The organism is Mucilaginibacter sp. GW821-FHT07H05, assembly GCF_059418485.1.
The window spans coordinates 692,056-859,114 of the sequence record NZ_JBWKPY010000002.1 but is presented as its reverse complement, the minus strand read 5'-3'; the positions used below and the strand labels follow the sequence as shown (position 1 = coordinate 859,114).

Annotated in this window: 142 protein-coding genes, 1 tRNA gene and 1 pseudogene; 81 read left to right on the top strand and 63 right to left on the bottom strand. The window is 45.7% G+C overall.

Annotation, left to right across the window (positions count from 1 at the left end; translation table 11 throughout):
• The 5 genes and pseudogenes from AC07M6_RS07870 to AC07M6_RS07850 form a co-directional block, all read left to right on the top strand.
• A pseudogene (locus AC07M6_RS07870) lies at positions 1 to 393 on the top strand (hypothetical protein); the annotation flags it as partial.
• 63 nt (positions 394 to 456) lie between these two features.
• Entirely contained in the window at positions 457 to 3,858 is a 3,402-nt protein-coding gene (locus AC07M6_RS07865) for an RHS repeat domain-containing protein (RefSeq protein WP_494888445.1), read from the top strand.
• Between the two features lie 214 nt (positions 3,859 to 4,072).
• Complete coding sequence (locus tag AC07M6_RS07860) at positions 4,073 to 4,348, top strand: hypothetical protein (protein WP_494888444.1); 276 nt, start codon at positions 4,073 to 4,075, stop codon at positions 4,346 to 4,348.
• A gap of 7 nt (positions 4,349 to 4,355) precedes the next feature.
• Complete coding sequence (locus AC07M6_RS07855; protein ID WP_494888443.1) at positions 4,356 to 7,916, top strand: DUF6443 domain-containing protein; 3,561 nt, start codon at positions 4,356 to 4,358, stop codon at positions 7,914 to 7,916.
• A 3-nt stretch (positions 7,917 to 7,919) separates the two neighbouring features.
• Positions 7,920 to 8,480 carry a DUF6843 domain-containing protein gene (locus tag AC07M6_RS07850; protein ID WP_494888442.1) on the top strand — a complete coding sequence of 187 codons (561 nt, stop codon included), beginning with the start codon at positions 7,920 to 7,922 and terminating at the stop codon, positions 8,478 to 8,480.
• Positions 8,481 to 9,045: 565 nt separating this feature from the next.
• Here the strand turns inward: AC07M6_RS07850 and AC07M6_RS07845 are convergent.
• On the bottom strand, positions 9,046 to 11,517 hold the full coding sequence (locus tag AC07M6_RS07845; RefSeq protein WP_494888441.1) for a glycoside hydrolase family 95 protein: 2,472 nt from the start codon (positions 11,515 to 11,517) through the stop codon (positions 9,046 to 9,048).
• Between the two features lie 222 nt (positions 11,518 to 11,739).
• Complete coding sequence (locus AC07M6_RS07840) at positions 11,740 to 12,906, bottom strand: MFS transporter (RefSeq protein WP_494888440.1); 1,167 nt, start codon at positions 12,904 to 12,906, stop codon at positions 11,740 to 11,742.
• Positions 12,907 to 13,182: 276 nt separating this feature from the next.
• Between AC07M6_RS07840 and AC07M6_RS07835 the strand changes: the two genes are divergently transcribed.
• Positions 13,183 to 13,878: an ankyrin repeat domain-containing protein gene (locus tag AC07M6_RS07835; RefSeq protein WP_494888439.1), complete on the top strand. Its 696-nt coding sequence runs from the start codon at positions 13,183 to 13,185 to the stop codon at positions 13,876 to 13,878.
• 72 nt (positions 13,879 to 13,950) lie between these two features.
• Here the strand turns inward: AC07M6_RS07835 and AC07M6_RS07830 are convergent, their stop codons facing one another.
• A complete protein-coding gene (locus tag AC07M6_RS07830; RefSeq protein WP_494888438.1) occupies positions 13,951 to 14,733 on the bottom strand; it encodes a lytic transglycosylase domain-containing protein in 783 nt (260 codons plus the stop codon).
• Positions 14,734 to 14,962: 229 nt separating this feature from the next.
• Here AC07M6_RS07830 and AC07M6_RS07825 point away from each other — a divergent pair, with 229 nt between their 5' ends.
• On the top strand, positions 14,963 to 16,474 hold the full coding sequence (locus tag AC07M6_RS07825; protein WP_494888437.1) for a pseudouridine synthase: 1,512 nt from the start codon (positions 14,963 to 14,965) through the stop codon (positions 16,472 to 16,474).
• A 308-nt stretch (positions 16,475 to 16,782) separates the two neighbouring features.
• Here AC07M6_RS07825 and AC07M6_RS07820 read toward each other — a convergent pair whose 3' ends face one another.
• The 4 genes from AC07M6_RS07820 to recJ all read right to left on the bottom strand — a co-directional run bounded on the left by AC07M6_RS07820 (position 16,783) and on the right by recJ (position 21,563).
• Complete coding sequence (locus tag AC07M6_RS07820; protein ID WP_494888436.1) at positions 16,783 to 17,313, bottom strand: REP-associated tyrosine transposase; 531 nt, start codon at positions 17,311 to 17,313, stop codon at positions 16,783 to 16,785.
• A 155-nt stretch (positions 17,314 to 17,468) separates the two neighbouring features.
• Positions 17,469 to 18,998: a GH3 auxin-responsive promoter family protein gene (locus tag AC07M6_RS07815; protein ID WP_494888435.1), complete on the bottom strand. Its 1,530-nt coding sequence runs from the start codon at positions 18,996 to 18,998 to the stop codon at positions 17,469 to 17,471.
• 26 nt (positions 18,999 to 19,024) lie between these two features.
• On the bottom strand, positions 19,025 to 19,783 hold the full coding sequence (gene lptB / locus AC07M6_RS07810; RefSeq protein WP_494888434.1) for an LPS export ABC transporter ATP-binding protein: 759 nt from the start codon (positions 19,781 to 19,783) through the stop codon (positions 19,025 to 19,027).
• A gap of 82 nt (positions 19,784 to 19,865) precedes the next feature.
• Positions 19,866 to 21,563, bottom strand: a complete 1,698-nt coding sequence (gene recJ / locus AC07M6_RS07805) for a single-stranded-DNA-specific exonuclease RecJ (protein WP_494888433.1) — start codon at positions 21,561 to 21,563, stop codon at positions 19,866 to 19,868.
• 232 nt (positions 21,564 to 21,795) lie between these two features.
• Here recJ and AC07M6_RS07800 point away from each other — a divergent pair, with 232 nt between their 5' ends.
• Positions 21,796 to 22,566 carry an MBL fold metallo-hydrolase gene (locus AC07M6_RS07800; protein WP_494888432.1) on the top strand — a complete coding sequence of 257 codons (771 nt, stop codon included), beginning with the start codon at positions 21,796 to 21,798 and terminating at the stop codon, positions 22,564 to 22,566.
• On the opposite strand, the gene AC07M6_RS07795 is transcribed toward AC07M6_RS07800, so the two are convergent.
• Entirely contained in the window at positions 22,563 to 22,982 is a 420-nt protein-coding gene (locus AC07M6_RS07795) for a response regulator (RefSeq protein WP_494888431.1), read from the bottom strand. The genes AC07M6_RS07800 and AC07M6_RS07795 overlap by 4 nt on opposite strands.
• A 362-nt stretch (positions 22,983 to 23,344) precedes the next feature.
• On the opposite strand from AC07M6_RS07795, the gene bshA reads away from it, so the two are divergent.
• Complete coding sequence (gene bshA / locus AC07M6_RS07790; protein WP_494888430.1) at positions 23,345 to 24,484, top strand: N-acetyl-alpha-D-glucosaminyl L-malate synthase BshA; 1,140 nt, start codon at positions 23,345 to 23,347, stop codon at positions 24,482 to 24,484.
• Between the two features lie 433 nt (positions 24,485 to 24,917).
• Here bshA and AC07M6_RS07785 read toward each other — a convergent pair whose 3' ends face one another.
• Genes AC07M6_RS07785 through AC07M6_RS07775 form a run of 3 tightly spaced genes read right to left on the bottom strand, consistent with a single transcriptional unit; the run spans position 24,918 to position 26,867 of the window.
• The gene (locus AC07M6_RS07785; RefSeq protein WP_494888429.1) at positions 24,918 to 25,361 is read right to left on the bottom strand and encodes a hypothetical protein; all 444 of its coding nucleotides are present in this window, start codon (positions 25,359 to 25,361) and stop codon (positions 24,918 to 24,920) included.
• A gap of 1 nt (position 25,362) precedes the next feature.
• The gene (locus tag AC07M6_RS07780) at positions 25,363 to 26,619 is read right to left on the bottom strand and encodes a hypothetical protein (RefSeq protein WP_494888428.1); all 1,257 of its coding nucleotides are present in this window, start codon (positions 26,617 to 26,619) and stop codon (positions 25,363 to 25,365) included.
• Between the two features lie 41 nt (positions 26,620 to 26,660).
• Positions 26,661 to 26,867 carry a hypothetical protein gene (locus tag AC07M6_RS07775; RefSeq protein ID WP_494888427.1) on the bottom strand — a complete coding sequence of 69 codons (207 nt, stop codon included), beginning with the start codon at positions 26,865 to 26,867 and terminating at the stop codon, positions 26,661 to 26,663.
• A 159-nt stretch (positions 26,868 to 27,026) separates the two neighbouring features.
• On the opposite strand from AC07M6_RS07775, the gene AC07M6_RS07770 reads away from it, so the two are divergent.
• Positions 27,027 to 27,512: a hypothetical protein gene (locus AC07M6_RS07770; protein ID WP_494888426.1), complete on the top strand. Its 486-nt coding sequence runs from the start codon at positions 27,027 to 27,029 to the stop codon at positions 27,510 to 27,512.
• Between the two features lie 96 nt (positions 27,513 to 27,608).
• On the opposite strand, the gene AC07M6_RS07765 is transcribed toward AC07M6_RS07770, so the two are convergent.
• From AC07M6_RS07765 to AC07M6_RS07755, 3 genes are all read right to left on the bottom strand, one after another.
• Positions 27,609 to 28,751 (bottom strand): lactonase family protein, encoded by a 1,143-nt coding sequence (locus tag AC07M6_RS07765; protein ID WP_494888425.1) that lies wholly within the window; start codon positions 28,749 to 28,751, stop codon positions 27,609 to 27,611.
• Positions 28,752 to 29,090: 339 nt separating this feature from the next.
• Positions 29,091 to 29,693 carry a non-canonical purine NTP diphosphatase gene (locus tag AC07M6_RS07760; RefSeq protein WP_494888424.1) on the bottom strand — a complete coding sequence of 201 codons (603 nt, stop codon included), beginning with the start codon at positions 29,691 to 29,693 and terminating at the stop codon, positions 29,091 to 29,093.
• Between the two features lie 2 nt (positions 29,694 to 29,695).
• A complete protein-coding gene (locus AC07M6_RS07755) occupies positions 29,696 to 30,334 on the bottom strand; it encodes a hypothetical protein (RefSeq protein ID WP_494888423.1) in 639 nt (212 codons plus the stop codon).
• Positions 30,335 to 30,513: 179 nt separating this feature from the next.
• Here AC07M6_RS07755 and AC07M6_RS07750 point away from each other — a divergent pair, with 179 nt between their 5' ends.
• The 3 genes from AC07M6_RS07750 to AC07M6_RS07740 all read left to right on the top strand — a co-directional run bounded on the left by AC07M6_RS07750 (position 30,514) and on the right by AC07M6_RS07740 (position 34,682).
• Entirely contained in the window at positions 30,514 to 31,887 is a 1,374-nt protein-coding gene (locus tag AC07M6_RS07750) for a peptidylprolyl isomerase (RefSeq protein WP_494888422.1), read from the top strand.
• An 8-nt stretch (positions 31,888 to 31,895) separates the two neighbouring features.
• Positions 31,896 to 32,858: an AAA family ATPase gene (locus AC07M6_RS07745; protein WP_494888421.1), complete on the top strand. Its 963-nt coding sequence runs from the start codon at positions 31,896 to 31,898 to the stop codon at positions 32,856 to 32,858.
• A gap of 168 nt (positions 32,859 to 33,026) precedes the next feature.
• Positions 33,027 to 34,682 carry a glutamine--tRNA ligase/YqeY domain fusion protein gene (locus AC07M6_RS07740; RefSeq protein ID WP_494888420.1) on the top strand — a complete coding sequence of 552 codons (1,656 nt, stop codon included), beginning with the start codon at positions 33,027 to 33,029 and terminating at the stop codon, positions 34,680 to 34,682.
• A gap of 686 nt (positions 34,683 to 35,368) precedes the next feature.
• Here AC07M6_RS07740 and AC07M6_RS07735 read toward each other — a convergent pair.
• Positions 35,369 to 36,196 carry an N-acetylmuramoyl-L-alanine amidase gene (locus tag AC07M6_RS07735; protein WP_494888419.1) on the bottom strand — a complete coding sequence of 276 codons (828 nt, stop codon included), beginning with the start codon at positions 36,194 to 36,196 and terminating at the stop codon, positions 35,369 to 35,371.
• A 142-nt stretch (positions 36,197 to 36,338) separates the two neighbouring features.
• Here AC07M6_RS07735 and AC07M6_RS07730 point away from each other — a divergent pair, with 142 nt between their 5' ends.
• The 5 genes from AC07M6_RS07730 (at position 36,339) to AC07M6_RS07710 (ending at position 38,787) form a co-directional block, all read left to right on the top strand.
• A complete protein-coding gene (locus AC07M6_RS07730) occupies positions 36,339 to 37,424 on the top strand; it encodes a DUF3810 domain-containing protein (protein WP_494888418.1) in 1,086 nt (361 codons plus the stop codon).
• A gap of 67 nt (positions 37,425 to 37,491) precedes the next feature.
• On the top strand, positions 37,492 to 37,833 hold the full coding sequence (locus AC07M6_RS07725; protein WP_494888417.1) for a hypothetical protein: 342 nt from the start codon (positions 37,492 to 37,494) through the stop codon (positions 37,831 to 37,833).
• 86 nt (positions 37,834 to 37,919) lie between these two features.
• The gene (locus AC07M6_RS07720) at positions 37,920 to 38,153 is read left to right on the top strand and encodes a hypothetical protein (RefSeq protein WP_494888416.1); all 234 of its coding nucleotides are present in this window, start codon (positions 37,920 to 37,922) and stop codon (positions 38,151 to 38,153) included.
• A gap of 43 nt (positions 38,154 to 38,196) precedes the next feature.
• Entirely contained in the window at positions 38,197 to 38,592 is a 396-nt protein-coding gene (locus AC07M6_RS07715; protein ID WP_494888415.1) for a hypothetical protein, read from the top strand.
• A gap of 6 nt (positions 38,593 to 38,598) precedes the next feature.
• A complete protein-coding gene (locus tag AC07M6_RS07710) occupies positions 38,599 to 38,787 on the top strand; it encodes a hypothetical protein (RefSeq protein ID WP_494888414.1) in 189 nt (62 codons plus the stop codon).
• Here AC07M6_RS07710 and AC07M6_RS07705 read toward each other — a convergent pair whose 3' ends face one another.
• Complete coding sequence (locus AC07M6_RS07705; RefSeq protein WP_494888413.1) at positions 38,788 to 39,171, bottom strand: iron chaperone; 384 nt, start codon at positions 39,169 to 39,171, stop codon at positions 38,788 to 38,790. It abuts the gene before it with no gap.
• Positions 39,172 to 39,309: 138 nt separating this feature from the next.
• On the opposite strand from AC07M6_RS07705, the gene ligD reads away from it, so the two are divergent.
• Positions 39,310 to 42,042 carry a DNA ligase D gene (gene ligD, locus AC07M6_RS07700; RefSeq protein WP_494888412.1) on the top strand — a complete coding sequence of 911 codons (2,733 nt, stop codon included), beginning with the start codon at positions 39,310 to 39,312 and terminating at the stop codon, positions 42,040 to 42,042.
• A 9-nt stretch (positions 42,043 to 42,051) separates the two neighbouring features.
• Here ligD and AC07M6_RS07695 read toward each other — a convergent pair whose 3' ends face one another.
• On the bottom strand, positions 42,052 to 42,564 hold the full coding sequence (locus tag AC07M6_RS07695) for a hypothetical protein (protein WP_494888411.1): 513 nt from the start codon (positions 42,562 to 42,564) through the stop codon (positions 42,052 to 42,054).
• A 27-nt stretch (positions 42,565 to 42,591) separates the two neighbouring features.
• Here AC07M6_RS07695 and AC07M6_RS07690 point away from each other — a divergent pair, with 27 nt between their 5' ends.
• On the top strand, positions 42,592 to 43,353 hold the full coding sequence (locus AC07M6_RS07690) for a VIT1/CCC1 transporter family protein (protein WP_494888410.1): 762 nt from the start codon (positions 42,592 to 42,594) through the stop codon (positions 43,351 to 43,353).
• 2 nt (positions 43,354 to 43,355) lie between these two features.
• Here AC07M6_RS07690 and AC07M6_RS07685 read toward each other — a convergent pair whose 3' ends face one another.
• Together AC07M6_RS07685 and AC07M6_RS07680 are read right to left on the bottom strand one after the other, a co-directional pair.
• Entirely contained in the window at positions 43,356 to 44,027 is a 672-nt protein-coding gene (locus AC07M6_RS07685; RefSeq protein WP_494888409.1) for a cytochrome b/b6 domain-containing protein, read from the bottom strand.
• Positions 44,028 to 44,130: 103 nt separating this feature from the next.
• Entirely contained in the window at positions 44,131 to 44,634 is a 504-nt protein-coding gene (locus tag AC07M6_RS07680; protein WP_494888408.1) for a GNAT family N-acetyltransferase, read from the bottom strand.
• Positions 44,635 to 44,918: 284 nt separating this feature from the next.
• Here AC07M6_RS07680 and hisS point away from each other — a divergent pair, with 284 nt between their 5' ends.
• From hisS to rimM, 4 genes are all read left to right on the top strand, one after another.
• Positions 44,919 to 46,295 (top strand): histidine--tRNA ligase, encoded by a 1,377-nt coding sequence (gene hisS, locus AC07M6_RS07675; protein ID WP_494888407.1) that lies wholly within the window; start codon positions 44,919 to 44,921, stop codon positions 46,293 to 46,295.
• A gap of 113 nt (positions 46,296 to 46,408) precedes the next feature.
• Positions 46,409 to 47,755 carry an MFS transporter gene (locus tag AC07M6_RS07670; RefSeq protein WP_494888406.1) on the top strand — a complete coding sequence of 449 codons (1,347 nt, stop codon included), beginning with the start codon at positions 46,409 to 46,411 and terminating at the stop codon, positions 47,753 to 47,755.
• Between the two features lie 477 nt (positions 47,756 to 48,232).
• A complete protein-coding gene (locus AC07M6_RS07665) occupies positions 48,233 to 48,778 on the top strand; it encodes a 30S ribosomal protein S16 (protein WP_494888405.1) in 546 nt (181 codons plus the stop codon).
• A 225-nt stretch (positions 48,779 to 49,003) separates the two neighbouring features.
• Entirely contained in the window at positions 49,004 to 49,528 is a 525-nt protein-coding gene (rimM, locus tag AC07M6_RS07660; RefSeq protein ID WP_494888404.1) for a ribosome maturation factor RimM, read from the top strand.
• Here rimM and AC07M6_RS07655 read toward each other — a convergent pair whose 3' ends face one another.
• Positions 49,529 to 50,008 (bottom strand): hypothetical protein, encoded by a 480-nt coding sequence (locus tag AC07M6_RS07655; RefSeq protein WP_494888403.1) that lies wholly within the window; start codon positions 50,006 to 50,008, stop codon positions 49,529 to 49,531. It abuts the gene before it with no gap.
• Between the two features lie 119 nt (positions 50,009 to 50,127).
• Here AC07M6_RS07655 and AC07M6_RS07650 point away from each other — a divergent pair, with 119 nt between their 5' ends.
• The 4 genes from AC07M6_RS07650 (at position 50,128) to trmD (ending at position 52,177) form a co-directional block, all read left to right on the top strand.
• Entirely contained in the window at positions 50,128 to 50,550 is a 423-nt protein-coding gene (locus AC07M6_RS07650) for a hypothetical protein (protein ID WP_494888402.1), read from the top strand.
• Positions 50,551 to 50,565: 15 nt separating this feature from the next.
• Entirely contained in the window at positions 50,566 to 50,766 is a 201-nt protein-coding gene (locus tag AC07M6_RS07645) for a helix-turn-helix transcriptional regulator (protein WP_494888401.1), read from the top strand.
• Positions 50,767 to 50,828: 62 nt separating this feature from the next.
• Positions 50,829 to 51,269 carry a VOC family protein gene (locus AC07M6_RS07640; RefSeq protein ID WP_494888400.1) on the top strand — a complete coding sequence of 147 codons (441 nt, stop codon included), beginning with the start codon at positions 50,829 to 50,831 and terminating at the stop codon, positions 51,267 to 51,269.
• A gap of 224 nt (positions 51,270 to 51,493) precedes the next feature.
• Entirely contained in the window at positions 51,494 to 52,177 is a 684-nt protein-coding gene (gene trmD, locus AC07M6_RS07635) for a tRNA (guanosine(37)-N1)-methyltransferase TrmD (protein ID WP_494888399.1), read from the top strand.
• Between the two features lie 175 nt (positions 52,178 to 52,352).
• Here the strand turns inward: trmD and AC07M6_RS07630 are convergent, their stop codons facing one another.
• From AC07M6_RS07630 to AC07M6_RS07610, 5 genes are all read right to left on the bottom strand, one after another.
• Positions 52,353 to 53,660, bottom strand: a complete 1,308-nt coding sequence (locus AC07M6_RS07630) for a carbohydrate porin (protein WP_494888398.1) — start codon at positions 53,658 to 53,660, stop codon at positions 52,353 to 52,355.
• Between the two features lie 30 nt (positions 53,661 to 53,690).
• Positions 53,691 to 54,335, bottom strand: a complete 645-nt coding sequence (locus tag AC07M6_RS07625) for an HD domain-containing protein (protein ID WP_494888397.1) — start codon at positions 54,333 to 54,335, stop codon at positions 53,691 to 53,693.
• A 258-nt stretch (positions 54,336 to 54,593) separates the two neighbouring features.
• Positions 54,594 to 54,848, bottom strand: coding sequence for a helix-turn-helix domain-containing protein (locus AC07M6_RS07620; protein WP_494888396.1), 255 nt, complete (start codon positions 54,846 to 54,848; stop codon positions 54,594 to 54,596).
• A 127-nt stretch (positions 54,849 to 54,975) separates the two neighbouring features.
• Entirely contained in the window at positions 54,976 to 55,491 is a 516-nt protein-coding gene (locus AC07M6_RS07615; protein ID WP_494888395.1) for a hypothetical protein, read from the bottom strand.
• A gap of 3 nt (positions 55,492 to 55,494) precedes the next feature.
• Positions 55,495 to 56,670 (bottom strand): THUMP domain-containing class I SAM-dependent RNA methyltransferase, encoded by a 1,176-nt coding sequence (locus AC07M6_RS07610; protein ID WP_494888394.1) that lies wholly within the window; start codon positions 56,668 to 56,670, stop codon positions 55,495 to 55,497.
• Positions 56,671 to 56,750: 80 nt separating this feature from the next.
• Between AC07M6_RS07610 and AC07M6_RS07605 the strand changes: the two genes are divergently transcribed.
• The 6 genes from AC07M6_RS07605 (at position 56,751) to AC07M6_RS07580 (ending at position 61,891) form a co-directional block, all read left to right on the top strand.
• Positions 56,751 to 57,113: a DUF3127 domain-containing protein gene (locus AC07M6_RS07605; protein WP_494888393.1), complete on the top strand. Its 363-nt coding sequence runs from the start codon at positions 56,751 to 56,753 to the stop codon at positions 57,111 to 57,113.
• A 159-nt stretch (positions 57,114 to 57,272) separates the two neighbouring features.
• Positions 57,273 to 58,424, top strand: a complete 1,152-nt coding sequence (locus AC07M6_RS07600) for an NAD(P)/FAD-dependent oxidoreductase (protein ID WP_494888392.1) — start codon at positions 57,273 to 57,275, stop codon at positions 58,422 to 58,424.
• A gap of 62 nt (positions 58,425 to 58,486) precedes the next feature.
• The gene (locus AC07M6_RS07595; protein ID WP_494888391.1) at positions 58,487 to 59,068 is read left to right on the top strand and encodes an AAA family ATPase; all 582 of its coding nucleotides are present in this window, start codon (positions 58,487 to 58,489) and stop codon (positions 59,066 to 59,068) included.
• A 240-nt stretch (positions 59,069 to 59,308) separates the two neighbouring features.
• Complete coding sequence (locus AC07M6_RS07590; RefSeq protein WP_494888390.1) at positions 59,309 to 59,887, top strand: RNA polymerase sigma factor; 579 nt, start codon at positions 59,309 to 59,311, stop codon at positions 59,885 to 59,887.
• Positions 59,884 to 60,453, top strand: coding sequence for a hypothetical protein (locus AC07M6_RS07585; protein ID WP_494888389.1), 570 nt, complete (start codon positions 59,884 to 59,886; stop codon positions 60,451 to 60,453). Before AC07M6_RS07590 ends, AC07M6_RS07585 begins: the two co-directional genes overlap by 4 nt.
• Positions 60,434 to 61,891 carry a DUF4097 family beta strand repeat-containing protein gene (locus AC07M6_RS07580; protein WP_494888388.1) on the top strand — a complete coding sequence of 486 codons (1,458 nt, stop codon included), beginning with the start codon at positions 60,434 to 60,436 and terminating at the stop codon, positions 61,889 to 61,891. The genes AC07M6_RS07585 and AC07M6_RS07580 overlap by 20 nt, the downstream gene beginning before the upstream one ends.
• Before the next feature lie 160 nt (positions 61,892 to 62,051).
• Here AC07M6_RS07580 and AC07M6_RS07575 read toward each other — a convergent pair whose 3' ends face one another.
• The 4 genes from AC07M6_RS07575 to AC07M6_RS07560 form a co-directional block, all read right to left on the bottom strand.
• Positions 62,052 to 64,043: an alpha-L-arabinofuranosidase family protein gene (locus AC07M6_RS07575; protein ID WP_494888387.1), complete on the bottom strand. Its 1,992-nt coding sequence runs from the start codon at positions 64,041 to 64,043 to the stop codon at positions 62,052 to 62,054.
• A gap of 207 nt (positions 64,044 to 64,250) precedes the next feature.
• Positions 64,251 to 66,647 carry a PAS domain S-box protein gene (locus tag AC07M6_RS07570; RefSeq protein WP_494888386.1) on the bottom strand — a complete coding sequence of 799 codons (2,397 nt, stop codon included), beginning with the start codon at positions 66,645 to 66,647 and terminating at the stop codon, positions 64,251 to 64,253.
• A 239-nt stretch (positions 66,648 to 66,886) separates the two neighbouring features.
• The gene (locus AC07M6_RS07565) at positions 66,887 to 67,435 is read right to left on the bottom strand and encodes an REP-associated tyrosine transposase (RefSeq protein WP_494888385.1); all 549 of its coding nucleotides are present in this window, start codon (positions 67,433 to 67,435) and stop codon (positions 66,887 to 66,889) included.
• Between the two features lie 74 nt (positions 67,436 to 67,509).
• Positions 67,510 to 68,397: a UbiA family prenyltransferase gene (locus tag AC07M6_RS07560; RefSeq protein ID WP_494888384.1), complete on the bottom strand. Its 888-nt coding sequence runs from the start codon at positions 68,395 to 68,397 to the stop codon at positions 67,510 to 67,512.
• 62 nt (positions 68,398 to 68,459) lie between these two features.
• On the opposite strand from AC07M6_RS07560, the gene AC07M6_RS07555 reads away from it, so the two are divergent.
• From AC07M6_RS07555 to AC07M6_RS07520, 8 genes are read left to right on the top strand one after another with little or no spacing between them, the layout of a single operon-like run.
• Positions 68,460 to 68,993 carry a YceI family protein gene (locus AC07M6_RS07555; protein WP_494888383.1) on the top strand — a complete coding sequence of 178 codons (534 nt, stop codon included), beginning with the start codon at positions 68,460 to 68,462 and terminating at the stop codon, positions 68,991 to 68,993.
• On the top strand, positions 68,990 to 70,108 hold the full coding sequence (locus AC07M6_RS07550) for a type III polyketide synthase (RefSeq protein WP_494888382.1): 1,119 nt from the start codon (positions 68,990 to 68,992) through the stop codon (positions 70,106 to 70,108). Before AC07M6_RS07555 ends, AC07M6_RS07550 begins: the two co-directional genes overlap by 4 nt.
• Positions 70,108 to 71,229 carry an NAD(P)/FAD-dependent oxidoreductase gene (locus tag AC07M6_RS07545; protein WP_494888381.1) on the top strand — a complete coding sequence of 374 codons (1,122 nt, stop codon included), beginning with the start codon at positions 70,108 to 70,110 and terminating at the stop codon, positions 71,227 to 71,229. The genes AC07M6_RS07550 and AC07M6_RS07545 overlap by 1 nt, the downstream gene beginning before the upstream one ends.
• A 19-nt stretch (positions 71,230 to 71,248) precedes the next feature.
• A complete protein-coding gene (locus AC07M6_RS07540) occupies positions 71,249 to 71,944 on the top strand; it encodes a methyltransferase domain-containing protein (RefSeq protein ID WP_494888380.1) in 696 nt (231 codons plus the stop codon).
• Between the two features lie 9 nt (positions 71,945 to 71,953).
• Positions 71,954 to 73,018 carry a sensor histidine kinase gene (locus AC07M6_RS07535; protein ID WP_494888379.1) on the top strand — a complete coding sequence of 355 codons (1,065 nt, stop codon included), beginning with the start codon at positions 71,954 to 71,956 and terminating at the stop codon, positions 73,016 to 73,018.
• Positions 73,019 to 73,065: 47 nt separating this feature from the next.
• Positions 73,066 to 73,716 (top strand): DUF47 domain-containing protein, encoded by a 651-nt coding sequence (locus AC07M6_RS07530; RefSeq protein ID WP_494888378.1) that lies wholly within the window; start codon positions 73,066 to 73,068, stop codon positions 73,714 to 73,716.
• A gap of 22 nt (positions 73,717 to 73,738) precedes the next feature.
• The gene (locus tag AC07M6_RS07525; RefSeq protein ID WP_494888377.1) at positions 73,739 to 74,752 is read left to right on the top strand and encodes an inorganic phosphate transporter; all 1,014 of its coding nucleotides are present in this window, start codon (positions 73,739 to 73,741) and stop codon (positions 74,750 to 74,752) included.
• Positions 74,753 to 74,788: 36 nt separating this feature from the next.
• Positions 74,789 to 75,496: a DUF4197 domain-containing protein gene (locus AC07M6_RS07520; RefSeq protein ID WP_494888376.1), complete on the top strand. Its 708-nt coding sequence runs from the start codon at positions 74,789 to 74,791 to the stop codon at positions 75,494 to 75,496.
• Between the two features lie 207 nt (positions 75,497 to 75,703).
• On the opposite strand, the gene AC07M6_RS07515 is transcribed toward AC07M6_RS07520, so the two are convergent.
• On the bottom strand, positions 75,704 to 76,162 hold the full coding sequence (locus AC07M6_RS07515) for a DinB family protein (RefSeq protein ID WP_494888375.1): 459 nt from the start codon (positions 76,160 to 76,162) through the stop codon (positions 75,704 to 75,706).
• Between the two features lie 388 nt (positions 76,163 to 76,550).
• Between AC07M6_RS07515 and AC07M6_RS07510 the strand changes: the two genes are divergently transcribed.
• The 3 genes from AC07M6_RS07510 to AC07M6_RS07500 all read left to right on the top strand — a co-directional run bounded on the left by AC07M6_RS07510 (position 76,551) and on the right by AC07M6_RS07500 (position 80,109).
• A complete protein-coding gene (locus AC07M6_RS07510; RefSeq protein WP_494888374.1) occupies positions 76,551 to 78,269 on the top strand; it encodes an ArnT family glycosyltransferase in 1,719 nt (572 codons plus the stop codon).
• 8 nt (positions 78,270 to 78,277) lie between these two features.
• Positions 78,278 to 79,315, top strand: coding sequence for a lipid A deacylase (locus AC07M6_RS07505; RefSeq protein WP_494888373.1), 1,038 nt, complete (start codon positions 78,278 to 78,280; stop codon positions 79,313 to 79,315).
• A gap of 77 nt (positions 79,316 to 79,392) precedes the next feature.
• Positions 79,393 to 80,109 carry a DUF2490 domain-containing protein gene (locus AC07M6_RS07500; RefSeq protein ID WP_494888372.1) on the top strand — a complete coding sequence of 239 codons (717 nt, stop codon included), beginning with the start codon at positions 79,393 to 79,395 and terminating at the stop codon, positions 80,107 to 80,109.
• Between the two features lie 187 nt (positions 80,110 to 80,296).
• Here the strand turns inward: AC07M6_RS07500 and AC07M6_RS07495 are convergent, their stop codons facing one another.
• Complete coding sequence (locus AC07M6_RS07495) at positions 80,297 to 81,004, bottom strand: head GIN domain-containing protein (protein WP_494888371.1); 708 nt, start codon at positions 81,002 to 81,004, stop codon at positions 80,297 to 80,299.
• 166 nt (positions 81,005 to 81,170) lie between these two features.
• On the opposite strand from AC07M6_RS07495, the gene AC07M6_RS07490 reads away from it, so the two are divergent.
• Entirely contained in the window at positions 81,171 to 81,893 is a 723-nt protein-coding gene (locus AC07M6_RS07490) for an AAA family ATPase (protein WP_494888370.1), read from the top strand.
• A gap of 30 nt (positions 81,894 to 81,923) precedes the next feature.
• On the opposite strand, the gene AC07M6_RS07485 is transcribed toward AC07M6_RS07490, so the two are convergent.
• Positions 81,924 to 83,105: an acetyltransferase domain-containing protein gene (locus AC07M6_RS07485; RefSeq protein ID WP_494888369.1), complete on the bottom strand. Its 1,182-nt coding sequence runs from the start codon at positions 83,103 to 83,105 to the stop codon at positions 81,924 to 81,926.
• A gap of 147 nt (positions 83,106 to 83,252) precedes the next feature.
• Between AC07M6_RS07485 and AC07M6_RS07480 the strand changes: the two genes are divergently transcribed.
• Complete coding sequence (locus AC07M6_RS07480; RefSeq protein WP_494888368.1) at positions 83,253 to 83,489, top strand: cytochrome b5 domain-containing protein; 237 nt, start codon at positions 83,253 to 83,255, stop codon at positions 83,487 to 83,489.
• A 69-nt stretch (positions 83,490 to 83,558) separates the two neighbouring features.
• Here the strand turns inward: AC07M6_RS07480 and AC07M6_RS07475 are convergent, their stop codons facing one another.
• Positions 83,559 to 85,058, bottom strand: a complete 1,500-nt coding sequence (locus AC07M6_RS07475; protein ID WP_494888367.1) for a family 43 glycosylhydrolase — start codon at positions 85,056 to 85,058, stop codon at positions 83,559 to 83,561.
• Between the two features lie 201 nt (positions 85,059 to 85,259).
• On the opposite strand from AC07M6_RS07475, the gene AC07M6_RS07470 reads away from it, so the two are divergent.
• Positions 85,260 to 87,683, top strand: a complete 2,424-nt coding sequence (locus tag AC07M6_RS07470) for an ABC transporter permease (RefSeq protein ID WP_494888366.1) — start codon at positions 85,260 to 85,262, stop codon at positions 87,681 to 87,683.
• Between the two features lie 397 nt (positions 87,684 to 88,080).
• On the opposite strand, the gene rbp is transcribed toward AC07M6_RS07470, so the two are convergent.
• Positions 88,081 to 88,461, bottom strand: coding sequence for an RNA-binding regulator (rbp, locus tag AC07M6_RS07465; protein ID WP_494888365.1), 381 nt, complete (start codon positions 88,459 to 88,461; stop codon positions 88,081 to 88,083).
• A gap of 287 nt (positions 88,462 to 88,748) precedes the next feature.
• On the opposite strand from rbp, the gene AC07M6_RS07460 reads away from it, so the two are divergent.
• Together AC07M6_RS07460 and AC07M6_RS07455 are read left to right on the top strand one after the other, a co-directional pair.
• Complete coding sequence (locus AC07M6_RS07460; RefSeq protein ID WP_494888364.1) at positions 88,749 to 91,133, top strand: DUF2339 domain-containing protein; 2,385 nt, start codon at positions 88,749 to 88,751, stop codon at positions 91,131 to 91,133.
• Positions 91,102 to 92,328 carry a DUF3999 family protein gene (locus AC07M6_RS07455; RefSeq protein WP_494888363.1) on the top strand — a complete coding sequence of 409 codons (1,227 nt, stop codon included), beginning with the start codon at positions 91,102 to 91,104 and terminating at the stop codon, positions 92,326 to 92,328. Before AC07M6_RS07460 ends, AC07M6_RS07455 begins: the two co-directional genes overlap by 32 nt.
• Before the next feature lie 15 nt (positions 92,329 to 92,343).
• Here AC07M6_RS07455 and AC07M6_RS07450 read toward each other — a convergent pair whose 3' ends face one another.
• The 4 genes from AC07M6_RS07450 to AC07M6_RS07435 all read right to left on the bottom strand — a co-directional run bounded on the left by AC07M6_RS07450 (position 92,344) and on the right by AC07M6_RS07435 (position 95,641).
• Positions 92,344 to 92,910 (bottom strand): TetR/AcrR family transcriptional regulator, encoded by a 567-nt coding sequence (locus AC07M6_RS07450; protein WP_494888362.1) that lies wholly within the window; start codon positions 92,908 to 92,910, stop codon positions 92,344 to 92,346.
• Positions 92,911 to 93,297: 387 nt separating this feature from the next.
• Complete coding sequence (locus AC07M6_RS07445; RefSeq protein WP_494888361.1) at positions 93,298 to 94,068, bottom strand: MlaD family protein; 771 nt, start codon at positions 94,066 to 94,068, stop codon at positions 93,298 to 93,300.
• A gap of 6 nt (positions 94,069 to 94,074) precedes the next feature.
• Positions 94,075 to 94,857, bottom strand: a complete 783-nt coding sequence (locus AC07M6_RS07440; protein ID WP_494888360.1) for an ABC transporter ATP-binding protein — start codon at positions 94,855 to 94,857, stop codon at positions 94,075 to 94,077.
• A gap of 1 nt (position 94,858) precedes the next feature.
• The gene (locus AC07M6_RS07435) at positions 94,859 to 95,641 is read right to left on the bottom strand and encodes an MlaE family ABC transporter permease (RefSeq protein WP_494888359.1); all 783 of its coding nucleotides are present in this window, start codon (positions 95,639 to 95,641) and stop codon (positions 94,859 to 94,861) included.
• Positions 95,642 to 95,850: 209 nt separating this feature from the next.
• Here AC07M6_RS07435 and AC07M6_RS07430 point away from each other — a divergent pair, with 209 nt between their 5' ends.
• The 5 genes from AC07M6_RS07430 to AC07M6_RS07410 all read left to right on the top strand — a co-directional run bounded on the left by AC07M6_RS07430 (position 95,851) and on the right by AC07M6_RS07410 (position 102,358).
• Positions 95,851 to 96,507 carry an oxidoreductase gene (locus AC07M6_RS07430; RefSeq protein ID WP_494888358.1) on the top strand — a complete coding sequence of 219 codons (657 nt, stop codon included), beginning with the start codon at positions 95,851 to 95,853 and terminating at the stop codon, positions 96,505 to 96,507.
• Positions 96,504 to 98,378 (top strand): ABC-F family ATP-binding cassette domain-containing protein, encoded by a 1,875-nt coding sequence (locus AC07M6_RS07425; RefSeq protein ID WP_494888357.1) that lies wholly within the window; start codon positions 96,504 to 96,506, stop codon positions 98,376 to 98,378. Before AC07M6_RS07430 ends, AC07M6_RS07425 begins: the two co-directional genes overlap by 4 nt.
• Positions 98,379 to 98,381: 3 nt before the next feature.
• Positions 98,382 to 98,630: a CBU_0592 family membrane protein gene (locus AC07M6_RS07420; protein ID WP_494888356.1), complete on the top strand. Its 249-nt coding sequence runs from the start codon at positions 98,382 to 98,384 to the stop codon at positions 98,628 to 98,630.
• Positions 98,631 to 98,729: 99 nt separating this feature from the next.
• Positions 98,730 to 100,592: a tRNA uridine-5-carboxymethylaminomethyl(34) synthesis enzyme MnmG gene (gene mnmG, locus AC07M6_RS07415; RefSeq protein ID WP_494888355.1), complete on the top strand. Its 1,863-nt coding sequence runs from the start codon at positions 98,730 to 98,732 to the stop codon at positions 100,590 to 100,592.
• 113 nt (positions 100,593 to 100,705) lie between these two features.
• A complete protein-coding gene (locus AC07M6_RS07410) occupies positions 100,706 to 102,358 on the top strand; it encodes an Ig-like domain-containing domain (protein WP_494888354.1) in 1,653 nt (550 codons plus the stop codon).
• A 91-nt stretch (positions 102,359 to 102,449) separates the two neighbouring features.
• On the opposite strand, the gene AC07M6_RS07405 is transcribed toward AC07M6_RS07410, so the two are convergent.
• Positions 102,450 to 102,971, bottom strand: coding sequence for a gamma carbonic anhydrase family protein (locus tag AC07M6_RS07405; protein ID WP_494888353.1), 522 nt, complete (start codon positions 102,969 to 102,971; stop codon positions 102,450 to 102,452).
• A gap of 117 nt (positions 102,972 to 103,088) precedes the next feature.
• Here AC07M6_RS07405 and AC07M6_RS07400 point away from each other — a divergent pair.
• Positions 103,089 to 103,164 (top strand) — tRNA-Gly (locus AC07M6_RS07400).
• A 42-nt stretch (positions 103,165 to 103,206) separates the two neighbouring features.
• Here the strand turns inward: AC07M6_RS07400 and nadB are convergent.
• Positions 103,207 to 104,799 (bottom strand): L-aspartate oxidase, encoded by a 1,593-nt coding sequence (gene nadB / locus AC07M6_RS07395; protein WP_494888352.1) that lies wholly within the window; start codon positions 104,797 to 104,799, stop codon positions 103,207 to 103,209.
• Positions 104,800 to 105,207: 408 nt separating this feature from the next.
• Between nadB and nadA the strand changes: the two genes are divergently transcribed.
• Entirely contained in the window at positions 105,208 to 106,200 is a 993-nt protein-coding gene (nadA, locus tag AC07M6_RS07390; protein ID WP_494888351.1) for a quinolinate synthase NadA, read from the top strand.
• Positions 106,201 to 106,226: 26 nt separating this feature from the next.
• Here the strand turns inward: nadA and AC07M6_RS07385 are convergent, their stop codons facing one another.
• Complete coding sequence (locus AC07M6_RS07385) at positions 106,227 to 106,628, bottom strand: OsmC family protein (RefSeq protein ID WP_494888350.1); 402 nt, start codon at positions 106,626 to 106,628, stop codon at positions 106,227 to 106,229.
• Positions 106,629 to 106,888: 260 nt separating this feature from the next.
• On the opposite strand from AC07M6_RS07385, the gene AC07M6_RS07380 reads away from it, so the two are divergent.
• A complete protein-coding gene (locus AC07M6_RS07380; RefSeq protein WP_494888349.1) occupies positions 106,889 to 109,168 on the top strand; it encodes a Tex family protein in 2,280 nt (759 codons plus the stop codon).
• Positions 109,169 to 109,313: 145 nt separating this feature from the next.
• On the opposite strand, the gene AC07M6_RS07375 is transcribed toward AC07M6_RS07380, so the two are convergent.
• A complete protein-coding gene (locus AC07M6_RS07375) occupies positions 109,314 to 111,995 on the bottom strand; it encodes an OstA-like protein (protein WP_494888348.1) in 2,682 nt (893 codons plus the stop codon).
• Positions 111,996 to 112,047: 52 nt separating this feature from the next.
• Between AC07M6_RS07375 and tilS the strand changes: the two genes are divergently transcribed.
• From tilS to AC07M6_RS07355, 4 genes are all read left to right on the top strand, one after another.
• Positions 112,048 to 113,382 carry a tRNA lysidine(34) synthetase TilS gene (gene tilS / locus AC07M6_RS07370; RefSeq protein ID WP_494888347.1) on the top strand — a complete coding sequence of 445 codons (1,335 nt, stop codon included), beginning with the start codon at positions 112,048 to 112,050 and terminating at the stop codon, positions 113,380 to 113,382.
• Positions 113,379 to 113,864, top strand: a complete 486-nt coding sequence (locus AC07M6_RS07365) for a hypothetical protein (protein WP_494888346.1) — start codon at positions 113,379 to 113,381, stop codon at positions 113,862 to 113,864. The genes tilS and AC07M6_RS07365 overlap by 4 nt, the downstream gene beginning before the upstream one ends.
• A gap of 783 nt (positions 113,865 to 114,647) precedes the next feature.
• Positions 114,648 to 115,829, top strand: a complete 1,182-nt coding sequence (locus AC07M6_RS07360) for an ABC transporter permease (protein WP_494888345.1) — start codon at positions 114,648 to 114,650, stop codon at positions 115,827 to 115,829.
• A 44-nt stretch (positions 115,830 to 115,873) separates the two neighbouring features.
• Positions 115,874 to 117,112, top strand: coding sequence for a PP2C family protein-serine/threonine phosphatase (locus AC07M6_RS07355; RefSeq protein ID WP_494888344.1), 1,239 nt, complete (start codon positions 115,874 to 115,876; stop codon positions 117,110 to 117,112).
• Between the two features lie 15 nt (positions 117,113 to 117,127).
• On the opposite strand, the gene AC07M6_RS07350 is transcribed toward AC07M6_RS07355, so the two are convergent.
• Entirely contained in the window at positions 117,128 to 118,108 is a 981-nt protein-coding gene (locus tag AC07M6_RS07350) for an ankyrin repeat domain-containing protein (RefSeq protein WP_494888343.1), read from the bottom strand.
• Between the two features lie 78 nt (positions 118,109 to 118,186).
• Between AC07M6_RS07350 and rnhB the strand changes: the two genes are divergently transcribed.
• The 3 genes from rnhB (at position 118,187) to gcvT (ending at position 121,170) form a co-directional block, all read left to right on the top strand.
• Positions 118,187 to 118,783, top strand: a complete 597-nt coding sequence (rnhB, locus tag AC07M6_RS07345; protein WP_494888454.1) for a ribonuclease HII — start codon at positions 118,187 to 118,189, stop codon at positions 118,781 to 118,783.
• A 62-nt stretch (positions 118,784 to 118,845) separates the two neighbouring features.
• Positions 118,846 to 120,048, top strand: coding sequence for a glycosyltransferase family 4 protein (locus tag AC07M6_RS07340; protein ID WP_494888342.1), 1,203 nt, complete (start codon positions 118,846 to 118,848; stop codon positions 120,046 to 120,048).
• A 42-nt stretch (positions 120,049 to 120,090) separates the two neighbouring features.
• On the top strand, positions 120,091 to 121,170 hold the full coding sequence (gcvT, locus tag AC07M6_RS07335; protein ID WP_494888341.1) for a glycine cleavage system aminomethyltransferase GcvT: 1,080 nt from the start codon (positions 120,091 to 120,093) through the stop codon (positions 121,168 to 121,170).
• A 76-nt stretch (positions 121,171 to 121,246) separates the two neighbouring features.
• On the opposite strand, the gene AC07M6_RS07330 is transcribed toward gcvT, so the two are convergent.
• From AC07M6_RS07330 to AC07M6_RS07320, 3 genes are all read right to left on the bottom strand, one after another.
• Entirely contained in the window at positions 121,247 to 122,566 is a 1,320-nt protein-coding gene (locus AC07M6_RS07330; RefSeq protein ID WP_494888340.1) for an APC family permease, read from the bottom strand.
• A gap of 233 nt (positions 122,567 to 122,799) precedes the next feature.
• Complete coding sequence (locus AC07M6_RS07325; RefSeq protein ID WP_494888339.1) at positions 122,800 to 123,099, bottom strand: response regulator; 300 nt, start codon at positions 123,097 to 123,099, stop codon at positions 122,800 to 122,802.
• The gene (locus tag AC07M6_RS07320) at positions 123,099 to 123,821 is read right to left on the bottom strand and encodes a pirin family protein (protein ID WP_494888338.1); all 723 of its coding nucleotides are present in this window, start codon (positions 123,819 to 123,821) and stop codon (positions 123,099 to 123,101) included. The genes AC07M6_RS07325 and AC07M6_RS07320 overlap by 1 nt, the downstream gene beginning before the upstream one ends.
• 384 nt (positions 123,822 to 124,205) lie before the next feature.
• On the opposite strand from AC07M6_RS07320, the gene AC07M6_RS07315 reads away from it, so the two are divergent.
• Complete coding sequence (locus AC07M6_RS07315; RefSeq protein WP_494888337.1) at positions 124,206 to 124,874, top strand: TonB family protein; 669 nt, start codon at positions 124,206 to 124,208, stop codon at positions 124,872 to 124,874.
• Between the two features lie 177 nt (positions 124,875 to 125,051).
• Positions 125,052 to 126,716 carry an ArnT family glycosyltransferase gene (locus AC07M6_RS07310; protein ID WP_494888336.1) on the top strand — a complete coding sequence of 555 codons (1,665 nt, stop codon included), beginning with the start codon at positions 125,052 to 125,054 and terminating at the stop codon, positions 126,714 to 126,716.
• A gap of 184 nt (positions 126,717 to 126,900) precedes the next feature.
• Here the strand turns inward: AC07M6_RS07310 and AC07M6_RS07305 are convergent, their stop codons facing one another.
• The 3 genes from AC07M6_RS07305 to AC07M6_RS07295 form a co-directional block, all read right to left on the bottom strand.
• Complete coding sequence (locus AC07M6_RS07305; protein ID WP_494888335.1) at positions 126,901 to 128,808, bottom strand: ulvan lysase-like protein; 1,908 nt, start codon at positions 128,806 to 128,808, stop codon at positions 126,901 to 126,903.
• 120 nt (positions 128,809 to 128,928) lie between these two features.
• Positions 128,929 to 130,746 carry a serine hydrolase domain-containing protein gene (locus tag AC07M6_RS07300; RefSeq protein WP_494888334.1) on the bottom strand — a complete coding sequence of 606 codons (1,818 nt, stop codon included), beginning with the start codon at positions 130,744 to 130,746 and terminating at the stop codon, positions 128,929 to 128,931.
• Positions 130,733 to 132,367, bottom strand: coding sequence for an amidohydrolase (locus AC07M6_RS07295; RefSeq protein WP_494888333.1), 1,635 nt, complete (start codon positions 132,365 to 132,367; stop codon positions 130,733 to 130,735). The genes AC07M6_RS07300 and AC07M6_RS07295 overlap by 14 nt, the downstream gene beginning before the upstream one ends.
• 127 nt (positions 132,368 to 132,494) lie before the next feature.
• Between AC07M6_RS07295 and mutL the strand changes: the two genes are divergently transcribed.
• The 5 genes from mutL to cysS all read left to right on the top strand — a co-directional run bounded on the left by mutL (position 132,495) and on the right by cysS (position 138,696).
• Entirely contained in the window at positions 132,495 to 134,360 is a 1,866-nt protein-coding gene (mutL, locus tag AC07M6_RS07290; RefSeq protein WP_494888332.1) for a DNA mismatch repair endonuclease MutL, read from the top strand.
• A 20-nt stretch (positions 134,361 to 134,380) separates the two neighbouring features.
• Positions 134,381 to 135,115, top strand: coding sequence for a rhomboid family intramembrane serine protease (locus AC07M6_RS07285; RefSeq protein ID WP_494888331.1), 735 nt, complete (start codon positions 134,381 to 134,383; stop codon positions 135,113 to 135,115).
• A 33-nt stretch (positions 135,116 to 135,148) separates the two neighbouring features.
• Positions 135,149 to 136,018 carry a rhomboid family intramembrane serine protease gene (locus tag AC07M6_RS07280; RefSeq protein ID WP_494888330.1) on the top strand — a complete coding sequence of 290 codons (870 nt, stop codon included), beginning with the start codon at positions 135,149 to 135,151 and terminating at the stop codon, positions 136,016 to 136,018.
• Complete coding sequence (locus tag AC07M6_RS07275) at positions 136,008 to 137,126, top strand: endonuclease/exonuclease/phosphatase family protein (RefSeq protein WP_494888329.1); 1,119 nt, start codon at positions 136,008 to 136,010, stop codon at positions 137,124 to 137,126. Before AC07M6_RS07280 ends, AC07M6_RS07275 begins: the two co-directional genes overlap by 11 nt.
• A gap of 109 nt (positions 137,127 to 137,235) precedes the next feature.
• Entirely contained in the window at positions 137,236 to 138,696 is a 1,461-nt protein-coding gene (gene cysS, locus AC07M6_RS07270) for a cysteine--tRNA ligase (protein WP_494888328.1), read from the top strand.
• Between the two features lie 64 nt (positions 138,697 to 138,760).
• On the opposite strand, the gene AC07M6_RS07265 is transcribed toward cysS, so the two are convergent.
• Positions 138,761 to 139,405, bottom strand: coding sequence for a hypothetical protein (locus tag AC07M6_RS07265; RefSeq protein WP_494888327.1), 645 nt, complete (start codon positions 139,403 to 139,405; stop codon positions 138,761 to 138,763).
• A gap of 415 nt (positions 139,406 to 139,820) precedes the next feature.
• Here AC07M6_RS07265 and AC07M6_RS07260 point away from each other — a divergent pair, with 415 nt between their 5' ends.
• From AC07M6_RS07260 to AC07M6_RS07245, 4 genes are all read left to right on the top strand, one after another.
• On the top strand, positions 139,821 to 140,690 hold the full coding sequence (locus AC07M6_RS07260) for a hypothetical protein (RefSeq protein WP_494888326.1): 870 nt from the start codon (positions 139,821 to 139,823) through the stop codon (positions 140,688 to 140,690).
• Between the two features lie 209 nt (positions 140,691 to 140,899).
• A complete protein-coding gene (locus AC07M6_RS07255; protein WP_494888325.1) occupies positions 140,900 to 142,351 on the top strand; it encodes a circularly permuted type 2 ATP-grasp protein in 1,452 nt (483 codons plus the stop codon).
• Positions 142,352 to 142,474: 123 nt separating this feature from the next.
• Entirely contained in the window at positions 142,475 to 143,413 is a 939-nt protein-coding gene (locus AC07M6_RS07250) for an alpha-E domain-containing protein (protein WP_494888324.1), read from the top strand.
• A gap of 21 nt (positions 143,414 to 143,434) precedes the next feature.
• A complete protein-coding gene (locus AC07M6_RS07245) occupies positions 143,435 to 144,418 on the top strand; it encodes a transglutaminase family protein (RefSeq protein ID WP_494888323.1) in 984 nt (327 codons plus the stop codon).
• A gap of 234 nt (positions 144,419 to 144,652) precedes the next feature.
• Here the strand turns inward: AC07M6_RS07245 and AC07M6_RS07240 are convergent, their stop codons facing one another.
• The 4 genes from AC07M6_RS07240 to AC07M6_RS07225 form a co-directional block, all read right to left on the bottom strand.
• Positions 144,653 to 147,175 carry a TonB-dependent receptor gene (locus AC07M6_RS07240; protein WP_494888322.1) on the bottom strand — a complete coding sequence of 841 codons (2,523 nt, stop codon included), beginning with the start codon at positions 147,173 to 147,175 and terminating at the stop codon, positions 144,653 to 144,655.
• Between the two features lie 248 nt (positions 147,176 to 147,423).
• Positions 147,424 to 148,023, bottom strand: a complete 600-nt coding sequence (gene gldD / locus AC07M6_RS07235; RefSeq protein WP_494888321.1) for a gliding motility lipoprotein GldD — start codon at positions 148,021 to 148,023, stop codon at positions 147,424 to 147,426.
• Positions 147,996 to 148,796, bottom strand: a complete 801-nt coding sequence (locus AC07M6_RS07230; protein WP_494888320.1) for a shikimate dehydrogenase family protein — start codon at positions 148,794 to 148,796, stop codon at positions 147,996 to 147,998. Before AC07M6_RS07230 ends, gldD begins: the two co-directional genes overlap by 28 nt.
• A gap of 280 nt (positions 148,797 to 149,076) precedes the next feature.
• Positions 149,077 to 150,633, bottom strand: coding sequence for a trypsin-like peptidase domain-containing protein (locus AC07M6_RS07225; protein WP_494888319.1), 1,557 nt, complete (start codon positions 150,631 to 150,633; stop codon positions 149,077 to 149,079).
• A gap of 200 nt (positions 150,634 to 150,833) precedes the next feature.
• Here AC07M6_RS07225 and dapF point away from each other — a divergent pair, with 200 nt between their 5' ends.
• On the top strand, positions 150,834 to 151,619 hold the full coding sequence (dapF, locus tag AC07M6_RS07220) for a diaminopimelate epimerase (RefSeq protein ID WP_494888318.1): 786 nt from the start codon (positions 150,834 to 150,836) through the stop codon (positions 151,617 to 151,619).
• Positions 151,620 to 151,636: 17 nt separating this feature from the next.
• On the opposite strand, the gene serS is transcribed toward dapF, so the two are convergent.
• Positions 151,637 to 152,908 carry a serine--tRNA ligase gene (gene serS, locus AC07M6_RS07215; protein ID WP_494888317.1) on the bottom strand — a complete coding sequence of 424 codons (1,272 nt, stop codon included), beginning with the start codon at positions 152,906 to 152,908 and terminating at the stop codon, positions 151,637 to 151,639.
• A 124-nt stretch (positions 152,909 to 153,032) separates the two neighbouring features.
• Between serS and rsmI the strand changes: the two genes are divergently transcribed.
• The 3 genes from rsmI to lnt all read left to right on the top strand — a co-directional run bounded on the left by rsmI (position 153,033) and on the right by lnt (position 155,884).
• Positions 153,033 to 153,752, top strand: coding sequence for a 16S rRNA (cytidine(1402)-2'-O)-methyltransferase (rsmI, locus tag AC07M6_RS07210; RefSeq protein WP_494888316.1), 720 nt, complete (start codon positions 153,033 to 153,035; stop codon positions 153,750 to 153,752).
• 96 nt (positions 153,753 to 153,848) lie between these two features.
• Complete coding sequence (locus AC07M6_RS07205; protein ID WP_494888315.1) at positions 153,849 to 154,145, top strand: GIY-YIG nuclease family protein; 297 nt, start codon at positions 153,849 to 153,851, stop codon at positions 154,143 to 154,145.
• A 107-nt stretch (positions 154,146 to 154,252) separates the two neighbouring features.
• Positions 154,253 to 155,884, top strand: coding sequence for an apolipoprotein N-acyltransferase (gene lnt / locus AC07M6_RS07200; RefSeq protein WP_494888314.1), 1,632 nt, complete (start codon positions 154,253 to 154,255; stop codon positions 155,882 to 155,884).
• Between the two features lie 134 nt (positions 155,885 to 156,018).
• Here the strand turns inward: lnt and AC07M6_RS07195 are convergent, their stop codons facing one another.
• The 8 genes from AC07M6_RS07195 to AC07M6_RS07160 form a co-directional block, all read right to left on the bottom strand.
• Positions 156,019 to 156,876: an N-acetylglucosamine kinase gene (locus AC07M6_RS07195; protein ID WP_494888313.1), complete on the bottom strand. Its 858-nt coding sequence runs from the start codon at positions 156,874 to 156,876 to the stop codon at positions 156,019 to 156,021.
• Positions 156,873 to 157,253, bottom strand: a complete 381-nt coding sequence (locus AC07M6_RS07190) for a response regulator (protein ID WP_494888312.1) — start codon at positions 157,251 to 157,253, stop codon at positions 156,873 to 156,875. The genes AC07M6_RS07195 and AC07M6_RS07190 overlap by 4 nt, the downstream gene beginning before the upstream one ends.
• Positions 157,254 to 157,307: 54 nt before the next feature.
• Complete coding sequence (locus AC07M6_RS07185) at positions 157,308 to 158,627, bottom strand: TolC family protein (RefSeq protein ID WP_494888311.1); 1,320 nt, start codon at positions 158,625 to 158,627, stop codon at positions 157,308 to 157,310.
• 5 nt (positions 158,628 to 158,632) lie between these two features.
• On the bottom strand, positions 158,633 to 161,773 hold the full coding sequence (locus AC07M6_RS07180; RefSeq protein WP_494888310.1) for an efflux RND transporter permease subunit: 3,141 nt from the start codon (positions 161,771 to 161,773) through the stop codon (positions 158,633 to 158,635).
• Positions 161,774 to 161,780: 7 nt separating this feature from the next.
• Positions 161,781 to 162,872, bottom strand: a complete 1,092-nt coding sequence (locus AC07M6_RS07175; protein ID WP_494888309.1) for an efflux RND transporter periplasmic adaptor subunit — start codon at positions 162,870 to 162,872, stop codon at positions 161,781 to 161,783.
• 16 nt (positions 162,873 to 162,888) lie between these two features.
• Positions 162,889 to 163,350: a MarR family winged helix-turn-helix transcriptional regulator gene (locus AC07M6_RS07170; protein WP_494888308.1), complete on the bottom strand. Its 462-nt coding sequence runs from the start codon at positions 163,348 to 163,350 to the stop codon at positions 162,889 to 162,891.
• Between the two features lie 194 nt (positions 163,351 to 163,544).
• Positions 163,545 to 164,093 carry a type 1 glutamine amidotransferase domain-containing protein gene (locus tag AC07M6_RS07165; RefSeq protein WP_494888307.1) on the bottom strand — a complete coding sequence of 183 codons (549 nt, stop codon included), beginning with the start codon at positions 164,091 to 164,093 and terminating at the stop codon, positions 163,545 to 163,547.
• Between the two features lie 193 nt (positions 164,094 to 164,286).
• On the bottom strand, positions 164,287 to 166,206 hold the full coding sequence (locus AC07M6_RS07160) for a DUF6600 domain-containing protein (protein ID WP_494888306.1): 1,920 nt from the start codon (positions 166,204 to 166,206) through the stop codon (positions 164,287 to 164,289).
• 133 nt (positions 166,207 to 166,339) lie between these two features.
• Between AC07M6_RS07160 and AC07M6_RS07155 the strand changes: the two genes are divergently transcribed.
• Positions 166,340 to 166,858 (top strand): hypothetical protein, encoded by a 519-nt coding sequence (locus AC07M6_RS07155; RefSeq protein ID WP_494888305.1) that lies wholly within the window; start codon positions 166,340 to 166,342, stop codon positions 166,856 to 166,858.
• Positions 166,859 to 167,059: the final 201 nt, after the last annotated feature.

The window sequence follows — 167,059 nt, the reverse complement described above, 5'->3', positions numbered from 1 at the left end:
AATGGTTATGTTGGCATCGGTACAAGTACACCTCACGAAGCGCTATCCGTTAACGGCACAATTCGCTCTAAGGAAGTAAAAGTAGAAATAGCTAACTGGCCGGATTATGTTTTTAACCCTGCTTATAAACTCCCCTCGCTTTCAGAAGTAAAAGCCTACATCGATAAAAACCAGCATTTGCCGGATATGCCGTCTGAGCAGGAAGTAGCTAAGGAAGGGATCAATCTTGGTGAAATGAATAAGCTGCTCACTAAAAAGGTGGAGGAGTTGACGCTTTATTTGATTGAAAAAGAGAAAGAGCAGGAAAAAGTAAATAGGGAAATGATCGAGGCAATGGAAAGTTTGAGGAAGGAGATAAAAGCCCTTAAGAACTCAAGGCAGCCCGAGAAATAACCATTTTTGTTCGTTTATAAAAGCAATCCTACTCCCTTATTATACTTATAGCCAATAAAATCCATGAAAAGAACTTTGCTATTAATACTATTAGTTGCTAATGTATTATTATGTTATTCACAAGAGTTGCCGGATCATGCGCCGGTAGCACCAAATTCTTCAGCTTTAGGTAGTTATGGTGCCAATCCGGTTAGTTATTACACTGGTACACCTCAAATCTCTGTACCTGTTTATACAATCAAAACTAACACGCTCAATTTTCCCATCGCGCTGAACTATCATGCTGATGGCCTCAAGGTACTAAGCGAAGCAACATTTGTTGGATTGGATTGGACATTAAGCAATTCCGGGGTAATTACCAGGTCGATAGAAGCATTGGATGACCTTACTGATAAAGGGTATTATCATCACCCGTTCTCTCAGATTGCCGTGGGCAATGGTAAGGACCCCGCGCCGGATGCTTTTTATTACAATTTTAATGGAAAGTCGGGCTGTTTTGTTATTGAATATCCAGGGGTTGTACGGTTGTTAAAAAAAGATAATGATATATCTATTCAATTAGATCCTGACCAAAATTTCAAAATAATAGTAGAAGATGGTACTGTGTATTATTTTGCAAAAAAAGAATACCAGGACCAGGCAATAACTATATCAGGGTCATCGCCTGACCGACATATAGATCGTCATTACGTTACGGCCTGGTATCTATCCAGCATCACTTCAACTACAGGCGAAGTAATGGCCTTTAACTATACATCAAACATGGCCAGAACGATCTCTGATCATCAATCAGTAAGTTCGTCAACGTTTAATAGTATCCAAATTTTAGGTGGGGGAACTTGTACTACCCAAGATTTTTATAATATTCAGCATCAGTACGAAGGGCAGTTTACTACTGTTAATAGTACCTTCACCCATTCGATTACTGACGAAGTATTGCTTGATAATATCACATTTACAGGCGGGGTTGTCAGATTTACCTACTCCGACCGGTATGATATTCAAAGTGATTTGCCCAATGGCCAATACGCTCAAAAGCTGGATCAAATAGCTGTTTATGACAATAATAATCTGCTGGTCAAAAAATATGGTTTAGGATATACTTACTTTACAGCCCCCATAAATGGGCAAAACGGATACCTTAACCAGCGGTTGCAGCTCCGATCATTTTATGAGCTGCCTGGTGCATATGTTGAACCGAAACTGACTTATACCTTTTCATACAATACTACATCAAGTGCGCCCTTTCCCACTAAATCCGATGCCACACATGAACCTTTTGGCTTTTATTCAGCTGATCCAACACTTGGATTACTTCAGCAAATAAAGTATCCTACCGGAGGTTCTGTCAACTTTACTTTTGAGTCAATTGGATTATACGGTGCCCGCATAGGCAAAATTGAGAATTGGGGGGCTAATAATGAGGTACTGGGCTGTAAAAAATTCACCTATGCTGGCGGCCGGCCAATGATAGGCATTTTAAATACTTTCACAACGGTTTATTTCACAACTTACACATGTAACAATCCAGACTCATTTTCTACAATAGCAAATATTTATGTAAACTATACATCTACCAAGCTCAATAGTTTTTTACAGACCGGGCCTTCAAATATGGGCAACATATATGGTTACGACCAGGTGACGGAATTAGATGGGCCAAATGGAGAGAATGGAAAAACGGTGTACAATTACTATAACGTGGCGGATACGCCAAATGATATATTTGTTTCATCCACACATGACCAGAATAACGGCCTTTTGCTGTCGAAAGAGACTTATAAAAACACAGGCACTAATACGTTCGGCCCGATGGCAAAAACCGTATACACGCCGCTTACCCGTAATCAGGTGGTTATTACTGGTAAAAATTGGTCTTCGGCGGGTAATGACACATTCAGTAGTTACAATATTAATTCGCAGGATGTTGTAATTACTAAAGAAGAGAACTGGACATACGCCCCCAGCGGCACAATGTACGGAGTAATCGATTATACCTATCATCCAAATTACCTGCAGCCTGCTACTATACAAACAACATCAAGCGATAACAAGATTTTAAAAACAATAAACAGGTATGCTTATGATATGGGCGCAATAAGCCCGTATACTGATATGGTAGCGGCGCACATGATCAGCCAGCCAATTGAAACTGAAAAACAAGTGAATGGAGTTTTAGACAAAACCATAAACACTTACAGCAAAAACTGGCCGGCTTTTCCCGGGCTTATTTTGCCCAATGATGTAGGAACACAAAAAAATAGCAACCCTGTTGAAACACGCATACAGTATAATGGTTACGATGGCTATGTTAACCCGTCTTCTTTGTCGTATAAAGCAGGGCCGAACGTAGTTTACACCTGGGGCTATAATGGGCTTTATCCCGTTAGCAAAACCATTAATGCCCCCCTAGGGAATATAGCTTTTAGCAACTGTGAAGAACCTTTAACCCTTGCCCAAACAGATAAAAGTGGCAGTAACCTGTATTTTTATACAAATGATGTCGCTTTTGTTCCATATAATAATGCACACACCGGCCATAAAAGTTTTTATCTCACGACCGGAAGCCAGCACACGATCAGCACAAGAAACACTCTTCCCTCTGGCAAGTACGTTTTTAGCTATTGGTCAAAATGCGACATACCAAATAATACTGCTACAGTAAGCTTAGGCACAGGCATCACCATTTTGAGCCAGCAGGACCAAGCCGCAAATAATATGGGCTGGCGATATCACGAAGCGGTAGTGACCCTGCCTGTTGCAGATTATTTTACAATATACCCCAATGCCGGGGGGGCGAATATCTTTATTGATGACATTAGGATATACCCGGTAGGCGCACAAATGACGACGTATACTTATGACCCTTTGATTGGTGTTACCAGCATTACAGATGGCCGGAACAACGTACTTTATTACGAGTATGACAACTTTAAACGGTTGAGCAAAATAAAAGACCAGAACGGAAACATAAAGAACAGCTACTGCTATAACTATGCCGGGCAATCTTTTGGCTGCCTGGTAACATTTAACCCGCCACCCCCGGCGCCTACCCCTGATCCGCCGGTTGGGCTTTATGTTAGGTTAGAGATTACTAATGTTAATAATGAATATTTTGGTAGTGGAGATACTTATTCTTCTATACAATCGGGCGAGATTTGCATCAAACTTTATTCAGACCCGGCTTGCACTATTCCGCTCACGTTACCTTATGATATACCTATTGTGCTTACCCTTGGCTATAACATCCTTGATGATATGGGGAATGACGCGGCTGTGCCAGATTATGGTATATATACGCTTACCGCCGGTAACAGTTCTTATTGCTTAGGCGCAATGGACCTGTATTACATCAGCCATTACCTTGATGGTAATAATAACCCGCACTATCAGGAATATGATTACCATTACTTCCTCACTCCAGGCAGTAACGCGTATAGGGAGAAGCCAACTGTAACTTATTAAATATTAAAATGTTATGCGAAAGATAAATATTTATTCATATGGGTTTTCACTGCTGGTAATAATATGCCTGTGCAGTAATGTACTAAAAGCACAGCAACCGGCTTCTCGAATGGTTCCGGACAGTGCTGCTACAACAAAAATATCCATCAGCAAAGCAAGAGCTACGCAACTGCAATGGGCTTTTAACTTTCATAATGCAGAGATTAATAAGCTGATGAAAGATAACACAATGGATGCTAAAGAGCGGCAACAGTTGTTAAAACAATTACTGGATCAGCGCCGCCAAGTAGTAGCAGCCATCCTTACCCCGGTGCAAAAAGAACAGCTAAAGCAAAGCATGCCCGTCGACTCGGTCAAAGCACAGGCACGGCGCGACGCCATTATTTTGCGGCACCAGCAGCAATTGAACCGGACACCGCATCAGGAATCTCAGTTTATTCCAACCGAGGTGCTAAAAAAGAGTAAATCACCATCAGTTAACCAACAATAAATCAGCCATGATCACTATTACCCAATACAGCAGGCAATTACGGTTAACGCTGCCTGTTATGATATTGCTAAGCTTTTCATTAAGCAGCAAAGCCCAGCGCACTGTAAATGGATTTAATACCAATCATGGCGATATCAGCGATCCGGTAAGCATCACGCTGACCGATGGTTTCAGATCATCGCCCATTGGCATGCAATCAGTGCGCATACACATCGTAAACGCCGATTATCAATTTTTGACCACGGCACCAAGCGCAAACCAAAATTATATCATTAGCTATACGCCGCGCAAATCCGGAATTACCAATCCGGATGATCCGGCCAATATCACCCGTGATGTAATGGTTAGTATAAAATATATGGACGGATTGGGAAGGGCCTTACAAAATGTACAAGTAAAAGCCAGCCCTTATGGCAGGGATATTGTACAACCTTTGGTTTATGATGCTTTTGGCCGCGAAGCTGTTAAATATTTGCCATATACTTTACCTGCAACTGTTATCAGCGATGGTAGTTATAAAACCACGGCCATTGCCGATCAGATGGCTTTTTATAACCCCAACGGCAGCAGTGGTACGCAACTTTCAACAGGCGTAGCACGAATTACCACGCCTTATGCCGAAACGCGTTTTGAACCTTCTGCATTTAACAGGCCGCTGGAACAGGGCGCCCCTGGCGACCCCTGGCAGCTAACCGGCACTGCCGGGCTAACAGCCACGCCGGGCCATACCATAAAAAAAACTTATGATGTTAATGTAACCAATGAAGTAGCTTATTGGACAACAAATAGCAGTGGCGGCGCAGCCACGTCTGCAGCTTACCAGCCCAACCAATTAGATAAAACAATTGAAAAGGACGAGAATTGGATTAGCGGTAAGGCAGGAACAAGTGAAGAGTTTAAAGATAAACAGGGCAGGATTGTATTAAAGCGAATATGGAAAGATGAAAGTACTTGCTTAAATACCTACTACGTGTATGACGATGTTGGCAACCTTGCTTATGTGATACCGCCTGCGGTAACCACAACCAGTTTTACCGAGGCATCAACCGACGCGGAGTTTAATAATTATATTTACGCCTACCATTCTGACAATAGAAACCGCGTAGCCGAAAAAAAGATCCCCGGTAAGGGTTGGGAGCACCTGGCATATAACTACATAGGCCAGGTAGTAGCCACACAGGATGCCATGCAAAGGGCCAATAACAAGTGGACATTTACCAAATATGACGGCCGGGGCCGGGTAATCATGACCGGGGAAATTACGGATAACCGTACCCACCAGCAAATAACTGATGCCCTAATTAACCAAACTATTAATTGGGAAACACCTGACAATGCTTTTGCCGATGGTTATACCACTTCCAACAGTTTCCCTACAAGTTGGAACTTATTGTATACTGTAAAGTTTTATGACGATTATACTTTTCCTGGTAATGCTACTTTTGCCCCAACGGCTACAGGTATTACTATCGATGCCACCGGATTGTTGACCGGCAGCAAAACCAGGATATTAACTACCGGGCAAATGCTGCTGACAGAAAATTATTACGATGCCGAGGGCCGTTTGCGGGAAAGCATAAGCCAAAACAACATCGGGGGGAATGACCGTGTAGTGAACGACTATAATTTTACCAGTCAATTGGTACAAAGCATACGCACACATAATAGTAGTAGCATTGCCAGCCTGGTTATTAAAAACCAGTACAGGTACGATCACCTGGGCCGCAAAACCCACACCTTACAGCAAACCGGTACAACGCAGCCAATGGTAGTGGTAAGTAAATCAGATTATAACGAATTAGGCCAGCTGATGAGCAAGAGGTTGCACGGTGTAATTACCGGCACTGATACCCTGTACTTGCAGGAGATCAACTACACTTACAATGATCGGGCTTGGTTAAGCAGCAGTACTGCGCCCCTGTTTGCCGAACAGTTGAGATATAACGACGCCAGTAACGGAATAACTTCACAGTTTAACGGTAACATTGCTAACCAGTATTGGGGTATCCAGGGTAACGTTACTAAAAGGTATGATTACAGTTATGATGCGCTTGATCGTTTAACCAAAGGGGTATCTACCACCGGCCATAGCGAAACAGGCCAGTCGGGTGGCGATATCGATTACGATGCAATGGGCAATATCCAACACTTAAAACGTGTAGATCCGACCTCTGGAACCGGAAATTACACATATAACTATACCGGTAATCAGTTGCAAACGGTGAGCGGATTAACAGCCAGTACCTATCATTACGACAATAACGGCAATGCCGACCATGACGGGCGGACTGGCAGGGACATCGGTTATAATTATTTAAACCTGCCGCAAACAATTAACTCGGGCGCAAATACTATCACTTACACTTATACCGCCGACGGCAAAAAACTGAAACGGGCCAGCAGCCAGGCTGGTAATACAGATTATGATGATGGTATTATTTATGATAACGGCGGGGTATATATTATAACTGAAGAAGGCCGCGTGTTAAAATCGGGTAACGAGTTTAACAACTACGAATACAGCCTGACCGATCATTTGGGTAATAGCCGGGTAACATTTGATAGCAGTTTAGGTTATGCCCGCCTTGTGCAAAGTAACGATTACCATCCGTTTGGTATGGAACATACCAGCAACGTTACAGGATCCCCTAAAAACGAGTACCTTTATAATAAGAAAGAATTACAGGAAGAGTTAGGCCAGTATGATTACGGGGCCCGGTTTTATGATCCGGTGATTGCAAGGTGGACGAGCATAGATCCGTTAGCGGAGAAAAACAGAAGATGGTCACCGTATAATTATGTTCAGGGAAATCCAATAAGGTTAATCGATCCAGATGGCGCATTTCCGATTGATATAACACTTAGATCATTTGCGCCCTTCAACTGGTTTGGGGGCGGATTCAAAGGAGATGGTGAAAACAGAAGATTTAGTGTAGACCCAAATGCAAAATCTAAATTAAACGCGATGGTTAGGGTGGAAACTGATAACAATTCCATCATAAGTACCCGAGGCGGAGCTACAATAAGCAAGGGGGGCTTTGGGTTGTGGTCAGCTCGTTCGCCGACAGAAGTGCAAGCAACTATGAGTGGTAACACTTTAGCAATGAGCAGTCAAGCAGGCAATCACGCAGCCATTCCATTTTTTGATACCAAAATAGGAACTTGGACAAATGAAGATATTGATAATAACGCGAAACTCCATTTTGCCATTTTTAATGGTGAAAAAGGCAATCAAATCTTACGTATTAGCGGAGAAATTACTGGTGACCATTTCCCAGCAGGAGAAGCCTTCGCTACAGATGCCAAAGGGAATTCTGTTTTTTTGGGGGCATCAGATGCCGGTCCTTGGTCACACAATTCAACCTTTGCTCCTTATTTTGGATTAGCGGGCCATGGTGATCAAGTGATGTCTGTTGTGAATGTGTCTATTAATGTTAATAAAGATGGAACATTTAACAGCGTGGTCGGTTCAGATGGTAAAACAATATCAATAAGTGACTGGAATAAAAAATTTGAACAAAAACCGACCGTGCCTTATTCTCAAACCGTTGGTATGACCATAAAATAGTTTATGAAAACAATAAATTTACTCTTACTTCTTCCTTTACTTGCTTCCTGTAAATTTGCTGATAAGGAAGCTTATATCTTACCTCAAGGTTTCATTGGGAATGCTGTAATGCTTACAAATGTAAAAAATGGCACCCAAAAAAGTTATGATAAAAATGATCGTAGGTTGTACGTGTTTCCAAAAACCGGTATTTTACTAAGCCAGTTTAAAGAAACATATGGTATCATTGACCGTCGTTTTTTTTATAGCACTATATTTGGTAGTGAGATTAAAGGCATCCATTATCGAGATGATTTTGATAATTTGGAACAAAATAAAATTTATGCATTTTATGGAAACGATGTCACGATAACATTTCCGAATACAAAAGATACAGTGGGCTTGCAAATTATCACTGTTTGTAAACCCAAAGATTACGATACTTTTAAAAACGAGAAATTCGTAAAACTCCTTTTAGGGATTCATTTTGCTTATTCTGATCTGGAATATAAAAAATTGCTTGCACTCAAAAACGCCTCGATTTCTTCCTTAAACGTTCCCACTAATACTAAAAAAGATAAATAGATTCAGGGTCAATATCAAAATGTGAATGGCTTACTTATGACGTTTTCAGCCTTATGTCCCCGCTTTTTTTAATAATTATACAGCAATTTAATCTGCCTATAACAATCAAGCCCAATCACTAAACGTGGTTGGGCTTTTACTTTTTATAAGCTAACATGGTTTAGTGCTGGATAAGGCCATAATAAGTACAATCGTTGATCATTGATTTTAAAGTTAACCTTAAAAAGCCCGGTTAGGAAGGCTGCACAGAGGTCCCCTTTTTTAAAGTCAAGACAGAAGTAATCTCACAACCCATACCAATTTGCGAGTCCAGACGGCTATCTTTCTTTTAACGACAAAAATGATAGGAACATTTTTTATCTTATGAATATTATTAAGTTTCCCGAATTGGCAGATGGCAGACTTGACAATGCTAATAAGATGCCAAATGATATTGTGATTGAATTTATAGTCATTAGTCAAAAATAATTCCTCGCTCCCGCGAGTCTGAGGCCCCCCGCCTGGTCGAAGTTTAGCGTAGCGTAACTTCGTCCTATAATACTGTAAGCTTACCGAAATGAAACATTTATATCCCTTTTAAGATATACGTTTTTCCGGCTATTGTTTCAAAATCATATTGCTTAGTAGCTTTAAAACTCATCCCTTTTAGTACCGACCGATCGGCAATAACAGGCTGTTTAATAGCGTTTACCATATATAACTTATTACTGTTTGCCCCAATAGCCGGTTTCAATGTAAAACCAACGCCTCTTAAGGCATCAGGAAGCCTTAGCCTGCAATTGCCTCCCAATTTAGAAGTTATCGTCAGGCTGGTGATTTTCCCGTTAGCCCAATCCATATCTATAACAAAGCCTCCGCGGGCAATTATACCTTTAATGGATCCGGACGGCCAGGCCTCTGGTAAGGCGGGAAGCAAATGGATATCGCCATCGTAACTCTGCAAAAGCATTTCGGTTATGCCCGCCGTGCAACCAAAGTTACCATCAATCTGGAAAGGCGGGTGCGCATCAAACAAATTGGGATAGGTGCCTCCGCCAGCTGCGGTTTTAGGATCGCCTGTTGGTGCGGGCTTTAATTCCTGTTTAAGCAATTCATACGCGTGGTCGCCATCCAGCTGCCGCGCCCAGAAATTAACCTTCCAGCCCATTGACCAGCCTGTTGATACGTCGCCCCGGCTGTTTAGTATATTTTTCGCAGCTTCCATTAATTCGGGGTGCGCGTAAGGCGATATCTGCTTACCCGGGAACAGGCCAAACAATTGTGATATATGCCTGTGCTTATCGCCTGGCTTATCCAAATCGTCAAGCCATTCCTGCAACTGGCCCCATTTACCTATATACATGGGTGGTAAACGGTCTCTTTTAGCTTCAAGGGTATCGGTAAACGCTTTATCGGTATGCAGTATTTTCGCGGCGGCAATGGTATTACTTAGCAGGTCGAACACAATCTGGTTATCCATGGTTGTGCCCTGGGTTAATGATACCGGGCCAACAAGTCCATCGCGGATAAAATCGTGCTCGGGAGACATGGACGGCGATACGACCAACCAATGGTGCTCTGGTTCTTCATGCAATACATCCACAAAATACATCGATGCCCCGCGCAATACCGGGTAAATTTCCTTTAAAAAGACTTTATCGCCGGTATATAAATAATGCTCCCATAAGTGCTGGGTTAACCAGGCGCCCCCGGTTGGAAAAATGCCGTAATAGGCGCGATCTACCTGCCCGGTTATCCGCCATATATCGGTATTGTGGTGGGCCATCCACCCACGCGCGCCGTACATTTTTGAAGCGCTTTCCTGCCCGGTTATGGAGAGGTCTTTTATCAGATCAATAAGTGGCCCAGTCAGTTCAGACAGGTTTGTTTCTTCGGCCGGCCAGTAATTCATCTCGGTATTGATATTGATCGTGTATTTGCCACCCCACGGCGGCGAAGTTAAATCGTTCCATTTACCCTGCAGGTTGGCAGCCTGGTTGCCCGGCTGCGAACAGGATATTAACAGGTAACGCCCAAATTGATAAAACAGCGGAACTAAAGCTAAATCACCACCGGTATTAAAGTCCCTGATCCTTTCATCTGTCGGTTTATCAGGAGCCCCGTCTTGCCCAAGCCTGAAACTAACACGGTTAAAGTAACGGCGGTAAAAAGCAATATGACCGGTAAGCGCTGTTTGATATGCTTTTTTTACAGCGGCATTAAGGTAAGCGGTGGCACGTTCTCCGGCATTTCCGCTTACATCATGATAATTGTTGAAATTAGTAGCCATGGCTACATAAATGGTAACCGAATTAGCTTTTTTAACAGATAATAGCGTATCGTTCCCGGTTAGCACTCCGCCGGTATTAACAACTTTAACCTGTGCCTGAAATTTTATAGCGCCATCAATATCGCTTTTTGCCCCTCCTTTGCCATCGAGCTTTAGCACCTTGTTTACAACGCTTACCTGTTGGGCAGGCATGGGCGAATTCATCGACAGATCGCAACTGATAGCTGCTGGTTTATCGGCAGTGAGGTGGATAATGATAGCCTGATCGATAAACGAAGCAAATATTTCCCGCTTAAAATGAATGCCGTTAACCGTGTAAGTTACCGTTGATACCGCTTTGGATATATCCAGATCGCGATAATAATCCTGTACCACTTCATGCCCCCGAAATTTAATATACAAACTTCCCACCGTTTGGTAAGGCATTCCGTTTTGCCTGGATGACATTTTTTGGTTGGCCAAAGCTTGTGCTTCTACATACTTTTTTTCGTCTATCAGTTTTCTTAATTGAGGTATAACCTGCCTGGCATCGGGGTTAACATTATTATGCGGGCCACCAGCCCAAACCGTTTCTTCATTAAGCTGAATGCGCTCTGTACCAGGATTACCGAATATCATGCCAGCCAGCCGGCCATTTCCAATAGGTAAGGCCTCGTTCCAATTGCCGGCTGGTTTGTTATACCATAACTTCAAGCCCCGTTGGGCCGAGGCAGAGCATACTGTCAGCATCAGCGCTGAAAAAAATGCGAACAGGTTTATTTTCATCATAATTTTATTTACAGCCAGGTCTGGCTTCGCTAAATAGGTTTAAAGATATCATCAACTGAATTGCTTCAGGTCGATACACTGCAATCGATTGTAATATATTGCAAACATAATAAAATCACTTTATTGCCCGGTTCAAAATCGCGTTATTTCTCCGGGGTTGATATCGGAATCAAATGCGCTAAAGGAATTTATCAGCCTGTGCTGGTAAATGGTTATGAGTAATTAAGTCCCTTCTTTATCCCTAAACAGCGCAGCCAAACCCAGCGCCGGCCCAATGGCCAGCAGCGTATAAATATATTGTGCGTTAGCATCTGTACGCAGGGCGTTAAGCAATTGTATGCTCACAATAGTGATAGAGAAACCGATACAATTTACAATGGTTAGCGACGTGCCCTTCGCTTCGGCAGGGGCATTGCGCGCTACTATGGTAGAGAAAAGCGGCGAATCGGCAATTACGGCCATGCTCCATACAAACAGGAACACAACAAGCGCCACAGTTGAATGATTGAACAAAAACAATGGAGAAATCACACAGCAAATACCCGATGTGGATAAAGCGATGATAGCCGTTTGTTTAGCCCCTAAACGTTGCGAGATCAGTCCGCCGATAACACAGGCCACACTGCCCGATGCAATGATCAGGAAGGATAGCAAGGGCACACTAAAATCGGCATCGGGATAACGCATCTTATAAGCGGCTAATATTACGGGCACAAACACCCAAAAGGCATACAATTCCCACATATGCCCGAAATAGCCAAAAGCCGCGGCCCTGAATTTTTTATCGCGGAAGCCGGTTAAAAATCCATTTAAATTTAATTGCTGGCCCGGTTTGCGGTAAGGGCCATCGGGTACAAATAAAAACATGGCTAAACCGCCAAGGGCCGATAGCGATGAGGTGGTGTAGATCACGTATTTCCAGGGCAGGGTGGCTGTCATGCTTTTTAGCAGGTGCGGAAAAGCGGTGCCTAAAACCAGGGCGCCTACTAAAAAGCCTAATGATTTGCCCAGGCCTTGCTGGTAATGGTCGGCCGCAATCTTCATTCCTACCGGGTAGATCCCGGCCAGGAAAAAGCCGGTCATAAACCGAAGGGTGATCAGCTCGGACGAATTGATGCCATTAATACTTATACCAAGGTTAATTAACGCGGCAACAATAGCGCAGCTAAAAAACACCTTTGATGGAGAAAACCTATCGGCAAAACTTAATATGGCAAAAACTAAAGTGCCGGTAATAAAGCCCGATTGTACTGCGCTGGCCAGGTGCGCCAGGTAACCCGGCTCCAGCCTGAACTGCCGGGCTATATCGCCCATAATGGCATTCCCCGCAAACCAAAGCGAGGTGCAAAAAAATTGTGATAGGACAATGACGGGTAATATCCGTTTCATAGCAGGTTAAATAGTAATCATTTTACCACATATACTGTGATATATGTTATGGAAAGCGTAATGCCATAAAGCTAACGCGATAAAGCATTAATACGTAGCTTTTTTAAAAACAGTTGCGTTAGGTGCGTATAATTTTTGTCCGTTTATTTTATCAGGACACAAGTGATCAGCTATTCCGGACTGTGCCTTGTCCAGCCGATGTTTAATTTGAAACGCAAACATTATTTGATTTTAAATACTACTTATATTAGATTGATAATCAGATGACCGATCGCTATGAATAAACTTATTACGGCTATTAAAAGTTTGGATTTTCCCGCTGTTGAAACTATGCTTCAGCAGGATACCAAATGGGCCGCCTGGGCCGAAGATGACGGTAAAAACGCGCTGCATTACCTGGGTGGAGTTGTTGTAGGGGATGATCAGCAGAAAGCCGACGCGAGCCTGGCGATACTGGATTTGTTATTAAAAAATGGCATGGATATTAATGCTGTCCACCAAATTAAAGATGGATGCGGCTTTTTCCCCGCTACGCCGCTTTGGTATGCCTATACCCGCGGCCGTAACGAAAAACTTTATACTCACCTGCTTTCGCTTGGCGCCGACGCGCAGCATTGTATGTTTGCCATTGCCTGGTATAACGATGTAAAAGCCGCTGCATTGTTTAAAAAACACGGGGCTATAATTGACGATAGGGCCGATGGCGATACCCCTTTTATGGCGGCTTTTAACTGGCGAAGATTTGATGTGGCCGAGTGGTTTTTGCAAAACGGCGCCGATGTTAACGCTGCCGGCAAGGATGGTAAAACCGCCCTGTTTTTTGCCGTAAAAAGAAAATATAAAACAGCGCAAATATCGTTGCTGCTTCAATATGGTGCCGATCCCGATAAGGAAAATAACGAGGGCATCTCTCCCAAAAAACTGGCTGAAGCAACCCGTCAACAAAAAATATTGGCGCTTTTTAAAACATAGGCTTATAAAAAAAGCCCGGCAAACCATATCGGTAAGCCGGGCTGATCATCGCTCCGTAATTTTGTTTTGCTGTTAATTAGCGGCTAAAAGTTGTGATGTTTTTAACCAGCTGTAGTTGTTTTTATAGCCATAATTTTCAGGTTTATTAATTACCTCTTTCATGGCTATTAATTTATACACATAGCTGCCGGTTTCGGCATTAAGGTGCATTAAAAAATAATTGCGTTTGTTGCCCTTATTAATGGCCCTTTGCAATTTAACCGAACCTAAATTATAGGCAGCGGCGGTTAATGTCCAGCTGTTAAACTCGCCATATAACTCTTTCAGGTACACACAGGCTGCAATGGTTGATTTGCGGACGTTAAGCCGCTCATCAATGTTCTTATTAACCTTTAATCCGTAAGTACGCGCGGTACCGGGCATAAACTGCCATAAGCCGCGTGCACCACGAGGTGATGTTCCCGAACATAAGCCCGATTCTACCAAAGGGATATACTTAAAATCATTGGGTATACCATACATTTTCAGTATCGGCTCAATTATGGGGAACAAGGCCAGTGCTTTTTTGTGTAAAACATTTGATTGTATGTTACGATAGCTGTTGCTGCGTAACGAACGTTTTAGCTTGCGGTTAACCCCTGCATTATTTGCCGGAATGGCTTCGTCGGCAAAATTAATTTCTTCATTGGCATCGTTATTGTGCCAAATCAGAAGCGGGACACTATTGACATATTTGTTGTCGATAGTGTTAACAGATACTGCTTTTCTCTTTAAAATTGTACTGCTAATAAACAGTTGAGAAACGATAAACAGCACCAAAATTACGGAGCACGTAATTAAGTGTTTTTTAATCATTCGTGTTTTTTTAGTAAACAAATAGGCGATAAAGCGTTGCAAAGATACATATATAAATCAGAATATCAAATACTTATGAAAACCTTAGTGTTTCAGGCCGTTTTCACTATCCCCAAAACCAGCATTTACAGTCCAGAAAACCAAACATTTAGATCGCCAAAAATGTTTTAAAAAAATGTGAAAATGTTGTACCTTTACACCCCCGCTGAGAAGCGCTAAACAACAAAATATGGCATTTAAAAATCCACGGAACGGTCGCGACGACAAATCCGGAAACACATCCGGCAGGCCCGCCAGGGGAGACAGTCCAAAAAGACCAGCATCTTCAACCCGCGGCAGATCAGGCGCAGCAGGCACCGACAGGCCTGATGCAGACCGCCCAAAGAAACGCTATACCAGCGATTCATCCGAACCCAAATCCTATTCGCGTAAACCAGCAGGCACAGGCTACGGCCCGGGCGATAAACCCGCACGCAAGTTTGGCAGCGATGCCGCAGGCGACAAAAAACCTTACGGCGATAAAAAGCCGTTTGGCGCAGGCCGCAACCGCTCAACCGGCGAACGCGACAAGCCAGCCTTTGGCGACAGGCCTAAAAGAGCTTATGGCAGCGATGCCGCTGGTGATAAAAAGCCTTATGGCGACAAAAAACCATTCGGCGCAGGCCGCAAGCCATTTGGTGATAAACCCGCCTTTGGCGACCGCCCTAAAAGAGCTTATGGCAGCGATACCCCCGGAGATAAAAAGCCTTACGGCGACCGCCCTAAAAGAACCTACGGCAGCGATGCCGCCGGTGATAAGAAACCTTACGGCGATAAAAAACCATTTGGTGACCGCGACAACAAACCAACATCAGCCGGTACCGGCTATAAAAAACGCGAAGGCGACAGTGCTAATGATACACCTTTCCGCAAAAGGGAAGAAAGTAGTTACGCCCAGCGCCCAGCCCGTGAACGCCGCGACGAGGACCAGCCCACACGCGTTATGCGCAGTCGTAATAAAAAGGCAGATAAGCCGGCTGACGACGGACTGATCCGCCTGAACCGTTATATCTCTAATGCCGGCATCTGCTCGCGCCGTAAGGCCGATGAGCTGATTGTTGCTGGTGTGGTATCGGTAAACGGCGAAGTAATCAACGAACTGGGCTATAAAGTAAACCCGCAGAAAGATGTGGTACGCTATAACGGCGAAACCCTGAAACGCGAGAAAATGGTTTACGTCTTATTAAATAAACCGAAGGATTATATTACTACGACCGACGATCCGCAGGAGCGCCGCACCGTAATGCAGCTGGTAGAAAAAGCCAGTCGTGAACGGATTTACCCGGTTGGCCGCCTCGACCGCAACACTACCGGTTTATTATTAATGACCAACGACGGCGACCTGGCTGATAAGCTTTCTCACCCGCGCAACAGCATTACTAAATTGTACCAGGTTGAATTAAGCAAAGCCTTAAGCCAGGGCGATATGAACAAAATTGGTTTCGGCTTAGAGTTGGAAGACGGCTTTATTAAGCCTGATATGATATCATACGTAGCTGGTGGTACTAAAAAGGAGATAGGCATACAGATCCACAGCGGCAAAAACCGCATTGTGCGCCGGATTTTCGAATCATTGGGCTATGAAGTAGTAAAGCTTGACCGCACCATTTACGCCAACCTAACCAAAAAGGATCTTACCCGCGGCCGCTGGAGGTTCCTGGAAGAAGAGGAGATCATCCAGTTGAAGCATTTGATAAAGTAAACCCCTCCCAACTCTCCCCGAAGGAGAGGGCTTTAGGATATTGTATAAAGCATGAAGGCAGCCGTTTTGGCTGCCTTTTCTGCTTTATACCTGCGCAGTCGCTCGGCTCCAGCCGAGTGACGGTTATACCCCGGCCTCTGGCCGCTCTGAATATAATAAGCAGTGTCCATTACGGCCGGAGGCCGGGCAATAACGCTCACTCGGCTGGAGCCGAGCGAGTGCAGTTAATTCGATATGCTTTAGTAAAAACCAAATGCAGTCGCTCGGCTCCAGCCGAGTGACAACTATTATCTGGCCTCCGGCCGTCGTCAACTTTCGTCAACCTTAAAAGGCGAATCAGGGTTTGCACTGCTATAAACAAAAGCCGATTCGTCATTAACGATCATAGCAGCCATGGGATTACGATGTATATAATTCACCTTCTGATCAAAAACAGCATTACTGATCAATTCGACGGGATAACTTGTTTTCTGCCAAAATTGATATTCTTTATTCTGTACAGAATTTTTCGCGAAGAATTTGAACAGATATAACAGCCATTCCTTTCTGCTTTCTTGCGGATTATCAGTAATTAATTTGATGATCCTTTTAGCAGTGTAACTTTTAAAATCGCGAAGAATATCAGATAAGTGTCCATCGTCATTAGCAACGATTAAATGAATATGGCTACTCATAATACAGTAAGCATATACCCTCAATTTCTTGTGTGTGCGGCAATACTCTAAGTTTTTGACGATCTCTTCACAATATTCATTCCGGTTGAAAACATCTATCCAACCAACAACGGTTAGCGTTACAAAAAACGGGCGATCTGAATTTGCTTTGCGTAATTCGGACATATAAATATTGAAAAATAAAAGCAGTCGCTCGGCTCCTGCCGAGTGACGATTATTCCCCGGCCTCCGGCCGCCCTGAATATAATGATTTTATAATAGCGGCCGGAGGCCGGGAAATAGTGCTCACTCGGCTGGAGCCGAGCGAGGGCATAAAAACCCTAAACTACTACCTTCTCCCTATTCAGCATTTTCCAAATAGCATCCACATATTGCCGGTCATTAGCCAAACGAGGGACTTTATGCTGACCGCCTAATTTGCCGCGTTCTTTCATCCATTGCAGGAAGGTGCCCTGCGGTACAGGGTGAACCAGCGGACGACGCAGGGCCATATCCTTAAATCGCTTGGCATCGTAATCGGAGTTAAGCTTACGCAGGGTTTCGTCCAGCAGGTCAATAAAACGATCAAACTCCGGCGGGTTTTGCTCAAACTCTATCAGCCACTCATGGCTGCCCGAAGCATCTTCTGAGAAATACACAGGGGCTGCTGTATAATCACGAATAGTAGCGCCGGTGTAGCGGCAGGCGCGGTCAAGCGCGCGCTCTGCATTATCTATAATCAGTTCTTCGCCAAAAGCGTTAATGAAGTGCTTGGTACGCCCGGTGATCTGGATACGATAGGGCGACAGCGAGGTAAAACGCACGGTATCGCCAATCATATAGCGCCACAGGCCAGCATTGGTGGTAATAACGAGGGCGTAGTTTTTATTCAGCTCCACCTCATCCAGGGTGAGGGTTGGCGGATGATCGTCGTGGATGTGTTCAAACGGCAAAAACTCATAAAAGATACCATAGTCCAGCATCAGCAGCATATCGCCGTTCTCTTCCGTGTCCTGTATACCGAAGAACCCTTCGGATGCATTATAAATATCTATATAATACATCTCATCATTGGGGATCAGCTGCTTAAACATCTCCCGGTAAGGTGTAAAATTAACCGCGCCGTGGAAATAGAGCTCCAAATTTGGCCATACTTCCAGCAGGTTGTTTTTACCGGTAATTTCTAAAATGCGTTTAAACAGCAGCAGGTTCCAGGTGGGTACGCCGCTGATACTGGTTACATTGACATCTTTGGTAGCATAGGCCATTTTCTCAATCTTCTCGTCAAAGTTTTCCAGCAGGGCAATATCCAGGTGCGGGGTGCGGTAAAATTCGGCCCAAAGGGGCAGATTTTTCATGATCACGGCAGACAGATCGCCCGAAAAGGTATCGGCATTCAGCTGGCTTACCTGCGCGCTGCCGCCCAGGGTTAAACTTTTCCCGGTAAACACGCGCGCATTAGGGCGGTTGTTGAAGTACAGCGTCAACATATCCTTACCGCCTTTAAAGTGGCATTCTTCTAACGACTCTTCACTTACGGGGATAAACTTGCTGCGGTCGTTTGTGGTGCCTGATGATTTGGCAAACCAACGGATCTCCGAAGGCCAAAGCACATTTTGCTCGCCCTTCAGCATGCGCTCAATGTAGGGTTTTAGCGTATCGTAGGTTTGGATGGGGACGCGCTCTTTAAACTGGTTATAGTTCTCGATGCTTCTATAATGATATTTTTTGCCCCATTCGGTGTTTTCGGCCCAGGATATCAGCTGATCAAACCATTCTTCCTGTACCTCGTGCGGGTATTTCATAAAAAGCTCTATCTGGTGGATGCGCTTTTTAATAAACCAGGTAAAAACCGAGTTAAATATCGTCATATAGGTAAATTGGTATTTACCGCAATTTAGGGATTAAATACCTTTCTTTTCAAAACAAAATTACTGCCAAGATATACTTTGCGCACCATCTCGTTATTAGCCAGCACTTCGGGCTCGCCGCTTTCCAGTATTTTTCCCTCAAATAACAGGTAGGCGCGGTCGGTAATGGACAGGGTTTCCTGTACGTTGTGATCGGTAATTAATATGCCGATGTTTTTGTGCTTTAATTTGGCCACCAGCGCCTGGATCTCTTCTACGGCAATCGGGTCAACCCCGGCAAAGGGCTCATCCAGTAAAATAAATTTCGGTTCGGCGGCTAAAGCGCGGGCAATTTCGGTCCGGCGGCGTTCACCGCCCGATAATAAGTCGCCACGGTTACGGCGCACTTTATGCAGACTAAATTCATCTATCAGTTCTTCCAGTTTTTCTTCCTGGCGTACACGGGTCATATCGCCCATTTCCAGTATGGCCTTAATATTATCCTCGACAGATAATTTACGAAAGATGGATGCTTCCTGCGCTAAATAGCCAATACCTTTTTGCGCGCGGCGGTACATCGGGTCTTTGGTGATGATCTCGTCATCCAGGTAAATATCGCCTTCATTAGGCTTTATCAATCCCACTATCATATAAAACGATGTGGTTTTACCCGCGCCATTAGGCCCTAACAAACCCACAATTTCGCCCTGCGACACGTTGAACGATACGTGGTTCACTACCGTACGCTGTTTGTATTTCTTTACTAAATTCTCAGCCCGTAAATTCTGCCTGATCTGGTCGCTCATATTTTAAGTTTTAGTCGTAAGTCTCCAGTCTTGAGTCATAAGTTAGAAGATAACTTCAGACTTACGACTATGAACTTTTGACTTAAAAGCGGATTCCTTTTATATTCAATTGTATGCTGCGCCTTTCGCGCCACACGTTTTCTTCTATGCTGTAGCAGATATCAAACGGCTGCCCGCTGTTAATGTTATCCAGGTGTTCGCTTTGTCCAAAAGCGATGGTCTCAAATATAGGTGAGCCCGCTTGTTCTACCGTCATTTTAATATGCTGGCCGCCTACCAGGCCCGCTATTCCCCTAACCTTCACATCTCTGCTCAGGAAAACCGGCGACATATTTTCGGGCCCGAAAGGTGCAAACTGCTGCAATATCCTGAAAAATTTCGGATCGATCTGTTTTAATTCCAGTTCGGCATCTATCAGTATCTCGGGTATCAGCAGTTCGGGCGTAATGGTGGCGCTCACTACCTCCTCAAACCGTTGCGCAAAGGCTTCTACGTTTTCGGGTTTCATGGTTAACCCGGCGGCGTATTTATGCCCGCCGAACTGAATGAGCAGGTCGGCGCAACCGCACAAGGCCTCGTACAGATCAAAACCCCTCACCGACCGCGCCGAACCGGCCACATGTCCGTTAGATCGTGTTAACACAATGGTTGGGCGGTAATATTTCTCCGTCAGGCGGGATGCAACTATGCCTATTACGCCTTTGTGCCAGCCCTCGTTATAAACCACGGTCGATTTCCGGTCGATCAATACCGCATCATTATCTATCATACTCAGCGCATCGCCGGTGATATTCACATCATGCTCCTTACGCTCCTGGTTTTGGATGTTGATGAGCAGCCCTTTGGCGTTGGCGTCATCTTCATGGCAGGCTATCAGCAGCGCTACGGCATGTTTGGCATCATCAATGCGCCCGGCGGCATTAATACGGGGGCCCAGCAAAAAAACCACATCACTAATGGTATACGTAGTGCTTTTGCCCGCGACGCCCATCAGCGCCTTTACGCCAATGCAGGGGTTGTTGTTAATTTGCTGCAGGCCATAATAGGCCAGTACCCGGTTCTCGCCGTTAATGTGCACTATATCGCAGGCTATGCTAATGGCTATCAGGTCGAGATATATGGTAATTTCTTCAAAGGGGATATCATGTGCCTGGGCATAGGCCTGTATCAGTTTAAAGCCAATGCCGCAGCCCGAAAGTTCTTTATAAGGATAACTGCATTGCGGTCGTTTAGGGTCGAGCAGAGCAACGGCAGCAGGCAATTCATCGCCGGGTAAATGGTGATCACATATAATAAAATCCACCCCTAAAGTATTGGCATAAGCGATTTTATCAACCGATTTAATACCGCAATCCAGCGCGATGATGAGCGCGAAGCCGTTTTGCGCAGCATAATCTATCCCTTTTGTGGAAATGCCGTAGCCTTCCAGGTAACGATCGGGGATGTAATACTCCAATTTATGGTAACGCTTACTGAAAAAGCTATACACCAGTGCTACCGAGGTGGTGCCATCCACATCATAATCGCCGTAGATCAGGATCTTTTCGTTTTGACTGATGGCTTTATCTATCCGCTCAATGGCTTGTTCCATGCCCGCCATCAGGAATGGATCGTGCAGGTGCTCTATCAGCGGGCGGAAGAAATATTTAGCTTCATCATAGGTTTGGATCCCCCGATGCATCAGCAGGCTGCTTAAAACGGTGTCAATACCCAGGCCGGCGGCTAAATCCTGTACTGCCTTTTCATCCTGCGTTTGTTTTATTGTCCAGCGTTTCTGCATGTTTTAATATGGTGGCAATTTAACCACAAAGGGCACAAAGATTTCACAAAGATCACAAAGTAAAAATTAGTTATCAAACCCGCAAAGCTTTGTGCCCTTTGTGGCTTCTCCCTTTGTGTACTTTGTGGTTAAATAACCCGCAAAGTATATTTTACCCATACCTGATACTTTTACCACCAGTGGTTAATATCTTTGATCCAAAATTACATTCAAATATCGGGAAAGCTGCATAATGGAAATTTTTGTATTAGGTGAGGGTTCTTATTCGGTTGATGCTACCAAAAAGTTTGTTCCTTTTGATCCGCAGGTGGATAATTTCCGCGACCGGCCGGCATCTTTATTTATCCATGTAAACCCGTTTTTAGTAAAAATGGGCGACGATCTGATTTTGCTGGACGCCGGCCTGGGTTATAAAGATACCCACGACGAACTTTGGCTGCACCAGCATATCCGCAATACAGGGTTCGATCCGGACGAGGTAACGCTGGTATTGATGTCGCACCTGCATTACGACCACTCGGGCGGTTTAGTGGTTGAGCAGCACGGGCGCTTTGAACCATCATTCCCCAATGCCCAATACGTTATACAAAAAGGCGAGTGGGAGTTTGCTATTACCGGCAAATCATCCAGTTATCATAAAGACATATTTGAAGTTTTAGAGCGTTCGGCCAAATTAACGTTTGTAGAAGGATCGGGCGAATTTAAACCGGGTATGCGGTACGAGCTATCGGGCGGGCATTGCCCTAACCATCAGGTATGGTGGCTGAATGACGGTACCGATAAATGCTTTTTTGGCGGTGATGAGTTGCCGGAACCCGAACAATTGATCCGCCGCTTTATGGCTAAGTATGATTACGATGGCCGCAAAGCCATGCAGCTGCGCGAAGAGTATGGTAAAATAGCCGCGGCCGAAGGCTGGAAATGTCTGTTCTATCACGCCAAATCTAACCCGGTAGGTACGGTGCAGTATGCTAACGATACGTTTACGGTAAAGCCGGCTTAGCTTTTACCGCCTTTTGAAAAAAGCTCGTTTATTTTTTCAATATTCAGCGGTTTAGATATAAAATCAACCACCAGCGGATATGATTTTGCCTTGCTGATATCATTACTGAACACCGAAGAGGAGATAATGAATATCTTGGTTTTACCTTCAGGGTCTATTTTTAGTCTTTCGTATTCGTCCAAAAACTCCCAGCCATTCATAATGGGCATATTAATATCCAGCAAAATATAATCGGGTAATTTGCCCGATTCTTTGCTTTTCATATCCAGAAGCTGATCTATCGCGAATTTCCCATTTAGGCAAGCTGTAATTTCTGTGTTTAAAAGCGCCTTTTTAATAAGTTTGATGCTAATGAAATTATTGATCTCATCATCGTCAACTAATAAAATACTTACCGGCCGGGAATCTATGTTCATATCTTATGTATACGTTGCTGCAAATAAAAGGTTTTTATTCCTTTAAGTTTTAATACTACAAAAAGGAAATTTTTTTCCGGATAAGCTTACTTGCTGAATGTCGCCTTTCCGCTTCAAATGTATGTAAAGCATCGTAATATGCTGTAAAGTTACAAGGTAATATATTTGATGGAATATAAAAACCAATAAAACGGTTTAAAATCAAAAAGTTGCCGGCTTGTCAAATTTACAGTGTCCTTTATATTTTACATAAACTTAACACTTTTGCAATTAATTGGAGTTACACTTGTATCATAAAGCCGATATTAATTATTTACAATAAGGCTTATTTTGATGTTAAAAAAATTTACAATCCAGCTTTAATGAAAATCGGAATTGTTTGTTACCCTACTTTTGGCGGCAGCGGTGTAGTTGCTACCGAACTGGGCAAGGCCCTGGCTGATAATGGCCACCATGTCCACTTTATTACCTATAACCAGCCCGCCCGGTTGGATTTTTTTTCGGAGAACTTGTTTTACCACGAAGTTGCCGTAAGTAAATATCCTTTATTTGATTATCCGCCTTATGAGCTTGCCCTGGCCAGCCGCATGGTTGACGTGGTGCTTCACGAACAACTGGATATCCTGCACGTGCACTATGCCATTCCGCATGCTTCGGCGGCGTTTATGGCTAAACAGATCTTAGCCACCTATGGCATCCATATCCCGGTAATTACAACCCTGCACGGTACCGATATTACTTTAGTGGGTAACGACCGCACCTATAAACCGGTGGTTACCTTTTCTATTAACCAAAGCGATGGGGTAACAGCCGTATCGCAACACCTGAAAGATGATACTTACCGCTTTTTTGAGATCACCCGCGATATTAAGGTAATCTATAATTTTATAGACCTAAAGCGCTTTACCCTGAAACCCCGCGACCATTTTAAAAAGGCTATAGCCCCCGGCGGCGAAAAGATACTGGTGCATACCTCCAACTTCCGCAAGGTAAAACGCACGCAGGATGTGGTGAAGATCTTCGCTAAGATCAATGCCGTAATCCCTTCTAAACTCCTGATGGTGGGCGACGGGCAGGAACGCCCCGAATGCGAGCAGCTTTGCCGCGACTTAGGCGTAGCCGATAACGTGCGCTTTTTAGGCAAGCAGGACGCGGTAGAAGAGATCCTATCTATATCCGACCTGTTCCTGATGCCGTCCGAGTCTGAAAGTTTTGGTTTGGCGGCTTTGGAAGCCATGGCCTGCAAGGTGCCGGTAATTAGCAGTAACACCGGTGGATTGCCCGAATTAAACCTGGAAGGCCAAACCGGGTTTTTATGTGACATAGGCGATGTAGATGCCATGGCCGAACGCGCGATATACATTTTACAGGACGAAACCCGGCTGAACATCTTTAAGGAAAACGCCCTGGCCCGCGCCAAAGAGTTTGACCTGGCCCTGATATTGCCGCAATACGAAAATTACTATAAGCAGATTATTGAGGAGAGCAAGGCGAGGGTGTGATTTATCGATGAAATAAGAAAGTCCGAAGTTTTGCTTCGGACTTTCTTTGTTTTAGGCATTCCCCCAATCATATTACTTCCTCAAATTTCACATCATGCTCTAAAACTATTATTTGGCTATAGCCTGGGGACGAGAAGCCATTAGAGTAATAGCCCGTATGTATGATAGTATCTAATCCAGCATGTTTAACATGAATAGAAAAATAACCATCCTGTTTTGGAACATTATCAAAACAAATAGCGGTATCGATACTTGAATGTGATAAGATTTTAGGGATAACCAATTTTACATTTGGCGACGGACTGATCCCTATCATTGCTGTTGAAGTAGCTTGGTTATTAACCTTAAACTTTGCCGATGAACCGCAGTGGTTTTTGTCGCGATTGCAGCCAAATGATAGCAAAGTTAATGATACTAAAAAGAATGTCTTTTTTCATTCCATCCCTTCATCAGCTTTTATAATATGCCATTTATTGTTTCGCTTTTTAAGGTGATAATCTACAGAACTCCCAAAATTAAAGCTATATAATGCAATACGAGCGGAGTCTCCTGCTATAGTAAATATTGGAATATCAAGCCTCATCCTTGTATCTAAGGTTTGTATATTTAACGGATTATGCTGACGTAACAATTTAGAATCATCTAAATAAGTTATAATAAACCTGTGAGATTTTAAAGGGAAGGATTGATTATAAAAACGATTTTTTACAATGAAAATACTATCTATACTGGATGGTACAATATGGTTTTCGATTTGATCAGATTTAAATATAACTTTAAGAAGATCACTGGTATCATTGTTCATATCCTTGGCTTTTTTTCCTGAACAACTGCTCAAAACCGAGGCAATAGATATTAAAAATATAAACGTTTTCATTTTAAAAATTATAAGGATAAAAATTAAGCCACTCGATGGCTGTGTAGACTGTTATACCTCCAGATGGACCTATGTTTGCCTCAAAAGTCCAACCAGCTTCATATCCTGCACCTGTTTGCGGATCAATATATAAACTATTCAAATGATTAGCATCGCGCCCATAATGTACAAATTCATGCAAAGTAGTGATTACAAGTAGTAGCGCCGTTGCCTGCTTTGTTTTTGATAGATTTGCAGCATCTAATCCTAAAACTAAACTTTCGTTAATTTCCAATGTTTTTGTTGTTTTATCATAATGTCCAAATAATTCTGCTCCCCTCGAATTTTGTAAATTCCGCACGACAGTTACCTTAGGGCCTACTCCCGGTCTCATTAAACGAAGGATTTTAGCGTTTGAAAATCCGGTATAATAGGACAGGGCATTTAACACGTTTGGATATTGCTGCAAAAACCCTGGCAAATTTGTTACAATGTTTTTAAATGTAGGATATTTTGATAATCCCGTTGTGTCTACTAATTCTGGTAGTATTGGGTCAAATTGAGGATCTTCTGGGTTTATTGTTGGAGTTACCACCGGCGGTATACACGGCGGCTCCCCCTCTGCATACTGCACTTTCAACCCGCTTGATGCTACATTTACAGGCGGACAGGGGTCATAATCAGGAGGTGTTGTTGGAGGAGTTGTTGGGCCACCCCCACCACCGCCGCCACCGCCGGAGGGTGGTAAAGTTATGTCTTCGCAGGTAGTAACAGGGATATATGTGTCTTGCCAGTATGGGCCTGTTCCGCCTGCCCCTTCACATCCGCATTCTGTTTGCCAAGGCATATGGTGATGGCCACAAGTACAGGGAACAGCATACGACCCATTATACACAATAACAGTTGTACATAGCTGAAGCATGGTTTTAAGCCGGGTAGAAAACACCTGAATACTTCCACCCGATGTGTTATAAAGATCAAAAGGGTCAAGATGCACCTTGCCGCTAAATTTTCCTTTAATGCTTTGCTGATAATTACTGATGTATGTTGCATCAGGAGTATATGTGGTTAAAAATGCGCTTACATTGTTATCATAAACGTCAATAACCAAATTCCGGAAGCTCACATCGTAAATAGATGTTTGTTTAACAGGGAAAGTAAAAGTTTGATGGCCGGCACTGTTTATTTGTTTTATGCTGTCAACAAATAAGATAAGGTTGTTATTAGGCCCGGCATCGTTAATTTTTAATTGCCCTGCAGTGACCTGCGCTTTGCTCATCAACTTGTTTAGGTTTCCTGAAGCAACATTTTTTGTTGAATCTAAAAAACTTTGAAAAGTGATTTTTTGCTGAGTGCTTCAATGAATTTTTTTGCTGGCTGCTGGCTTGTTGGAGTTTCATCGCCAGAATCTGCCTGATCCTTTTCCTTTTTGCACGAATAAATACCTATAATTAATAATAAACAAATACTCGATAGAATAATTAATCGGTGTACGATTAACGAGGTGGTTTTAAAAGGCTTCTTCATGATAAGGTTAAGTTGTTAATAATATGTCCAATATACATATATAAAAGGACAACCCTATAAATAATACCCTTTTAATATAATATCATACATCATCCAAGTAAATTACTTCAAACTACTTTCCCATATTTGCGTTATGCAAGTATATATAATAAATAAACCATGAAAAAGATATTCCGTATTACCTTAATTATCGCAGCTGTAGCTTTCGTTATTTCGTCATGCTCTACACCAAAGGGGGCCATATCAACTGCTCCGGCATCAAGGGGCAAGTTTACCGGCACCTGGACCATCACTAATATCACTTATGATGGCATATTAGAAAGCGCCGTACAAAACGTGTTCGATCAGTCGCGCCCCGCTACTTTCCGCGGCAGCACCTGGAATTTAACCAATAGCGGTAACGGCCAGTACACCCTTACCAGCGGCGTATCGCAAACCATTTTCTGGTCGGTAAACAATTCTGACCCTAACAACCAGATCTTCCAGTTCAAGAAAATATTTGAAGGCGATAAAGCTAAAAATGTAACCGCGGGCTACCAGTTATACGTAGCCGGGAACGATGGAAGCACCATGACACTGAAAAGCCCGGTATCGGTAGGTAGTGGCACCGCGTATGTTATTTATACGTTTAGTAAAGTGAAGTAGATGTGCAAATGCGTGTATGTGCAGATATGCAAATGATCATCTGCACATCCGCCATTAATCAAGTGTAAATGTAACATCTGCACATTTGCACATCTGCTACTCTGCCGCTGTAAATTTCAGGCAACTGGGGTTACCAATACTAATTTTAGAACCGGTGAGCGTAAGCTTACCGGTTGTTTTGTTTATACGGAAAACGTAAATATCATCGCTGTTTTGGTTAGCTACCAGCAGGTAGTTGCCGCTGGGGTCTATCACAAAATTGCGTGGGGTTTTACCCATGCTCGATTTGCGCTCCACAAATGTCAACCGCCCGTTATCCGGGTTAATGGCAAACACAACAATTTCGTTAGCATCGCCGCGGTTGGTGGCATACAGGAATTTACCATCGGGCGACACGTGGATATCGGCCGCGCCAACTGCCCCCTTATAGCCATCGGCTACCAGGCTAATCGCCTCCAGTTGTTTTGATTTGGGGCCATCATAATCATACACATAAATAACGCCGGCCATTTCGGTGATCAGGTACATGTATTTTTTATCGGGCGAAAAATCAATATGGCGCGGGCCGTGGCCGGGCAATACGTCAAACGCCGATGGATCGGCCGGACTAAGCGGCTGGTCCTGTCCAGATTTATAGCGGTAAATATTCAGTTTATCGGTACCCAGGTCGGTAAACAACAAATACTTTTCATCGGGCGATAGCATGGCCGTGTGCACATGTGGGCCCTCCTGCCGGGCTTTGTTGGGGCCGTGGCCCTGATCCTTGATGGTTTGAATTACAGGGGCCAATGAACCATCCTTATTAACCGGCAGCACCGATAAAGCACCGCTGGCATAATTGGCCACAAACACATGCTTTTGGGCTTTATCAACCGATATATAACAAGGCCCGGTACCTGTTGATGGCTGTTGGTTGACCAGTTCTATCTTACCCACTTTCGGCTCGAACGAAAACGAACTGATGCTGCCCTTCCTGTCGGCGCCCACCTCGTTAACCGAGTATACAAACTTGTTGTTTTTGGCAATACAGATGTACGATGGGTTATCGATGCCCGTCACCTGGTTCAGGTAGGCCGTTTTGCCGGTTTCGGTATAAAAACGATAAACCGAGATCCCTTTACTGGTACCGGTGGTATAAGTACCTATCAGCAGATCGTATGTTTTTGGGGTATTATCCTTTTTTTGCGCAAACAGTTGTGCGGAAAACAATAGCGCGGTTAATAGCAACAGTTTTTTCATAACGGTATAATTGGTTACGTGTGCAATTTAGTAAAAAAGCCCAAATCTTCTTTCGGGGATAGGGCTTTCTAAAATTTTAACCCTCTCCATGGGAAAGTAATAGCCCATGAATAGACATTTTAGGGTAGCCCCTGGCCGGGGCATTATGGTTTCTGTTACGTTTGCTACAAACAGGTAACCCCTCTGGGACATAGAACTTGTATGATCCATCAGTATTCGATAATGCTTCTGTGCCCCGGAGGGGTTACCTGTTTGTAGCAGGGAAGAAAAAAAGGAATTGTCCCCAGCGGGGACTACCCTTATAAACTCATATCCGTAATGGCTATTAATGCGCTATTACTATTTGGAGAGTGCAGGTTGAGGTTGACCTTTCAAAAAAGTGATTAGTCCATCCATAGCCCTGCCGCGGTGACTGATACTGTTCTTTTCCTCCATGCTCATTTCGGCAAAAGTAATATCGTACCCATCGGGTTGAAAGATGGGGTCGTACCCAAAGCCCCCGGTGCCCGATACTTCGTGCCGGATGGCGCCTTCAACCGTCCCTTCAAAAAAATGTTCTTCACCCTGCCATATTAATGAGATCACCGTGCGGAAACGGGCTTTGCGGTTACTTAAACCCTGCATGCTTTGCAGTACTTTAGCAATGTTGGCGGTGTGGTTACCATGCTCGCCGGCATAGCGGGCCGAGTACACCCCCGGCTGCCCGTTCAGCGCATCAATTTCCAGTCCGCTATCGTCGCCAAAACAATCCAGGTGGTAATGGTCGAAAATATAATGGCTTTTTATCGACGCATTCTCTTTAAAAGTAAGGCCGGTTTCTTCAATATCGGCGGCACAGCCAATATCAGCCAACGTTAAAAGCGTAAACTCGTTGCCAATTTTAGCCGACACTTCATCCAGCTTATGGCGGTTATTGGTGGCAAAAACTAATTGCTGTGGCATAATTAAAGCATTTTCATCTGTTCCCAAAACGCTTTGGTGTTTTCCTTATTGCCCATCATTTCGCCAAAGCTATAGCTGTAAAGCAACTGGCAGGTACCCAGCATGGTCAGTTGGTTAAACACCGGCTCGGGAAGCCCCGCGGGGAAGGTATCTTTGCCCAATAGCAACATCCGCTTAGGCTTAAAAAACTTACCGATAGCTTTCAGTTCGGTACCCGGGTATTTGCCAATATTAAAAATGGCGATATCGTCCATACTTAATTCGCGGCGTTTAATGGTGCTTTCCAGCGCGCTGAGGTGGCCCGGTTCCATCACATCATGATCTGGATAATGCACCAGGACCAGGAATTTTTGCTGATAGCCGCCGGTATACTTAAACACCACTTGTTGCGTTTCTGTAACTGTTGTAACAACGCGTTGAACAATGGTTGGTATTTGCGGAATAATCGCTTCCCCGGCCTCAATAATCGGTGCTGATGCAACAGGTGCGGTATAAACAACAGCCGGTTCTTCAACTTGTACGGGTGATGGTGCCTCGGCAACTTCTGGTGTTAATGTAGCCAACGCCGATCTGTCGGCCGGCAAAAAAAACACGTCGCCGGGCAGGATATAAGATAGGGCAAGCGGATTTTCGGCTAACATATATTTAACAAATTTTAACCAAAAATAGCTAAAGTGTTTGAAGCTTTATCAGCATATTCGCAGTATTAAGTGTAATAATGATGTTTTGATATTGTTATAGCTTCATAATCAAATAATTTTCCGAAATTCGGGCTTTAAATTAAGCTGCGGCTTAAGCGTTTTTACTATAAAAGAGATACATGAGAAAGTTTGGCATAGCCGTTTTAGTTTTTATATTTTCAGCATTATTTGCGGGCGCACAGGTGCGTGTGTTGGATAAAGTGGCCGGTGTAGTAGGCAGCAGCATTATTTTACAGTCGGATATCGAATCGTTATACGCGCAATACCAGGCACAGGGCATGGCGGTTACCCCCGCGTTTAAATGCCAGTTGCTGCAGCAGCAGGTTACTCAAAAATTACTGGCCCAGCAAGCGGTTATAGACAGTGTTACCGTAAAAGAAGACGAAGTGGATGCCGAAGTTGACCGCCGTATGCGCAGCATGATAGGCCGGGCCGGCGGGCAGGATAAGCTGGAAGCCTTTTTAGGCCGTTCTACCATTCAGTATAAAGATGAGATCCGTGCAGATATCCGCGAGTCGATGGTTGCTCAGCGGATGCAGCAAAAGATCACCGAAAAGATAAACGTTACCCCACAGGATGTAAAGAAATTTTTCGATGGCATCCCTAAAGATAGCTTACCCACCTACAATAAAGAGGTAGAAGTGGGCGAAATTGTATTGAACCCGGTATTAAGCAAAGAGGAAAAAGAAGAATACCGTAAAAAGGTTGAGGATTTGCGCGCACGCGCCAAGGCGGGTACAGATTTTGGCCTGCTGGCTCGTTCTTATTCGCAGGATCAGCGTTCGGCAGTTGAGGGCGGCGATCTGGGCTTTTTTGATCGTAACGCTATGGTGAAAGAATTTACGGCTACCGCCTTTAAATTAAAGGCTGGCGAAATATCCCCGGTTTTTGAAACAGATTTCGGCTTCCACGTTTTGCAGGTGATAGAACGCCGCGGCGAGCAGGTGCACGCCCGCCATATCCTCATCATGCCGTCCATTACACAGGCAGCCCTTGATCGGGATAAGGCAAAGGCCGATAGTATTTATACCCTGATCACTACCAACAAAAAGATCGATTTTTCTAACGCCGCTTCTTTTTATTCGGACAATAAAGAAACCAAGTTTAACGGTGGCATGATGCTGAATGCCGAGAACGTGCAAACACGCAGTACCTATATCCCTACAGATAAACTGGACCCGCAGATAGCACTGGTTGTTGATACGATGAAAGTAGGCGGGATCTCCAAACCGGTATTATATACCGACCAGGAAGGTAAAAAAAGCTACCGCATACTGTACCTGAAATCGGTTACCGACGCGCATAAAGCCAACCTGGCACAGGATTTCCCAAAGCTGAAGGAAATAGCTTATGAAGAAAAAATGAGCCGCACCGTTAGCATGTGGTTTGAAAAGAAACGTAAGGAAACCTTTATCCGTATCGATCCGGAGTTCCAGTCGTGCCCGCAATTAAAAAATTGGATAACAACCACAACAGCTCAAGCTAAACCCTAAACAGAATTATGCAACACCGTACAGATGTTGAAGCTGCCGATGCTTTAAAAAATGCCTTTCAACAGATCAGGAATGAAATTGGTAAAGTGATCATCGGTCAGGATGATGTGGTAAAATCTGTACTGATATCTATCTTTAGTAACGGGCATTGTTTGCTGGTAGGTGTGCCCGGCCTGGCCAAAACACTGTTGGTGCAAACCGTATCGCAGGTGCTCGACCTTAATTTTAACCGGATACAGTTTACCCCTGACCTGATGCCGTCGGACATTATAGGCTCGGAGATACTGGGCGAAGACCGCAACTTCAAATTTATCCGCGGCCCTATATTTGCCAATATTATTTTGGCTGATGAAATTAACCGTACGCCGCCAAAAACCCAGGCCGCCCTTTTAGAGGCCATGCAGGAAAAAGCGGTTACCGCCGCCGGCGTTACCCACAAACTGGCGCAGCCATTTTTTGTACTGGCTACCCAAAACCCCATCGAACAGGAAGGCACTTATCCGCTGCCCGAAGCGCAGCTGGACCGCTTTATGTTTAATGTTTCGCTGGATTATCCAACTTTTGCCGAAGAATTGCAGGTGGTAAAAAACACCACCAGCACCCTGAAACCAGAAGTAAATAAAATATTGAACGCCGAGCAGATCGTTTATTTCCAGCAACTGGTGCGCAATATCCCCGTTACCGATCATGTGCTGGAATACGCTGTAAAGCTGGTGACTAAAACCCGCCCACAGGGCGATATGGCTACGCCGCAGGTTAAAAAAATGCTGAACTGGGGCGCAGGTCCGCGCGCGTCGCAATTCCTGATCCTGGGCGCCAAATGCCATGCGGTGATCAGCGGCAAATACTCGCCCGATATTGAAGATGTGCAAGCCATTGCCAAGGCTATTTTACGCCACCGTATTGTACGCAGCTATCATGCCGAGGCCGAAGGCCTGACAGCCGACGCGATTATTGAGGGCTTGTTTTAATCAGGCCGCAGGCTTTCATAAATACAATGGCGCTTACGCGCTTTTTGTTTTTACGCTTACCATCGTGTTTAAATCCTGCCTGTCGTATTAAACCACGCATCCCTCATTCGCACATCTGCATATCCGCACACCTGCACATTCAAAGCATTTTACTATTTTTGCCCTAACATGAGTGAAGAAAGATCATTAAACTTTATAGAAGAAATTGTTGAAGCCGATTTAGCGGCAGGTACGCACGGCGGCCGGGTATTAACCCGTTTCCCGCCCGAACCCAACGGCTACCTGCACATCGGTCACGCCAAATCCATTTGTTTAAATTTTGGCCTGGCGCAAAAATATAATGGTAAAACCAACCTCCGTTTTGATGATACCAACCCGGTAAAAGAGGATGTCGAATATGTAGACAGCATTAAGGCCGACGTAAAATGGCTGGGCTTCGATTGGGCGCAGGAGCTATACGCATCCGATTATTTTGAGCAGCTCTACCAATTTGCGGTTACCCTGATCAAGGCCGGACTGGCTTATGTGGACGATAGCACTGCCGAGGAAATTGCCACCCAAAAAGGTACGCCTACCGAACCAGGCACACCGAATGAATACCGCAGTCGCAGCGTTGAAGAGAACCTGCAACTGTTTGCCGATATGAAAGCCGGCAAATATCCCGATGGCGCTAAAGTATTGCGGACTAAGGTAGATCTGGCATCGCCAAACATGCACCTGCGCGACCCATTGATGTACCGCATTAAACACGCCCACCACCACCGTACCGGCGATGCCTGGTGCATTTACCCCATGTACGATTTCGCGCATGGACAAAGTGATGCCATTGAACAGATCACCCACTCGATATGTACGCTGGAATTTATCCCGCACCGTGCCCTATACGATTGGTTTATTGAGCAGCTAAACCTGTTCCCATCGCGTCAGTACGAGTTTGCCCGCCTGAACATGACCTACACCGTGATGAGCAAGCGCAAGCTGCTGCAACTGGTTGATGACGGCCATGTAGAGGATTGGGACGACCCACGCATGCCAACCATCAGCGGGATGCGCCGCCGTGGTTATCCTGCCGCCGCTATCCGCGAGTTTTGCGAGCGCATTGGCGTGGCCAAGCGTGAGAATATGATTGACCTGAGCCTGCTGGAGTTTTGCGTACGCGAAGACCTGAACAAAAGCACCTGGCGCCGCATGGCGGTGCTGGACCCTATAAAACTGGTGATCACCAATTATCCGGCCGGCCAAACCGAAATGTTTACGGGCGAAAACAATCCCGAGGCCGAAGGTGGTGATGGCAGCCGCGAATTCCCTTTCAGCAATGAACTGTGGATAGAACGCGAGGACTTTATGGAAGAACCGCCAAAGAAATTCTTCCGCCTGGGTGTAGGCCTGATGGTGCGCCTGAAGAATGCCTACATTGTAAAATGCGATAGCTTTACAAAGGATGCCGATGGTAATGTGACCGAAGTACATTGCAGCTATATCCCCGAAAGTAAGTCGGGTAACGATACCAGCGGATTAAACCCTAAAGGCACTATCCATTGGGTAAGCGCAAACCACGCCCATACAGCCGAGGTACGCCTGTACGATCGCCTTTTCCGCGTGGAAGACCCCAGTAACGAGGACGGCGACTTTAAAGAGTACCTGAACCCCGACAGTCTGCAGATCATCAACGCCTACGTTGAACCTGCTTTAGCCGAGGCCCAAATGGGTACCGCCGTACAGTTTATGAGAAAAGGATATTTCACTTTAGATAAACATGCCACGGCTGATAAGCTGATATTTAACCGCACCGTGACGTTGAAGGATGGGTGGAAAGTAAAATAGTTAGCCCAGCATACATAAAAAGGGGTTTCGATTAGTCGGAACCCCTTTTTTATTACCACCACGTCATTGCGAGGTGCGAAGCAATCCTCGGCAAGCAGAGTTGTTTATTCCACATTCCATTAGGCTGCGTAAATCAGTAAATGAAAGCCAGTGGATGTTACTTTTTCTTTTCGCAAAAGAAAAAGTAACCAAAAAGAAAAACCGCGGCTTGGTTATCTTCTACGATTGGTTTGTGCTTGGACAGGGACAGTGGTACCCGAAGATTCCCGAGGCCGCATTTAGGACGGTTATTAAGGGTTTGGTGCATCGGTAGGACAATAGGCAAATCCATTCGGCCGAAGGCCGATTAACAGAGCGAAGCTCCGCTTCTCTTCCCCGGCAGCGGTGCGGCTTCCGGAAAGATCAGGCAAAACGATGCTGGCCTGTGGGAGGAAAAGGGAAGCGGATTTGCCTGAAGCGGGGCCACGTGCGAGCGAGAGCAGGGGCAAATTCTTGCGTACCGTGGTTTTGCATGATGCGGGCAAGGCCCTGTGCGACAAAGGAAGCCTTAGCGCTGTCTTGATTTTTGGTTCTTTTTATCAAGAAAAAGAACAATCGTCCGTAGGCAAATGAGCCGGATAAACAGTAACCAGGCATAGGCCCACGCTCTCACTCAACCCTTTCCTTCGGTGAGGGATTGATTTCTCTTAATACTTCTTACTAATATTATACAACACATTCAAATCCAGCTGCGTCATTTCGGGGGTAACATCGCTTTGAACGAAGTGGCGTTTGAAGGCTACTATGGCAGCTTTGGGGTTGCTGGTATCGTAACCAATTAACCTTAATGCAGTAATATAATCGTAATTTTCGGGGGCCAGTTCCAGGATCTCATCACTCCAGTAGCTGAAACCGTGGGCAGCCATGATCTTCCAGGGGAACAGCGGACCCGGATCGGGCTTGCGCTTGGGTGCCCAGTCCTGGTGACCGATAAAATTGGCTTGCGGGATGCTGTAATCCTTTTTCAGCTTGGCCAATAGTGCTAACAGGCTATTTATCTGCGCATCAGTATAGGGCTCAAAACCGTTATTGTCTATCTCAATCCCAATCGAACAACTGTTCATATCGGTTATACTGCCCCACTTGCCTATGCCGGCCTGGTTGGCGCGCAGGTAATCGTTCACCATGTGAACGATCTGGCCGCTTTTGGCTACCACATAATGGGCGCTTACGGCGGTACGCTTCAGCGTGAAGGTTTTGATGGTTTGCGCCAGGCTGTCCTGCGCGGTATAGTGGATGATGACATAATTAGGCTTGCGGACGCCGAAATTCACCGTACCGACCCAGTTGGTTGGCACCTGCCCGCCGGTACTATCAATAATTACAGGCGCCTGCTCCAGCCGCACCATGGTCAGCAGCGAATCCTTTTGGCGCGTGTATACCTTATTGGTGAGCGCGTACGGGCCTTTAGGCGAACATGCCGGTAAAGCGGCTACGATAATAACAAACAGACAGAGGTAATAGGCTTGTTTCATTTATAGGTATTGTTAAAGCACAAGTTTAATAAATTGCAGGCTGGGATGCAAGCGCTCGTAAGATAGTCTATGCCCGGTGGAATATTGTCCATCCCGGGTCAAAATCGCGTTGCTGGCTTTTATATTTATATTTACCCCTGTCATGCAACAACCACGCCGCCCGTCCAAACAAATCATCACCCTAATCGGCTTGCTCTTGCCGATCATCCTGTTGGTCTGTTTCAGGCAAAGCACTGCCTGGGTAGAGCGGTATTACTACCACGGTTTTTACCAGCTGATATGCCATATCATGCGCCCGGTGTTAAATCTGTTGCCATTTAGCCTGGGCGATATCTTATATATCCTGGTTATCCTGTTGCTATTGTTTGGTGCCTTCCGCCTGGTGCGGTTTCTATTTATCAAACAACCCAAAAAAGCCGGATGGCTGGCCCTGCGGTTTCTCATCTGCCTGGAAATAGGCTGGCTCTGGTTCTATTGCTTTTGGGGCCTAAATTATTACCGCCCGCCCGCGGCGCAACTGCTGGGGCTAAACGATACCACTTATACCATAAAAGATGTAGCCCGGGTAACCGAACTGATCATCGATAGCGCTAACACCCTGCGCGCCTGCCTGGGTACGGCCGATATGCACCAAAGTAACAGCCAGATCTATCAGCAAGCCATGGCCGCAGTGAACGATTACGGAAATAAATCGGCAGCGTTTAAAGCCGTGGGGCAAAAAATAAAGCCTTCTGTGTTTAGCAGTCTGCTCAATTATATGGGGACATCGGGCTATTACAATCCTTTTACTGCCGAGGCGCAGCTGAATTACCAGATGCCGGTTTTTGATAAGCCCTTTGTAGCCTGTCACGAAATGGGCCATCAAGCCGGCTGGGCCCGCGAGGATGAGGCTAACTTTGCAGGCTATGTTGCCGGGGTGAATGCAAAAGACCGCCTGCTAAAATACTCGGCCTATTATGCCGGGATCGAGGAGTTTATGCGTTACCTGCGCAGGCGCGATACGGCCGCCCACCATGCGCTGCGATTAAAAATATCACCCCTGGTTTACAGCGATTTTAAAACCGACAGCGCCTACTGGACCAAATACCAGGGCGGGGCCGAAGTGGTGAGCGGGCTATTTTTTGATAAGTTTTTAAAAGCCAATAACCAGCCGCACGGCCTGCGTACCTATAACCGGATGATCCGGCTGACGATGAGTTATTATCGTAAACAATACCGGGTTTGGTAACCGATTATGATGACCCACTAAACAAAATCCGCGTCCGGCGGTTAACTTGTTTACTAAGCAGATAAAGATGATCTCTGACGAGGCTTTTAACAACGAATTTAAACCCCTGCATATCCCATCAGCTTATCATGCAAATGATAGCTGGAAGGATAAAGTAATATTTGCCCTAGCCGAACTGGGTGCAGGTACCGCCGACGATGTTGCCCAAAAGCTGCATCAACTGGATGCCGGATTAAACGAGGCCCAGGTTAAGGCCGAAACCGACAGTATTTTAACCGCTTTATTTGATAAGGGACTGATCAAAGGCACCAGCCTGCACCATGGCATGTTATATAACCTCAGTAAAATACTCATTCAAAACTCGGGAAGCACGCATCCATCGCATGAAAATGGTGGTAAAGCCTACTAAGCTAAACAGCCCCTAATTGTTAAATAATATTAAAAAACGGGGGATTAGATGAGAACACCTATCTTTACCCCCGAAGGATTAAGCGCATGGGATTACCACTACGGATTACATTTAATGATCAGGATTATATTTACCAGATCATCAACAGCAAATTAATAGACCAGCACACTACCGAGCTGGAGATACTATTGAACGGCGAAAAAGTAGAATTAATTAAAGACGAACGGCGGGTTTGGGTATTAAAAGATGCCGAAATACAAATTGACCCCGAACTGGTGCAAGCACTTGGCCGCTCGGTTTCCCTTCGGTTAAGAATGTGATGCGGCTTTTTTCTATCCATTATAAATTATTTATCTTCACATTATGAAAAATATCATCATACTGGCGCTGTTTGTGGTTCTGTCTGTTAAAGCATCGGCGCAAACTATTATTGCCGCTAAGGATGCTGCCAAACATATTGGTGAAACCGTGACCATTACTGAAAAGGTTTTTAGCGGTAAATATTTTGAAAACAACAAAATGACCCTGCTCGACCTGGGCGGCTACAACCCCAACCAACTGCTTACCGTTATGATACCCGGCGCCGATAAAGAGAAATTTAAAGGTAACCCCGAAGTAGATTATAAGGGCAAAGAAGTAACCGTTACCGGTAAGATCATTGACTATAAAGGTAAACCCGAAATTGTGGTGACTGATCCTAAGCAATTAAAAGTAGTGCTGGTTGATAACCGGGTGTCAGTCCCCATATCGCAGCATTAATACGCTATGGATAACCTGACTAACGAAGAAGAGCCCGTTAAGCCGCCGGTTAAAAAGGGGCCTATATTTGTTCCCAAATCAAGCGGGCTGGGGTGGACCTTAAACTTTGAACGCTGGGAATCGTACGTAATACTGGGAATTGTATTACTGATCATCATTTACAAATTAGTACAGCCTTCGGCCGAAAAAAAGTGATCAGCCGCGTGGCTTTTTCTTCATTTCGGCTTTCTGCAAATTCTCTGCTATTTTAAACTTTACTATATTGGTAATCAGCTCAACAGGCATCGGCTGGTCCAGCGGGAACTGTACCGAGCCTTTGGCATTTTTGTACCCCGCTATTTCTTTCTGAAATGCCGCAATACCCGATGAGCCCGGGTAAAACCCGATATGCCTTTCGTAACCCGCAAACCAGGCCAGTATCTTGTCATTAAGCTTAACGGCGGGCATACTGTAGCTAATTACGTCAACAGCACCGGGCGCTGTTGCTTTAATGGTTTCGCGCACCTGCTGCAAAAGTTTTTGTGTTGCCGGCGGGAAACTGGCAATATAATGGTCGGTATCTATCGGTTTTGCCATCATTAATGGTTTTATGATTTCCTTACTATCGTTAATACTTATGACTCTCTAAGTTAGTAAATCCTGTAATGGTTTAGCTCAAATATCTGTCAAACAGTTCACAGTTTCCTGTTGTTATTATTTAAAAACAACCGTATTGCCATGGGCCTTAAAGAGTACGTTAAAAAGCGGAACTTCAGCAAAACCGCCGAACCAAAAGCCGGGATGAGTAAGGATAAGGACCACCTGATGTTTGTGATCCAAAAGCATGACGCATCCCGGCTGCATTATGATTTTAGGCTGGAGATGGATGGTGTTTTAAAAAGCTGGGCCGTACCCAAAGGCCCGTCTACCGATCCTAAAACCAAACGCCTGGCTATGATGGTGGAAGATCATCCTTTTGATTACCGTAATTTTGAAGGCATTATTCCGCAGGGCGAGTATGGCGGCGGCACCGTTATTGTTTGGGACGAGGGCACGTACGAGCCAATTGAGGAAATTAAAGGCAAAAAGGCCCAGGAAAAACATTTGCTGAAACAACTTAAAGAGGGTTCGGTAAAAATTAAACTTCACGGCGAAAAGCTGGAAGGCGAATACGCCCTGGTAAAAACCCATGGTATGGGCGAGAACGGCTGGCTGCTGATCAAGCACAAGGATGAATTTGCATCGGATAAGGATATTACCAAAAAAGATAAGTCTGTGCTGTCCGGTAAAACGATCGAAACGATGGAAAAAACCAGCGAAAGGGTTTGGCAGCACGGGCACCAGGAGGATGTAGAAAAATCCGCGAAGGCAAATAAAAAAAAAGCCGTAGCCAAGCCTGCTGAGGAAGTGGTAGCCGAAGACCTGGCCGAAAGCGATGCGGATACACCGGTAGATGTACAGTCGCTGATCAAATCCGCGCCAAAATCGGCCGTCCCCCGGAATGTGAAACCGATGAAGGCCACTCTGGTGGATGAACCCTTTGACGACCCCAACTGGGTATACGAAGTTAAATGGGACGGTTACCGGTCCTTAGCCTTTATTAATAAAGACGGCGCCGAACTGATATCCCGCAACAATATCCCTTTTGATAAATACTACCCCATTAACAAGCTGTTAAACGATTGGAAAATTAATGCCGTAATAGACGGCGAAATCCTGGTGCTGAACGATAAGGGTGTATCTGATTTTGGCGCGCTGCAAAACTGGCGCAGCGAGGCCGATGGTAACCTGGTTTATTACTTGTTTGATATCCTGTGGTACGAGGGTAAAAACCTGATGGGCTTGCCGCTGATACAGCGCCAGGCGATATTGAAGGAGATCATGCCGGCTAATGACGACCGTATCCGCCAAAGCAAGGTATTCGCGGCCAGCGGGATCGAATTTTTTGAGGCCGCCGAAAGGATTGGACTGGAGGGCATTATCGCCAAAAAAGCGGATAGTGTTTACACATCAGACCTGCGATCGAAAGAGTGGCTGAAGATAAAAGTACAGCGCCGGCAAGAAGTGATCATAGCCGGTTTTACCAAAAATGCGGGGACCGCGAAGGCATTCAGCGCGTTGATATTAGGGGTTTATGATCATGGCACGCTGAGATATGCCGGCAAGGTAGGCACCGGGTTTTCGGATAAGCTGCAAAAAGAAATGATGGCCGAATTTAAGCCGCTGATCACAGATAAAAGCCCGTTTGAGGTGGTGCCCGATGTGGATAAACCCTCGCGTTTCCGGCCGCAGCGTTTGGGTGCCAAGCCAACCTGGCTGAAACCCCAACTGGTTGGCGAAGTAGCTTTTGCCGAAGTAACCAGCGAGGGCATCTTCAGGCAGGCATCATTTAAAGGTTTAAGGATCGATAAAAAAGCAAAAGACGTGATATTGGAAACACCAGAGCACACCAACAAAGCCATAGCGGAGGCCGGGCAGGACGCAATCGGTACCGAACACAGCAAAGCCATTGAACCGCCAAAAAACAAGGACCGGAAAACGCTGCTCAACCCTAAAGATGAAACCCAGGTACGCAAAATTTGCGGGCACGATTTGAAGTTTACCCACCTGAGTAAAGTATACTGGCCCGAAGACGGCGTTACCAAACGGGATATGTTTAATTATTATTATCGAATAGCCGAATACATTTTGCCCTATCTGAAAGACAGGCCCATGTCGCTTAACCGCTTCCCCAATGGCATCCACGGTCCAAGTTTTTACCAAAAAGATGTAAAGGGCAAAGCGCCCGAATGGGTGACCAAAACGTTCCCCTACACCACCAGCGAGGGCGAGCATAAGGAATACCTGGTAGGTTCGGACGAATCGTACCTGTTATGGATGGCATCATTGGGCTGTATTGAAATGAACCCCTGGTTCAGCCGCGTACAATCGCCGGATAACCCTGATTATTGCGTGATAGACCTTGATCCCGACAAAAACACCTTCGACCAGGTAATTGCCGCCGCACTGGAAGTTAAAAAAGTACTGGATGCTATCGGCGTACCATCGTATCCCAAAACCTCCGGATCAACCGGGATGCATATTTATATCCCTTTGAATGCCAGATACGATTACGATCAATCGCAGATGTTTGCCCGTATTGTGGTGGAACTGGTGCACAAACAGATCCCCGGTTATACCAGCCTGGAACGTATGGTGGCCAAACGCAAGGGCAAAATGTATCTCGATTTTTTACAAAACCGCCCGGGGGCTACTATTGCCGGTCCATACTCGTTACGGCCAAAACCCGGCGCAACGGTATCTATGCCGCTGGCCTGGGACGAAGTAAAACCGGGTTTAACGATGAAGGATTTCACCATCTTTAATTCGGCCGACCGGCTAAAGGAAACCGGCGACCTGTTTAAAGGCGTGTTAGGCAAAGGGATTGATCTGGAGAAAACGATTAAAAAGGCGCAAAGTATTTTTAAATAGCTAATAGGACTAATTGCTATGCAAGACTGGCGCAGTTTGTAGAGGTATATTTAATTTATCTACATCTGGTAATAATTTTCTTAAGCTCGCGGGGTTGCCGGCATCTAAAAACCACCAGGTTTGGCCCTTATCTAAACTTAAGGCAAGCAACGATGATGTAGCATCATAGATCTGCCCATTCATTTTTAAGCTAATAGTTTCGGGTAGGATACAGTATATCGTTTCACCAATTTCAACTTCTGCTCCGGGCGTTCCGATTATTGCATTAGTTATTTCCAGTGGCGTGCCCTGTGCCTTCATTTTTTCCATGCCGTTTTTAATAGCCGCTAATACACTATCCTTACCTCCGTGAGCATTAACAAATTTGGGATAGGTATGGTCTAATACACTTCCAAAATCGCCCCTCACTGTAGCATCGGCAATTAATTGGGCTATTTGTTTAATTTGATTTCTATGATCCTGCGCCGATACAGTAAACCCGGTTAGCACAAGTGTAAAAAGCAATATGCAAAAGTGTTTCATTATGGTGAAGATAATAAAAGAATACATATGTCCTGTCAAAATGTTCCGGTAACGAAGATCAAACTGTTTGCTACCTTTACTACAAATCGCGCGCCCATGCAACACCATGAACATCACGTAAGCAGTTCGGAAACCATCAGGGACATTGTTATCGGCATGTCCGACGGTTTAACGGTACCCTTTGCTTTGGCCGCGGGCTTGAGCGGGGCCATTACCTCATCTACCCTTGTGGTTACAGCGGGCATTGCCGAAATTGTTGCCGGGTCGATTGCGATGGGGCTTGGTGGTTTTTTAGCCGGGAGAACAGAGCAGGACCATTACCGATCTGAACTAAAACGCGAATACGAGGAGGTTGAGCGTGTGCCCGAACAGGAAAAGTTAGAGGTGCGGGAAGTATTTGCCGAATTTGGTTTGTCTGAAACATTACAGGTGCAAATTGCCGACGAAATGGCCAAAGACAAAAAGAAGTGGGTAGACTTTATGATGCGTTACGAATTGGGCCTGGAAGAACCCAACCCCAATCGCGCCAGCAGGAGCGCCTTCACCATTGGCGCATCGTACATTGTTGGGGGTATCATCCCCCTTTCGCCCTATATCCTGATCAGCCACGCCGGCGAAGCCCTTTATTATTCATGCGCCGTAACCTTAATCTGCCTGTTTATTTTCGGGTATTTTAAAAGTAAAATGACCGGTCAGCCGGCATTAAGCGGGGCCATTAAGGTGGTTATCATCGGTACTCTGGCTGCGGGGGCTGCCTTCGGGATGGCCAAACTCATCACCGGGAAATAAAATCAGGCTTTGCCGCCGTTAATCATATCCGAAACGATGCCCGGGCTATCCTTGCGCTCGGCTAAAAATACGCCGGCCAGGTGTACCGCTATAAAGGCTAAAACCACATACATGCAAAAGCCATGCACTTCCTTCACATCATGACGGATAGCTTTATAGGGGGCAAAAAAGTCTTCAAAGGCTAAAAACAGACCGGTTATAGCCATGATGATCAGTGTGATATAAAAAACAGAGTAGATGGTTTTTACGGCCAGTTCGTGCCGGGCCAGTTCGCGGTTATTTTTCACGGCCTGGTATTGCGTGTAAAGGATCTTCATTTTTCGGATAAACTTTTGATCGGCCACCTGGAAAAACTCCAGCAGCAGCCTGAATAATAAAAGCGCGGCCAAAGCATAGCCGAAATAAATATGTACTTCCCAAACCTTATCGCCCAGATCGTGCCCAACTGCCCCGGCCTGTTTCTCGCTTACCGTAACACCCTTTTCCTGCAGGGCGTTTATGACTACCGGGGCGACATTTGCCCGGTCGGTAATGGTTGAATTGATCAGCACGGTAATCAGAGAACCGCTGATGACAAGGGTATTGGCCCAATGCCAAAAACGCAATGATGCCGAATATTTTTTTATGGTTTGCGGATGCTCTGCATCCAAGCGGACAGGTTCGATCAATGACATATTTTGCGGGTTAAATCGGGGTTATTTAAGGATGAGCACACCTCCCGGTATACACGGAACGACCAGGGCTTTCAATAAAACTAATCTATCAAAAATAACCGGCTTATTTCATTTGCATCTTGTAAAAAACCAGTTCCTCGTTATTCCGCACAATATTGCCTTGCCTAATTAGCCCGGCCTTCTCCAGCACCATTTGCGATGCTACATTACCAGGCGTTGTAACGGCCACAATTGCTGTAATTTCCGGGTGGTTTTTGGCATGGTTAATCAGGGCATGGGTTAGTTCGGTAGCAATGCCCTGCCCCCAGTATTTTACGTGGAGGCCATAGCCTGTTTCCAGTTTATCCGCTTCGTTATTGTAAAAGCGCAGCAAGCCCATGCCTATCAAATCGCCATCGGTTTTATTCACCACCGCCCACCTGCTGAAGACGGCCCCATCCGCATCCTCTTTTATCGTATCGCGGAAGATCTTGCGGTTCTCTTCAACGGTGCGTTTGGGCAAATGCTCGTTCACACGTGGATCACTGAACAACTCCAGGTAGGCGTCCTCCTCATCCGCACGGAAATGGCGGATAATTAATCGTGGTGTTTCTGCAATCAGGGGCATATTCAAATATATAAATTTTAAAAAATATCATGCAATGCCACAATGCAGTCGCTTGGCTCCAGCCCACAAGTGTTCGGAAGATTCTTAGTTCCCTCCCACGGGGAGGGGTGCGGCTGGTTGTGTTGTGGCAGGGAGGGTTTTCTACGCTTGATGAAACCCCTCCCTACACCCTCCCTATGGGAGGGAATCGCGCAATCCCGCCCCTTTTTCTAATCTTCCGAACACTTGTGGGCTCCAGCCGGGTGACTCAAATAGATTAATTAGCTTTTTGTACCTTTGCCCGCATGGCATCCATCAAACCATCTGTACCAAAAGGCACCCGTGATTTCTCGCCGGCCGAAATGGCGAAACGTAACTTTATTTTTGATACCATAAAAACCGTTTTCCGCAAATATGGCTATCAGCAAATTGAAACACCTTCGATGGAAAAACTCTCTACGCTTACCGGCAAGTATGGAGATGAAGGAGACAAGTTGATATTTAAGATATTGAATAACGGGGACTTTTTATCTGATGCAGGAATTACACCTGATAATATTACAGCCGATAGTAAAAACCTTGTTTTCAAGATTGCTGAAAAAGCCCTCCGCTACGATCTTACCGTTCCTTTTGCCCGTTACGTGGTGATGCACCAGAACGAGATCACCTTCCCGTTCAAGCGTTTCCAGGTGCAGCCGGTTTGGCGCGCCGACCGACCGCAGAAAGGGCGTTACCGCGAGTTTTACCAGTGCGATGCCGATGTAGTAGGCTCTAACTCATTGCTGAACGAAGCCGAGTTTGTGATGATCTATGATGAGGCCTTAAGCAAATTAGGACTGAAGGATTTCAGCATTAAGATCAATAACCGCAAGATATTATCGGGCATTGCCGAGGTGGTAAACAAGGCCGACCAAATAGTCGACATGACTGTAGCCATTGATAAACTGGACAAAATTGGCCTGGATGGCGTAAGCAAGGAATTATTGGAGCGCGGTTTTACCGAAGAGAATATCGAACAGATAAAACCCATTATATTATTACAGGGCACTACTGAACAGAAAATTGCCAGTCTGCGTGGCGTGTTAGCCAATTCTGCCGTAGGCTTAAAAGGCTGCGACGAACTGGAAATCGTATTTAATTACCTGAAAAGTTTCACCATGCAAAACGGCAAGGTGGAACTGGATATTACCCTGGCCCGCGGGTTGAACTATTATACCGGCGCCATCTTCGAGGTGAAAACCAACGAGGTGCAAATGGGCAGCATTGGCGGTGGTGGCCGTTATGACGACCTGACCGGTATGTTCGGTCTGAAAGACCTGACCGGCGTTGGCATCTCTTTCGGCGCCGACCGGATCTATGACGTGCTGGAAGAACTGAAGCTATTCCCCGAGGCTACCAATCAAACCACGCAGGTATTAATTTGTCCGTTTGATAGCGAGGGCGAAACCTATGCCCTGCAGCTGTTGCAACAACTGCGTAATAAAGGCATCGCCACCGAATTATATCCCGCCGGCGCTAAAATTAAAAAACAGCTGGATTACGCCAATAACAAAAGCATCCCAACCGTCATTATCATCGGTGGCGATGAAATGGCCAGCGGCTTATTAACCATAAAAAACATGGTGAGCGGCACGCAGGAAAAACTGACCGTGGCGCAGATAGTGAGCGGCACAAGCGCCTAAAAAGATGTAAAGGCGGGCTCAGCAATGATACCGGGCTGAGTTATTTTATCCGGATGTAAATATCCCGTCTGGCCCCGTTCTATATTACCATAATATTTGCATCTTGCATTTTAATGGCGCTTAATAAACTCCCTTTTAACAAACAACTGGCTTATGCCAGCGGTATGATTGGCTGGAGCATCATGACCAATTTAATTATTGTGATGCTACCGTACTTTTACCTGCCGCCGTCAAACGCCGGGCTGATGCCCCTGTTGCCGCAATTGCTGATTTTGGGGGTGCTTAATATTTTGCCGCTGATAGCCGCGTCGGGCAGGCTGGTTGATGCTTTGTTTGATCCTTTTATTGCCTCGCAAAGTGATAAAAGCGAAAACCCGGCAGGCCGCCGTATCCCTTTTATGAAATGGGCTATCCTGCCATCGGTAGTGTTTTGCTGCCTGGTGTTTTTTCCGGTAGTTAAGGGCGAGAGCGTGTATAATGCTTACGGACTGGCCATTGCGCTGATGCTGTTTTTTATGAGCCTGACCACCTACATTATCCCCTATAACGCGTTGCTGCCCGAACTAACCAGCACCTCATCCGAAAAGGTAAAGCTCTCCTCGTTTCAGCAGGTAGGGTTCATCCTCGGGATGATCATCGCGGCCCTGGTAAATAACTATGCCAAAGTACTGCAAAGCAGTTTCCATATCGGCAACCGCAACCTGGCCGTACAGTACACCATTTGGGCGCTCTGTATTTTTGCCGGGCTGATGATGCTGATCCCGGTTTTAACCATTAACGAAAAGCTATATTCCAACAGTAAGCCCACGCACCTGCCTTTACTGCCGGCCATCAAAAAAACGTTCAGCAACCGTAATTTTAAGTACTACCTTATTTCCGATTTTTCTTTCTACATGGCGCTCAGCATCATTTCCAGCGGGCTGCTGTATTTTGTTACCGTGTTGTTAAGTTTGCCGGCTACAAAAGGCGGGGTAATGATGGGCGTAATGGTACTTACCTCGCTGCTGTTTTATCCGTTAATTATTTACCTGTCTAAGAAGATCGGCAAAAAGCCCATCGTCATGTTTTCATTCGGCTTACTGAGCTTAATTTTTGTCGCGATATTTTTCCTGGGGAAATTCCCGGTATCGGCCAGTGTGCAAATTTATACGCTGGCGCTGTTCGCGTCGTTCCCGCTGGCATCGCTGGGGATATTGCCCAACGCTATTTTAGCCGAAATTGCCGAAAACGACGCCAACCAAACCGGCGAGAACAGCGAGGGCATGTTCTTCGCGGTGAAATACCTGTTTGTAAAGCTGGGCCAATCGCTGGGGATAGCGCTGTTTGCATTCCTCACCATTTACGGTAAAGACCCCGGGCATGATTACGGCCTGCGCATGAATGGTATCTTCGGTTTTGTGCTTTGCGTTGCGGCCTTGCTGGTGTTTAGCCGGTTTAAAGAGACATTGACTAAAGGGTGAAGGGGCCTGCCCCCGCCCTTTCCAAAGAAGAGGGTTCAAAATCGCACTTCTTAAGTCCTCTCCTTTGGAGCGTAATAGCCTGTGAATAAATATTACGGATATGAGTTTATATGGGTAGTCCCCGCTGGGGACAATCCCTTTTCCTTCTTCCATGCTACAAACAGGTAACCCCTCCAGGGCATAGCAGCATCATCGAATATGGATGGGTAAGCCTGGTTCTATGTCCCAGAGGGACTACCTGTTTGTAGAAAACGTCACAGAACCATAATGCCCCGGCCAGGGGCTACCCTAAAATGTCTATTCATAGGTTATTACTCTTTAGAAAGTATTTAGGTGAGGCCGTTTGTGGTTAAATAGCCACCAACGCCGCATCTCACAACATTGATTAATAATCATTTGCAGGTTATTAATAATATAATTACCTTTGCAGCCCCGCAGAATACTCCGGGGGCAATGTTGAATACATAAAAATTAAAAATGGCAACTAAAATCAGACTGCAAAGACACGGTAAAAAAGGTAAACCCTTTTATTACATCGTGGTAGCGGATTCCCGCGCTCCAAGAGACGGTCGCTTTATTGAGCGTTTAGGTTCATACAACCCAAACACCAATCCGGCTACTATCGACATTAACTTTGACAAAACGCTTGACTGGGTGAACGATGGTGCACAACCAACCGATACCTGCCGTGCAATCCTGTCGTACAAAGGTGTATTATACAAAAAACACTTACAAGGCGGCTTAAAGAAAGGCGCTTTAACCGCAGAGCAGGTTGAAGAAAAATTCACTGCCTGGTTAGAAGGTAAAGAAGGCAAGATCACCGGTAAAAAAGACTCTTTAACATCAGCTAAAGACGAAGCTAAGAAATTAGCTTTAGCCGCTGAAGCTAAAAAGAAGGAAGAAAAAGCAGCAGCTATTGCCGCTAAAAACACTCCACCAGCCGAAGAAGTTGCAGAGGTTGAAGAAGCTCCGGTTGCTGAAGAAGCACCAGCTGCTGACGAAGCTGCAGAAAGCGCTGAATAATCATCGATTAAAAAGCATTAAAAATAGCCCCGATCATGATCGGGGCTATTTTTGTTTAGCATACCTGCAAGTACTGTACCGCGTCATTGCGAGCGATAGCGTGGCAATCCCCGGCAAGCAGAGCGGATCTGCTAATCGGGGATCGCCACATCGCTGATAGAAGCGACTCGCGATGACGGTTCTTACAGATTGTGGTTAAATCGCCACCATAACAACAACACAACAATGAAATTCACCGACCATTTTAAGGTAGCCACCGTTGGCAAAACCAAAGGCCTGAAAGGCGAAATGCAGTTATATGTTGATTTTGACGGGCTGGAGGACATTAAATTTAACGCCTTGTTTATTGATATATCCGGCAAGCTGGTGCCCTACTTTGTGGCAGCTTATAAAACCGGACTTAAAAACACGGCCTACGTTTACCTGGAAGATGTGGATACCATTGAAAAAGCCAGCGCGCTATTAAAAAAGGACGTTTACCTGCCCAACAAAATAAAACCTAAAAAGAAAAAGGAAGAGTTTACCCTGTTCGATCTGAAGGGTTTTTTAGCTATTGACGTGGATGAAGGCGAACTGGGCATCATTACCGAAGTGCACCAATACCCACAGCAAATTATTGCCGCCTGCGATTATAAGGGCACCGAAATCCTTTTCCCGTTAAACGAAAGCACCATTAAAGGTATTGATGTGGTAAAGAATATCGTAACGGTTGATTTACCGGTAGGTTTGCTGGATATTTATTTGGAGTAATTAATTCCAATTCTTAAACTCTGCTGTCTCTGTTGGATCTTCGCCGGGGTAAATTAACGGGAGACCTTCCCTGCGGGCTGCTTTTAAATCGGTTTCGGTTCCGCAAAAATACCAGGCTTCCTGCCCTGTTAATCCAATTGCGGGGTTAATGCTGTAATAACAAAGCCCCGTTTCAAAAAACAGTGGGATGCTTTCCATTTCCATGAAGAAAGTATCGGGCAGCCAGTCAGAAAAAGTGTCCGCAACAATGCGCATCTGCCTGGCCCTGGTTGATAAGGTGACTATATACTGTTGCCCGTCTTCTGAGAGTTCTTCAGTGATAATTATGCCATATCCGGATAATGTGGTATTTATAATACTTTGGATCAGGTGAGATAAATCCCCTTTATCGTAAATACACTCTGCATCAAAGGTAAAATCTGTTAAATTATACTTTGATTTAAGTTCTGTTATCTTTTGACGTAATAAATCGTAATCCATTTTTTAGATTGTTAACCAAACTTAAGGGATTTCGAATGTTGTACAAAAATATATTTTGTCAAATATATTTGACATTTGTAAAGTTTGTTTTACATTTGATAAAACAAACTTTACAAAAAATGAAAACACGTTTCCTTTTTCCCTATTCTTTTAAATTCGTCGGGCTGGCTTTAATCATCATTGTCCATTTCCCGCTAATGCATCTCTTGCAATTGATGCATATCCATTTTGATGATAACGATACCAGCCTCTTTAACCATCACCACGTATTTTTTATCTTAACCTATGTAATGATTGTTATCGGCCTGCTGATGGTGGCATTTTCTAAAGAAAAGGTGGAAGACGAGCATATCTCGCAATTACGGCTCGACTCGTTGCAATGGGCGCTTTATCTGAACTACCTCATCCTGATCATCAGCCTGGTATTTACTACGGGTATAGATATGATTGATGTTTTACGCCTGAATTTGTGGGTGCCGCTCATTTTCTTTATTATCCGTTTCAGATGGGTGCTGTATCGTTTAAACCGTTCATTAAACTAAATTTGGCCTGTTATTATGACAAACAACATCCGCGTTGAGCGCGCCATAAAAAACATTACCCAGGCCGATCTGGCCGGGCTGGTCAACGTGTCGCGCCAAACCATTAATACTATCGAGAGTAACCGCTATGTGCCTTCAACGGTACTGGCGCTAAAAATTGCACGGGTTTTTGAAAAACCTGTTGAAGAAATTTTTAAATTAGAGGAAACCGACTGACCCCCCTAACCCCCTGAAGGGGGAATAGGAAATTAATCAATGAATGTTAATTGAGTAAAGATATGACCGATCAAACTTCAACACCTCCTTCAGGGGGCCGGGGGGTATCCTTTGCCCCCATGCTGACTATCCGTAACGGGGTAACCGATATCGATTTTTACAAAAATGCCTTCGGCGCAGTTGAACATTTTTGCATAAACAATGACGACGGCAGCGTACATGTGGCCGAGTTCGCCATAGATGATGCCCTGTTCCACCTGCACGAAATAATGCCGCGCACAGATACATTTAACCCGGACCAGCACCGCGGCTTTGTAACCCTCGGCTTAATGGTGGATGATGTGCATGCCGTATTTAATCAGGCTGTAGCGGCCGGCGCAACTATCCTATCGCCGGTAACCGATTTTGAGTACGGGTACCGCCAGGGCGATTTGCAAGACCCATTCGGCCACCGTTGGACCATCCAGTGCCGCATCCCCGCCTCGCCCGATTGGGAGGGGTAGTGAGATAGTCCGAAAGACGGGAAGACCGGAAGTCCGAAAGACAGGATCGCGCGTTTTAACCTGCAATCTTTCGGACTTCCCGACTTCCTTTTCTGTCTTTCGGACTTCCCGTCTTCCGGACTTCCCGACGTCTTTTTCTATCTTCCGGACTTTCCGTCTTTCGGACTTCCCGACTTCCTTTTCTGTCTTTCGGACTTCCCGACTACAAAACGTATCTTTGCCCCATGCGTTTTGATATCATCACCGTTTTGCCGGGTTTGCTGGAAAGCCCTTTTGCACACTCCATTTTACTGCGGGCGCAAAAAAAGGGCATTGCCGAAATACACGTGCATAACCTGCGCGATTATGCCACCAACAAGCAAAAAAGTGTGGACGACTACCCCTACGGCGGCGGCAGCGGCATGGTAATGACGATTGAACCCTTTGCCGCCTGTATTGAAAAACTAAAGGCCGAACGCGATTACGACGAGATCATTTTTTTAAGTCCGGATGGCGAAACGCTGAACCAGGGCATAGCCAACCAATTATCTATCAAACAAAATGTGATGTTGCTTTGCGGGCATTACAAAGGTATCGATCAGCGCATCCGCGATCTGTTTGTTACCCGCGAAATCTCTATTGGCGACTACGTGCTTTCGGGTGGCGAACTGCCTGCCGCTATTGTGGTTGATGCCGTGGTAAGGTTGATTCCCGGGGTGTTATCTGATGAAACATCGGCCCTGTCCGATTCGTTCCAGGACGATATGCTGGATGCGCCGGTATATACCCGTCCCGCTGAGTGGAACGGCCACCGGGTGCCCGATATCCTGTTAAGCGGAAATACCCCAGAAATTGAAAAGTGGCGCTTTGAACAGGCGCTGGAACGTACCCGGCAACGCAGGCCCGATCTGTTAAACCGGGGCGAATAGTGTATCACCACGGCTGCTTTGGGGGAATGACGTTAAAATTCTTGTCATTGCGAGCGATAGCGCGGCAATCTCGTAGCACGTTTACAATTGCATAGCTACGGGATTGCCGCGTCGCCCTCACTCACTCTCCCACGCCGCTCCTCGCAATGACAATGGGTTTATTATATCGACCCATTTAAAACTCCACATGCATCCTTACCGAAAACACGTTTACCGGGCCGCGGTCTTTATTATAGGCGGGGTTTACAATAAACTGGTACCCCGGACTTAGCCAAATCTTTTTTTGCAGGGCGTTAATTTTATAATACATCTCGGCCACCATTTCTGTACCGTAGTTGAGTTTGCCATCGCCAATAATAAAGCCGTAGCCGCCGGCTGCCAAATAATCGCGATGTGGTTTGCTGATGCCATTGGCTACAAATGCCAAGCCTAACTCATCATCGGCACGTTTCCATGATGTGCCTTTCAGTACCCCACCTAAGCTAAACGAGCGGTCTATCTCAGTAAAAAACCAGGTTTCGGTTTTACCATCATTATAGCTGATCTTGGCAAATACGCCCAAATCCTTGTTTACATTTTGCTCGGCATTAATACCGAAGCCATATTTACGGTGCCCGTAGCTGAGCAGGGTATCTACTTCGGGGTTTATGGGCTTGCGGGTAAGGGCATCCTGATAACTGCCCATTTTACCGTTATTATTAAAGCCTAAAACGCGGAACGCGCCTTTTTGTCCGCCCAGTAAATAGCGCTTTTCAAACTCCAGCGTTTGCGAGTTGGCTTTGCCAATTTTGCTATCCCAGGTAGCGCCGTTGGCTTCGGTAGTCACCATGGTGTAGGCAAAACGCAAGGTCCAGTTGGGCTGGGCAAACTCGGTATACAGGCCCATTACATAACCGCGGGTATTGGCCGGATAATCCCAGGCGCCGTTACTCATCAGCGACCAGTTCATGAACTGTGTACGCGGGTCGTGGCTGAAACTATTGCCATCAAAATAATCGGCCATGCCAAACTTGCCTATGGTAAAGCTGAAGTGGCGCTGGCTTAGGGTGCCTGCTATTTGATTGGCATCATCATCTACCGCATCTTTATCCTTGCCCCACTCAAAATTTTGGGTGTAGTATAAGCGGGCTATATAGATCTTAGGCGCATCGCCGCCCACACGAAAAGTTTCGCCATTGGGGAAACCGGCTACGCCAAGGGTTTTGCTCAGCCCCGCCCCGCCCGACATTTCGGGATTGAAGAAAACCTGCGCGCCTTTCCAAAGCCGTGCGCCGCCGTAAAAAGTGGTGGTGAGTGATGTTTGCGTTTCGTCTCCTGTAAGCAAACTGTTATCGCCGCTGTATTTAGCGCTGAAGGCGGGCTTACTTTGCGTAATAATGGTTTGCTGAAAATGCAGGCTGAACCGTTGCTGTTTAACCGTGTCCTGCGCCAGGGCTGCCGATCCAATGGTTAAAAGGCTTGCAAAAAGTATTGGTTTTTTCATATATATATCGGGGGTATTTGTGGCTGTTAATTATCTTACTTCCATATAAAACTGATTGAGGTAGGCCAGCATAAAATCATGCCGTTGCTGTGCCAGCTGCCTGCCGGTTGTGGTGTTCATTTTATCTTTCAATAATAGCAGTTTTTCGTAAAAATGATTAAGGGAAGGTGCAACCGTGTTTTTATATTCTTCTTTGGTCATGTTTAAGTTGGGCGCGATCTCTGGATTATAGATCTCTCGCCCTTTAAAACCACCATAAGTGAATGCTCGGGCAATGCCAATGGCGCCAATAGCATCCAACCGGTCGGCATCCTGCACAATGCCCATTTCTATCGAGTAAAAAGGGTTTTGATCAAAACCCGATTTGAAGGACATATGCCTGATGATCTGCTCTACATGATCTATCACCGCGGCATCTGCACCGATATTTTTCAACCAGGCGGTAGCTGTGCGCGGACCAATCTCTTCATCACCGTTATGGAATTTGCTGTCGGCAATATCATGCAGCAGTGCAGCCAGCTCAACCGTAAGCAAATCGGCCTGCTCGGTTTGGGCTATGCGTTTGGCGTTGGTCCACACGCGGTGAATGTGCCACCAATCGTGACCGCCCTCGGCGTTTTGCAGGGTTTGCTTTACGTAGTTCTGGGTTTGTTCTATCAGGTGATGAGGATGCATTTGTTTAGTATTTAACCACAAAATACACAAAGAAATTGCAGGATGGCTAATACAACAGACAGAAAATTTTTAAATAATTGCCCATTATGGCTTTGCGATGTTGACCAAAACAGGGTGTTATTTAACCACAAAGCACGCAAAGAAATTGCAGGACGGCTAACACAAAGAGCACAAAGCTTTTAATAATTTATTATGCTTGTTGCCCCCGCCCAGGTATCACTGCGGCGGCTAAAATTCAACGGCGGGTGTCAGGGCCGTTTAAGCGTTAACTAACTGCAGTAATTTATCCGTATTGAAATCGAGCAGATCAACAGGTTCAACTTCCAGGATCTGGGCAATCTGAAAAAGCCTTTCAATAGTTATTTTGGTGTAGCCCAATTCAATTTTGCTGTACGCGTTTTGTGATATGGCCAGCTTGGCGGCCAGATACTCCTGCGTATACTCTTTTGATTCCCTGATTTTTCTGATGTTGACGGCTACTGTTCTGATCTTATTTTCCAGCAATTCTTTCATGATCAAGCTTTGTAAATGGGTATAAACGAAATTAGTTTGGGCCTGGATTTCCGTAATAAAAATAATTTTTTTTGAAAAATGGCCTTAGGTATCCTGTTGATGGAAAATGAGTTATTGATTACGTTACTTAATTGCCCGCCTTTTTAACCGGTACAGGCGGCACATAGGTGTATTTTATCTGCACTGTAGGCAATAGCGAAACCGTATTTAAGGGGATCTGGTCGGTAGCTATAATAGGGCTGCGGCTGTTATAATATTGCAGCATAGCTTTAGATGCCTTTGCATTAGGGGCATCAATGTTAATAGCGAAAGGGATCAGGAAATCGTATGATTTTTGTTTGGCGGGGATGATCCACTTCCCATTTGTAGCTTTAAGCGCTTTAATCACGGGTTCGGTCAGGCTGGCATCATCGGCATAATAAACCACCATTTTGATGACACTGCCTTTCTCGTCCGATGTAAATTTCATCACCACCAATCCGTTGGCCGCGCGTTGTTGAATCAGTTCGGTAACTTTAACGGTGTTGGCAAAATAATCAGCCATTACCCTGTTACCACCCTGGAAAGGGAAATCCATTTCATCCTGGGCCATTGCATAGCCGAACGACATAGCAGCCATCAGCATTAAGATCAATTTTTTCATTTGTTACTCTTCCGGTTTGGGTTCGCGTTTGCTGCCGTCGTACAATTCGTACTCAAACAGGCGGCAATCCAGCTTACCATTGTAAAACTCAATTCTGCGGGCAGGGCGCAAGCCTATTTTTTTAGCCAGGTCGGCATTACCGGTAAAAATATAGCCCCGGTAACCTTTGCATTCCTGCTTTAAATAGTCGCCAATACGCTTATAAGTTATCTCCAGTTTGGTATGAACGCCTAAGCGTTCGCCGTACTCGGGGTTAAACATAATTACGCCGGGCTGCTCAGGCACTTCCGTGTCCGCAAAATCACAAACAGCAAAATCAATTAAATGTTCTACTCCGGCTGTATTTGCATTCTTTTTTGCAATATCAATAGCATCGTCGGATATATCGGTGGCAATAATTTTAAAGCCCGTTTCCTTTTTGGCGCGGTCTTTTAATTTACGGCGCTCCACAAAAAACACATTCTCATCATAACCCATGGCATGCATAAAACCATAGTTCATGCGGAACAATCCCGGCCGCTTATCGGTAGCCAGCAAAGCCGCCTCGATAGCCAGCGTGCCCGAACCGCACATGGGGTTGATAAACGTGCTGTTCATATCCCATTTGGTAGCCATAATGGTTGATGTGGCCAGGGCTTCCAGCATAGGGGCTTTGCCCGGTATTTTACGGTAGCTGTGTTTGGCCAGGGTTTCGCCGCTGGTATCTAAAAATATATCGGCCTTATCATCCTGCCAGTACAGGTGGATCACAGTTTTATTCAGTTCGGGGCCCGAGTTTGGGCGCAGGCCTTTTTTACCTTTTATCCTGTCGGCAATGGCATCTTTTACCTTTACGTTGGCAAACAGCGGGGTAAGGATGTGCTCGTTATTCACGTTACTGGTAACCGAAAAATAGCCGGTAAAATCAATCAGGTCTTCCCAGGCAATTTCTATTAATTGCTCGTACAGTTCTTTTGGCGTGGCCGCGTGGAAGCTTTTAAGCAGGTATAAAACCTGGCTGCCGGTGCGCAGGTTTAAATTCAGCGCTATGGTATCGTTAACGGTTCCCTGCAATTCAACCCCGGTTTGGAAAACACGGGTAGGTTTAAAGCCTAATTCGGTTACCTCTTGTTCAAGGTAACTGGACAGCCTTTTGTTACAGGTTATTACTATTTTACTTTCGGTGTGGAAAACTTGCATATTAATCTGCAAAAATACACATAATATACAGGTGTTTTTTACATCGTATCTATTAACTTTACATTTTAATTATAAGCACAATGGAGATAAAAGGCAAAGTTTACGAAGTATCGGCTACACAACAGGTTACCGACTCGCTGAAAAAGAGAGAACTGATCATCGAATATATTGAAAACCCACAATATCCTGAATACCTGAAATTTGAAGCTATTCAAGACCGTACCAGCCTGATAGACGCTGTTAAAGTTGGCGACGATGTGGAGGTTTTCTTTAACCTGAAAGGCCGCAAATGGACTGATAAAACAGGTAAAGTAGTGTATTTCAACACCCTGCAACTATGGAAACTGAATGTATTAAGCGGCGGCGGCGCTGCCAGCACACCAGAATACGCACCACCGGTTGACATCAGCTCGGCACCGGATGATGACGATCTGCCGTTTTAATTAAGAGCCTCACCCTGCCCTCTCCAACCACGTGCGCCTTAGCTTTAGTGGTGGCGCAAGGAGAGGGTACTAAAAATACTTGAAAAGCACCCGTCGTTGATGGGTGCTTTTCTGTTTCAGGACTATCCCGGCACACGGCTATTTAGTTATATTTGTTGCATGCCAAGCGCCAATACTTTCTCCTATTGGGAGCAAACCGCCTTTACGGGATCTGCCGATGTGATTATTATTGGCAGTGGTTTGGTTGGCCTGAGCGCAGCGCTGACCATTAAGCGCGAACAATCCCATTTGAGTGTACTGGTATTGGAGCGTGGCTTTTTACCCAGCGGCGCCAGCACCAAAAACGCGGGTTTTGCCTGTTTTGGTACGGCATCCGAGCAATTGGAAAGTATCCGGCGGTCATCGCCCGAAGAAGCTGTAAAACTGGTGGATTACAAATGGCGGGGCTTGCAACGCCTGCGCCAAAACCTGGGCGATGAAAATATTCATTATCACCAATACGGCGGTTACGAGCTTTTTATGGATAACGAAGCTGCCCATGCGGATGATTGTATCGGCCAGATCAGCTACCTGAACAATTTGCTGCAACCCGTTACCGGGGATAAAAATACGTATGCTGTTGCCGATGACAAGATAGCCGGATTTGGTTTTAAAGGTATCGGTAGGATGATCTATAACCCTTTTGAAGGCCAGATCCATACCGGCTATATGATGCGCACCCTGCTGCACAAGGTTTATCAAACCGATACCATGGTGCTGAATAATTGCGAGGTGCAGGAGATCATGAACGAAGATGCCGGCATCCGCATCCAAACATCGCAAGGCAATTTTAAAGCAGGGAAGGTGATATTAGCTACCAACGCATTTGCCAGCCAGCTATTCCCCCAACTGGATGTGGTTCCGGGTCGCGGGCAGGTGCTGGTAACCAAACCCATTGCCGGTTTAAAACTAAAGGGGACCTATCATTTTAACCAGGGCTATTACTATTTCCGGGATATCAACAACCGCATCCTGTTTGGCGGCGGGCGTAACCTGGATTTTGAAGCCGAGGAAACCTGGGATTTCGGCCTTACTTTTAGCGTAAAGGAGCAATTATTACATTACTTAAAAGATATGGTAGTGCCCGGGCAGTCGGTTGAGGTTGATTATTGGTGGAGCGGGATTATGGGTTTTGGCGAGGAGATCTCGCCTATTATTCAAGAAGTGCAACCCGGCATATTTTGCGCGGTGCGGTGTAATGGCATGGGGGTGGCCATGGGGAGTTTGGTAGGGGAAGAGGTGGCGATGTTAGCATGCCCCCCGGCCCCCTAAAGGGGGAGTTAATGTGCAGATGTGCGAATATGCAGATATGCAAATGATTAGAGTATTATAGAATGAGTAAATCCGAAATCGAACATCCGAAATCCGAAACCAGCTCCCCCTTTAGGAGGCGGGGGGGGCTCAAAATAGCAATCGTCGGGCCCGAATCAACGGGTAAATCTACCATGTCGGCTTATCTGGCCGAACATTATCATACGGTTTGGGTGCCCGAATTTGCGCGCGATTATTGCGAGGCGCTAACCGCTCCCCCAACGATTGAGGATGAAGTGAACATGTTTCACGGACAAGTAGCTTTGGAGGCGGCATACCTGCCTAAAGCTAACAAGATCCTGATCTGCGATACCACCTTTATCACGGTAAAAATATGGAGCGACGCTTTTTTTGGCTATACCCCGCAGGTAGTGCTTGATGAATTGCCCAGGCATCCTTATGACTTATACCTGCTTTTAGATATCAACCTGCCCTGGCAGGACGACCCCCTGCGCGATTTCCCTAATCAGCGTGAACATTTTATGGAGGTATGGCATAAAGAGCTACAGGCCTTAAATGCCGATTATATAGTAATATCGGGCATCGGACAAAACAGGTACGATCATGCTGTGGCGGCTATTGATGCGTTCTTAAATCGTCATTAAGTCATTGTTTAGCTCTTCTTGCGCTCGTCTGTGACGAGTGCTTCATACTGTCTGCGTCTGTGACGCATCTGCACGCGATAAAATCGCTATACCACGTTAAGCACTCGTTACAAACGAGCGCAAGGTATTTAGATCAATAAAATCACGCTAAATCAGCGGTCCAATCCCTACCTTCAAATAAATATTTAATTTTTTTTAGGCTTACGTGCAACGCGGCGCAAATCCCTGCGTCTATTTAACATGAAAGCTGATTCACGATTGGAAGCCGTATATATAGATAAACATTATCAGCTTGTTGCAGATTGCAAGCAGGGAAGTAAAAAAGCCTGTTTCGACCTGTACAAGCTGTACGCTAAAGCGATGTTGAACATTGCCTTTAGGGTGGTGGGTAATATGGACGAAGCCGAGGATGTTTTGCAGGAAGCCTTCCTGGATGCCTTTAACCGCATTAAGGACTTCAGGCAGGAAACAACCTTTGGCCTATGGCTGAAACAAATTGTGGTGCACAAGGCTATTAACCTGCTGCGTAAGCGCAAAATGGAATGGGCCGAACTGGAAGATGGCGAACTGGAGAACATACCCGACGAGGAGCCGGAAGACCAGGATGAAATGCTTTACAAGGTAGAGCGGGTAAAAGCCGCCATGAAAGAGTTGCCCGAAGGCTACCGTGTAGTGATCTCCCTTTATTTACTGGAAGGTTACGATCACGAAGAAATAGGACAGATATTAAACATCAGTGAAAACACATCGCGTACTCAGTTTTTGAGGGCGAAAAGAAAGTTAAGTGAAATATTAAAACAGAAAGGATTAGTGGCATGAGCAAGCGATTAGAAGATTTTATCAGGAATAACAAAGTTGAATTTGACGAGATAGAACCACGTGAGGGTTTATGGGATAATATCGAATCGAAATTATTTCAGGAAGCACCGGTGGTTGAGCAGCCAAAAAAGCGCGAGGCAAAAACGTTTTCGTTAGGATATGTTTTGCGGGTGGCCGCCATAGTGATCATGGTAATGGGTATCAGCTTCGTGCTGTATATCAAAAACCAAAGGGCAGGCGCCGTTGATTATGCCGCCATTAACCCCGAGTTTGCCAAACAGCGTATGCATTATGCATCAATGGTGGCCAACAAACGCAAGGAGCTGAAAACGCTTACCAAATCGAACCCCGAATTGGCCCGGGAGTTTAGCGCCGAAATAGCCAAAATGGATTCTACCTATAAAAAACTAAACCATGATTTAGCCACCAGCCCTAACCAGGAACGTGTTTTACGTGCAATGATCCGGAACTTGCAAATACAAACCGAGGTGCTGAACCAGCAACTAAATGTAATTGAACAATTTAACGAATTTAAAGAACAACAAAATGAAATCAAAAGTATATAAACTTGCCGCCGTGGCATTGGTATGCCTTACGGCCGCCATTACTAACAGCTACGGGCAATCGTCCTCTTCATCTTCTTCATCCTCTTCATCGCCGTCAAAGGCAACAGCGCCGTCTGCTTCTGCAGGTTCGGGGCAGGCAACCTCGGTATATAGCTACTCTACCCCTCTGGCATCAATTAACGGTACAGGCGTTTATACCGCCCATGCACCTATGGCTGCTATAAATGGCTTATATTTTAACGATGCAAGCCTGATGCAAGATTCGGCTTATCGTAAAAAAATGCAAAAACTGCAGGAGCAAATGCGCGAGCTGCAAAAAGAAATGAGCGCATTGCGTACCGATGAAATGAAAAAGAACAGCGCCGAATTAACTAAGAAGTATGCCGAAGCATTTAAAGGCTTCGACCAAAAGTTTGCCGCCAAGTTTCAGGCTATCGGCCAAAGCATGCGCTTCAACTTTGACCGTAACGATGCTGATTTTGAGAAAAAAGTGCAAAGCGGCGAATACAAGCTAAAAACAAAGTCGTACACTAAAAGCTATGCCATTGATGCCAACGATAAGCTGCAGATAGATAACCGCTTCGGCAAGGTTACCGTAAATACCTGGGCTAAAAACGAAGTAAAGGTTGATGTGGAAATTAAAGCTTATGCTAACGAGGACGATGATGCCCAAAAACTGCTTGACCAGGTAAGAATTAGCGACAGCAAGGATAATAACGGCGTTAATTTTACTACTGTAATTGGCGACGAGAACCACAAGAATAACTTTTGGGGTACCATGACCATGAATGGTAAAACCACCGTGCGCAAAACCATTGTAAATTACGTGGTGTACATGCCGGCAAAAAGCGCGCTGACTATTTCTAACAGTTACGGTTCTGTTGTATTACCTGATCTATCGGGCAAGGTAAATATTAAAAACAGCTATGGCAGCTTAACTACTAAAGCTTTGGCTAACCCGGAGAATGTAATTGTGATACGCTATGGTGATGTGAATATTGAAAGCCTGGTAGGCAGCGACCTGAAGGTATCCTACGGTACCCTTAACCTGCAATCGGCCGATAAACTGAACGCAGAGGTAAACTACAGCCCGGCAAAAATTGGCACCATCAGTACTTCGGGGACAATTAACGTACGTTATGGCGAAGGTGTACAGATCACAAACCTGGCTAAAAACCTGAAAAACTTATCGGTTACGTCATCTTATGCACCGGTTAAGTTAAGCTCATTAAGTAACGATAATGCCAATTTTGATGTAACCGTTCATAACGGTGATTTTACCTATGATAACGGCGTAAGCGTTACCAGCAAAAGCCCGGAAGATAATGGCAGAACCTGGAGCTCGTCTAAAACGTATAAAGGCCATATTGGCAAAGGGAACAGCGATAAAGTGATCACTATTAAATCGAATTATAGCAGCGTAAAGTTTGATCAATAATACGTTACATTAAATATAATTAACATCAGGGCCGCGATCGTGGCCCTTTGTTTGTTTTATGCCCCGGCGAAATTCCGCAGGTTTTAAACGATGACAATAAAGGCAAAGCCTATTGGACAACGGGCCTGATGGCCGAAAAGATCGGTGAACGGTTCCCCAATTAGCCTTTGGTTTTTATCCGTATTACACTTAACGAATAAGGCGGCGCGCTATAACCGCTTAAAGCACCGGTAGCCCTGTTTGATGTTACCGGTGTTATTTTTCCCGGTTCGGTTATGGTGTTTTTATCTTTCGGGTTGCCGGTTAATACCTGTAAACTGGCCTGGGTAGCTGCGACATTAAACTTTGCCATATTGATATTGGCCTGTGCGGCAGCCGGACCGGCATTTACTATTTTAAATATCACATCGCCGGTTTTGCTGTCTTTTACACACGAGGCCGCAAGGGTCGAGTCCTTTGGGGCCTTGCCGCCTGCAAATGATATCACGTTATCGTAATAAACATCGCCCTGGTTGGCCGAGAAAAGCTGCTGAACATAATAGTTTATGGTAGGCGCCACCGTTTTATTATTAAAATAAACCAGGTTGGGGTTCCATGATGTATGGCTGGTATTAGCTAACAGGGGAGCGTATGATGCCATGCGTACCACATCGCCGTTACGCTCAATAGCGGTCATAAAGGTGGCTTCGGCAATGGCATTGAGCAGGGCGTTGCCTTTTGAGGCATACTCGCCGATATACACCTGCGATTTTGATTTGCTGTAGCTATCATAACGCCTGTTGTTATGCAGAAACCATTCGGGCGTTTCGTAAAAATGCTCATCCACTACCGGGATGGCCAGCTCATTGGCCAGTTTCCAGCCTTTATCATAATCATCGCCCGAAGGGGCGGGCCCAACTGTACCGATGATGATGATCTCCGGGTGCTTCAGCTTCACCACATCATAGATCATTTTAAAACGCGACCTGAAATCGTCAGTTTGCTTGTCTTCGTTCCCTATGCCCACATATTGTAAATGGAAAGGTTTGGGATGGCCGGCCGCGGCCCTTTTGGCGCCCCATTTTGATGTTACCGGGCCGTTAGCATATTCGATCAGGTCGAGCACATCTTGTATATAGCTTTTCATATCGGCTACCGCCAAAGCCTTTTGCCCGGTTCCCCCGATGCGCCAGGTACCGCCCGAGTTTTGGCAGCTTACCCCCGCCGCAACGACGGGCAAAGGCTTCGCGCCGATATCCTCGCAAAACCTGAAGTATTCGTAAAAACCCAGTCCAACACTTTGATGGTAATTCCAGATATTGCGCTGTTGCACCCGTTGTTCAACCGGGCCGATGGTGTTTTTCCAGCGGTACATATTGCCCAGGCCATCGCCATGCACCAGGCAGCCGCCGGGGAAACGCATAAATTTTGGCTGCAGGCCGGCAATGGTTTGGGCCAGATCGGCCCGCAGGCCATTCGATTGATTTTTATAAGTGTTTTCGGGAAACAGCGATACTTCGTCCATAGCCACCTTGCCGCGTGTTTTGGCTACAATAACCAACCGCGCCGAATCGGCATTTTGGCTGCTGGTCATCACCGCGCTATATTTTTTCCAGTTCCCGGTTTGGGCGGTGAACGTAGCCGAACCATACACAATGCCTTTTTTCCCGCGCAATAACACCTGTACAGGTACGGCCCGGGCCGAAAGCACATGGATATAAACCGAGAAATTATATTTTTCGCCCGCTTTAAGGGCCATGCCATCGTAACCATCATTGGTGATCCCTACACCCTCCTGCCCGGCATCGTCAATATCCAAAACCACATAATGCGGATTATTAGCGTTAAGCGGATGACTTGTTTCCACAGATATGGTACCATACCCAAAGCCCTGCGTGGTATATTCCCAGGCCGTAAGCGGGTGCCACTCTTTTTTATCGCTGGCGCTATACTCAAACGACCGGTTTTGCACCAGTTCGGCATATAGCCCGCCATCGGCCGAGTAGCTCAGGTCTTCAAAAAACACACCAAACAAATCGGCGCTGATGGGTTTACCGCCTGCTGTTAGCCGATTATTGTTATTGCCGGGAGATGCTGTTTTTTGCGCAAACGCGGCGTTAAACAGCAGGGTAACAGCAAGTAATACAAAATGGCATTTTTTGTTAGTGATCATAACTGAAGGTTGTAAAGATTAAAATGATGACACCATTGGTTATAAATGTCATATATACAATTATAATCAAATATATTGTTTTTCAAATAAATTTTGCTAATTATCTGGAAACCGCTGCCGCAATTTTAGCGCAGTATAATTTGTAATGAATGGGTATAAGACGGAGACAGCGGATCTATTGGTTGATGAATACGGTGGAGTAACCTGCTAATAATCGATCTCATCTTTTGATGAGTCTTCGGCCATTTCTGTAAAAACGCTATCCATCCGTTCCAATTCGGTTTCCATAAAGTTCATTACTTCGGCATCGCCCGGGTCTTTCTGAAGGATAGTTATCAGGCCTTTTAAATTAGCTAAGGGACTTCTTAATATGTGCGATTGCTTCCAGGCCATCTCACGGATGATCTGTATGTGTTCTTTTGTACGTTCGTAGGCTTGTTGCAAACGCTGTTCGGCATCTTTCCTTTCGGTAATATCGGTTATGGCTAATACCATCCCTATTATTTCGTCCTCTTTGTTGGATATAGGGAACATCCTGACATAATACCAAATGTTATCTCCCGATTGATCGTAGATCACCTCATAGCTAATGGTTTTGCCCTTAAATACATCATCAATATATTCAAAGAACCGGGCGCGCCGGCTTTCAGGCAGATGATCAAATAGTTTGCTGCCGTTTTCGGGGTTAAAGTTAAATTCGGCCCGGGCAAAAATTAAGGCTTTGTTATTGTACTCTAACACATTCAGGTTACTGTCTAACAAAGCGTAGGCTGTATCGGTATTGTTTAAAATAGTTTGCAGGTTAGCCTCTGTTTTTTCATGGATTTCCTGCGCTTTAATTTTCTCGGTTAAATCATTATAAAGCCCTAACCTTACTTCCTTACCTTCAAATACAATATCGTGGGCTATTACCTGTACTTTTATCTCTTCCCCATTTTTTTTAACGTGCCTGAATATGCCCCTATCGGTAGGCGCGGGAAGGTCTACTTTAAAATTATCCCAAACCAGCGCTTGATCTTCCACATGTCGCAGGTCCTTTATGGTCATGTTTAATAACTCCTCGTTAGTATAGCCATATAGGTAGGTAGCCTCGCGGTTGGCGGCAATGATAGACATATCGTTTTTGGCTACCATCAATAAAGGCATAGGGCTGCTATCAAATAGCATTTTGTATTTCTGTTCCGATTCGCGCAGTTCGTTTTCGGCCATCTTACGTTCGGTAATATCAATCATCGATCCTATAATAGTTGGTTCATCGTCAAAAATGACCCCGCTGCCATAAAACTCAACCCAGTTTGAACTGCCGTCCTTTCTTTTGCCCATGGCTTCGTAATGCACGCTTTCTGCTTCGCCTTCCACACGCTTACGGATGTTTTCGTTAGATACGGCCTGGTATTTATCGTGTATAATAGCATCAACGGGTTCCCGGCCTATTAACTCATGTGCTTCGTAGCCAAAAACTTCGGCAAACCTTGGGTTAACATATGTAAATGCCCCTTTTTGTACAATGTAGATCCCCACCATCGATTTATCGGCCAGGGTACGGAAACGCAATTCTGCCTTTCGTAATTCCGCCTCCATTTTTTTACGTAAGGTAATATCACGCAATATGACCAGCATCCGGTCGTCGGTCATTTTTTTGCCGTTGATCTCTATATCAACAATATTCCCGTTTTTATGGATAAATTTCCGCTCTCCGGTAATGGTTTCCCCGGGTTTCAGTATCGTATGGCATAAGGGGTTGATCTTTTGCAGCTCGGCATTTACCAGATCGTTAAGGTTCATCACCAATAGTTCATCACGGGTGTAGCCCGTCATTTGGCACATGCTGTTATTTACATTGGTAAAGCTGCCTTTGTGGTTCACTACATATATCGCATCGGAAGCCTGCTCAAACAGCGACTGGTATTTTTCCTCGCTTTCCTTAATCGTATTGTTGCCGGTTAAAATATCCTTAATTAAGTTTTTGATGTTTTTAATGATGTAGAACGAAAGCGAAAGCGCGATGACCAGCGAAAAGAAAATCAGCAGCAGGAATTTTTTTGTGGTGTTGTGGTATAACCGGTTATTACTGTCGAATATCTCCTTACCTATTTTAATTTGCAGATCCATCAGCTGGCTCAGCTTTAGGGAGAAGGGGGCCGGGTCAGCCGAAAAATTCTTTTGGATAAGTGTATCCAGCGCCTGCATATCTCCCCGGGCCAGTATAACCAATAATTGCCGGCTGGCTTCGTCTGTTCCCCGCTTTATCGCATCCACCTGGTTAACCAAATGTGCTTCCTGCTCGGTAAGGTAGGTAAGTTTGTATTTATACCAGTTGCTGTCGATAACCGCCTGTGCCTTTAGCACACGGGTTTTTGCCTGGTTAAAAGTAAGTACGCGGTTTTTAACTTTTTGGGCTATCGGGGTGATATTGGTGTTATACGCGAAACGCACATTGGATAGCTCCCTGTATGGCAATACCCGGTCGGCATATAGTGTTTGGGTATTCCTGTTCATTTTCTCCAGGTCGGTAATGCCATACAGTCCTAATCCTATTAAACTAATAGCTGTAATAAATATCAGCAGGTATAGTTTTACAGAAACGGTGAATTTATTTAGCATAGCACGATAGGGATTGGCTTATAATTATATTCACCCCTGGCAATTACCTTGCGTTAGTTAAAGGGGAACTAAGCGTAAGTTAAGGCATTGGTTATAGTAAAGCTAAACGTTTATTATTTGACATGCAAACGACGGTGGTTTTATTTTGCCTGATAATATTTGCCAAATAATATTTATTGCTCCCGCAAGTTTAGCGCAGCGTAACTTGTGGAGGCAATCAGATAAGTTTTTAACTTACCCTAAACCATTAAAGTAATATCTAATAAGCCCTTGCCATCTGCATAATCACGTGCACTGCTGTATAAATAATGTTCGGGTTGGTCAACCCAGCCAGCTTTGACCGGATTATTGTGAATATAATCGAGCTTCTGCTGCATTACTTCGTTGCTAAACAACTCTATCGGATGACTATCCTGCTGCCAAAATTGGTGATATTCGTTATTGGGGTTTCCCTTACCTTCCCGCTCAAACATCCATATCATCCAATTTTTTCTGCTTTCCTGCGGATTTTCACGAATAGCCTTAACAATTTCTTTCGATGTATGCTTTTTAAGATCCCGTATGATCCCCTGCATTTCCATTTTTTGGGTACCGATGATCATATGCACATGGTTGCTCATAATACACCAGGCGTATACTTCCAATCCCTTATTAGCCATACAAAACTTAATACTATCCAGCAAAATATCACGATAGGCTATCCGGGTAAATACATCTATCCAGTTAATAACCGAAAAGGTGACGAAATGCGGGTTTTGTTGATTGTGAAACTTATAATTTCTGCTCATGGTTTTGCAAGTTAAAAACTTGCCTTATTTTTTACCACAGGTTACGCTGCGCTAAACCTGCGGCAGCAACAATATTACTTCCTCCATACCAGCCAGCCAAAATAAGCGATCATACAAATAGCGCTCAAAAAATTCATGATCATGGCATTGGTAAAACTGGCATGGCGGCGCGATTGGCTAACCCGATAAAACCACCAGTTAAAAAACAGGAAGATGGGCGCGGCGCAACCGGCAAATACATAAAAAGGCTGCAGGTTGCCGCCGGGTTTCCAGTAAAAGTAAACCAGGCCCAAGCCGATGGCAAATAATGCGCCCGAGAAGATGAACGAGCCTTTATAGCCCAGCAATATGCTCAATGTCCTGTCGCCGCGCTTACGGTCTTCGTGATGCTGGTAAACCTGGGTAAGCGGGTATGATGCGCCGATAAGGCAGGAGCAGATGGCGCCGGCAATGATCAGGTGATCGGTCCAGCCCTCCAGCGGGCTTTCACCGCTAAGGGCAAAAAAGGTACTCCAGTAAATAAACGCCCCCTGGAAAAAGAAAACCACCAAAAAGCTGACAATGGGATATTTTTTTAAGCGGGTAGACGGGTGGCTGTACAGTTTAGACATAATGCCGTAAAGCAGCACCGCGAAGGCAAAATATAAGTCGACAAACAGGTAGGCCAGCACAAAGGCTACCAATTCAATAAAAAGCGAGAAATAATACAGGCTGATATCCACTCGGGGCGGTTTCTTTAGCAGGGCAATGCTTTCCTCGTCCCGGTCGTAATAGCTGTTATAACCGTTACTGGCCGGGAAAGCCAAAAAATGCCAGATAAAAAACACGACGATGGCCTTAAAAAAATGCACAACCGGTGCCTGGCTTAAAGCAAACAGAAAAACCGGGAACAAAAACAACGAAAAAACAAAACGCAAATGCGCAATGGCCGACCGGGTTGGCAACAGATGTTGTAAGTTCATCGTACTAATGTAAATACTAAATGCATAATTATGCGTTAGTAGGGTTTAATTGATATCAACTTATGAAAAAGGTTTTAGTTTTAATGATGACTGCTATGATGGCCGCAGGTGTGCTGGCGCAGTCTAAACACGTGGTTACCCAATCATCGCTTACGTTTAAGATTAAAAACCTGGGCTTTAATACCGGCGGCAGCATTAATGGCCTGGTGGCCGATATCAGTTTTGATAAGGACAAGCCCGAAAGCAGCACAATAGCAGCCAGTGCCGACGTAAACACCATTAATACCGATAACGAAATGCGGGATAAGCACCTGAAAAGCGAAGACTATTTTGATGCCCTGCGCTATCCTAAGATCAGTATGCGATCGGTAACGATAAAACATAGAAGCGGAAACAACTATGTGGCTACTTTTAACGTAACTATTAAAGACAAAACAAAAACGGTTGATGTACCTTTTACCTATGTGGTTACCGGCGCTACTGCGCAATTTAAAGGCAGCTTTAAAATACAGCGCAGCGATTTTGGTATCGGCAGCAAAGGCCTGACTTTAGGTAATGATGTAACCGTAGAAATAGACGTAGAAACAAGTAAATGAGTAGTTGCATCAGCGCCATAGGGATAGCCAACCCCGCAAACCGGTTTAAGCAAAGCACCATATACCGGTTTATGGCAGATGCATCCGGACTAAACCCTAACAACCATGACCGGCTTAAAAGTATTTACGATCATTCGGGGATCGAATACCGCTATTCGGTAATTCCCGATTTTGGCGCCGATAGTTCGGAAGAACACACTTTTTTTGCAAAGACAGCCGACCTTGAACCTTTCGTTTCTACCCAAAACCGGATGGTTTTGTATCAAAAAGAGGCGATAACTATAGCCGAAAAAGCTGCAAGGAACTGCCTTTCGGGTTTCCCGGATAGTATTACTGATCAAATTACTCACTTAATTACGGTTAGCTGCACCGGCATGTATGCCCCGGGTTTAGATATTGACTTGGTGGAGGGCCTGGGCCTAAGTACCGGCACCGAACGTACCTGCATCAATTTTATGGGCTGTTACGGCGCCATTAACGCCCTGAAAGCTGCCGATTATATCTGCCGCGCTAATCCCGGAGCCAAAGTGCTGATTGTAAGTGTGGAGCTATGCACGCTGCACTTTCAAAAGGAAAACACGCTGGATAACTGGGTGGCCAACTCCATTTTCAGCGACGGGGCGGCAGCCGTGCTGGTAGAAAACACCGGGCAAAAAATCAACAATAACCCCTGCCTGGAACTAAAACACTTTTATGCCGAATTTTTACCGCAGGCCCGTAATGAAATGGGCTGGTATGTTGGCAATACCGGGTTTGAAATGAAGCTAACCACCAAAGTTTCTAAACAGATCAGGAACAATATTGGCGGCGTAACAGAAAGGCTGATGCAAAGCGCCGGTATAAAAAGCTTATCGCAGATAGATGCCTATGCTATTCACCCCGGCGGCCGCAAAATACTGGAAGCCGTTGAGGAAGCGCTGGATCTGCCCGAAGACAGCAACGACTTTGCTTACGAGGTATTGCAAAAGTATGGTAATATGTCGTCGGCTACCATCCTGTTTGTGCTGCAAAAAGTATTGCAAAGCACGGTTAAAACTGATAGGCAGGTGTTGAGTTTTGCTTTTGGCCCGGGCTTAACGGTTGAAGGTATGGTATTAAAAACCCATGTTGCCTGATGGATGTGATTATCATTGGCGGTGGTTTGGCGGGCTTGCTCAATGCCATTCAGCTTAACCGCGCAGGTTTGCAGGTTACCGTGATTGAAAAGAAAACCTATCCATTCCACCGGGTTTGCGGCGAGTATATCAGCAACGAGGTACTGCCTTTTATGGCAGGCCTGGATCTGGATATCGATAGCCTCAAGCCATCACGCATTACCCGTTTAGAGATCACCTCGGCAGGCGGTAAACGCTTTAATACCCAATTAGATCTGGGAGGCTTTGGCGTCAGTCGTTATACCCTGGATCATTATCTTTATCAAAAAGCCCAATCTGCAGGCGTAAAATTTATGCTGAATACCCGGGTAGAGGATGTCCGCTTTACGCATGATCATTTTGAGGTAGTGATACCCGGACAAACATTAACCGCGCCGCTGGTGATCGGCGCTTATGGCAAACGCTCTAATCTCGATCAAAAACTAAAGCGTGGTTTCTTTTATAAACGCAGTCCTTATCTGGCGGTAAAGTTTCATATCAGGGCCGACCTGCCCAATGATCTGATCCAGTTAAACAACTATAAAGACGGCTACTGCGGCGTAAGTAAGGTAGACGGCGACCGCTACTGCATGTGTTACCTGGCCAAACGGGACGACCTGCGCAAATACGGTTCATTGGCCGGCTTGGAAGAAAACGTGATCTGCAAAAATCCTTATCTGAAGGAAATTTTTGATAACGCCCAATTCTTGCTGGATAAACCGGAGGTGATCAACGAGATCTCATTCGAGAAAAAGGCCCCGGTAGAGCAGCATATCCTGATGAGCGGCGATACCGCCGGGATGATAGCCCCGCTTTGCGGTAACGGTATGGCCATGGCTATCCACTCCGCCAAGTTGCTGTCGGCGCATATTATCAAACATTATCAGCCCGGTAAATTTACCGCGCGGCATCGCGCGCAATTGGAACAGGCTTATAGCCATGCCTGGGATAAGGAATTTGCCGCGCGGTTATGGGCGGGGCGGCAAATGCAGCGCCTGTTCGGGCGCGATAGTATAACCGGCTTAACCATCTCCGCGCTGAACCATTTACCGCCGCTGGCTAATTTTCTCATCCGTACATCGCACGGAAAACCTTTTGCCTGAATCCTCTATTTATCCATATATGGTTAACCTGCAAGTACGTTCAACGCAAGCCGAGGTGATGGATGATTTTCATTTGCCATCTGCCAGGATTGACCCGGTATTAGCCGGCCTGGCTAAAATGAACCGCTGGTTCGGCGCGCATCAAACCATCATTAAGGCGCTCAAAAAATTTCCCGTAAGGCCCGATGATTCCTTAAGCGATTGGGGTTGCGGTGGCGGCGATACCTTAGTGCAGCTGCGCAAATGGTCGGATAAGGATCAACTCAAATTAAAATTAACCGGTGTGGATGCAGCCCCGGCAGCAATCCGCTTTGCCCGGCAAAATTCGGTGGGGTGCGATATTGATTATATAGAGACCGATGTGCTAAGTGACGGTTTAAAGCCCGGTCAGTTCGATCTCGTTTTTTCGGGCTTATTCAGTCACCATTTCCCCGACGAGGAATGGGTTAAGCTGATCAGGAAAATGTATAGCTGTTCGCGGCGCGGTGTGATCCTTACCGACCTGCACCGGCATTGGCTGTTGTATTACGCCGTAATGGGTATTACGCACCTGTTCACCAAAAACAAAATGGTTCGGGTAGATGGCCCGCTATCGGTAAAGCGCAGCTTTAAACGGCAGGAGATAGTTACCTTAATGAGTGCAGCACAAATTGATAATTATAATTTAACATGGGTTTGGCCTTTCAGATGGCTATTAGTGATCAGTAAATACTAAATTAGCCGTATGAAACTGCGCGTACTGATATTAATCACAGCGGCCTCGGTAGCCATTACGCTATCGGCGGTAAATTATTATTTTCAGCATAAATGGTTTGATGTCGGGGTTACGTTCAGCGTATCTTTTGTCATCAGCTTTATTGTTTTTTACTACCTGATAGAGAAATACGTTTACTCTAAGATCAAGCTCATCTACAAACTCATCCATAACCTTAAACTGGGCCGCGACCTGCGCGACGCCCTGGGCGAACAGATGAACAGCGCCGACCCCATTGCCGATGTAGAGCTGGAGGTAAAGGCCTGGGCCCGCGAAAAAAAGACCGAGATTGACGAACTGCGTAAACAGGAAAAGTTCCGCCGGGAATTTCTGTCCAATATCTCGCATGAGTTTAAAACCCCTTTATTTGCCATACAGGGCTATATTGAAGCCGTACAGGATGATGCTTTTGAAGACAAGGAGATGGCTATGCAGTTTTTGGGGAAGGCCTCGAAAAATGTCGACCGCTTAAGCTACCTGATCAAAGACCTGGACGAGATCTCGAAGCTGGAATCGGGCGAGATGCCGATCAATTACACCAAATTTAAGATCAACGACCTGGTAAAAGAAGTGATTGACGCCATGGAAATGAAGGCGAAACAGCACGATATTAAACTGATATTTAAACAAAAGTATGATGAAAACGTACCGGTAACCGCCGACAGGGAAAAGATCCACCAGGTATTAGTGAACCTGATTGATAATTCCTTTAAATACGGTAAAGCCGGCGGCAGCACCTCGATAAGCCTGTTTAACCTGCACGACCAGGTTTTGGTAGAGGTAACAGATGATGGCATAGGCATTGAAGAAAAATACCTGCCGCGCCTGTTCGAGCGTTTTTTCCGTACCGAACAAAGCCGGTCAAGGCAAATTGGCGGCTCGGGACTGGGTTTGGCTATTGTAAAACATATTATTGAGGCGCACCAGCAAACTATAAATGTGCGCAGCACGGCAGGTTTAGGGTCGACGTTTGGATTTACTTTGCAAAAAGCAAAACAATCGCCGTTCCCTGTTATTCCTGTATTAAAGAGTTAACATTAATTTAACATTACATACGTACCTTTGCCACACAAATTATCAAGATGTCATTAAACAGCATATTTCAATACTTTGTCCCAAAAGATAAAAAAGTATTTTTTCCCTTGTTTGAACAGGCCGCAAATAATGTAGTTGCCATGGCTACCGTACTGGTAGAAGCCGTGAACTCCAGTGATAATAACGCCCGCGAGGAAATGTTTAAGCAAATTGACAAGCTGGAAAACAAGGGTGATGAACTGACCCACCAGATTTACCTGGAACTGGGCAAAAACTTTATCACACCGTTTGACCGCGAGGATATCCACTCGTTAGCTACCGCTATTGATGATGTGGCTGATTATATCCAGGGATCGGCCAACCGGATGATGTTGTATAATATCGATGAGTACACCGAATCGATCAAAAAGCTTTCTGAACTGATATTACAGGGCAGTGTTGAGCTGGAAAAAGCGGTGCGCGAACTGAAGGACCTAAAAAATGTGCGCAATATTGCTGATAGCTGTATCAGGATAAACAGTATAGAAAACCAGGCCGATTATGTGTTTGACCGTGCCGTTGCCGATCTGTTCCTGTACGAAAAAGATGCTTTACGCTTAATAAAATATAAAGAAATACTTGCAGCGCTGGAAACGGCTACCGATATGTGCGAAGATGCTGCCAATGTAATGGAATCCATCTTAGTTAAAAACGCCTAATCATCCCTGATCATTCAATTACATGATATTAGTAACTCCGCTGCTTGTTGTTGTTATCCTTCTTGCAATCATTTTTGATTTCATTAACGGGTTTCATGATGCCGCCAACTCCATCGCTACGGTGGTGTCTACTAAAGTACTTACGCCTTTTCAGGCGGTACTATGGGCCGCTGCCTTTAACTTTTTAGCTTACTTTTTAATTAAGGACCATAAGGTAGCCAATACCATTGCCAAAACCGTGCACGAGAATTTTATTACCATGCACGTAATACTGGCCGGCCTGGTTGCCGCCATTACCTGGAACCTGATCACCTGGTGGTTTGGGATCCCTTCCAGCTCATCGCATACGCTGATAGGCGGCTTTGCCGGCGCGGGTATGACCAACGCGTTGTACATGGGTTCGGGGGCGCTTACGGCGGTAAATATCCACAGTATCCTTACCATTGTCGCTTATATCTTCCTGGCGCCATTTATCGGGCTTATTATGGCCTATGGTATCACCATTTTGATATTACATATTTGCAAAAATGCCCGCCCATCTATGGCCGAGCGCTGGTTTAAGGGCCTGCAATTGATCTCATCGGGCGCGCTGAGTTTTGCCCACGGCGGTAACGACGCGCAAAAGGTAATGGGTATTATTTACGTTGCCCTGGTGGCATCGGGCTTAAAAAATGGCGCGGCAATGCCCGAATGGGTGCCGTTGGTATGTTACTCGGCCATTGCTTTAGGCACCATGTCGGGCGGTTGGAAGATCGTAAAAACCATGGGTACTAAAATCACTAAAGTAACCCCGCTTGAAGGCGTAAGCGCCGAAACCGCGGGCGCCATCACCCTGTTCATTACCGAGCGTTTCGGTATTCCGGTTTCAACCACACATACCATCACTGGCTCTATTATTGGTGTTGGTTTAACCAAGCGTGTATCGGCTGTACGCTGGGGTGTAACTATTAACCTGATATGGGCCTGGGTAATTACCATCCCTATCTCAGCTTTACTGGCAGCGGCGGTATTTGCAATAATGCACGCCATAGGATAACAAAGCCCGGGGTTTTTTACGTATTTTTATCCTGATATGAAAAAAGCGATCTCTTTATTGGCCATCCTGTTTGCTGTGTTGCTGAATGCCGGCAGCACCCGGGCACAATCCAAACTTATTCCATCAAACCTGGATATTGGTAACGCGTTAAAGCAGGCGCTGGAGCAGGGCACCGGCAAAAGCACCGACCGGCTATCGGCCGTGGATGGTTTTTTTGGTAACGCCGCCATTAAGATCCTTTTCCCGCCTGAAGCGCAAAAAGCCGAGAAAACCCTGCGATCGTTAGGGATGAACAAGCTGTGCGATAATGTGATCCTATCGCTTAACAGGGCCGCCGAAGGCGCGGCAAAAGAAGCCAAGCCCATTTTTATTGACGCCATAAAGCAAATGACCCTGCAGGATGTCAGCAATATCCTGTTAGGTAAGCCCGATGCGGCTACCGAATATTTTAAACGCACAACCAGCGTACAATTATCGGCTAAATTTAAGCCTGTTATACAGGTCAGTTTGGATGAATCGGGTGCTACCCGGTATTATACTACCGCCGCTACCACCTTTAATAAGGTGCCTTTTATGCGCAAGATCAACCCCGATATCAGCGATTATGTAACTCAGAAAGCGATAGACGGCCTGTTCCTGCAAATAGCCCAGGAAGAGCTGAACATCAGGCAAAACCTATCGGCACGGTCGACCCCGTTAATGAAAAAGGTGTTCTCGTTTGCCGAGCAGTTTAAGAAAAAGTAAAATCAAGATTTGTGCACAATACATTCGATGCCCCATCGGGGCTACATGTTTGTAGCAAACAATACAGAAAAATTTCTTGCGCCGTAGGTGCTACCCTTTCTCGATATCCACCGTGTAAAGGGTAGCACCTACGGCGCATTATACATTCAGGCGGCTATATCTATAAACATGTAGCCCCTCCGGGGCATATCGTAAAAACCATTTAGCTTAACCCACTAATTTCCGCAACGCCACAATAGCCCCGATATGCAACCCTTCATGAAATGGCAAAAAGGCAACGGCATCGTTAATATTGTGGATATCGGCACCGTAGCGGGTGGTCCAACTGGGGTAGTTGCTAAACATCCCGGTTTGCAGGTCGGTTTCCAGTTGATCCAGTGTACTGAACATTAATTCTTTGACCTGCGCCAGGTCATCGGCGGTGTACGGTCTTTCGGGTTTGGTGCCGGGTTTGTAGGTTTCAAAAAATAATTCATCAATGGGTAAAGGCACGCCCGCGCGCTTGTAACAAATGCCGCATTGGGCGGCTACCATATGGCCCAGGTTCCATATGATATTATTATTAAAGCCGGCTGGAATGGTGTTTAGCTGGTCTAACGAAAGGCTTTCTATAGCGGCCAGTATGGTTATCCTTGGCGCTTTAATGATGTTGAATTGTTGGCTCATGGCTGAAATGATTTGATGCAAACATAATTATTCTTTAAGTCATTAAATACGCATTACTTGTCTTGTTTTAACAAACAACAAGCACACACATTTAGATGCATTTATCCCGGCTAAAAAGGCTTTTACAGGGCTAACACTATAAAGGCATTAAATAATTGACAATCAGTTTATTAACGTAAAAAACCCGCGAATTATGTTAAGTTATGTTAACCCAATATTTGGCTTACTACTTTCCAATCGTGGGCGGGCTCACGCACGCACCCTTCGACGAGCTCCGGGTGACATTCCTGTCAGCTCCATGACAAATTAGTCGTGATCCGCTGTCGCTTTATCGCCTTAACCGGCTTTTATTATACCTTTACAAAAATTTTGAGCAGCGAGTAATTAAATGCCAGACAACGCACTAAATACCTCTTATCGATCGGATAAACCCATCTGGTATTTCCTGCTTTTCTGGACTATCTTCAACATCATCCAGTCGTACACGCTGGAACTGCACCCCGACGAAGCTTATTACTGGATCTACTCGCGCCTGCTGGATTGGGGCTATTACGATCATCCGCCTATGGTGGCCATTTTCATCCGCCTGGGCGACCTGGTAATGCACAACGAATTAGGCTTGCGCCTGATGACCATTGCCGCCAGCAGCGCTTCGGTTTACCTGCTATGGCTGATATTAAAAAGCTATGCAGTGCAGGCAAAGTGGTTTATACTGGTCATGTCGGGTATCCTGATCTTTCATATCTACGGCTTTACTACCACGCCCGATGTCCCCCTCTTTTTCTTCACCACGCTGTTCTATTATATCTACCAAAAATACATCAGCGATGATAAACTGAAATGGGCCCTGTTACTGGCCGTCATCATTGCGGGGCTGCTTTACAGTAAGTATCATGGCGTGCTGCTCATTGGGTTTACGGTATTATCTAACATTAAGCTATTAAAACGCCGTAGTTTTTATCTCATCGTCATCCTGTCGGCTGTGTTATATATACCGCATGTTTTGTGGCAGGTACACCACGGCTACCCCTCGCTGCAATATCATTTATACGAACGCTCGGCCGACGTGTATGACCCTATAACCTCGCTGCTGTACTTTCCCGGGCAGATCCTGATGGCGGGCCCGCTGATCGGCTGGTTCCTGTTTTACATTGCCTTCACTATTAAGGTGCGGGATGCGTTTATCCGCTGCCTGCTGGTTAATTTAATTGGTACACTGCTGTTCTTTTTCCTCAATACCATCAAAGGCGAAGTACAATCGCATTGGACGCTGATCGCCTTTGCGCCCCTGGCTATGCTGGTACTCATCCGGTTTAAACAAATGGATAAATTCCCCGCGTGGTTTGGCAAACTGGCCATTGTAAACGTTGTTTTGGTACTTGCTTTACGCATAGCCCTAATATCCCCGCCCGATTTTATCAGGAACAGTTCGCGTTTCCAAAGTTATTACGGGTACCGCCAATGGGCGCAACAGGTTAAGCAAAGGGCTGGCAATAATTATGTGATCCTGATCAGCGGTTTCCAGGAAGCATCTAAATACTGCTATTATACCAATTCGTTAAAGGGTTTTTCGTACGACGACCGGGCTTACCGCCGCACCCAGTTTGATATTTGGCCCATTGAGGATAGTATGCAGCACAAGCGCGCTTATTATATTATGGACTTTAAAGGAAAAGGCCTGCAACTGGATAGTTTTATAACCGCGCGCGGGATGTGGCATGGGGCCTGGATAGATAGTGTGCGCACTTTTCAGAAGATTGATATCCGTGCAAAACAAAGTAATATTAAAGCAGGTCCGGGGCAAAAGATAGCGCTCGACCTGACCATTACTAACCCGTATGCCTATCCCGTCAACTTTAAAAACGAGGGCTACCCGCACGAGCTAATTGGCGCCGCCTGTTTTTTCCAAGGGACTACCGAAAGGTTCCCCGTAAGATTTGGGCCCGATTTTGCCCGGATCATTATCCCGCCGCATCAAACGGTACCTTACCATTTGGAATTGACCTCCCCGCCTGTAAAAGGCAAATATGAATTGATATTTTCTATCCGTACCACGCCTTTCCCCGGCGGGCGCAATAGCCGGGCCATTAGTTTTACAGTTGAATAATTTACGATATGATCAAAAAACTTTATATCCTTATCGCCCTGTTTTTTGCTGTTACCGCCACAGCTATGGCACAAACTGTTGATGTGCACTTTAACGGTCTTGGCTTTTTAGATAATCACGAGTACAAGGAATTTGTGGCCCGCTCGCGCACCTATTCGGGTACCCGTACCGCGCTTGATTTTGGCCTGAACCTGGATAGCCTGAACCGTTTTGTAGTAGGGGTAAATGGCCTGCACGAGTTTGGGGCCAAGCCCTTCTTCGGTAAGGTTGACCCGGTAATTTATTACCAGTTTTCCAGCGCTAAATGGCAGTTTAATGCGGGATCTTTCCCGCGTGAGGGTTTGGTGAGCAATTACCCACGTGCTTTGTTAAATGACACCTTACGCTACTATCGCCCTAATATTGAGGGCTTGCTGGCCCGTTACCAAACCCATCATGGTTACGAAACCTTCTGGCTGGATTGGGTAAGCCGCCAAACCGCTACCGACCGCGAGCAGTTTATCTTTGGGGCATCGGGCAAGTATACGCCTAAGGCGGATGGCAATTTCTATATCTCGCACTACTTTTTGCTGCTGCATGATGCCGGGGCCGAGGTGCTTTTACCTACCGACCATATTAACGATAACGGCGGCGCGCAGGTACGCTTAGGGATGGATTTTAGTCACAAGCAAACCACATTCGATTCTCTTTCGGTTGAGGCAGGCGGCATGATCTCGCTGGAACGCTCGCGCGGGGTGGATGGTTTCCGGGTGCCGAAGGGCTTTGTGGCCAGCGTATACCTCAGCTATCATAAAATTGCCTTGTTTGATGAGTTTTATGCCGGCCAGGGCCACAATATTGTTTACGGCGACTCATACTACTCCAAAAAAACATATAACCGCCTGGATGTTATTTACACCCCTTTGGTTTTTAAAAACATTAAAGCCCAGTTTATCTTCAGCTTTCACCAAACGCCCGAAAGTACCGGCAGCAGCCAGCAAGCCTTCAGGGTAACGTATGATTTGGGCCGGAAGGTGATTGCGAAGTTTAACCCTCCGGCCCCCTAAAGGGGGAGTAAGGCTGTATTCAAACACTACCTCCTATACCTCTTCAGGAGCTTAGGGGGTTTTTTAAATCAATATCTATGAAAATCAAATTCTTCTCTACGCTCATTTTATCCTTTGTTCTCGCGCAAACAGCATCAGCGCAAACTAATGAATTAACCACCTGGGGGGCTTGGTTCCACACGCAAAAGTTTTCGGAACATTGGGGCGCTGGTTTTGATGCGCAGTTCCGCTCATCAAATCATGTTGGTTATTTACGAAATATGTTGCTAAGGCCTTCGGCCAGTTATTATTTCAATAAGGATCATCGCTTAGATTTAGGCTATGCCTACATCGCTGCCAATGGCCGCACCGCAGCAGGCGCTAAAACTTTCAGGCCCGAGCACCGCATCTTCGAACAGTTTATTATCTCGCAAAAAGCAGGTGTGAATACCGGGATCACACATCGCTTCCGTTTAGAGCAGCGCTTTTTAGGTCAAACCGCTACCCAGCCCGATGTTTATGCCCAGCGCCTGCGTTATTTTGTCCGCGCGGTAGTGCCGTTGAGCAAGCAAGCTCCATTTACCAAAGGCACTTTTGTGGGTTTACAAAACGAGGTTTTTGCCAACGTACAAAACAAGGATAAGATTAATAAACACTTTTTTGATCAGAACCGGGCCTACGCGGCTTTGGGATATCGTGTAAGCAAACAGTTTGATGTAGAGGTAGGCTACCTTAACCAGTACATTAAACAGGCGGAGGCTTATACCATTAACAATGTGATACAACTGGCCTTATATACCCGGTTTAGTAAGTAAAAAAAAGGAAGGGACGCAGATTGCGTCCCTTCCTTTTTTTACCAAATTTTCATTTCGACCAGCGGGAGAAATCTTATGCGACATGCTAATCACAGACGGCATCGCGTATAAGATTTCTCCTCACCCCGCTTCTTTATCCATCCCAGGTTCGTTCGAAATGACATGGGTGAATAATTGGGCCGGTTACTTAAAACTTATGGATATCCCCGCTGCCCGAGCTATGGCTGGATACCTGCTTAGCGCCGCCGGTATAACGGATATCACCCGATCCCGATACACGCGCATCCAGTTTTTCGGTGGCGTTAACACTGGCGTCGCCCGAGCCGGATATGCGTACCATGGTGGTAACGGTAACCAGGTCGCGGCCGCTGAAATCGCCCGATCCATTTGTGCTGATGGTTGATGTTTCGGCACTGCCCGATAATTTAATATCGCCCGATCCGGATATGCCGGTTTCTAATGTCTTTACATTTACCCTACCCAGCATATCGCCCGATCCGCTGGTTTTTAATTCCAGGCGATCGGCAGTAAGTCCGTCTTTAAAGAAAGCATCGCCCGATCCGGAAAGACTGATAGCGCGGATGTTTTTTACGGTGATGTAAACCGCTATTTTTTTGTGGTTGCCGCTAAAAATGCTGCCCCAGTTAAAATGTTCATTCTTCTCATGTATCTTTAAAACATCGCCGTTCACTTCGGTAATAATTTTATCAATGATGTTAGCCGGCGCCTCTACCTTTACAGATTCGGTATTGCCCTGGGTAATATAAATATCAAATGACCCCGACTCGCTAATGGCACGGAAACCCGAAAGATGGCGGTCCTGCGTATCCGCGAAAACGCTGCTAACACCGGCCAGCATTACAGCAGTAAGTAAAATTTTGCTTAGTTTTTTCATGGTTAATAGTTTTTAATGCTGATAAGACGTTTTTAAAACCCAAATGGTTACAGTGAAAATAAATTTAGGACATTTATCAGTAAATAATCCCGCTAATTATATTGCTTACATTTGAAACGGATCATAAAATATAACAGATCTGTACCCGTAATTAAACGCCTGCCGCATGATATCAAGAGGTGAATTAATAGATGTATTTTTTAATAAAACGGATACCGATTTAAATGCGTACCCATTTTGCCTGCCTTTTTTCAGAAATTCAGAGGGCCTTAAAATGCATCCCAAAGTACCTTACTTTGTAGGCGAAAACGGCACGGGTAAATCTACCTTACTGGAAGCTATTGCAGTTGCATCGGGGTTTAATCCTGAAGGTGGTACGGCTAATTTTAACTTCAGTACCCGCGACTCGCATTCGGTACTGCACAAGTATTTGCGCACATCCAGAAGTACGCACCGGCATACCGATGGCTTTTTTTTACGAAGTGAAAGTTTCTTTAATGTGGCCACCGAAGTTGACAATGTTGGGGCAGTTGAATCGTACGGCAACCAGTCGCTGCACGAGCAGTCGCACGGCGAGGCCTTTTGGGCGGTTTTCCTGAACCGTTTTTTGGGGAACGGCCTCTATATTTTAGATGAGCCAGAGGCTGCCTTGTCACCATCGCGACAAATGGCCATGTTGCTCCGAATGGACGAACTGATCTCAGACCGGTCGCAATTTATCATTGCTACACATTCGCCTATCCTGATCGCTTATCCTGATTCGCTGATCTATGAGTTTAGCGAACATGGCGCACAAGTGCGCAGTTATGAACAAACCGAATTGTACCAAACCTACCGGGACTTTTTTAAAAACCCATCGTATATGGTTGATCGGATGTTAAACCGGTAGCTGACACATGATGATACGCCATAAGCCTAATTATAAATAGCTTAACCACCACTGTGTATGCGATTTTTTATATTGACCATACCACCTGCATGGGAAATATAGGATAACGATGACCATTAACCATACCAGGTAAACGCCAGCCAGGGAATAGCCATAGTTATCCGGCGGATCGAAACCGGCAACCAGCGTTTTTAAACTGAAGCCCTGCATGGGGAATGTAATGATATTAAAAACCCTGATAAGGTACCAATGGCATACATAATAAAAAAAAGGCACATTGCCATATACAATTAATGTGGCTGCAAGTTTACCTTTCAGGTTTTCGGTGAAGGATAAAATAAGCAGGGCAGCCCCCAGGGTCATGCTCAGGTATAAAAGCGAGCAGGGATATTTACTTACATTAAAAAACGAAATGATGCTGAGCGTGGTTGTTTTTTGAATAGCCCATGGTGCCGGGTCGCCGTATAGGTTAAAGGCCCTTAATATCACAAATAAACCCAGCAGTGATAAGCCCGAAATGAACAATACCTTTTTACGCCGGGCAGCATCAACCGTGTTTTTGTACAGCGAGCCAAATACATAACCTATCAGCATTACCCCAGTCCAGGGTAAAAGCGCGTAGGCTATTAATAAATTACGGCCCGGGCCATAGGGAATCAGTTCCGAAAAACCATTGGCCGATAACAGCAGCCGCCAGGCTACGGTTTTACCAATAGGGCCAACATTTACCAGGTCTAATATATTATGGCCGAAGAAAATAATTGCCCCAATGGCGCCTATTACCGGTAAGGGCGCCCATACCAGTAAGCCAAGCAAAACCATGCTGCCCCCAATAGCCCATATCACCTGCAAAACAATTAGGTGGTGCAATGGGTCAAAGGTCATGGCAAAGTTAATGATGGCCACTTCAACAAATATCAGCCATAGCCCGCGTTTAATTAAAAAGCCGCTTAACTGACTTTTTGTACGGCGCATACCGGCCAAATAAGCCGATACACCGCTCAGGAACACAAATGCCGGCGCGCAAAAATGTGTTATCCAGCGGGTGAAAAACAAAAAAGGGGTGGTTGTGGCCAGGTTGGTAGCATCGGGGTGACCAAAATGTAAATAATCGCGCACATGATCAATGGCCATGATCAGCATAATTAGTCCGCGTAAAATGTCGATAGATTCAATCCGGTTTTTTAACTGGGGTGGGTTAACGGCTTGCATAGGGGTAAATTGCTAATAGTTAAAGGTTTACCGAAGATAATTAATATTTGGAAAAATCATACGGTCGGTCATGATTTTCAAGCATCTGGAGTAAGGGGAGTAGAAAGCTGTTGTTTTTGAGTATCTTGATCCGCCATAAAGTAATAAATGACCGATCTCCCTACTTATACCCGCTCTCAACTGGCCCTGCGCAACGGACAGGACAAACCCGAAATTTGGGTAGCCTACCTGGGTGTGATATACGATGTAACCGATAGCCGCCTGTGGCGAAACGGCAAGCATTACGAGCACTGGGCCGGGCAGGACCTGACCGACGAACTACCCGATGCACCGCATACCGAAACGGTGTTTGAGAAGTTCGTAAAGGTTGGGATTTTGAAGTAATGCCGGACTTGTTTGTTTTTAATCCAACAAGTATTGATTACTTTATTCAACCCTTCTTAACAAACCACGCTAATACACCCGCATCTCCCAAATACCGGCCATTCCGGTTAAAATATGTACCCTTAGGTAACGCGCTTTGCCAATGCCTTTCACAACTTCCGGAGCATGGATAGTTGGGTCCCGCTGTTGCTCTACAGTTTCCCAATGCTTCCCGTCTGTAGAATGTTCTAATGCCCATTCGTGCCCTAAGGCCGGAAGTACAAAATAGATCTCGCAGGTTTTAATGCTTTGCACCTTTCCCAGATCCAGCATCAGCCAGGGTGCTTTGTCGGCAGCATCAGCAATCCAGCGGGTGCCGTAATTAGCATCGGCTACGTTTTGGGGCTGATAGGTAAAGGTACGCGTAGCTGTTTTCACCGTTGGCCCCGGCGATGGCCTGCCGTTGATGTTTTTAACAGCAGCAGGGTTTGTTTCTATTTGCTCCTTTGATGTTTTATCGGCCACATTGCTTGATGCCGTAGCTGTCGCTTTCAAAGCAAGGTTGTTGCGTTTGTCGCTTTTAGCGCCTATATAACCCACGCCATTTAAATCAACCTTTACTGGTTTTATGGTACCATCTTTGTTAAAATATAAACAGTTGGCAAATACCTGCCGTGTGGTGCTGCCTTCAACAAATTCAAGGTAGGTAAAAATGTAATCGTCGGTACCCGGCAAATTCAGGATATTGCCATGCCCCGGCCCCCAAACGCCCGCGTCGATATCCGAAGTCATAAAAATATCCGGTCCGGCAGGCGGCGCCTCATACGGCCCCAGCGGGCTGGTTTTGCTCATCATATAGCCATAGCAATAATTGGCGCTGCCCGATAGCGTGTACAGGTAATAGTAGATCCCCTTGCGTTTAAACACCAGGGGGCCTTCAGAGTAACCGCCGTGACTGGTAGGGATATCTACCGTAGGTCCTTCCAGTGTTCGCCAGTCGGTGCTCAATTTAGCGGCCTTTCGCCTGCGCCAAAACAGGTAGGCGCTGCCATCGTCATCAATAAACGGGTCGCCGTCAATATCCGGCGCTACGGGTTTAGCTTCATATTGAACACTATCGGGCTGATTAAAGTATACGCTTTTACCATTAGTGAATGTGAACGGGCCTTCGGGTTTGCTTGCGGTTAAGGCATAGGTGCCCAGGCTTTCATCGGGTTTAACAATAGTAACATAGAGGTAGTATTTTTTATCGCGATACAGCACTTTACCCGGCGCCCAGTAACGGAAATAGCCCGTTTTTTGCACGCCTTTGCTATCGGTGTAAGCGTAGGGTTTGCTCCAGTCTATCCCATTGATCAGCGTCCCTCTAAAACTCCAGTTTACCATATCGGTTGATTTCCATACCACCGGCGGGCCGGCCATGGATAAGCCATGGTTAATATCGGTAGTGGCGTAAAGGTAAAAGGTGTGGTTAAATACGGATATGGATGGATCGGCAATATTATCGGGCACCATAGGATTAAAATGTTGTGCCGATGCCTGCGCGGCAAACAGTACGGAGCAGAAACAAAGCCGGGTAAAATATTTCATAGGTTAAATTGGTGTTATAAATTTGATGATATCGCGCTGAAAAGACATCCTGTGCTTGTCATGGAGAAACCCCATCTAATCTCCGCCTTTGGAGAGGGTTGGGGAGAGGCCCTCCATTACCGAACAAACAGTGTTCGTTTACGATACAATTCGTACATTAAACTCAAGCCGTAATTAACTGATTAACATGGCATTAATTCTATGGCACGAAATTTAAAATACAAACATAACAAAAAGCACCATATCATGATCCAAAGCTATCTTAAAATTGCCCGCAGGAACCTGGTTAAGAACAAGGTACACTCATTGATTAACATTGTTGGCCTATCGGTTGGAATGGCCGTGGCTATGCTGATCGGTTTGTGGATCTGGGATGAGGTATCATTTGATAAGCAATATAAAAACCACGACCGGATTGCCCAGGTATGGCAAAACGTAACCAATAATGGCGAAGTGCAAACCTGGGGAGCGGTACCCTACCCGCTTGCCGCCGAACTGCGTAAATACAGCGATTTTAAATATGTTGTATTAGCCGCCGGTATGGGCGACCATATTGTTGCCCTGGGCGATAAGCAGTTAAAACGAAACGGGGGCTATATGGAAACCCAGGGACCGGACATGTTAAACCTGCAAATGCTGAAAGGCAAAAAGGAGGCATTGAAAGACCCATCGTCTATCCTGATATCGGCAAGTACTGCTAAAGCTTATTTCGGCGATGCCGACCCGATAGATAAAACCCTGAAAATAGACAATCAAATAAACGCCAAAGTGGCGGGGGTTTATGCAGACCAACCCCGTAACTCCAGCTTTGCCGATTGGGGCTTTATTGGTCCGTGGGAAATGTATTATGCCAATACCGAGTGGGTACGTACAGCGCAGGAACCATGGCGGCCAAATGCTTTTATCATATTTACCCAACTGGCCGATCATGCCGATATGGCGACGGTATCGCAAAAAATAAAAGATGTAAAGCTGCGCCACGTTAATGCTATGCTGGCTAAAAAGAAACCGGCCCTGTTTTTATTCCCCATGAATAAGTGGCACTTATATAGTGATTTTAAGGATGGGAAAAATATAGGCGGCCGTATCCAGTATGTTTGGCTGTTTGGCATTATTGGTGTGTTTGTGCTGCTGCTGGCCTGCATTAACTTTATGAACCTGAGCACCGCGCGGTCAGAGAAACGCGCGCGCGAGGTGGGTATCCGCAAAGCTATTGGCTCGGTACGCTCGCAATTGATCTACCAGTTTTTTAGCGAATCGTTATTGTACGTAATGATTGCTTTTGTACTGGCCATTTTACTGGTGCAACTAAGCCTGCCCTTTTTTAACCAGGTGGCCGATAAGCAAATGGGTATACTGTGGGGCAACCCGCAATTTTGGATTTTCAGTATTGGTTTTAGTTTAATAACCGGTTTAATTGCCGGCAGTTACCCTGCCTTTTATTTGTCATCATTCCGGCCGGTTAAGGTACTAAAGGGATCATTCCGGGTAGGCAAGCTGGCTTCTGTCCCACGTAAGGTGCTGGTTGTGGTGCAGTTTACGGTATCTATTACGCTGATCATTGGTACTATAGTGGTATTTAAACAGATCCAGTTTGCCAAAAGCCGCCCCATTGGTTATGATAACAACGGCCTGGTTTCTGTACCGGTGATTGGCCACGAGATCCACAGCCATTACGATGTGGTAAAAGCCGAACTGCTTAAAACCGGGGCCGTAGTAAAAATGGCAGAAGCCGGCGGATCGCCAACCACAGCAAACGGCAGCACCAGTGGGATTGAATGGAAAGGTAAAGATCCAAACATGGGGGTCGATTTTCAGAAAACAGCATCATCATACGATTATGGTAAAACCGTAGGCTGGCAATTTAAGGATGGGCGCGATTTTTCAAGTTCGTTCCTGACCGATTCGGTTGGCCTGGTGGTAAACGAGGCCGCAGTAAAATTTATGGGATTGAAAAACCCGGTAGGCGAAACAATAACATGGGATGGCCAGCCCTTTAAAATTATAGGGGTAATTAACGATATGATCACGCAATCGCCCTATGGCAAAATCAGCCCCTCTCTTTTTTTCCTGGATAACGGGCCGGGCAGTGCGGTGTTACTAAAGATTAATCCTAGAATAAGTGCTACCGAGGCTATTAGTAAAATAGAAGCCGTGTTTAAGCAATATAACCCATCACAGCTATTTGAATATCGCTTTGTTGACCAGGAATATGCCAAAAAGTTTGGTAACGAGCAGCGTGTTGGTAAGCTGGCCGCTTTTTTTGCCAGCCTGGCTATATTTATCAGTTGTTTAGGCCTCTTTGGCATGGCGGCATTTATGGCCGAGCAGCGTATTAAAGAAATTGGAGTACGCAAAGTATTGGGCGCGTCGGTATTTAATTTGTGGAAGCTGCTATCAACTGATTTTATTGGCTTGGTGGCCATCTCCCTGATTATTGCCACGCCCGTTGCCTGGTACCTGATGCATAACTGGCTGCAAAGCTACGAGTACCGCTCTACCATATCGGGTTGGATATTTATGTTTACTGGTTTGGGCGCCATTTCAATTACCTTGCTTACGGTGAGTTATCAATCGGTTAAAGCGGCACTGGCAAACCCGATCAAGAGTTTGAAGACGGAATAGGCGGGATCATTTACGATCTATAGAAACGATAGCTGTATCTAAGAGCAATAGACCATGAATAAAAGGAGCGCAAATTTTACCAAACGTTCCGATGGAACGTAGCGGCTTTGTTTCATTTTCTACCAACCAAACATCCCTACGGGATGAGCAAAGCAATCCGTTCCATAGGAACGACTGGTTGGTAGCCGTAACCAGCGATTTATGACGTTCCATCGGAACGTTTGGTGGTCATCTGGTTTTAGATTGGCTGCTCCTCTCCCAGGGAAGGGAAGCATACGGCCCATCGCCAAACTTACCGGCAACAAAAAACCCGTTTAAAAGATGAACTTTTAAACGGGCCGGTTATGTAAGTATCCTTATTGGAAGTACTATTTACAATTGTTAAACAAATATTGATTTAGTTCCAACGACCGCCACCGCGGTTGCTGTCTTTCTGGTAGCCGCCGCCACCACGGTTACCACCGCCGCCGCCGTAACCACCACGGCTGCCGCCGCCAAAGCCACCGCCACCACGACGATCGCCGCCTGCGCTTGGTTTTCTTTCTTCAGCCTGGCTAACAGCAATAGTCCTGCCGCCAATTTCGGTACCATTCAGGCCGTCAATTGCTTTTTGTGCCGACTCGTCATCAGTCATTTCAATAAAGCCGAAACCTTTACTTCTGCCGGTTTCGCGATCAGTAATAATTTTAACCGAACTAACCTCGCCATAAGCTGCAAATAGTTCCTGTAAATCAGCTTCCTCTACCTTGTAGGGAAGACTTCCAACAAAAATTTTCATCAAGTTTTAATTTAATCATTAAGCATTTTTGATGCTTAACCGCATTTCAGTAACACAAATAAATCAATAGTGTTTATTTAATTTCAATTATAGTTAAATTATATTCAATATGAGGTATTTATTTGTGCATCTGTACAAATGTTTTTCATAGGCATATAAAAACACACTATTTCAGCCTGTTATACGCATCTAACAGATAAATTGTTCTGATATGGCAATTTTTTCTGACTTTTATTTAATCACAACTTATAACGCGGTTTAAAAAGCTATTTACCCCCCCTTTCACAATGGAATTACTTACGGTTGTTATCCTCCTATCTATTTTATACCTCGTATTCTCTATCAAAAGCGATCTTGGTAATAAGCTTTCAGATTTGGAGCGTAATATTCTTGATCTTAAAAATTTAATTAGAAAAAGCGAAGAAAACAGGGACGCCCAGGTAGCCAAACCCGTAGCGCCCCCTGCTCCAAAACCACAGACAGAGGAACGCCCGCGCGTGGTTTCGGCACCCGAGCCGCCCAGGCCCGAACCGGTTAAACCTCAACCTGTTGAAGAATGGGATAAAAAAGTGATCACGCAACCCGATTATATGGAGGGCGTGAAGAAGCAACCGGCGCCACCAGTATATCCCGGCCCCCGGCCACCTGTGCATCACGAACCGGAGCCGTCATTTTTTGAACGTTATCCCGACCTGGAAAAGTTTATCGGTGAAAACCTGATCAATAAAATAGGGATCGGGATACTGGTTTTGGCCATTGCCTATTTTGTAAAGTACGCTATTGATAATAATTGGATAGGCCCGGTTGGCCGTGTGGGCATAGGCATACTTTGCGGCAGTATCCTTATTGGGTTTGCGCACAAGCTGCGTAAAAATTATACCGCTTTTAGTTCGGTATTGGCCGGCGGCGGTTTAGCTATTTATTATTTTACCATTACGCTGGCCTTCCATCAGTTTCATTTATTCAATCAAACCACATCGTTTATTATCCTTATCTGCATCACGCTGTTCGCGGTGGCGTTGTCTTTATTATACGATAAGCAGGAACTGGCTATTATTGCTTTAGTTGGCGGCATGGCCAGCCCGTTTATGGTAAGCAACGGGCATAATAACTTCAACGCGTTTTTTATATACCTGGTGATATTGAATGCCGGATTACTCATTATTGCTTACTATAAAGCCTGGCGCATTCTTAATATCAGCGCGTTTGCATTAACCACTTTAGTATATATTACGGTGCTGTTTAATTTGCCAACGGCCGACGACCATATCGCGCTCATTTACGGCTCGGTGTTTTACCTGTTGTTTTTAGCCATTAATATCGCCCATAATGTAAAGGAGGGAAAGGCGTTCCTCTTGTCGGATTACAGCATCCTGCTCATTAATACCGCCCTTTATTTCAGCGCCGGATTATATCTCTTAACCGATATGGGCCAACAGGATTATCGCGGGTTGTTCAGCGCAAGTTTGGGCGCCGTGAATTTGGTTTTGTCGTATATCCTGTTCAAAAACAAAAAGGTTGATACCAATATCCTTTACCTGCTGATTGGCATTACACTCACCTTTATTTCGCTTACGGCACCCATACAGCTGCATGGTAATAATATTACGCTATTCTGGGCATCAGAAGCGGTGCTGCTATACTGGTTATACCAAAAATCGGGCATCCGGTTAATGAAGGCTGTCGCTATATTGGTATGGCTGCTTATGGTGGGCAGCCTGGTCATGGACTGGTTGAAAGTTTATGGCGATAGTTCGGCCCTATTAACTGTAATGGCCAATAAGGGCTTTGTTACCACATTGTTTGCCGCTATTACTACCTCCCTGCTTTATCTGCTGGTGCAAAAGGACACCGGCCCGCGCTCACAATTTGATATACCTGCAGGCTTATTACGTATCGTTGCTTTTGTGTTTTTATTTTTAAGCGGACTGCTGGAAATTAACCACCAGTTTTTAAATCACTTTCCGGATACATCGCTTAACATCATATACCTGATGCTATATGTAACCGTATTTGTGTATGTGTTTAACCTGTTAGTGCTGGAGCGGAATGACGACATTGACCCGCAGATCAGCGCGGCATTAGTTGCCATGGCTATTGCCGTTTATTTGATATTTATTACCGAGGCATTTGCCGTGGAGCGCCAAATGCTGGAAAGGCATACGCCCCCCGGTATCCATTTTATTGCACACTGGGCAACCGCAATAGTAGTTGGGCTTTTGTTTTATAAACTGATAACCATCCTGAAAGATAAACTGGATTGGCCGGATGTATCAACCTGGCTTATTTGCACGGGGATAGTGGCTTTTTTAAGTTTCGAGGTAAGCCTGATCAGCAACCGGATCTTTACATCGGGCGCTACATCCTTTGACAGGGTGGAAACTGTGTATATCCAAACCGCACTGCCTGTACTTTGGGGCCTGTCATCATTCGCAATTATGTGGCTGGGAATGAAACACCGGGCGCGCACGTTACGGATAATATCATTAAGCTTGTTTACCCTAACCTTGTTAAAGCTGTTTATATTTGATATCCGTAATATCCCGGCAGCAGGGAAAATTGCCGCCTTCTTTTGCCTGGGCGTATTGCTGCTGATTGTATCGTTCATGTATCAAAAAGTTAAAAAAATTATTGTTGCCGATGAAAGCCCTGACCAGGAAACTGAAGCTTAGTTTTTTGCTCTGCACATTTAGCGGAACATTACTGGCGCAGCAAGCGCAGTTCAAGTATAAATCGGAGCTGGCAGGTGTTGATTCGGCTGGTTATTATCGCATTAACCTGCGGCCCGATTTAACGGCGAAGGCAAAAACCGACCTGTCCGATATCCGAATAGTTGCCCCCGACGGCGGCTTTGTGGCTTATGTAAAAGCTGGCGATATGCCCGCTAACAACCAATACCGTTTTGTTACTTTCCCGCCGGTAAAAACAAAGGACAGGCCGGATACCAGCACCGTACTGGTGGTTGAGAACACAACAGAAGGCCCGGTAAACCAGCTATGGCTGAGGTTGAAAAACACCACTGCAGAACGGCGGATCACTTTAACCGGCAGCGATGACCTGCAGCAATGGTTTGCCATTGCCGAAAATATGAATTTAGGCACCGCCGCCACTACCGACAACAAGGGCGTTTACGAGCAGCGGTTAATGTTCCCCGTCAGTAGCTACCGGTATCTTAAAATGGTGGTTAATAACGGGCATAAAAGCCCTGTGAATATCAGGGAGGCGGGCATTTATACTTATCTCCCTGCAAAACCACAGTATGTGATGCTTAGCCGCCTAACGTTTACCCAGGCCGATTCGCCCAACCGCATTACCCACATCTATATCAATTTTGATGTGGCCTATCCCATTAACAGATTGCATATCCCGGTAAAATTGAATACAAATTTCCGCCGGGAGGTAAATGTTTATACCAATGATGCGCGGCACCAATGGCTCACCAGTAAAATATTAAGTAACGAGGACGACTATATCAATCTGTCTGTCAGGGCCAAAAGCCTGGATGTGCAGATCACCAATAACGACGACCGGCCACTGCCCATTACATCTGTTGAAGCAGCCCAATCCGAAAGTTATATTATAGCCCGGCTGGAACCTAAAAAAACTTACTATCTGATCTTCGGAAACGATACGGCCGCTGCGCCTAAATACGATCTGCAATTTTTTACCGGGAAAATAGGTAGTCATTTTCCCGAAACCGGGCATTTTTCCATCGAGGCGAACAAGGCTTATAAAACAGAACATCCCCGGCCGGCAAGTAAAAAACCCTATTTTATTTGGATAAGCATTGTTGCCGCCATTGCCATACTTTCGGCCCTAACGTTTAGTATGACCAGGGAGTTGAACAAGAAGAAAGGCGATGGTTAAGTAATCGGATGATTACTAATATTTCAGCATTTCCCAAACCATTTCGTAACCCTCGTTAATGATCTGTTTTTCCTCTTCGGGGGCAAATTCGGCGCTGGTTAAATATTGGTATATGCCAAATACCTGGCTGTTAAACAGGGTAAGGATCAAATCGCGGGGGTGCGATTTCAGTAGTTTCTTTTTAATACCCTCCTCAATTAAACGGCCGTGCACCATAGCCTGATCCTGCATGGTTTCCCTGGATATTTTAGCCATGTGCGGCGAAATTTCGAATTGCCGGATATAGCAGAATTTGTCGCGGTTATGCAGCGCCCAATAAAGGGTTTGGATAAAGGTGTTTTTAAACTTTGGGGTAATAAAATCGCTCTCGTGAATAATGGACGACATGGCGGCGGCCATATCTTCTTTAATATAATTATAAAGGCCAACCACCAGATCGTCTTTGGTTTTATAATAATGAAATAAGGTTCCGTTAGCCACTTCGGCTTCTTCCGCAATTTTACTGGTTGGGGTGCCATGAAATCCGTATGTTACAAAGAGTTTCAGGGCCGCGGCCAGGATCTGTTTTTGTTTATCTAACACAATAGACTGATTGATCGGTCCCTAAATTTAATAATAAAATTTGCCTTGTGAAAGCGCTTTTTGCTCATTTTCAGCCTTTAAAAGAACTTTTTTTTGTTATTAACGCCCGACGAAAACCTGTTTTAACCATTGGATAACGATTTTCGCGACTTTTTTCGGTAGCCGGCCCCCATCTGCCGCCAAGGCGATTATAAAGAGTTTAGTTTTTTGCCTTTCAGACATGGCAAGCAAGACAAATATCCTCATGAAATTTTTATAAATATCCCTCTTTTTAGCTTCGCTAATTTAACCTTACGTCGATGCACTCACGAAGCCTCTAAAAAAAAGCATAAACGCAAAAAACACCGACTGTTTAGTCGGTGTTTTTTGCGTTTAACCATTAGATAACTATGGTTTACTCTCTTTTTCCTGTTGTTTTTGTTTGTCCTTTTGTGCCTTTTCTATCGAATCCTGCTTGGCTTTAGCCGCCTTTTTCTTCTTATTAAAAAAGCCTTTCAGCAAAAAGTTGCTTTGGGCCGCTTTCAGGTCTTCGTTTAAGGTGTTACTGGTTTTATGTACCGTTGCCATGGTTGTGCGGGCCTGGCTCACGGTGCTTTCCAGGTTTTTGGCCATTTTGTCGCTGTTCAGCAAGCGGCCCAGGCTGCCTTGCCCGCTGTTTACCTTGTTAACTATGCCGCCAAGGCCTTCTGTAATCGTGGCGGCATTATCGGCTATTTTAGTGAGCTTGTTAATCACCTTATCCATATCCAGGGGGTTAACCGCGGTTAAGCGCTCCCCATCGGCAACCGGGTCTTTACTGGTAGCGCCGCCAGGGCTTACTACTACCAGCTTGTCGCCCATCAGGCCATCGCTGCCTATGCTCATCCGGGCATCTTTTTTAACAAATTTCTTTACATCTTCATTTAATGTAAGGGTAACTTTTACCGAGGTATCGGTTACGATATCAATGCCATCTACTACGCCAACGTTAATGCCGGCAAAGCGCACATTGTTACCTACCTGCAGGCCGTTTACATTGTTAAATATCCCATATATACTAAAGGTGGAGTTGAACATGCTTTTTTGATTCCCGATCAAAAAAACACCCAGTAAAAGGACGATGAATCCTGCCACTATAAATCCACCTACTTTTATTTTTTGTCCGGTTGTGGTTTTCATTTTTATTTAGATAAAAAAAGATTTTACAAATTTGTCTGTGCTTTTCTTAAGCTCCTCAAAGGTCCCTTCAGCAATATATTCACCCTCATCCAATATCACTATCCGGTCGGCTGTTATCCTGGCACATTCCATATCGTGCGTAATAATAATGGCGCTTGTTTTATATTTCTTCTGCATTTCCAGGATCAGCTGACTGATCTCCCTGGAAGTGATCGGGTCTAATCCGGTAGTTGGCTCGTCATACAACATAATCTCAGGGTTAACGATCAGCGTACGGGCCAGGCCAATCCGCTTGCGCATCCCGCCCGATAGGTCCGACGGCATTTTTTCGGCCGCATCCGGCAGGCCTACGCTTTCCAGCACTTCCGATACCCTTTTATCCAGTTCGGCCTGGTCGGTTACTTTAAGCACGCGGGTCAGGGCAAATTCCATGTTCCCCCGTACGGTCATACTATCATACAGCGCCGCGCCCTGAAACAGGAAGCCTATTTTGGTGCGCAGTTCCTTTAATTCCTTATCGTTTAATTGTTCTACTTCCTTACCTAATACATTTAGCTTACCGGCATCGGGAGCAAGCATCCCCACCAAACATTGTATCGTAACCGATTTCCCCGAACCCGAACGGCCCAGTATCACCACGTTTTCGCCGCGGTGCACCGTGAGGTTAACGTTTTTAAGTACTGTCTTATCGCCAAAGGATTTTTTAAGTCCTTTAATCTCTATTACCACTTCGTTCTTATCCTTTGATGCAGGCGTTTTAGCATCTGTTTTATGTTCAACCGCTTCCATCTTACTTATAAAATAATATAGTGGTTACCTGCACAACAATCATATCTATAAAAAAGATCCATAACGATGCTGTTACCACCGCCGAATTGGCAGCTATCCCCACACTCTCTGTCCCCCGGTTGCTATGATAGCCTTTATAGCAGCCCACAAAACCTATTGCAAAACCAAAAAATACGGTTTTAATAAGGGCGGGGATATAATCGGTATAATCTAAAGCGGCAATGCACTTGTTAAAGTACAGATACAAGCTGATATTATCTGTAAAGTTTAGCGCCAGGTAGCCGCCCAATAAACTAATTACATCCCCAATCATGGCCAACAGCGGGATCATAAAACTGGTGGCCAGTATGCGGGTAACCACCAGGTACTGCACCGGGTTGGCGCCCGATACCTCCATGGCATCTATTTGCTCGGTCACCTTCATGCTGCCTAATTCGGCACCTATGCCCGATGCTATTCTGCCCGCGCAAATAATAGCCGTAATTACCGGTCCGATCTCGCGGATAACCGATACAGATAAGGTATGGGGCAGCATACTTTCGGCACCAAAACCAACCAGCGTGGGCCGCAATTGAAGGATGAGCACCAGCCCCATAATAAAGGAGGTAATGCCAACCAACGTCATAGACCGGTAGCCGATCTCGTAACACTGCCGCACAAACTCCGACCACTCGAAGCCCCCCGCAAACAGGTTCCGTACAAAGCGGCCGAAAAAAACCCCCTGTTCGCCTACCTCTTCCAGCCATTTGCGCCATCCGCTGGTTGTTATTGCATGCTCTGCCATATATATGAAAATGTTTTGCCCTAAAATTCCTTTTAGTAAATAATATTTACTATTTAGATAATTGGTTTGTTCAGCATATTGACAATTGGCGCGGGTATTTGTTTTGTTTAGCCTGTTATGTGTGATGAATATGATATTCCCCTAACATAGCGCAGCTGATATCATATTCATTACAATTTAATTATGCGTATTTTTGCAAAAATTTTACTTTGGCCAAAAAAGCGATCATAGTGGGTGCAAGCGGACTGATAGGCAGCAATTTATTGCGGATCCTATTGGATGAAGATGACTATGCCGGGGTTTTAATTTTGGTACGTAAGAAGTTGCCCATTGAACACAAAAAGTTGACACAATTGGTTGTCGACTTTGATAAGCTGGATAACTATGCCGATGAGATAACCGGCGATGTCATATTTAGTTGCCTCGGCACCACACAGGCCCAAACGCCTGATAAAACACTGTACCGCAAAATAGATCATGATTACCCGGTAAAGCTGGCACAATTAGGATTGAAAAACGGCGTTAATCAGTTTCACCTGGTTTCGGCTGTTGGTGCTGATGCCAAATCGTCGACTTTTTATCTGAAACTCAAGGGCGAAACCGAGGAGGACATTGAAAAGGTTGGTATACCATCGTTGTATATCTATCAGCCATCTATGCTTAAAGGACGCAAGGAAAAAGTACGGTTTGGCGAAAGCTTGATTAATGGGCTAATGACCATTGTTGACCCTTTGCTAATAGGCGGGCTTAAAAAATACCACAGCATCCTGGCAGCTGATGTTGCCCGGGCAATGTATAATCAATCAATTGATAATGAGACTGGTACATTTATTTACCAGTATAATGATATAAAACAAAATTCGTGAGTACATATATCTCGGCAGAAAATTTAGGCCATTCTTTTCATGATAACTGGCTGTTTAAAAACCTCACCATCGGTATTAACCGGGGGCGCAGGGTGGCGCTGGTTGGCATTAACGGAGCGGGTAAATCTACCTTGCTAAAAATCCTTTCGGGCAAGCTGAACCCTACCGAGGGTAAATCGGTACAGGCCCGCGATTTAAACATGGGCTATCTTGACCAGGACCCGCAGTTTGATAAAGCCTATACCATCAGCGATTATATTTTCCATGCCGATAACCGCCAGCAGCAATTGATACGCGAGTATGAAGAACTGATGGAAAACGACCCGGAAAACATGGCCGAACTGGAACGCATTACCGGCGAGATCAGCGACCTGAATGCCTGGGAGTACGAATTTCAGATCAAGACCATTTTGGGGCGGTTGGATATCCACCACCTTAACCAATCTATCAGTACCCTTTCGGGCGGACAAAAGAAGCGATTGGCCCTGGCCCGCTTACTAATTGAAGACCCTGATATTTATATCTTGGACGAGCCTACCAACCATTTGGACATTGATACCATTGAGTGGCTGGAGAAGCTTTTGACGGAAGGCAACAAAACCATTTTGATGGTTACGCACGACAGGTATTTCCTGGATAATGTATGTAACGAGATTTTGGAAATTGATAACGGCAAAATCATCCCCTACTTTGGCAACTATGCTTACTACCTGGAGAAGAAAGCCGAACGCGAAGCCGCCGATGCATCAGCCTTTGCCAAAAACAGCAACCTGCTGAAAAAGGAGCTGGAATGGATGCGCCGCCAGCCACAGGCACGAGGCACCAAATCGAAGGCGCGGATTGATGCCTATTACGAACTGGAAGAAAAGACCAAAAACCGGGGCCCTAAGGATAAGGTAGAACTAAGTGTCAAAACAGCACGCCAGGGAAACAAAATCATGGAGCTGCACCATTTGGGCAAAGCCTTTAATGGACAAACCATCATCGGCGATTTTAGCTACGTATTTAAAAAGGGCGACCGTATTGGTTTGGCTGGGAAAAATGGCAGCGGCAAATCTACCTTGTTAAACATCATCACAGGCGGTATACAGCCCGATAAAGGCGAAGTAGAAAAAGGTGAAACCACTGTAATGGGGTACTTTCACCAGGCCGGTATTGTCTTTAATAACGAAGACCGGGTGATTGATGTGGTAAAGAACGTGGCCGAGTATATTACCATGGCCGATGGTAAAACCATTACGGCATCCGCGTTACTTACCTTATTCTTATTCCCACCTAAAAAGCAGTATGGTTTTATAGCCAATTTAAGCGGTGGCGAGAAGAAACGGTTGCAGCTGATGAGCCTTTTAATGACTAATCCTAACTTCCTGATCCTGGATGAGCCGACTAATGATTTAGATATTGACACCTTAAATGTACTTGAAGAATTCCTGATCAATTACTCGGGTGTGTTAATGCTGGTATCGCACGACAGGTATTTGCTGGATAAGCTAACCGATCAGCTTTTTATTATGGAAGGTGATGGCGGGGTAAGGATCTTTAACGGCAACTACTCTTCATACCGGCAGGAACTGGACGATTTAAAGCAACTGGCCCGTAAGCAAAGCAATGAAAAGCCCGCTTATGTAGAGCCAACCCCTGTAAAGAAGAACAAACTGAGCTTCAAAGAGCAGAAAGAGCTGGATACATTAGAAGCCGAGATTGCTAAAATTGAAGCTGAAATTGCGGCATTGACTAACGAGATGAACTCCGGTTCAATAACCGGCCACCAGGAGTTAATTGATATGGCACGCAAAATAAAGGATATGAGCAGCGCAATGGATGAAAAAAGCATGCGCTGGATTGAATTATCAGAACTTAACGAAGCATAAACAATGAAATTATCAGACATTATTGCTTCGGTTGGCGTTACTATATTATTAATTGGGTTCTTTTTAAATTTAAATAAAAAGATAGCGTCGGATGGTAAACTGTATGCTTCACTGAATTTTATTGGAGCGGGCATGTGTGGTGTGTCGTCTTATATGATCAGTTTCTACCCTTTTGTGATATTAGAAGGCGTTTGGTGCGCAGTGGCTTTATTTTCATTATTCAAGGTTCCACGTGGAACATCCATTAAATAAAAATTACGCGTCTTTAGGCGCATAAGAGTTAACGTTCCACGTGGAACTTTAACTGAATACAATAAAACTTAATGTTCCACGTGGAACACGGAGGTTAATATGTTTAAGAAATATGATGTCATAGTTGTTGGTGCAGGACATGCCGGTTGCGAAGCCGCTGCTGCTGCTGCCAATATGGGTTCATCGGTTTTACTGGTGACCATGAACATGAACACTATTGCCCAAATGAGTTGCAACCCTGCCATGGGTGGTGTAGCTAAAGGACAAATAGTACGTGAGATTGATGCGATGGGTGGTTATTCGGGCATTATAACGGATAAATCCACCATACAGTTTCGCATGTTGAACCTGAGCAAAGGCCCCGCTATGTGGAGCCCGCGCGCGCAAACCGACCGTATGCGCTTCGCCGAGGAGTGGCGTTTAGCCCTTGAGCGCACACCAAATGTTGATTTTTGGCAGGATATGGTATCGTCCCTGATTGTGAAAGACAACAAGGTTTGTGGCGTTAAAACATCAATTGGTGTAGAAATAGAAGCCGAGTCGGTTGTATTAACTAATGGCACCTTCCTGAATGGATTGATCCATATTGGTGAGAAACGCTTTGGCGGTGGCCGTACAGGAGAAAAAGCCGCTACCGGCCTAACCGAACAATTAACCACACTGGGCTTTGAAGCTGGCCGTATGAAAACCGGTACCCCTCCCCGTGTAGATGGGCGCTCGCTGAATTATTCGTTAATGGAAGAGCAGTGGGGTGATGTTGATGCAGGCAAATTTAGCTATACCGATACTGAAGTAAGTAAAGACCAGCGCTGCTGCTGGATCACCTATACCAATACCGCTGTACACGAAACATTAAAGGAAGGGTTTGAAAAATCACCCATGTTTACCGGCAGGATCAAGGGTTTAGGTCCGCGTTATTGCCCTTCCATTGAGGATAAGATCAACCGTTTTGCCGAGCGCGAGCGGCACCAGATATTTGTTGAACCGGAAGGCTGGAATACCTGCGAGATCTATGTAAATGGTTTCTCTACCTCTTTACCCGAGGATGTACAGTACCGTGCATTGATCCAAATACCCGGATTTGAGCAAGCTAAAATGTTCCGTCCTGGTTATGCCATTGAGTACGATTACTTCCCGCCTACCCAATTGGGCTTGACTTTAGAGACTAAACTAATCCAAAATTTATTCTTTGCCGGGCAGATCAATGGTACTACCGGTTATGAAGAAGCAGGCTCACAAGGATTGATAGCCGGTATTAACGCGCATCAAAAAGTGCATGGCGGGCATGAGCTGATATTGAAAAGGTCAGAGTCGTACATCGGTGTTTTGATAGATGACCTGGTAACCAAGGGTACCGAAGAGCCTTATCGTATGTTCACTTCCCGCGCCGAGCACCGCTTATTGCTGCGTCAGGATAACGCGGATATTAGGTTAAGTCCTATCGGGCATGAGTTAGGCCTGATCAGCGATGAACGTTTAGATAAAGTAAAACTGAAAGTAAAAAACTCTGACGATATTGTAGCGTATACCAAAAAAGCTTCGATTGGAATGACTGAGGTAAACGGCTTACTCGATGAATTGGGTACATCCCCCATTACCCAGGCGGCCAAACTATTTAATTTACTGAGCCGTCCGCAAGTAGGCTTTGACGACCTGCGCCGGGCCGATTTGCAACTTGACGAATTATTATCGGCCTATGATAAAGAAACTATTGAGCAGGCTGAAATAAAAATCAAATATGAGAGTTACTTTGAGAAGGAATTAGAAATTGTTGACCGTATGAAAAAAATGGAAGACAAGGAGATTAATCCTGATTTTAATTATAACACTTTAGGCTCGCTGTCAAAAGAGGCCCGCGAAAAACTGATCAGGATAAAACCGAGGACGCTGGGCCAGGCATCGCGCATTTCGGGAGTATCGCCATCGGATATTTCAGTTTTAATGGTGCACATTGCCAGATAAGGATATAAATATCTGTAAATCAATTAATTATAAAATTTCGTTTTAAATTAATTATTTTTAATTTTTAATATTACGACTCGTCAAAACATAAAAATCGCTCATATCGCTTAAAAATGGGGTTAAAATTAAAATCGGGTTTTTTGCTGCAAATTTTGGTGCCAATAATGGCCGTTTTAGTAATTTATGGTTGCGCGAGTATCCAAAAACCCATGGGCGGCCCACGCGACCGTACACCGCCAAAATTATTGCTGGCTACGCCAGTTAATCAAACCCGAAATTTTAAGGCGACCTCCATCAAATTAGATTTTGACGAATATTTTAAATTATCAAACCAATACCAGGAAATTACAATTAGTCCGGCCATGGAAAAACCGCCGGAATATAAAGTGAAGAAAAAAAGCCTGGTGATTAATTTTAAAGATACGCTACAAAAAAACACTACCTACGTAATCAATTTTGGAAAAGCCATTGTTGATGTGAACGAAGGCAATATCATGAAAAACTTCACCTATGTTTTTTCAACCGGTCCGCATATCGATTCGCTGAATGTTTCAGGAACAGTCATCAATACCCAAACCCAGGAAAAAGAAAAGGATGCGACCGTAATGCTGATCCCGTTAAAAATGGACTCTGCATATTTTGGGAAGAAGAAGCCGGCCATTTATACCACTACGGATACATCGGGTAATTTTACGCTGGCCAACCTGCACGATGGGGATTACCGGATCTACGCACTAAAGGAACAGTCGCCAAATAAAATATTTGATAACGAAACCGAACTGATCGCTTTTAAGAAAACCCCGATCCATTTAACCAAAGATACTGCTAATATCCAACTGGTGCTTTTTAAGCAGGCCGCTGATAAATTCAGGATAGATCGTAAAATCAGTAAGTTTAATACCGATGGCAGCATGTTCTTCACTTTTAATATGCCGCTGGCCGAGCCTGATGTGCATATTAATTACCCGCCTGGATTAAATGATCAGAAACTGGTTGATTTTAGCAAAACAAAGGATACGGCTACTCTTTACCTGCGGAATATGGATTTCGATTCCATTTCTGTTTCATTCCTGGATAAAGGAAAACCGCTTGATACCATTTACCTGAGAAAAGCCCGGAAAGAGACTTTTACGCGGAATATCTTGTTAACCTATAACATTAATAATGATAGCAAACTAAAGCCTGGCGCCGATCTGCATATTACCGCAAATCTCCCTATTGAGAGTTTTGATGTAACCCGTATTATTTTACTGGAAGATTCGGTTAACCGTACCAATTTTACGTTTACAAAAGATCCTTTAAACCCTAAAAAGTTTGTGCTTAAATACCGCTGGCGACAGTTGGCCCGGTATCAGCTAACCTTTAACGAAGGTAGTTTAGTAGACATATACGGCGATAAAAATAAACGGTTAATAAAACCTTTCCAGGTTGATAAACCTGAAAATTACGGTACAATCAACCTGAAAGTAACCATACCCGATTCTACCAAAAGTTATGTATTAGAATTGATTAACGATCAAAAAAAACTAATGCATACCGATATTGTAAAAAAGAATACCCTGATTAATTACAAAGATTTCCCTGCCGGGAAATACCAGGTAAGGGTTATTTATGATACCAATAATAACGGCCGATGGGATAGCGGAAATGTAAAACAAAAGCTATACCCCGAGCAAATTGTATTGATCCCCACTACCTTCACTATCAGGGCAAACTGGGAAGCTGAAGAAACGATTGATATACCGAAAGAAGCGGTTAGTCCGTAAGTCTTTCTAAAGGGGGTCATGGTGAGCCTGTCGAACATGATGGGCAGGCCTACACACACATCCTTCGACAAGCTCAGGATGACAGGCCTTATTAATTTTCCTTATCCATAAACCACCCCGAATACATGATATAATTCTGCGGTAGTTTATCCAGCAACTGTTTCTGCTGATCGGTTAAGGGTTTTATCTTTTTAGCCGGGGAGCCGGCATACAGGTACCCCGATTCGCAAATGGTATTCTCTAATACCACGGAACCCGCCCCAATGATCACATATTCTTCTACCACGGCATGATCCATTACAATGGCACCCATACCTATCAAGGTATGATCCTTTAGTTCACAGCCATGCACAATGGCATTATGACCGATAGACACATTATTGCCAATAGTAGTAGCCGCGCGCAGGTAAGTAGCATGAATCACCGCGCCATCCTGGATATTGGTATTATTACCAATATGGATATAGTTTACATCGCCGCGGATCACCGCGTTAAACCAAACCGAGCAATTATCGCCCATAATCACATCGCCCACTATGGTGCAGTTTTCGGCAATAAAGCAATCGGCTCCCCAGGCGGGGGTTTTATCTTTTACGGGTAGGATTAATGGCATAGTTATATAAGTAAAAAAGTAATTTCTCATTGCTTCGTACCTCGCAATGACAAGATGTAAATTATTTCTATCGTTCTTTATATTTAGATATAAATTTATATGTTTGAATCTCCAAAAGCGAAAATAGCTCAGCTGGTAGAGCATCAGTTTCCCAAACTGAAGGTCGCGGGTTCGAACCCCGTTTTTCGCTCCAATTAATTCATTTCGCAATCGGCATTCCGCCTTTCGCATTTTATTAAAACACCGTATCCTCCGCCACCGGCAAATGCTCCGGATAATCAGTTGTATAATGTAAGCCCCTGCTCTCTTTACGTAACATGGCCGATTTTACTACAATAAATGATACCTGTATTAAATTACGCAACTCGCAAAGTTTTACCGATAGTTTAGTCTGCTTATAGAAAGCTTCGGTTTCTTCATACAATAAACCTAAACGGCGCAGGGCACGTTCCAGCCTAAAATCCGACCGTACAATACCTACATAATCATTCATCAGTTTCTGCATTTCGCGGATATTGTGGGTAACCAGGATATCTTCATTACTCAGCTTTACACCTTTTTCATCCCAATCCGGTATACTATCCGGAATATGGTTTTCAACAAACGAAACAATCGCATCCTGATAGATACGATGGGCAAATACCAAAGCCTCTAATAATGAGTTTGACGCCAACCTATTAGCTCCATGTAAACCTGTTGAAGCACATTCGCCACAGGCATATAATCTGCTGATAGATGACCGGCCAGAATGATCGACCATTACACCCCCGCACATATAATGGCAGGCGGGCGAAACAGGGATCATATCGCGGGTCATATCAATACCAATATCCAGGCATTTGGCGTAGATATTAGGGAAATGCTCCAGGATATCTTTTTTGCTGCGATGCCGTACATCTAAATAAACAAAATCCTCCCCCGATTTTTTGATCTCGGCATCAATAGCGCGGGCAACAATATCCCGCGGCGCTAATGATGCACGCGGGTCGTACTCCTGCATAAACTCTTCGCCGTTGATACGCTTTAATATCCCGCCAAAGCCACGCACCGCTTCTGATATCAGGAAAGATGGGTACTCTCCCGGATTATATAAAGCTGTTGGATGGAACTGCATAAACTCCATATTGCGCACTTTTCCTTTTGCCCTATAAACCATCGCTACGCCATCGCCTGTAGCTATAGTTGGGTTCGTGGTAATAGCATAGATATGCCCGGCACCCCCTGCAGCCATTACCGTTACTTTCGACAGTATTTTTTCCACCACATTAGTATGCGTATTAAAAGCATAAATACCGTAACAGGTAATATCATCACTGGCTTTGTTTACATACTCGCCTAAATGGTGCTGGGTGATCAGGTCTACCGCGAAATAATGGGTCAGTATTTCAATATTCGGGTTTTGATGGATCTGATCTAACAGGGTAGTTTCAATTTCTAAACCGGTAATATCCTTATAATGCAATACGCGATATTCGGAGTGGCCGCCTTCTTTTGCCAGGTCGTAAAAGCCTTCGTTTGTCTTGTCAAAATTGGTTCCGTAATCAATAATTTCCTTAATTCTTTCCGGTCCTTCTTCAACTACTATTTCCACAACTTCGGGGTCGCACAAACCATCACCGGCAATCAGAGTATCATCTATGTGTTTTTTAAAGGAATCTTCCTTTTTATCCACAACCACAGCAACGCCTCCCTGGGCATACTTAGTGTTACTTTCGTCTTCATTGGCTTTTGTAACTATCAGTACTTTACCATGTTTTGCAGCCTTTAGGGCAAAACTCAATCCTGCTATACCCGATCCCACTACCAGGAAATCCACATTTTTAGTCATATAAAGGTTAAAGATGTTTAAAAAATACGATGATGTTAATAAGGGGCTTAAAAGATGTTAATTTTGTGTAAGCAAATAGATGATAAGTTTTGCAATAGTTGATAACCCGGGGTTTTACCCCATATTTGATTTACTTTTGAGCAATTTACAAGCAGATATTGTGCACTAATTAACATTTTTAAACATAAGAAAATCTTAACATATAACTTTTTAATAAAAAATTTGATTGTCACATTAATCTAAAAATCAATAGAATAGTAAATGAAAAAAGTAAATTAATTGTTAATAAATAATTAAAAACTACTTTTTGAGGATTTTTAAGACTGAATTTTAAACAGAACTAACACCTTAATAACAATAGGTTTATTTATATATATAAAATTAGTTGTTATTATTTGAATTGTGGAAATGGATACATTAGCAGAAATAAACATCAAAGGATTTGCGGAGGAATACATCGACCCGACGCTTGATCTTTTTGATGAAATTGAAAAATTAAAAAAGCAGAAAAATGCAGTTATACTGGCCCATTATTACCAGGAACCCGATATACAGGATATTGCCGATTATATTGGCGATAGCCTGGGCCTATCGCAACAGGCTGCAAAAACCGACGCCGATATTATTGTTTTTGCCGGTGTGCACTTCATGGCCGAAACAGCTAAGATACTTTCACCAACCAAAAAAGTCCTACTACCCGACATAAAAGCCGGCTGCAGTTTGGCAGACAGTTGTCCGCCGCACTTGTTTAAAAAGTTTAAGGAGCAGTATCCCGATCATTTAGTGATCACCTATGTAAACTGCACTGCTGAACTGAAAGCCATGAGCGATATTGTTTGTACCAGTAGCAACGCGATACAGATAGTGGAAAGTTTACCGCTTGATCAGAAGATCATCTTCGGGCCGGATAAAAATCTGGGGGCTTATGTAGCTAAAAAGACCGGACGCGACCTGGTTCTATGGAATGGAGCCTGTATGGTGCACGAGATCTTCAGTCGCGAGAAGATCACTAAGCTGAAAGAACGGCATCCCGGCGCCAAACTGCTGGCCCATCCTGAGTGTGAAGAAGTGATATTGCAAATGGCCGACTATATAGGCTCTACAACGGGTATTTTAAAGTACGCCACTTCACACCCCGACAAAGAGTTTATAGTGGCTACAGAGGCCGGAATCATCCATCAGATGCAAAAGGATAACCCTGATAAGGTATTTATCCCAGCGCCGCCAAATAACGCCTGTGCCTGTAACGATTGCCCGCACATGAAACGTAATACCCTGGAGAAACTTTACCTGTGCCTAAAAAATGAAGCACCGGAAATTACGCTTCCCGCGGATATCATAGAAAAAGCAGTAAAACCGATTGAAAGGATGCTGGAGATATCGGCTAAATTGGGGTTGTAAACCTCTTAATCCCTAAATAGGATATATTACCAACCAAAATCAACTGTCTTCACCAGATCTGGATGCAGGCTTAGATATACGGGACAGGTAAGCGCCGCGTTCTCTAATATCTTCTGTTCTTTTTCGGTATAAGTACCCGGGAATTTGAAGCTGATCTGTATCTCAGATACCCGGCGTGGGTTTGCCGCCATAATTTTTGTAGTGGCCGCCGTTGTACCATCGATATTCATTCCATGCGTACGCGATGCGATACCCATAATGGTCATCATACAGCTGGCTAACGATGCCGACATTAAATCAGTTGGAGAAAAAGCTTCGCCTTTACCCTGGTTATCAACCGGTGCATCTGTAATAATATGTGTGCCCGATTGTACGTGTATAGGTTCGGTACGTAATTCGCCCAGGTAGGTAGTTTCTATAGTGGCCATGTGTTAAATTTTTGTGTTTTCAAATCTAATAAAAACCGCTTTATATATGTTTATTTAACCACAAAGGGCACAAAGAAATTGCAAGCCCGTCTGCACAAAGAACACGAAGTTCTTTCAAACTTATAAAAAAATAAAATCTTTGTGCCCCCGGTAAAACTTAGTGTCCTTTGTGTTTTAATTCCATGTGGAAAAATCTTTGTGCCCTTTGTGGTTAAATTTTCTGCGCTTAAATTTTACCTTCGCCCTTGTAAATTGATACTATGATAACCCATCACCATAAAATAGCTACCGAACTTTCTGTTACCGATAAACAGGTAACCGCTACCATTGCCCTGCTGGATGAGGGCGCTACCGTTCCCTTCATCAGCCGTTATCGTAAAGAACTGACCGGCAGCCTGGACGAAGTACAGGTAGCCGCCATCCGCGATCGTGTACAGCAACTGCGCGATCTGGATAAACGCCGCGAGGCTATCCTGAAATCGTTGACAGATATGGGTAAGCTGACGCCCGAGTTGGAAAAACAGATTAACGATGCCGAAACCATGGTATTGCTGGAAGATATTTATCTACCCTACCGCCCTAAACGCCAAACCCGCGCCACCAAAGCCCGCGAAAAAGGCTTGCAGCCCCTGGCCGATTTGATATTAAACCAAAACCGGGTTGATCTGGAAGCCGAGGCTGATAAATATATTGACGCCGAAAAAGGTGTAAATACAATTGAGGAAGCCTTAGCTGGAGCAAGGGATATCATCGCCGAAACCATCAGTGAGAACGCAGAAGTACGGACGCAAATGCGGGCCTTATTTGTGGAAAAAGGTACCTTTCAATCAAAAGTAGTTCCGGGTAAGGAAGAAACCGGTATTAAGTATAAAGATTATTTCGACTGGACTGAGCCGGTAAAAACAGCGCCATCGCATCGGGTACTGGCTATGCGCCGTGGAGAAAAAGAAGAGATCTTGTATCTCGATCTGCAACCACCCGAAGATGAAGCCACTGCTTTATTGGATAGGGAATTTGTGAAAGGAAATAACACCTCATCCGACCAGGTACGTTTGGCTATTGCCGATGGTTATAAGCGCTTGCTGAAACCATCGATGGAAACCGAAGTGCGTTTGATGACAAAAAAAGCTGCCGATGAGGAAGCGATCCGTGTATTTGCCGAGAATGCCCGCCAGTTGTTATTAGCCGCACCAATGGGGCAAAAGCGTGTAATGGCAATAGACCCGGGTTTCCGTACGGGCTGCAAGGTAGTTTGTTTAGATGAGCAGGGTAAGCTGGAAGAATATACCGCCATTTTCCCGCATACCGGTGCAGGCCAGGCTAAAGAGGCCGAGAAAACCGTTCCATTTTTAGTTGATAAATATAAAATTGAAGCCATTGCCATTGGCAACGGCACTGCCGGTCGCGAGACGGAAACCTTTGTGCGCAACCTGAATATACCCGGCGTGACCATCGTAATGGTGAACGAAAGCGGGGCATCTATTTACTCTGCATCGGATGTAGCCCGCGAGGAATTTCCTGATAAAGATGTAACCGTAAGAGGCGCTGTATCGATTGGCCGGAGGTTGATGGATCCGCTGGCCGAGTTGGTGAAAATAGACCCGAAATCCATCGGCGTAGGGCAGTACCAGCATGATGTGGATCAAAACAAGTTGCAAACATCTTTGGATGATACTGTAATGAGTTGCGTTAATGCCGTTGGCGTGGAGTTGAATACCGCATCGAAAGAAATTTTGGCTTATGTGTCGGGACTTGGGCCGCAGTTAGCCCAAAATATTGTAGCATATCGTAACGAACATGGTGCATTTAAACGCCGCGACCAGCTAAAAAAAGTGCCCCGTTTGGGCGATAAGGCTTTTGAACAGGCAGCAGGTTTCTTACGCATTCGCAACACCGCTGATCCGCTGGAGGCCAGTGCCGTACACCCCGAGCGCTATGCGCTGGTAGAACAAATGGCTAAAGATAAAGGCTGCACCGTAGCCAGCCTGATGGCCGATGCCGCGCTGCGTAAAAGCATCCCCCTGCAAAAATATATGACTGACACGGTGGGTCTGCCTACGCTCAACGATATTATGGCCGAGTTGGCCAAACCCGGCCGCGACCCGCGTGAACAGTTTGAAACATTCAGCTTTACTGAAGGGGTTAATTCCATTAGCGATTTGAAAGCCGGGATGAAGTTGCCGGGCATTGTAACCAATATTACCAATTTCGGGGCCTTTGTGGATATCGGCGTACATCAGGATGGTTTGGTGCATTTAAGCCAGATCACTAACCGCTTTATTAAAGACCCAAATGAAGTGTTAAAAGTTGCTCAGTGCGTACAGGTTACCGTGGTGGAAGTTGATGCGCAACGTAAGCGGATCTCGCTATCCATGAAGGATAATGAGCCTAAGTCCGAAAGAAAACCGATAGAACGCAAGCCTGAAGAAAGACGGCCGGCACAGCCATACAATAAGCCACAACACCAGGCCAAGCCTAAACAATCTGAAGAAACGGATATGGCTATAAAACTGGCGGCTTTACGGAGTAAGTTTAAGTAATTTTTTTAGAAAACTTGTCATTTCGATAGAGCAAGGGGGGAATGTGCGAGAGGGCGAAAGAGAAATCTTATATGAGCGGACTGTCTGCGCGTATAAGATTTCTCACTATCGTTCGAAATGACATAGTGGGTAGGTGTAACTGTTATTACTTCACCGGCACTTTCTTCACGGTGTCTTTTTTCAGCTGTGGTAATGGTCTTTTCTTCACCGTATCCTTTTTAGCTGTTGTTGAATCTTTTTTTATCAATAATGGCCCTTTCACCGCAGGACTTATTGTTTTTACAGAATCTTTCTCGGCAGGTGTAGTTATAGGCTTTCCTGTTGCCCCGGGCTTAGCAGCGCCACCTTTAACCGGTTTACCATCCGCTCCCTTTTTGGGTGTTTCCTTTTCAGGTTCAGGTTTTTTAGGATGGATGACGTCTTCTTTTGATGCCGGCCGGTCTTTGGGTTTCCAGATAAAGCCTTTTAATATCTTATCATCCTCTTTTACTTTAGCTATTGGAATAGCTTTATGTTCGTTTTGCGTGGTATAACTAATGTTTGCAGCCGCGCCGTTTTTCATATTTAAGGTAATTGTACTGCTGATAGAATGCTCCATCTCCGTTATTTTACCCTTCTTCCGGTTAAAATAAATATTTTCGGCATTGCCATTAACCGTAGCGCGCGATAGCTTACTATCTTTAAAATAAGCCCTTATCCTTTTGCCGGCCACCTGGTTAAAATGGGTAGAATCGTTAGCCTCAATATGTACCACAAAGGCCGATGGAAAGAGTTCCATATTATCGGCCTTTTTATTCTTCAATTGTAAATTGATGGTATCGCCCGATAGCTGCGCGCCTTGTGTCCAATACATGGGCTTCACAAAACTGCGGATCACAGAATCGCTTGAACTGTAGAAAAGCGAATCAGATTTACCCTGCAGGTCCGACTTAAATATATGTACATTATGATGCGCGCTCAGGATCCTGACACGGGAAGTATCGCTTAATTGCGGCTTAGTTTTCAGTATAGAATCGGCCACCCGCTTAGCCTTTAACGAATCGGCAATGAGTTTGCTTTTGCCTAATACTAAGGTTCCGGCCGGTGGTTTGGCACCCGGTTTAAGATCGGGTTTTTTATCCCCTGGTTTAACCGCAGGTTGCCCTTTTGCAGGCAGCTTAACATCAGTCAGCGCTTCTTTCTTTTGCGTAGTATCTGGTGTCGCTTTAACTACCGTAAATAAGGGCCTGTGCCTGTAATCCGGCTCCGGAAAAATAGGCTGCGGCATTTCTGCCGATAAAAACTTAGGCATTGTTTTGGCGGTGTAAGGCACAAAGGGTTTACGGGGCTTAATGCTGGTATCCCTTATCCCGGCCAGGCGGCGTATTTCCTGTAGCTCTTTTAGCGCTTTATAGGTAATTACCTGTGTTTCCAGGGTATCCGCGCCAATATACATGGTATCCTGTTTTACACGGGCGGCGATATCTTTTTTAATAACCGGCTTTACCGCAGTTGCTGTATCGTTTACAGGGGCCTTATCATTTTTACCGGCTACCGGTGTTTTTGTATTCTTAGGAATATTTGCTGCAATTACCTTTTTAAGGCTGTCCTTCATTTTATCCGTAACCAGCGGCATGGCATTTTTTACCGCAGACATTTTGGCTATTGATTTCGCCATGGAATCGGCCTTGCCCGGCGGCATATTTTTGGCGGTATTTATCGCGTTAAGCGCATCGGTAGGTTTAACATCTTTTACCAGCGGCACGGCGTTTTTCACCGCGGGGTTTTTAGCGATCACCTTCGCCATGGAATCGGCCTTAGCCGAGGGTAAACTCTTCGGAACGGTAAGCGGTTGCTTATCTAATTTGGCATCTTTGGCCAATGCAGTAACATCTTTAACTACCGTTTGCAGAGCGTCTTTTTTTTGTATCGGCGGGGCTTTTTTTGTGCTGTCTGTTTTGCTGGTATCCTTTTGCTCGGTTATTAATATGGCATACGGGTTTTGGGTGATCACCGCCTTGTCTTCCGTTTTAAAATACTCACCCAGGTTACCCTTCAGCAGCATTTTTTGTTCGGTATCCTCAAAGGTGATATTCTTAATAGCTTTGCCGTAACCTTTCAGCTTATCATAAAACAAACTGTCGCCTTTTAGCGATTTGGTGCCCTGGCTATACCTGTTCTTTTTGCCGAAAAAAGCCTGCTCGGTTTTGGTATTGTAAGTACCGTTTTCAGTATACAGCGTATCCTTATCCTTTTTACCGTAAATATGCGTCGGCCCGTAAAAGTATGTGATGCGCGTACCCGAGTTATAACGCATGGTATCGGTTTTAATCAGGGCGTCGGGACTGGTGGTTACCACATTATACCTGAAATAAGCATCGCGGCTATTGGCATCGTAATAACCGTTTTTGCTGGTAAGTACGTTATCCTTATTCACCAGTTTACCGCCATCGGTATAGGTGCCGTATTTGGTGGCCGTGTTGTAATTAAAATAGTTGGTGGTAAGGGTGGCATCTTTATCAACCATGCGAACATGATTGGTAAGGATGGCTATTTTTGTTTTGTCGTCGTAATTTAATTGATCGGCATAAATGTGCAGGGTATCGCCCTGGTTAATAACCACGTGGCCATAGGCATCAAAAGTACTGGCCCCCATGTGGATAATGGCGCTATCGGCCCTAAGAGTAGAGAACTTTTGCTGAAAGACGCCATTATAAACTTTAGAAACATCCTCGCCATTTAACTTAAAGCCGTAACCCCTGTCAGATTTGATCAGGTTTATCTTTTGCTGGGCCATGGCAGCCGTTGCAATCAGTACTATAAAACACGTTAAGAGACACTTTCTCACGTTGGCAAAATTAGTTTTTTGGTTGCGCTTATTAAATTAATAATTTTGATGAATGCTCCCTACCGGTCGTTTCACCCATTTTGTTGCCCAAAACCAGCTGTTTGATAGCGGGAGCAAGGTTTTGGCGGCGGTTAGCGGCGGTATGGATTCGGTTTTAATGGTCCATTTACTGCATGCTGCCGGTTATGCTTTTGATATTGCCCACTGCAATTTTCAATTACGTGGCGCCGATGCCGATGCCGACCAGGCTTTTTGCCGCGAGCTGGCCCGCCAGTTAAAGGTCAATTTCCATACCATTAATTTTGATACGGCCGCTTATGCCGCGCAGCATAAAATATCTATCCAGATGGCGGCCCGCCAGCTGCGTTACCAATGGTTTAATAATTTGCGCGTGCAAAATGCTTACGCCGCCATTGCGCTGGCACATCACCAAAACGATGCTATCGAGACAATATTGTTAAACCTTACGCGCGGCACCGGGATTGCCGGCCTGCATGGTATATTACCTAAAAACGGCGCCCTGGTGAGGCCAATGCTGTTTATGCAAAGAAATGAAATTGAAAGCCTGGTGAGTGAGAACCATATGGCTTATGTGGAAGACAGCTCTAACGCGTCGGCTAAATACGCCCGCAACAAGATCAGGCTGGAGGTGATCCCCAAACTGAAGGAACTGAACCCATCGTTAGAGGAAACCTTTGAAAGCAACCTGCGCCACTTCCGCGAATTGGAAACCCTGCTGGAAACCGAAGTATCCCGGCAACGGCTGCATTTTGTTGAGCACGATGCCGAAATGCACCTGCCCATTGATGCTGTAAAAAACCTGCACCCACAGCGCCTGTTATTGTTTAATTTACTGAAGCCTTATGGTTTTAATGAGGAACATACAGATAGCATCATCGCTTCGCTGGATAAACACGCGGGGCGGGTGTTTGAAACGGCGGATTATAAGCTGCTGTTAGATCGCGGGAAGCTGATCTTAACTAAAAAATCAGGCGGCGCGTTACAGGGATTAACGATAAATGAGGGTAGTACCGAAATAATTTACGGCCGCTACCGTTTAAGTTTGCTGCACGATGATAGTCCGCTGATTGTTAAAAATAACCCGATGACCGTTTCGGTGGATGCCGCTTTGCTGATGTACCCGCTTACGATTAGACCATGGCAGCCCGGCGACTATTTTTATCCGCTTGGCATGAAATCAAAACAAAAACTGAGTGATTTTTTTGTACATCAAAAGGTACCTTTGCACCAAAAAGCCGGGGTGCCTGTATTGACAAACGGGAATAACGAGGTGATTTGGATTGGCGGTTACCGGCTGGACGATCGTTATAAAGTAAGCGATAACACTAAAAAAGTTACTATATTCGAACTGTATAAAACGCCATGACAGATAATACGGTCTTTACAGAAAAGCAATACCTGGGCCGCGAATGGATACCGATTACCATCCGCCTGGTTTTGGCCATGTTTTGTTTTGCGGCCTACTTTTTTACTGATGAGCGCGAGCGCAACGGCGACCTGCTGCTGGTAGTGGGTTTTGCCATTATCATTATTTCTATCATCATGGGTTTCCTGCTGCATTTCCGTACGCGGGTAATTAATAAAAGTATTTTGGTTGACGGGCTTTGGAGCAGTAAACTGGTAAAAATTGACCTGAACAGTATTGTAAAAGCCGAGAAAGGCAGCTATAGCCGCTACCTGTTTAACAACCCCGTTTATAACCTGCACAAAAGCGGCACCATCCGTTTCTATACCGCCGGGAATGATGCCATCCATTTAACCGACCGAGACGGCCTGCTCTATATCATCGGATCGCAACATGCCAATGAATTTTTGCGTGCGATTAAGGAGGAGATGAAGGCGAAGTAAGTTAAGTCTGGAGTTCAAACTCGTTAGTCAAAAGTCAATTTATGCTTATTGCTGGCGCAAGGTTAAGTGTAGCCAGAGCGACAATTAATCCATCGCTATACCATCGGTCAACTTTACCCCCACCATAAATAAATAAAAATAAGAAACACGGCAGTAAAAGCCAGACCCACAACCCGGTCTTTATATTCTTCTACATTTATGACATCGCCATACAGCGGTTTTCTCTTTTTTAAAGCAGGCGCCGATTGTGAAACGAAAATCTTTTTCCAAATTAATCATATCAGCTTTCCAATTCCACTGAAAAATGCGATACGAATAAAATTTGAAAAGAATTGAAATACGCCTTCAAACATAATTATAGCATTTAATCGTCAATTTTTGATTTCAGCTTTTTTGCAACCATCTTTGTCTGGCTTATAAAAGACTTTGCGGTAATATAGGTCACTATATTAAGCTTTCTATTAAGAAAAGCCTCGCGTTGCTGGCGCTAATTTAGCAAAAGCCCTTTTACATGCTGAGAAAATTTGGCAGCATTCCCATTGCTGGCGCAAGTTTAAGAGCTACCTGTGCGCTGGGTTAATTTGTGCCTATCATGTCGGAGGTCTCAGACTTCCGACAACCATGCCCACAGGTTACGCTACGCTAAACCTGCGGGAGCAATAGTCAAAAACAAAAAACACAATCAAAAAGCCATTTTCCCTAAAATCACCTCCTAAACACGGCTATTATGTATATTAGCCAACCAAGACTTGGTACTTTTAACTAAAGACTGCTGACTTTAAAATGCCCGACTTAACCCCCACCCAGCGCGCCTTACACGCATTTAAACGCAATAAGTTTGCGATGGCCGGACTGGCATTTATTGCCATCTCGGTATTGATTGCCCTGCTGGGCTATTTGGTGATGCCCGACAGCACCCCGCAGGCTAATGAAATGACGCTGCAGATCAGCCTGAAGAAACCGGGCAGCAGCTTTACCATGCTGCGGATCCGTAAAGATAACCCGGTAGATACCGTAAACATTTTCCGTAAGCTTTGGTCGGGTCAACCCGATTTTTATAGCAACGTGCCCATTACCGCTTATCGCTTTGAAAAGGATTCCATCATTGTTAACGAATATATTGGTCCCGAAGATAAACCCGAACGCAAGGCCTATCATATATTTGAGATAGTGAGCGGTATAAAACAAAAAACAATCCCCGCCGGCTCCCGCCCACAAATAGGAGCATCGGCTATAAAGCAATACCAGGAAGAGATCAGTAAAAACCAGATCGTAAAAAAACACTATATACTCGGCACCGATCTATACGGGCGCGACTTGTTAAGCCGGCTGATATTGGGCACACGGGTTTCGCTTTCGGTTGGCTTAATGGCGGTGATCATCAGTTTGGTTACCGGGGTGAGCATAGGCGCTATTGCCGGCTATTACGGTGGAAAAATTGATGCGGCACTAAGCTGGCTGATGAATATCTTATGGTCGTTGCCGGCGCTGCTGCTGGTTATAGCCCTGTCGTTTGCTTTGGGAAAGGGCTTGTGGCAGATCTTCATCGCGGTGGGCCTGTCTATGTGGGTAGAGGTAGCAAGGCTTGTACGCGGGCAGGTGATGAGCCTGAAGCAGGTGGAATATATAGAGGCCGCCCGCGCTATGGGTTTTAATAATTACCGTATTATTACCCGCCACATTTTACCCAACATTACCGGGCCTATTTTGGTGCTGGCATCATCCAACTTTGCATCGGCTATTTTGCTGGAAGCCGGATTGAGTTTCCTGGGATTTGGCGCGCAGCCGCCCATGCCAACCTGGGGCAGCATGATCCGCGAACATTACGGTTATATTATTATGGACCTGGCTTATTTAGCGCTTGCGCCCGGCCTGGCTATTATGTTAATGGTATACGCCTTTAACCTGGTTACCGTTGGGCTGCGGGATGCTTTTGATATTAAATCGCAGAGTGCCCGCTTATAATAATTTATTTTTCTATTTTAGTGCAAGCTCCCAAAAGCTGCCTAATGCATTATAACAACCAGGACCCAGGAGAAGACGAACTAATTAGACTGTTGCTTAAGCGGCAGTCGGAGTTAAATGCTTTATTGGAAATTACCCGGGCTATCAACAAAAACTCATCAACGCCGGTGCTTATTCAAATGATGGAGTCTATTTTACAGACCCATTTAAATGTAGGCCGCTTTAGGTTATTGATAGAAAAGGATGGCAGTTTTATCTGCATCTCCAAATACGGCGGCCATTTTGAAACCTTGCCGGTATTGCTTAAATCGTGCACCGGTTTAAAAAAACTGCGGCTGCCCGCGGCATTAACAGCATATAATCAGGGACTGTTAAAAGATTACTCGCACTATATCCCGTTTTACGATAAAAATAAAACGCTGGCCTATATGCTAATCGGCGATTTTAATTCCAGCGCCGAAATGGTGGATAACGACCTGGCGTTTATCCAAACCCTGGTTAATGCTATAATTATAGCGCTGCAAAACAAAAAACTATTCCGCCAGAGATTAGAGACCGAGCGTTTCCAGCGCGAGATGGAGCTGGCATCAGAGGTGCAAAATATGCTGATCCCAGTAAAACTACACCGGGATACCGCGGTAGAGATTGGCGCCAAATACCTGCCCCACCAAAATATCGGCGGCGATTACTTTGATTTTATCCGTCTGAATGATCATGAACTGATCTGGTGCATTGCCGATGTATCGGGCAAGGGTATATCGGCCGCATTGCTGATGGCCAACTTCCAGGCCAGCCTGCGGGCCTGGGCTATGGTAGAGAGCGACCTGACCACAATTATTGAACGGCTGAACGGTATCGTGATCAACAATACCCGGGGCGAAAAATTTATTACACTCTTTTTGGCTAAATATAACCAGCAAACCCGTAAACTTAATTACATTAATGCCGGGCACAATCCATCCATATTATATGCCGGCGGCGAGGCTATATCGCTTAAGCTGGGCACCACGATGATAGGCGCTTTTGAGAAACTGCCCTTTATTAACCAGGGCGAAATTGATGTGGAGCCGGGGTCGTTGATGATCAACTATACTGATGGCCTGATGGATTACGAGGTAGAGCAAACCAGGCAATGGAACGAGGAAAAATTAATGGAGTTTGTCATTGCCAATGGCCACCACTCGCCCGACAGGTTTAACCAGATGCTGATGGACCACCTGAACTTAGTGATAAAAGGGAAACCGATTGATGATATTACGTTGTTAACGCTGCGGATATTTTAGAGCAATCTGTTTTTTCTACTTAGCCCCGGCTTTAAGCAATATTTCCTCAATATCCTGATGCCCCTTTTTTTGTGCCCATTTTAACGGGGTGGCCCATGCCGCCCCCGACTTGTTTGGATCGGCGCCTTGTTTAAGTAAATACGCGGCCATTTCGGTATTACCCCACCGGGCAGCCATGCCCAATGGTGTCGAGCAGTATTCTTCATCCACCGGGTCAATTTTGGCGCCATGTTTTATCAGTAACTCCGCTTTTGGGATATTTCCCTTTTGAGCCATATCATGCAGCAGGGTTACCCGGTGCCAGCTCATCACATTGGGGTCCATGCCATTTTCCATCAAAAAAACAGCCGGTTCGTAATGTTTAAAATAATACTCCTTGGCCCATTTTAATAGCACTGGCACCTTTGCACCATGCCTTATTAAAAGCTTTAACAAATCTATATTATTATCTTTTGCCGGCATCATCATAATGCCTTCGCCCCAAAAAAAGGTTTCATCGTGTACAAATTCAGGGTGTTGCTTTAATATATTTTCCACCAATGCCAAATCCTGCTGGTCAACGGCTGTTTCAAAATCCTTTTGTAAGGCAATTCGGTTATAGTAGATCTTTCCGTTATCTCCCGCATATTTCCAAAGCGAGGGATCGCTGTTGTATTGTTCCAGCAATCGCGCTATTTCATCGTAGCCCCTGTCTTGCGCGATAACATTAAGGGTATCCAGGAAAGGGTAAATTCGATATTTGGGATCGTGCGCACCGTTTGACAGCAGGTATTTTACCAGCTCCAAATGGCCCTCGCGCACAGCAAAATGGATGGGTGGCGTATAGTTGTATTGGGCATAGATCAATTCGGGGCAGGTATCAACAAATTGCTTTACCCTACCCAGGTCGCCATTACGGCTGGCAACAAGTATGTCCCAAACATTTGTGGTGGTTGAACTTGCACCGTTGGAAAGATCCATGCGCAGGGTGGGCTTTAGTTCGTTTGGCGGTATCATATAGCTAATTTATGGCTTTTCAACAATACGTTGAATACTATATTTGCCATCATCCATCCATCGCTTACTTTTGTACCCATGTTATTAGCCAGGTATCAGCACGATTATTTAGAAGCCGGTTGCGATGAAGCGGGACGCGGTTGCCTGGCTGGGCCGGTGTTTGCCGCGGCGGTTATCCTATCGCCCGATTTTGACCATCATTTGCTGAACGATTCTAAAAAACTCACAGAAACCGACCGTTACCAGCTGCGCCCGGAAATTGAGGAAAAGGCCATTGCCTATGCCGTAGCATCGGTTGATAATTTAGAGATAGACCAGATCAATATCCTTAACGCCTCCTTTTTGGCCATGCACCGGGCATTAGATCTGCTGCACCTGCAGCCGGAGTTCCTGATCATTGATGGTAACCGTTTTAACAAATACAAAACCGTTCCGCATGCCTGTATTGTGGAGGGGGATGGTAAATACTTCAGCATAGCGGCGGCATCTATCCTGGCTAAAACCTACCGGGATGATTATATGAAAAAAATTGCCGCAGAACACCCCGAGTACGACTGGCACAGCAACAAGGGTTACCCCACCATTAAACACCGCGAAACGGTGATACAGCTGGGCTATACCCCCTATCACCGGCGCACTTTCCGCGTGAGCGACCCGCAATTAAGTATTTTTTAAAATCCTTTGATTGCGCGCCGCAGTTAAGTATTTTTGCTATTGACCATTATAGCTCCGTTTTCGTGAAAATACTGATACTTACACATCGTGTGCCATTTCCGCAAAATGGGGGCTATCCTATTGTGGTGGGCAATACCATCAGGGGGTTGATAGATAAAGGTCACCAGGTATCGCTGGTATCGCTTAATGATCAAAAGCAAAGCGGTAAAACCGTAGCAACCGACGATCTGCTTGAAAAAATAAATTACCGATCCTATAATATCGATACCAGTATTTCTATGCTGGATGCCTTTATTAACCTGTTCGGCCAGCACTCGGCCAATATAGATCGTTATTACGATTCGGCCTTCGAGCGATTGCTTATACGCGAGGTGCGCAATAATACTTATGATATTATCCAGTTTGAGGGGTTGTTTGTAGCGCCTTACCTGGAAAGCGTCCGTAAAAACACCAAAGCCAGGCTGGTTTACCGCGCGCATAATATCGAGCACCAGGTTTGGGAGCGCCTGGCCCTGCAAAAAAACGATCCCATAAAGCGCTGGTTCCTGAAACTGATAGCCCGCCGTATTAAAAAATACGAACTGCAGCATTTAAACAGTTTCGACGCTATTGCCGTTTTTACCCAGCAGGATAAAAAAACCATGGAAAACTATGGCGCCAAACAAAACATTGAGGTGATCCCTGTGGGGATTAACATGGATAGCTACCTGCCCGACCCGAAAAAAATTGAATTCCCCAGCCTTTTCTTTTTAGGCTCGCTAAGCTGGATGCCTAACCGGGAGGGGATAGAGTGGTTTTTGGAGAATTTCCATAACGATTTGGTTAATGGCGAACTGCGTACGCGCTTTTACGTAGCCGGTAACGATATCCCCGAACAGTTTGACGAATATGAAGCAATGGGTAAAATATTTATCCAGGGCGAGGTGGACGACGCGCTTGAATTTGTAAACAGTAAAGCTATCATGATTGTGCCGCTGCTATCGGGCGGTGGTATGCGGGTAAAAATTGTTGAGGGTATGGCCATGCAAAAGTGCATTATATCAACCAGTTTAGGCGCCGAAGGGATTAATTATAACGATGGCGGCAATATCCTGATAGCCGATACCCGCGAAGAGTTTTTTAAGGCGATTAAACGCTGCATTGCCGACGAAGAGTTTTGTAAAAATATTGGTTTAAATGCCCGCCGCATGATAGAAAGCCAGCACGATATCCACGCCATCAGCACCCGGCTGGTGATGTTCTACAAAAAGGTATTAGCCAGCTGATTTCGGTAATTTTAATTACTTTTGCGGCAATTAAAATTATTTATGAAAAATACCGCCTTAACAGATATTCATATTAAACTGGGTGCCAAAATGGTGCCTTTTGCAGGTTACAATATGCCCGTACAATACAATGGCATTAACGCCGAGCACGAAACCGTACGTAAGTCGGTTGGTGTGTTTGATGTAAGCCACATGGGCGAGTTTATACTGAAAGGCGAAAACGCGTTAGACCTGATCCAAAAGGTGAGCAGTAACGATGCATCTAAACTATACGATGGCAAAGTGCAATACTCCTGCCTGCCTAACCAGGATGGCGGTATTGTTGATGACCTGCTGGTTTATCGGATAGATGAAAAAACCTATATGCTGGTGGTCAACGCGTCCAATATAGAGAAAGACTGGAACTGGATCTGCCAGCATAATACCATGGGTGTGGATATGAAAGATATATCCGACCGCACTTCGCTATTAGCGGTACAAGGGCCTAAAGCGGCAGAAGCATTGCAAAGCCTGACCGATACCGACCTGGGATCGATGGAGTATTACACCTTTAAAAAAGGAAAATTTGCGGGTATTGATAATGTTGTGATATCGGCCACGGGCTATACCGGCGCCGGGGGTTTTGAGCTATATGTTGATAACGACCATGCCGAAGCCTTATGGACTGCCGTATTTAAAGCCGGCGAACCTTTTGGGATTAAGCCTATTGGTTTAGGCGCGCGCGATACCCTGCGTTTAGAAATGGGTTTTTGCCTGTATGGTAATGATATTGACGATCATACTTCCCCATTAGAAGCCGGCCTGGGCTGGGTAACCAAATTCAGCAAGGATTTTGTGAACAGCGCTAACCTGCAGCAGCAAAAAACCGACGGTATTAAACAAAAGCTGGTAGGGTTTGAAATGATAGACCGCGGCATCCCGCGCCATGATTACCCCATTGTAGATGCGGACGGCAATACCATTGGTAAAGTAACATCGGGCACACAGTCGCCATCGCTGCAAAAGGCAATTGGTATGGGTTATGTGAAAAATGAGTTTGCCAAAGAAGGGTCGGACATTTATATCCTGATCCGCGATAATAAGATCAAGGCTAAAGTGGTAAAACCGCCTTTTTATAAATAAGATATTTTAATTTTCAACAATTTCTCCGGCCACTAAAAGAGGCGGCAGATAAAGATGATGGGGCTTATTCTTCCATTCACCGGAGATGCGGCTTGCGCCACAAAACAATGCGCCATACTACCTCCCCGCTCAATAGCGCGGCAATAGCAAACAATGCCGGTTTCAGCGCTTGCGACATGGATGAGAGCACCCCGCTGAGCGCCACCGTATAAATACCGAACGGTAGTATCAGCAACGCACAAAGCCAGCGGGTATTCAGTGGTATTTTAAACGGACGGAGCCGGCCAGGCTCGTCGATCCGCATTTTTATCAGCGCGATATACTCCAGGAACAGGCCCGCGCCGTAAACCGTTACATCGATAATGATCAGATCGCCAAAACTCCAGAAACACATCAGGCTAATCAATACCGAGCAAACAATAATGGAGATATAAGGCGTATTAAAACGGGGATGCAGGATGTGTAATTTGGCGGGCAAAAATTCATCATCGGCCATTACCTGAGGCAGGCGCGATACGGCTAACAAGTTGGCAATATATAAGCCCAGCGTACTGGCTAAACCGGCAATAGCAATAATGGTTCCCAACCAGCGCCCATTGACGAGTACGCCTAAAGCGGGGAGGCCTTCATCGGCAAAAGTTTGATAGTTAATACCCGATAGCTGCGCGGTGACGATCACCCCGAAATAAATAACCATCACTAAAATAAACGCCGCAAATACCGAGATAAAATAAGAGCGTTCGGGTTTCTCTACTTCTTCGGCATAGGTGGTTACATTATCCCAGCCAAAGCAATTCCACATCACCGTATAAATACCCAGGCCCAGCGAGGGATACGAAATACCCTTCAGGGATGGCGAAGGCAGCAGGAAGCTACCGGTATGGTGTTGTGCAAACACCGCGAAAAGGATAATAAAGGGCAATATCACCACAACACTTAAAGCCACGGCTACCCTGCCCACAGGAACGATCCCCCAGATATTCAGCGCGGCCGATGCCCAGATAATAATGAGGCAAACCGGGATCTTATAAAGCGCTATCCCCGGGAAAAAGAAAGCGGCGTATTGGATAAACAAGACAGGATATATGGCCAGATCGGCAAAGGTATAGAGCCAGGTCCACCAACCCTCGTAAAAACCCCAGCGTTTACCCAGCGCGTGCTTTACCCATTGGTAGTAGCCGCCGGTTACGGGCATCATGCCGTTCAGCTCCAGCACGGTAAATATGGCGGGGATATCCCACAGGATGGGTGTAACAAGCAGCAGTAATAAAGCGCCATGTTCGCGCGCGTAACCTAAAAGGGGCTCTAACCCGTAAGGACCACCGGATACGGTAAAGAAGATAACCGCTATCAGCTGCAGCGGCTTTATTTTACGGTATTTTTTTGTGGCAGGCATTTAGTGCCCGAAAAATAAGAATATTTGGGTTAATATTAAGGGGGTTATTGCTATAGGTGAAAAACCATGTCATTTCGATAGAGCAGCGGCGGGACTGTGTGAAGGGGCGAAAGAGAAATCTTCTACGGTTTGCTTATCGCAGGTATAAGATTTCTCCTCACTCCCAATACACCGCCTCCACGTTCGTCGAAATGACACGGTGTAATATTAGCTACGCGATTACTCAATGACAATTATTTCAACGCCTCATAAATCTCGGCCGTAAGCAAGCCGCTGCCGCCGCCGTAATGCTGTATAAATCGCACATCGGGGTTAAGGGATAAAAAAACAGGCTTCAACCTGTTTTCCGATTGCTCATCCATGCCGCTGCCTAACAGCACTACATCAAAGCGGGCTTCGGTAAAAAGAGTTAAGGCCTGTTGTTCGTTGGCCGCGCCGATGCCGTTCCATCCGGGGTTATTATTGATGAGCCGCAAAACGGTTTCCAATATCTCCGGGTGACTGCACACGGCCAGTATCTCTGTCTTTTTCATTAATATTTAAATTCCATGGGCACTTCCATCAGCAAAAATTCGGCATCGGTTTCGGCGGTGATGGTAAATTTACCGGTATCCCAAATGCCGTAACCATCGCGGGTGTTCAGTAGTTGATCGTCTACTTTTACATCGCCTTTTAAAACAAATACGTATACGCCGTTACCTTCGCCCTTGATGGTGTATTCGGTGCTTATCCCTTTATCAAAATTACCCAGATGGAACCAGGCATTCTGGTAGATCCATACACCGGCATCATCCGGGTTGGGCGATAAGATCTGCTGTAAGCGGTTATGCCTATCGGCGGGATCAAGGGTTACCTGGTCGTAACGTGGTTCCACATTGCGTTTGTTAGGGAATACCCAGATCTGCAAAAACTTAACGGCCTCGCTGGCGTGCTGGTTATACTCGCTGTGATAAATGCCGGTGCCGGCGCTCATGGCCTGTATGTCGCCATGTTTAATAACGGCGGTATTGCCCATACTGTCTTTATGTTCCAGGTCGCCTTCCAGCGGGATGGAAATGATCTCCATGTTATCGTGCGGGTGTTTGCCAAAGCCGCCTCCGCCTAAAACGGTATCGTCGTTCAGCACACGCAATGCGCCAAAATGGATTCTTGCGGGGTTATAATATCCGCCAAAACTAAATGATTGGTGACTCTTCAGCCAGCCATGGTCTGCAAAACCACGGGTGTCGGCTTTATGTAATACGGTGTTAGCCATGATTGATTTTCTCCTTTTTTTGTTTTTGTTGATACAAATTTACGGCGGCTGGGGGCGGAAAAAGATGATGTAGGTCAAGAAAGCAGGCCGGTGAAAGAGGGCTATACCCCGTTAGGGGTTCAAGGTTTGTAGCGATGAAATACATGTATTTAACAACCCCATAGGGGTTTAATGTTTGTTAAATGTCCGAAATAAAACCTTGCGCCCCTGACGGGGTGCTGACAAGGGGCGTATTTGTCGCTACAAACCTTGAACCCCTGACGGGGTATCATCGCATTACGATTTGTGTCCTCACAGGAGCCTCATCGGATAGAGCAAAACTGCATTTGAGAAACCCGTCTGTTCAGGCAAACCAAAACCAATAACTTATCGTTATATTTATATATGAATAAGTTCAGGCAAATTACCCTCGTCATCAGCATGTTGTGCGGCTGTTTAACGGCCTACGCCCAACCGGCATTTAAGGGTGGCGAGCAAGCCTTAAGCGCCTTCCTGAAAGATCATATCATCTACCCCGAATTTTCATCGAAAAACTGCATCGAGGCCAGCATACAGGTAAGCTTTAGGGTTGATAAAAACGGCAGGGTTAGCCATGTAAGGGCCAGCAAGGGCCTGGGTATTGATTTGGATGACGAAGCCGTACGTGTTGTAAAAATGACCAGCGGCAAATGGACGCTTCCTGCCGGTATTGAAGCCGTGAACTATATGCTGCCCATCCGTTTTACACCCGATTATACGCATTGCACCACCGCCACACAAATGAGCATCAACCAGGCCATTACCGCCTACAAATCCCGGCAGGAGCTGGAGAACGCCGTAACCAATTATTACGAAAACAAATATGCCGGCAAAGCCGATACTACCAAGCAAGGCTATATAGACGCCCTGAAAAAGCAATTGGGTTTTGACGATGAGTTGATTGACGACGTATTGAAACAGGCATCGGCCAAGCTTAAACAAGGCGACAGTGAAGGCGCCTGCACCGATTGGAAATTTATCCGCAACATAGGCAGCGATAGGGCTGATGGTTTTATTGCGCGGTATTGTAAGTAATATTTAGGGTGTCATTTCGAACGATAGTGAGAAATCTTATACGTGCGATACGTGTTCCGTATAAGATTTTTTCCCTCCGGTCAAGAGATAGTTCTCTCTCACCCCATTTCACAAGTCAGCCCTGTTCGTTCGAAATGACAATACGGGAAGTGCATTTTTCCTATCTTTATCCCGTTTATGAACCAGCAAACCAATCCTGTTTATTTTAAGTGGCTTTATGTTTTAATAGCGCTGGCCGTGCTGGTCAATTTCAGCGCTTTGTTTGTGACCATTATTGGTCCGGATGGTACCTTTTACGCGGGTATTGCCAAAACCATCGTACAAAAACACGACTACGTAAACCTGTACGCGCAGGGCAAGGAGTTTTTAGATAAGCCGCATTTCCCGTTTTGGGTAACGGCTTTGTTTTTCGAGGTGTTTGGCTTCCAAACCTGGGCCTATAAGCTGCCGGGGATCCTGTTCCTGATGATGGGCGCGGTATATACTTACCAATTTTCCAAAAAGTTGTATAACCAGGAGATCGCTTTATGGTCGGTGCTGATCCTGCTGACTGCCGAGCATATCATTATCTCCAATAACGATGTCCGCGCCGAGCCGTATTTAACAGGGTTGATCATTGCTTCCATTTATCATTTTTATATCGCTTATACCCGTAATAACTACTGGCAGCTTTTATGGGGCTGTATCTTCGCGGCGCTTTCCATCATGACCAAGGGCATGTTTGCCATTATCCCTATCGGCGGCGCTATTGCGGGGCATTTGTTTATTACCAAGCAATGGAAACAGCTTTTCCATCTGCGCTGGCTGCTGGCTATTTTGCTTACCGCGATATTTATACTGCCCGAAATTTATTGCCTGTATCAGCAATTTGATTTGCACCCCGAGAAGCTGATCTTCGATAGGCACCAGGTATCTGGCATTAAATTCTTTTTTTGGGATAGCCAGTTCGGGCGTTTCTTTAACACCGGTCCCATCAAAGGCAGCGGCGATCCTTTCTTTTTTGTACATACGCTGGCCTGGGCATTTCTGCCCTGGTCGCTGCTGCTTTTCGCGGCCATATATCAGTCTGTCAAAAAGCAGGCTCAAAATGTAACCAACAGCCAATGGTATTGCCTCTGCGGGTCGCTGCTTACCTTCCTGGTGTTTTCGGCATCCAAATTCCAGTTGCCTTATTATTTAAATATCGTGTTCCCGCTTTTCGCTATTCAGCTGGCGGCTTATTTGTACAATCTGCAATCAACCAAAAGTAAATACGCGGTACAAAGGGTGCAATCGGTAGTGATTGTTTTAATGTTGCTGATCATTATCGCGCTGGCTTATTTCTTCAGGCCTAATCATAGCTGGCCTATACTGATCCTCATTGCACTAATGAGCATTTTAATCATGTCTATCCCCAAACACTTGGGCATCGGCGATATCCGTAAAACCATCATCCGGTCGGTTATAGCGGCCTTTGTGGTTAATCTATATCTTAGCCTTTCGTTTTATCCCTCATTGCTGCATTACCAGGGCGGCAGCGAGGCGGCATTTTATATCAACCAACAAAACACCGGTAATTACCCCGTAGCCATCACCAGTAATGAATATAATTTCCCCTTAGATTTTTATATCCGCGGCAGGTTAATCCCTGTTGATCAGGGCGGCGCCGGACCTATCCCGCAGAAGCCATTCTACCTGTTCGGCAATCCCACGGTAATTAAAAGCCTGGCTGATAAGGGCTGGCATATAGAGCCCGTAAAATCATTCGATAATTACTGGATCTCGATGCTGAAGCCGAAGTTTTTAAACAGCAAAACACGCAGGGAGGCATTGGATACGGTGCGGGTGGTGTTAGTGCGATAGTTATTCCCAATATTGTCACTGCGAGGAGCGGCCCAGGCATGTGTGTTGGGGCGACGTGGCAATCTCGTCGTAAGTATATCGTGAAGTATAGCTACGAGATTATTAATGATGTGTTTGTTTTCAAAGGAATTAATGAGCTCCCTTTGGTCGGTTGTCCACGCTATCGCTCGCAATGACAAATTATTTATATTAATTCTATCATCACCCTTACCTCATTCTGCTCCACACCTAAAGGCACGGCCTCAAAGCCCGGAACAAAATTGAATATCCGTCCATTGGTGGCAGGCAATTGCTGCAGGGGCTGATCGGAGCTTAGTTTTACTATGCCGCCCTCGCGGTTAATTTGCAGGGTTTTGTGGTTGAGGGTCACTACTTTCTCGCTTGATTTGGCGATCACCGGGATAATGATCTTGATCAGGCTTTCGGCTTGCAGTAGGTTATGTTTAAAATGGAGGGATACTCGTGTATCTGTAAACTCATAGGTTACCTCGCAATCAACAGTGCCCGTTGCCGGTTCTTTTTGGTCCCTATCCACCAGTTTGGATATGGTTTTAATGATGATCTTATCGCCATCCTCGCGCGCGGTGATGGCCGCTTCATGATCGCTGATGTTCATGTACAGGTGCCCGTCCAGGTGCATCTCAATACGCGGGGTTAGCGGCATAGCATGCGGGTCTGTTTCGGCCTGCTGGTTGCCGGCCTCCACCATTTGGTATTCGTTCATGCTGGCGCAAAGGATGGGGCCTGTTTTTTTGTGCCAAAGCATGGTAAGGGCGCCGCCCGTGGCATGGCCATTAGGGGTGTGCTTATAATCGCGGTCATACCCGGTAACGGTTGCCCTGAAAGCGCCCTTAGCTACCAGCCAGGTTTGTATATCGCCGAAAGCACGCAGGCCATACGCTTTTACCCGCGGCAGGCTTACCAGCATTAGATTCAGTTTGGTTTGCGGATGCTGCAGCATATTAACCAGCGCCTTAATATGGGTAAAGGTATGGTGTACGCAAACCTGTACGCCATGCGCGGCAAAATGCGGGCCGCCCTGCAACAGGCCGTTTACGGTAAGGCTTTGCATCAGCTGCGTATTCATTAAGGCTACCCGGTAAAAGCGCGGGTCGCGGTCGGCCAATAAGGCATAGGCGGTTTGGCAGCCATCAGACGTACGGCTGCCCCAGTAGGTCCATTTGTAATTGCGGGTACCCCAGCTGTTATCCCAGGCGCCATCGGGCAGCATCAGTTCCATGTGAGTTTGCAGGGAACGGGTTACGGCTTGTAAAACCTCCTCGTCCTTAGTCAGCAAACCATATTGTACCAGGGCCGGCAGCGATTCCTCCACATTATAGCCCAGATCGACAGAGAAGCAACCTTTTTTGCTGGCCTCGTAGTATGGGTCGCCTTCGCCCTTTAAAAAACCATCTTTAGGCGTGATAAACGCTAAGGCCTGGTGCGCCAGTTCGCGTCCCTTTGTGGTAAACTTCGGCTCGTTTAAAATCTCGCCCAACAGGGCTAAGCAATACGACCCTGAAATAGGATAATTAATATTGCCGAAGTTGATATTAAACGTATCGTAAATAAAATCTCCGGCCTTTTTCAAACGCGCCGTTAATTCGGCCTTAAAAGCCGGGGCCATCAGTTCGCCGTGATGCTTCAGGGTTTCGCCCAGTGCTATCGACATAAATACGGTAGTGCCTTTCCACGATCCTTTAACCGGTTCGTTCAGCCACGACCCATCGGGCTGACTCACGCGGCGCTCTATCCAGCGGTAAAGCAGCAGGGCGGCATCGGTATAGCGGCTGTCTTTAGTTTGGGCCGCCATGTAAAAGAAGGGATAAATAGCATCGCCTACGCGGCCATGCACCGCTTTATCGGCCGGGCACCAAATGCCGCCGTAATCATCAACGCGACGTTGATCGGTGATCTGCATTTTAAGCAAAGCTTCGGCCCATTGCTGTACCAGCAGCCTGCCGTTGGTATACAGCGTATATTCCGTTTCATCCGATGCTGAAGCGTTGCTTAACCGCAAAGCGCCCGTAAACAGGGCGCCGGCCATAGCCGATGTTTTGATAAAATGACGGCGGGTGATATCCTGGTTCATCAGATGGGGTAAATTGGTTAGGTAATATGAGCATTTAAGCCCATTAAACAGAACTATCGCGTTAGCTATTTATGCTGTTTACTATTCCATAATCAATCCCGATCAGCCTGTTATAAACACCTACATCCCTTTCTGTATGGCGCTGATGGCGACATCCTGGATCCGGCCGCGGATTTGCAGGCTGCTTAGCCTGTCGCTTACCTTGGGGTTTACCCGGTTAGACAGAAAGATGTATACCATATTGGTTTTCGGGTCGACCCAAAAGCAGGTGCCGGTATAACCGGTATGCCCAAAGGTAGAGGGCGTAGCCAGTTCGGATGGATAATGCTTGCTTACTTCCGGGTCCCAGCGGTCGAAGCCTAGGCCGCGGCGGCTCACATCCGATTGTTTGGCGGTGAACAGGTCGACGGTTTCGGGTTCCAAATATTTGGTGCCGCCATAGCTGCCCCTGTTCAGGATCATCTGGTACAGGATGGCCAGGTCATTTGCGCTGGAAAATAATCCGGCGTGACCGGATACGCCACCCATCATGCCCGCACCCTGATCATGCACATAGCCGATCAGTAAACTATGGCGAAAGGTTTCATCATTTTCGGTCGGGATAATACGGTCCTTAGGAAAACGCAGCAGGGGCAAAAAGCCGGCGGTTTGCATCCCCAGCGGATTGTAAAAATGCTGCTGCACATACACATTAAGCGGCGTGGCGGTAATGGTTTCCACCACTTCCTTCATCATATACATGCTTACATCGCTGTATACATATTTGCCGCGCGTACGCATGGGCGAGGCCAGCATGCTGGGCCAGGTGATATTTTTAAAGTAATCCTTCCGCAAAAAAAAGTTCTCGGATATTTTGGTTGGGAATATAGCCGATGAATCGTGACTGGTGTTAACCGGCTGCAGCTTTTCCCAGGTGGCCACATCGGGTACCAGGCCGGCCTGATGGGTGAGCAGCTCGCGCATTTTAATGTTGTTCTTATCGCTGTTACGGGCGGTGGCAATATAGCTGCCCAGGGTTGAATCCAGGCCCAGCTTACCCTGGTCGTACAGTTGCATGACCTCCATAGTAGTAGCCGATACTTTGGTAACCGATGCCAGGTCGAAGATGTCGTCGAGTTTATCGGGCTGTGTATTTTGATAGGTATGGTAGCCGTAGGCTTTGTTGAAGATCACTTTTCCATCCTTGGCAATCAGTACAACGCAGCCGGGTGTGGCATGCTCGCGGATGGCTTCGGCTGCAACTTTATCAATGCCGTTCAGGTTATCGGCGTTAACGCCGGCATCCTCGGGCACGGTATATTGCAGGCGGGTTTTAACGGTAGTAGCCCCGCTGCCCGCGGTATATTGTGTTGAAAATGTTTTAGGGAGTTTTTGCGTGATGGCTACACCGCCAAACACCGCCTGCGCGCAAAATGACGCGGATACCGGCGTAAGCTTCTCCGACCAGATAATGGGGACGGTAACATTGTTGAGCCGGGCAAGACTGCTGCCATTGCCAAACAGTACGACTACGATGTTTTTTATCTTTTGCGTGATGCTGATAAAACTGACGATCTGCGGGTTGCTCAGATCGGCCTCGGATAACTCCAGGATGATGGTATTATACATCTTCAAATCATCCGATAGGTTGTTGATATTCTTCAGGCCAATATATTCGGCGCCGCTAAAGGCATCCACACGGGTATATTTATTCAGCAGGCTATCAAAAGGAGCGGCAAAGGGGTACAGAAAATGTACGCTGGCTATTTTTGCCTGATCAAGGTTTTGAATGGGAACCAGGTTTTGCCGATTGTTTAACAGTACGGTTGAATTGGCTACCTGCTGCTGATCTTTAACAAACTTCATGTTTTGCTGGTGCGGAGATTGGGCACAGGCAAAATGGAACAACACTAACATACATCCCATCATGGGAAACGCTCCCCATTTATTTTTTCTCATAAACTTTCTCTCCATTTACATAAGTACTCAGCACCTTTACCTTTGGTATTTCGGAGCCTTTTATTTTCATAATATCCTTGTCCAGTATCACAAAGTCGGCGTATTTACCGGCTTCTATACTCCCCTTTTCCTTTTCTTCAAAGTTGGATTTAGCCGCCCAGATGGTCATGCCCTTTAATGCTTCGGTGCGCGTTAAGGCATTGTTCATCTGGAAGCCCCCGGCCGGGAACCCTTTCAGGTCCTTGCGGATAACCGCGGCATAAAAAGTATATATGGGGTTAATATCCTCTACCGGGAAATCGGTGCCGACAGGCATCCAGCCGTTTTCGCCCAGCAGGCGTTTATAAGCGTAAGCTGTTTTTATACGCTGCGGGCCCAGGCGTTGCCCGGCCCAGTACATATCTGATGTGGCATGGGCGGGTTGTACCGACGGAATAACACTGTAATCCATAAAATAATGCACATCATCGGTGGCTATCACCTGCGCGTGCTCAATTCGCCAGCGGCGGTCGTTGCGGCCTTTCAGCATTTTGCCGTATATTTTAAGGATAACGCGGTTGGCCGAATCGCCGATGGCATGGGTACACATCTGGAAACCCTTATCATAAATCTTCTGCGCCACCTCCTCAAAATGTTTCTGATCGCTTAGCAGGAAGCCCTTCCAATTTTTCTGATCGCTGTAATCCTGCAAAAGGCAGGCCCCTCGAGATCCCAGCGCGCCATCAGCATAAACCTTAAACGAGCGCACATTTAAGCCGGGTGTTTTAAATACGCCGCGTTTAAACAGGTAATCATAGTTCTCGGGTTTGTCAGACAGCATAACATACATGCGCATTTTAAACAATCCCTTGTGCTGCAGCTGGGCAATGGTATTTACCATGGGGAAATCAAGCCCGCAGTCGTCAACAGTAGTTAAGCCAACAGCAAAGCAATTGCGTTGCGCGTCGATAAAGGCCTCCTGGGTAAGCTGCTCGCTGGGTATCGGTATTTTGCGCTTTACAATGCCAACCGCGTTATCTACCAAAACCCCGGTCAGTTTGCCCTTAATGGTTTCTATTTCTCCCCCGTTAATGGTTTGCCCGGGTTTAATGCCCGCTATGTTTAAAGCCGCCTGATTAACGATGGCCGCATGCCCGTCAATCCTTGTTAAAATTACAGGGCGTACCGGGAACAGCGAATCCAGCTTGCTTTTTTCAGGAAATTTTTTGTTTTTCCAGTCGTTTTGGTCCCAGCCGCGGCCCACAATCCAGCCCTCGGTGTTATGGCGGGCATATTCCTTTACGGTATCAACAATGGCGTTCCAGCTTTGGGTGCCTACCAGGTTGGCCGTTTGCAGGTTTAATCCATAATTATAAAAATGAGTGTGCGCATCAATAAAGCCGGGATATATGGCTTTGCCGCCGGCATTAACAACGGTTTTTGCGTAATAGATCTTTTCCAGGCTATCGGCTTTGCCTACCGCTAAAATTTTTCCGCCTTTTACCACAAAAGCATCTGCCGTCGCAAACTGAGTGTTAACCGTGTAGACCAGGCCGTTTTTGACCAGCAGGTCGGCATTGTATTCTTTTTGCTGGCAGGACGTTATGACTGTAATCAGCAATAGTGGCAGTATTTTTCTCATAAGGCAGATGTGGCACAAAGATGTATGGATACTAAATTGTAATGCTATATACAATTAACTAACCGTAAAGTTATGGGTTCAAATATTTAATTTAGCATCGAAAACGAAATTGAAGGGAAATTTTTACATGGCGGATATTATACAACTTTTACCGGATGCAGTTGCTAACCAGATAGCGGCAGGCGAAGTTGTGCAACGCCCGGCATCGGCTGTGAAGGAATTGGTGGAGAATGCCATTGATGCCGGGGCTGATAAAATACAGCTGATATTAAAGGATGCCGGCAAGGCGCTGATACAGGTAATAGACAACGGCTGCGGCATGAGCGTTACCGATGCCCGCATGTGCTTTGAACGCCATGCCACCTCCAAGATCCGCAAGGCCGACGACCTGTTTGCCATCCGTACTATGGGGTTCCGGGGCGAGGCTATGGCATCTATTGCCGCTATTGCGCAGGTTGAATTAAAAACCCGCCGGCATGATGATGAACTGGGCACCAGCATATTAATAGAAGGTTCGGAGGTGATTAAGCAGGAGCCATGCTCGTGCAATGCGGGCACCTCTATCTCCATTAAAAACCTGTTTTACAATACCCCCGCCAGGCGCAACTTTTTAAAGGGTAACCCGGTTGAAACGCGCCATATTATTGATGAGTTTCAGCGGATAGCGCTGGCTAATCCCAACGTGTTTTTTACCATGCACCACGATGGGCAGGAAGTGTACCACCTGCCGGCCGCGCCGCTGAAGCAGCGCATCATCCACCTGTTGGGCAATAATTACAACCAGCGCCTGGTGCCGGTAGAGGAAGATACATCCATTATTAAACTGCATGGCTATGTAGGCAAGCCTGAGTTTGCCCGGCGTACCCGTGGCGAGCAATTCTTTTTTGTGAACAACCGTTTTATTAAGGATGCTTATCTGAATCACGCGGTACTGACGGCGTTTGAAGAGTTACTGCCCGATGAAAGCTATCCGTTGTATGTGCTGTTCATTGACATCGATCCATCGCGCATTGATATTAACGTGCATCCTACCAAAACCGAAATTAAGTACCAGGATGATAAGGCTATTTATGCGATCATCCGCTCGGCGGTAAAACGCGCGCTGGGTAAATACAACATTACGCCAAGTCTGGATTTTGAGATCGACAACAACATCCAGCACATGATTACCCCGGTTGCGCTGGAAGACATAGTGGCGCCAAGTATCAGTTTTAACCCCAATTTTAACCCATTTATTAAGGATAACAAGGGCAGTGGTATTACCCCTGCGCCAGGTTACAGCGGCGGTTCGGGCTATCAAAAAAACGCTATCCCAACTAACTGGGATACGCTGTACGAGATCAGCAAAAAAGAAACCGACACACAACATGCACTGGATATAGAAACAGAACAGATAAGTGTTGATGAGCAGTTGGTGAACAAACCCAGCGAGCGGCAACTGTTCCAGATCCATAACCGGTTTATCCTGTCGCAGATCAAATCGGGCTTTATGCTGATCAGTCAGCAAGCCGCGCACGAACGGATCTTATACGAACGGTTTTTGCACCAGCTGGAAAACCACTCGGGCGTAAGCCAGCAAAGCCTGTTCCCCCAAACGGTGACGCTCAACAGCAGCGATTTTGAATTATTGAAAGAGCTGTTGCCAGATATCCGCGCCCTGGGTTTTGATATCCGCGAGTTTGGCCCAAACAGTGTAGTGGTGGATGGCGTTCCCGCCGATTTGAACAGCAGCAGCGAACATGCCCTGCTGGAGCATTTACTGGAAGGCTTTAAAAACAACATGGCCATTTTAAAGTTGGATAAACGGGATAACCTGGCCCGTGCGCTGGCCCGAAACGCGGCCATTAAAGCAGGTACATCGCTATCTTTAGAAGAAATGAATGTGCTGATAGACCAGCTTTTTGCCTGCCAGATGCCTAACCTGGCGCTGAACGGCAAACCGGTGATCAGTACCTTTAATATGAATGAATTATTAGACCGGTTTGAGAAATAACCGAAGGTTTTATTATATATATGATACAAAATCCATTTGCCAACCTAACGCCGGTTGTAAAAAACCTGCTGATCATTAATGTTATATTTTATATAGCCTCCTATGTTTTAGGCCATGCCGGCATTTTGAATATGGACCGATGGTTGGCTGCATATTATCCCGATTCGCCCAACTTTAGATTATGGCAAATTGTGAGTTACATGTTTATGCATGGCGGCTTGTGGCATATCCTGTTTAATATGATCGCGCTGGTTTCATTTGGCCCAATTATAGAACAAACCATAGGAGAAAAAAGGTTTTTAAGCTTTTATTTTATATGTGGTATTGGCGCGCTATTTTGCCAAATACTGGTACAGGCTTTTGAGGTGCATGCCATTACGGGGCATTTAACCATCCCCGGTATCAATTCGGAAAATATGGCTACTTATCAGCCTTATATGGGCTATCCCGAAGCAAAGGTTATGAAATTAGCGGGCATTTATAACAGCGGTCTGGTTGGCGCATCAGGCGCGGTATTTGGGGTACTGATTGCCTTTGCCATGCTTTATCCTAATTTAGAGTTGATGGTGATGCCTATCCCGGTGCCTGTTAAAGCCAAGTTTTTAGTGCCTATTTATATTGTTATTGAATTGGTTTTAGGCGTAGGCCAGTTTGCCGGCGATTCTGTAGCGCATTTCGCGCACTTAGGCGGGGCCCTTGTTGGATTTATTGTCATAAAAGCATGGGGATATCATCAACGGGACAACTTTTATTAAATTGAAGGGTTATATTTACTACAGCATAATTACATGAGCACCTTGTGGAAAGATATCCGTTATAAAATGCTGCACTCGGGCAGTAAGCTTGGGCTGCTTATTGGTATTAATATCATTGTGTTCTTAGTGATATCGGTCCCGCCGGTTTTTGAGCAGTTGTTTTTTAGAAGCAACCATATCGGGGCGTTTATAGATGAATATTTTGAGCTGCCCGCGCATTTAAAAACACTTGCCACGCACTTTTGGACGCCCCTTACCTATATGTTTATGCATAGCGGGGTTTTGCATATCCTGTTTAATATGCTATGGCTTTACTGGATGGGGCAGATATTTGAAGAATACCTGGGTAACAAGCGCACGGTTACCTTATATATTTTAGGCGGGCTTGCCGGGGCCTTGTTTTTTATAGCAGGCATTAACCTGATCCCGTTTTTTGCTGATGCCGGGTGGCAAAGTGCAACCGTTGTAGGCGCATCGGCCAGTGTAATGGCCATTGTGATTGCTACTGCTACACTATTGCCCAATTACGAGATATTTTTAATGTTCCTGGGGCCGGTTAAACTAAAATGGCTGGCCCTGTTTTATGTGGTTATTGATTTTTTAGGTACGGTTGGCCCAAATGCCGGTGGCGAACTGGCGCACTTAGGCGGCATCCTTATCGGCTTTGTTTATATTAAACAATTACAAAAAGGAAACGATTGGAGTAAACCAATTAATCAGATTTTTATACCCAAAACCAAAATAAAAGTTGTGGCAGGTGGTGGTAACGACGATAAAAGATCATCGTTACCCAGGCAGGATGAGGTTGACCGTATACTGGATAAAATATCGCAAAGCGGATACGATAGTTTAAACAAACAAGAAAAAGAAACCCTTTTCCGCGCCAGCAATAATGACCGGTAAAAAAAACGGCCTTACCTTTTTTGATAAATTAATGCTGTGGCTTAATTATGCCCTGGCCGCCGCTTTGCTTATTGGTTACCTGGCGCCGGTGGTTGACCCGCGTAAGCTGTGGATCATTGCTTTTTTTGGACTGGCCTATCCCCCTGTTTTTTTAGCGAACCTGCTGTTTATTGTTTACTGGTTGTTTAGAAGAAGCCGGTGGGCTTTGTTATCATTAGTTTGTATCCTGATCGGGTGGAAAACCCTGAATAGTAACATAGGGCTTAGGCTGCCGGTTAAAAAAGTAGAACATAGGGATAGCGGCATGCTGCGCGTAATGAATTATAATGTGCATATGTTTAAAATTTACGGCAGTATTAACGATGTAGTAACTAAACATACTATACTTGAATTGATAGGGCACGAACAGCCCGATATAATTGGCTTCGAAGAGTTTTTTTCCAGAAAAAAAGGCGAATACGCCCTTGTTGATTCTATCAAAAACGTGCTAAAAACCGATCAATGCTATTTTCAACCTTTTATGTCTAATGATTTTGAGGGAATTGGCATGGCGGTTTTTTCTAAATATCCAATTGTAAACAAAGGCATTGTGTGGCTAAATCAGGAACATAAAAACCTAAATCAGTGTATTTATATTGATGTTAAAAAGAACAACAAAATCATACGCATGTATGTCATCCACCTGCAGTCTATCAGTTTTGATCCGCAGGATTATAAATCTTTTGTAGACGCATCAAAACAAGGCAAGGCAGATATGCATGGGTTTCGCCGTATTGGGAGTAAATTAAAACAAGCCTTTTTAAGCCGCAGCCAGCAGGTGACTATATTTAAGGAGCATATATCAGGCTGTCCCTATCCTTATATGATTATCGGCGATTTTAACGATACCCCTTCTTCGTACGCGGTAAATCAAATGTCAAAAGGCTTAAAAAATGCTTTCAGGGAAAAAGGATCGGGCCTGGGGCGCACCTATAACGGCGATGTCCCCAATTATCAGATAGATTATATTTTAACCAGCCAGCAATTTGATGTGCTTACTTATGGGGTTATCCGTAAAAAAGCATCCGACCATTATCCGGTGTATAGTGATCTGCGGTTAAGACCATAGCCGATGGCCCATAGTCCATAGTTTTCGTATCGTAAAAATTGTCATGGTCTATGGACTATCGGCCATGGACCACCTCGCACTAATTAGAAAATTCTGTAAGTTTGCGCACATGGAACAAAATATATTTGTTTACAATACTTTAACCCGTACTAAAGAATTATTTAAGCCGCTTAATGCCCCTAATGTAGGCATGTATGTGTGCGGCCCAACTGTTTACAGCGATGCCCACATGGGGAATTGCCGTACCTATATATCTTTCGATCTGATTTTCCGCTATCTGAGCCATGTTGGTTACAAGGTGCGTTATGTGCGTAATATTACCGATGCCGGCCACCTGGAAGGCGATGCTGACGAAGGCGAGGATAAAATTTCCAAAAAAGCCAAACTGGAACAGCTGGAGCCTATGGAAATTGTACAGCAGTATACCGTCGGGTTCCATGATGTGATGCGCGAGTTGAACACCTTGCCGCCAAGTATTGAACCAACGGCTACCGGCCATGTGATTGAACAAATAGAACTGGTGAAAGAGATATTAGCGCGCGGCTATGCTTATGAGGTTAACGGCTCGGTTTATTTTGACGTGGAGAAATATAACACCACCCAGAATTACGGCATTTTAAATGGCCGCAACCTGGACGACCTGCTCACCAACACCCGTAATCTGGGCGGACAGGATGAAAAGCGCGGCAAGCTTGATTTTGCCCTGTGGATAAAAGCCAAACCCGAGCACCTGATGAAATGGCCATCGCCCTGGGGTGTGGGTTTCCCGGGCTGGCACCTGGAATGCTCGGCCATGAGCAATAAGTATTTAGGCCATAAATTTGATATCCACGGTGGCGGTATCGATTTGGTGCCAACGCACCATACTAACGAGATTGCGCAAAACGTGGCCAGCTGCGGCCAAAACCCGGCCACCTATTGGGTGCATACCAATATGCTGACGGTTAACGGGCAAAAAATGTCAAAATCCTTAGGCAACAGTTTCCTCCCGCACGAATTGTTTAGCGGCAATAACAAAATTCTGAACAAAGGCTACAGCCCCATGACGGTGCGCTTTTTTATGCTGCAGGCGCATTACCGCAGCACGCTGGATTTTGGTAACGAGGCGATGGAGGCATCAGAAAAAGGCTTTAAACGCCTGATGAATGCCTTTGGCCTGCTGGATGGCCTGAAGGCATCGGCAGCTAACGAGGTTGATATAGCAGCCCTGCAACAGCGCTGCTATGATGCCATGAACGATGACTTTAACAGCCCGGTATTGATTGCCGAATTATTTGAAGCATCGCGCATTATTAATTCGATACATGATGGTAAGCTGAAAATTGATGCTGCCAACCTGCAATTATTGAAGGATATGATGCAAAACTTCCTGGTAGATGTTTTGGGTTTAAAAAACGAAATAGCTGCCAACGATGATCTGCCTAAAGTAATGGATATGATAGTAGACCTGCGCGGCGAGGCTAAGCGCAACAGCGATTATGCCACATCAGATAAAATAAGGGACGGGTTGCAAAAAATAGGTTTCCAGCTGAAGGACAGCAAGGATGGGACTACCTGGAACAAGATGTAATTAGCCTATAGTAAAGCACAAAGGGCGGGATATTATATACCCCGCCCTTTGTGCTTTACAGCTATTATAATCCGTTATAATAATCAAACAACTGCTTTAAACTTTCGTCGTTTTTAAAGTTTACCTTATTGGTTTTAAGGTAACTATCTATTTGCGCGGCTTTATCGGCCATTATTTCTAAAATTGCTTTTTTGTCGGGTTTAAGCAAATTCATTTGATCATCCTTTAATACATAGTAAGCTTCGATAGCTATATATTCCCGGGTTGTTGCATTAGTTCCGTAGGTTTTATTTTCCTGAATGCGTTTGGCATAATGCTTTAACAATTTTACTTTTCCGGCTGATATTACTTCATAATATGAGTTTTTGCCTTGCGCGCCAATAGCGGGAAAGCCATTTGCAAATGTTTTATGATTGATGGTAAATGTTTTAACCGGATCAGCAAAATTCATGGGCACGTCATCCTTGCCGGCAAATACCGGTATGTCGTTTTTTAGGTCGTATTTAAGCTTAATGTTGTTGTATGTCCCTTTTTCAACGCTTACGGATCCAATCGCCCAGCTATCCGCCATATAAGGTGAACCGTCAACCCCTTCATCCTTGTTTTCTTTAATGGCCTTACCTTGTATATCCTGGTAAAATTGCGCCTTTGCGGTAATACTTGCGGTAAACAACCCGATGGTTAGTACTAACCGAATAAAACTTTTCATATATAAAATGTATTTAGTTTCCCGAAAACTACTCATTTATATATAGCCAGTTGCAGGATAAGCATCCTGTGAAAATAATAGTCAGCTAAATATACAAAATTTTAAATACAGCAGATAGGTTGTAATTAATAACCTTAAAAAGGCCTGCACTATAAGGAGGGTTTAAAATAAATGATCGCACCAGGCGTTAAAACATCCGGGATATAAACACCCGTACCGCAAACAAGCCCGGCAAACATTTGTTATACTGGCGGTATTAAGCAAATGCTTTTGTAATAACATTTGCAGCTTAAAATTTATTATTAAATTGCCACACAAAATCTATAAAAACAAACAAACGCATACATCCCGGTAAAAACGGATAGTATATGATGCTATACCGTATGCAATTCAATAAACAAACATAGTCCTGAAAATGAAACGATTTATCCTATCTGCAACCGCATTGATCTTTTGCAGCACACTCCTGTTAGGCCAAAAACCCCCGATAGCTAAAATATCTACTGTGGTAAGCGCCGAGGAAAATTTTAATAAACTGGTTGCCAAAAAGGGAATTAAAGACGGGTTTTTAGCCGTTGCCGATCCCGAGGGGATTGTTTTTAAACCCGATGCCAAAAAAATAACAGAATTTTACGGCAGTATTGATAAACAACCCGGCACGTTAATCAGTAAGCCAAAATTCGCGCGGATCTCTGCCAATGGCGACCTTGCTTTTACTGCAGGTCCATACGTATACCAGAATGGCAAAAGCGACGATGATAAAGTTTATGGCGATTACGTTTCTATTTGGCATAATGATGGCGAAAACGGCTTAAAGCTGCTGATTAATTTAGGCATACAGCACCCCGAGCCCGAAGGAGCGGTTATGACCGATTTTAAAGAACCCGATACCGCAAAGCATAAAGCAGCCAGTAAAGACCCGTTTGCCGGCAAAAAAGTAATATTAGATTACGACAAAACCTTTAACTACTCGCTCAGCAGATCGGCGCTGGCCACCTACAAAGAGTTTTTAAGTCCCGAAGGCCGCTATTATTTCCCCGGCTTTGAGCCAATGACCGGCATTGATAAAACCATGAAGTTCCTGGATAATGAAGCGATCAGCATTAGTGCCGAAACGGTGAATGCCGGGCGGGCAACCAGTAATGATCTGGCTTATAGCTATGGTACCGCACGCATAAAAAAGGGCAATATTGTAAGCAACTATAATTATGTGCGCATTTGGGAAGTAGACGCTCAGCATAAATGGAACGTTTTGCTCGAGATTTTTTCGGCAGTTGAGAAATAAAAATGGCTTTAGGGCCTTTTGGTAAAACCAGGTAAGGTATTTATCCCTAAAAAAGCAGATTGCAGGATTTTAAACCCCCTGTAACCTGCTTTTTTTTATTTGCAACGCTTTTTTTATTATATTTTGAAAAATATTTATTAATTTTTTCGGTGTTTTGTGGAAAACACTTCATAAATTACCATAATTTTATAAAAACAGGGTTTAATTATATGCAGGAATCAGGCTATTTTAATAAGTACAACGCTATTGATGGCGTTTGGGACGAAATGTTTGGCGCTGATTCCAATATCCGCAATCATTACAGCAAGGTGATCAATTACCTGTCGCTGGAATCGCCGGATGAGCTGAACAAAAAAGAAGAGCTGGCCAAACGCTTATTCATGAGCCAGGGCATCACCTTTACGGTATACAACAGTGGCGAAGGGATCGAAAAGATCTTCCCGTTCGATATCATACCCCGTATTATTACTGCCGCCGAATGGGAGTTTGTAGAAAGGGGTATCAAGCAGCGCCTAACCGCGCTTAACCTTTTCCTGAAGGATGTGTATCATAACCAGTTTATTATTAAGGACGGGATAGTCCCCATTGATATTATATACTCGTGCCCGCACTTTTTGCGCGAGATGTACCAATTGCAGGTGCCTTATGATATTTATGTGCATATAGCCGGTATCGACCTGATCCGCGATCATGACGGAACGTTTTATGTGCTGGAAGATAACCTGCGCACCCCATCGGGCGTAAGCTATATGCTGGAGAACCGCGAGATCACCAAGCGCTTGTTCCCCGACCTGCTGCCGCAATGCAATGTGCGCAGCGTGACCGAATATCCGGCCTTACTGTATAAAAACCTGCTGGCGCTATCGCCAAGGCCGGTAAGCAACCCAACTATAGTATTGCTGAGCCCGGGGATATATAACTCGGCCTACTTTGAGCATACCACTTTGGCCCGCCTGATGGGTGTTGAACTGGTGGAAGGCCGCGATTTGGTAGTGGATAACCACAAGGTATACATGAAAACCACCAACGGTTTGCAGCAGGTAGATGTGATCTATCGCCGGGTGGATGATGAGTATTTAGACCCGCTGGTATTTAACCCCACCAGTATGCTGGGTGTAGCCGGGTTAATGGGCGCCTACCGCAAAGGGAACGTGGCTATTGTAAATGCTATTGGTAACGGCGTGGCCGATGATAAAGCAGTATATGTATATGTGCCGGCCATGATCAAGTATTACCTGAACGAAGAACCGATCCTGAAAAACGTACCGACCTACCAGTTGGGCAATGCCGACGAAAAGGAATATGTGTTTGCCAACATCAATAAAATGGTGGTGAAAAAAACCAACGAAAGCGGCGGTTACGGGATGCTGATGGGCCATGCATCAACCGAAGAGGAAATTGACGATTATAAAAAGGAAATATTAAAAGCCCCGCGTAATTTCATCGCGCAGCCAACCATCAGCCTTTCGGCATCGCCATGCTATATCCAGGGCGAACTGGCCCCAAGGCGGATAGACCTGCGCCCCTATGCGCTATGCGGGCCAAACGGTATTGAAATAGTACCTGGCGGACTGACCCGGGTAGCGCTGAAGGAAGGATCGCTGGTGGTAAACAGCTCGCAGGGCGGTGGCAGTAAGGATACCTGGGTGCTGGGAGAATAGGATGTCGATGGTCCATAGTCGATGGTCCATGGAAAAACGACAAGGGTCCTTATTGGGCCGCGATAAAAATTGTTAGAATAGCAAATCACTATGGACTATGGACCATGGACTATGGACTAAAAAATGTTAAGCAGAGTAGCAGCAAGTTTATATTGGAGTAGCCGTTATGTTGAGCGTAGCGATGGGTTATTGCGCATGCTGAAGATCAACTACGCGTCATCGCAGGATGCTGTGCAGGATTTTACCTGGGACCCGATGATGCGCCTGTATGCCGGTGAGGGGGATGAAGATATGGCTGCCCAATTGGGCAACGATAGCCGCGCGGTGCTGAAGTATATGATCATATCAAAGGATAATCCTAACTCCATCCTTAATATTATTACCCTGGCCCGCGAAAATGCCCGCGGTGTGCAGGAACACATTACCAAGGATCTGTGGCAATGCCTGAACGAATATTATCATACCGTAAAAGATCCCAAACTGGAACGCATGCTGCAGCGCGAAGACCCGATCAGCACGCTTGATATATTGATAAAGCAGGTAATGCTTTATTACGGAACGGTAGAGATCACGATGGAGCGCGGCGAAGGCCGCAGCTTTATGAATATTGGCAAATACCTGGAGCGGGCCATCCAGTCGGTTGATATTTTGGACACCAAATTTAATACCCTGAACGATAACCCCGATCTGCTGACCGATACCACCTACTGGAAGCACTTATTGCTATCCATCGGCGGGTATGAACTGTATTTGAAAACCTATCGCTCGGGTTTCGAGGCTAAAAATGTTTTAGAACAGGTAGCCCTGAATAACGATTTCCCCCGCTCGGTTATTTACGCGGTGAACCATATTCAGCGCTATTTCGACCGGTTGAAGGGCGATCATGAGCGCGATGATTTCCGTAAAATGTCGTTCCAGATAGGCCGCCTGCAAAGCCGTATTAAGTATAGTTCGGTAACCAGTATCCGGGCCGAAGGATTGCATCCCTATCTTACCCAGATCAGGACCGAGCTGTATGGGATAGGCAATGCCCTGAACGAGAATTATTTTGCCAATTCCTGACCGTTATAAATTATTTGAACCATGCCCGAATTTAAAATACAGCACATTACCAAATATACTTATGAAGGTTTGGTGCGCGATAGCGCCAACCAGATTATCCTGTATCCTTTGCAGGATGCTTACCAGGATGTGCTGAAGCAGGAACTGATGATTACCGGCGACCCGGTTATTGATACCTATGTTGATTATTATGGCAACCAGGTGGGCAGCTTTACGCACCGCGATCCGCATAGCCAGCTGATCATTAATTCGCAAATATGGGTTACTACCAAGCACCGCCCCTTGCCGGTTAACGATATATTCCCCGAGCAGCAGTGGAAAGATTACGAGCGCCTGCGTTATATTGTGCCCTACATTGATTTTTTGAAGCAGGAGTATTTTAACGGGCAGTCCGAATTACTTAAAATTGTTAAAAGCGAATTAAAAAAAGAAGATACCCCCTACCAGGCCATCCTGCGCTTTTGCCAATATATATATGATAATTTTGAATATATAAAAGGCGTAACCACGGTTGAAAGCACCCTGGATGATGTTTGGAAACTAAAAGCCGGTGTTTGCCAGGATTTTGCCCATATCCTGATGGTGATGCTGCGCCTGATTAATATCCCTGCCCGTTATGTAAGCGGTTACATTTGCCCTAACCACAATGGTATGCGCGGCGAGGGCGCTACCCACGCCTGGGCCGAAGCCTACCTGCCCGATTACGGCTGGCTGGGTATAGACCCTACAAACAACGTAGTAGCTAACGAAACCCACGTACGCCTGGCAGTAGGCCGTAACTTCTCAGATTGTTCGCCGGTTAAAGGTACTTATAAAGGCCCGTACGGGCATAAACTGGAGGTTGCTGTATCAGTAGGCTATAATAAGGAAAACCCATCAGGCAGCGGAGAACTCTCCGAGATCTTTGATGAACCGGTTATTAAACACCCCGCCCCTGATTTCTCTAAAAACAGCTATCAGCGGTATATGGAGATGATCCAGCAACAGCAGCAACAACAGCAGTAATCCCAAATGTCATTGCGAGGTACGAAGCAATCGCACACCCAAAGAGCAGTCTTGTATAGTTCGCGATTGCTTCGTACCTCGCAATGACAGATCGAGCGTAGGGTGTCATGGTGAGCTTGTCGAACCATGGTGGGCCATCGCACGCACCCTTCGACGGGCTCAGGGTGACAGCCCGCTTTGTCATCCAATCTTCAATGCCGGGGGCTGATAAATCACAATGACAAAAGCCCATTATTACTGCACCCTATTCCCGCCGGCGCCACCACCCGTCTGATCATCCGGATTACCGTTATCATCGGGGCTGCCGTCTTTCTTATCCTTTTTCTTCTTCTTGCTGCCATCATCGGGCGCTGAGCCGAAGCGGTAGGAAAGGGTGACCAGCATGGTGCGGGTTTGGAAACGGCGAACTGATTCGGAATGGATACTTGCCGTACCGGCGGTATAATCCGTTGTCGCGCCAAATTTGCGACTGTTAAATATATCGCGGATGCTGGTACTCACGTTAAGGGTTTTAGTCAGATCGTACTTCAGGCCGCCGTCCAGTCCGTACATAGCCCGCTGACGGCCCTGGCTAATTACCTGTGGCGCGTTATAATCGCCGCGCAGTTGTATCCCCAGCTTTTTAACCGGTTTAATATTGGCCGTCAGGTTACCGTTCCACGCAAAGCCCGATGATGCCTTTAAATCAAACTGCGGTGCCGCCTGCAAATAGCTGTAGTAAGCATTTACGTTGGCCGTAATATCAATATTTTGTGTCGCGTTAACCCGGGCTATCAACTCAAAGCCGCCATTTTGCGAACTGCTTATATTTTCGGAGTGTAATACCACGATGGTGGTTGAACCATTGTACGGGGTGCGGATACGCTGAATATTATCATTGGTTAAACGATAATAAAGCGATGATGTCAGCGTCAGTGTTTTCCAGTAGTTAATGTAACTCATCTCAAACGAGTGGGTATCCTCGGGCTTTAAATTAGGGGTGCCCTGCTGATAACTGTAAGGGTCGCTTTTATCCAGGAAAGGGTTGATCTGCCTGTCGCGAGGGCGGCTGACACGGCGGGTGTAGCTAAGCTGCAGTGTTTGGTTTTCGCTGAGCTTCTCGCTTAAAAACAAGCTGGGGTAGATCCTGAAATAATCCTGTGTATGGCGTTCGTTATTATCGCGCAGCAGGGTACGGATGTTGGCGTCCTCTAAACGCAGGCCGCCCTGTATGCCAAACTTGCCAAACTGCTGCTGGTAGTTACCATAAACGGCATGAACCTGCTCCTGGTATAAAAAATGATTGGTCAGGTTTAAATCGGGCACATAGATGTTCGAAGTATTCAAACTATCTACATCGTTGTTATTATTATTCTCGCTGAAGGTGCTGCGGTACCCGGTTTCCAGTTTATTGTTGTGGCTGAGCGGAAGGGTGAAATCGGCCTGTAAGTTTAAATTGTGGCCATTCTCGCCATTGGCATTGGTTTGCAGGCGTTGCCTTGATGAAGGCGGCAGGTAGTAATTATACAAAATGGTCTGCAAATCGTTGGCCGATTCCTTACCGGTAGAATAGCCTATGTTGGCGGTTAGCTCCTCTCCCTGCTTTTTGTACTTGTGGCTAAAATCGGCATTGTAATCAAAGTTACTGTTACCCGTACTGTACGAACTGGCGTTTTGATCGGTTTGCTGCGTTAACGCGCCAGCGCTGTTGCGGATACTGGTATTACCATACTGAAAGCGGTTACGGTTACGCAAATTAGCATTACCGTTAAAGCTTAAGGTGGTTTTAGGATCAACGTTGATATCGATACCGGCCCTGATATTGCTGCCGTTAAAATTAAAGCTTTGATCGGCTATCTGGTTTTGAGAGCCGGAGCCGTTAACCGGGTCGAAGATGGTACGGTTGGTATAGCCGTTGCCGGTACGGTTTGCCTTGCGGTAGCTGTAGTTAGCATACAGGTTAATAGCCTGGGTTTGATAAGCCAGGTTAAAGTTGCCGTTGTAGGTATTTTGGTTGCCTGCGGATAATGATGCCGAGCCGTTCCACCCTAAACGCGCGTTCTTTTTAAGAATGATATTGATAAGGCCCGACTGCCCCTCGGCATCGTATTTTGATGATGGATTAGTGATCACCTCGATGCTCTCGATAGCGCTGGCGGGGATGGATTGCAGGATATCGGCCATACTGCCGCCGGTTAAGGCCGAAGGCTTACCATTGATGAGTACCCGCACATTGCTGGTGCCGCGCAGATTTAAATTGCCATCCACATCTACCTGTACCGACGGTACGTTGGCCAGTAAATCTGTTGCCGAACCTCCCTGGCTCACCAGGCTTTGGTCAACACTAAAAACCTTACGGTCTATCCCCAATTGGATATTGCTGCGCTGCGCCTTAACAGATACTTCTTTCAGCGCGCCTTTTATTTGTTTTAGCTTAATATTAGTTAAAGTATATACCCTTTTTTTAGCATCGATCAGGATACTGTCTTTAGTATAAGTGCCATAGCCTACATAGGTGGTGCGCAAAAGGTAAAACCCATCGGCAATATTGTCCAGTTTAAAATTACCCTGCAAATCGGTTTGGATACTTTTGGCGGGCAGGTTGTCGGCTTTTTTAATTAAAGCTACTGTAGCAAATTCAAGCGGCTGGTTAGTGGCGGCATCAACCAAACGGCCCGATACCGAACCCTTAGCAGCGGCGCCCTGCTGTGCAAAAGCAGTAGCGGCCGAACATAAAAACACAACAGCAAACAGGTTTAGGGCATACTTTATACTCATACCGCAAAAATCAGTGTTTAAGCCCTATTTTCGCTGCCGGTTTTTGTAACTTTATTGCTAAGCAGGACAGTTGACGGTAAGTTTTTTATTACGATTTTCTAAATGTGCAAATATGCGAATGTGCAGATATGCAAATGATTTAGTTAATTAATACATTAATTCCTAAATATGCACATCTGCATATCCACGCATCTGCACATTACCCCCCCCCTGCATTTGCATATCTGCACATTCGCACATCTGCATATTCACTGTTTCCAGCGGAAGCTTTTAATCATCACCTCCACATCCTTTTTTACAAAATCCAGTACGGGTTGTATGGAGTCCATACGGGGCTGAGTGTTAAAGTAGAGCGCGCCGCGGATATAGTGCTCGGTACTATCTGTCAGGTAAAACTGTGCCGAAGAAGCTACGTTGCCATCAATGGTATAATATACGCCGTATACTCTGTAAAAAGGTTCGCGGATGGTGCCCTGGTCTATCGACGTGGCTTTAACCGTATGTTTTGAGGCCAGCTTATAGGCGTCCTCTATCAGCATATCAAACATTTTTTTAGAGGTGATATGTTCGTAGCTTAAATGCAGTGTTCCGTTAAACTGGGGGAACTGCATATTCAGCCAACAGGGTTTGGCCCCGGCCTTCAGATCGGGTTCAATTACGGCGTATTTGGGGTACCTGAAAATAACCGGACAGCCGCCGGTATATTCCTGGTATTCTTTTTTAGGAAATTCGATACGGAAATAACCCCGTGGCTTGGGCGAATAATCGTGACCGCCGCAGCCGCAGAGGAAGCCGGCCAGCACCATCAGCAGCAGCCATTTCACTGGGTAACTTCGTTTGATTTCCATATCTCCCATGATTTCTCGGCTTGCAGGATCAGCATCTCGAAGCCATTTTTGGTGGCCGCGCCGCGCTCGTGCCCCTGCTTTAAAAACAGCGTTTGTTCGGGGTTGTAGATCAGGTCGTACAGTAAATGGTGCTCGGTAATATATTCATAAGGAATAGGCGGGCACTCATCTACATTGGGCGATGTACCCAGTGGCGTAGTATTAATGATGAGCGTATGCTCCTCCATCATTTTTTTGGTCAGGTCTTTAAACAGCACATGGTCGCGGCCCGGTTTGCGGGTTACCAAAATGTAGTCAATTTCCAGTTTATCCAGTACACATTTAACCGCCCTTGCCGCCCCGCCATTGCCCAGCAGCAAAGCTTTTTTATGGTGCTTTTTCAACAGTGGTTTCAGCGAATGCTCGAATCCGTAAACATCGGTATTAAAGCCCTCCAGCTTAAAATCGTGGTCCTGTATGCCCACCTCGCCGCTGAAGGCCGCCAGCACCGGGCTTTCGGCGGTGATACGGATACAGTTTACCGCACCAACTTCTTTAGCCTCATCGCTTATCCAATCCATATATCTAACGATCCCGATTTTATGCGGAACGGTTACATTCAGCCCGCACAGTTTGGGGTTAGCCCAAAGCAGTTCGGGGAAATCGCTCAGGTGTTTCAGTTCAAAAAGCTCGTATACATGGTCGTCAATATGCTCTTTTTTAAACTTTTCGGTAAAGTATTTACGCGAGAACGAATGCGTGAGCGGATAACCAATAAGCCCGTAATGTTTCATGCTGTAATAATAACAAAAACAAAGGAACGGTTTAAAAAAGGGATGAAAGAATTTGCGGGGTTAGATAACCATAGCATATGCTGGCGCCTTACGCTGGCGCAAGTTTAAGGGCAGCCTGTGTGATGGCTTAACTTGTGCCTGGGGATGTTTGAAGTCTAAGACTTCCGTAATACGCCACCACAGGTTACGCTAAGCTAAACCTGCGGGAGTATTGGGTACTATTTAAAAACAAAAGCCCCGGCCAACAGCCAGGGCTTTCAGAATTTATTAACACTAAAGCTTAACGCAATTGGAAAGCATTGTTAAACTTGCTGCCATCGGGGTTAATGCCCGATAGTACCAATATCCCGCGGCGGTTGCTGGCGGTTAACGCTTTGTCAATGTCTTCAACGGTGTTTACGGGCGCTTTGTTAACGCTGGTAATGATAGACCCGCTGGCTAAACCCAATTCATCAAACATACCACCTTCGGTAACGCTGGTTACTATTACACCCGATGTTACGCCGTGCTCTTGTTTTTGTGCCGGGGTTAAGGCGCGGAAGTTAGCGCCTAATTTTTTAAACAACTCCTGGCTACCAGTTGCAGCCAGTGCGGTGTTGATTGCGGCTTCGCCTTTCAGGGTTACCACAAAGTTTTTCTCGCTGTTATCACGGTTAACGGTAATCTTTACCTTATCGCCCGGCTGCATGCGGCCTACGTGCTCGGTCAGGTCAGATGATTCGGTTACCAGGGCACCGTCTACCTTAGTAATGATATCGCCCGATTTGATACCGGCACTTTCGGCACCGCCACCGCTTACTACTTTATCAACGTACAGGCCAATGGTTTTGTCTTTTACACCCACAGCTTCGGCCTGGTCGGTATTGCTCAGGTCAACATAAGTTACACCTAAATAACCGCGTTTAACCGAGCCATATTGTTTTATATCATTCAACACTTTTTTGGCCAGGTTAACCGGCACGGCAAAGCCATAACCTTCGTATGATCCGCTGCGTGATGCAATGGCCGAGTTGATCCCGATCAGTTCGCCTTTGGTGTTTACCAAAGCGCCGCCGCTGTTGCCGGGGTTAATGGCCGCATCGGTTTGGATAAATGATTCGATAGCCGAATTGGTTTTTGGCTGTTTAGGCGCGTTGCGCGATGGCGAGAAGAAATTGTTGTCGTCGTCATCGTTATCCTGCGTACCAATAATATTGATACCACGGCCCTTAGCGCTTACAATACCGGCCGTAACAGTTGATGTTAAGTTGAAGGGGTTACCCACAGCCAATACCCACTCGCCTACGCGCACATCATCGCTGTTGCCTAATTTAACAATAGGCAGGTTGGTAGCGTTCACTTTAATCAGGGCCAGGTCGGTGTTAGGGTCGCGGCCAATCACTTTAGCTTCCAGGATCCGGTGATCGTTGGTGGTCACCTGTATTTTTTCGGCCTTGTCCACCACGTGGTTGTTGGTTACGATATAACCATCAGGCGAGATGATCACCCCCGAACCCGATGCCTGCGGCGCACGCATTTGCGGCCTTTGTCCGCGGGGGGCACGCTGACCGAATAACTGGCCAAACATATCTTCCATAGAACTGCCGCCTTGCGAAGCTGCATAGGTGGTGCGGATATAAACTACCGCCGGTGTTACAGCCGCGGCCGCCTGGGTAAAATCAACTTCGCCTGCAGATGAGGTGATGTTTGATGCTACGGGGTTACTGGCGAAATAAACTTTTTGTTTTTCTTCGAAACTCAAGCCATCATTATACTTGGTCTCAATAATTTTATAGCCTCCAATGGCTAAGGCACCGCCAACAAACGCGGTTAAGAGAGTTAAACCAAACTTTTTCATATTATTTTTCACTTTTCTTTTACTTAGTTTAAACAGGTTTAAATTTTCAAATTCAAATTTAATACCAATACGACTACATCAGCAACAATTAGTTAACGCCTTTTTTGTTAAAAAATGTTAAATGGACAGCAATATGTCATATATACGTGTTTGTAGGCTTGCTGTTTCGGCAAAACAGGATTATTGCTTAATATTGAATTGTGAAATTACCATTTTATAAATACCAGGGCGCGGGCAACGATTTTATCCTGATAGATAACCGCGATTTAGCTGTGGATCATCGCAACCCGGCTATGATTGCCCGTTTGTGCGACCGTCGGTTTGGTATTGGGGGCGATGGGATCATGTTTTTACAACCTAAGGAAGGCTTTGATTTTGAGATGGTTTACTATAACTCCGACGGGCAGCCCAGCAGTATGTGCGGCAACGGAGGGCGTTGTATTGTAGCCTTTGCCAAATTTTTGGGTGTAATAGATACCGAGACCGATTTTTTGGCAGTTGACGGCCCACATCATGCCAAAATTTCAGCATCGGGCGATTGGGTGAGCTTGCATATGATTGACGTGGATACCGTTAAACGCGATGCGGACTCTTATGTATTAAACACCGGATCGCCGCATTATGTGCAATTGGTTGATGGCCTGGAAACCAAAGATGTTTACCACGATGGCCACGCTATCCGTAATAACGATACCTATAAAGCACAGGGCATTAACGTAAACTTTGTTGAACCAACAGACAACGGTTACTTTGTGCGCACCTTCGAGCGCGGTGTTGAAGCCGAAACCTATGCCTGCGGAACGGGGGTTACCGCCGTAGCTTTAGCCATGGCTATCCAAAACCATCAAACCGGGAGCATTACCACCCCCATAAAAGTATTAGGCGGCAATTTGAATATCCGTTTTAATTATGATGGTGCAAAGTTCACCGATATTTACCTGGAAGGGCCGGCCAGGCAGGTGTTTCAGGGGACCGTTGATTTATAACGATGGTGTTGATTTGATTAATCGATCCACTCAAACTTAGTATACGGCACTAACACCTCAGGCACTTTAATGCCATTTTCAGTCTGATTATTCTCCAATAAGGTGGCAACAATACGCGGCAGGGCTAAAGCGCTGCCGTTTAGTGTATGGGCCAACTGGGTTTTACCTTCGGCATTGCGGTAACGCAATTTCAGGCGGTTGCTTTGGAAGGTCTCGAAGTTAGATACAGATGATACTTCCAGCCAGCGTTGCTGTGCCGCGCTCCAAGTTTCCATATCATACGTCAGGGCCGATGCAAAACCCATGTCGCCGCCGCAAAGGCGCAATACCCGGTAAGGCAGGCCTAATTGCTGAAGCAGGCTTTGCACATGGGTGCTCATCCCTTCCAGTACTTCATAAGATGTTTCGGGCTGCACTACCTGTACAATCTCCACCTTATCAAACTGGTGCAGGCGGTTTAAGCCGCGAACATGCGCACCGTATGATCCCGCTTCGCGACGGAAGCATGGGGTATAGCCGCAGTTTTTCACCGGCAGTTCGTCGGCTTTTAAAATTACATCGCGGTACAGGTTAGTGATAGGCACCTCGGCAGTAGGGATCAGGTACAGGTTATCTATACCCACATAATACATTTGTCCTTCCTTATCCGGCAGCTGACCGGTACCGAAACCCGATGCTTCGTTCACCAGCAATGGCAACATTACTTCGGCATAACCGGCTTTCTCGGCTTCATCTAAAAAGAAACTGATTAAAGCGCGTTGCAGTTTGGCGCCCTTGCCTTTATACACGGGGAAACCCGCGCCGGTAATTTTAACGCCTAATTCAAAATCAATCAGGTTATATTTTGCGGCCAGTTCCCAGTGCGGCAGGGCATTGGCAGGCAGTTCGGGTTTGTTGCCATTTTCCAGTACCACTTCGTTTTCCTCGGGCGTTAAGCCTTTGGGGACGCTGGTATGCGGCAGGTTGGGCAGCAAAACCACTTTTTGCTGCAGGGCTTCATCCACCGCGCTTAATTCTTCAGTGAACTTTTTGATATCCTCTTTCCAGGCGCTGGTTTGGCCTTTCAGGGCATCTGCTTCGCCTTTTTTACCCGTGCGCATCAGTTCGCCAATTTGCTTGGCCGAGGCATTGGCTTTAGATTGCAGCTCTTCGCTGGAGATTTGCAGCGCACGGCGTTGCTCATCTAAAGCAATGATCTCATCAACCAGGCCCGGCTGTTTAAAATTTTTTACAGCCAAACGTTCCAAAACCTGTTCCCTGTTATCGCGGATATAACTAACTTGCAGCATTATTTAATTTTTTAGGCAAAGATATAAATTAGTCCATAGTCCTTAGTCTATAGTCCTTAGTTATTTCAACGCAAACCTAATTTACTATGGACCATCGTCTATTGATCATGGACAGCGAAGCAAAATGAGCGGCAAACTCTACTTAGTACCAACACCCATCGGCAACCTGGAGGACATGACCTACCGGGCCATCCGCATTTTAAAGGAAGCCGACCTGATACTGGCCGAGGATACCCGCACATCGGCGCCCATGCTGAAGCATTTTGGTATTACGGGCCGGGTTTTCGCGCATCATCAGCATAACGAGCATCAAAGCAGCAGCGAGATCGTTAAGTTTTTGTTAGAGGGTAAAAACATCGCCCTGATATCGGACGCGGGTACGCCGGCTATTTCCGATCCCGGCTTTTTCCTGGTGCGTGAGGCTTTAAAGCACGATATCGCTATTGAATGCCTGCCGGGCGCTACGGCTTTTGTCCCGGCGCTGGTCAACTCCGGCTTCCCAACCGATCGTTTTTGTTTCGAGGGTTTCCTGCCGCTAAAGAAAGGCCGGCAAACCCGATATAAAATATTAGCCGAAGAAGACCGAACGATTATACTGTATGAGTCGCCGCACCGTTTATTAAAAACACTGGACGAAATGGCTACCCATTTTGGCGCCGACCGTCAGCTCTCGGTATCGCGCGAACTGACAAAGATGTTCGAGGAAACCGTACGCGGCACAGTAGCCGAAGTAAAAGCGTATTACGAAACGCATCCCGCTAAGGGCGAGTTTGTGCTGTGCGTGGCGGGGGTTGCGGCTAAAACGTCAAAAAATAAGTATAGTAAGGACGAGGAGGAAGATTAGAAAACGGCTTGTCATTAAACAACTTGTCATTGCGAGGAGCAGCGGGGGATTTGTGGGGTAGGGCGACGTGGCAATCTCGTAGCTAAACAGACCATCATGCAAATTAACCAATACGCGGTTTACATCATCACCAATAAAGCCAATACAGTTTTTTATATTGGCGTAACAAGTGATTTGCAGATAAGAATATTACAACATAAGAAAAAAGAATACAAAGGATTTTCAGCAAAATTTAATTGCGATAAATTGGTTTATTTTGAGCAGTATCAATGGGTACAGGATGCGATTGCGAGAGAGAAGCAATTAAAAGCCGCATCACGACAAAAGAAAATTGATTTAATTATTAATGAAAATCCGGCGTGGACTGATTTAAGTAGTGGTTGGTATGATTGACCTTATTGATTGATTAGTGAGCGACGAGATTGCCACGTCGCTTTACCCCACAAATCCCCTGCTGCTCCTCGCAATGACAAATAATATTTAAGAGTTTGAAAAACTAAATGAAAAAAAACAGATACCTTGCCATCCTCTCCGGTCTATTACTTTGGATAGCCTGGCCGCCAACGCCGTATACTACCTTTTTGCTGTTCGTAGCCTTTGTGCCCATGCTGGTAGCGATGGAAAACATCATCGGTACTGCTGGCGAGCGTAAAGGCAGGAAGATCTTCAGGGTGACATTCCTGGGCTTTTTGGTGTGGAATTTTTTGAGCATTTACTGGGTTTATAACGCCCTGAAAGATATCGGCGAGATTACAGCCATCCCTGTATCATTAATACCCTACACCTTAGCGCCTTTGCTGATGGCCGGGGCTTGCTGGTTCTACTTCAGATTACGGTTGCTTACCAAACGCGGCTGGGCCTTAGCCGGACTGGTTTGCCTTTGGATAGCTTATGAGTACCTGCACCAAACCTGGGAGTTAAACTTCCCCTGGATGACTTTGGGTAACGGCTTTGCCAGCACCCACCAATGGGTGCAATGGTACGAGTATACCGGCGTTTACGGCGGCACTATTTGGATCTGGGCGGTTAATATTTTCATTTTCCTGATTTATATCGGCTTGCGGGAGGCGCAAAATCCATCAATACGTTTAAAGCTGATTGCCGGCGCGGTACTTACTTTATTGCTGCCATTGGTGCTATCACTTTATCAATATTATACTTACCAGGAGCAAACCAATCCTTCAAACATTGTGGTGGCGCAGCCTAATATTGATCCTTATGCCAAGCAGACTTCAATCCCGGCAGGAGAACAGATCAATATCCTGACCCACCTGTCCGATTCCTTAGCGCAACCCAACACCGAGTTTTTTATATGGCCCGAAACCGCCATTGCCGAACATGTGGAAGAGAACCATATCCGCAGCAGTCCGTACTACGCCCAGGTACAAAAGTTTTTAAACCGCTATAAAAACGGCAATGTAATTACCGGACTGGAAGGATATAAGATCTACCCTAACCGGGCTACCAAAACTGCCAGTCCATTTACCAGTGGGGGCGAATTTTACGATAGCTTCAACTCTGCTGTCGCGATAGAAAACTCGGCCGAGGTGCAGGTTTACCATAAATCAAAACTGGTTCCCGGAGCCGAATCGTTACCCTTTGGCAATACCCTGTCGTTCTTAAAACCGGTGTTCGAGCATTTGGGCGGGGCTACCGGCAGTTATGGCGGGCAGGATAGTTCGCAGGTGTTTTACTCGCAAAGTGGCATCGGCGCCGACCCGGTAATTTGCTATGAATCTATTTATGGCGAATACGTAGCCAGTTCGGTACGCCGCGGGGCACAGTTTATTGCCATTATTACCAACGATGGCTGGTGGGGGAATACATCGGGTAAAGATCAGCACCTGGATTATGCCAAACTGCGCGCTATCGAAACACGCCGATGGGTATGCCGCTCGGCCAATACCGGGATCTCGGCCTTTATTAACCAGCGCGGCGATGTGGTACAACATACCCAGTGGTGGGTACGCACCGGCCTGAAGCAAAATATCAACCTCAATAGCGATATAACTTTTTACGTGCAATACGGCGATTATATCCCGAAGATGGCGAGTTTATTGGCGGTGTTGCTGATCGCGTTTATTGTGATCAGATTAAGGGTGAAGCGGAAGGTTGTTAGGGCGACCGTGTAATTGGCCGGTATGGCAGAGGGGAATGTCACCCTGAGCTTGTCGAAGGGTTGCGTGCGAGGGCCTGCCCACCATGGTTCGACGGGCTCACCATGACACCTTATCCACAACTCATTGCAAACGCATGAAAAGGCAGGCTAAACTGCAGCGTTCCGCTCCAAAATAAACTTCAGCAATTCATCAATGGGTTTTTGGATGATCTTGCCTACCTTAATGTGGTATTTGTGGCATTGGGTTTTTAACTCCTCACTAAAATGATAGGCAATGGAACCCACAAAATGGCATTTATACTGATGGTATTCGGGGTAGCTTTTGATGTTACTCTCAATAAATTCAATAAACGAATTGTTTAAGATCTGCTGCCCGTATTCGGTATGTTGGATGCCATTTAAAAATTTAGCAAACGATGCCAGGTACGAGTTGGCCCTTGGTTGCTGGTAAACGTTTTTGATAATGGTGGCTTTATCTAAATGATAGGCATCGCGGAACGAGGCTTCGATCTCCGTAGGCATTTTGCCGTACATGTAATCAGTCACCAATATTTTGCCCAGCCACGATCCCGAACCTTCATCGCCCAAAACATAACCCAGGCCATGCTTACCCTCGGCCACATCCTCTCCATCAAAAAACGAGATGTTTGAACCGGTGCCCAATACACAGCAAATGCCCTTATCGTGCCCACAGGTGGCATAGGCCGAACCCAAAAGATCGCTATCAACACTGATGAATGCTTTTGGAAAAACCTGGCTCAGGGCGTTAGATAACATCTCGTGCCGGTCGGGACTGGAGCAGCCCGCACCAAAAAAATAGATCTCGGTAATTTGGTGGGATATGGCAATCAGTTCGGGCAACTGCTCGTGCAGTTTTTTGGCAATTTCTTTTTCTGATAAAAAGTAGGGGTTTAAACCGTCGGTGCGGTATTCAGCAGGTTCACCGCCGGGAGTATCCAGCAGCCAGTCGGTTTTTGACGAACCACTATCAGCAACTAAGATCATGCACTAAGCTCTTCCAGTATTTTATGGGTAAGCGGCTTGTGAATAAACTGTGTGATGTACTTGTTTTCTGTAGACCGTTTAAAATCGGTAGGATCAAGCGATGATGAAAGCATAAATATTTTAGCGCCTTTAACCTCATCATCCAGTTTATCGTACTCCTGCAAAAATTCAAAGCCATTCATTAAAGGCATCCTGATATCTAAAAATATCACATCGGGTTTAACCGATCCTTCCTTTAACGATTCGATAGCTTCGGCAGGCGATTGCCGCACAATAATTTCATCTGCAAAGTGCCCGCTTTCCAATATCCTGCGTGTGACAAAATTATCAATGTAATTGTCATCAATCAACAAACATATTTTATAGGTTCCGTGCATATATGATCCTCAAAAATAATCTTTTACGTAAACAAAAGATAAATGTTATGCTTTTTATTCAATATTTATGCTTCCTGTGATCTGTTTAAGCATAATTTCTGCCTGTTTCGACTGATATTGCGCCTCAAAAAACTTGGATTGCGCATCTAAATAGTTCCTTTGCGCCTCACGTATCTCTAACGGCGTAATGTTTCCTAACTTATATTTATCTAAAGATATTTCCAGGTTACGTTTGGCTATGGCCACATTAGCCTGTCCCAGCTTCACCAGGTCGAGCCCGGAAAGATAGCTTACAAACAGGTTATTAATTTGCGCTTCTATATCAAGCCGGGCTTGTTTGGCACCCATGGCCGCGTTGTCGATTTGTATTTTGGCATTGCGTTCTTTACGGGTTTGGTTAAAACCGTCAAAAATGTTAATGGATGCCGTAAGGCCATAATTAAAGCCATGGGTATCCTGCGTGCGGGTAAAGCCAGCCGGTGTTTTGCTGTTAGACCAGGTATAGCCGGTACCCACGCTTAAAGTGGGGTAACGCGTGGCTTTCACCTGCCTCAGGTTAATATCCGCCAAACGTTTATTAATCTCGGCCGACAGGATGGCCGGGTTTTGGGTATGGGCGTTGTTAATAATATCGGCCAGTACCAGTTTTTCATCCACCACAATGGTATCAGCAACCGAAAAATCGGTCTGCAGATCGCGGATCAGCAATTGGTTCATCCGTATTTTATTGGCTTTAAACTGCTGTAATTGGGCCAACAGGGTAGCTGTATCCGTATTCAGGTTCACCTGCGCGTTCAATACGTCCAGGCGTGATGCCCGCCCCACGGTAAACTTATCATTAGCAATGCGGTATTGTGTACGCGAGATCTCGATAGCGCCCTTCTGCGCCCTGATCTGTTCGTTCTGATTGATCAGATCGTAATAAGTAGTAATTACACTGGCTACAGTGCTTTGTATGGTATCGCGCATGCGCACATCGCTCAGTTTGTTCAGCTCTTTTAACTGATCGTAATTGGCAAACATGGCAAAGCCGTCAAAAATGGTCCAGTTTAAGCTGGGGCCATAGCTTACATTGCTGTTACGGATGCCGTTCAGGTTATTTACCGTACCATCCGACCGCGTTTGGGTAACTGTTTGGCGGCTATCGTTGGTGGTTAAATTGCCGCTTACCTGTGGCAGGAGGCCTGCGTTGCCCGGCGTAACATTGTTTTTGGCAATAGTGTTATTATTTTGGGCCAGTTTTATATTGTAGTTGTTCTTCAATGCTATCTCAACCGCTTCCTTCAGCGTAAGCATGGGCGCGTTTTGCGCGCGGCTGCTGAAGCTAAAAGCGGTGCATAAAAACAGCAGGCAAACTATTTTACTTAATTTCATATCGTTTACAGCTTTTCTATCAATTTAGGTTCCTTTGGTTTTAAGCGCTTGGGCTTGCTGCTGATCTCTTCATCTTCCGCATCGGGGTCATGGCGTTCTTTAGCGGCAATCATCATGTAGATCATCGGGATCACATACAGCGTCAGGATCAGTGAAAACAGCATCCCGCCGATAATTACGATACCCAGCGATACCCGGCTTTTTGCACCCGCGCCCAGCGCGAAAGCGATAGGTACCGAGCCTAATACTACGGCCAAACTGGTCATTAATATCGGGCGTAAACGTGCCGTGGCCGATTCTACAACCGCTTCAAACTTATTTAGCCCATGCTCCATGCGCTGGTTGGCAAACTCAACAATCAGGATCCCGTTTTTGGTTACCAACCCCACCAGGGTGATCATCCCGATCTCGCTGAAAATATTGAGGGTTTGATTAAACAGCCATAGGGATAAAAACGCGCCCGCGATAGCCAGCGGTACGGTCATCATTACAATAAAAGGGTCGATAAAGCTTTCAAACTGCGCGGCTAATACCAGGTAGATCAGCAGCAGCGCAAACATAAAGGCAAACATGATATTGGACGACGACTCCGCAAAATCGCGCGATGGGCCGCTCAACGCGGTGCTGAATGTATCATCTAACTGACTTTTGGCTATCCGCTGCATTTCGGCAATGCCTTCGCTCATACTTACACCCGGCGCTAACCCGGCTTGCATAGTGGCCGATTTAAACCGGTTAAAGTGATAAATAGATGGAGGGATAGCATCTTCCGATACCTTAACCACGTTATCCAACTGCACCAGGTTACCCCGCGAACTACGAACGTATACAGATTTCAGATCAAGCGGCTGGTCGCGGTTTGCACGGTCAACCTGCGCTACTACCTGGTATTGCTTGCCGTTAATCAGGAAATAATCAACCCGGCCGGCGCTATAGTATAATTGTAAAGTCGCGGCAATATCGGCTACGCTCACCCCCAAATCGCGGGCACGGTCGCGGTCGGTTACTATCGTTAACTCGGGCTTGGTAAATTTCAAATCCACATCGGGGGTTTGCAGCAACGAGCTTTTTTGTACCTCGGCCAAAAAGCCTGGTAACACCTTACGGATTTTCTCAAAATCCTGGTTTTGTATAACAAACTGGATGGGCAGCGATGTACGCGCCCCGCTACCGCCGCCGCTAATGGTTTGCTCCTGCACCACTGTGGCGCGGGCATCAGGGAACTTGCTGAGTTTTTTGGTCAGATAGTCGGCAATTTGTGCCTGGCTGCGCTTCCGTTCATCGGGTTTGGTTAAACCGATGCGGCCAAATCCGGTATTAACAGCTCCCGCACCGCCACGCCCGAAAGCCGTTATGGATATGTTCACCGTTTTTTCGGGGATAGAATCCTCGATCAGCTGTGAGATATTGTCCATGTACTTACTGGTATACTCGTACGATGAGCCTTCGGGGGCCGTTACCGAATAGCGTAACAAGCTGCGGTCATCCAGCGGGGCCAGCTCTGACGGGATCACCTTGATCAATATGTAAACGGCTATCAAACAAATCCCAAGAATAGGCCACGATGTCCAGCGCCATTTCATGGCATTAACCAGCGTTTCGGTATAAGCATTGGTCATGCGCTGGAAAAACGGCTCCGTTTTTTCGTAAAACCTGGATTTCTTCTGGTTTTTACGGATCAGTTTTACGTTCAGCATCGGCGTAAGCGAAAGCGATACGAAAGCCGATATCAATACCGCGCCCGCGACGACGACCGCGAACTCGCGGAATAAGCGCCCGACAAAGCCCTGTAAAAATACAATGGGGAGAAACACCGCCGCCAGTGTAACCGATGTGGATACTACGGCGAAGAAGATTTCGGCCGATCCTTCAAACGCGGCCTTGCGCACATCCATACCGCTTTCTACTTTTTTGTAGATGTTCTCGGTCACCACTATACCGTCATCCACTACCAGGCCCGTGGCCAGTACTATCCCCAGCAGGGTAAGGATATTGATAGAGAAGCCGAACACATACATGATAAAGAATGCCCCAATCAATGATACCGGGATATCTATTAACGGACGGAAAGCGATGAGCCAATCGCGGAAAAAGAGATAAATGATAATTACTACCAGTACAAACGAGATGAGCAGCGTTTCCTTTACCTCGGTGATCGACTGGTTGATGAAGCGGGTATTATCCAGCGCCACTACCACTTTAATATCCGGCGGAAGGTCTTTCTTAATCTGTTCTAACCGCGCGTAAAAATCTTTGGCTATCTGTACATAGTTAGCGCCGGGCTGCGGTACAATGGCCAAACCCACCTCGGGTACGCCCGATTCCTTCAATGACGATTCTTCGTTAGCCGAACCTAAAATGGCATAGCCAATATCACTAAAATGGATCACGCGGTTGCTGTCGGCGCGGATAATGAGATCGTTAAAATCCTTTACGGTATGCAGCTTACCCAGCGCGCGAACGGCCAGCTCGGTATTGTTACCTTCAATTTTACCGGCGGGTAATTCTACGTTCTCCTTACTTAGCGCGTCTTTAATATCGGTAGCCGCCAGTCCAAGGGCCGATAATTTATTAGGATCTACCCATAGGCGCATGGCATATTGCCGCTGGCCCTGTATGTTAATAGAGCTTACGCCGGGGATAGTTTGCAAGCCTTCCTGCAAAACGTTTTCGGCATAATCATCTACCTGGTTAATGTTTCGGGTGTTACTGCTTACGGTTAGGGTAATGATCTGGTCGGCGCTGGCATCAGCCTTGGTTACTACCGGCGGCGCGTCAATATCCTGCGGCAGCTGGCGCTGGGCCTGCGATACTTTATCGCGCACATCGTTCGCCGCTGTTTCCAAATCGGCATCCAGGTTAAATTCAACGGTGATGTTACTACTACCTACCGAACTGGTTGAAGTGATATTACGGATACCCGGCACGCCGTTAATCGCTTTTTCCAGCGGTTCGGTTATCTGCGATTCGATTACATCAGAGTTAGCGCCCGAGTAGCTGGTGCTAACGGATATGATAGGAGGATCGACCGAGGGGAAATCGCGTACACCCAAAAAAGTGTACCCTATTACCCCGAATACCACAATCACAACCGATAAAACGGTTGCCAGTACCGGCCTTTTTATACTTACTGAGGATAAACTCATAATTAGCTTACTTAATAACTTTAGTGATCTTTATAGCAACCTTAGGGCGCATTTGTATAATGCCCGATATGATGAGGCTGTCGCCGGGTTTCAGGCCCTCTGTGATCTGTATTTTGGTATCGGTACGCAAATCAGTTTTTACAAAACGCGGGGTAGCTTTGCCATTTTTGGCGATGAACACCTTGCTGCTTTTTAAATCAGGGATTACACACTCGGTAGGTACCATAATGGTTTTGGGGATCTGGTCGAGCGTCAGGTTGATCTTGGCAAAGCTGCCGGCTGTCAGCTCGTTTTTAGGGTTTGGCGCCTGCGCCCTGATGGTGATACTGCGCGATCCGGCATCGATCTCAGGCTCAATGGCATAAACTTTTGCCTTGAATTTTTTAGCGCTGCTGGCCACCGTAAAGCTGATATTACTACCTGGCTGTATTAAAGGCAAATAACGTTCGGGTACCGAAAAGGTGAGTTTAGCCGGATCGATATTAACCAGCGTGGCAATAGAAGTGGAGGGCGATAAGTAGCCACCCGGACTAACATTACGCAAACCGATAGTGCCGCTAAACGGCGCGCGGATCTCGGTACGGGAGATCTGCGCTTTGATCATATCCGCCTGCGCTTTTAGCGAGTTAAGGGCGGTTAACGATGTTTCGTACTCCTCCTTGCTGATCGCTTCTTTTTGCAATAGTACTTTATTACGATATTCGGTTTGGCCGGCTAAGGCCATCTGGTATTGGTTTTGTTGTAAGGAGGCCTGCAAATCCTGGTTATATACTTTAACCAATAGCTGCCCTTTGCTTACCCGGCTGCCTTCTTTAAAGTAAATGCCGGTAATGTTACCCGCCGTTTGGCTGATCAGGTTTACCCGTTCGTTGGCGTCTATGGAGCCGGTAACGTCGATGTTATTGATCACTACCGTGTCTTTAACTATCATTACTTTAACCGGTATGGGGCCGGTTTTCTTTTTACCGCCCTTGCCGCCGCCTTTACCGCCGCCGGTGGCCGCCGCGCTTTCTTTAGCCTTAGGCCCCCAAAGCTTGCTGTAAACTAAATAGCCAACTACGGCCGCTATAAGGATATATACAATATACCTGATCTTCATAATGCTGATGTATTACTTATTTTAAGTTTAGCTTAATGTTCATTTCACTGGTGGCGTATGGTTTCAGATTTTCTTCCATCATTACCAATACGCGGTTAAATATTTCCATTTCGGCAGCCGATATACCGGTTGTCACGGTTTTGTTTATGGCTTCAAATGCGGCAATTATTTCGGGCACGGCATTACCGGCCTTGGGAGTTACCTTTAATAAATGCTGGCGGCGGTCGGCAGGATTCACTTCCCTATAAACATATCCTTTTTCGGTTAAAAAATCAATGATATTTACCATAGCCGATTTATCCTTTCCCAGTTTTTCGGCCAGGGCTTTTTGGGTGAGCTTACCATTGCTGGCATGTATTAACGACAGGATATACCAATAGCGGTTAATACCCAAATGATCTACCCGTTTAGATAGCACATTAAGGTATACCTTACCCAGGTGAATAAGCTTACGCGAAATAGGTTCTGTTACTTCCATTGATATTATTAGCGAATATATAATGGTAGGTTTTACAGATAGTTGTATGTATCAACCATTTTACAAGGTAGTGGGCAATCCCTACGTAATCGTCAGGATTTGTTTACGCGAAACATGATGGGGTAAAAAACAAAGAGGCTGTCCCGGTGTGAAACGGAACAGCCCCTTTGTTCATCATTATTGCGGGTTACCGGTCAGGCATGTACGCCTTCACCTATTTCTTCAATAGTTTTACGGTTAAAGGCGGGCAGATCATTGGGCGTACGGCTGGTTACTAACCCGTTATCAACCACTACTTCTTCATAAACCCAATGCGCCCCGGCATTTTTTAGATCGGTTTGCAGCGACGGGTACGATGTTAGCGTACGGCCGCCTATCAGACCGGTCTCTATCAGCATTTGCGGGCCATGGCAAATAGCGGCTACCGGTTTATTTTCATCCAAAAAAGCCGATACAAAAGCCACTGCCGATTTATTTTGCCGCAGCTTATCCGGATTCATTACGCCGCCGGGTAAAACAAGCGCGTCATAATCATCCGGACTAACACTGTCCAGCTGGCGGTCAACGGGTATCTCAATACCCCATTTATCTTTATTCCAGGCTTTTATTTTCCCGCTTCGGGGCGATATAACATGTACGGTTGCACCTGCAGCTTCCAATGCTTCTTTAGGGCTGGTTAATTCCACCTGCTCAAAGCCCTCCTCGGTAAGGATGGCTACTTTCTTATCACTTAAACTGGCCATAATTTTTAGTTTGATATATTATTAAATAATATCATTAACAAATTATGGTTTTAGAAAATTTGAAATAGTCGGGGAGCCATAGGGGCCGGTTTATTTGAAGGATACAGTCTCCCATTTACTCACCCAGGAGCAAACGAAGCGTATATTTTCCACAAAAAAGGGATCCCGTATAAAGAGATCCCTTTGTATTATCTTACCTCATTGGAGGGGGTGGAGTTTTCTTCTGTTCTTCCTGTTGTTTGCGCTGCTGCTCTTCCTGCTGGCGACGGGCCTCCTGCCTTTGCTGATCCTGCTGCTGACGGGCCTGGCGCTGTTGTTCCTGTTGTTGCTGCGCCTGCTGTTGTCTTTGCTGATCTTGCTGACGGCGGGCTTCCTGCTGTGCCTGCTGGCGTTGCTGATCCTGCTGTTGCGCCTGTTGCTGTCTTTGCTGTCTTTGCTGATCCTGCTGTTGCGCCTGTTGCTGGCGCTGCTGATCTTGTTGCTGACGACGCGCCTCTTGTGCCTGTTGCATTTGCTGCTGGCGGGCCTGTTCGGCAGCTTGCTGCTGCTGTTGGTCTACCGGCGGGCGTTGGCGACGTTGCTGATCGTCCTGTTGTCTCCGTTGCTGCTCTTGCTGCTGGCGCTGTTGTTCCTGTTGACGTTGTTGCTCCTGCTGACGTTGTTGCTCCTGTTGCTGGCGGGCAGCCTGTTGTTGTTGTTCCTGCTGCTGTCGCTGGGCTTGTTGTTGCTGGCGCTGTTGTTCGGCAGCTTGTTGCTGTTGTTGCGCCTGCTGATCTACCGGCGGGCGTTGGCGGCGTTGCCGATCGTCCTGTTGTCTCCGTTGCTGCTCTTGCTGCTGGCGTTGCTGGTCCTGTTGCTGGCGGGACTGGTCTTGCTGATTCTGTTGCTGCTGCCGACGAAGCTGCTCCTGTTGCTGACGGGCTTGCTGCTCCTGCATTTGCTGCGGGTTTTGCTGATCAACCGGGCGCTGGCGGCGTTGCTGGTCCTGACGACGTTGCTCATCCTGCTGGCGCTGCTGATCGTTCATAACGGGCTGGCCGGGGCGGTTAACGGGGGTTGGCTGCCTGTCGGTACGCGGTATATTTGGCCTTTCGTTATTTCGGTTATCATTAGGGTTACCCGGAGGCGTGCCCGGAATAGCATTGTTATTCCCCCTCCGGTCGTTATTCCGGTTGTCGCGGTTATCATTCGGGCGCCTGTTTTCGCGCACAATTTTATTATCAGCCGGCGCGGTACGGGCAAAGTCAGCTAAACGGGTAGCGTTTTGATGATTGATCCGTGCTGTTCCGCGCTGGTCGGCAATCCGCTGACTGGGGTTGGCATCGCGGTAAGCGCGGGCATCCACTACCCTTGTCGGCCTTGCTTCTGGCGAACGCTGTACGTTTGGACGGTAAATATTAACCGTATTGTTTTGCACGCGGACAGAACCCGGCCTGCGCGAGTTGTTAATATTATAAACCGTTACCTTTTTGCCGGTATATCTTTCAATATCACGCGGGCGCGGGCCAAATACATAGCGGTGGTTATTACCATTATAGGTATTATTAATAATAGTAGTACGGCGGAAGATGTTGATGACCCGGGTACGCGGCACATAATAATTGTATATATACGGACTGTTGATATAGGCATACGGTGCAAAGTTCCAATAGCTGTATGGGATATCATAACCGCTGCCAAAGGCAATATCTATGCTGATGCCCGGGCCCAAAGGCGCCCAGCCATAATAACCGCCGCCGGTGCGCCAGTTAACCCATGCCGGTCCCCATTCATAATCGGGAATCCATTCCCAGCCGTAATAATCGTCAAAGCGCCAGCGGCCGTAGTGAAATGGCGCCCAGCCCCATTCAAAGTCGGATACCCAGGTATTACCATACTCGGTAACTATCCAGTGGCCGTTGGTGCCGTAGGGACGAAACCCTTCCTGTACATCGGGTACCCACACATCGCCGTAATCGGGATCGTATACCCATACGCCATAGGGCGAAAGCTCATCGTAAAATGTCTGGAAGGTTATTTCGTCGCTATATTGGGCTTTTGATTTTTGGGGTATGGCCAGCATCAGTATTAATGCCAGTAAGCCTGCCCCCCATAATTTATTTAGTGTTTTCATGGTTATTTCTGATCAAATCTTGTACGGGTTTGACTTATATTAGGACAAAATGTTTAACGGTTTGTTTTATTAATGAGTTTAAGCCGGATTGCATTTATATACCAGTTATAGTTTTATATCAATATTATTGAAGATGAACTTGATATCTGCCGACCTTGTAAATACATCGGAAGCCTATGGCCGGAAAATCTACTTTGCTAATGGCAATGTGGTTATTCCGTATATTAAATTGAACTTAATGCCTGGCAACCCGGTTAATGGCGTTAACTCATTTTTAGATTATGGCTATTTGCTACTATTTAATACCTCTTCAATCCGGTATTTTTTTGATCATGCTACCGGTCTGTTAGATTTCAATTTGGATAATACAGTAACCAAAACGCTTATCACCGAGCATTTTTTAATTGCCTATGATAAAAATGTTGAAGGAGCTGAAATCGAGGCGACATTTGAAACTCAGCAAGTATACATTCCGGCAAATGCCAAAATCAGCACTATGCAAAAGGATTTTATTCCTCTTGATACACCGAACTATCCGCGTAGTTTACCAGTAAATGAGATAGAGGATTTTTTTGATTTTAATAATTTGTCCGATGATATAAAAATTATGATTGGAACTGATATCTCAAGCGTCTCATTTTTAAAAGGTTAGGTGTTAATTCCTCCGCGTTAGGGATTGGCGCGGATACCGGCCCTGTGGCTAAGGCCCTGTGCAGTATGAGCAGAAAGCCCGGCCGCTCCGTCTGGGGCCGGAGTCGTGGACAGGCAACGCCCGTGTAAAACTTATCGTTGAGATATCAGTTTATCATCGGAGTAGTGAAAGCCGCATTCAAACCTCGCCTCACCTAATTAT

Excerpts from the sequence above, each read along its gene's own strand:
- AC07M6_RS07605 (WP_494888393.1), top strand. The coding sequence starts at position 56,751 with ATGGAGATAAAAGGCAAAGTTTACGAAGTATCGGCTACACAACAGGTT.
- gcvT (WP_494888341.1), top strand. The coding sequence starts at position 120,091 with ATGAAAAATACCGCCTTAACAGATATTCATATTAAACTGGGTGCCAAA.
- AC07M6_RS07705 (WP_494888413.1), bottom strand. The coding sequence starts at position 39,171 with ATGATGGCAAAACCGATAGATACCGACCATTATATTGCCAGTTTCCCG.
- AC07M6_RS07360 (WP_494888345.1), top strand. The coding sequence starts at position 114,648 with ATGCCCGACTTAACCCCCACCCAGCGCGCCTTACACGCATTTAAACGC.
- AC07M6_RS07590 (WP_494888390.1), top strand. The coding sequence starts at position 59,309 with ATGAAAGCTGATTCACGATTGGAAGCCGTATATATAGATAAACATTAT.
- AC07M6_RS07750 (WP_494888422.1), top strand. The coding sequence starts at position 30,514 with ATGAGAAAGTTTGGCATAGCCGTTTTAGTTTTTATATTTTCAGCATTA.
- AC07M6_RS07775 (WP_494888427.1), bottom strand. The coding sequence starts at position 26,867 with ATGAAGAAGCCTTTTAAAACCACCTCGTTAATCGTACACCGATTAATT.
- AC07M6_RS07170 (WP_494888308.1), bottom strand. The coding sequence starts at position 163,350 with ATGGAAGTAACAGAACCTATTTCGCGTAAGCTTATTCACCTGGGTAAG.
- AC07M6_RS07420 (WP_494888356.1), top strand. The coding sequence starts at position 98,382 with ATGAAATTATCAGACATTATTGCTTCGGTTGGCGTTACTATATTATTA.
- AC07M6_RS07280 (WP_494888330.1), top strand. The coding sequence starts at position 135,149 with ATGAGCACCTTGTGGAAAGATATCCGTTATAAAATGCTGCACTCGGGC.
- AC07M6_RS07275 (WP_494888329.1), top strand. The coding sequence starts at position 136,008 with ATGACCGGTAAAAAAAACGGCCTTACCTTTTTTGATAAATTAATGCTG.
- AC07M6_RS07460 (WP_494888364.1), top strand. The coding sequence starts at position 88,749 with ATGGAATTACTTACGGTTGTTATCCTCCTATCTATTTTATACCTCGTA.
- AC07M6_RS07620 (WP_494888396.1), bottom strand. The coding sequence starts at position 54,848 with ATGAAAGAATTGCTGGAAAATAAGATCAGAACAGTAGCCGTCAACATC.
- AC07M6_RS07630 (WP_494888398.1), bottom strand. The coding sequence starts at position 53,660 with ATGAAAAAACCAATACTTTTTGCAAGCCTTTTAACCATTGGATCGGCA.
- AC07M6_RS07410 (WP_494888354.1), top strand. The coding sequence starts at position 100,706 with ATGGGGTTAAAATTAAAATCGGGTTTTTTGCTGCAAATTTTGGTGCCA.
- rsmI (WP_494888316.1), top strand. The coding sequence starts at position 153,033 with ATGAGCGGCAAACTCTACTTAGTACCAACACCCATCGGCAACCTGGAG.
- AC07M6_RS07540 (WP_494888380.1), top strand. The coding sequence starts at position 71,249 with ATGGTTAACCTGCAAGTACGTTCAACGCAAGCCGAGGTGATGGATGAT.
- AC07M6_RS07305 (WP_494888335.1), bottom strand. The coding sequence starts at position 128,808 with ATGAACCAGGATATCACCCGCCGTCATTTTATCAAAACATCGGCTATG.
- AC07M6_RS07505 (WP_494888373.1), top strand. The coding sequence starts at position 78,278 with ATGATCAAAAAACTTTATATCCTTATCGCCCTGTTTTTTGCTGTTACC.
- AC07M6_RS07265 (WP_494888327.1), bottom strand. The coding sequence starts at position 139,405 with ATGAAAAGTTTTATTCGGTTAGTACTAACCATCGGGTTGTTTACCGCA.
- AC07M6_RS07285 (WP_494888331.1), top strand. The coding sequence starts at position 134,381 with ATGATACAAAATCCATTTGCCAACCTAACGCCGGTTGTAAAAAACCTG.
- AC07M6_RS07385 (WP_494888350.1), bottom strand. The coding sequence starts at position 106,628 with ATGGCCACTATAGAAACTACCTACCTGGGCGAATTACGTACCGAACCT.
- AC07M6_RS07655 (WP_494888403.1), bottom strand. The coding sequence starts at position 50,008 with ATGGATTACGATTTATTACGTCAAAAGATAACAGAACTTAAATCAAAG.
- AC07M6_RS07325 (WP_494888339.1), bottom strand. The coding sequence starts at position 123,099 with ATGAAAAAGACAGAGATACTGGCCGTGTGCAGTCACCCGGAGATATTG.
- AC07M6_RS07720 (WP_494888416.1), top strand. The coding sequence starts at position 37,920 with ATGGGATTACCACTACGGATTACATTTAATGATCAGGATTATATTTAC.
- AC07M6_RS07575 (WP_494888387.1), bottom strand. The coding sequence starts at position 64,043 with ATGATCACTAACAAAAAATGCCATTTTGTATTACTTGCTGTTACCCTG.
- mutL (WP_494888332.1), top strand. The coding sequence starts at position 132,495 with ATGGCGGATATTATACAACTTTTACCGGATGCAGTTGCTAACCAGATA.
- recJ (WP_494888433.1), bottom strand. The coding sequence starts at position 21,563 with ATGCAGAAACGCTGGACAATAAAACAAACGCAGGATGAAAAGGCAGTA.
- AC07M6_RS07735 (WP_494888419.1), bottom strand. The coding sequence starts at position 36,196 with ATGAAACAAGCCTATTACCTCTGTCTGTTTGTTATTATCGTAGCCGCT.
- tilS (WP_494888347.1), top strand. The coding sequence starts at position 112,048 with ATGCTCCCTACCGGTCGTTTCACCCATTTTGTTGCCCAAAACCAGCTG.
- AC07M6_RS07685 (WP_494888409.1), bottom strand. The coding sequence starts at position 44,027 with ATGTCATTGATCGAACCTGTCCGCTTGGATGCAGAGCATCCGCAAACC.
- AC07M6_RS07180 (WP_494888310.1), bottom strand. The coding sequence starts at position 161,773 with ATGAGTTTATCCTCAGTAAGTATAAAAAGGCCGGTACTGGCAACCGTT.
- AC07M6_RS07865 (WP_494888445.1), top strand. The coding sequence starts at position 457 with ATGAAAAGAACTTTGCTATTAATACTATTAGTTGCTAATGTATTATTA.
- AC07M6_RS07310 (WP_494888336.1), top strand. The coding sequence starts at position 125,052 with ATGAACCAGCAAACCAATCCTGTTTATTTTAAGTGGCTTTATGTTTTA.
- AC07M6_RS07475 (WP_494888367.1), bottom strand. The coding sequence starts at position 85,058 with ATGAAATATTTTACCCGGCTTTGTTTCTGCTCCGTACTGTTTGCCGCG.
- AC07M6_RS07445 (WP_494888361.1), bottom strand. The coding sequence starts at position 94,068 with ATGAAAACCACAACCGGACAAAAAATAAAAGTAGGTGGATTTATAGTG.
- AC07M6_RS07760 (WP_494888424.1), bottom strand. The coding sequence starts at position 29,693 with ATGCCACAGCAATTAGTTTTTGCCACCAATAACCGCCATAAGCTGGAT.
- AC07M6_RS07185 (WP_494888311.1), bottom strand. The coding sequence starts at position 158,627 with ATGAAATTAAGTAAAATAGTTTGCCTGCTGTTTTTATGCACCGCTTTT.
- AC07M6_RS07490 (WP_494888370.1), top strand. The coding sequence starts at position 81,171 with ATGATATCAAGAGGTGAATTAATAGATGTATTTTTTAATAAAACGGAT.
- AC07M6_RS07745 (WP_494888421.1), top strand. The coding sequence starts at position 31,896 with ATGCAACACCGTACAGATGTTGAAGCTGCCGATGCTTTAAAAAATGCC.
- AC07M6_RS07600 (WP_494888392.1), top strand. The coding sequence starts at position 57,273 with ATGCCAAGCGCCAATACTTTCTCCTATTGGGAGCAAACCGCCTTTACG.
- AC07M6_RS07380 (WP_494888349.1), top strand. The coding sequence starts at position 106,889 with ATGATAACCCATCACCATAAAATAGCTACCGAACTTTCTGTTACCGAT.
- AC07M6_RS07530 (WP_494888378.1), top strand. The coding sequence starts at position 73,066 with ATGTCATTAAACAGCATATTTCAATACTTTGTCCCAAAAGATAAAAAA.
- serS (WP_494888317.1), bottom strand. The coding sequence starts at position 152,908 with ATGCTGCAAGTTAGTTATATCCGCGATAACAGGGAACAGGTTTTGGAA.
- AC07M6_RS07560 (WP_494888384.1), bottom strand. The coding sequence starts at position 68,397 with ATGAACTTACAACATCTGTTGCCAACCCGGTCGGCCATTGCGCATTTG.
- AC07M6_RS07785 (WP_494888429.1), bottom strand. The coding sequence starts at position 25,361 with ATGAAAACGTTTATATTTTTAATATCTATTGCCTCGGTTTTGAGCAGT.
- AC07M6_RS07520 (WP_494888376.1), top strand. The coding sequence starts at position 74,789 with ATGAAAAAAGCGATCTCTTTATTGGCCATCCTGTTTGCTGTGTTGCTG.
- AC07M6_RS07580 (WP_494888388.1), top strand. The coding sequence starts at position 60,434 with ATGAAATCAAAAGTATATAAACTTGCCGCCGTGGCATTGGTATGCCTT.
- AC07M6_RS07535 (WP_494888379.1), top strand. The coding sequence starts at position 71,954 with ATGAAACTGCGCGTACTGATATTAATCACAGCGGCCTCGGTAGCCATT.
- AC07M6_RS07730 (WP_494888418.1), top strand. The coding sequence starts at position 36,339 with ATGCAACAACCACGCCGCCCGTCCAAACAAATCATCACCCTAATCGGC.
- AC07M6_RS07470 (WP_494888366.1), top strand. The coding sequence starts at position 85,260 with ATGGCACGAAATTTAAAATACAAACATAACAAAAAGCACCATATCATG.
- AC07M6_RS07665 (WP_494888405.1), top strand. The coding sequence starts at position 48,233 with ATGGCAACTAAAATCAGACTGCAAAGACACGGTAAAAAAGGTAAACCC.
- AC07M6_RS07640 (WP_494888400.1), top strand. The coding sequence starts at position 50,829 with ATGACCGATCAAACTTCAACACCTCCTTCAGGGGGCCGGGGGGTATCC.
- mnmG (WP_494888355.1), top strand. The coding sequence starts at position 98,730 with ATGTTTAAGAAATATGATGTCATAGTTGTTGGTGCAGGACATGCCGGT.
- AC07M6_RS07240 (WP_494888322.1), bottom strand. The coding sequence starts at position 147,175 with ATGAGTATAAAGTATGCCCTAAACCTGTTTGCTGTTGTGTTTTTATGT.
- rbp (WP_494888365.1), bottom strand. The coding sequence starts at position 88,461 with ATGAAAATTTTTGTTGGAAGTCTTCCCTACAAGGTAGAGGAAGCTGAT.
- AC07M6_RS07510 (WP_494888374.1), top strand. The coding sequence starts at position 76,551 with ATGCCAGACAACGCACTAAATACCTCTTATCGATCGGATAAACCCATC.
- AC07M6_RS07825 (WP_494888437.1), top strand. The coding sequence starts at position 14,963 with ATGGCATTTAAAAATCCACGGAACGGTCGCGACGACAAATCCGGAAAC.
- AC07M6_RS07500 (WP_494888372.1), top strand. The coding sequence starts at position 79,393 with ATGAAAATCAAATTCTTCTCTACGCTCATTTTATCCTTTGTTCTCGCG.
- AC07M6_RS07190 (WP_494888312.1), bottom strand. The coding sequence starts at position 157,253 with ATGCACGGAACCTATAAAATATGTTTGTTGATTGATGACAATTACATT.
- AC07M6_RS07250 (WP_494888324.1), top strand. The coding sequence starts at position 142,475 with ATGTTAAGCAGAGTAGCAGCAAGTTTATATTGGAGTAGCCGTTATGTT.
- AC07M6_RS07355 (WP_494888344.1), top strand. The coding sequence starts at position 115,874 with ATGCATTATAACAACCAGGACCCAGGAGAAGACGAACTAATTAGACTG.
- AC07M6_RS07815 (WP_494888435.1), bottom strand. The coding sequence starts at position 18,998 with ATGACGATATTTAACTCGGTTTTTACCTGGTTTATTAAAAAGCGCATC.
- AC07M6_RS07770 (WP_494888426.1), top strand. The coding sequence starts at position 27,027 with ATGAAAAAGATATTCCGTATTACCTTAATTATCGCAGCTGTAGCTTTC.
- AC07M6_RS07715 (WP_494888415.1), top strand. The coding sequence starts at position 38,197 with ATGAAAAATATCATCATACTGGCGCTGTTTGTGGTTCTGTCTGTTAAA.
- AC07M6_RS07680 (WP_494888408.1), bottom strand. The coding sequence starts at position 44,634 with ATGCCCCTGATTGCAGAAACACCACGATTAATTATCCGCCATTTCCGT.
- AC07M6_RS07320 (WP_494888338.1), bottom strand. The coding sequence starts at position 123,821 with ATGGCTAACACCGTATTACATAAAGCCGACACCCGTGGTTTTGCAGAC.
- AC07M6_RS07615 (WP_494888395.1), bottom strand. The coding sequence starts at position 55,491 with ATGAAAAAATTGATCTTAATGCTGATGGCTGCTATGTCGTTCGGCTAT.
- AC07M6_RS07440 (WP_494888360.1), bottom strand. The coding sequence starts at position 94,857 with ATGGAAGCGGTTGAACATAAAACAGATGCTAAAACGCCTGCATCAAAG.
- nadB (WP_494888352.1), bottom strand. The coding sequence starts at position 104,799 with ATGACTAAAAATGTGGATTTCCTGGTAGTGGGATCGGGTATAGCAGGA.
- AC07M6_RS07330 (WP_494888340.1), bottom strand. The coding sequence starts at position 122,566 with ATGCCTGCCACAAAAAAATACCGTAAAATAAAGCCGCTGCAGCTGATA.
- AC07M6_RS07315 (WP_494888337.1), top strand. The coding sequence starts at position 124,206 with ATGAATAAGTTCAGGCAAATTACCCTCGTCATCAGCATGTTGTGCGGC.
- AC07M6_RS07830 (WP_494888438.1), bottom strand. The coding sequence starts at position 14,733 with ATGATTAAAAAACACTTAATTACGTGCTCCGTAATTTTGGTGCTGTTT.
- AC07M6_RS07740 (WP_494888420.1), top strand. The coding sequence starts at position 33,027 with ATGAGTGAAGAAAGATCATTAAACTTTATAGAAGAAATTGTTGAAGCC.
- AC07M6_RS07695 (WP_494888411.1), bottom strand. The coding sequence starts at position 42,564 with ATGAAACACTTTTGCATATTGCTTTTTACACTTGTGCTAACCGGGTTT.
- AC07M6_RS07525 (WP_494888377.1), top strand. The coding sequence starts at position 73,739 with ATGATATTAGTAACTCCGCTGCTTGTTGTTGTTATCCTTCTTGCAATC.
- AC07M6_RS07835 (WP_494888439.1), top strand. The coding sequence starts at position 13,183 with ATGAATAAACTTATTACGGCTATTAAAAGTTTGGATTTTCCCGCTGTT.
- AC07M6_RS07585 (WP_494888389.1), top strand. The coding sequence starts at position 59,884 with ATGAGCAAGCGATTAGAAGATTTTATCAGGAATAACAAAGTTGAATTT.
- AC07M6_RS07495 (WP_494888371.1), bottom strand. The coding sequence starts at position 81,004 with ATGAAAAAACTAAGCAAAATTTTACTTACTGCTGTAATGCTGGCCGGT.
- hisS (WP_494888407.1), top strand. The coding sequence starts at position 44,919 with ATGGCATCCATCAAACCATCTGTACCAAAAGGCACCCGTGATTTCTCG.
- AC07M6_RS07260 (WP_494888326.1), top strand. The coding sequence starts at position 139,821 with ATGAAACGATTTATCCTATCTGCAACCGCATTGATCTTTTGCAGCACA.
- rimM (WP_494888404.1), top strand. The coding sequence starts at position 49,004 with ATGAAATTCACCGACCATTTTAAGGTAGCCACCGTTGGCAAAACCAAA.
- AC07M6_RS07175 (WP_494888309.1), bottom strand. The coding sequence starts at position 162,872 with ATGAAGATCAGGTATATTGTATATATCCTTATAGCGGCCGTAGTTGGC.
- ligD (WP_494888412.1), top strand. The coding sequence starts at position 39,310 with ATGGGCCTTAAAGAGTACGTTAAAAAGCGGAACTTCAGCAAAACCGCC.
- AC07M6_RS07515 (WP_494888375.1), bottom strand. The coding sequence starts at position 76,162 with ATGAGCCAACAATTCAACATCATTAAAGCGCCAAGGATAACCATACTG.
- AC07M6_RS07595 (WP_494888391.1), top strand. The coding sequence starts at position 58,487 with ATGAGTAAATCCGAAATCGAACATCCGAAATCCGAAACCAGCTCCCCC.
- bshA (WP_494888430.1), top strand. The coding sequence starts at position 23,345 with ATGAAAATCGGAATTGTTTGTTACCCTACTTTTGGCGGCAGCGGTGTA.
- AC07M6_RS07455 (WP_494888363.1), top strand. The coding sequence starts at position 91,102 with ATGAAAGCCCTGACCAGGAAACTGAAGCTTAGTTTTTTGCTCTGCACA.
- AC07M6_RS07850 (WP_494888442.1), top strand. The coding sequence starts at position 7,920 with ATGAAAACAATAAATTTACTCTTACTTCTTCCTTTACTTGCTTCCTGT.
- AC07M6_RS07645 (WP_494888401.1), top strand. The coding sequence starts at position 50,566 with ATGACAAACAACATCCGCGTTGAGCGCGCCATAAAAAACATTACCCAG.
- AC07M6_RS07860 (WP_494888444.1), top strand. The coding sequence starts at position 4,073 with ATGAAAGATAACACAATGGATGCTAAAGAGCGGCAACAGTTGTTAAAA.
- AC07M6_RS07295 (WP_494888333.1), bottom strand. The coding sequence starts at position 132,367 with ATGAGAAAAATACTGCCACTATTGCTGATTACAGTCATAACGTCCTGC.
- AC07M6_RS07780 (WP_494888428.1), bottom strand. The coding sequence starts at position 26,619 with ATGAGCAAAGCGCAGGTCACTGCAGGGCAATTAAAAATTAACGATGCC.
- AC07M6_RS07255 (WP_494888325.1), top strand. The coding sequence starts at position 140,900 with ATGCAGGAATCAGGCTATTTTAATAAGTACAACGCTATTGATGGCGTT.
- AC07M6_RS07155 (WP_494888305.1), top strand. The coding sequence starts at position 166,340 with ATGAACTTGATATCTGCCGACCTTGTAAATACATCGGAAGCCTATGGC.
- AC07M6_RS07195 (WP_494888313.1), bottom strand. The coding sequence starts at position 156,876 with ATGATCTTAGTTGCTGATAGTGGTTCGTCAAAAACCGACTGGCTGCTG.
- AC07M6_RS07565 (WP_494888385.1), bottom strand. The coding sequence starts at position 67,435 with ATGAGCAGAAATTATAAGTTTCACAATCAACAAAACCCGCATTTCGTC.
- lptB (WP_494888434.1), bottom strand. The coding sequence starts at position 19,783 with ATGAGCGACCAGATCAGGCAGAATTTACGGGCTGAGAATTTAGTAAAG.
- trmD (WP_494888399.1), top strand. The coding sequence starts at position 51,494 with ATGCGTTTTGATATCATCACCGTTTTGCCGGGTTTGCTGGAAAGCCCT.
- AC07M6_RS07765 (WP_494888425.1), bottom strand. The coding sequence starts at position 28,751 with ATGAAAAAACTGTTGCTATTAACCGCGCTATTGTTTTCCGCACAACTG.
- AC07M6_RS07300 (WP_494888334.1), bottom strand. The coding sequence starts at position 130,746 with ATGAGAAAAAATAAATGGGGAGCGTTTCCCATGATGGGATGTATGTTA.
- AC07M6_RS07485 (WP_494888369.1), bottom strand. The coding sequence starts at position 83,105 with ATGCAAGCCGTTAACCCACCCCAGTTAAAAAACCGGATTGAATCTATC.
- AC07M6_RS07820 (WP_494888436.1), bottom strand. The coding sequence starts at position 17,313 with ATGTCCGAATTACGCAAAGCAAATTCAGATCGCCCGTTTTTTGTAACG.
- AC07M6_RS07800 (WP_494888432.1), top strand. The coding sequence starts at position 21,796 with ATGGAAATTTTTGTATTAGGTGAGGGTTCTTATTCGGTTGATGCTACC.
- AC07M6_RS07725 (WP_494888417.1), top strand. The coding sequence starts at position 37,492 with ATGATCTCTGACGAGGCTTTTAACAACGAATTTAAACCCCTGCATATC.
- AC07M6_RS07435 (WP_494888359.1), bottom strand. The coding sequence starts at position 95,641 with ATGGCAGAGCATGCAATAACAACCAGCGGATGGCGCAAATGGCTGGAA.
- AC07M6_RS07365 (WP_494888346.1), top strand. The coding sequence starts at position 113,379 with ATGACAGATAATACGGTCTTTACAGAAAAGCAATACCTGGGCCGCGAA.
- AC07M6_RS07610 (WP_494888394.1), bottom strand. The coding sequence starts at position 56,670 with ATGCAAGTTTTCCACACCGAAAGTAAAATAGTAATAACCTGTAACAAA.
- nadA (WP_494888351.1), top strand. The coding sequence starts at position 105,208 with ATGGATACATTAGCAGAAATAAACATCAAAGGATTTGCGGAGGAATAC.
- AC07M6_RS07165 (WP_494888307.1), bottom strand. The coding sequence starts at position 164,093 with ATGGCCAGTTTAAGTGATAAGAAAGTAGCCATCCTTACCGAGGAGGGC.
- lnt (WP_494888314.1), top strand. The coding sequence starts at position 154,253 with ATGAAAAAAAACAGATACCTTGCCATCCTCTCCGGTCTATTACTTTGG.
- AC07M6_RS07795 (WP_494888431.1), bottom strand. The coding sequence starts at position 22,982 with ATGAACATAGATTCCCGGCCGGTAAGTATTTTATTAGTTGACGATGAT.
- AC07M6_RS07650 (WP_494888402.1), top strand. The coding sequence starts at position 50,128 with ATGAAAACACGTTTCCTTTTTCCCTATTCTTTTAAATTCGTCGGGCTG.
- AC07M6_RS07245 (WP_494888323.1), top strand. The coding sequence starts at position 143,435 with ATGCCCGAATTTAAAATACAGCACATTACCAAATATACTTATGAAGGT.
- AC07M6_RS07480 (WP_494888368.1), top strand. The coding sequence starts at position 83,253 with ATGACCGATCTCCCTACTTATACCCGCTCTCAACTGGCCCTGCGCAAC.
- AC07M6_RS07230 (WP_494888320.1), bottom strand. The coding sequence starts at position 148,796 with ATGAAACATTACGGGCTTATTGGTTATCCGCTCACGCATTCGTTCTCG.
- AC07M6_RS07690 (WP_494888410.1), top strand. The coding sequence starts at position 42,592 with ATGTCCTGTCAAAATGTTCCGGTAACGAAGATCAAACTGTTTGCTACC.
- AC07M6_RS07405 (WP_494888353.1), bottom strand. The coding sequence starts at position 102,971 with ATGCCATTAATCCTACCCGTAAAAGATAAAACCCCCGCCTGGGGAGCC.
- AC07M6_RS07840 (WP_494888440.1), bottom strand. The coding sequence starts at position 12,906 with ATGAAACGGATATTACCCGTCATTGTCCTATCACAATTTTTTTGCACC.
- AC07M6_RS07160 (WP_494888306.1), bottom strand. The coding sequence starts at position 166,206 with ATGAAAACACTAAATAAATTATGGGGGGCAGGCTTACTGGCATTAATA.
- cysS (WP_494888328.1), top strand. The coding sequence starts at position 137,236 with ATGGAACAAAATATATTTGTTTACAATACTTTAACCCGTACTAAAGAA.
- AC07M6_RS07545 (WP_494888381.1), top strand. The coding sequence starts at position 70,108 with ATGGATGTGATTATCATTGGCGGTGGTTTGGCGGGCTTGCTCAATGCC.
- AC07M6_RS07550 (WP_494888382.1), top strand. The coding sequence starts at position 68,990 with ATGAGTAGTTGCATCAGCGCCATAGGGATAGCCAACCCCGCAAACCGG.
- gldD (WP_494888321.1), bottom strand. The coding sequence starts at position 148,023 with ATGGAAATCAAACGAAGTTACCCAGTGAAATGGCTGCTGCTGATGGTG.
- AC07M6_RS07225 (WP_494888319.1), bottom strand. The coding sequence starts at position 150,633 with ATGAAAAAGTTTGGTTTAACTCTCTTAACCGCGTTTGTTGGCGGTGCC.
- AC07M6_RS07555 (WP_494888383.1), top strand. The coding sequence starts at position 68,460 with ATGAAAAAGGTTTTAGTTTTAATGATGACTGCTATGATGGCCGCAGGT.
- AC07M6_RS07350 (WP_494888343.1), bottom strand. The coding sequence starts at position 118,108 with ATGATACCGCCAAACGAACTAAAGCCCACCCTGCGCATGGATCTTTCC.
- AC07M6_RS07205 (WP_494888315.1), top strand. The coding sequence starts at position 153,849 with ATGCAAATTAACCAATACGCGGTTTACATCATCACCAATAAAGCCAAT.
- AC07M6_RS07855 (WP_494888443.1), top strand. The coding sequence starts at position 4,356 with ATGATCACTATTACCCAATACAGCAGGCAATTACGGTTAACGCTGCCT.
- AC07M6_RS07755 (WP_494888423.1), bottom strand. The coding sequence starts at position 30,334 with ATGTTAGCCGAAAATCCGCTTGCCCTATCTTATATCCTGCCCGGCGAC.
- AC07M6_RS07625 (WP_494888397.1), bottom strand. The coding sequence starts at position 54,335 with ATGCATCCTCATCACCTGATAGAACAAACCCAGAACTACGTAAAGCAA.
- AC07M6_RS07570 (WP_494888386.1), bottom strand. The coding sequence starts at position 66,647 with ATGCTAAATAAATTCACCGTTTCTGTAAAACTATACCTGCTGATATTT.
- rnhB (WP_494888454.1), top strand. The coding sequence starts at position 118,187 with ATGTTATTAGCCAGGTATCAGCACGATTATTTAGAAGCCGGTTGCGAT.
- AC07M6_RS07670 (WP_494888406.1), top strand. The coding sequence starts at position 46,409 with ATGGCGCTTAATAAACTCCCTTTTAACAAACAACTGGCTTATGCCAGC.
- AC07M6_RS07710 (WP_494888414.1), top strand. The coding sequence starts at position 38,599 with ATGGATAACCTGACTAACGAAGAAGAGCCCGTTAAGCCGCCGGTTAAA.
- AC07M6_RS07845 (WP_494888441.1), bottom strand. The coding sequence starts at position 11,517 with ATGATGAAAATAAACCTGTTCGCATTTTTTTCAGCGCTGATGCTGACA.